Genomic DNA, 228,615 nt, shown 5'->3' with positions numbered 1-228,615 from the left:
CGCCGCCCGGCCCACGGCCGAACGGAGGATGCCCTTGGCGCTCTCCAGGCCCGCCGCGGCGCTCGCGCGCTCCTCGTCGTCGCCGTAGACCGTGTAGAAGACCGTGGCCTCCCGCAGGTCACCGGTGACGCGGGTGTCCGTGATGGTCACGTGCGTACCCAGGCGGGGGTCCTTGATGCCGCGCTGCAGCTTCTCGGCGACCACCTCCCGGATGAGGTCTGCCAGCTTCTTCGCCCGCGCGTTGTCGGCCACTGGTCCTTCTCCTTCTTTGCCTTGCTCAAATCAGTCTTCATCAGTGTGGAGCCTTCGGCGTACCGAAAGGAGTTCCACCTCCGGACGCGCGGCCACGAGCCGCTCACAGCGGTCGAGCACGTCCGATACGAATCCGTGGTCCCCGGACACCAGCGCGACGCCCAGCCGGGCCCTGCGGTGAAGGTCCTGGTCGCCCACTTCCGCCGCGCTCACGGAGAACTTGCGCTGGAGCTCGGCGACGATGGGCCGGACGACGGAGCGTTTCTCCTTCAACGAATGAACGTCGCCGAGGAGCAGGTCGAAGGACAGAGTCCCCACGTACATGCGGTGCCGGATGTCCCGCCGGTTCGGGTTCGGTGGCCTGCCACGCCGTCGCTTGGCAGGGACACCAGAACCGTACACGCAACGGCCGGGGCCGATCGACGGAAATACTTCCGCCGACCGGCCCCGGACGCAGCCCTACGCGTTACGCGCGCGGCTTCTCGCGCATCTCGTACGTCGCGATGACGTCGTCGATCTTGATGTCGTTGAAGTTTCCGAGGTTGATACCACCCTCGAAGCCCTCGCGGATCTCGGTGACGTCGTCCTTGAAGCGGCGCAGACCCTCGATGTTGAGGTTCTCCGCGATGACCTTGCCGTCGCGGATGAGGCGCGCCTTGGTGTTGCGCTTGACCTCGCCCGAGCGGATGAGGACACCGGCGATGTTGCCCAGCTTGGACGAGCGGAAGACCTCGCGGATCTCCGCCGTACCGAGCTCGACCTCTTCGTACTCCGGCTTGAGGAGGCCCTTGAGCGCCGCCTCGATCTCCTCGATCGCCTGGTAGATGACCGAGTAGTACCGGACGTCGACGCCCTCGCGCTCCGCCATCTGCGCGGCACGGCCGGCCGCACGGACGTTGTAGCCGATGACGATGGCGTCGGAGCCCATGGCCAGGTCGATGTCCGACTCGGTGACCGCACCCACACCGCGGTGCAGGACGCGGATGTCGACCTCTTCGCCGACGTCGAGCTGGAGCAGCGAGGACTCGAGGGCCTCGACCGCACCGGACGCGTCGCCCTTGATGATGAGGTTGAGTTCCTGGACGAGACCGGCCTTGAGCACCTTGTCGAGGTCCTCGAGGGACACCCGGCGGACGCGCTTGGCGAAGGCGGCGTTGCGCTCACGCGCAGCGCGCTTCTCGGCGATCTGGCGGGCCGTGCGGTCCTCGTCGACGACGAGGAAGTTGTCGCCGGCACCCGGGACGTTGGTGAGACCCAGGACGAGGACGGGAGTCGACGGGGTCGCCTCCTCGACGTTGTTGCCCTTGTCGTCGAGCATCGCCCGGACGCGGCCGTACGCGTCGCCGACGACCATCGTGTCGCCGATGCGCAGCGTTCCGCGCTGGACCAGGACGGTCGAGACGGCACCGCGACCGCGGTCGAGGTGGGACTCGATCGCAATACCCTGCGCGTCCTGGTTCGGGTTGGCCCGAAGGTCGAGCGAGGCGTCGGCGGTGAGGACGACGGCCTCCAGCAGGGAGTCGATGTGCAGACCCTGCTTGGCGGAGATGTCGACGAACATCGTGTCGCCGCCGTACTCCTCGGCCACCAGACCGAACTCGGTCAGCTGACCGCGGACCTTGACCGGGTCGGCACCCTCGACGTCGATCTTGTTGACCGCGACGACGATCGGGACGCCGGCGGCCTTGGCGTGGTTGAGCGCCTCGATCGTCTGCGGCATGACGCCGTCGTTGGCCGCGACCACGAGGATCGCGATGTCGGTCGACTTCGCACCACGGGCACGCATGGCGGTGAACGCCTCGTGACCCGGGGTGTCGATGAAGGTGATACGACGCTCTTCGTCGTTGACCTGGGTGGAGACCTGGTAGGCACCGATGTGCTGGGTGATGCCACCGGCCTCGCCCGCGACCACGTTGGTCTTGCGGATCGCGTCGAGGAGTCGGGTCTTACCGTGGTCGACGTGACCCATGACGGTCACGACCGGCGGACGGGAGACCAGGGCCTCTTCGCCGCCCTCGTCCTCGCCGAACTCGATGTCGAAGGACTCGAGCAGCTCACGGTCCTCCTCCTCCGGCGAGACGATCTGAACCTGGTAGTTCATCTCGTCGCCGAGGAGCTGCAGCGTCTCGTCGGAGACGGACTGCGTGGCCGTGACCATCTCGCCGAGGTTCATCATGACCGCGACGAGCGACGCCGGGTTGGCGCCGATCTTCTCCGCGAAGTCGGTGAGGGACGCACCGCGCGACAGGCGAATGGCTTCGCCGTTGCCGCGAGGCAGCATCACGCCGCCCACGGACGGGGCCTGCATGGCCTCGTACTCCTGGCGCCTCTGACGCTTCGACTTGCGACCACGACGCGCGGGACCGCCGGGACGACCGAAGGCGCCCTGCGTGCCACCACGGCCACCCGGACCGCCGGGACGGCCGCCGAAGCCACCGGGACGACCGCCGAAGCCGCCGCCACCGCCGCCGGGACCACCCGGACGACCGCCGCCGCCACCGGGACCACCGGGACGACCGGCGAAGCCGCCGCCGCCACCGCCGGGACCGGCCGGACGACCGGCGAAGCCGGGACGACCGCCGCCGCCGGGACCGCCCGGACGACCGCCGGGGCCACCGGGGCCACGACCGCCGGGGCCGGGACGCGGGCCGGCAGCGGGACGCTGCGGCATCATGCCCGGGTTCGGACGGTTACCGCCGGGCGCGCCGCCCGGACGGGGAGCCTGCGGGCGAGGCATGCCACCGGGGGTCGGACGGGCACCGCCCTGACCCTGCGGACGCGGGGCGCCACCGGGGCCACCCTGCGGACGCGGGGCGCCCGGAACGGCACCGGGGCCGCCGGGACGGGGAGCGCCGCCACCCGGACGGGGCGCCTGCGGGCGCGCCATGCCGGTGGAGCCACCCGAAGTGAAGGGGTTGTTGCCCGGACGGGGACCGGCCGGACGGGCACCGCCCGGACGGGGGGCCTGCTGGCCGCCGGGGCGCGGAGCACCCTGGCCCTGCGGGCGGGGGGCACCCTGACCCGGGCGGGCGGGACGCTCGCCGGTGGGACGGGGACCCGGGGTGGCGCCACCGGAACGCGGACCGGCGGCGGGAGCCGACGGGGGCGCGGTGAACTCCGGGGCGGCCGGAGCCGGCGTGACCGGCTTGGGCGCGGGCTTCGGGCCCGGGCGGGGGCCCGGAGCGGCCGGAGCCGGAGAGGGGGTGCTGCTCGCGGGCGCGGCCGGAGTGACCGGCGCGGGCGCCGCAGGCGCGGCGGGGGCCGGCTTGGGGGCCGGGGCGCCGGGCTTCGGAGCAGCGGGACGTGCCGCGGCGGCCGGAGACGGCGCCGCGGGGGAAGGCGTCGCCTTGCGGGGCGCGCCGGGCTTGGCAGCGGTCTTGCCGGCGTTGCCACCGGGACCCTGCAAAGCGTCAGTCAACTTGCGCACGACCGGCGCCTCGATCGTCGAGGACGCCGAACGGACGAATTCACCGAGTTCTTGGAGCTTGGCCATGACGACCTTGCTCTCCACACCGAACTCCTTGGCGAGTTCGTATACCCGGACCTTAGCCACTTCGCTCCTTTATAGGTCCGGTTACCGCCGGACCGTCGCTACTTCATGGGCGTACTCATCGCGTACTCATCGAGTGCTCATCGCAATCTCGACCTACTTCCAACTCGCGAGGTACCTGACCGCACGGTGTTCCGTGCCGTACTTCTTGTTCACTGCGGTGCCGCCTGCTCGACGTGGTGACGGAGTGCCTCCGTGTCGAGCGGTCCCTGGACCTTGAAGGCCCTCGGAAAGGCCCGGCGACGGACCGCCAGGTCGAGACAGACCACGGCGGGGTGCAGGTACGCACCCCGGCCGGGCAGCGTACCGCGATGATCAGGAACGCACTCGTCCTTGTTCACCACGATCCGCAGCAGATCGCTCTTGGCCGCTCGCTCCCGGCATCCCACACAGGTTCGCTCAGGGCACGCGCAGGCATGCGTCCGGCCAGACACGATTAAGTCTACCTCCCCGTACCGACCTCACCCGTTTGGGGCAAAAATCGAACAGCTGTTGGCCAAAAACGGTCTCAGTCCTGCGGACCGGCCGGCTCCGTGTCCGGACGGATGTCGATCCGCCAGCCGGTCAGACGCGCGGCGAGGCGGGCGTTCTGGCCCTCCTTGCCGATCGCGAGCGACAGCTGGTAGTCCGGCACCGTCACCCGGGCGGAGCGGGCGGCGAGGTCGACGATCTCGACCTTGGAGACCCGCGCCGGCGAGAGCGCGTTCGCCACCATCTCGGCCGGGTCGTCCGACCAGTCGACGATGTCGATCTTCTCGCCGAGCAGCTCGGCCATCACGTTGCGGACGCGGCTGCCCATCGGGCCGATGCAGGCGCCCTTGGGGTTCAGGCCCGAACGGGTGGAACGGACGGCGATCTTGGTGCGGTGACCGGCCTCGCGGGCGATCGCCGCGATCTCGACCGAGCCGTCGGCGATCTCCGGCACCTCCAGGGCGAAGAGCTTCTTCACCAGGTTGGGGTGCGTGCGCGAGAGGGTGACGGACGGACCGCGGACACCCTTCGCCACCCGGACGACGTACGTGCGCAGCCGCAGACCGTGCGTGTACTCCTCGCCCGGCACCTGCTCCTGCACCGGAAGGATGGCCTCCAGCTTGTCGTCCAGCTTGACGAGGACGTTCTTCGGGTCCTTGCCCTGCTGCACCACACCGGCGACGACATCGCCCTCGCGGCGCGCGTACTCGCCGAAGGTCACGTCGTTCTCGGCGTCCCGCAGCCGCTGCTGGATGACCTGGCGGGCGGTGCTCGCCGCGATCCGGCCGAAGTCCGACGGGGTGTCGTCGAAGTCCTTGGGCTCCTGGCCCTCCTCCAGGTCGGAGGGGTCCTCCTTCGCCCACACCGTCACGTGACCGGTGGCCCGGTTCAACTCCACGCGCGCGTGGCGACGGGCGTCGGGGGTCCGGTGGTACGCGATGAGGAGGGCCGACTCGATCGCCTCGACCAGCATCTCGAAGGAGATTTCCTTCTCCTGTGCCAAGCCCTTCAGGAGCTTCACGTCGATGTCCACGGCTACGCCTCCTCTTCCTTCTTGTCCTTGCGGTTGAACTCGATCTCGACACGCGCCTTGACGATCTCGGCGAACTCGACCCTGCGGGCGGTGGGCTTGCGCCCCTTCACGCCCGGTACCTCCATGTCGAGGCCGTCCTCGTCCACGGCGAGGATGCGCGCGACCAGGTCCCCGCCCTCGGCGAGCTGGAGCTTCGCCAGGCGGCCGGTGGCTCGCACGTAGTGGCGGTGCTCGGTGAGGGGACGCTCGGCGCCGGGGGAGCTGACTTCGAGGACGTACTCGCCCTCGCCCATCGCGTCGGTCTCGTCCAGCTTCTCGGAGATCTCGCGGCTCAGCTCGGCACAGACGTCCAGCTCCACGCCCTCGTCCGAGTCGACGACGATCCGCAGCAGTCCGCGGCGGCCGGCCCGGGACACCTCGATCTCTTCCAGATCCAGGTCCTTGGCGGCGACGAGCGGCTCCACGAGTCCGCGCAGCCTGTCGCTCTGGGTGGTGCTCATCCGGGTGACTCCTCGGCCGCGTGTGCTGTTGTGGGTTCGTCGCGTGTCGTCGCGTGTCAGCACAAAGGGTATCCGGTCCGGGAGGGTGTTGCCGTCCACCGCCCCGGGGCCCGCGGGTACGCTCGCCTGCGGTGATCTCGACGATCTTCGACGACGACGGCAGCCGGGGAGAGAAGGCGTGACGACGACGGGCAGACGCGCACTCCTCGTGGCGGGTGCGGCAGCGGGGGCGACGGTCCTGGTGGGCTGCACCTCCTCGTCCGGCGGGCAGACCCGCCGACCGAGCGCCGCCGAGCTGGAGGCCGAACGGGTGGCACGCGCCGAGGCGGCCCTGCGGCTGCGGTCGGTGACCATCGCGCGCGATCTGCTCGAACGTTACGACGCGACCCTCGCGGCCCACCCGGCCCTGGCACCGCGACTGACGGCGCTGCGGAGCACGGTGGCGGCGCACGCGGAGGCGCTGGGAGAGGACGGGACGACGACGAAGCGTCCCGCGGCCACCGGGTCCGCGTCCCCGGGGCCCTCCGCGCCCCCGACCGCCACCGCACCCACCCCCACATCCGCCCCTGCCTCCGCTTCCGCGAAGTCCGCGGCCACCCCCGCGCCCGTACGGGTGGCGGCCGACCCCCGGGGCGCTCTCAAGGAGCTCGCGGCCGCCGAGCGCACGGCCTCCGACGGGCACACGACCGCCCTGCTCACCGCCCCGCCCGAGTACGCCCGGCTGCTCGCCTCCGTGGCGGCCTCCGGCGCCGCCCACGCCTACCTGCTGACCGAAGGAGCCCGGGCATGAGCGCCCTCGACGCGACCCAGGCCGCGCTGGCCGCCGAGCACGCCGCGGTGTACGGCTACGGGGTCGTCGGCGGCCGGATCGGTACGGAGCGGCGGGCCGAGGCCACCGCCGCGTACGAGGCGCACCGGGCCCGCCGGGACGCGCTGCGCAGGACCGTGAAGGACCTCGGCGGGGCCCCGGTGGCGGCGGAGGCCGCGTACGAGCTGCCGTTCCGGGTCGAGGACCCGGCCGGCGCGGTGCGGCTCGCGGCCCTCCTCGAGGACCGGGTGGCCGGGGTGTACTCCGACCTCGTCCGGGCCACCGAGGGCCGCGCGCGGGGCGAGGCGGCCGCCGCGCTCCGGGAGGCGGCGGTACGCGCCGTCCGCTGGCGCGGCAGCGACGTAACCTTTCCTGGGCTCGCCGAGCGGGTGTAGTCCCGCCCCGACCGAAGGAACAACGTACGCATGGGTTTCGAACCGCCGCAGCGACTGGCCAGGACGCTCGGTGAGACGTACGGGGACGCCGCGGCGGCCGAGTGGCTCGGGAAGCTGCCCGGACTCACCGAGCAGGCGCTCGCCCACGCGTCCCTGGACACCGAACGGGTGATGGCCCCCGGCGGACGGAGCAGCCTGGTCGTACTCGTCCGGCGCTCCGACGGCTCCCCCGCCGCGCTCAAGATCGCGCCCCCGTTCACCCGGCCCGACCTGGAGCGGGACGCGCTGGCGCACTGGAACGGCTGGGGCGCGGTCCAGCTCCTCGACGAGGCCGGGGAGGGCGCGCTCGTCCTCGAACGGCTGCACCCCGAGGTCTCGCTGCGCTCCCTGCCGGAGGCGAAGTCGCTCCTGGAGGCGGCGGGCACCGTACGGAAGCTGTGGGTCGAGCCCCCGGCGGGGCACGGGTTCGAGACGGCGGCCGAGCGGACTGCCCGGCAGGCGGAGGCGATGGCCCCCCACCGGTCCGAGGCCGCGACCGCCGAACTGACGGCGGCGGCGCTCGCGGCCCGCGAGGAGCTGGTGGCCGACTCCTCCGAGTCACTGCTGCTGCACGGGAACTTCCGGCAGGGCAAGGTGCTCGCCGGCGACCGGACGCCCTGGCTGGCCGTCGGCCCCGAGCCGCTGGTCGGCGAGCGGGCCTACGACCTCGCCCGGCTCGTACGGGACCGGGTCGAGGACCTCGTGGCCGCGTCCTCCGGGGCCTCGGCGGCCCGGCGGCGGGTCAACAAGCTGGCCGACTCCCTGGACCTCGACCGGGAGCGGCTGCGCGGCTGGACCCTGTTCCGCGCGGTCGAGTCGGGGACGCGGGCGCTGACGGCGGGGCGGCGGCAGGACGCGGAGCTGCTCCTGGAGTTCGCGAGCTGGCTGTAGGGGAATACCCTTTTTGTACCGTTCGGCTCAATCCAGGGGGCCGTGATGATCGAAGAAGTGCTGATGGCTGTGGCCGGCGCGGCTGCGGCGATCGCCGTATACGCGGGCGCGGCGGCGCGGGTCGTGAAGCAGTACGAGCGAGGCGTCGTCTTCCGCTTCGGTCGGCTGCTCGGCGACGTGCGGGCGCCGGGATTCACGATGATCGTCCCGATCGTCGACCGCCTGCACAAGGTGAACATGCAGATCGTCACGATGCCCGTGCCCGCCCAGGAGGGCATCACCCGGGACAACGTGACGGTACGGGTGGACGCGGTCGTGTACTTCAAGGTCGTCGACGCGGCGGACGCGGTGGTACGGGTCGAGGACTACAAGTTCGCGGTCTCGCAGATGGCGCAGACCTCGCTGCGGTCGATCATCGGCAAGAGCGACCTCGACGACCTGCTGTCCAACCGGGAGAAGCTCAACCAGGGCCTGGAACTGATGCTCGACAGCCCCGCGATGGGCTGGGGCGTCGCCATCGACCGGGTCGAGATCAAGGACGTGTCGCTGCCCGAGACGATGAAGCGCTCGATGGCCCGGCAGGCGGAGGCGGACCGGGAGCGGCGGGCGCGGGTGATCAACGCGGACGCGGAGCTCCAGGCCTCGAAGAAGCTGGCGGAGGCGGCGGGCGTGATGTCGACGGAGCCGGCCGCCCTTCAGCTCCGGCTGCTGCAGACGGTGATGGCGGTGTCCGCCGAGAAGAACTCGACGCTGGTCCTGCCGATTCCGGTGGAACTGCTGCGGTTCCTGGAGCGGGCGACGCCGGCGGCGGCTGCGGCGGAGTCTGGGGCGGATTCCGGGGCGGCTTCCGGGGCGGGGGCGCAAATGCCGCTGCCACTGCCGCTGAGCGAGGCGTACCTGAAGGGCCGGGCGGCGGCGGAGGAGGCGATCGAGGACCTGACGGGCCCGTCGGTCGAACCGACCCCCCACGAAAACGAAACCTGACCCCTACCGGACCTGCGCTTGCCGGACCGTCTTGCGGGCCGCGCCGCACCGGGTTGTGGCCCGCGCCCTCCCAGACCGTTGCGGGCCACGCCCTCGTGGGGCCGGGTTGTGACCCCCGTCGCCCCGCCGTTGTGGGCAATCGTTCCGCCGGGGCGGAACGGGTGGGCACAACGGACGGCGCCCTTGCCGGCGCCAGAGGCTCCCGCGTCCGAACCCGCACCCCGTGCACCGTCGCTGGTGGTGCGGGTCAGGGCGCGGGAGCCTAGGCCCGGCTGGGGGCGCCGTCCCGTGTGCCCACCCGTCCCGCCCTGCGGGACGATTGCCCACACGGCGGTGCGCACCGCCCGGGCGGGCGCGCCGCCCAGGGGGGTGCGCCCGCGTGGGGCGGGGCGGGTGGGGGTTGGCCCGGTGGGGTTAGGCCGTCAGGCGGGTCAGGGCCTCGTCGACCGTCAGTTCCTCGCGCTCACCCGTGCGGCGGTCCTTCAGTTCCACCACGCCCTCGCCCGAGCGGCGGCCCGCGACGAGGATCTTCGGGACGCCCATGAGCTCCGCGTCGGTGAACTTGACGCCCGGGGAGACGCCCGCGCGGTCGTCGACCAAGACGCGGAGGCCGGCCGCGGAGAGCTTCTCCGAGACCTCGAGGGCCAGTTCCGTCTGGAGGGCCTTGCCGGCGGCGACGACGTGGACGTCCGCCGGGGCGACCTCCGCCGGCCAGCACAGGCCCTTCTCGTCGGCCGTCTGCTCGGCCAGCGCCGCGACCGCGCGCGAGACGCCGATGCCGTACGAGCCCATGGTCACGCGGACCGGCTTGCCGTTCTGGCCGAGGACGTCGAGCTTGAGCGCGTCCGCGTACTTGCGGCCGAGCTGGAAGATGTGGCCGATCTCGATCGCGCGGTCCAGCTTGAGGCCGGTGCCGCACTTGGGGCACGGGTCGCCCTCCTGGACGACGACGACGTCGACGTACTCCTCGACCTCGAAGTCACGGCCCGCGACGACGTTCTTCGCGTGCATGCCGTCCTTGTTGGCGCCGGTGATCCAGGCGGTGCCGGGGGCCACGCGCGGGTCGGCGATGTACTTGACCTTCTCCAGGCCCTGCGGGCCGACGTAGCCGCGGACCAGGTCGGGGCGGACCGCGAAGTCCTCCTCCGTCACCAGCTCGACCGTGGCCGTCGGGCCGAAGTGCTCCTCGACCTTGTCCATGTCGACCTCGCGGTCGCCGGGGACGCCGACGGCGACGATCTCGCCGTCGACCTTCACCAGGAGGTTCTTGAGGGTCGCGGAGGCCGGCACGCCGAGGGAGGCCGCGAGGGTCTCGATCGTCGGGGTGTCGGGGGTGGGGATCTCCTCGGCGGCCGGGACGGCCGAGCCGTCGACCGGCTTCACCGCCTGGTACACCGCCTCGGTGTTCGCCGCGAAGTCGCAGTTCGGGCAGTCGGCGAAGGTGTCCTCGCCGGCCTCGGCCGGGGCGAGGAACTCCTCGGACTTCGAGCCGCCCATCGCGCCGGCGGTGGCGGCGACGATGCGGTAGTCGAGGCCGAGGCGCTCGAAGACGCGCTGGTAGGCCGTGCGGTGCAGGGCGTAGGACTGGGCGAGGCCCTCGTCCTCCGTGTCGAAGGAGTACGAGTCCTTCATGAGGAACTCGCGGCCGCGCAGGATGCCGGCGCGGGGGCGGGCCTCGTCGCGGAACTTGTTCTGGATCTGGTAGAGGATCACCGGCAGGTCCTTGTAGGACGAGCACTGGTCCTTGACCAGGAGCGTGAAGATCTCCTCGTGCGTCGGGCCGAGGAGGTAGTCGCCGCCCTTGCGGTCCTGGAGGCGGAAGAGCTCGGCGCCGTACTCGTCCCAGCGGCCGGTCGCCTCGTACGGCTCACGGGGCAGCAGCGCGGGCAGGGTGACCTCCTGCGCGCCGATGGCGTCCATCTCCTCGCGGACGATCCGCTCGATGTTGGAGAGGACCTTCTTGCCGAGGGGCAGCCAGCTCCAGATGCCGGCGGCGGTGCGGCGGACGTAGCCGGCGCGGACGAGGAGCTTGTGGCTGAGGACCTCGGCGTCCGCCGGGTCGTCGCGCAGCGTCTTCGCCATCAACTGGGACATGCGCTGGACCGGTGCGTTGGCCATGGTTCTCGTACTCCTGCCGGGACTGACGGTGATGGCCCCGAGGTTAGCCGGGCCGCCCCTGGCAGGAGAAATCAGTTCCGGCGCTTGAGCGGCAGCGGGGCGCCCATCACCGCGTACGGGCGGGGGGCGCTCGGGAAGTGGACCTGGCGGGCGAGGTCGACGTAGCCGAGGGAGCGGTAGAGGCCGCGGGCCGGGGAGTCGGTGTCGATCGCGGAGAGGATGGAGCGCTTCTCGTCGGCCGTGTCGGTGATGGTGGTGATCAGCGCGCGGCCCACGCCCCGGCCCTGGAAGTCGGGGTGGACGTGGAGTTCGGTGATGACGAAGGAGTCGTCGAGCCAGTCGGCGGTGCCGGTGGCCCGCAGGTACGTCTCGACGACGGTGGACCACCAGTGGGTGCGGTCGTTGGGCATCCCGTACACGAAGCCGACGAGGCGCCCGTCGGGCGTGGTGGCCCCGTAGGCGCGGGCGCCGGGGCTGAGGAGGTGGCGCAGCACGATGTGGCGGCGTACGGCGACCTCGCCCGCGTCCAGGCCGAAGGCGACCGCCTGCACGGCGAGGGCCTCGTCCACCCGGGCCGCGAGATTGACCGGACCGATCTCGACCTCTGCGTCATCCATGCGGCGCACCCTACAAGCGGCCGCCCCCCTCGAACAGCACGTTCAGAACAGCACGCTCATGAAGGCGCCGGTCTCGCGGAAGCCGACGCGGCGGTACGCGGCCCTCGCCGGGGTGTTGAAGTCGTTGACGTACAGGCTGACGACGGGGGCGACGTCGGCCAGGGCGTACCGGAGGACGGCGGCCATGCCCGTCTCGGAGAGGCCCTTGCCGCGGTGCTCGGGGGCCACCCAGACGCCCTGGATCTGGCAGGCCTGGCGGGTGGCGGCGCCGATCTCGGCCTTGAAGACGACCTTGCCGTCCTCGATGCGGGCGAAGGAGCGGCCGGCGCCGACGAGCTCGGCGACGCGGGCCTGGTAGAGCAGTCCGCCGTCGTTGGCGAGCGGGGAGATGCCGACCTCCTCGGTGAACATGGCCACGCAGGCGGGCATGATCACCTCCATCTCGTCCTTGCGGACGCGGCGCACCAGCGGATCGGGCGTGACGGTGGCGGAGGGCTCCTCGGCGACCATCAGCGGCTGGTGGGCGCGGACGTCCCTGGCGGGGCCCCAGCTGGGCTCCAGGAGCCGCCACAGCTCGCCGGTGGCCTCGGCGGGGCCGACGATCGAGGAGCAGCGGCGGCCGATCCTGCGGGCCCGGTCGGCGAAGGCGCGGACGGCTTCGGGGGTGGCGCAGATGGGGACGAGGTTGGCGCCGGAGTAGCAGAGGGAGCGCAGTCTGCCCTCGGTGTACCAGCCCCACATCTCGCCGCCGAGGCGCCAGGGGTCGAGCCCTGCGACCTGGACGCGGGCGGTCACGAAGGCGTTCTCGACGGGGGCGCTCTCCAGGACGGCGAGTGCGGCGCCGAGGTCGGCGGGTTCGAGGACCCGAGTGGTGGTCTCTGTCAGCACGAGGGGGGCCTCACGGTACGGATCTGCTGGTCTCCGCACTGTACCCCCGTGCCCCTCGGCGGGGCCCGTCCTGCGTACGAAGCCCCTACCACCGGGTGGGGTGGAGGGGCTTCGTGAGGGGTTTCGGAGGGCGTCAGGCGCCGATGGCGACCGTCGGCTCGCCGCTGGCGACGCCGTCCTTCTCCATCTGCTCGGCGATCTTGAGCGCCTCCTCGATGAGGGTCTCGACGATCTTCGACTCGGGGACGGTCTTGATGACCTCGCCCTTGACGAAGATCTGGCCCTTGCCGTTGCCGGAGGCGACGCCGAGGTCGGCCTCGCGGGCCTCTCCGGGGCCGTTGACGACGCAGCCCATGACGGCGACGCGCAGCGGGACGGTCATGCCGTCGAGGCCGGCGGTGACCTCCTCGGCGAGCTTGTAGACGTCGACCTGGGCGCGGCCGCAGGACGGGCAGGAGACGATCTCCAGGCGGCGCTGGCGCAGGTTCAGCGACTCCAGGATCTGCATGCCGACCTTGATCTCCTCGGCCGGCGGCGCGGAGAGCGAGACGCGGATGGTGTCGCCGATGCCCTGGGAGAGCAGGGCGCCGAAGGCGACGGCCGACTTGATGGTGCCCTGGAAGGCCGGACCGGCCTCGGTGACGCCGAGGTGCAGCGGGTAGTCGCACTGGGCGGCGAGCTGGCGGTAGGCCTCGACCATGACGACCGGGTCGTTGTGCTTGACCGAGATCTTGATGTCGCGGAAGCCGTGCTCCTCGAAGAGGGAGGCCTCCCAGAGGGCGGACTCGACGAGCGCCTCGGGGGTGGCCCTGCCGTACTTCTTCAGGAGGCGGGCGTCGAGCGAGCCGGCGTTGACGCCGATCCGGATCGGGGTGCCGGCGTCGGAGGCCGCCTTGGCGATCTCCTTGACCTTGTCGTCGAACTGCTTGATGTTGCCCGGGTTGACGCGGACGGCCGCGCAGCCGGCGTCGATCGCGGCGAAGACGTACTTCGGCTGGAAGTGGATGTCGGCGATGACCGGGATGGAGGACTTCCGGGCGATCGTCGCGAGCGCGTCGGCGTCGTCCTGGGTCGGGCAGGCCACGCGCACGATCTGGCAGCCGGAGGCGGTCAGCTCGGCGATCTGCTGGAGCGTGGCGCCGATGTCGGAGGTGCGGGTCGTCGTCATCGACTGGACGGAGACGGGCGCGTCACCGCCGACGGCCACGCTGCCGACCTGGATCTGGCGGCTCTTGCGCCGCTCGGCGAGCCGGGTCGGAACGGTCGGGATACCGAGAGAAATCGCGGTCATCTGAAGTGCAACCTCAAGGTTGTGCGTCGGCGGGCTCAGGGTTCCGAGGTTACCGCCCCGGGGGTGGGGGCCGGACACCACCGGGTCCGGCCCCCCTGGGAGCTACGTCAGTTTCACCGGGTTGACGATGTCGGCGGCGAGGACGAGCAGCGTGAAGCAGACGAAGACACCGGCCACCACGTAGGCGGCGGGCATCAGCTTGGCCACGTCGAACGGGCCGGGGTCGGGGCGCTTGAAGATCCGGGCCGCGTGACGGCGGACGGACTCCCACAGGGCGCCCGCGATGTGACCGCCGTCGAGCGGCAGCAGCGGGAGCATGTTGAACAGGAACAGCGAGACGTTGAAGTACACCAGCAGGTTCATGAACATGACGAGGATCCGCTCGGGCGGGGCGTCGACGGTCATGAGTTCGCCGGTGATCCGGGCGGCGCCCAGCACTCCGACGGGCGAGTCCTCGGCGCGCTTGCCGTCGCCGAAGGTGGCGTCCCAGAGACCGGGGATCTTGCCGGGCAGGGCGATCACCGAATGGACGCCGTTCTCCAGGAGGGTGGTCATCTCCTCGGTGGTCTCGCCGAACGTGAGCGCCCTGACCTCCGCCTTCGGCTGGAAGCCGAGGTAGCCGGCGGGCACGTACTGGACCGGCCGGACGACGTTCCCGTCGGCGTCCTTCTTCTCGACCATGTTGGTGACGAGGTTCGGGTGGAGGTCGACCCGCTGTCCGTCGCGCTCGACGGTGAGGGTGGCCGGGCCGAGGGTGGTGCGGATGCGGTCGGAGAGGGTGTCCCAGTCGGAGACCGGCCGGCCGTCGAGGGCGACGATCTTGTCGCCGTCCTTGAGGCCCGCCTTGAACGCCGGGGAGACGGGGTCGCCCGGCCGGCACTCCTGGCGCTTGTCGCTCAGCTTGAGGACGCACTTCTGGACGCCGGCGACCTCGGTCGTCGCCTTCTGCATCCCCAGCGTCATCATCGAGCCGAAGAACAGCGCCGCCGCCAGGACCAGGTTCATGAACGGTCCGGCGAACATCACGATCACGCGCTTCCACGGCTTGCGCGTGTAGAACAGCCGCGTCTCGTCGCCGGGCTCCAGCTCCTCGTACGAGGCCTCGCGGGCGTCCTCGATCATGGAGCGCCAGGGCGAGGTGGAGCGGGCCTCGATCCTGCCGTCCTGGCCCGGCGGGAACATGCCGATCATGCGGATGTAGCCGCCGGCGGGGATGGCCTTGATGCCGTACTCGGTGTCGCCGCGCTTCCTCGACCAGATGGTGGGGCCGAAGCCGACCATGTACTGCGGCACGCGGATGCCGAAGAGCTTGGCCGTGGAGAGGTGGCCGAGCTCGTGCCACGCGATGGAGACGAGGAGGCCGAGGGCGAACAGCACGATGCCCAGGGCGTACAGGAGCGTTTCGGTCATGCGCGGGCCTCCGCTGTTGCCTTCGCTGCGAGCTCTCGGGCCCGGGCGCGCGCCCAGGTCTCCGCTTCGAGGACGTCCGACACCGTGAGCGAAGTTCCCTCGGCGGGCTTCCCGTGCTCGGTGACGACCGCAGTGACCGTATCCATGATTCCGTTGAACGGCAGGCGTCCGGCGAGAAACGCCTCGACGCACTCCTCGTTCGCGGCGTTGAAGACGGCGGGGGCGGTGCCGCCGAGCTCGCCCACGTGCCGGGCCAGGCCGACGGACGGGAAGGCCTCGGTGTCGAGCGGGAAGAACTCCCAGGTGGAGGCCTTGGTCCAGTCGAAGGCGGGGGCCGCGTCCGGGACCCGCTCGGGCCAGCCGATGCCGATGGCGATCGGGCCGCGCATGTCCGGCGGGGTGGCCTGGGCGAGCGTGGAGCCGTCCGTGAACTCGACCATCGAGTGGACGTACGACTGCGGGTGGACGACGACCTCGATGCGGTCGAACGGGATGTCGTAGAGCAGGTGGGCCTCGATGACCTCCAGGCCCTTGTTGACCAGGGTCGCGCTGTTGATCGTGATGACCGGGCCCATCGCCCAGGTCGGGTGGGCCAGCGCGTCCTCGCGGGTGACATGGGCCAGCTGCTCGCGCGTACGGCCGCGGAAGGGGCCGCCGGAGGCCGTGACGACCAGCTTGCGGACGTCGGCGCGGGTGCCGGCGGCCAGCGCCTGGAAGAGGGCCGCGTGCTCGGAGTCGACCGGGATGATCTGGCCCGGCTTGGCGAGCGCCTTCACCAGGGGGCCGCCGACGATCAGCGACTCCTTGTTGGCGAGGGCGAGGGTGCGGCCCGCTTCGAGGGCGGCGAGGGTGGGCGCGAGGCCGATGGAGCCGGTGATGCCGTTGAGGACGGTGTGGCACGGGGAGGCGGCGACCTGGGTGGCCGCGTCCGGGCCCGCCAGGAGCTCGGGCAGGGGCTCGGAACCGTACAGCGCCTTCAGGGCCGTACGCAGCTCCTCGACCGCGTCCTCGCGGGCGACCGCGACCGTCCGGACCTTCAGGCGGTGCGCCTGCTCGGCGAGCAGCCCGATCCGGCCGCCGGAGGCGGCGAGGGCGGTGACCCGGAAGCGGTCGGGGTTGCGCAGCACCAGGTCGATGGCCTGGGTGCCGATGGACCCGGTCGAGCCGAGGACGACGATGTCCCGGCGTCCTTCGGACACGTCGAAGGCGATGTGCGGGTCGGCGAGAGGAGAGGGGCGGTCGCTCATGCCCCCCATTCTTGCCGCAAAGACCGTGCGGTCTTCACGGGGTGCGGACGAACGTGTCGAACACCCGGTGGAAGTCGGGGAACGTCTTCTTCACGCAGCCGGGGTCGTCGAAGGTGATCCCCGGGGTGCGGAGGGCCGTGACCGCGAAGGACATGACGATCCGGTGGTCGCCGTGGGTGGCGATCTCGACGGGTCCGGTGGGCGTGCCGGGGTGGATCTCGATCCAGTCGGGACCGGTGTGCACGGTGATCCCGAGACGGCGCAGATTCTCCGCGCAGGCGTCGAGCCGGTCGCACTCCTTGACCCGGGTGTTGGCGACGTCCTCGATGCGGACCGGGCCGTCGGCGAACGGCGCGATCGCGGCGAGGGTCGGCATGGTGTCCGAGATGTCCCGCATGTTGACGGTGAGTCCGCGCAGGCTCCCGGTGGAGCGGACGGTGGTGGCGCTGTCGGTGATCTCGACGTCGGCGCCCATGCGGCGCAGCACGTCGACGAAGGCCAGGTCGCCCTGGAGGGCTCCGGTCCCGAGGCCGGGGACGGTGACGGAGCGGCCCGGCCGGAGGGCCGCGGCGGCGAAGAAGTAGCTGGCGGTGGAGGCGTCGGGCTCGATGCCGTACGTCCGTGCCCGGTAGCCGGTGGGGGCGACGCGGTACGTACGCCCCTCCCGGGTGACCTCGGCCCCGAAGGCCCGCATCATCGCGAGCGTGATCTCGACGTACGGCTCCGAGACCAGGTCCGTGACGGTGATGTCGAGGCCCTCGGCGGTGAGCGGGCCCAGCATGAGCAGCGCGGTCAGGTACTGGGAGGACTGCCCGGCGTCGAGCGTGAGCGCCCCGCCCTTGACCCCGGCGGCGTGGACGGAGAGCGGGTGATGGCCCTCCTTCTCGCCGTGCCGCAGATCGACACCCAGGGTGCGCAACGCGGTCGTCAGGGGGGCGAGGGGTCGTCGCCGCATCTGCGCGGAGGCGTCGAAGCGGTACGTGCCGTGGCCGGCGGCGACGAGGGTCGGCAGGAAGCGGGCGGTCGTGGCGCCGTCACGGCAGTACACGTCGGCCTCGTCCGTCCCCGGACCGGCCGGACGGCCCTCGATGTGCCAGGCACCGGGCTCGCGGCGGACGGCATACCCGAGAGCGGCGAGGCCTTCGGCGAAACCCTCCGTGTCGTCGGAGACGAGCGGGCGCAGGAGGGTCGTCGTGCCCTCCGCGGCGGCGGCGAGGAAGAGCGCGCGGGCGGTGACGGACTTGGAGCCGGGGATGTCGATGACGGTCACGGGGGTCATCCTGCCGCGGCCTGCGGCGCGCCGGGGGTCCGGTCCGCCACGTGGACGGCACCGCGGGGGGCCGCGCCCTGGTGCGGGCCTGCGCCCCAGTGCGGGCCCGCGCCCCGCCTCCTGTGGGCCAGCGCCCGTGCTGGGCGGTGCCCCGCCGCCGTGTGGGCCCGCGGCCGGCTGGGCCTTCGCCCGCGCCCGTGTGGGCAATCGTCCCGCTGGGCGGGACGGGTGGGCACACGGGACGGCGCCCCCAGCCGGGCCCAGGCGTTTCGCGCCTGGACCCGCACCACCGCCGCGGCGCGCTCCCGGTGCGGGTTCGGGCGCGGAAGCCTCTGGCGCCGGCAGGGCGCGGGTCCGTTGTGCCCACCCGTCCCGCCCTGCGGGACGATTGCCCACAACGGGCGGGGCGCAGGCCCACAACGGGGCGGCGGGGGCATCGCCCCGGCGGGCGCCGCCCGCAGCGGGGGCGGGTGGCGGGCGCAGGGGGTCAGGGGAGGCGGCGGTGGGCGTTCTGTTGTTGGGACGGGCCCGGCGTCGCGTCCGCGATCCAGGGGCCCTCCCCGCTCGGATCCACGATGCCCGCCTCCAGCCAGGAGTAGCGGCCCGCCAGGACCCCCTCCACGACCCGGCGGTCCAGGTCGTCCGTGTTGGACCAGAGGCGGCCGAAGAGTTCCTCGACGCGCAGGCGGGCCTGGCGGCAGAAGGCGTCCGCGAGCTCCACGGCCTCACGACCGTGGTCCGTCGTGGTCCGGAGGAGTTCGGCCCGTACGCACGCCGCGCTCATCGCGAAGAGCTCCGCGCCGATGTCGACGATCCGGCCCAGGAAGGCCTGCTTGAGCTCCATGCGGCCCTGCCAGCGCGACATCGCGTAGAAGGTCGAGCGGGCGAGCTTGCGGGACGTCCGCTCGACGTAGCGGAGGTGGGTCGCGAGGGCGCCGAACTCGCCGTACGCGCGCGGCAGTTGCCCCGGCCCGGCGACCAGTCCCGGCAGCCAGCGGGCGTAGAAGCCGCCCGCCCGGGCGCCCGCCTTCGCCTTGTCCCCCAGGGACTTCTCGGGGTCGATGAGGTCCCCGGCGACGGAGAGGTGCGCGTCGACGGCCTCGCGGGCGATCAGCAGGTGCATGATCTCGGTGGAGCCCTCGAAGATGCGGTTGATGCGGAGGTCGCGGAGCACCTGCTCGGCGGGGACGGCCCGTTCGCCGCGGGCGGCGAGCGAGTCGGCGGTCTCGTAGCCGCGGCCGCCGCGGATCTGGACGAGTTCGTCGGCGATGAGCCAGGCCTTCTCGGAGCCGTACAGCTTGGCGAGGGCGGCCTCGATGCGGATGTCGTTGCGGTTCTCGTCGGCCATCTGGGAGGCGAGGTCGACGACGGCCTCCAGGGCGAAGGCGGTGGCCGCGATGAAGGAGATCTTGGTCGAGACGGCTTCGTGGCGGGCGATCGGCCTGCCCCACTGCTCGCGCTCCCCCGACCATTCGCGGGCGATCTTCAGGCACCACTTGGCGGCGCCCGCGCAGGCGGCGGGGAGGGAGAGCCGGCCGGTGTTGAGGGTCGTGAGGGCGATCTTGAGGCCGGCGCCCTCGGGGCCGATGCGGTTCACCGCCGGGACCCGTACGCGGTGGAAGCGGGTGACGCCGTTCTCCAGGCCGCGCAGGCCCATGAAGGCGTTGCGGTGCTCGACGGTGATGCCGGGCGCGTCGGCCTCGACGACGAAGGCGGTGATGCCGCCCTTGTGGCCCTCGGAGGCGGGGACGCGGGCCATGACGACGAGCAGGTCGGCGACGACCCCGTTGGTGGTCCAGAGCTTCACGCCGTCGAGGACGTACGCGTCCCCCTCGGGTACGGCGGTGGTGGCCAGGCGCGCCGGGTCGGAGCCGACGTCCGGCTCGGTGAGGAGGAAGGCCGAGAGGTCGGTGCGGGCGAGCCGGGGCAGGAAGGCGTCCTTCTGCTCCTGGGTGCCGAAGAGTTTCAGCGGCTGCGGTACGCCGATCGACTGATGCGCGGAGAGCAGGGCGCCGACGGCGGGGCTGGCGGAGCCGACGAGGGCGAGGGCCCGGTTGTAGTACAGCTGGGTGAGGCCGAGCCCGCCGTACTTCGGGTCGATCTTCATCCCGAGGGCGCCGATCTCCTTGAGTCCGGTGATCGTCTCGTCGGGGATGCGGGCCTCGCGTTCGATGCGCGCGCCGTCGATCCGGGTCTCGCAGAACTCGCGCAGGACGGCCAGGAAGGCCTCGCCGCGGCGTACGTCCTCGGCGGCGGGGAGCGGGTGCGGATGGACGAGGTCGAGCCGGAAGCGGCCGAGGAACAGTTCCTTGGCGAAGCTGGGTTTGTGCCAGTCCCGCTCGCGCGCGGCCTCGGCGACCTGCCGGGCCTCGCGCTCGGTGACTTTGGGCCGCTGGACGGGTGCGGACATCTCCACCTCCTGGGGCTTCCTGTCCGTCGTACCCGATTTCGGTGGGTCCGGAAAGAGGAGGGGGTCCCTCCGGGTTTGTCCTCCTGGTGAGACGCCCGGACCGTCCGGCGGGGGCCGCGCGTAGGGTCCGCGCCATGTCTCAGCCGATCAAGCTCATCGTCCTCGTCGCCACGCAGCCCGGTCGTGGCGCGGAACAGATCGCCGCCTTCGAGGCGCTCGCACCCCTGGTGCGGGCGGAGGAGGGCTGCCTGCAGTACGACCTCCACCGGGTGGCCGACGACCCCGACCGCTTCGCCCTGATCGAGCGCTGGGCCTCCGCCGAGGCCCTCGCCGCGCACGACGTCGCCCCGCACATGGTCGCGGCCGGCGTCACGAACAAGGCGTTCCGGGCGGGGCCGGCGGAGGTCATCCGGCTCGTGGACGCGCCCCTCTCATGACGAAAGGCGGCCCGAGCCCCCGCACAGTGGGCTCGGACCGCCGGTCTCGTGAGGCGTACGCCTTAGAGGGCGAGGCCCGTCAGGACGAGGACGCGCTCGTAGGTGTAGTCGTCCATCGCGAACTTGACGCCCTCGCGGCCGACGCCGGAGCGCTTGGCACCGCCGTACGGCATCTGGTCGGCGCGGTACGAGGGGACGTCGCCGACGATCACGCCGCCGACCTCCAGCGCGCGGTGGGCGCGGAAGGCGGTCTGCAGGTCGTGGGTGAAGACGCCGGCCTGGAGGCCGAAGTCCGAGTCGTTGACCGCGGCGAAGGCCTCGGCCTCGCCGTCGACCTTGGCGATCGTCAGGACCGGGCCGAAGACCTCGGCGCGGGCCAGGGTGACGTCCGCCGGGAGGTCGGCGAGGACGGTCGGGGCGTAGGTCGCGCCCTCGCGCTTGCCGCCGGCGAGGAGCTTGGCGCCGGCCGCGACGGCCTCGTCGACCCAGGACTCGACGCGCTTGGCGGCGGCCTCGTCGACGAGCGGGCCGACGTCGGTGGCGTCGTCCGCCGGGTCACCGGTGATCTGCGCCTCGACGGCGGCGACGATCTTCGGCACCAGGCGGTCGTAGACCGAGGCGTCGGCGATCACGCGCTGCACGGAGATGCAGGACTGGCCGCCCTGGTAGTTGGAGAAGGTCGCGATGCGGGTCGCGGCCCAGTCCAGGTCGGCCTCGGAGGACCAGTCGGGCAGGACGACGGCCGCGGCGTTGCCGCCGAGCTCCAGGGTGCAGTGCTTGTGCGGCACCGACTGCTGGATGGCGTAGCCGACCTTGTCGGAGCCCGTGAAGGAGATGACCGGGAGGCGCTCGTCCTGGACGAGGGCGGGCATGCGGTCGTTCGGCACGGTCAGGATCGACCAGGAGCCGGCCGGCAGGTCGGTCTCGGCCAGGATCTCGCCCAGGATCAGGGAGGAGATCGGGGTCGCCGGGGCCGGCTTGAGGATGATCGGGGCGCCGACGGCGATGGCCGGGGCGACCTTGTGGGCGCTGAGGTTCAGCGGGAAGTTGAACGGCGCGATGCCGAGGACGACGCCCTTGGGGATGCGGCGGGTGAGGGCGAGGCGGCCCGCGCCGCCGGCCTCGGTGTCCAGGCGCTGGGCCTCGCCGGCGTTCCAGCGGCGGGCCTCCTCGGCGGCGAAACGGAAGACGGAGACGGCACGGCCGACCTCGCCGCGGGCCCACTTGATGGGCTTGCCGTTCTCGGCGGAGATCAGCTGGGCGATCTCCTCGGTGCGCTCGGCGAGCCGCTTCGACACGTGGTCGAGGGCGGCGGCGCGGACGTGCGCCGGGGTCGCGGCGAACTCGTCGACGACGGCGTGCGCGGCGGCGACGGCCTCCTCGACCTGGGCCTCGGTGGGCACGCTGACCTTGCCGACCAGACGTCCGTCGTACGAGTTCGTGACGTCGAAGGTGGCGTCGCCGGTGGCCTCACGGCCGGCGAGCCAGAAGGCGTGGGTGGTCGTCATTGCGTCCCGGCCCTTTCCGTTTCGGGGTGCGAGCGGTTGCTCTGGTGACACCGTAGGGCCGGGACGGCGGGCGCGGGCTTGTCCGGTATGGAGTAGTGGGGGTGGCGGCTCTGTCCGCTTCGGCCGAAGCGGACAGCGGGTCATGGAGCGTCACCGGCCCCTGAACGCCGAGAAGGGCTGCCGCTTCCCGTCGCCCGGGGGGCGGTGACGAACAGGCCCCCGAGCCGGCCCGCCACGCCTCGTCCCCGCTCGCCAGGTCGAAGGCGGTGGGCTTCGCCTCGTTGCCGCCACGGCTCACGGCCGCCCTTCAGGTCGATCGCGACGACGTGCCCCGTCCCCGACGGCCCGGGCGGCGTGGCCGTACTCGGCAGCGGGCCGGTCACGGCGGCGGGCTGGTCACGGCAGGGGGCCGGTCACGGTAGGGGGCCGGTCACGGTAGGGGGCCGATGATCATCCGCGTCGCTCGGTCGAGACGATCAGACAGACGCCGCCGACGACGATCGCGCCGCCGAGGAGGATCGGCCAGGTCAGGGCCTCGTTCAGGACGAGGGCGCCGAGGAGGACGGCGACGACCGGGTTGACGTACGCGTAGGTGGCGGCGAGGGAGACCGGGGCGGACTGGAGGAGCCAGGCGTACGCGGTGAAGGCGACGAGCGAGCCGAAGACGATCAGGTACGCGAGGGCGGCCCAGGAGCGGCCGGAGACGGCGCCCAGGTCGAGGCCGTGGTGTTCGCCGCGTACGAGACCGAGGGCGAGCGCGGCGAGGCCGCCGGCCAGCATCTCGTACGCGCTCGCCGTGAAGGGGTTGGCGGGCATCGGCAGCCGGGCGGAGGAGACGGAGCCGACGGACCACAGCAGGGCCGCGACGAGGACGAGCAGCACGCCGCCGATCTTCACCTCGCCGCTCAGGCCCGGGACGGTGAGGACGCCGAGGCCCGCGAAGCCGAGCAGGACGCCGCCGAAGGCGCCGAGGCCCGGGCGGTCGCCGAGGGCCGTGCGGAGCAGGACGACCCAGACGGGGACGGCGGCGACGAGGAGCGCGGCGAGGCCGGAGGGTATGGAGGTCTCGGCGAGGACGACGAGGCCGTTGCCGCCGAGGATGAGGAGCAGGCCGACGAGGACCGCGGAGCCGAGTTCGCGACGGGTGACCTTGAGGGCGGCGGGGCCCTGGCGCCAGGCGACGATCGCGGCGAGGAGCAGGCCGGCGGTGATGAAGCGGGCGCCGCCGGAGAGGAACGGCGGGAGGGTCTCGACGACGATCCGGATCCCGAGGTACGTGGACCCCCAGACGACGTACACGATGCCGAGCGCGGCCCAGACGGCGCCAGTGATCCGGCGGCCGGGGGCGGCGGGCGCGGCGGTACGGGTCTCGGGGGCGGCCGGGCGGGTCTCGGGGGCCGGGTCGACGGCAGGGCTTGTCATGAGCAGGAGAGTATGAAGTGAAAGCCCCGACAGCCAAGAAAACTGCCCGAATCCGGGCAGGGTCAGCGGAATTCGGACGGCTCGGAGACGCCCGGGGGTCTTGCGGAGGGGTGGGAGGATGACCGGGACCGCCGCACGACCCCAGGGGGAAAGCATGATCCTTTACGTACTGATCGGAGTCCTGGTCCTCGCCGTCGCCGGCTGCGGCTGCGTGGTGTGGGCGGCGCGCGGCGGGCCCCGCTGGGTGCGCGCGGTGGCCGCCGTGACCCTGCTGGGCGGCGAGGTGGTCCGCGACGGACAGCGCCGGAGCGCGCGGCGGTCCGGCGGAGTCCTCGGCGACGGCGACGGCGGCGGCTCCGACTAGGACGTCCGGCCAGGACGGCTGGCTAGGAGGTCCCGCCGGGACGGCTGGCCAGGAGACCCCGCCAGGACATCCGGCCAGGACATCCGGCCAGGACGTCCCGCCAGGGCATCGGCCAGGACGTCCGGCTACTCCGCGTCCTCGCCGGTCGCCTTCAGGGCCAGCCACAGCTCCATCCGGACGTCCGGATCGTCCAGGGAACGGCCGAGGATCTCCTCCACCCGGCGCATCCGGTACCGCAGCGTGTGCCGGTGGACGCCCAGGTCCGCCGCCGCCGCGTCCCACTGGCCGTGCCGGGAGAGCCAGGCCCGCAGCGAGGCCACCAGATCGCCGCGGCCGGTCGCGTCGTGCTCCCGCAGCGCGCGGAGCATCCCGTCGGCGAAGGCCCGGACGGCGTCGTCGGCCAGCAGCGGCAGGACCGAGCCCGCCGCCAGGTCCTCGTGCTCGACGAGCGCCCTGCCCCGCCGCCGGGCGACCGAGAGGGCCTGCTCGGCCTGCTTGTACGCGGCTGCCGCGGCGCTCGGGCCCGCCGGGGCCGAGAGGCCGACGACGACACCGGCCTCCTCCGCCTCCCGCTCCGCGTACCCCTCGCAGGCGGCGACGACCGCGCCCCCGTCCCCGGCGAGGACGACGAGCCGCTGCGCGCTCTCGACGACGGTGAGCACCGCCTCGCCCGCGCGGGCGGCGGCGGCCTCCAGGGCCTCGGCGAGCACCGGCAGCGGCGGCTCCGCTGCCGGTTCTCCCCCGGCGGGTTCGGCGACGAGCAGCCGGTACGGGGCGTCGAGCAGCCCTCCGTACAGGTCCCCGGCCACCGCCCGGGCGGGCTCCGGCTGGCCCGCGAGCATCAGGCGGAGGACCGCCGCGCCGAGCCGCTGCTCCGCCGCCTGGAGCGAGCGGGAACGTTCCGTCGTGAGGGTGAGCAGGGCGATCGCCGAGTGCACGGCGTACCGCTCGGCCGTGCCGAGGGGAGCGCCCGTACCGACGGCGAGGGCGCCGCGCACCCGGCGCCCGGTGCCGAGCGACTGGAGCTCGACGCGGTCGTCCGTACCGCCGACGACCGCGCTGGCGGGCGCGGGGCGCTCGCGCAGCCGCTCCACGTCGGGGGTGAGCCGGGCGGCCCGGCGCGCCGCCCATTCGGGCGAGACGGCGACGACGGTGCCGGAGGCGTCGTACAGCGCGGCCCAGCCGTCGACGTGCGCGGCGAGCCGGGCGACGACGGCCTCGGGGCCTTCGGCGAGCGCGGCCCGGGTCAGCTCGCGCTGGGCCTCGAAACCGGCGGTGACGGCGCGGTACTGGTCGGCGGAGATGGCCGCGGACACGGCCTTGCTGATGGCGAGGAACGGCGTCCGGCGCGGCACTTCGAGCAGCGGCAGGTGCTCCTCGCGGGCCGCGTCGAGCAGGGCCGGCGGGATCTCCTCGTAGTTGACGCCCACGGCGAACCCGAGCCCGACCACCCCGGCACCGAGCAGCCGCCGCACATAGCGGCGCATCGCCTCCAGGTCCTCCGCGTCGAGCGTGAGCGCGGTGGTGAGGAGGAGTTCACCGCCCTCCATGTACGGGACGGGGTCGGCGAGCTCGCTGACGTGGGCCCAGCGGACGGGGGTGTCGAGACGGTCCTCACCGGCACGGACGATGAGCTTGAGGGCGGAGTGCTGCACGAGCGAGGCGAGGGTGGGCGGCATTGGGGACCGTCGGACCTTTGAGCGAGGACCGTGCACGGGGGAGCGTGCACGGAAGCGGGGAGGCGCCGCTCAGCCGAGCGGCGCCCCCGATTGTGCCAGGGCCACCGGAAGCCCGCGCGGGCGCGCAAGGCGTGAGACGGCCGGCCGCGCGGGTGGGGCGCCGGGCACGCCGCGCGGGATGCCCTCGCGGCTGCGGGGCGCGGTGCGAGCCGGGCACGCCGGGCGAGCCGTACGGGCCGCCCCTCCCTCAGCCGCGCAGGTCGACCAGCATGGGCGGCACCTGCTCGCCGCGTACGTGGCTCAGCGAGAGGACGGCATGGCCCGGCGGAACGGCGTGGGCGAGGTCGGAGGCGGACCAGCGCTGCCGCTCCACCTCTCGTACGGTCACGGCCTCGGTCGTCACGGCCTTGCCCGTCACCAGCTTGCGCAGGGCGTGGATGGCCCGGGTCATCGGCTGGTCGGCGAAGACGGTGTGATGGGCCACCTCGGTCATCTCCACGCGTTCGGTGCCCCACGCCTCGGCGAAGGCCTTGCCGTCCCAGGTGGGGAGCCCCGCGAAGGCCATCCGGCAGCCGACGATCGCGAGGAGCGGCCCGTGCAGCGCCTCGGGCACCTCGGCGAGGGTGCGGAGGGCGAGCACGACACCCGCGTTCTGCGTGCGCAGCCGCTGGAGGCCCCGTACGGTCCCCGCCGTGACCGCGCCCGCCGCGTCGTCGAGTACGAGGCAGGCGAAGTTCCCTCGCCCCGCGCCGCCCCGGGTGACGTGCTGGAACTGGGCGAGCAACAGTCGGTTGAGCAGGCGTGCAGCCTCCTCGTGGCCGCCTTCCGGCAGGCTGACCCGTACCCGGATCGGATGCTGGGCGACGGCCCGCAGCGAGAAGGACCGGGCGTCACCGCCACCGCCGAAGAACTCGGCGAAGGCGGGCCGGTCGAGGGCCGCGAGCCGGTCGGCGAGCACGGGGCCCATGTCGGTCGCGCTGCCGACCTGACGCAGTCGGGATTCCAGTTCGCGGCGCATCGCCTGCGCACCGTCGACCGGCAGCAGATCGAGCAGCGCCCGCAAGGTTTCGGGGTGGGCCTCGAGCAGCTCTCGCAGGACCGGCACCGTCGGGAACCGGCCGTACGCGGCCTGGTACGGGCCGATGAGCTGGGCGAGCACGGTGGCGGCACGCCGCGTCTCCACTCCGTCCATGTCGCCGACCAGCCCTTCGGCCAGACATGCGGCGGCCTCGTCCGGATCCGTGGCCCCGGCGTACAGGTCCAGGTCATACCCGGAGGCCGGGTCGCCGAGCCGGATCACGACGTCGTACGCCTCGTCGGGGCCGAGCTGGGCTCCGGCCGCTCCGACGACGACGACGGCGCAGGCACCGGTCAGGGCCTGGAGGGAGAGCGACTCGACCACGGGAGCGATGAGGGAACGGGTCTTGCCCGCCCCGGAAGGGCCCACCGCCAGGAGGGAGGTGCCGAGAAGCTCGGGATCGAGCGCGAGACCCGCACCGTGGTAGGTGCGTGGGCCGCGCTCGGCAGCGACCCACCTGCCGACACGAACCTGGCTCAGGAGAAGGTCGTGGGCGGCCGAACGGTTCGACAGGTCCCGGTCACCCGACGGGTGTGCGCCGGCAGCGGCGCCCTGGCTGAGAAGGGCATCGACGAAGGCGGCCCGGCGTACGGCATCCCGGTCACTGTCCTTCCAGGTGCGGCGCACCCGTGCACAGTCGACGTCGTTCATCCGCCCGGCGGCCAGTTCGCCGACGAGCACGTCTGCGGCACGGTGCTCACCCGCGGCCCGCAGCTCGGGCCATTGCGAGCGGGGGATTCCCGGGGCGGTGGGGGCTGGGGAGACGCTGGGGGTGGCCCCGGAACTCCGCTGCTGGAAGAGACTCGCCCAGTCGCCGACCCGAGCACACGGCCAGACGACTGCCGTCGCGCCCAGCGCGTACACGGCGTAGATGACCACTGGCGATGCAGCGATACTCCAGCCGCCGGTGACCAGGGCGATCAGGTAGAGCATCGGATCGACGACGGGCACCGCCGACCAGCCGAGGTGAAGGGCCTCGGGCAGGACCAGTGCCAGGCCGATGAGAGCCCCCACACCCGCGAGCGCGGCACGCACCGGCGGACGGCTCCGTTCGACGTAGTAGCGGATGACCTTGCCCCAGGAGCCGAGGACGCCGACCACCCACGCGAGGCCGAAGAAGATGACGGCATCGAAGATCTTGTGCACGGCGACGCCCTGCCAGTCCTTCGGTGTGGCTCCAAGGCCGATCCACCAGTCGGGCGGGGTGAACTTCCGCATCACGAAGGCCGCATAGGGAAAGTTGTCGTTCCGGTAGGCCAGCCAGATGAACAGTGCGACGACCAGGGGGATCAGCAGCCCGAGAAAGTTCACTGGTGTAAGGCCCGTGACCTCCTGGGACGGCGGAACGTACCGAAACCGCCAGATGCCGAGGCCCGCCTTCGGGCGCGGAGCGTCCAGCCACTCGACGACGGACGGCGACGCCGAAGTCCCGGCCTGCCCAGGAGCCCGGGACGGCATGGGTGGGACGCTCGGCGGCGTCGGCCCGAGCCCCGGGCCCGCCTTTCGAGCAGGGTCCGGCTGCACGGCCGGGTGCGTGGGGGCGGCGGCGCGCACGTGATCAGCGGGGGGCGCCTGGGGGGCGGGTACCCCCATCGGCGGCGCTGCCGGCCGTGGGACCGCCTTCCCAGGAGGCGGCGCCGCCCCCCCGGCCATGTCGCGTGACTCGTACGTGCCGTCGGTCTCCATGAACCCCTGCCCCCTGACCAGCCAGGTCGCCGCATCTGTGCCACCGTCAATCTAGTGGGCCCGGCGCCCCCGGGAGGGGATTCGACCACCCGTACGGTCGAGGGTCTCCCCACTCGTCCGGAACGCGCCCGCGCCGCGGAACCGGCGGCCGCCGTGCCCCTCCCGCGCCGCGGAACCGGCGGCCCCCGTTCCCCTCCCGCGCCGCGGAAGCGGAGCCGCCATGTCCATCCCGGACAACGACACACCCGCCACCACTCCCGATCGGCGCATGCCCGACCCCCTCCCCCGCGCCTAGCCTGCGGAGGAAACCCGCAAGTGCGTCCAGAACACCCCCAGGAGCCCCGCATGAACGCTGTCCCGCAGGAGCGGCGCGTCGTCACCGCCATCCCCGGTCCGAAGTCGCAGGAGCTTCAGGCCCGCCGTCTCGACACGGTCGCCGGTGGCGTCGGCTCCACGCTGCCCGTCTTCACCGCGCGGGCCGGCGGCGGCATCATCGAGGACGTCGACGGCAACCGTCTGATCGACTTCGGCTCCGGCATCGCCGTGACCTCGGTCGGCGCCTCCGCCGAGGCCGTCGTGCGCCGCGCCTCCGCGCAGCTGCAGGACTTCACCCACACCTGTTTCATGGTCACGCCGTACGAGGGCTACGTCGAGGTCTGCGAGGCCCTCGCCGAGCTGACCCCGGGCGACCACGCCAAGAAGTCCGCGCTGTTCAACTCGGGCGCCGAGGCCGTCGAGAACGCGGTGAAGATCGCCCGCTCGTACACCAAGCGCCAGGCCGTCGTCGTCTTCGACCACGGCTACCACGGCCGTACCAACCTCACCATGGGCATGACGGCGAAGAACATGCCGTACAAGCAGGGCTTCGGCCCGTTCGCGCCCGAGGTCTACCGCGTGCCGGTCGCCTACGGCTACCGCTGGCCCACCGGCGCGGAGAACTGCGGCCCGGAGGCCGCCGCCCAGGCGATCGACAACATCACCAAGCAGATCGGCGCCGAGAACGTCGCCGCGATCGTCATCGAGCCGGTCCTCGGCGAGGGCGGCTTCATCGAGCCGGCCAAGGGCTTCCTGCCGGCGATCGTGAAGTTCGCCAACGACAACGGCATCGTCTTCGTCGCGGACGAGATCCAGGCCGGCTTCTGCCGTACCGGCCAGTGGTTCGCCTGCGAGGACGAGGGCATCGTCCCGGACCTCATCACCACCGCCAAGGGCATCGCGGGCGGTCTGCCGCTCGCCGCCGTCACCGGCCGCGCCGAGATCATGGACTCCGTCCACGGCGGCGGTCTGGGCGGCACCTACGGCGGCAACCCGGTCGCGTGCGCCGGTGCGCTCGGCTCCATCGAGACGATGAAGGAGCTCGACCTCAACGGCAAGGCCAAGCGCATCGAGGAGGTCATGAAGGGCCGCCTCACCGCCATGCAGGAGAAGTTCCCGGTCATCGGTGACATCCGTGGCCGCGGCGCCATGATCGCCATCGAGCTGGTGAAGGACCCGGCGACGAAGGAGCCGGCGCCGGAGGCCGCCGCCGCGCTCGCCAAGTACTGCCACAACGAGGGCGTGCTCGTCCTGACCTGCGGCACCTACGGCAACGTGCTGCGCTTCCTGCCGCCGCTGGTCATCGGCGAGGACCTGCTCAACGAGGGTCTGGACGTCATCGAGGCCGCGCTCGCGTCCATCTGAGTGACCGTCCGAGGGCCGATCCGGCACACGGTGTGAAGACTCTGTGGGGGGCCGATGGCGGGATGCGTTTCCCGCTGTCGGCCCCCCGTTCCGTGACGTACGGTTTCTGCAGATGAGAGAAACACCCCGGGCGGAGCCTCCCCAGCCCCGCCCACACCGTGCCTTCGTGCACACCACCGGGGCCTCGTGCCCCGGAACTCCTCACCGATCGGATGGCCGCCCGCCCCATACCCCCCGGGGCGCGCGGCAGCCCGATCCCCTCGGCCGCCCCGGAACCACCCCCCCTGTTCCAGGGCGGCCGGCTCTCTTCTCGGCGCTCGTCGCCCTCGCCGTCGTGACCTGGCAGGTGCTCGTCCACGGCCCCTTGGCCAGGCTCGACGAGCGGGTGTCCCGGTCCCTGGTGGACACGGTCCCCCGGCCCCTGAGCGAACTCGCCTCCGACCTCGGCAACATGACGGTCGCCCTCCCGGTCCTCGCCTGCGCGATGGCGTACGCGGTGTGGCGAGGCCGACGGCTCCCCGCCCTGTACGCGGGCCTCGCCATGGCCGCCGTCCCCCTCCTGGTGGTCCCCCTGAAGGAGTGGACGGCCCGCCCCGGCCCCCTGGAACCCTGGGCCCAGGGCTACTTCCCCTCGGGCCACACGGCCACCGCCGCCGTCGCCTACTTCGGCGCGGCCTTCCTCGTCTCGAACCGCCTGATCCCCGTCGCCGCCGTGCTGACGGCGGTGACGGGGGCCGGGCTGATCCTGCGGGGCTTCCACTGGCCGCTGGACGTGTTCGCCAGTCTCTGCCTGAGTTTTCTGACCCTGGCGGTCAGTTCCACGTGTACGCGTCGAAGTTCCGGCTGAACTCCCCCTGGTTGTAGCGGTCCCAGTTGATCGACCAGGTCATCAGGCCGCGCAGGGCCGGCCAGGTGCCGTGGGTCGTGTAGGTGCCGCAGTTCTGCTTCTTCGTCAGGCAGTCCAGGGCCTTGTTCACCTCGGTCGGGGTGGTGTGGCCGTTGCCCGCCTGGGTGGAGGCGGGGAGGCCGATGGCGATCTGGTCGGGGCGGAGGGCCGGGAAGAAGCGGTCCGTGTTGCCGGCGACCGGGAAGCCGGTGAGGAGCATGTCGGTCATCGCGATGTGGAAGTCTGCGCCGCCCATCGAGTGGTACTGGTTGTCGAGGCCCATGATGGAGCCCGAGTTGTAGTCCTGGACGTGGAGCAGGGTCAGGTCGTCGCGCAGGGCGTGGATGACCGGCAGGTAGGCGCCGGCGCGCGGGTCCTGGCCGCCCCAGGGGCCTGAGCCGTAGTACTGGTGGCCGAGCTGGACGAAGAAGGTCTCCGGGGCCATCGTCAGGACGAAGTTCGGGCCGTACTTGGCCTTCAGGGTCTTCACCGCGGAGATCAGGTTGACGATGACCGGGGTGGTCGGGTTGCGGAAGTCCGTGTCGCCGGTCTGGAGTGACAGGGAGTGGCCCTCGAAGTCGATGTCCAGGCCGTCGAGTCCGTACTCGTCGATGATCTTCGAGACGGAGGAGACGAAGGTGTCGCGGGCCGCGGTGGTGGCGAGCTGCACCTGGCCGTTCTGGCCGCCGATGGAGATGAGGACCTTCTTGCCGGCGGCCTGCTTGGCCTTGATCGCCGCCTTGAAGTCGGCGGGGGACTCGACGTTCGGGCATTCCGTGGCGGGGCAGAGGGTGAAGCGGATGTCTCCCGAGGTCACCGAGGTCGGTTCGCCGAAGGCCAGGTCGATGACGTCCCAGGAGTCGGGGACGTCGGCCATGCGGGTGTAGCCGGAGCCGTTGGCGAAGCTCGCGTGGAGGTAGCCGACGAGGGCGTGCGCGGGCAGGCCGCCGCCCCCGCCTCCGCCGCCGGAGGTCGTGGTCGCGCTCACGGCGGCCGACTTCGCCGACTCGCCCGCGCTGTTCGCCGCCGAGACCTGGAAGCCGTACGAGGTGCTGGGCGCGAGCCCGGTGGCGGTGTACGAGGTGCCGGTGACGGTCGCGACGAGGGCGCCGCCGCGGTAGACCTTGTAGGAGGTGGCGCCGGGGACCGCCGACCAGGTCAGCGGCACGGAGGTGGAGGTCGGGGAGCCGGCCGTGAGGCCGGTGGGGGTGGCCGGCGTCTGGACCGGGTCGCCGCCGGGGCCGTACAGGGAGAGGTCGTCGGCCTGGTAGGCGGGCGTGCCGTACCAGCCGTGGGTGTAGATCGTGACCGAGGTGGTCGAGGCGCCGGTGGTGAAGGTGGTGCCGAGCTTCTGCCAGTCGGGGGCGGAGGCCGTCCAGGTGGAGACGTCGGTGGTGCCGGTGCCGGAGGCGCCGAGGTAGACGTAGCTGCCGCGCACCCAGCCGCTCAGCGTGTAGGTGGAGTTGGGCTTGACCGTCACGGTCTGGGAGCACTGGGCGTTGTCGCTGCCTGCCGGGGTGGCCTGGAGCGCCTTCGTCCCGCCGTGCACGGGTGACGGGACGACGGCGCCGCTGCCCGCCGTGCAGGTCCAGCCGTCGAGGCCGGCCTCGAAGCCGCCGTTGCGGGCGAGTTCGGTGTCGGCGGCCCTGGCCGCGGCGGGGGTGAGTGCGAGGAGCCCGCCGGCGGCGAGGGCGCCCGCCAACAGCAGGGTGAGGGGTCTGGTGCGGTCCACAACTGCCTCCGGGGTGGGGGGAATCGAGGTGGAGCGCGCCACAGCATGGTCCAGACCAATCGAGTGGTCAAGACCTCTGTACGGTCGGCCAGGACCTCCGTGCGGCCCGGATCCCTAGTCGGATTCCCCTTCCCCCCTGGCCAGTTGGCCCGCCGCCTCGTGCATCGCCAGTTCCAGGAGCGAGGCGTCGGTGAGGGTGCCCAGGCCGTCCGGCGCCACCAGCCAGCGCGCCGCGCCGGTCACCCGCCCCGGGTACGGGACGACGATCCAGGTGCCGGTGCCCGCGCCGCGCACCCCGGTGCCGAGCCAGCGGGCGGCGGTTCCCGGTGGGACGAAGAAGCCCATCCGGGCCTCGCCGAAGTCGGCCAGGACCGGGCCCGGCCGGTCCACGAGCCGGGTCAGCACGTCGAGCGTGGGATAGCCGAGCTCCCCCGGCAGGATCAGCACGTCCCAGCGCCTGCCGGCGGGCAGCAGCGCGACCCCATGGGGGTTGCGCTCCCACTCCCACCGGCAGGCCTCGGGATCCGGTGCGACCGAGGCCAGCCATTCGACCGCGGCCTTGGCGCCGGAAGCCCCCGTACCAGTCATCGCGACGATCTCCTCTCCGTGCGGATGCCGCGAGCGCGGTGTCCACACGGAGAGAGCGGGTACGGGGGCTTCTCTTACGCGGTTTCGACTACCGGTTGATTGTGACGTGGGTCACAGGCGAGCCTCAGCTGTCGAAGCCGAGACCCAGGCGGTCCATGGCCTTCAGCCACAGGTTGCGCCGCCCGCCGTTCTCGTCGGCGCGGGCGAGCGACCACTTGGTGATGCCGATGCCGGCCCAGGCGACCGGCTCGGGCGGGAACGGCAGCGGCTTGGAGCGGACCATGTCGAGCTCCGTGCGCTCGGTGCGCTCCCCCGCGAGCAGGTCGAGCATCACGTCCCCGCCGAAGCGGGTGGCGCCGACGCCGAGGCCGGTGAACCCGGCCGCGTACGCCACCTTCCCCTGGTACGCCGTGCCGAAGAAGGCCGAGAAGCGCGAGCAGGTGTCGATCGCGCCGCCCCAGGCGTGGCTGAAGCGGAGCCCCTCCAGCTGCGGGAAGCAGCGGAAGAAGTGCTCGGCGAGCTTGAGGTAGGTCTCCGGGCGGTGGTCCATCTCCGCCTGCACCTTGCCGCCGTAGCGGTAGATCGCGTCGTAGCCGCCCCAGAGGATGCGGTGGTCCGCGGTGATCCGGAAGTAGTGGAACTGGTTCGCGGAGTCGCCGAGGCCCTGCCGGTTCTTCCAGCCGATCGAGGCGAGCTGCTCGGGGCTGAGCGGCTCGGTCATCAGGGCGTAGTCGTACACCGGGACGGTGTACGGACGGACGCGCTTGACCAGCGACGGGAAGACGTTGGTGCCGAGCGCGACCCGGCGGGCGAGCACCTTGCCGTACGGGGTGTGGACGCCCATCCCGGCGCCCACCGAGACCAGCCGGAGGCCGGGGGTGTTCTCGTAGATCCGTACGCCCAGGTCGAGGCAGGCCCGCTTGAGGCCCCAGGCCAGCTTGGCCGGGTGGAGCATGGCGACGCCGCGCTTGTCCCACATGCCGCCGAGGAAGGTCGGGGAGTCGACCTCGGCCCGTACGGCGTCCCGGTCGAGGAATTCGACGCCGTCCGCGAGTCCGAGCCGGTCGAGCTCCTCGTACACCTCGGTCAGTTCCTCGACCTGGTACGGCTCGGTGGCGACGTCGATCTCGCCGGTGCGCTCGAACTCGCAGTCGAGGCCGTAGCGGGCGACGGTCTCCTCGATGGCGTCGAGGTTGCGCTCGCCCAGCCGCTCCAGCTTCGGCAGCTCGCCCGGCCAGCGGGCGAGCCCGTTGCCGAAGCCGTGGGTGAGGGAGGCCGCGCAGAAGCCTCCGTTGCGGCCCGAGGCGGCCCAGCCCACCTCGCGGCCTTCGATCAGTACGACATCCCGGGAGGGGTCGCGCTCCTTGGCGAGGAGCGCGGTCCACAGTCCGCTGTATCCGCCGCCGACCACGAGGAGATCGCACTTCTCGGTGCCGGTGAGGGCGGGCAGGGCTCCGGGCTTGCCGGGGTCTTCCAGCCAGAAGGGGACGGGCTGGGCGTCGGAGAGAGATTGTGCAGCGAGACGCATGGCGACTGGGGCCATGGTTTCCAACTCCTTCGGTGCCTGAGACGTCTTTCGCTCAGGCTGTTGCTGTTTTCTTGCGCCGGTTCGTGATGATCTGCCCGGCTGCGACCATCAGTACCGCGAGGACGAACATCGCGGTGCCGATGACGTTGATCTGAACGGGGGTTCCGCGCTGCGCCGAGCCCCAGACGAACATGGGGAAGGTGACGGTGGAGCCCGCGTTGAAGTTGGTGATGATGAAGTCGTCGAACGACAGCGCGAAGGCGAGCAGCGCGCCGGCGGCGATGCCGGGCGCGGCGATCGGCAGGGTCACGCGCAGGAAGGTCTGCGTCGGTCCCGCGTAGAGGTCGCGCGCGGCCTCCTCCAGGCGCGGGTCCATGGACATGACCCGGGCCTTGACCGCCGTCACGACGAACGACAGACAGAACATGATGTGGGCGATCAGGACCGTCCAGAAGCCCAGCTCGATGCCCATGTTGAGGAAGAGCGTGAGCAGCGAGGCGGCCATGACGACCTCGGGCATCGCCATCGGCAGGAAGATCAGCGAGTTGATCGCGCCGCGCGCCCGGAAGCGGTAGCGGACGAGCGCGAAGGCGATCATCGTGCCGAGGAGGACGGCGCCGAGCGTCGCCCAGGCGGCGAGCTGGAGCGAGAGCGAGAGCGACTCGCACATGTCGGCGACGCCGCAGGGGTCCTTCCAGGCGTCGAGCGAGAACTCCTGCCAGGAGTAGTTGAAGCGTCCCTTCGGCTTGTTGAAGGAGAACGCCATCACCACGAGGTTCGGCAGGATCATGTACGCGAGCGTCAGCAGGCCCGCGATGACGACCAGGTTCTTGCGGATCCAGCGCATCAGACCAGGTCCTCCGTTCCCGCCTTGCGGATGTAGACCGTGACCATGCCGAGCACGATCGCCATGAGGATGAAGGAGAGCGCGGCCGCCGTCGGATAGTCGAGGACCCGCAGGAACTGCGACTGGATGACGTTGCCGACCATCTTGGTGTCGGTCGAGCCGAGCAGTTCGGCGTTGACGTAGTCGCCGCTCGCCGGGATGAAGGTGAGCAGGGTGCCGGAGACGACGCCGGGCATCGACAGCGGGAAGGTCACCTTGCGGAAGGTGGTCGCCGGGGAGGCGTACAGGTCCTGCGCGGCCTCGTGCAGCCGGCCGTCGATCCGCTCCAGGGAGGTGTAGAGGGGCAGGATCATGAAGGGCAGGAAGTTGTACGTGAGGCCGCAGACCACGGCCATCGGGGTGGCGAGGACGCGGTTGCCCTCGGTCCAGCCGAGCCAGTTGGTGACGTCCAGGAAGTGCAGGGTGTCCAGCGCCTGCACCACCACGCTGTCGTCGGCCAGGATCGTCTTCCACGCGAGCGTGCGGATGAGGAAGCTGGTGAAGAACGGCGCGATGACGAGGACGAGGAGCAGGTTCCGCCAGCGGCCGGCCTTGAAGGCGATCAGGTACGCGAGCGGGTAGCCGAGCAGCAGGCAGAGCAGGGTCGCGGTCCCGGCGTACAGCAGGGAGCGGACGAACTGCGGCCAGTACTCCTGGAAGGCGTCCCAGTAGGTCTGGAAGTGCCAGGTGACCTCGAAGCCCTTCTCCAGGGAGCCGGTCTGCACCGAGGTCGAGGCCTGGTAGACCATCGGCAGCGCGAAGAAGACGAGCAGCCAGATGATGCCGGGCAGCAGCAGCCAGTACGGGACGAGCCGCTTGCGGGTGGAGGGCTTGCGCAGAACCGGTTCTTCGACCGACCCCGGAGCCTCCTTCGTGAGGGTCGCGGTCACGAGGCGTCCTCCACCGTCTCCACGCCCGCGTCGATGTCCTGCGCCGCGTCGAGACCGAAGGTGTGGGCCGGGTTCCAGTGCAGGACGACCTCGGCGCCCGGGCGGAGCCGCGCGTCCCGCTCGATGTTCTGCTCGTACACCTGGAGCTCCGCGCCCGCCGGCGAGTTCACCACGTACTGGGTGGAGACGCCGATGAAGGAGGAGTCGACGATCCGGCCGGTCACCCGGTTGCGTCCGTCCGCGATCGAGCCCGCGTCGTCGGCGTGCGCGAGCGAGATCTTCTCGGGGCGGACGCCGACGAGCACCTTGCCGCCCACGCGGACGGCGTCCGTACAGCGGTCGCCGGGCACTCGGAGCTTGCTGCCGCCGGCCGTGGCCAGAACGTCGCCGCCGGTCTCCAGGACCTCGGCCTCGATCAGGTTCGAGGTGCCGAGGAAGTTGGCGACGAAGGTGGTCCGCGGGTTCTCGTACAGGTCGGCGGGGGCGCCGAGCTGCTCGACCCGGCCGCCGTTCATCACCGCGACCTGGTCGGCCATCGTCATGGCCTCCTCCTGGTCGTGGGTGACGTGCACGAAGGTGATGCCGACCTCGGTCTGGATCCGCTTGAGCTCCAGCTGCATCTGGCGGCGCAGCTTGAGGTCGAGGGCGCCGAGCGGCTCGTCGAGGAGCAGCACCTGCGGGTGGTTGATGAGCGCGCGGGCGACGGCGACGCGCTGCTGCTGGCCGCCGGAGAGCTGGTGCGGCTTCTTGTGGGCGTGCTCGCCCAGCTGGACGAGGTCGATCATCTCGTCGACCTGCTTCTTCACCGACTTGATGCCCCGGCGGCGCAGGCCGAAGGCGATGTTCTCGGAGATGTCCATGTGCGGGAAGAGCGCGTAGGACTGGAAGACGGTGTTGACCGGCCGCTTGTACGGCGGGAGGTCGGTGACGTCCCTGTCGCCGAGGAAGACGGTGCCGGTGGTCGGGTCCTCCAGGCCGGCGATCATGCGCAGCGTGGTGGTCTTGCCGCAGCCGGAGGCGCCGAGCAGGGCGAAGAAGGAGCCCTGCGGGACGGTCAGGTCGAGCGGGTGGACGGCGTGGAACGAGCCGTACGACTTGCTGATCCCGGTGAGACGGACGTCGCCGCCGGTGGTGTTGTCAGTCATGGGTTGCGGTCCCAGGGAGTGAGAGAGGTGGACGAGGCCGGACTCAGGCGCCGATGAGCTTGGCGAACTTCTCCTCGTACGCCGTCTCCTCCGCGCTGCTGAGCGAGCGGAAGGCGTGGGACTTCTTGGCCATGGCCTTGTCCGGGAGGATCAGCGTGTTGTTGGCGAGCTCGGGGTCGATCTTGGTGAGCTCGTCCTTCACCCCGTCGACGGGGCAGACGTAGTTGATGTACGCGGCGAGCTGGGCGGCGACGGGGAGCTCGTAGTAGTAGTCGATGAGCTTCTCGGCGTTCGTCTTGTGCCGGGCCTGTGCGGGGACGAGCAGGTTGTCGCTGGAGGTGATGTAACCGGCGGACGGGATGGCGTACCTGATGTCCGGGTTGTCCGCCTGGAGCTGGATGATGTCGCCGGCCCAGGCGAGGCAGGCCGCGATGTCGCCCTTGTCCAGGTCGGAGGTGTAGTCGTTGCCGGTGAAGCGGCGGATCTGCTTCTTGTCGACGCCCTTCTGGAGGCGCCCGATCGCCGCGTCGAAGTCGGCGTCCGTGAACTTCCCCGGGTCCTTGCCCAGGTCGAGCAGGGTCATGCCTATGGAGTCGCGCATCTCCGTGAGGAAGCCGACGCGGCCCTTGAGCGAGGGGTCGTCGAGGAGCTGGCTGACCGAGTCGACCTTCTTGCCGCCGGTCGCCTTGACGTTGTAGGCGATGACGGTGGAGATGCCCGTCCAGGGGTACGAGTACGAGCGGCCCGGGTCCCAGTCGGGGCGGCGGAACTGGGCGGACAGGTTCGCGTACGCGTTGGGCAGGTTGGCCGGGTCGAGCTTCTGGGCCCAGCCGAGCCGGATGATGCGGGCGGCGAGCCAGTCGGTGACGCAGATCAGGTCGCGGCCGGTGTCCTGGCCGGCCGCGAGCTGCGGCTTGATCTTGCCGAAGAACTCGACGTTGTCGTTGATGTCCTCGGTGTACTTGACCTTGATCCCGGTGCGTTTGGCGAACGCCTCCAGGGTCGGGCGGGACTTCTCGTCCTCGCTGACGTCCATGTACTCGGTCCAGTTGGAGAAGGCGACGGTCTTCTCCTTGGCCGAGAAGTCGGTGGACGCGGGGCCCTGCCCCTCCCGCTTGGCCGGCGGGATGCCACAGGCGCTCAGGCCGGCGAGACCGCCGACCGTGAGCGCGCCGACGCCGCCCGCGCGCAGCATCGAACGGCGGCTGAGCGCGCCCCGGCCGCTCGTCATGCTGCGCCGTATCGCCGCCAGCTGCGCGGCCGACAGGCTCTCGGGCTCGTACTGCTCCATGCGCTGTGCCCTTTCGGGATGGGTGGGCCGCTGGTCGGGCGGCGAACCACGCGGCGGTAGCCGCATGTCGGATACTTATCGGTCCCCGAAGATCGTGCGGTGCCAATCCTTCGCGGCGACCGCGGTGTTGTCGAACATCACGTGCTTGACCTGCGTGTACTCCTCGAAGGAGTAGGCCGACATGTCCTTTCCGTAACCGGATGCCTTGGTGCCGCCGTGGGGCATCTCGCTGATGATCGGGATGTGGTCGTTGACCCACACACATCCCGCCTTGATCTCCCGCGTGGCGCGGTTGGCCCGGTAGACGTCACGGCTCCACGCGGAGGCGGCGAGGCCGTAAGGGGTGTCGTTGGCGAGCCGGATGCCCTCGTCGTCGCCGTCGAAGGGCAGGGCCACCAGGACCGGACCGAAGATCTCCGACTGCACGACCTCGCTGTCCTGCGCGGCGCCGATGATCAGGGTGGGACGGTAGTATGCGCCGTTCTTGAGCTCTCCACCAGGGGCTTCGCCTCCGGTGACGACGGTGGCGTAGTCGCGGGCGCGCTCGACGAAGCCGGCGACGCTGTCGCGGTGGCGGTGGCTGACGAGCGGTCCGAGGTCGGTGCCGGGCGCGAAGGGATCGCCGACGCGGACGCTCTCCATGAGCTCGGCGACCCGGGCGACGAAGGCGTCGAAGAGCGGGCGCTGGACGTACGCGCGCGTGGCGGCGGTGCAGTCCTGGCCGCTGTTGATGAGGGAGGCGGCGACGGCGCCCTGGGCGGCGGCCTCCAGGTCGGCGTCGTCGAAGACGAGGAACGGGGCCTTGCCGCCGAGTTCGAGGTGGAGCCGCTTCACGGTGGCGGTGGCGACCTCGGCGACCCGCTTGCCGACCGGGGTGGAGCCGGTGAAGGAGGTCATGACGACGTCCGGGTGGCCGACGAGGTGCTCGCCGACGATCCGGCCGGAGCCGCTGACGATGTTGATGACGCCGTCGGGGATGCCGGCCTCCTTCGCCGCCTGCGCGAACATCAGCGAGGTCAGCGGGGTCAGCTCGGCGGGCTTCAGGACGATCGTGTTGCCGGCGGCGATCGCCGGGAGGATCTTCCAGGCGGCCATCTGGAGCGGATAGTTCCAGGGGGCGATGGAGCCGACGACGCCGATCGGCTCGCGCCGGATGTACGAGGTGTGGTCGCCGGTGTACTCGGCGGCCGACTGGCCCTGGAGGTGGCGGGCGGCCCCCGCGAAGAAGGCCGTGTTGTCGATCGTGCCCGGCACGTCGAACTCGGTGGTGAGCTTGAGCGGCTTGCCGCACTGGAGGGACTCCACCTTGGCGATGTCCTCGGCCCAGTCGGACAGCACGCCGGCGAGGCGGTGCAGCGCGTCGGAGCGCTCGCCGGGGGTGGCGCCCGCCCAGCCGGGGAAGGCGGCCTTGGCGGCGGCCACGGCCTCGTCCACGTCGGCGGTGGAGGCGAGCCTGTAGGTGTAGACGCTCTCGCCCGTCGCCGGGTCGATCACGCTGTGTTCCTGACCCGAGGTTCCGGCACGGAGCCTTCCGCCGATGTACTGCGCGCCGTCCGCGAAGCGGTCGGTCACCTGGAAGCGGTTGGTCATGACGCTCTCCGTTGTCCCAGCTCGATTTGAGTGCCGATCCTGACATGGGGGCAGTAGTCCAACAAGTGATTCCGTTGTTGCCTTTTGGTTACGCGACGGAATCGGTCGACCATGTGTCGAGGCGGCCGGAAAATCTCCGTACGGAATGTCTGTGGTGGCTGCCAGACTCGCATGTATGACCAAGATCGAAGAGCTGACGCAGCAGGTCACCAGGGGTGACCGAGTGAAGTGGCTGCATTTCTGGGGGCACCGTCCGCACCCCGACGGACGCCTGTCGGCGAGCTGTCTCAGCCAGTGGTGGCCGGCGCCCTTCACGGTCGACGGAGCGGCCTACGCGACCGCCGAGCACTGGATGATGGCCGCCAAGGCCCGCCTCTTCCAGGACGCCGACGCCGAGCGGGCCGCGCTGACCGCCCGTACCCCCGCGGAGGCCAAGAAGGCGGGCCGGCTCGTACGCGGCTTCGACGACGCGGTCTGGGAGCGGGAGCGCTTCGGGATCGTCGTCGAGGGCAGCGTCCACAAGTTCTCCTCGGACGAGGCCCTGCGCGCGTACCTCGTGGGCACGGGCGAGCGCGTCCTGGTGGAGGCCAGCCCGCTGGACCGCGTCTGGGGCATCGGGCTCGCCGCCGACGACCCCCGCGCCCACGACCCGGCCCGCTGGCGCGGCCTCAACCTGCTGGGCTTCGCCCTGATGGAGGCGCGGGAGCGGCTGCGGGCGGCGTGAGCACGTTCCGCGTGAACACGTTGCGCGTGAGCGCGCGAAGGGCCCCGCACCTCCTCGGGGGGAGGTGCGGGGCCCTTCGACGTCCTGTGGCGCTCAGCGAGGGGCGCTGAAGGACGTCTCGCTCACACCCCAGGGGTCCTCGCCCGTCTTGCTCCACTCGTCCGCGTGCGTGACGAGGAAAGCGATGAGCGCGATGCCCGCGATGCCGAGGGCGATGCCGATGGACCCGAGGGTGATGCCGGCGATGGCCTGCCCCCGGTTGCTCGCCTCGCCCCGCAGGTGCCGCTTGCGGCCCACGATCCCGAGGGCCAGTGCGATCCCGCCCAGGATCAGGCCGAGGATGCCGTACGAACAGAAGGCGAGCGCGACGGCGAGGATGCCCAGCACCATCGACGCCGTGCCCATCCCGTTGTTCTGCGGCTGCCCGCCGAGCACGCCGTATCCGGGGTACCCGGGGTAGCCGTACCCCGAGGTGGCCGGGGGCGTCGGCGACGCCGGCGGGTAGCCGTAGGCGCCGGCCGGCGGTGCGGCCGTCGGGTAGCCGTACCCGGGCGTGGTCGCCGGGCCGCCGGGGGCGACCGGCGGTGGCGGGACGTCGCTCCCCGGAGCACCCGGAGCGCCCGGAGTACCCGGGGCTCCCGGCGCGGCCGGGAAGGACGTCATGGTCGGCTGGTCGTGCACCGGCGAGGGCGACGGCGTCGCCGGCTTGCTCAGTTCCACCCCGTCGCGGTTCGGCGGAGCCCACGGGTCCGTCGGGTCGTACCCGCCCGGCTGCTGGTCTCGATTGTCAGACATGGGCCTCCCCCATCATGGTCACGCCATGCTAAGGCCTCGCCCTGCGGGGGAATCGCCCGGCCTACGATGACCGGATGACCGATCTCCACCCCTTCATCGCGGGGCTCCCCAAGGCCGAACTGCACGTCCACCACGTGGGCTCCGCCTCTCCCCGGATCGTGGCCGAGCTCGCGGCCCGGCACCCGGACTCCAAGGTCCCCACGGACCCGGAGGCGCTCACCGACTACTTCACGTTCACGGACTTCGCGCACTTCATCGACGTCTACCTGTCGGTCGTCGACCTGGTCCGCACCCCCGAGGACGTCCGGCTGCTGACCTTCGAGGTCGCCCGGGACATGGCCCGGCAGAACATCCGTTACGCCGAGCTGACCATCACCCCCTACTCCTCCACCCGTCGCGGCATCGACGAGCGCGCCTTCATGGCGGCGATCGAGGACGCCCGCAAGGCGGCCGAGGCCGAGTTCGGCACGATCCTGCGCTGGTGCTTCGACATCCCGGGCGAGGCCGGCCTCGTCTCCGCCGAGGAGACCGCGCGGCTCGCGACCACCGACGGGCTGCGCCCGGAGGGCCTGGTCTCCTTCGGCCTCGGCGGCCCGGAGATCGGCGTGCCGCGCCCGCAGTTCAAGCCGTACTTCGACCAGGCCCGCGCGGCCGGCCTGCACTCGGTCCCGCACGCGGGCGAGACGACCGGCCCGGAGACCGTCTGGGACGCGATCCGCGAGCTGGGCGCCGAGCGCATCGGCCACGGCACCAGTTCCGTCCAGGACCCCGAGCTCCTCGCGTACCTCGCCGAGCACCGGATCGCCCTGGAGGTCTGCCCGACGTCGAACATCGCGACCCGGGCCGTCGCCACCCTGGAGGAGCACCCGATCCGGCAGATGGTCGACGCCGGGGTCCTCGTCACGATCAACAGCGACGACCCGCCGATGTTCGGCACGGACCTCAACAACGAGTACGCCGTCGCCGCGCGTCTCCTGGGTCTCGACGAGCGCGGTGTCGCCGCCCTCGCCAAGAACGCGGTGGAGGCCTCCTTCCTCGACGCGGCCGGCAAGGCCAGGATCGCCGCCGAGATCGACACGTACACGAACGACTGGCTGGCGCGCTGACGCCACCGGGAAGCCGGTGCCGACGAGAATGGGGCCATGCGCCCTGTGACTGTCGTAGCCCATCGCGGCGACCCGTACCGCGTCCGTGAGAACACGCTCCCCTCGATCGCCTCGGCGATCGAGCGGGGGGCGGACGCGGTCGAGATCGACGTCCGGCTGACGGCGGACGGGGTGCCCGTCCTCCTCCACGACGACACCCTGAAGCGCCTGTGGGGCCACGACCGGCCGCTCTCCGGCCTCTCGCACGAGCTGCTGCGCGAGCTCACCTTCGACGGGGTGCCGACCCTGCGGGAGGCGCTGATCGCCGCCGGGGACCACCCGCTGATGCTGGACCTGCCGGGCGGGAACGAGGACTCGGTCCGCGCGATCGTCCGTACGGTCCGCGAGTGCGGTGCCGGGGAGCGCGTCTCCTACTGCGCGGGCGCCGTGGCGATGCTCCAGGTGCGGGCCGCCGACCCGGCCGCCGAGATCGCCCTCACGTGGACCTCCCTCGCCCCGCCCCGGCGCGTCCTCCTCGACGCCGTGCGGCCGAAGTTCCTCAACTACCGTTTCGGCCTGGTGAGTCGGGAGCTGACCGAGCGCATCCACCGGGACGGACTGCTCGTCTCGGCCTGGACGGCGGACACGAAGCACACCATGCGTAAGCTGATCAAGAACGGGGTCGACTCGATCACCACGAACCGGGTCGACGCACTTGCCGCCGTGCTGCGAAAGGCTCGCGAATGAACGACCGGATCCGCACCGACATCGCCCACAACGCCCGGGTGTGGAACTACTGGCTGGGCGGCAAGGACAACTATCCGGTGGACCGCGCGGTCGGCGACCAGGTCACCGGCTTCTACCCGAGCATCGGCGAAGTGGCACGCGCGGACCGGGCGTTCCTCGGGCGGGCGGTGACGCACCTGGCCGCCGAGGCGGGCGTCCGCCAGTTCCTGGACATCGGTACGGGCCTGCCGACCGCCGACAACACCCACGAGGTGGCGCAGCGGATCGCCCCCGACGCCCGGATCGTCTACGTCGACAACGACCCGATCGTCCTCACGCACGCGCGTGCGCTCCTGACGAGCGCGCCGGAGGGGGTCACGGAGTACGTGGACGCCGACGCCCACGACCCGGAGAAGATCGTGGCGGCGGCCGCCGAGACGCTCGACCTCTCCCGGCCGGTCGCGGTGATAATGCTCGGCCTCCTCAACTTCGTCCTGGACACGGACGAGGCCCGGTCGGTCGTGCGGACCCTGATGGCCGCCGTCCCCCCGGGCAGCCACCTGGTGCTGACCCATCCGACGCTGGAGCCGGAGCTCGGCGGCGAGGGCAACAAGGCCGCGATGGACTTCTGGAACGAGAACGCGACCCCGCCGATCACCGCCCGCACCCGGGAGGAGTTCGCCTCCTTCTTCGACGGCCTCGACCTGCTCGATCCGGGCATCGTCTCCTGCGCGCGCTGGCGCTCCGAGGAGGGTGCCGTGGTGGCACAGTTCGGCGCGGTGGGCCGCAAGCCGTAATGGGCATACGGGGGATGCGGGAGCTGCGCACCTGGGGGGCCGCCCATCCGTGGGCGGTGGACATCGGCCTCGCCCTCGTCGTGCAGGCGGCGATGACGATGCCGTTCGTGGTGCCGCGCGGGCCCGAGCTCGAACCGGCGACCTGGCCGGCGTACGGTCTGACGACGCTCACCGTGGTGCCGCTGGTGTGGCGGCGGCGCGCGCCGATGGCGGTGCTGCTCGCGATCCTGGCGACGAGCGCCCTGTACAAGCTGGCCGTCGAGGGGCCGGGGCAGCCGCTGCCGTACACGGGTCTGGTGAGCGTCTACACGATCGCGGTGCTCGCACCGCCGTGGCAGCGGATCGTGACGGCGGGGCTCCTGGTGGTCGCGGTGCCGGCCTCGGTGTGGCTCAACACCCAGTCGGCGCGCGAACTGACCTTCTCCCTCTTCGTGTTCGGCGCCGCCTATGTCTTCGGGCGGCTCACGGACGCCCGGCAGCGGGCCCAGCGGGTGGAGGCCGAGCAGGCGGCGACTCGCGAACGGGCCAGGATCGCCCGGGAGATGCACGACATCCTGTCGCACGCGGTGAGCCTGATGGTCGTGCAGGCGGAGGCGGGCCCGGTCGCGGTACGGGCGGCGCCCGAGCGTGCGGAGGCGGCGTTCGAGGCGATCTCGGAGACGGGCCGTGAGGCGATGGTCCAGCTGCGGCAGATGCTGGGGCTCCTTCGCGAGGGCGGTGAGACGGCGGCCCCGCGGGAGCCGCAGCCGGACCTCGCGGACCTCCCCGCACTCCTGGACCGGGTGCGGGCCGGCGGTCTGACCGTCGGGTACGCGACGGAGGGCGGGGTACGGGCGCTGCCCGCGGCGACCGGCGCGAGCGTCTACCGGATCGTGCAGGAGGCGCTGACGAACGTGGTGAAGCACGCGCGGGCCCGCACGGTCGACGTCCGGCTCGCCCACGCCGACGGCGTCCTGCGGGTCACGGTGACCGACGACGGACGCGGCCCGCAGGGCGGCCCGGGCGGGCACGGTCTGGTGGGCGTCCGGGAGCGGGCCGCCGCGCACGGCGGGACGGCGGAGACGGGCGCCGGCCCGGGCGGCCGGGGTTTCGAGGTGCGGGTCCTGCTGCCCGTACGGGAGGGAGAGGGATGACGATCCGGGTGGTGGTCGCGGACGACCAGGAACTGGTCCGCAGCGGCTTCGCGATGATCCTGGACGCGCAGCCGGACATCGAGGTGGTGGCGGAGGCCGGGGACGGGACGGAGGCCGTCGAGGCGGTGCGCCGGCTCGCGCCGGACGTGGCACTCCTTGACATCCGGATGCCCCGGACGGACGGCATCGAGGCCTGCCGGGCGATCAGCGCGGAGTCCGGCTGCCGGACGGTGATGCTGACGACCTTCGACACCGACGCGTACGTGTACGAGGCGCTGCACGCGGGCGCGAGCGGCTTCCTCCTCAAGGACGTGCGGCGGGACGACCTGGTGCACGCGGTACGGGTGGTGGCGGCGGGCGACTCGCTGCTCGCGCCGTCCGTGGCGCGGCGGCTGGTGGAGCAGTACACGGCGGGCGGCCCGCGCAGGACCGACCCGCGCCTCGACGTCCTCACCGGCCGGGAGCGCGAGACGCTGCTGCTGCTCGCCCGGGGCCTGTCGAACGCGGAGATCGCGGCGGAGCTGGTGGTCAGCGACCACACGGTGAAGACGCACGTGGGGAACGTGCTGGCCAAGCTGGGGCTGCGGGACCGGATCCAGGCGGTGATCTGCGCGTACGAGACGGGCCTGGTCGCGGCGGGCTCTCCCCCGCCCGGGGGAGGCGCGGGGCCGGCTTCCTCCCCCGCGCCGGGGAGGAACTGACCCGCCGAAGACCGCCGGTGCGGGCGATCCGTGGATCGCCGCAGGTCAGCAGGATGGAGCAATCGAGAACAACGGCTCACACCAACGGAGTTGACCATGAGGAAGACCACCGCCCGCACCCTGCTCGCCGCCGCCCTGGTCCTGGGCGTGGCGGCCGGCCCGGCGCTCACCCCCGCCTTCGCCGACACTCCCCCGACGGCGGCCCGGTCGGCGACCCAGGCGTCGAGCCCCGACCTGAGCGCGGTGATCGCAGGACTCCCCCGGGCCGACGCGACGGCCGCGCTCGTCCGGGTCGGCGGCAGCGAGGGCTCCTGGCAGGGCAGCGCCGGCGTGCACGACCTGGAGACGAACGCCCCGGCGGACCCGGCCGCCCGCTTCCGGGCCGGTTCGGTGACGAAGGTGTTCACGGCGGCGACCGTCCTCCAGCTCGCCGCCGAGGGCCGGATCGACCTGGACCGGACGGCCCGCTCGTACCTCCCGGACCTGATCCCCGGCCGGTACGCCACGGTGACCGTGCGGCAGCTCCTGAACCACACCCACGGCATCCCGGCCGCGGACATGCCCGGGGAGACGGTCGAGGAGTGGTACGCGAACCGTTTCGACGTCCACACCCCGGAGGAGCTGGTCCGCTCGGCGACGGCGCAGCCGCGCGAGTTCGCGCCGGGCACGAAGCAGCACTACCTGAACATCGGGTACACGATCGCCGGCCTGATCGTGGAGCGGGTCACGGGCGACTCGTACGAGCACCAGGTGGAGCGGCGGATCCTGCGGCCGCTCGGCCTGCGGAACACGTACTTCCCGCGCGGGGCGGCCGAGATCACCGGACCGTACAACCACGGCTACCAGACGATGGGGCTCGACGACGGCACGACGGGCCTGCGGGACGTCTCGGAGTGGGGGACGTCGGAGGCCTGGGCCGCCGGGGACCTCGTCTCGACCACCGCCGACCTGGAGCACTTCACGAAGGCCCTGTTCAAGGGCCGTGTGGTGCGCGGTCCGCTCCTGGAGGAGATGTTCACGCTCCCGAAGGTCCCCGACTTCCCGTCGGGCGACCCGGCCGCGTTCTCCGTCGGCCTGTCGATGAAGAAGCTCGGCGGCCGCGAGGTGTGGGGCAAGACCGGTGGCCGCTGGGGCTACAACACGGCCATCGCCTCGACCCGCGACGGCGCCCGCACCCTCGTCTACAGCGTCAACGCCACCGACGCGAAGGGCCAGGACATGAACAAGACGGCCCTGCGCCTGATGGTGGCGGCCTACGGCCTGCCGGAGTGAGCGTCTTCCAGCTGCTTGATCTTCCGGCGTACGTGGAGCAGCGGCAGGATGCCGATGACGCCGAAGGACATGTCGACGACCGACCACCAGAAGGGGATGTCCCGGATCGGTCCGCAGATCAGGGCCAGTGGGATTATACCGGCGCAGGCGATCATGCCGAACTCGACGACCCAGATGTTGCGGACCGGATCGCGGTACGGGCCGTAGAAGGCGACCGCGATGACGAGGTGGGCGAAGGCCAGCCAGTCGGTGCCGTAGAGCAGGTACGGGGCCTGCTCGTCGGCGGCGCGGACGCCGCCCTCCACGCGGTCGATCCACTCCGCGAGTCCCGGGAAGAGGTCGGCGACGGGGGACGCCCAGCCGTCCAAGGAGGCGTCGAGGAGCCGGAGTTCGGTGACGAGCGGGAAGGCGGTGGCCCCGCTCAGGACCAGGCAGACGACGAAGACGATCAGCCAGACGCGGATGTGCGTGAGAAGGGCTCTCGGCCCGTTCGTGTCGCTCATGGGGACAACGTACACCCCTCTTGAACGTGTTCAGAAAAGAGGGGTGGCTGTTTTTGAGCGCGTTCAGAAGCGGGCGGCGACCTTCCGCCCCACGGCGTGCGAGACCACCGTCGCCCCCGCCGCCACCGCGAGCCCCGCCACCACTCCCCCGGGCCGGACCGGCAGCAGCACCCCCGCCTTCCGCAGCCGGCCGCGGGCCCACAGGGCGAAGGGGATGACGACGAGCGGCGAGGTGGGCGCGCCGGGGGTCGCGTCCCGTACGGCGGCGGCCTGCGCGAGATGGACGAGCCCGTGCAGCCCGAAGCCGGTCAACGCGCCCTGGTAGAAGGCGGACCGGCCGCCGGAACGGGCACCCGCCGCGGCGGCCGAGGCGACGATCACCGCCATCACCCCGACGGCGGCGGCGAATTCGCGCTCGTCGACCTTCTCCATCGCCCGCCACACCGCCTCCGGCACCCCGGGGAAGCGCTCGCGCAGCCCCGGCAGGTTCTCCCGGATCCAGCGCGGCCCGCGCACCAGTTCCTCGGCGTCGTGCACGGCCCAGGCGAGGAACAGGCCGTAGGTGACGAGGGGGTTCACATGCGAAGTGGTCACGCTCCGCCCAACTCACAGCCCGACGATCGAGTTCCACCTCTTCGCGAACTCCTGGCGCTCCTCGGCGGTGATGTCCCGGGCGATGGCCAGCCGGCTCCGCATGTCGGCGTCCGGGAAGATCAGCGGGTCCTCGGCGAGCGCGACGAGCTCCTCGTCGCCGGAGTTCGCCAGGACGGCCTGGGCGGCGGGCACCGGGCAGACGTAGTTGACCCAGGCGGCGAGTTCGGCGGCGACCTCGGGCTCGTAGTAGTAGTCGACGAGCTTCTCGGCGTTGGTCTTGTGCTGGGCGAGGTTGGGGACCATGAGGGACTCCGCCCACAGTTCGGCGCCCTCCTCGGGGACGACGAACTCGATGTCCGGGTTGTCGGCCTGGAGCTGGATGACGTCGCCGGAGTACGCCTGGCAGGCGAGGACGTCGCCGGTGGACAGGTCCTTGATGTAGTCGTTGCCGGTGAAGCGCCGGATGTGCTTGGTCCGGACGAGCCCCTCGATCTGCTCGCACAGGGCGTGGAAGTCGTCGCCGGTCCACTGGGCGACGTCGACGCCGTTGCCCATCAGGAGCAGCGCCATGGACTCGTCGAGGCCGGAGAGCAGGGTGACCTTGCCGCGCAGGTCGTCGGCCCACAGCTCCTTGGTGGAGCGCAGTTCCCGGCCGAGCTTCTTGCGGTTGTACGCGATGCCGGTGATCCCGGACTGCCAGGGCACGCTGTGCAGCCGGCCGGGGTCGAAGGCGGGCTCGCGCAGCTGGGGGTTGAGGTTCTTCGCGACGTTCGGCTGGGCGGCGCGGTCCATCTCCTGGACCCAGCCGAGGCGGACGAAGCGGGCGGCCATCCAGTCGCTGACGACGATCAGATCGCGGCCGGTCTCCTGGTGGTTCATCAGGGACGGGCTGATCTTCCCGAAGAACTCGTCGTTGTCGTTGATCTCCTCGGTGTACCGGACGGAGATCCCGGTCCGCTTCCGGAAGGCGTCCAGGGTGGGCCGCTTCGAGGTGTCGTCGTCATCGGTGTCGATGTACAGCGGCCAGTTGGCGAATTCGAGCCTCCGGTCGCGCGCCGAGAGGTCCCGGCCGGCCCGGTCCCGCTCGTCGACGTAGGCGGCGGGGACCCCGCACCCGGCGAGCAGGGTCGCGGCCCCGGCACCGCCGATGCCGCGGAGGAGGGACCGGCGGGACATGTGTTTCCTGGCTGTCGCTCTCACCCGAGCAGCATCCCGGCCCGCCACCACCTGCGGCAATGGACGGTCCGTCGAGCGACGGCGCACGGCCCCGACACCCTGTCGATCAAGGGTGCCGGGGCCGCGCGGGGTCCTGCCGGGGCTCAGCCCAGGGAGGTCATGACGTGCTTGATGCGCGTGTAGTCCTCGAAGCCGTAGGAGGAGAGGTCCTTGCCGTAGCCGGACTTCTTGTAACCGCCGTGGGGCATCTCGGCGACCAGCGGGATGTGGGTGTTGATCCACACACAGCCGAAGTCGAGGGACTTGGACATGCGCATCGCGCGCGCGTGGTCCTTGGTCCAGACGGAGGAGGCGAGGGCGTACTCGACGCCGTTCGCGAACTCCAGGGCCTGCGCCTCGTCCGTGAAGGACTGGACGGTGATGACCGGGCCGAAGACCTCGTTCTGGACGATCTCGTCGTCCTGCTTGAGGCCGGAGACGACGGTCGGGGCGTAGAAGTAGCCCTTGTCGCCGACGCGGTGACCGCCGGCCTCGACCTTGGCGTGGGCCGGGAGGCGCTCGATGAAGCCGGCGACCTGCTTCAGCTGGTTGGCGTTGTTGAGCGGGCCGTAGAGCACGTCCTCGTCGTCCGGCTGGCCGGTCTTCGTCTCGGCGGCGGCCTTGGCGAGGGCGGCGACGAACTCGTCGTGGATGGACTCGTGCACGAGGACACGGGTCGCGGCCGTACAGTCCTGGCCGGCGTTGAAGAAGCCCGCGACCGAGATGTCGCCGACGGCGGCCTCGATGTCGGTGTCCTCGAAGACGACGACCGGGGCCTTGCCGCCCAGCTCCAGGTGGACGCGCTTGACGTCCTTGGCCGCCGACTCGGCGACCTGCATGCCGGCGCGGACCGAGCCGGTGATGGAGGCCATCGCCGGGGTCGGGTGCTCGACCATGGCCTTGCCCGTCTCGCGGTCGCCGCAGACGACGTTGAAGACGCCCTTGGGGACGATCTGGCCGATGATCTCGGCCATCAGGACGGTCGACGCGGGGGTCGTGTCCGAGGGCTTGAGGACGACGGTGTTGCCCGCGGCGAGCGCCGGGGCGAACTTCCACACGGCCATCATCATCGGGTAGTTCCACGGCGCGACCTGGGCGCAGACGCCGACCGGCTCGCGGCGGATGATGGAGGTCATGCCCTCCATGTACTCGCCGGCGGACTTGCCCTCGAGCATCCGGGCGGCACCCGCGAAGAAGCGGATCTGGTCCACCATCGGCGGGATCTCCTCGCTCGCGGTGAGGGCGACCGGCTTGCCGGTGTTCTCGACCTCGGCGGCGATGAGCTCCTCGGCCCTCTCCTCGAAGGCGTCGGCGATCTTGAGGAGCACCTTCTGGCGCTCGGACGGCGTGCTGTCACGCCAGGCGGGGAAGGCGGCCGCGGCGGCCTCCATGGCCGCGTCGACGTCGGCCTGCCCGGAGAGCGGGGAGGTGGCGTACACCTCGCCGGTGGCCGGGTTGACCACCTCGATGGTGCGGCCGTCGGCCGCGTCGCGGAACTCCCCGTTGATGTAGTTACGCAGCCGGCGCAGCTCGGTGGTCACTTGCCACCCCTCCTGTCACGTTCTGTCTTCGCACATCCTTGTGCGGCGTCCCGGTTGGGCGAGACACCTCAGCCTAATCGCTCGACAGACGCTTTCAACAGCCCCGACCCCCCGCAACTTCGGATTCAGCATGATCAGGAGCCCTTCACAACGAATTTCATCGCTCCGGGCTTGCACGACGGACAATCTCGGTGCACAGTGAAGTCGTGGCAAGTCAAAGCAACCACTCAAGAACCGGAACCGGTTCGTCCCCGACGATCGATGCCGTCTCCCTGGCGATCATCGAACAGCTCCAGCAGGACGGACGCCGTCCCTACGCGGCGATCGGAAAGGCCGTCGGCCTCTCCGAAGCAGCCGTGAGGCAGCGCGTCCAGAAGCTGCTCGACCAGGGCGTCATGCAGATCGTCGCCGTCACCGACCCGCTCACCGTGGGATTCCGGCGGCAGGCGATGGTCGGCATCAACGTCGAGGGTGACCTGGATCCGGTCGCGGACGCGCTGACGGCCATGGCTGAATGCGAGTACGTGGTGATGACCGCGGGCTCCTTCGACCTCATGGTGGAGATCGTCTGTGAGGACGACGATCACCTGCTGGATGTGATCAACAAGCGCATCCGCACCCTCCCCGGCGTGCGCTCCACGGAGAGCTTCGTCTACCTCAAGCTCAAGAAGCAGACCTATATGTGGGGAACTCGATAACCGTGACCCAGGACCTGTCCAAGACCGCGTACGACCACCTGTGGATGCACTTCACCCGCATGTCGTCCTACGAGAACAACCCCGTCCCCACCATCGTGCGTGGTGAGGGCACCTACATCTTCGACGACAAGGGCAAGCGCTACCTCGACGGTCTCGCGGGTCTCTTCGTGGTCAACGCCGGACACGGCCGCCAGGAGCTGGCCGAGGTCGCGTACAAGCAGGCCCAGGAGCTCGCGTTCTTCCCCGTGTGGTCGTACGCGCACCCCAAGGCCGTGGAGCTCGCCGAGCGCCTCGCCGACTACGCCCCGGGCGACCTGAACAAGGTCTTCTTCACCACCGGTGGCGGCGAGGCCGTCGAGACCGCGTGGAAGCTCGCCAAGCAGTACTTCAAGCTGCAGGGCAAGCACACCAAGTACAAGGTCATCTCGCGTGCGGTCGCCTACCACGGCACCCCGCAGGGCGCCCTGTCCATCACCGGTCTGCCGGCCCTGAAGGCCCCCTTCGAGCCGCTGGTCCCCGGCGCGCACAAGGTGCCGAACACCAACATCTACCGCGCCCCGATCCACGGCGACGACCCCGAGGCCTTCGGCCGCTGGGCCGCCGACCAGATCGAGCAGCAGATCCTCTTCGAGGGCCCCGAGACCGTCGCGGCCGTCTTCCTGGAGCCGGTGCAGAACGCCGGTGGCTGCTTCCCGCCGCCGCCCGGCTACTTCCAGCGCGTCCGCGAGATCTGCGACCAGTACGACGTGCTGCTCGTCTCCGACGAGACGATCTGCGCCTTCGGCCGCCTCGGCACGATGTTCGCCTGTGACAAGTTCGGCTACGTGCCGGACATGATCACCTGCGCCAAGGGCATGACCTCGGGCTACTCCCCGATCGGTGCCTGCATCGTCTCGGACCGCATCGCCGAGCCGTTCTACAAGGGCGACAACACCTTCCTGCACGGCTACACCTTCGGTGGCCACCCGGTGTCCTCGGCGGTCGCGATCGCCAACCTCGACATCTTCGACAAGGAAGGCCTCAACCAGCACGTGCTGGACAACGAGGGCGCCTTCTACTCGACGCTGTCGAAGCTGCACGACCTCCCGATCGTCGGCGACGTCCGCGGCAACGGCTTCTTCTACGGCATCGAGCTCGTCAAGGACAAGGCCACCAAGGAGTCCTTCAACGACGAGGAGGTGGAGCGCGTCCTGTACGGCTTCCTCTCCAAGGCGCTGTACGACGCCGGCCTGTACTGCCGCGCCGACGACCGTGGCGACCCGGTCATCCAGCTGGCCCCGCCGCTGATCGCCGACCAGGGCACCTTCGACGAGATCGAGGGCATCCTGCGCAACGTGCTCACCGAGGCGTGGACCAAGCTGTAGGAACCAGGCTGTAAGAGCCGAGCTGTAAGGACCGAACCACGGCGGTCCTCCCAGCATCACGCCGCCCTCACGGCGTGACCCCACGGCCCGGGCATGCCGCCATCCGAGTGGATGGCGGCCGCCCGGGCCGTGTGCTGTCCGTACAACCGGATCTGAATCCTTACGGTGCCGAGTGACCGACAGGCCCGTCCCTTCGTTCCCCCGGGCGGGGGAAGGCGAGTATCGGATCCGACATCGAGGTGTACGCGATGGCCCCACCGGACAACGACGTGCTCTGGGCGCGTTCCCTGCACTGCTCCCTGGGCGGTTCGGACGCCCTCAGCGGCGTCTCCCTCGGCGTCCGCGAAGGAGAGATCCTCGCCGTCGTCGGCCCCCGCGGCAGCGGCAAGACCACCCTCCTGCGCTGTCTCTCCGGCCAGCTCGTCGCCCAGCAGGGCGAGGTCTGGTTCAACAGCGCCCCCGTGCACACCCTGGCCCCCGCCCAGCGCGAACGGCTCCGGCGCGACCGCTTCGGCTGGATCGACCCCGAGCCCGGCCTCGTCCCCGAGCTCACCGGCTGGGAGAACACCGCCCTGCCGCTGCTGCTCCGCGGGGTCTCCCACCGGGCCGCGAAGACCGCCGCCACCGAGTGGCTGGAGCGGCTCGACATCGGCGGCTGCGCCCGCAAACGTCCGCACGCCCTCACCCAGTCCCAGCGCCAGCGGATCGCGATCGCCCGCGCCCTGGTCACCACCCCGTCGGTCCTCTTCGCCGACGAACCCACCGCGACCCTGCACCGGGCCGACGGCGCGCAGGTCCTGCGCACCCTGACGGCCGCGGCCCGCTCGCACGGCATCACCGTGCTCCTCGCCACCCACGACGGCGAGGTCGCGGCGCTCGCCGACCGCACGGTTCCCCTGCTCGACGGACGCCGGGCCGGCACCGTACCCCCGACGTCAGGGGCGGAGGGCGTCGCCGCGTGCTCGCTCTCCGTCTAGCCCGCGGGACCCACCCCCTCGTCCTGACGCGCCGGCTCCTCGTGGCCGCCGCGGCCGCGGGGGTGGGCTTCCTCCTGCTCTGCACCCTCGGATACGCCGTCGGGCACCCGGAACGGTCCTCGGCCTCCGTGCTGCGGCTCCTCTGGTGCGTCCTGCCGCTCGCCGCCACCGTGCAGTTCGCCGTCGCGGTGGCCCGCACCGACCCCAGCACCCGGCCGCGCCCCGGGCTCTCCGCCGTCGGCCTCGGCCCCGCCCGGCTCACCGCGATCGCCGCCGCCTCGACGGCCGTCGCCTGCACGCTCGGCTCCCTGGTCGCCCTCCTGTTCTACCTGCACCTGCGCGGCGACATCACGGGCCTGCCCTTCGACGGGGCGGCCGCCGGGCTCCTCGCCGCCGACCAGCCGGTCCCGCTCGCGGCCGCCCTCACGCTGCTCGCCGTCCTGCCGGTCGTCGCCGCCACGGCGGCCGGTCTGGCGCTGCGCCCCCGCACCGCGCCCGCCGCACCGGAGGGCGCCGAGAAGACGATGCCGTCCGGGCTGCCCTGGGGCGTCGCCCTCGTCGCGGTCGGCCTCGCGATCGAGACGTACGCGGCGCAGAGCGACTCCCGGAGCGGCCTCCCGCTGCCGGGCGGCTTCGACGGCAACCCGGCGGGCGTCCTCGCCGGCTGGGTCCTCACCGCCGTGGGCCTCGCCCTGGCGGGCCCGGGCCTCACCCACGGCTGCGGCCGGCTCCTCCAGGCCGTCCGGCCGGGCGCCACCCGGCTGCTCGCGGGCCGCGTCCTGATGGACGAGTCCCGCCGCATCGGCCGGCCGCTCGGCGTGGTCAGCGCGGTGATCTCCGGAACGCTCGCGGCGGCCGCGCTGTACGACGCGGACGCGGGCTCCGACGCCTTCGGCCCGCTCACCGGCCTCGGCGCGGCCCTCATCCTGGCCTGCACCACCGCCACCCTCCTGACCGCCGCGCTGGAATCCCGGCAGGGCCGCGCCCACACCACCGAGGCCCTCCTCCGCATCGGCGCCCCGCCCACGGTCCTGCGCACGGCGGCCCTGCTGCGCGCGGGCGCACTGCTCGTCGTCTTCGCACCGCTGACCTGGGCGGTGGCGGAACTGGCGGCCCTGCCGCTGACCGGCTGAGCGACCCGCACGAAGGGGCGGCCGCCGAACAGACCGGACCAGGGGGCAGCCCGCCGAACAGGCCGGACCAGGGGGCGGCCCCGAACAGGCCGCATCAGGGGGCGGCCCGCCGAACAGGCCGCATCAGGAAGCGGTGCCGGACGCCGCGAAGCCGGCCCGGTCGGCCGGACTTCCCGAGTGCGGCCGAGTGCGGCCCGGTCGGCCGGACTTCCCGAGTGCGGCCGAGTGCGGCCCGGTCGGCCGGACTTCCCGAGGGGCCGCCCGTCACGGCGGCCCCTATCGTGGGCCCATGGCGACGCTTCCCCCGGCACACCGCCCGCCCGGACCACGCGGGCACGGACGCGAGATCCACACCCTCGCCGAGTTCGACGCGGCGCTCGCCCGCCCCGGCTCGCTCGCCGGACAGCGGATCCAGTCGGTCGACCTCACCGGCCGGACCTTCGCCCTGCTCACCGCCGCCACCGCCGAGGCCGTCTTCCTCGGCTGCCCCATGGAGCCGGAGGCCGCCGCCAAGGTCCGCGCCGACGGGGCCCTCGTCTTCCCGCCCGTCCCCGAACTGCCCTTCGACCCCTACCGGGCCAGGCTCTACACCCCCGAGGAGCTCTTCGCGGGGATCGCCGAGACCGGGTACGAGTCGACGCCCGACTTCCTCGCGTACGCGTGGTTCGGCCGGACCAGGGCCGACGGCGACATCCTCTCCTCGATACTCCGCTCCCTCCACGACGACGCCGTCTCCGACGCCCTCGACGAACACCTCGACGGGGCCCCGGTCGTCGGCGTCATGGGCGGGCATGCGATGGGCCGGGGCACCGAGGCGTACGCGGGCGCCGCCCGGCTCGGCATGTCCCTGGCCCGCGCCGGGCTCACCGTGGCGACCGGCGGCGGACCGGGCGCGATGGAGGCCGCGAACCTCGGCGCGTACCTGGCGCGTTTCGACGACGACGCCCTGGCGGGGGCGCTCGACCTCCTCTCCGAGGCCCCGTCGTTCACCCCCTCGGTGACGGACTGGGCCCGGGCGGCCTTCGCGGTACGGGCGATGTGGCCGGACGGCGGGGACTCGGTCGGCATCCCCACCTGGTTCTACGGCCACGAGCCGCCGAACCCCTTCGCCGGCCACATCGCCAAGTACTTCGCCAACGCCACCCGGGAGGACGGCCTGCTCGCCCGCTCGACGGCGGGCATCGTCTTCCTGCCGGGCGCGGCGGGCACGGTCCAGGAGATCTTCGACAACGCGACCCCGAACTACTACGGCTCCCGGGGCGCCCCGACCCCGATGATCCTGGTCAACCGCGCCCACTGGACCACCCACCTCCCGGCCTGGCCCCTCCTGGAGACCCTCGCCGCCGGCCGCCCGATGGCGACCCGGATCGCCCTGGTGGACTCGATCGACGAGGCCCCGGAGGCGCTGAAACGCCTGGGGACGTAGCGGAGCCGCCGGGGCGCCCACCCCCGTTGTGGGCGGCGCCCGCCCCGTTGTGGGCAATCGTTCCGCTGGGGCGGAACGGGTGGGCACAACGGACCCGCGCCCTGCCGGCGCCCGAGGCTCCCGCGCCCGAACCCGCACCGGCAGCGCGCCGCAGCGGTGGTGCGGGTCCAGGCGCGGAACGCGGAGGCGCCGCTGAAGGGCGCCGTCCCGTGTGCCCACCCGTCCCGCCCCAGCGGGACGATTGCCCACACGGCAGCGGGGCGACGCCCAGCCGGGCGCGGGGCCACACGGGGCGGGGCGAAGCCCCGGGCGGAGGGCGCCGCCCGCACGGGCGCGGGGCGCGGGCCCGCAACGGGCTGGGCGTCGCGCCAGTCGGGCGTCACTTGCGCCAGAAGAGGTGGTGCGTCACCTTGCCGCCCGGGCTCGGCACCACGTCGCAGTGGAAGCGGTCGTACAGCTCCTCGGGGGACTCCCAGAGCCGTGACCCGGAGCCCAGCTTCACCGGTGAGACCGCGACGTGCAGGGTGTCGACGAGGTCGGCGTCCAGGAATTCCCGGATCGTGGCGGCGCCGCCGCCGAGGCGGACGTCCTTCCCCTGGGCCGCCTCCTTCGCCTGCGCGAGCACCGTCGCCGGGTCCGCGTCGACGAAGTGGAACGTCGTGTCGGAGAGCGTGAACGACGGGCGCGGATGGTGGGTCAGCACGAACACCGGTGTGCGGAACGGCGGCTCGTCGCCCCACCAGCCGCGCCAGTCCTCGTTCTCCCAAGGCCCGCGCAGGGGCGAGAACTTGTTGCGGCCCATGATCTCGGCACCGATGTTCCGCGCGTAGTCCCGCGTCAGGTAGTCGTCGAGGCCCCGGCTGCCGCCCGGGTCGGTCCGCATCGGCCAGCTCGCGGTGGCCCCGGCCCAGGAGAACATCTCCCCGGGCTCCGCGTGCCCGAACGGCCGCTCCAGGCTCTGGCCCTCACCGGCGCCGAATCCGTCGGACGAGACGTTGAAGTTCTGAACTCTGAGCAACTGGCCCACGGTCTGCCTCCCGCATGGTCGAAAAAACGACGAACACCAAGGAGACTCCACCGGCCGCGAAAACTCATCGCACCTCTACGGGATGTCGTCCCCCAGCACCACCACGTCCTCCGCCCGGAACTCCACGCCCACCCCGGCGCCCTCCTCCGGTGCCTCCCGCAGCGGGATCTCGGCCTCCAGGGCGGGCCCCTCGGCCGGGCGGAGCCGTACGAGGACCTGGCTGCCCCGGAAGGTCCGGGACTCCACCGTCCAGACGGGACGCGACTCCACGAGCCGTACTCCGCCCGGGCGGACGAGGAGCCGCCGCTCCCCCTCCGGCGAGCCGTCCGGGACCGGGACCTTGCCCCACACGGTCTGCGCGACCGTCCCCGTCACCCGTGCCGTCACCACGTTGTCGAAGCCGAGGAAGCGCGCCACGAACTCCGACGCGGGCCGCCGCCACACCTCGTCCGGCGCACCCGACTGGGCGATCCGCCCGTCCCGCATGACCACGAGCCGGTCGGCGAGCGCGAAGGCCTCGCCCTGGTCGTGGGTGACGGCGAGGACCGTCGTCCCGAGCCGCCCGAAGAGCTGCCGCAGCTCCACGACGAGCCGCTCCCGCAGTCCCCGGTCGAGCTGGCCGAGCGGCTCGTCGAGCATCAGGAGCCGGGGCCGGGGCGCCAGGGCGCGGGCGAGCGCCACCCGCTGCTGCTCGCCGCCGGAGAGCGCGGCGACGGAGCGCCGCTCGGCGCCCGGGAGGCCGACGAGGTCGAGCAGCTCCCGCACCCGCTCCGCCTGCTCGGCCTTCCCCGCGCCCCGCATGCGCAGCCCGAAGGCGACGTTGCCGCCGACGTCCCGCTGCGGGAACAGCTGGTGGTCCTGGAACATGAGGCCGACGCCCCGCCGGTGCACCGGCACCCCGGCCTGGTCGGCGTCGCCGAGCAGCACCCGGCCCCCGTCGAGCGGCTGGAGCCCTGCGACGGCCCGCAGCATCGTGGACTTGCCGCTGCCGCTGGGGCCGAGCACGCACACGATCTCGTGCTCGGCGACCTCCAGGTCCACGGCGTCGAGCACGGCCCGCTGACCGAACCGTACGGTCGCGTCCTCGATCGAAAGCATCAGAACTCCCCGGAGGTCCGGTCGGTGCGGAGCCGTTCGAGCAGCAGCAGGGACACCGCGCACACCACCATCAGAATCGTCGAGAGGGCCATCGCCTGGCCGTAGTTGAGCTCGCCTGGCCGGCCGAGCAGCCGGGCCACCGCCACCGGCAGCGTCGGGCTCTCGGGCCGGGCGATGAAGACGGTCGCCCCGAACTCGCCGAGCGACACCGCGAACGCGAACCCGGCCGCGATGAGCAGCGCCCGCCGCACCAGCGGCAGGTCCACCTCCCGCCAGGCCCGCCACGGCGAGGCGCCGAGCACGGCCGCCGCCTCCCGCAGCCGCTCGTCCACCGCGCGCAGCACCGGCAGCATCGTGCGTACGACGAAGGGGACGCCGACCAGGGCCTGGGCGAGCGGTACGAGGATCCAGCTGGCCCGCAGGTCGAACGGCGGCTCGTCGAGGGTGATGAGGAAGCCGAAGCCGACGGTCACGGCGGAGACCCCGAGCGGCAGCATGAGCAGCGCGTCGAAGCCCCGTACGAGCCGTCCGGCCCGCCGCCGGGTGAGCGCCGCCGCCGCGAGTCCGCCGATCACCACGGCGATGGCGGTGGCGGCCACCGCGTACCGCAGCGAGTTCCCGATGGCCTCCAGGGGCGGGACGAGGAAGGTCCCGGCCTCGTCGAGCGAGCCGAGCGCCCGGTAGTAGCGCAGCCCGTACCCGTCCGGCCCGGCGAAGGACCGCTCCACGAGCACGCCGAGCGGCAGCAGGATCAGCAGCGCCACCGAGACGAGGACACCCGTGAGCAGTGCCCACTGCCCGGCGCCGCGCGGCCGGCGCGCGGTCGACTCCGGGGCCACGAGCCGCAGCGCGGTCTCCCGCCTCCGTACCGTCCAGGCGTGCACGCCGAGGATCGCGCCCACGGCCGCGAACTGCACGAGCGTGAGCACGGCGGCCGTCTGCAGGTCGAGCAGCCGGGCGGTCTGCCGGTAGATCTCGGCCTCGAGGGTGGTGTACGCGTCCCCGCCGAGGATCTGCACGACGCCGAAGGAGGTGAAGGTGAAGAGGAAGACCATCAGGGCGGCCGCCGCCACCGCCGGCGCCAGCGCGGGCAGCGTCACCGTCCGCCAGGCCGTCCAGCGGGAGGCGCCGAGGACCCGGGCGGCCTCCTCCTGGCGGGGGTCGAGCTGCGACCAGAGGCCGCCGACGGTCCGGACGACGACCGCGTAGTTGAAGAAGACGTGTGCGAGGAGGATCGCCCACACGCTGGTGTCGAGCCGCAGCCCCCACAGCTCGTCGGTGAGCCCGTTCCGGCCGACGAGCGCCAGGAACGCCGTGCCGACGAGGACGGTCGGCAGCACGAACGGCACGGTGACGACGGCCCTCAGCACGCTCTTGCCGGGGAAGTCGAAGCGGGCGAAGACGTACGCCCCGGGCAGCGCGACCAGGAGGGTGAGGCCGGTGGAGGCGAGCGCCTGCCACACGGTGAAGCCGAGCACGTCGAGGATGTCCGGCCGCGACAGGGTCGCCCCGACCCGGCCGAGGTCCCACGCCCCGGCGGGCCTGAGTCCCCGGTCCACGATGGACACGACGGGCCAGGCGAAGAAGACCCCGAAGAACGCGACGGGCAGGGCCATGAACCCCAGCCGCGTCGCGCTCCCCCGGACGTCTCGCCTTGCTCCAGGACGCCTTGCTTCAGGACGCCTTACTTCAGGACGAGCGACGACCACTGCTGGATCCACGGGTCACGCTTCTCGGCGATCTTCTCGGGCGCCATGGTCTCCGGCTTGTCGATCACCACGCCGTGCTTGGTGAACAGCTCCGGCAGGGCCGCGTCCTTCGCCACCGGGTTGACGAACATCTGGAGCGGCATGTCCTCCTGGAACTTCTTGGAGATCAGGAAGTCGATCAGCGCCTTGCCGCCCTCGGGGTTCTTCGCGCCGTTCAGCAGGCCCGCGAACTCGATCTGGCGGAAGCAGGTCCCGGTGGAGACGCCGGTGGGCGCCACCTTCGGCTGCGGCTCGCCGTACAGCACCTCGGCCGGCGGGCTGGAGGCGTACGACACGACGAGCGGACGGTCGGCCTTGGCCTGCTTGCCGCCGGCCGAGCCGGAGAACTCCTGGTTGTAGGCGAGCTCCCAGCTGTCGACGGTCTTCACGCCGTTGGCCTTGAGCTTCTTCCAGTAGTCCTGCCAGCCCTCGTCGCCGTACTTGGCGGCCGTGCCGAGGAGGAAGCCGAGGCCCGGGGAGGACAGCTCGGGGTTCTCCACCACGAGGAGGTTCTTGTACGCCGGCTTCACGAGGTCGTCGAAGGTCTGCGGCGGCGCCAGCTTCTTGTCGGCGAAGTACTTCTTGTCGTAGTTGACGCAGATGTCGCCGGAGTCGATCGGGGTGACCCGGTGCTCCTTGTCGAGCTGGTACGCCGCCGGGACCCGGTCCAGGCCCTTCGCCTCGTACGGGACGAAGATCCCGTTGTCGAGGGCGCGGGAGAGCAGCGTGTTGTCGACGCCGAAGAAGACGTCGCCCTGCGGGGAGCCCTTGGTCAGGATCTCCTTGTTGACGGCCTCGCCGGCGTCGCCGCTCTTCAGCACCTTGACCGTGAAACCGGTCTGCTTGGTGAAGTCGGCGAGGACTTCCTTGGAGGCGTTGAACGAGTCGTGGCTCACCAGCGTCACCGTCTTCGGCGCGGGCTGGTCGGTCTTGCCGGCCGCGCCCCGCGCGTCGTCGGTGCCGCACGCGGCGAGGCTCGTGACGCCGAGTGCCGCGACGAGCGCGGTGGCGGCGGCCTTCTTGATGCTCACTGGATTCCTCCTGGGTATGACCAGGAAGAGACGCGGCCCTGCCCACGTCCGGCGGACCGGACGCGGGCAGGGCGCAACAGCTTGAGTTACGACCGAACTTCCTACCCAGAATGACCTGGGCGAGGTTCAGAGGGTCTGCGGTCTACGGTTACCGCACTCTCAGCGCTGTGGCGCTCCCCTGTCGGAATATGGAGATGTGTTCGAGCTCAGACTACAAGGTCAGCGCTCGGCGGCCGCGAGCTGTCCACAGGCGCCGTCGATCTCCTGACCGCGGGTGTCCCGGACGGTCACCGGCACGCCGTGGCGGGCGATCGCCTCGACGAAGGCCTTCTCGTCCTCCGGGCGGGAGGCCGTCCACTTCGAGCCGGGCGTCGGGTTCAGCGGGATCAGGTTGACGTGCACCCGCTTGCCCTTGAGCAGCTTGCCGAGCAGGTCGCCGCGCCAGGCCTGGTCGTTGATGTCCCGGATGAGGGCGTACTCGATGGAGATCCGGCGCCCGGACTTCTCCGCGTACTCCCAGGCCGCGTCGAGGACCTCGCGGACCTTCCAGCGCGTGTTGACGGGCACGAGGGTGTCGCGGAGCTCGTCGTCGGGCGCGTGCAGCGAGACGGCGAGGCGGCACTTGAAGCCCTCGTCGGCGAAGCGCAGCATCGCGGGGACGAGGCCGACGGTGGAGACGGTGATGCCGCGCTGCGAGAGCCCGAGCCCGTCCGGCTCGGGGTCGGTCAGCCGCCGGATGGCGCCGACGACCCGCTTGTAGTTGGCGAGCGGCTCGCCCATGCCCATGAACACGATGTTGGAGAGCCGCGCCGGTCCCCCGGGCACCTCCCCGTCGCGCAGGGCCCGCATGCCGTCCACGATCTGGTGCACGATCTCGGCGGTCGACAGGTTCCGGTCGAGGCCCGCCTGCCCGGTCGCGCAGAACGGGCAGTTCATCCCGCAGCCGGCCTGCGAGGAGATGCACATGGTCACCCGGTCGGGGTAGCGCATGAGCACCGACTCCACGAGCGTGCCGTCGTGCAGCTTCCACAGGGTCTTGCGGGTGGTGTCGTCGTCGCACGAGATGTGCCGCACCACGGACATCAGGTCGGGCAGCAGCTCCCCGGCCAGCTTCTCCCGCGAGGCGGCCGGGATGTCGGTCCACTCGGCGGGGTCGTGCGCGTACCGCGCGAAGTAGTGCGTGGACAGCTGCTTGGCGCGGAACGGCTTCTCGCCGATCGCGGCGACGGCCTCCTTCCGCTCGGCGGGCGAGAGGTCGGCCAGGTGCCGCGGCGGCTTCTTGGCTCCGCGGGGGGCGACGAAAGTGAGTTCTCCGGGCTTCGGCATGGTGATACCAGTGTCGCAGAGATACGAGGAAGGGCCCGCCGCCCTGTGGACAACGAGCCCTTCCGTACAAAACTCCTGCTCAGGCGGTGCCTACGAACAGGGCCATCAGCAGCCACACCACCGGCGCCGTCGGCAGCAGGGAGTCCAGGCGGTCCATGATGCCGCCGTGCCCCGGCAGCAGCGTGCCCATGTCCTTGATGCCCAGGTCGCGCTTGATCATGGACTCGCCGAGGTCGCCGAGCGTCGCGCTCGCCGCCACCGCCAGACCGAGGATCAGGCCCTGCCACCAGACGCCGTCGTCGATCATGAACTGCATGCACAGCGCGCCCGCCCCCATCGCGAACGTCACCGCGCCGACCAGACCCTCCCGGGTCTTGCCGGGGCTGATCCGCGGGGCCAGCTTGTGCTTGCCGAAGCGCCAGCCGATCGCGTACGCCCCGGTGTCGCTGACCACGGTCAGGATCAGGAAGGTCAGCACCCGCTGCGGCCCGTCGTCCGCGGTCAGCAGCAGCGCCACGAACGTCGCCAGGAACGGCACGTAGAACGCGGCGAAGACCCCCGCCGTGACGTCCTTCAGGTAGCCCTCGGGAGGCTCCGTCATCCGCCAGACGAGCACCGCGAGCGCCGTCAGGGCCATCGCCACCCAGGCGCCCTCGGCGCCCCGGACGTAGCCGGCGACGACCATCGCCGCGCCGCCGACCGCGAGCGGGACCAGCGGAGCCTTGATCGCCTTGCGCTCCTGGAGGCGGGAGGTGAGCTCCCAGAGGCCGACGACCACGGCGACCGCTATCACCCCGACGAACGCCGGCTTCCAGATGAACAGCGACGCGATGATGACGGCGCCGAGGCCGACCCCGACCCCTATGGCCGCGCCCAGGTCACGGCCCGCGCTCTTCTTCTGCCGGGGCGCCGACGAGGGCGCGGGCGGCGGAGGCGGGGTGGGGCTGGACATGGGCTCCTGCGGGTGCTCGTGCGGCGTCTCGTCACGGAACAGGGGACCGCTCGGGTGAGCGGCCCCCCGGCCGTGACCGTCCTGGAATCCGCCGGCGGGAACGTCGGGCACGATGGGCATGGGCCGAGTCTGCGCCGCCTGCTGCCGATCGTATGCGGGACCCGCCGGGGCAGGCCCCTGGTCGGGTCCGCCGAGGCCTGAACCGGCCGGCGCCCCCCAGGAAGAGTCGTTCATCAGACCTCGAGCAGCTCGGCTTCCTTGTGCTTGAGCAGCTCGTCCACCTGCGCGACGTACTTCGCGGTGGTGTCGTCGAGCTCCTTCTCGGCGCGGCGGCCCTCGTCCTCGCCGACCTCGCCGTCCTTGACGAACTTGTCGATGGTCTCCTTGGCCTTGCGGCGGACCGAGCGGATCGAGATCTTCGAGTCCTCGGCCTTGCCCTTGGCGACCTTGATGTACTCCCGGCGGCGCTCCTCGGTCAGCTCGGGGAACACCACGCGGATGATGTTGCCGTCGTTGCTCGGGTTGACCCCGAGGTCCGAGTCCCGGATCGCCTGCTCGATGTTGCGCAGGGCGCTCTTGTCGAACGGCGTCACCACGGCCATGCGCGGCTCCGGGACGGAGAAGGACGCCAGCTGGTTGATGGGGGTGATGGCACCGTAGTAGTCGGCCACGATCTTGTTGAACATCGCCGGGTGCGCACGGCCGGTGCGGATCGCGGCGAAGTCCTCCTTGGCGACCACGACGGCCTTCTCCATCTTCTCCTCGGCCTCGAGGAGGGTCTCTTCGATCACCACTTGCTCCTGCGTGTCGTCGCGTTGTGTCCTGCACGGTGTACGACCGGCAGGGCTCTGTCCATCCCCTTGCGGGGCGGTTCCCCGGTTCGGGTCAGGCCCGGGTGCCCTGGTCGCTCACGAGCGTGCCGATCTTCTCACCCTTCACCGCGCGAGCGATATTGCCCTCGGTGAGCAGTTCGAAGACGAGGATCGGGAGGTTGTTGTCCCGGCACAGGGTGATGGCGGTGGCGTCGGCGACCTTGAGATCGCGGGAGAGCACCTCGCCGTACTCGAGGGCGTCGAACTTGACCGCGTCGGGGTTCTTCTTCGGGTCGGAGTCGTAGACGCCGTCCACGCCGTTCTTGCCCATGAGCAGGGCCTCGGCGTCGATCTCCAGGGCGCGCTGGGCGGCGGTGGTGTCCGTGGAGAAGTACGGCATGCCCATGCCCGCACCGAAGATGACCACGCGGCCCTTCTCCAGGTGCCGCACGGCGCGCAGCGGGATGTACGGCTCGGCGACCTGGCCCATGGTGATGGCGGTCTGGACGCGGGAGTCGATGCCCTCCTTCTCCAGGAAGTCCTGGAGCGCGAGGCAGTTCATCACGGTGCCGAGCATGCCCATGTAGTCGGAGCGGGCCCGGTCCATGCCGCGCTGCTGGAGCTCGGCGCCGCGGAAGAAGTTGCCCCCGCCGATCACGATCGCGATCTCCGCGCCGTCGCGGACGACGGCCGCGATCTCACGCGCGATGGCGTGCACGACATCGGGGTCGACGCCCAGGCCGGTACCGCCGGAGAAAGCTTCTCCGGACAGCTTCAGCATGTAGCGGCCGGCCTTCTTGCCGTTGTTGTCGTCGCCCTGTACGGCGCCCTGGTTCATGGAGATCTCCTCGTGCACATACGAAGGAGGCCATTGCCTTGGGTCCTCTCGGTATCCCGTGCGGCAATGGCCTCCTCGTCAGATCTGCGGTCGTCCTGCGCGGGCGCGGACGACTGCTTCAGACCCTACCGGGGTCCGGCGTCCGTCGCGTTCGCGTACGGACTCAGATGCCGACCTTGATGCGGGTGAAGCGCTTCAGGGTGACACCGGCCTCGTCCAGGACCTTCTGGACGGACTTCTTGTTGTCGAGGGCGTACGGCTGGCCGAGCAGCGTGGCGTCCTTGAAGAAGCCGTTGACGCGACCCTCGACGATCTTGGCGATCGCGGCCTCGGGCTTGCCCTCGGCGCGGGTGGTCTCCTCGGCGATGCGACGCTCGGACTCGACGACCTCGGCCGGAATGTCTTCCTTGGTGAGGTACTTCGGCGCGAAGGCGGCGATGTGCTGGGCGACACCCTTGGCGACGTCGGCGTCGGCCTTGTCGAACTCGACGAGGACACCGATCTGCGGCGGCAGGTCGGGCATCGTGCGGTGCATGTACGCGTACACGAAGCCGTCGGCGTACTGCGCGAAGCGGTCCAGGACGATCTTCTCGCCGAGGTTGGCGTTGGCCTCGTCGACGAACGCCTGCACGGTCTTGCCGGGCTCGATCTCGGAGGCGAGCAGCGCCTCGATGTCGGCCGGGGCGGTGGCGGCGACGTGCTTGGCCAGCTCGGCGGCGACGGCCTGGAACTTCTCGCCCTTGGCGACGAAGTCCGTCTCGCACTTCAGCTCGACGAGGACGCCGGAGGTGTTGTCGTCGGCGATGAGGGAGACCACGGCGCCGTTCTCGGCAGAGCGGCCCTCGCGCTTGGCGACGCCCTTCTGGCCCTTGATACGGAGCGCCTCGACGGCCTTGTCGACGTTGCCGTCGGCCTCGTCCAGGGCCTTCTTGCAGTCCATCATGCCGGCGCCGGTGAGCTCGCGGAGCTTCTTGACGTCAGCGGCGGTGTAGTTCGCCATGAGTCTGTTTCTCTCTCGAAGTCTGAAAGATCGGGCGGGTCCACGGGTGGACGGCGGGGGCTTCGTGGGCCCCCGCCGTCGTCACCCGAAGGTCCTGAAGGGTCAGGCCTGCTCGGCGTCCGCGGCCGGAGCCTCGGCGGCGGCCTCGGCCGGAGCGGCCTCGGCGGCGGGGGCCTCGACAGCCTCGTCAGCCTTCTTCTCGCCCTCGAGGAGGTCGCGCTCCCACTCGGCGAGGGGCTCGCCGGCGGCCTTCTCGCCCGGCTTCGAGTCGCCGGTCGCGGCGCCGGAGCGGGCGATGAGGCCCTCGGCGACGGCGTCGGCGATCACGCGGGTGAGCAGGGTGACGGAGCGGATCGCGTCGTCGTTGCCCGGGATCTTGTAGTCGACCTCGTCGGGGTCGCAGTTGGTGTCGAGGATCGCGACGACCGGGATGTGGAGCTTGCGCGCCTCACCGACGGCGATGTGCTCCTTCTTGGTGTCGACGATCCAGACGGCGCTCGGCACCTTCTGCATCTCGCGGATACCACCGAGGGTCTTCTCCAGCTTGGCCTTCTCGCGGGAGAGGACCAGGAGCTCCTTCTTGGTGAGACCCGAGGCGGCGACGTCCTCGAAGTCGATCTGCTCGAGCTCCTTGAGGCGCTGCAGACGCTTGTAGACGGTGGAGAAGTTGGTGAGCATGCCACCGAGCCAACGCTGGTTGACGTACGGCATGCCGACACGCGTCGCCTGCTCGGCGATGGCCTCCTGGGCCTGCTTCTTCGTACCGACGAACATGATGGAGCCGCCGTGCGCGACGGTCTCCTTGACGAACTCGTAGGCGCGGTCGATGTACGACAGCGACTGGAGCAGGTCGATGATGTAGATGCCGTTGCGCTCGGTGAAGATGAAGCGCTTCATCTTCGGGTTCCAGCGACGGGTCTGGTGACCGAAGTGGACGCCGCTCTCCAGCAGCTCCCGCATCGTGACGACGGCCATGGCCATCTCCTTGGTTTTCTCGGTTTTGTGTTCCTGACGCCCCGGCGCGCCATGCCCCAGAGGGACCGAAAGGCGCTGCCACCCGCCTGAGAGACAGGTGGCGGGGCGTGCGAAGTCGACCCGGTGACCCGAGTCGCCATAGGAAGTGTACGGGACCCCGGGAGCGCTGGGTGACGGCGCTGTCCACAACCGGCGAGTAGTCCACAGATACCGTCGGTTACCGGAACGAACCGAACACCCGGGAAACCCTTCCCTCATGCATCTGTTCACCCTGCTCGCGACCCTGACCCTCCTCTGGCCGGTGGGCCCGCCCCCGCCGGAGATCCTCCGCGGCTGGCAGCCCCCGCCCGGCCCGTACGCAGCGGGTCATCGCGGCGTGGACCTCGCCGCGCCTCCGGGCACCCCGGTGCTCGCCCCGGCGGCGGGCACGGTCACGTTCGCCGGCCCGGTGGGCGGCCGCGGCGCCGTCACCCTCACCCTGCCGGGCACGGGTGCTCCCCCGCTCCGCACGACCTTCACCCCGGTGACCCCGCTGGTCCCCCGGGGCACCCGGGTCGCACCGGGCACCCCGATCGCCGAGGTCACGGAGAGCCCCCACTGCCCTCGGTCCTGCCTCCACTGGGGCCTCCTGAGGGGCGAGATCTATCTGAACCCGCTCCTGCTGACGAGAAGGCCGCCGTCCCGGCTGCTCCCGCTCGCCGGTGGCTAGGCCGAGGGGCCGGCCACTCCGTGGAGTGCCATGGTGACCGCTGCTTCGGCGATGGCCGTGGGGTCCTCGGCCGCGCCGAGCTCGATGCGGCGGACGGCGGCGTCGACGACGCCCTGGAGGAGCATGGCGCCCAGGCGGGGCTCGGGCTGGCCCAGGGCGGCGAGGGCTTCGACGATCATGGCGACGAGGCCGCCGTGGGCCGCGCGGATCTTCTCGCGGGCGCCGTCGTCGAGCTCGCTCGCCGAGATGGCGACGACGGCCCGGTGGCGGCGGTCCCCGACGAGGTCCAGCTGCGTGCGGACGTACGCCTCGACCTTGCCGTGGGGCGTGTCGGCGCCGGCCATGGCGGCCTCGACCTCGGCGGCCCAGACGGGGAAGTCGACGGCGCACAGTTCTTCGACGACGGCGGCGCGGGACCGGAAGTACTCGTAGACCGACGAGCGGGCGAGGCCGGTGCGCTCGGCGAGGGCGGGGAAGGTCAGCGCCTCCGTACCGCCCTCGGACAGCAGGGAACGCGCGGCGTCCAGGAGGGCGCCGCGCTGCATGGTCCGGTGCTCGGCCACCGAGGCCGCTCGAATCCTGGGCACGGCTCCACTGTACGACCGGCCCGCAAGCCTCAGCGGCCGACGTCGGCCAGCTTGGCGCGGAGCTGGAGGACGGACTTGGTGTGGATCTGGCTGACCCGGCTCTCGGTGACGCCGAGGACGTGGCCGATCTCGGCGAGGGTCAGGCCCTCGTAGTAGTAGAGCGTGACGACGGTCTTCTCGCGCTCGGGGAGCGTGTTGATGGCGCGGGCGAGCAGCCGACGCAGCTCGCGGTCCTCGGCGACCTCGACGGGGTTGTCGGCGGCGGTGTCCTCGAGGGTGTCCATGAGGGAGAGCCGGTCGCCGCCCTCGCCGCCGACGTGCAGCAGCTCTTCCAGGGCGACCACGTTCGCCAGGGACAACTGGCTGAAAACCGCGTGCAGTTCCTCCAGCGTGATCTCCATCTCCGCGGCGACCTCGCTCTCGGAGGGGGTCCGGCGGAGCTGGGCTTCGAGGGTGGCGTAGGCGCGCTCGACGTTGCGGGCCTTCTGGCGGACGGAGCGCGGGATCCAGTCCAGGGCGCGGAGTTCGTCGATCATGGCGCCGCGGATGCGGGTGATCGCGTACGTCTCGAACTTGATCGCCCGCTCGACGTCGAACTTCTCGATGGCGTCGATGAGGCCGAAGACGCCGGAGGAGACGAAGTCGGCCTGTTCCACGTTGGACGGCAGCCCCACGCTGACCCGTCCGGCGACGTATTTGACGAGCGGCGAGTAGTGCAGGATCAGCTGCTCCCGCAGCCGCTCGTCGCCGGTGTCCTTGTACGAGCGCCACAGCTCGTCGAGCGAGGTCGGTGCGGGTGGTCGCACGGTGCCCCGGGCTGCTGGGGGCACCGCAGCGCGGTCAGACCCGGAGGTGTGCTGGGGCATGCGTTGCCTTGAGCCGTTCTGCCGTCGGGTGCGTCGGGGTGGGTGTCCTGAGGGGTGTCCTGGAGGGAATCCTGGTGAGCGTAGCGTGAGTGCGCTGTCGCGGTGCGCGAACATCGGTGGATCGCGCCGCTCCGGGTGGACGCCGTCGGCCACATCTTCGAACCGGGGCCGTGGCGCGCGTCGGCCCCTCGGATGCGACCGAGAGAACTCGGTTGTTCATCCCCATCACCTTTTCACCCGAATGCCCCAGGTCAAGTACCGCCTCGCCGCGCGTTCGACGCTTCTGTCGCCGTGTTCGTCAACTGCCATCCCTCCCCGTGCCGTTCGACGAAGCCGAGTGAGTGGAGTTCGTACAGCTTGGCGAGGGTGTCGTCCGGGGTGGTTCCGGCGCGGCGGGCGATGACGGTGGTGGGCGTGGGGCCGCGGGCGGGGACCGCTTCGAGAATGTGTGCGGTGGCGGGGGCGAGGAGGTCGCGGGGCAGGACGGGGCCCCGGCGCGCGGGGGCGAGCTGTCCGATGTCCCCGACGAGCTCGATGATCTCGTCGGCGTCGGTGACGAGGGTGGCGTCGCCGCGCAGCAGCTCGTGGACGCCGGCGGAGAGGGCGCTGGTGACGGGGCCGGGGACGCCCATGGTGTGGCGGCCGAGGCGCCCGGCGGCGCGTGCGGTGACGAGGGAGCCGCTGCGGTGCTGGGCCTCGACGACGACCGTTCCCCGGGTGAGGGCGGCGATGACGCGGTTGCGGAGGATGAAGCGGCTGGGGGTGGGGTGGCTGTCGGGTGGCAACTCGCCGATGACGAGGCCCTGTTCCGCGACGCGCCGGATGAGCCGGTCGTGGCCGCGGGGGTACGGGGTGTCGACGCCGCAGGCGAGGACGGCGACGGTGGCTCCGCCGGCGGCGAGGGCGCCCCGGTGGGCGGCGCCGTCGATGCCGTAGGCGGCTCCGGAGACGACGACCCAGCCCTGTCGGCTGAGGCCGGCGGCGAGGTCGGTGGCGGTGTGGGCGCCGTACGGGGTGCAGGCGCGGGCGCCGACGAGGGCGACGGAGCGCAGGGCCCAGGTGCGGAGGTCGGCCGGGCCGCGGACCCAGAGGCCGATGGGGCGGGCGTCGCCGAGGTCGTCGAGTTGACGTGGCCATTCGGTGTCGCCGGGGACGAGGAAGCGGCCGCCGAGGCCGTGGACGGTGTCGAGGTCGTGGCCGGGGCGGGCGGCGATGGCCCGTTGTCGCCAGGAGGCGATGCGTTTGGCTCCGGTGCCGGGGAAGGCTCCGAGGTCCTCCCCGGTGTGGAGGAGGCGGTCGAGGAAGCCGGTGGCGCCGTACTGGCGGAGCCAGCGGCCGGCGTGTTCGTCGCCGGGCTCGACGGCGCGGCTGAGGGTCGCGCGGGCCAGGTGCTCGTCCGTGGGCACGGGTGTGGTGGTCATGCGCACTCCCCCGCTCCGACGGGCACGCCGCGGGCGACGCCGGTGCGCAGTTCGAGGGCGAGGGCGATGTCCTGGCTGTCGGGCCGGTCGTGGCCGGTCAGGTCGGCGACGGTCCAGGCGACGCGGAGGACGCGGTCGAGGCCGCGGGCGGTGAGCAGTCCGCGTTCGATGTCGCGTTCGGCGGTGGCGAGGGCGCCGGGTGCGGCGAGGTAGCGGGTGCGCAGCTCGTGTCCGGGGATCTCGCTGTTCACCCTCCAGGGGGTACCGGCGAGGCGTGCGGCGGCGCGGGCCCGGGCTTCGTGGACGCGGGCGGCGACGGTGGCGGTGGTCTCGCCCCGGCCGCCCTGTCCGAGGAGGTCGGCGCGGGTGACGGGTTCGACCTCCACGCGGAGGTCGACGCGGTCGAGCAGGGGTCCGGAGAGTCGTGCCTGGTAGCGGCGGATGACGGAGGCGGGGCATTCGCAGCCGGCGCCGTACAGGGTGTGCCGTCCGCAGGGGCAGGGGTTGGCGGCGAGGGCGAGGAGGAAGCGGGCGGGGAGGCGGACGACGCCGGCGGCGCGGGCGATGACGACGTGCCCGGATTCGAGGGGCTGGCGGAGCGCGTCGAGGGCCTTGCCGGAGAACTCGGGAGCCTCGTCGAGGAAAAGTACGCCTCGATGGGCGAGCGAGACGGCGCCGGGCCTGGGAAGGCCGTTCCCGCCGCCGACGAGGGACTGCATGGTGGCGGAGTGGTGGGGTGCGCAGTAGGGGGCGCGGCGGACGAGGGGTTCGCCAGGCGGGAGGATGCCGCCGACGGAGTGGACGGCGGTGACCTCCAGGGACTCCTGCCGGGTGAGGGGCGGGAGGATGCCGGGGAGGCGCTCGGCCAGCATGGTCTTTCCGGCGCCCGGTGGGCCGGAGAGGAGCAGGTGGTGGCTGCCCGCGGCGGCGATCTCCAGGGCGAGGCGGGCCCGGTGCTGGCCTGCGACGTCGGCGAGGTCGGGTCCTTCGGCGGGGTCGGCGGCGAGTCCGGTGCCGATCCCGGCGCCGGGGACGAGGAGTCCGGCGAGCATGGAGTCGGGCCGGCCTTCCTCGGCGGCCTCCTCGTCGGGGACGGGTTCGTCGGCGAGGACGGCGATCAGCTGGCGGAGGCTGCGGACGCCGAGGACGGAGACGCCGGGCACGAGGGAGGCCTCGCCCGCGGTCTGTTCGGGGACGACGACCTGGCTGTACCCGGCGTCGGCGGCGGCGAGGACGGCGGGCAGGACGCCGCGGACGGGCCGGACGCGCCCGTCGAGGCCGAGTTCGCCGATGAGGACGAGGTCGGCGATGGCCCGCGGGTCGATCCGCTCGGCGGCGCCGAGGACGGCCGCGGCCACGGCCAGGTCGAATCCCGAGCCGCCCTTCGGGACGGATGCCGGGCTGAGGCCGACGGTCAGCTTCTTCTGGGGCCATTCGGCGCCGGAGTTGACGACGGCGGCGCGGACCCGGTCGCGGCTCTCGCTGAGGCTCTTGTCGGGGAGGCCGACGAGGGTGAAGGCGGCGACGCCGGGTTCGAGGTCGGCCTGGACCTCGACGACGACGCCTTCGACGCCGACGAGGGCGACGGAGCAGGTGCGGGCGAATCCCATCAGGCCACCCCCTGGGCGTGGGTGAGGACGGGGGCGCCCTTGCGCGGCAGGACGATGCCGACGAGGTCGATGCGGACGCCGCCGGCGGGGGCCGGGCTGTCGCTGCGGTCGAGCCAGCAGTCGGCGAGGCGGCGGAGCCGCTCGGCCTTGCGCGGTGTGACGGCGGCCATCGGGTGTTCGTAGTGGCCGTCGCGTCGGGTCTTGACCTCGCAGATGACGAGGGTGTCGCCGTCGCGGGCGACGATGTCGATCTCGCCGGTCCGGCCGCAGCGCCAGTTGCGGGCGAGGATGTGCATGCCGGTCGCGGTGAGCCGGCGGGTCGCCAGCTCCTCCCCGTACCGTCCGAGGGCTTGGGTCCTGTTCATGCGGTACCACCTCCGTCACCGACTGTGACGGAGTGCGGCGGACCGCGTGCGGCGCTGTGGACGGGCGGGAGGCTGTGGAAAACTCCCTCACTCCTGGGAGTGAGGGCCGAGTCAGCTGCCGGGCAGTTCGAGGTCGCTCTTGTTGAGCTCCTCGATGTTCACGTCCTTGAAGGTCAGGACGCGGACCTGCTTGACGAACCTGGCGGGCCTGTACATGTCCCAGACCCAGGCGTCGGCCATGCTGACCTCGAAGAAGACCTCGCCCTGCACCGAGTGCACCTGCATCTCGTAGTCGTTGGTGAGGTAGAAGCGCCGCTCGGTCTCGATCACGTATTTGAACAGCCCGACGACGTCGCGGTACTCCCGGTAGAGCTTCAGCTCCATCTCGGTCTCGTACTTCTCGAGGTCCTCGGCGCTCATGGCATGTTCCCCTTCAGCCGTGCGTCCCCCTATTGTGCGCCAGTCGTACGCGCCCCTAAACGATTTCCGGGGCGAGAACCACCGGTGCACTCGGAGGTCCCTCGTCGAGCAGCGTGCGCAGCAGCTCGGCGAGCCTGGTCGGGTACACCGTCTCACGGGCCGCCGACAGTTCGGCGGAGGTCCACCATCTCAGGCCCGCGAGGCTGCGGGTCTCCAGTTCCGTGAGGGCCTGCGGCCGGGGCGCGGCCTCGGTCCCACGGGTGCGGGCCAGGTAGTACCACTCGTCCTGGTCATAGCGGCGCCCGTCGAAGGGGAAGGAGCAGAACCGCTTCCAGAGCACGGGGCCGAGGTCGACCTCGGTGATGCCGGTCTCCTCCGCGAGTTCGCGCAGCGCCGCCTCCTCCCGGGTCTCGTCGCCCTCCAGGCCGCCGCCCGGGGTGAACCACCAGGTGTCGGCCGGGTCCTCGGGCTCGTAGCCGTGCAGGAGCAGGATGCGGTCGTCGGGATCGAGCAGCACGACCCGCGCGACCTGTCGCGCGACGAGCCCCGCTCCCGCAGCCGTGTCCGTGTCCGTCATGCCCCCACCTTCTCCCGTACGCCCGGTCGCGGCCCCTCGGGCCGGCGGCGGGTCAGGCGGCGCGCCACCGGACCGTACGCGGAGCCCACGAGGATCAGCGCGGTGCCGGCCGTGATCGCCGTGAGGAGCTCCTTGAACGGTCCCGGTCGCGAGCCGCCGCCCGGGAGTCCGGCGAAGCCCGTGGCGGGCTCCAGGAGACCCTTGGCGGGCCAGACGACGGCGTCGACCCTGCCGACGACCATGGAGCGGGGCACGGAGCCCTGTCCGGCGTCCTCCAGGTGCGTACGGGAGTCGAGCGAGACGTTCCGGTCGTCGCCGAGGAGGAAGAGGCTGTCCTTGGGGACGGTCACGGAGAACTCCTGCCCCGAGGCGACGGTCCGGCCGTCGGCCCCGGGCCGCAGGTACGGCTCGACGACGGGCGTGCCGTTCACGGTGAGCCGCCCGTCGCGGTCGCAGCAGGCGACGGTGTCGCCGCCGACGCCGGCGACGCGCTTGACCATGGGCGAGGCGCCCCACAGGGGGTCCTTGAAGACGACGACGTCACCGCGCCGCACCTCGTCCCCGTCGATCCGCTCGGCGAGGATCTTGGACCCGACGTCGATGGTCGGGGTCATGGAGTCGGTGGGGACGGTGAACGGCTGGTAGAGCACGGCTCCCCAGACGAATCCGCCGAGGAAGAGCACACAGCCGACGGCCACGGCCAGCCCCGACAGCACGCTGCCGAGGCGGCCGTGGCCGCCCTTGGTCCGTATGGTTCCGCTCATGTGCGCACCCCGTAGGTCTGTCGGCGGACCGTAGCCCTGTCGACGGTCCGGGACGGCACCCTACCCGCGGGTCGCTACTCGGCGGTATGCCGTGCGGCCTGCTTCTTCCGGCGCCACAGCACGAGCGGGAGCGCTCCGGCCAGACCGACCGCGCCGGCGGGGGCGGCGGCCATGGCCTTGTTGAGGGCGGGCTGGTCGAAGACGTCGGGCACGGGGAGCGTGGCCCAGCGGGTGACCGGCCAGGCGACCACGACGGCGCGGCCCACGACCTCGTCGTTGGAGACGGTGCCGCCGCCGGGGAGCTGCTGGTGGAAGCGGGAGTCCAGGGAGTTCTGGCGGTTGTCGCCCATGACCCAGATCCGGCCCTCGGGGACCTTGACCGGGCCGAAGGAGTCCTGGCAGGGCACCGCGCCGGGGGCGAGGTACGCGCTCTCGTCGAGCGCCACGCCGTTGAGGACGACCTTGCCGCCCTCCTTGCAGGAGACGGTGTCGCCGCCGACCGCGATGACGCGCTTGATGAGGTCCTTCTCCTCGGCGGAGGGCATGAGGCCGATGAAGCTGAGGAACTTCTGCACGACGTTCGGCTTGGGGGTCTCCTGGCCCTCCAGCCAGCCGCCCGGGTCGTGGAAGACGACGACCTCGCCGCGCTCGGGCTCGGAGCCGAACCAGGGGGTCAGCTTGTCGACGAGGACCCGGTCACCCTTCTGGAGGGTGTTCATCATCGATTCCGAGGGGATCGAGAACGCCTGCACCAGGAAGGTCTTGATCAGCAGGGCGAGCACCAGGGCGATGCCGACGAGGAGGGGCAGCTCCTTCCAGAAGGAACGCTGCTTCTTCGGGCCCCTGCCGGGACCGCCCGCCGCTTCGTCGTCACCCTCGCCCGGCGTGCCGCCGCCCGGCGGCTGCGCCTGCTCGTCACCCGTCACGTCGCCACCCGCCGTGTCATCGCCGAAGGCCCCGTCGGCCCTCTCCTCGGGCCCATCGTGTCCGGATCGTGCGCCGACGGCCAAATCCCCCACATCCACTCCTCAGTCCGTGCGAACGCCCGCCCCGGGTCAGGGACAGGCCCACCACTCCCATAACGAGCAGAAGTTCCGCAGGGGTCGGGAGCCCGGGCAATCCGTTCAGATTCCGCTGGGACACACTATGCGAAAGATCGGATGCGGTCCCGGAACCCGCACTGGCATTCGGTACGGCGGAGAAGGTCTCCCGTTCCTCCAGCCGGCGCCAGTGCCCGAAGGGCCAGGCGATCACCACGGCCCGCCCGACGACCTGCTCCTCGGAGACGGTGCCGTGGCCCTCCTCGTCGAGGTGGAAGCGGGAGTCGGCCGAGTCGGAGCGGTGGTCGCCCATGACGAAGATGCGGCCCTCCGGGACCTTCACCTCGAAGGGGATCTTGGACGGCGGGTTCCCTGGATGCAGGTACGGCTCGTCCAGCGGCACGCCGTTGACGCTGATCCGCCCGTCCTCGCCGCAGCAGCGGACGGTGTCCCCGCCGACGGCGATCACCCGCTTGATGAGGTCCCGGTCGTCGGCCGAGGGCAGCAGTCCGATGAAGGTCAGGGCCTGCTTGGCCTGCTTGATGCCGATCGGGTCGTCGGCGGGCGGCGCGGCCTCCTGCTGGAGCCAGCTGCCGGGGTCCTTGAAGACGACGACGTCGCCGCGCTGCGGACGGGAGCCGAACCAGGGCGTGAGCTTGTCGACGAGGACCCGGTCGGAGATCTGGATCGTCTGTTCCATGGAGCCGGAGGGGATGACGAACGCCTGGACCAGGAAGGTCTTGAGGACGAGCGCGATCAGCACCGCCACGGTGATCAGGATCGGGATCTCCCGGACCGCGGAGCGCTGCCGGCGCCGCCTGACCCTGCGGGCCAGTCTGCGGCGCTCGGCCCGTCCGGGCAGGGCGGCGGGGCCGTGGTCGGTCCCGGCGGACGAGCGACCGCGGCCTCGGCTACCCATGGGCTCCCACCCCGTGTCCACCGGCCGGCGGGGCCGGTACGGCGTCGAAGGCGTCGGTGCCGGGCACGGTGGACCAGCGACCGAAGGGCCAGGCGATCCAGTCGGCGCGGCCGACGACCTTGTCGACGGGGACCATGCCGCCGCCGGGGTTGCCGAGGTGGTCGCGGGAGTCGCTGGACTGGCTGCGGTGGTCGCCCATGACCCAGAGCCTGTCCTGCGGGACGACGATGTCGAAGGGCACGCTGGAGGGCCGGTCGCCGAGCATCACGTACCGCTCCTGGACGGGGACTCCGTTGACGGTGAGCCGGCCGTCCTTGTCGCAGCAGACGACCCGGTCGCCGCCGACGCCGACGACCCGCTTCACGAAGTCGGTCTCGTCGGGCTCGGCGAGCCCGAGGGCGGCCGCCCCGTCGTGCAGGAGCCCGGTGACCGGATTGCCCTTCGGCTGTTCCCCTACGAAGGAGCCTGTGCCGTCGAAGACGACGACGTCGCCCCGGGCCGGCTCGCTGCCGAAACGGTACGCCAGCTTGTTCACGAGGATCCGGTCGCCGACCTGGAGCGTCGGCTCCATGGAGCCGCTGGGGATCAGGAACGGCTGGATCACGAAGTGGCTCAGGAGCAGCAGGAAGACCACGCAGGCGCCGCCCACGAGGGCGGTGCGCCGCCAGGAGGGGGTGCGCTCCGAGTCCTCGGAATCGCGTGCGGAGTCATCGGGCTCGTGTCCGGCGTCATCGGACTCGCGGCCGGAGTCCCCGGGTACGCGTCCGGAGTCGCCGGAAACGCGCGCGGAGCGCGACCCTTCCTCCGTACCGGACGAATCCGTGTCGGAAGAGGGGTCGCGCTCCGTGTGCTGTGCTTCGGTGTCCATCGCTGGCAGAGCCTATCCGGCCTGTCTGTGCGAGGAGTCGGAAGCGGTGAGCGTGCCGGGAGCCGAGGCTCAGCGGTCGCGCTTCTCCTTGATCTTGGCAGCCTTGCCGCGCAGCTCGCGCAGGTAGTAGAGCTTGGCGCGACGGACGTCACCGCGGGTCACGAGCTCGATCTTCTCGAAGATCGGGGAGTTCACCGGGAAGGTGCGCTCGACGCCGACGGAGAACGAGACCTTGCGGACCGTGAAGGTCTCGGAGACGCCCGAGCCCTGACGGCGGATGACGACGCCCTTGAACTGCTGGATACGGGAGCGGTTGCCCTCGATGACGCGGACGTGCACGTTGACGGTGTCGCCCGGGCGGAAGGCGGGGAGGTCGGAGCGGAGCGAACCCGCGTTGACCTGGTCGAGCAGGGAGGCCATGGAGGTCTCTTTCCTCGCTGATGCCACAGGTCATCAGCGGTACGTTCGAATGATGGGGATGTCGTCCGTTTCTGGCGGCGTCGTTCCCCCTGTGGCAGGGGCGCGCGCCGGACGGACGACAGCGGCCTATTCTTCCACGCCCTCGACCCTGCGCCAAAATCGGCCACCGGGCTCGGGCGCCCACCCCAGCATGGAGAGGATCTCGCGGTCCTTCTTGTCGAAGGCGGACGGGTCGCAGCGCTCGATGAGGTCGGGCCGGTTGGCGACCGTACGGCGGAAGGCCTCGTCGCGCCGCCAGCGGGCGATCTTGCCGTGGTGCCCGCTGAGGAGGACGTCGGGGATGCCCCGGCCGCGCCACTCGGGGGGCTTGGTGTAGACGGGGCCCTCCAGGAGGTTGGCCATGGCGCCGGGCGCGAAGGAGTCGTCCCGGTGGGACTCGGCGTTGCCGAGGACGCCCGGCAGCAGCCGGGCGACGGCCTCGGTGACGACGAGGACGGCCGCTTCCCCGCCGGCGAGGACGTAGTCGCCGATGGAGACCTCGTAGACCGGCATCCGGGTGGCGTACTCGTCCATGACGCGGCGGTCGATGCCCTCGTAGCGGGCCGGCGTGAAGATCAGCCAGGGCCGCTCGGAGAGCTCGACGGCGAGCTCCTGGGTGAAGGGACGGCCGCTGGGGGTCGGGACGACGAGGACCGGGCCGTGCGCGCCGGCCTCGTAGCCGTCGGCGAGCGTCTGGTCGAGCGCGTCGCCCCAGGGCTCGGTCTTCATGACCATGCCGGGGCCGCCGCCGTAGGGGGTGTCGTCGACCGTGTTGTGCCGGTCGTACGTCCAGTCGCGCAGGTGGTGCACATGGACGTCCAGCTGTCCGCGCGCGCGTGCCTTGCCGACGAGGGAGACGTTCAGCGGTTCGAGGTACTCGGGGAAGATCGTGACGACGTCGAGCCTCATGCCGACTCCTCGCCCTCGCCCTCGGAGGAGGCGCCGTCGTCCCGGGAGGAGACGATCTCGGCGCGGTCGTCGATCAGGCCGGGCGGCGGGTCGATCACGGCCCGCTGCTCCTCCAGGTCGATCTCGGTGACGATCTCCCCGACGAAGGGGATCATCAGCTCGGTGCCGTCGGGGCGCTCGACGATGAAGAGGTCCTGGGACGGCAGGTGGGAGATCTCGGTGATCACGCCGATCTCGGTGCCGTCGGTGAGGACGACGTCGAGGTCGATCAGCTGGTGGTCGTAGTACTCGTCCTCCTCCTCCGGCAGCTCCGTGGGGTCGACCTCCGCGATGAGGACGGTGTTGCGGAGGGCCTCGGCGGCGGTGCGGTCGCGGACGCCCTCGAAGCGCAGCAGAAGCCTGCCGCTGTGGACGCGGCCGCTCTCGATGGTCAGCGGCCCGGCGGAGGCCGGGTCCGTGAGCAGTACGGCACCGGGGCCGAGCCTCAGCTCGGGCTCGTCCGTCCGCACCTCGACGGTGACCTCGCCCTTGATGCCGTGGGCGCGGCCGACCCGCGCGACTACCAACTGCACTGCTCCACACTCTCCTGTCACACAGCTCGTACGTACGACAACGGGCCGGGGTGGGCTCTTCAGCCCTCCCCGGCCCGTGCCGGCACAACTAGTTATGCTGCCGACCTGCTCAGCGGACCTGGTCCACGTCGACGAGGTCGACGCGGATCCCCCGGCCGCCGATGGCACCCACGACGGTGCGCAGTGCACGCGCGGTGCGGCCGTTGCGGCCGATCACCTTGCCGAGGTCGTCGGGGTGGACCCGGACCTCCAGCACGCGGCCCCGGCGCAGGTTGCGCGAGGCGACCTGCACCTCGTCGGGGTTGTCGACGATGCCCTTCACGAGGTGCTCGAGAGCCTCCTCGAGCATGATCAGGCCTCGGTCGACTCGGTGGACGCGGCCTCGGCCTCGTCCGCCTTCTTGTCGGCCTTCTTGGCCTTCGGGGTGATGGCCTCACCCTTGTCGTCGCCGCCCTCGAGGGCCTTCGCGAACTCGTCGAACGAGGCGCGCTTGGCTTCCTTGGTGGCCGGGACGAGCAGAGCCTTCTCGGGGGCCGGCAGACCCTTGTGCTTCTGCCAGTCACCGGTGAGCTTCAGGATGGCGAGAACCGGCTCGGTCGGCTGGGCGCCGACGGACAGCCAGTACTGCGCACGCTCGGAGTCGACCTCGATACGCGACGGGTTGTACGTCGGGTGGTAGAGGCCGATCTCCTCGATCGCGCGACCGTCACGACGGGTGCGCGAGTCGGCGACGACGATGCGGTAGTGCGGCTGGCGGATCTTACCGAGGCGCTTGAGCTTGATCTTGACTGCCACTGGAGTGGTGTCTCCTGGTCTTGACGTGGTTGGGCACTTGAGATGCCACGTGGGGTTGCGGTACTCGGATGCCCGATGGACGCGTCAGCCGGAGGAGAGAGGGGTCCTATGCGACTGTCGAGTACAGCTAGCCATTGTGCCACACGCCGCCGACTCAGTTGGCGGCGCCCACTGTCTCGGGGATGCGGAAGGGCTTGCCGCAGCCGCCGCAGACGATCGGGGCCTGGGCGAGCACCGACGGCACCACGCGCACGTTCCGCCCGCAGTCGCAGACGGCCTTGACGCGCACGCCGCCGCCCGAGGAGCCGTGCCGGGCGGCCGGTCCGCGGAAGGAGCGCTTGGTGTCGGCGGCCGTGGCGACCGTGTGCGCCTTGAGGGCGCGCTGGAGCCGCTCGATGGTGGGCCGGTAGCGGCGCCGGGCCTCGGGGTTGAGCGTGACCAGGGAGAAGCCGCTGCTGGCGTGCGGCTCCTCGGGATGGTCGAGGCCCATCTCCTCGGCGATCGCGAGGAATCTGCGGTTGTGGTAGCGGCCGGCGCGGGAGGTGTCGCGGACACCTCGGGCGGCGGCGATGCCGTGGACTGCCTCGTGGAGCAGTCGCTCGAAGGAGAGCTCGGCGCCGCAGGCGGACGAGGACTCTCCGATCAGGGACTCGGGCGCGGCAAGATCGGGCAGCTCGGGGTGGTGCCGCTGAATGTCGGCCCACGCCTGTGCCAGCTCTGCGGCGAGAACAGGGGGTGTCGTGCTCACGTCGCGTACAACGAGCCGGAGTGCCCCCGGGTTCCATTCCGGGGCATCCCAAATATTTTGCACGTACCCGTCAGTTGCCTTGATGTGTCCCGACGTGGGCCAGTGCCCCCGATCTGCGGAGAAGTCACGCAGAGAACGTCAAGTCGGCGCCTAGTGGCGCATACGCCCCGGCGTGTGGCCGCGGTGCGCGCGCCCCCTGGGGGCCGGAACGGCCCGGGGAACTGTTGCGAGGACATTACAGGGTCCGTACGCAAGGCGGCGCACCGCCCCTCTCCCGGGTGAATCGGTCCGGTGCGAGCACTGGACGCGGCCGGGGAAGCGCAGTTCCCTGACTACGGGGGGCTGTCGTCCGAGCACGGATTGGGGCGCTTTTCCATGACACCTACGCTCGTCCCGCACCACCCCGCGCGTGACTGGGCCGAGATCCAGGAACGCATGCTGGTACCGCTCTACGAGGCGGTGTACGACCGCCTCGGGGTGGGCGCGGGATCCCGTCTGCTCGGCCTGGGCTGCGGCTCGGGCCTGGCCCTCCTGATGGCGGCGGCGCGGGGCGCGCGGGTGGCCGGCGCGGACCGCGACCACGCGCGCGTGGAGCTGGCCAGGGAGCGGCTGCCGGAGGGCGTCACGATCACCGAGGAGCCGCCGGAGTCCGTCACGTACGACGTGATCACGGCCTTCCACGCGACGGACGGGATCCTCCCCGGGCTCCGGACTCTCACCCGTTCGGCCCAATCGGGCACGGCGGTCGTGCTCGCCGGGTGGGGGCCGCCGGAGCGGTGCGCCACGGAACCGGTGCTCCGGATCGCGGCCCGGCTCGCGGACCGCGGGCCCGCGCCGGGGCCCGACCTGGACGCCCTCGTGGCCGGGGCGGGGCTGCGGCCGGCCGGCTCGGGCCGGGTGTCCTGCCCCTTCGGGTACGCGAACGAGGGCAGCGCGGTGCGCGGGCTGCTGTCGACGGGCGTCTTCGACGAGGCGGTCCGGGCGACGGAGCCCGCACAGGTGGAGAAGGAGATCGAGGAGGCACTCGCCCCGTACGTCCGCCCGGACGGAACGGTGTGGATGCCGAACGTCTTCCGGTACGTGGTCGCCCGGGTGCGGTAGGGGGCCTGCTCGGATCCGGGTGGCGTCGGGCCCGCTCCGACCCGGCGCCGTCAGGCCTGCTCGGGCCCGGTGCCGTCGGGCCCGCTCCGACCCGGCGCCGTCAGGCCTGCTCGGACTCAGCGCCGTCAGGCCTGCTCGGGTCCGGTGCTGCCGAGCCCGCTCCGACCCGGCGCCGTCCGGCCCGGTGCCGAAGGGGCCTGCTCCGGCCCTGGTGCCGTGGACCGCCCCGGCCGGTACCCGCCTCAGTCCTCCTTCTTCAGGCGCGGGATGCCCGCCGCCCGGTACGCCGCGTCCTCCTCCAGGGTCTCGTTGGCCAGGAGGGCCTCGGCCAGGGCGTCCAGCCGGTCGCGGTGCTCGCGGAGCTGCCGTACCGCGCTCTCGTAGCACTCGTCGACGATGCGGCGCATCTCCTCGTCGACGGTGTCGAGGGTCGCGGGGGCGGCCGAGAGCCCGTACGCCTGCTGGGCGTCGCTCGGGATGGCGGTGAGGCGGCCGACGCGCTCGCTCATGCCCCAGCGGCCCGCCATCCCCCGCGCGATGTTGGTGACCTGTTCGAGGTCGCTCTCGGCGCCGGTGGTGATGACGCCGAAGACGACCTGCTCGGCCGCCATCCCACCGAGGGCGCCGATGATCCGGCCCCGCAGGTAGTCCTCGGTGTAGGCGTACTTGTCGGCGTCGGGGGTCGACAGGGTGACGCCGAGGGCCCGGCCGCGCGGCACGATGGTGATCTTGCGGACCGGGTCGGCGCCGGGCTGGAGCATGCCCAGCAGGGCGTGGCCGCTCTCGTGGTACGCGGTGCGGCGCCGCTCCTCCAGGGGCATCACGAGCGGCCGCTCGGCGCCGAGCTGGACCTTCTCCAGGGCGTCGGACAGATCGGACTGGGTGACGGCCCGCTGCTGGCGCTTGACGGCGAGCAGGGCGGCCTCGTTGGCGAGGTTGGCGAGCTCGGCGCCGGTCATGCCGGGGGTGGTCCGGGCCACGTGCTCCAGGTCGACGTCGTGGGCGAGCGGGATCTCCCGGGTGTGGATCTTGAGGATGGCCTCGCGGCCGCCCCGGTCGGGCGGGTTGACGTGGACGATCCGGTCGAAGCGGCCCGGCCGGGTGAGGGCCGGGTCGAGGACGTCGGCGCGGTTGGTGGCGGCGAGGACGATGACGCCCTCGGAGCCGGTGAAGCCGTCCATCTCGGTGAGGATCTGGTTGAGGGTCTGCTCGCGCTCGTCGTGCCCGCCCATCCCGGAGCCGCCGCCGCGGGCCCGGCCGATGGTGTCGATCTCGTCGATGAAGATGATCGCGGGGGCGACCTTGCGGGCCTCGGCGAACAGCTCGCGGACCCGGGAGGCGCCGACGCCCACGATCATCTCGATGAACTCGGAGGCGGAGGCCGAGAAGAACGGCACCCCCGCCTCCCCCGCGACGGCCCGGGCGAGCAGGGTCTTGCCGGTGCCGGGAGGGCCCGCGAGGAGCACGCCGCGGGGCATCTTGGCGCCCATCTCGCGGTAGGCCTGCGGGTTCTTCAGGAAGTCGACGACGTCGTTGAGCTCGCCCTCGACCTCGTCGATGCCGGCGACGTCCTGGAAGGTGGTGCGCTTGCCGCCCTCCAGCTCGACCGGTTTCGGCGGCTGCTTGCGGCCGAGCATGCCGCCCGCGCCGCCCATGCCCGCGCTCATCCGGCGGGCGATGAACACCCACAGCACGACGAGCAGCAGCATCGGTGCGAGGGAGATCAGGAGGTTGGAGAGGAAACTGCGCTCCTGGACGACGGGCCGGGCGGTGACGATGACGTTCTGCTTGGTCAGCTGCGACCACAGGCCGTCGTCGGCGAAGGCGGGCCGCTGGGTCCGGAACTTGGTGTAGTCGCCCTCGCCGTCGGGGACGGGCTGTTTGTTCTTCAACTGCCCCTGGATCGCGTCGCCCTTGGAGTAGATCTTGGTGACGTTCCCGGCGGCGACCTGCTTGTCGAACTCGGTGTACGAGATCGTCGGCCCCTCGCCCTCGTTGAAGAACGAGAGCACGAGGTTGGCGATCAGGTACACGACGAGCGCGGTGAGGATGAGGCTGCCCCAGCCGCCCGGCATCCGCTTCTTCGGCGACGGGGGCGGCGGTGCCCCTTCCGAGCGCCAGGGCTGGTCGGTCCGGTCGCGCGGGGGTACGGGGTTGGCCACGTGGCTCTCCTCGGGGCGGCAGTGGCCCCAGTATCGAAGAGCGGGAGAAATCGGGCATCGCGGGCGGTCCGGAGGGATGAAAAGGGGCCCGGGGCGGTTTCGCACCGCCCCGGGCCCCTCACACCGGACTGATCAGCCCATGAACTTCTTGAACTCCTCCGGGAGCTCGAAGTCCTTCGGGGTCTGCCCCGCCGCCGGCAGACCGAAGGCGCCGCCCGCCTGCGCCTGCTCGCGGCGCTCGGCAGCGGCCTGCTCCTCGGCCTTGCGCTTCATCGGGTTGCCGCTCTTGCGCTTGCCCTTGGCCTGCTTGACCTGCTTCTTCTGCCGGCCGGGGCCGCCGCCCATGCCCGGGATGCCCGGCATCCCCGGCATGCCGCCGCCCTGCGCCATGCGGGACATCATCTTGCGGGCCTCGAAGAACCGCTCGACCAGGCCCTTGACCGCGCTGACCTCGACGCCGGAACCCTTGGCGATACGGGCACGGCGGGAGCCGTTGATGATGGTCGGGTCCTGGCGCTCGGCCGGGGTCATCGACTTGATGATGGCGGCCGTGCGGTCGACGTCGCGCTCGTCGATGTTGGCGATCTGCTCCTTCATCTGGCCCATGCCGGGCAGCATCCCGAGCAGCTTGGAGATGGAGCCCATCTTGCGGACCTGCTCCATCTGGGCCAGGAAGTCGTCGAGCGTGAAGCCCTCGCCCTTCTTCGAGGCGAGCTTCGAGGCCATCTTGGCGGCCTCTTCCTCGTCGAAGGTCTGCTGCGCCTTCTCGATGAGGGAGAGCATGTCGCCCATGCCGAGGATGCGGGACGCCATGCGGTCCGGGTGGAACGCGTCGAAGTCGTCCAGCTTCTCGCCGTTGGAGGCGAACATGATCTGCTTGCCGGTGACGTGCGCGATGGAGAGCGCGGCACCACCGCGGGCGTCGCCGTCGAGCTTGGACAGCACGACGCCGTCGAAGCCGACGCCGTCGCGGAAGGCCTCGGCGGTGTTGACCGCGTCCTGACCGATCATGGCGTCGACGACGAAGAGGACCTCGTCGGGGTTGACGGCGTCGCGGATGTCCGCGGCCTGCTGCATCAGCTCCTGGTCGATGCCGAGGCGGCCGGCGGTGTCGACGATGACGACGTCGTACAGCTTGGTCCGCGCGTACTCGATCGAGTCCTTCGCGACCTGGACCGGGTCACCGACGCCGTTGCCCGGCTGCGGGCCGTAGAAGGCCACGCCCGCGCGGTCGGCGACGACGGAGAGCTGCGTGACGGCGTTGGGGCGCTGGAGGTCACAGGCGACGAGCAGCGGGGAGTGGCCCTGGCTCTTCAGCCAGAGGCCGAGCTTTCCGGCGAGGGTGGTCTTACCGGCACCCTGGAGACCGGCGAGCATGATCACGGTCGGCGCGGTCTTGGCGAACCGCAGACGGCGGGTCTCGCCGCCCAGGATGGCGATCAGCTCGTCGTTGACGATCTTGATGACCTGCTGGGCGGGGTTGAGGGCCTGGGAGACCTCGGCGCCGAGCGAGCGCTCCTTGACCTGCTTGATGAAGGCGCGGACGACCGGCAGGGCGACATCCGCTTCGAGCAGCGCGATACGGATCTCGCGCGCGGTGGCGTCGATGTCCGCCTCGGACAGACGGCCCTTGCCGCGGAGGTTCTTGAAGGTCGCTGCAAGGCGGTCGGAGAGGGTATCGAACACGGCGGTCGCGGATCCTCGGTGTCGGGGGCGGTCGGATTGCCCTCCAGGGTATCGGGCCGCTCGAAGTGTGTGCCCCCGCCCGCCGAATCCGGTGCGCGGGGACGGTCCGGTTCAGGAATTCACCGCAGCGCCTCCTCCAGCGCCCGGGCCAGGTCGATCGCCTCCTCGTCCGGGAGGAGGGAGCCGTCCGGGCGGGTCACGTACAGGGTGTCGACGGCGTTGGCGCCCAGGGTGGAGACGTGGGCGCTCCGCACCCGTACCGCCGCTCCCTCCAGGGCGCGGCCGATGCGGTGGAGCAGGCCGGGGGCGTCCTGGGCGCGGACCTCGATGACGGTGGCGAGGCGGGAGTCGGCGGCGGCGACGGTGACGCGGGGCGGCGGGGCGGCCAGGCCCCGGCGGCGGGGGTAGGCGGCCTCGCGTTCGGCGAGGCGGGCGGGGATGTCGAGGGAGCCGTCGAGGGCGCGGACCAGGTCGGCGCGGAGCCGGGCGGCCTCGGGCAGGGAGCCGTACTCGGCGGCGACACGCCAGTCGAGGACGAGGACGGAGCCGGAGCCGAGACCGCTGGGGAGGTCGACGGCCCGCAGGTCGGCGGCGCGGACGGTGAGCCGGTGGAGGGCGAGGACGCCGGCGACGGCAGGGAGGACGCCGGGCTGGTCGGGCAGGGCGATGAGGAGCTCGACGCCGACGGGCTCGGGTTCCTCGGGCTCCGCGACGACCGGTTCGGTACGGAGGGCGAGGACGGGTTCGCCGGTGCGCAGGGCCTCGATCGCGAGCCGTTCCTGTTCGGCGCTGGGCGCGGCGGCCTCGGGATCGGGCAGGGGTGCGCCCGCGAGGACGCCGGCGACCCGTTTGACCAGGTCGGCGACGAGCGAGGCGCGCCAGGAGGACCAGGCGGCGGGGCCGGTGGCGAGGGCGTCGGCCTCGGTGAGGGCGTGCAGGAGCTCCAGGGTGCCGAGGCTGCCGACGGCGGTGGCGACGGCCTTGACGGTGGCGGGGTCGTCGAGGTCGCGCCGGGTGGCGGTCTCGACGAGGAGCAGGTGGTGGCGGACGACGGTGGCGATGACGGCGGTGTCGGTGCGGTCGAAGCCGATGCGGGCGGCGAGGTCGCGGGCGATGGTCTCGCCGGCGACGGAGTGGTCGCCGGGCCAGCCCTTGCCGATGTCGTGGAGGAGGGCGGCGACGAGGAGGAGGTCGGGGCGGCCGACGCGGCGGGTCAGCGAGGAGGCCCGTACGGCGGTCTCGACGAGGTGCCGGTCGACGGTCCAGGTGTGGACGGGGTTGCGCTGGGGCCGGCAGCGGACGCGCTCCCAGTCGGGCAGGAGCCGGCTGATGAGCCCTTCGGCCTCCAGGGCCTCCCAGACGGGGACGGTGGCCTCGCCGGCGCCGAGGAGGGTGACGAGCTCCTCGCGGGCCTCGGCGGGCCAGGGCACCGGCAGGGGCTTGGCGGCGGCCGCCAGGCGGCGTACGGCGTGCAGGGAGATCGGCAGGGCGGACTGGGCGGCCGCGGCGGCGGCCCGCAGCGGCAGGACGGGGTCGCGTTCGGGGCGGGCGCTGAGGGCGAGGACGGCCTCGCCGTCCATCTCGACGACGCCCTCGGCGAGCGGGGTCCGTTCGACGGGCGGTTTCGCGCCGCCGTTCCGGCCGAGGAGGGTGCGCAGCCGGGCGGGGCGGGCGGAGCGGGCCTTGAGGACGCGGTTGACCTCGCGCCAGGTGACGTCGGTGGCGTACGAGATGGTCCGGGCGGCCTCGTACACCTCGCGGAGCAGGGTGTCGGCGTCGAGGAGGCCGAGTTCGGCGGCGACGGCGTCCTGTTCCTGGAGGGCGAGCCGGTCGGTGGCGCGGCCGGTGGCGAGGTGGAGGGCGTCGCGGGCGTCGAGGAGGCGGCGGCGGGCGGTGTCGAGGCCTTCGCGGGGGGCGTCGGCGAGCCAGGAGGCGGCGACGGCGCGCAGCACCTGGGCGTCGCGGAGGCCGCCCCTGGCCTCCTTGAGGTCGGGTTCGAGGAGGTACTGCAGCTCCCCCACGCGCTCGGCACGCTCCCGGCAGAGGGCGTCGAGTTCGGGGAGGCGCCGGGGGGCCTGGTTGCGCCAGTCGGCGAGGACGGTGGTGCGCAGGGCGGCGACGAGTCCGGCATCGCCCGCGACGTGCCGGGCGTCGAGGAGGCCGAGGTGGACCTTGAGGTCGTCGGCGGCGGTGGCACGGGCTTCGGCGGGGGTGCGGACCGAGTGGTCGAGGGCGAGGCCGAGGTCCCAGACCGGGTACCAGATCCGGTCGGCGAGGGCGGCGACGGCGGCCTTGTCGGCGGTGCCGTCGTGGAGCAGGAGGAGGTCGAGGTCGCTGCGCGGGGAGAGTTCGGCGCGCCCGTAGCCGCCGACGGCGACGAGGGCGGTCCCGCGGGGCGGTGCGGCGGCGGCGAAGAGGCCGGCCAGCCAGTCGTCGGTGAGCCGGGCGAGGGCGGCACGGCGCGGCGGCCCGGGCCGCTCCTTCTCCTGGAGGAGGAGCAGCCGGGCCGCCGCGTAACCGCCGGGTCCCGATTCTTCGGTCTCTTCGCTGACTTCGAGGTTCGTCACCCGGCGGCTCCCATCCGTGCTTACAGTGCGTCCGGTCCGCGCTCGCCGGTGCGGACCCGTACGGCGGTCTCGACCGGCACGCTCCACACCTTGCCGTCCCCGATCTTGCCGGTGCGGGCGGCCTTCACGACGACGTCGATGAGCGTTTCGGCGTCCTCGTCCTCGACGAGGACCTCTATGCGGATCTTGGGGACCAGGTCGACGGTGTACTCGGCGCCCCGGTAGACCTCGGTGTGGCCGCGCTGGCGTCCGTACCCGCTGGCCTCGGTGACGGTGAGGCCCTGCACGCCGAAGGCCTGGAGGGCCTCCTTGATCTCGTCGAGCCGGTGCGGCTTCACGACCGCGGTGATGAGCTTCATGCGTCCACCTTCGTGTTCTCGCTCGGGACGGTCGTGGCCGTGGCGGTGGTGCGTCCGGTGATGCCGCCGCCGGCTCCGCTGAAGTCGTACGCGGTCTCGGCGTGCTCGACCTGGTCGATGCCGGAGACCTCGTCGTCCTCGCTGACCCGCATGCCCATCGTCTTGTCGATGATCAGGGCGAGGACCGCGGAGGCGATCAGGGAGTAGGCGAGGACGGCGAAGACGCCGACGGCCTGCTTGCCGAGCTGCTCCAGGCCGCCGCCGTAGAAGAGGCCCTTGGCCTTGGACTGGACGCCGCCGGTGGCGAAGAGGCCGACGAGGAGGGAGCCGATGACACCGCCGACGAGGTGGACGCCGACGACGTCGAGGGAGTCGTCGTAGCCGAACTTGTACTTGAGGCCGACGGCCATGGCGCAGGCCAGACCGGCGATGGCGCCGATGGCGATCGCGCCGAGCGGGGAGCAGGAGCCGCCGGACGGGGTGATGGCGACGAGTCCGGCGACCGCGCCGGAGGCGGCGCCGAGGGTGGTGAAGGAGCCGTGGCGGATCTTCTCGTACGCGAGCCAGGCGAGCATGGCGGCGGCGGTGGCGACCTGGGTGTTGACGAACATCACGGCGCCGACGCCGTCGTCGTTGCCGAGCCAGGAGCCGGCGTTGAAGCCGAACCAGCCGAACCAGAGGAGACCGGCGCCGAGCATGACCAGCGGGAGGCTGTGCGGGCGCATCGGGTCCTTCTTGAAGCCCACGCGCTTGCCGATGACGAGGATGACGCCCAGGGCCGCCGCACCGGCGTTGATGTGGACGGCGGTGCCGCCGGCGAAGTCGATGACGCCCATCTCGAAGAGCCAGCCGCCCGTTCCCCAGACCCAGTGGGCGACGGGGAAGTAGACGAGCGTGACCCAGAGGGTGATGAAGAGGGCCCAGGCGGTGAACTTGACGCGGTCGGCGAGGGCGCCGCTGATGAGCGCGGGCGTGATGATCGCGAACATCAGCTGGAAGACGGCGAAGACGTACACCGGGATGGTGTAGCCGTCCCAGAGTTCGGTGATGCCGATGCCGCTGAGGCCGACGTAGTCGGAGGACCAGCCGATGATCGAGCCCGAGTCGGTGCCGAAGGCGAGGCTGAAGCCGAAGAGCACCCAGAGGATCGTGACGATCCCGAGGCTGATGAAGCTCATCATCAGCATGTTGAGGGTGGACTTGACGCGGACCATGCCTCCGTAGAAGAAGGCGAGCGCCGGGGTCATCAGCATGACCAGGGCGGAGCAGATGAGCATGAACCCGGTGTTGGCGGCGGACAGCGCGGGGGCGTCTGCGGCCAGGGTCGTGATGGCTGGTGCCATCGGCGTCTCCTCGTCGTCGAATGCGGCCTGTGCGGGGCGGGGCCGGGGAGCGTCCGGCCGCGTGAGGGAGTGGCCGGTTATGGGCCAGAGATTCGCGCAGCGCGGTTTCCGCCGATGCCGCTCGATGTTTCGGCGCAGTGACGAAGGGGCGGGGGGTGTTACGCGACCGTGAACGGCCGTGTCGGTACGAGGAGACGTCCGGGGAAACAAACCGGCCGCGCCGGGCGTCCGTGTGACCTTGCGGCGGGGGAGCCGAGTCGGGCTTTACGGGACGGCCGGCGCGGCCGGGGTCGGTGCGGGCCCGTGGAGTGGCCGCTGGGGAGGATCAGACCGCTTCGGCGGCCTCGGGCAGGAGCTGGGTGAGCCGGTCGGTGAGCTGGACGACCTCGGCGACGTCGCTGTAGTTGCGGGCGGCGTGGTCGACGGTCTTGCGGAGCCGGGTGTTGACCCGCTCGGAGCGGATGCTGCGGGCGACCCCGAGTGCCTTCTCGGCGAGGACCACGGACTGCTCGGGCTCGCGCTTGAGGAGGTGGACGGTGGCCATGCCGATCAGGTTGAGCGCGTACGACCGCTGGTGGTCGGGGTCCTTCTCGAAGAGCTCGACGGCCCGCTCCATGACGGGCTCGGCCAGCGAGGCGTACGTCGGGGAGCGGCCGGCGACATAGGCCAGGTCGCGGTAGGAGTGGGAGTTCTCGCCGTTGAGCTCGGCCTCGGAGAAGAAGCCGATCCAGTCGGGCTCGGGCTCGCCGTCGAGGCCGACGTCGGCGAAGGTGTCCTCGGCCATCCGGACGGCCCGCTTGCACTTGGAGGGCTGCCCCATGTTGGCGTAGGCGCGGGCCTCCATCGCATACAGCATGGCCTGGGTGCGGGCGGTGGCGCAGTCCCGACTGCCGTACTGGGCGAGGTGGATGAGTTCGAGGGCGTCGTCGGGCCGGCCGAGGTGGATCATCTGGCGGCTCATCGAGGACAGGATGTACGAGCCGAGGGGCTTGTCGCCGGCCTCCTTGGCGGCGTGCAGCGCGAGCACGAAGCACTTCTGGGCGGTGGGCTGGAGGCCCACGTCGTAGCTCATCCAGCCGGCGAGCTCGGCGAGTTCGGCGGCGCAGGTGAAGAGGCGCTTGGCGGTGGCGGCGGGCTGGGACTCCTGGAGGAGGTCGGTGACCTCGTGGAGCTGGCCGACGACGGCCTTGCGGCGCAGTCCGCCGCCGCACTGCGCGTCCCACTTGCGGAACATGGCGGTGGTGGACTCCAGGAGGTCGAGCTCGACCTCGGAGAGCCGGTTGGGGCGGCGGGAGTCGACGAGCGGCTCGGGCCGCTCGACGTCGCCGGCCGGGGTGGGCACGAGCCAGCGCTGCATCGGTTCGATGAGGGCGGGTCCCGCGGCGAGCGAGAGGGAGGAGCCGAGGAAGCCCCGGCGGGCGAGCATGAGGTCGCTGCGGGAGAACTCGCTGAGCAGGGCGACGGTCTGCGGGCCGGCCCAGGGCAGGTCGACGCCGGAGACGGAGGGCGACTGGTGGGCGGTGCGCAGTCCGAGGTCCTCGATGGCGACCACGGAGCCGAAGCGCTCGGAGAAGAGCTCGGAGAGGATCCGCGGGATGGGCTCGCGGGGCTGCTCGCCGTCGAGCCACCGGCGTACCCGCGAGGTGTCGGTGGAGATGTGGTGCGCGCCCATCTGGCGCGCCCTGCGGTTCACCTGGCGTGCCAGTTCGCCCTTCGACCAGCCGCTGCGCACGAACCACGAGCCCAGCTGCTCGTTCGGGCGCTTGCCGGCAGCCGTACCGTCTGCGCCGTTGCCGCTCACTGGAACGCCCCCATCCACCTGATGACCTGTCGTCCGAAACCCCTATCAGAATGCCGTCTCTCGCGGCACCCGTCCGACGTTCGCACTCCTTCGAACTGGAAACCGGGTTGCCTCCGGCATACCCACGCGTGCAAGAGGCCCTCGGGGTTCGAGTACCGAAAGTAATCCTACGATCACCCCTCCACCACGGCGATTCAAGAAACGCCACCATTCGCCACCCCTTCGAATGAACTCGCCACGCGTGGAACGCGATTCACTTGACATGCGACGAACCGGAGTCGGTGGACGGGAGCACGGAGAGGCGTGCGCCCCGGCCCGCACCACCCCGCACACGACCGCGCGCCACACTCGGGCGACGGGCCGTGACGAAAGGTGACGAAGGTGCTCCGGGTCGTAACCACCGGCGCGCTCGACCCGTTGGAGGGGGCATGGGTTTCACGATCGGCGGCATTCGTGAGATGCGGGTCGGCGCACGCCGCCGCGTACGCACCACGGAGTGCACAGCGGTGGCCGAGTACACCGGCCTCTGGGGCTGGGACGTCGTCCCCGGCACGCGGGCCGTCTCCGGCCGGTGCTCCTGCGGTGATCCGGCGTGCGCGGCCCCCGGCGCGCACCCCCTCTCCTTCGCGGAACCGGTCCCGGCGGGCGCCGGCCTCGACGACGCCGTGAAGGCCTGGTCCGAGTACCCGGGCGCGGCCCTGCTCCTCCCGGTCGGCCGCGCCTTCGACGTGATCGAGGTCGCCGAGGCCGCGGGCCGGCGAGCCCTTGTGCGCCTGGAGCGCATGGGGCTTCCCCTCGGCCCGGTGTGCGCGACCCCGACCGGCCGGGCGCGGTTCTTCGTGGCCCCGGGCGCGGCGGCCGAGCTGCCGCAGCTGCTCTACCGGATGGGCTGGGACGACGCCGATCTGGACCTGCACTGCCTGGGCCCGGGGTCCTACGTCACCGCTCCCCCCTCGGACCTGGGCGGGCTCGGGCCGGTGCGCTGGCTGCGGCCGCCGACCCTCGACACGGCGGGCGCGCCGCCCCAGGCCCGGCTGCTGCTCGGCACCCTGGCGTACATCTGTCACCGCACGCACTTCTGAGTACGCGGAAGGGCCCTCGCCATCCGATGGCGAGGGCCCTTCCGTATGCCTTGCGCATGCCTTGCGCGGTGTCAGTCGCCGATCAGGGCGTCGACGAAGGCGCCCGGCTCGAAGGGCGCCAGGTCGTCCGGGCCCTCGCCCAGGCCGACCAGCTTGACCGGGACGCCCAGCTCGCGCTGGACGGCGACGACGATGCCGCCCTTGGCGGTGCCGTCGAGCTTGGTCAGCACGATGCCGGTGATGTCGACGACCTCGGCGAAGACGCGGGCCTGGATCAGGCCGTTCTGGCCGGTGGTGGCGTCGAGGACGAGGAGGATCTCGTCGAGCGGGCCGTGCTTCTCGACGACGCGCTTGACCTTGCCGAGCTCGTCCATGAGGCCGGTCTTGGTGTGGAGCCGGCCGGCGGTGTCGATGAGGACGACGTCGGCCTTCTCGGCGATGCCCTCCTTGACCGCGTCGTAGGCGATCGACGCCGGGTCGCCGCCCTCCGGTCCGCGCACCGTGTGGGCGCCGACGCGCTCGCCCCAGGTCTGGAGCTGGTCGGCGGCGGCGGCACGGAAGGTGTCGGCGGCGCCGAGGACGACGGACTTGCCGTCGGCGACGAGGACACGGGCCAGCTTGCCGGTGGTGGTGGTCTTGCCGGTGCCGTTGACGCCGACGACCATGACCACGCCCGGGGTGTCCTCGGGGCTCTCGGTCTTCACCGAGCGGTCGAAGTCGCCGAGCAGGGCGACGAGCTCCTCGCGGAGCAGGCCGCGCAGCTCGTCGGGGGTGCGGGTGCCGAGCACCTTGACGCGCTCGCGCAGCCGGTCGACGAGCTCCTGGGTGGGGGCGACGCCGACGTCGGCCGTGAGGAGGGTCTCCTCGATCTCCTCCCAGGTGTCCTCGTCGAGGTGCTCGCGGGACAGGAGCGTGAGCAGCCCCTTGCCGAGCGAGTTCTGGGAGCGGGCGAGCCGGGCCCGGAGCCGTACGAGACGGCCGGCGGTGGGCTCGGGAACCTCGATCTCGGGAGCGAGGGGCTCCTCGACGAGGGGCTCCTCGACGACCGGGGCCTCGGGGGCCGGGGCTTCGGGGGCCGCTTCGGCGGGAAGCTCGACCTCCTCGACCGTGCGGCGCGGTTCCTCCCGCGGCGTCTCCGCCTCCTCGCCGACGTGCGGCTCTGCGGGCGGAGCGGTGATGGTCGGCGCGGTGGACGGCGGCTCGGCCGGCGGCAGCTGCTTCTTCTTGCGACCGCTGATCACGAGCCCGCTCGTCACGGCGACCGCGACGACGAGAGCGATGACTACAGCAAGGATGAGTTCCATAACGCACCCAGTATCGGCCACGAGGGGGCCGATGGCGGAGCACGTACAGTGGGTGGTTCCCCCACATCTGTACAACGGAGTACCCCTATGCCCCACGACGCCTCCGATGCCGCAGGCGCGACGCACGACGGCGCCATGGAGACCCGCGGTCTCGAACCCGTCCCCGACGCCGAGCGGACCGGCAAGGTCCGCGAGCTCTTCCCGACCTGGGTGGCGGCCAACATCAGTGTGCTGCTGCTCACGATGGGCGCCGGCCTGGTCGTCTTCAACGGCCTGAACTTCTGGCAGGTCCTGGTCGTGGCGGTCGTCGCGCCGGTCCTCTCGTACGGGATCGTCGGCCTGATCTCGATCGCGGGGAAGCGCGGCGGGGCGCCCGGCATGGCGCTGTCGCGGGCCGTCTTCGGTCAGCGCGGAAACCTTTTTCCCGGTGCGCTGATCTGGGTGGCCCGCTGGGGCTGGGAGACGATCAACGCGGTCGCCGGGGCGTACGCGGTGCTGACCGTCCTCGACCTCCTCTTCGGCGTGAAGTCGAACACGCTTCTCATCGTGGTGACCCTGCTGCTCTTCGTGACCTGCACGTTCCTGGTGTCGGGCCTCGGGATCAACGCGCTGCGGGTGTGCAGCAAGTGGTCGACGTACCTCTTCGGCGCCTTCTCGGTGCTCGTCCTGGTCTATCTGGTGGCGAACACCGACTGGTCGGCGGTCTTCGGCAAGCCGGCCGGTTCGACGGCGATGATGGTCGCGGGCATCGGCACGATCGCGGCCGGCGGCATCAGCTGGGTGCCCTCGGGCCCCGACTTCACCCGCTATCTGCCCCGTACGGCCTCCTCGCGCGCGATGGTCGGCTCGACGGTCGGCGGCGCCGGGATCGTGGTGCTCCCGATGGTGCTGATGGGCGCGGTGATGGCGGTGTCCACGCCGGACCTGGCCTCGGCGCAGGACCCGGTCTCCTTCATCGGCGAGCTGCTTCCGATGTGGATCTCGGTGCCGTATCTGCTGATCGCGCTGATCGGGATGCTGCTGATCAACTCGATGTCGATGTACTCGGCCGGATTCACGGCGCAGACCCTGGGCATCAAGGTGCCGCGGGCGGCGGCGGTGAGCGTGAACGCCGTGATCAGCCTGGTCTTCGGCTTCCTCCTGATGGTCGTGGCGACCAGCTTCATCGGCTCGTTCATCTCCTTCCTGACCCTGCTCGCGGTGGCCTTCTCGGCGTGGATCGGGGTCTTCGGCGTGGACATGCTGCGCCGGCGGTCGTACGACGCGGCGGCGCTCATGGACACCACGCGGACCAGCGCCTACTGGTACCGGGGCGGTTTCGCCTGGCAGGCGATGACGGCCTGGGGCGTGGCGCTGCTCGTGGGTCTGCTGTTCACGAAGGTGGACTGGTTCTCCGGTCCGCTCGCCTCGTCCTGGATCGGTGAGAACGGTCTGGGCTGGGCGGCGACGATCGTGGTCGCGGGCGTGCTGTACGCGGTGCTGCCGCGCACCGCGTCGCCGACCGCGACGGAACCTGCCGCCGAGATCCGCGAGACCGTTTCCATCTGACGCCGCGTCAGCTACTGTCCCCCTTCCGCGTACCCGCGAAGGGGGACTTTCCCATGCCGTTCAGCGTCGTACGGTTCAACCTCGTCGATCCCCGTGCGACCCCGGACTCCCTCTCGGAGCGCTACCGGGCCGCGCTCGCCATGGCCGCGTACGCCGACGGGCACGGCGTCGACACCGTGCAGACCGAGGAGCACCACGGGGTCGAGAACAACTGGCTGCCCTCCCCCTTCGCCTTCGCGGGCGCGGTGTTCGGGGCGACGAAACGCATCGCCGTCACCGTCTCGGCGATCATCGGGCCGCTGCACGATCCGCTGCGCCTGGCCGAGGACATCGCGGTCCTGGACCTGCTGAGCGGGGGCCGGCTCGTGACGGTGGCCGGGATCGGCTACCGGCCGGAGGAGTACGAGGAGCGCGGGGTCGACTGGGGGCGGCGCGGCAAGCTCCAGGACCTGCTCCTGGAGACCCTGCTCACGGCCTGGACCGGGGAGCCGTTCACGTATCGGGGCCGTACGGTACGGGTCACCCCGCGGCCGTTCACCCGGCCGCATCCGCTGCTGCTGGTCGGGGGTTCGTCGCGGGCGGCGGCGCGGCGGGCGGCCCGGCTCGGGCTGCCGTTCTTCCCGAGCGCGCACCTGCCGGAGCTCGAGACGTACTACCGGGAGCAGTGTGCGGAGTACGGCACGGAGGGCTGGACGATGATGCCGGCGAAGGAGACCCCGCTGCTGCACCTGTCGGAGGATCCGGACCGGACCTGGGCGGAGCACGGGGAGCACTTCCTGCACGAGGCGCGGACGTACGCCTCCTGGCAGTCGAAGGACATCCGCTCGGCGGTGCGGTCGGCGGCGACGACGGTGGCGGAGCTGCGGGCGGAGGGGGTGTACCGGGTCGTCACGCCGGAGGAGTGCGTGGCGCTCGGCCTGGAGAGCCTCGTCCTGCATCCGCTGTGCGGCGGGATGCCGGTCGAGGAGGGGTGGCGGAGCCTGCGGCTGTTCTGCGAGGGCGTACTGCCGCGGCTGGCGGCGTGAGGAACGGCGTACTGCCCCGGCTCGAGGCACAGGGCCTCGAACCGGGGCAGTCGTCGTGAGGAGGGGGGCAGCGGGGTTTAGCCCATCTCCTCCAACGCCTTGCCCTTCGTCTCCCTGACGTACCTGAGCACGAAGGGGATCGAGAGCACGGCGAAGATCGTGTAGATCACGTAGGTGCCGGAGAGGTTCCAGTCCGCGAGGGACGGGAAGCTGGCGGTGATGGCCCAGTTGGCGATCCACTGGGCGGAGGCGGCGACGCCGAGGGCGGCGGCGCGGATCCGGTTGGGGAACATCTCGCCGAGGAAGACCCAGACCACCACGCCCCACGAGAGGGCGAAGAAGAGCACGAAGACGTGGGCGGCGACGAGGGCCACGACGCCCTGGGTCTCGGGCAGCTTGCCGTCGACGAGGTCGGCGGAGAAGGCCCAGGCCTCGAAGGCGAGGGCGATCGCCATGCCGACGGAGCCGACGAGGGCGAGCGGCTTGCGGCCGACGCGGTCGACCAGGACCATCGCGATCACGGTGCCGATGATGTTGATGATCGACGTGGTGAACGAGTAGAAGAACGAGCTGGACGGGTCGATGCCGACGGACTGCCACAGCGTCGCGGAGTAGTAGAAGGCGACGTTGATGCCGACGAGCTGCTGGAAGACCGAGAGTCCGATGCCGACCCAGACGATGGGCAGGAGCTTGAACCTGCTGCCGACGACGAGCAGGTCCCTGAAGGTGGACTTGTGCTCGCTGCGCATGGCCTGGTCGATCTCGGCGACGCGGTGGTCGAGGTCGACGCCGTGGCCCTCGACCTCGGCGAGGACCTCCTTGGCCCGGTCGACCTTCCCGACGGAGATGAGGAAGCGGGGGGACTCGGGGATCGCGAAGGACAGCATGCCGTAGAGGAGGGCGGGGACGACCATCACTCCGAGCATCCACTGCCAGGCCTCGATGCCGCCGATCTCGCCGCGCTGGTCGCCGTCGGCGAGCTGGAGGATGCCGTAGTTGACCAGCTGGGAGATGGCGATGCCGATGACGATCGCGGCCTGCTGGAAGGAGCCGAGGCGGCCGCGGTAGGCGGCGGGGGCGACCTCGGCGATGTACGCGGGGCCGATGACGGAGGCCATGCCGATGGCGAAGCCGCCGATGATCCGCCAGAGGGCGAGGTCCCAGAGGGCGAAGGGCAGTGCGGAGCCGACGGCGCTGACGGCGAAGAGCACCGCGGAGATCTGCATGCAGCGGATGCGGCCGATGCGGTCGGCGATCCGGCCGGCGGTGGCGGCGCCGATGGCGCAGCCGATCAGGGCGATGGCGATGACCTGCGCGAGGGTGCCGGAGCCGATGGAGTAGCGGTCGCGGATCGCCTCGACGGCGCCGTTGATGACGGAGCTGTCGTAGCCGAAGAGGAAGCCGCCCATCGCGGCGGAGGCCGTGATGAAGATGACGTGGCCGAGGTGGTCCGGGTGAGCGGCTCGGCCTTCGGAAGGTGGCGGCGTGGGCGCCTTCTCGGTGCTGGTCACATGGACTCCTCGGTGGGGGGCGAGCCCTTCCAGTGGCGCACAACTTCGCGCCGCCCACCACGTGAAGGTTAAAGCAACGTTGCAGAGACTATTCCTTCAAGTTTCGAAGTCAATAGCCGATGTCATGTGACTTTTAGAGCAGAGGGAGGCCCTATGGATTCAATAGTTGAACAATGGGGTCAGCGCAGCCGCTGACTGATCACCTTCGAGACGCCATCGCCCTGCATGGACACGCCGTACAGCGCGTCCGCGACCTCCATGGTCCGCTTCTGGTGCGTGATCACGATCAGCTGCGAGGACTCCTGGAGCTCCCGCATGATCCCGATCAGCCGCTGGAGGTTGGTGTCGTCGAGCGCCGCCTCGACCTCGTCCATCACGTAGAACGGGCTGGGCCTGGCCTTGAAGATCGAGACGAGCAGCGCCACGGCGGTGAGCGAGCGCTCGCCGCCGGAGAGCAGCGAGAGGCGCTTGACCTTCTTGCCCGGCGGGCGGGCCTCCACCTCGACGCCGGTGGTGAGCATGTTGTCCGGGTCGGTGAGGATCAGCCGGCCCTCGCCGCCCGGGAAGAGCCGCGAGAAGACGCCCTCGAACTCGCGGGCGGTGTCCCGGTAGGCCTCGGTGAAGACCTGCTCGACGCGCAGGTCCACCTCCTTCACGACCTGAAGCAGGTCGGTGCGGGTCTTCTTCAGGTCCTCCAGCTGCTCCGAGAGGAACCGGTGCCGCTCCTCCAGGGCCGCGAACTCCTCCAGGGCCAGCGGATTCACCTTGCCGAGCTGGTGGTACGCCCGTTCGGCGGCCTTCAGCCGCTTCTCCTGCTCCGAACGGACGAACGGGCGCGGCCGGGCGTCGGGGGTCTCGTCCGGGGTCTCCCCCTCGACGGTCGGCGACGGGGGCACGGGCTGGTCCGGGCCGTACTCGGCGACCAGCGCGGTCGCCTCCACGCCGAACTCCTCCAGGGCCTTCGCCTCCAGCTGCTCGATCCGCAGCCGCTTCTCGGCGCCGAGCACCTCGCCCCGGTGCACGGAGTCGGTCAGCTTGTCGAGTTCGGCCTTGAGGTCCCGGCCCCGGGCCCGGGCGGCCGTCAGGCCCTGCTCCCGGTCGGCCCTCGCCGCCTCGGCGAGGGCCCGCTCCCGCTCGGCGCGGACCAGGGAGACCTCGACGTGGGCCAGGAGGGTGCGGGCGCCGGCGGCGACCGCGCCCGCGACGCGCTCCTCGTGGCGGAGCCGGGCCCGGCGCTGCTCGGCACGCGCGCGTGCCTCCCGTTCGGCGCGGGCGGCCCGGTCGAGCGAGTCGGCCCGTCCGGCGAGCCCCTTGACCCGCTCCTCGTGGGTACGGACCTGGAGCCGCGCCTCCATCTCGGTCTGGCGCGCGTTGGAGCCGTCGATCGCGAGCCGGTCGCGGGTGGAGGTGTCGGGCTCGTCCTCGGCCGGCATCTCCTCGGCCACGAGGAGCCGTTCGGCCAGTTCCTCGGCTTCGGCGGTGGCCTTCTCCAGGGCGTCCTGGGCGCGGGCGGCGGCCGCCGCGGTCCGCTCGGCCTCCCCCGCCGCTCCCCTGGCCTGTCCGGCGAGCCTTCCGAGCCGCTGGGCGACGGCGGACCTCTCGCGCTCACCGGCGCGGCGGCGGGTGTCGAGCTCCTCGACGAGTGCGCCCGCGTGGCGCCGCCGCTCGGCGGCCTCGACTTGGGCTGCGGCCAACTCCTCGCACCGTACGCCCAGTTCGTCGAGCTCGGCGGCGGCCTCGGCGACCGAGGCCTGGACTTCGAGGAGGCTGGGCGCGCCGGCGGAGCCGCCCTGTGCGAAGTGCGCCCCGATCAGGTCCCCTTCGGTGGTGACGGCGGTCAGCTCGGGCCTGGTCCTGACCAGTTCGGCGGCCTCGTCGAGGTCGCCGACGACCACGATCCCGGCGAGCAACCGGCGGACGGCGCCCAGGAGTTCGGCGGGCCCGCTGATCAGGTCGGCGGCGTACGGGGGTCCGCCGGCGGCCAGCGGGGGCTGCGGCTCAGGGGCTCCGGCGAGGAGCAGGGTGGCCCGGCCCGCGTCCTGCTTGCGCAGCAGGCGCAGGGCTTCGGCGGCGGAGGAGGGGCCGTCGGCGGCGAGCGCGTCGGCGGCCGCGCCGAGGGCGGCGGCGACGGGGATCTCGTATCCCGGGGTGACGGTGAGGAGTTCGGCCGCCGGTCCGAGGAGTCCGGTGAGCCCGGCGGAGAGCAGGGCGCCCGTGCCGTCCTTGCGGCGCAGCCCGAGGGCGAGGGTGTCGTGCCGGGCCGCGGTCGCGGCGCGGCGGCGTTCGGCGTCGGCCGCGGCCTCGCGGGCGGCGCTCAGCGCGGCCTCCGCGTCGGCGAGTTCGCGGCGGGCGGTCTCGTACCGCTCGCCCTGCTCGGTGTCCTCCGCGTCGAGGCCGTCGACCTCGGCCTTGAGCTGTTCGTACTCCTCCTGGGCGGCGGCCGACCGCTCCGCGGCCTCGTCGCGGGCGGCGGCGAGCCGGTCGATCTCGGCCTGGGCGGAGGCGGCGCGCGAGCGGGCCGCGTTGACCTGGCCGTGGAGCCGGGCGAGGCCCTCGCGCCGGTCGGCGATGGCGCGGGCCGCGTCCTTGAGGCGGCGCTCCTCGGCCGCGAGGCTCCGCTCCAGGTCGGCGCGGTGGGCGACGGAGTCCTCCAGGGCGCGCTCGGCGGCCTCCAGGGCGGCTTCGAGCTCGGCCTCCTGTTCCCGTACGCGGGCGGCCTCCCGCTCCAGGTCCTCCGGGTCGCGGCCGCGGCGTTCCTCGGCGGGTGCGGTGGTGGCGCTCTTCACGCGCGCGTCGGCCAGGGAGATGGTGCCGCGGACGCGTTCGGCGAGCTGGGAGAGGTCGTACCAGTTCTGCTGGGCGCGTTCCAGGCGGGGCACGAGGGTGCGGGCCTCCGCTTCGAGCTCGGCCTCCCGGGCGAGGGCGGCGCGCAGCTCGGCCTCGGTGGCCTCCTTGCGGGCGAGCAGGGCCGCCTCGTCGGCGACCTCGGCCGTCAGCGCCTCCTGGAGCCGTACGAGGTCGTCGGCGAGGAGGCGGAGCCGGGCGTCGCGCAGGTCGGCCTGGATGACGACGGCGCGGCGGGCGACGGCGGCCTGCCGGCCCAGCGGCTTGAGCTGGCGGCGGAGTTCGTCGGTGAGGTCCTGCACGCGCGCGAGGTTGGCCTGCATCGCGTCCAGCTTCCGCAGCGCCTTCTCCTTGCGCTTGCGGTGCTTGAGGACGCCGGCGGCCTCCTCGATGAAGGCGCGGCGGCCCATCGGGTCGGCGTGCAGCACGGAGTCGAGCTGTCCCTGGCCGACGATGACGTGCATCTCGCGTCCGATGCCGGAGTCGGAGAGCAGGTCCTGGAAGTCGAGCAGGCGGCAGGTGTCGCCGTTGATCTGGTACTCGCTGCTGCCGCCGCGGAACATGATCCGGGTCAGGGTGACCTCGGCGTAGTCGATGGGCAGGGCGCCGTCGGAGTTGTCGATGGTCAGCGAGACCTCGGCGCGGCCGAGCGGGGGGCGCCCGGTCGTGCCGGCGAAGATGACGTCTTCCATCTTGCCGCCGCGCAGCGACTTGGCGCCCTGCTCGCCCATGACCCAGGACAGGGCGTCCACGACGTTGGACTTGCCCGATCCGTTGGGGCCCACGACACAGGTGATTCCGGGTTCGAACCGCAGCGTGGTGGCCGAGGCGAACGACTTGAATCCGCGGAGGGTCAGGGCCTTGAGGTGCACTCCCAGGACTCTACCGGGGCCCGTGCGTTTCGCCCGCGATGGCGTGGGGCAGATCCTCGGATGAGGAGGGGTGGGACGCGGGGGAAACAACGGGTGAAAGGGAGAAGGGACGCCGAGGCGCCCCTTGCAGGTCCAGCTGTCGTGCACGTGCGTCGATCCGCACGATCAGCTGTGTGGGTGTCCGGCTGCGCCGACGAGAATGCTTTCCACCTGGCCCCTGGGGGCTGGGTTGTCAGGTGAGCGCAGGCTCTGCCTGGGGTACGTCGAGATCGATGCTGTTCAGCAGCGACTCTCCCTGGTGCTGAGCGGCGGCAGCGGCGAGCGTGTCGTTCTCGGACTGGATCCGTACCAGCTCGGATTCGAGGTCCTGGACGCGCTGCTGCAGCCGTCGCATCTCGGCGAGGAGTCGCGGGTCGGAGCCGCCGACGTAACCGAGAAGCGCCTTTGCCATGATGGATGGTCCTCCACAATGAGTGACCGACCGAAGCGGTGTGGGTCGTGAGGGATTCGCACCCGCGGTGCTCGGCAGTACTGCTTGTCGTGCCGGTTCCACTGCCAAACAGCTAAGGTGCGCGGGGCTTCCAGAGTCTCACCAAAAAGTTTGACGGTCAACACGATCACGCCCCGTTTGAAGGGCTACCGAGGAGTCCACGGCCGCTCAACGGGCGGCGGGGCCTTCGAACTCGGTGCCTCGGGGGCGTCGCGATCATCCTTACCGGGCAGCCTCGCACGACCGGCGCGAGTTGGCAACCATCAATCGGTTCGCTGGTCACGCCCCTGTTACCGCGCGTCCGCCCGGTGCCGCTCTCGGTCACCGGGCGGGGTGTCGGAGCGTGATCGTCAGCGGATGGCGAAGCCGTCGTAGCCGCCGCGCGGGGTGTCCCAGATCTCAGTGACACCGTCCACACGTCCGGGTGTGTCGGCGGACTGGAGCCAGTCGAGCAGACGGTGGCAATTCTCACGCGGCCCCTCGGCCACCACCTGCACCCGGCCGTCGTCGAGGTTCAGGGCGAAGCCCACCAGGCCGCCGATCTCCAAGGCGTTTGCCCTGGTGAACCAGCGGAAGCCCACTCCCTGCACCCGGCCGCGCACCCAGGCGGTCATCCGTACGTCGTCGCTCATGGCTGCACGCTAACGGGCGGATTGCCAGATGAGCACATCGCCCCTGCTTCTCATGGCGTACAGTCCCGACCGAACACGACTCACCCGTTCGGGCGCGCGCCGTTCGACTGTCGATCCGGAACGGTACCGACAGCAAAGATCAGCAAAGCCCGGCAAAGAATCCCGCGCGGAACCAGCGAAGACCAGCAGAGGAAGGCAGAGCAGATGGGACGCCACCGTCGCTCCGGCGCCGCACCCGCCGCAGAAGACTACGCGGCCGGTTCGGGCCGCCCGCACCGGGGTGCCGGCCGTCGTCGGCCGGTGCGCACCGGCCTGCTCGGCGCCTCCGCGGCGGTCGCGGTCGGCGCCGTCGCCGTCGCCTCCGGCCTGCTCCCCGGCGGGAACACCTTCACGGTCGGCAGCGCGGGCACCACGAGCGAGCGCCAGGTCCAGTCCCGGCAGGCCCCGGAGCTGACGACGCAGGGCGGGGCCACACAGACTCCGACCGGTACGAGCGCGGGAGCAAGCGCGAGCAGGCCCGCCTCCCCCTCGGGGGCCCCGTCCAAGAAGCCGAGCCCGAAGGCCACCCCGAAGGCGAAGCCGACCTCGACCCCGAAGCCGACCCCCACGAAGACGAGGACGAAGCCGAAGGCGCCCGCGCCGAAGCCCGTGCCGACCCGGGTCTCGGCCGCGCCCACGACGAAGGCGCCCGCACCGAAGCCGGAGCCGACCACGGCGGCGCCGACCGAGAAGGTCACGGTCACCTCCACCGCCGGCCGCGGCGAGGCCGCCGAGGCCGAGGTCCTCCGCCTGGTCAACGCCGAGCGCGCCAAGGTCGGCTGCACCCCGGTGCACGCGGACACCCGGCTCGCGGCGCTGGCCGGCGCGTTCAGCGCCGACATGGCGACCCGCGGCTTCTTCGACCACACGGACCCGGACGGCGACACCCCGTGGGTCCGCGCCCAGCAGGCGGGCATATCGGGCATGGGCGGCGAGAACATCGCACGCGGCCAGGTGGACGCGGCGGCGGTGATGGCGTCCTGGATGAACAGCGACGGCCACCGCGCCAACATCCTGAACTGCGACTTCACAACCATGGGCGTCGGCGTGGTCTTCGGCGACGGCGGCCCGTGGTGGACCCAGGACTTCGGCTACTGAGCCGAGCACCGCACGTGAAGGGGCCCCGTCACCACAGAGGTGACGGGGCCCCTTCACGTGCGGGACGGACCGCGTGGGTGTCAGACGGCGGCCTTGCCGGCCGCGAAGGTGCGGGCCGTGAGGGCGACGCGGCGGCCGAGGTGCTCGGCGGTGGCGACGTCGGCCTTGTGGACGCCCTCGGGGCCCAGGTCGGTGTGGGTCTGGGCGCCGGCGCCGGAGAAGAAGCCGAGGCGGTTGAGGTCGTTCTCGGAGGCCTCGCTGCTGTTCCAGCCGGGCTTGAGGCCCAGGTTGACCCAGGTCATGCCGTGCTGGCCGGCGAGGGTCTGGAAGAACTGCAGGGTGTGCCCCTTGTCGCCGCTCTTGGAGCCGGAGTTGGTGAAGCCGGCGGCCAGCTTGTCCAGCCAGGCGTCGGTGAACCAGCGCTTCGAGGTGGCCTCGGCGAACTGGTGGAAGGCGCCGGAGGCGGTGCCCATGTAGGTCGGGGAGCCGAAGACGATCGCGTCGGAGGCGTCGAGCAGCTCCCACTCGGCGTCGGTGATCTCGTCGACCTTGATCAGGTGGACGGTGGCGCCCGCGTCGGCGGCGCCGTCACGGACGGCCTCGGCCAGGACCGCGGTGTGGCCGTAGCCGGAGTGGTAGGCGATGGAGACGACGGGGGTGGTCACAAAAAGCTCCTCGAAGAGGCGTTCGGGGTGATGACCAGAAGTAGAGCACTAACTTTTCGAAAGCGCAAGCCCCTGGGTTGCGCCCCCATGGCAGTAAGCGCTGCGCGGGAGTACGGTGGAGGGCATGACTGACGACCTCGCCTACGACGTGTTCGCGCGCGCCTGCCCCTCGCGCGGCACGCTGGAGCACGTGACGGGCCGCTGGGGCAGCCTGACCCTGGGCGCCCTGCACGAAGGGACGTTCCGCTTCAACGAGCTGCGGCGCCGGGTCGACGGCGTGAGCGAGAAGATGCTGTCGCAGACCCTGCACGCCCTGGAGCGCGACGGTCTCGTCCACCGCGAGGCGCAGCCCACGAACCCGCCGCGGGTCGACTACCGGCTCACCCCGCTCGGCCGCGAGATCGCGGAGCGGCTGATCGGCCTGATCGAGCTGGTGGAGGGGCGGATGCCGCAGGTCGAGGCGGCGCGCGAGAGGTACGACTCCGAGCGCGCGGCCCCCGTCACGGGCTGACCGCTCAGGCGCTCGTGCGCGGCGGGCGCTGACAGCGCGGGCAGAAGTAGCTGGACCGGTTCATCCAGGCCCGTCGCCGCATCGGCGTACCGCAGCGGCGGCAGGGCTCGTCCTCGCGTCCGTACGCGTCGAGCGAGCGGTCGAAGTAGCCGGACTCGCCGTTGACGTTCACGTACAGGCTGTCGAAGCTGGTGCCGCCGGCGTCGAGCGCCGCGTTCATCACGTCCCGCACGTGGCCGAGCAGCTCGGCCGAGCGCGGGCGGGTCAGGGTGGCCGTCGGGCGGTCGTAGTGCAGCTTCGAGCGCCAGAGCGCCTCGTCCGCGTAGATGTTGCCGACGCCGCTGATCAGCGACTGGTCGAGCAGCGCCCGCTTCACGGTGGTACGGCGCAGCCGCAGCGCGCTCTGGAAGGCGGCGTCGTCGAACTCCGGGTCCAGCGGATCGCGGGCGATGTGCGCGATGACGTCCGGGAGCCCGTCGGGGGTCTGCTCGTGGAGCGAGAGGCCGCCGAAGGTGCGCTGGTCGACGAAGCGGAGCTCGGTGCCGGCGGCATCGTCGAAGCGGACGCGGATGCGGAGGTGCTTCTCGTCCGGGGCGTCCTCCGGCTGGACGAGGAGCTGGCCGCTCATGCCGAGGTGTCCCAGGACGGAGGTCCCGGTCTCCGCGAGCGGCAGCCACAGGTACTTGCCGCGCCGCCGCGCGACCTCGAAGCGCTGCCCCTTCAGCCGGGCCGCGAAGTCCTCGCCGCCCGCCGGATGGCGTCGTACGGCCCTGGGGTGCAGCACCTCGACCTCGGTCACGGTGCGTCCGGCGACCCAGCGCTCGAGTCCGCGCCGTACGACCTCGACCTCGGGCAGCTCGGGCACGGGAACTCCTCCGGAGGGATACGGGTGGTGGTCCCAGGGCGTTCCGGCCCTGGTCCGCCGGACAGGCCCGGCCAGCCTACCGCCCGGGCGACCCGGGGAGGGCCCGCCCCACTCCCCCGGAAACGGCTCCGCCCGCCCCTGGCTGGGGCGGGCGGGAAGACTCCGCTGAAGGGATGCGGGAGCGCGCGGGCTCGCCGTCGGACGGTGGCCGGTGTGGCCCCGTCCTTCCGGACCGGCCCGCCGGCCGTCAGGCCGACGCCCGGCCGGCGGTCGGAGAGGGGGCGGCGACCTCTCCCGTGCCGGCGTCGGCCGCGGCCTTCGCCGCCGCCGCACGCTCGTCCGCGGCCGCGCGGATCGCGCGCCACGCGGACTCCGCCGCCTGCTGTTCCGCTTCCTTCTTGCTGCGGCCGGTGCCGGTGCCGTACGAGACACCACCGACGCGGGCGGCAGCAGTAAAGGTCTTCTCGTGGTCCGGGCCCTCTTCGGAGACGAGGTACTCCGGGACGCCAAGGCCCTCGGCCGCGGTGAGCTCCTGGAGGCTGGTCTTCCAGTCCAGGCCGGCACCGAGGTTCGAGGACTTCTCGATCAGCGGGTCGAAGAGCCGGTGCACCAGCTCGGACGCCGCTTCGAGGCCCTGGTCGAGATAGACCGCGCCGATCACCGCTTCGAGGGTGTCGGCGAGGATGGACGCCTTGTCCCGGCCGCCCGTGCCCTCTTCGCCCCGGCCGAGCCGGATGAAGGAGCCGAGTTCGAGGCCGCGACCGACCTCCGCCAGTGCACGCGAGTTGACCACCGCGGCCCGGAGTTTGGCCAGCTGGCCTTCCGGCAGGTCGGGGTGGGTGCGGTACAGCGTGTCCGTGACCACCAGGCCGAGCACGGAGTCCCCGAGGAACTCGAGGCGCTCGTTGGTGGGCAGACCGCCGTTCTCGTACGCGTACGAGCGGTGGGTCAGCGCACGCACCAGAAGGGCGGACTCGAGCTGATACCCGAGCCGCCCTTCCAGAAGCGTGTGGGACGAGGCTGCGCTGATGTTCTCAGACATCGTGCCTCTCACCAGCCACTCAGACCGAGAGGACCTGGCGCTTGTTGTAGGTGCCGCAGCTCGGGCACGCGATGTGCTGCAGCTTCGGCTCCTGGCAACGCTCACACGAAACCAGGGTGGGGACCGCAGCCTTCCACTGCGACCGGCGGTGGCGCGTGTTGCTGCGCGACATCTTCCGCTTCGGAACAGCCACGGCTACTTCTCCTGCTTCTCGGCGGCGCTTCGGACGTCCCCGTCAGAGGCTTTGCCGCTCATGTTGTCCTTCTCATCGGTTCCCAGCGAACCGGCGAGTCCCTGCAGTGCCGCCCAACGGATGTCGACGGCTTCATGGTGGTGGTCCGGGTTCTCGTTCAGGTTGGTTCCGCACTCGGAACACAGACCCGCACAGTCCTCCCGGCACACCGGCTGCATCGGCAGTGCGAGCACCACCGCATCACGCAGCAAGGGTTCGAGGTCGAACATGCCGTCCTCGAGGGGGATCATGTCCTCGTCGTCCTCGGCTTCGTCGTCCGCGGCCGCCTTGGAGCGGCCCCGGTCGTCGGAGTCGGGGTACGAGAACATCTCCTGGAAGTCCACGTCGAGCTCGAGCTCGACGGGCTCCAGACACCTTACGCACTCCCCCTCGGCCGATGCACGGGCGGTGCCTGTGACAAGCACCCCTTCCATGACCGACTCAAGACGGAGATCGATGTCCACCGGAGAGCCCTCGGGCACTCCGATGACTCCTTCGACGCCGAGCTCCGCGGGAGCCTCGACCGAACGCGAGAGCCGCTGCAGGGCACCAGGACGCCGCCCCAGCTCGTGCGTGTCGAACACGAGGGGGTTGCGGTGGTCGAGGCGCGTGCTCAGGGCTCTTCCTGCTTTCGGATCGTTCTGCGGCGTAGAGGAGGCTGCCAGACGTGGGCAGCAAGGATCGCGGACATAGCGCGACCGAAGGGCCAGGATACTGGACGCTTCGCTCAGGGCCCAATCCGGGCCCCGTGCCCCTTACTGCCCCTGTTCGTACCGGCGCAGCTGCTCCAGGTCGATCATGCTCGTGTCGAAGAAGCTGGTCTCGTCGAGTGCGGCGGCCTGCTGCGGCTGGGCGTGGACCTGGGCCTGGGGGTCGTACTGCTGCTGTTCGTAGCCGTACTGACCCTGGTACGCGTAGGGGTCCTGCTGCTGGTAACCGTAGGGGTCCTGCTGCTGGTACCCGTAGGCGGGGTCCTGCTGGGGCTGCGCATCGTAGGGCGCGGCGTAAGCCGCTCCAGTGGAGCCGGCGCTCGCACCGGAGTACGGGTCGGGCTGCTGCGCGGGGATCTGCGGGGCCGCCGGCACGGGTTCGGGGGTGGCCAGCTCCGCGAGCCCGGCCAGGTAGTCCGCGTCGCTGGTGTGCACCGTGCCGCCGAGGCCGTCCTGCGCGGCCATGTGCTCGCCGAGGGCGTCGGTGGCGATCCGGCCGTGCAGCTTCTGCCGGCCCCGGCCGACGGCCTCCAGGGTCTTGCTGAGGACGGCCTCGAAGGCGCCCAGCTTGGCGTCCACGTACTCGTCGGCGCGCTGGATCAGGGTCTGCGGGTCGGCGCTGTACTCGGGGGCGTCCGCGTCGGCGTAGCCGTCCTGGTCGAGGCCCGGGCCGCGGCCGAGGAGCTTCTCGCGCCCGCGGTCGACGGAGCCGATGGTCTTGTTGAGGACGACCTCGAAGTTGGCGAGCTTGGAGTCGACGTAGTCGTCGGCCTCGGCCTTGACCTCCTCGGCCTCGCGGCGGGCCTCGGAGAGGATCCGGTCGGCCTCCTCCTGCGACTGACGGGCGACCTGGGTGTCGGAGACGATCGAGCCGCGCTCGGCGTGGGCGGCCTCGATGATCCGCTCGGCCTCCTGGCGGGCCTGCTCGACCATCTGCTCGCGGCCGCCGATCAGTTCCTGGGCCTGGGCGAGGGAGCCGGGCAGGGCCTCCCGCACCTCTTCGAGGAGGGAGAGCAGCTCGGCGCGGTTGACCACGCAGGATGCCGACATGGGCATGGAGCGGGCGCCCTGCACGGTCGCGACGATCTCGTCGAGCTTCTTCTGCACGTCCACCTGGTGCTCGCCACTCTCTACAGCTGGATGGAGACGGACGGGACGACTGTAAGGGCAGTCGGCGCCCGTCCGACACCAGGTGACGGAGCGTCAGCGGCGGTGGCCGCGTGTCACTTCCGTACGTGCTTCCGTGCCTACTTCCGCGCGAGCCGCTCGGTCAGCCGGGGAAGGACCGTCGGCGGGACCAGGTGCGAGACGTCGCCGCCCCAGGCCGCGACCTCCTTGACCAGCGAGGAGGAGAGGAAGCTGTACGTCGGGTTGGTGGGGACGAACAGGGTCTCCACGCCCGAGAGGCCGATGTTCATCTGGGCCATCTGCAGCTCGTAGTCGAAGTCGCTGACCGCGCGCAGGCCCTTGACGATCGCGGGGATGTCGCGCTGCTTGCAGAAGTCGACGAGCAGTCCGTGGAAGGACTCCACCTCGACGTTGCCGAAGTCGGCGGTGACCTCGCGGATCAGCTCGATCCGCTCGTCGACCGTGAAGAGGCCCTTCTTCGACTGGTTGATCATCACCGCGACGTGTACGACGTCGTACAGCTTGGAGGCGCGGGCGATGATGTCGAGATGTCCGTTGGTGATGGGGTCGAATGACCCCGGACAGACGGCGCGGCGCAACTTGGGTCCCTCGCTCTCCGGTCCGGTCATCGTGCGTCTTCGCACGTAGAGGCGGCGCGACCGTACCAAAACGTTCCCTCGCCGTAGCGACGGGACCGCAGGGGTTCGAAGCCCTCGGGCCAGCCGAATTCCCCGCCTCGGGTGCTGCGCTCCACCGTGACGAGGGCATCCTCGCTCAGCCAGCCCCCCGAGCACAGTGTGAGGAGAATCTCGCGAAGATCGGCGTCCGTGACCGCGTACGGCGGGTCGAGGAAGACGAGGTCGTACGGATCGGCCGGCGCCGGTCCCGTCACGATCTGCTCGGCCCTGCCGGTGCGGAGTTCGGCGCCGGGCAGGCCGATCGAGCGGACGTTGTCCCGGATCGTCTTCGCGGCGCGGGGGTCGGCCTCGACGAGGAGGGCGTGGACGGCGCCCCGGGAGAGCGCCTCCAGGCCGACGGCGCCGGAGCCCGCGTACAGGTCGGCGACCCGGGCCCCTTCCAGGCCGTGGAACGACTCCCAGGTGGAGAAGAGGCCCTCCCGTGCCCGGTCGGAGGTGGGGCGGGTGCCGTTGCCGGGGGGCACGGCCAGGCGCCGTCCGCCGGCGGTACCGGCGATCACGCGGGTCATCGGTGTCCTCGTCCTGCGTCGTCCAATGCGTACGTCCCAGGATATGGCCGCGGCGCGGCGCTCAGCCCTTCTCAGCCCTTGTCGAGGTACGTCTCCCGCTCCTCGCTGAGGAGTGCGTCGAGCGCGATGCGCAGGCCCGGGTGGGCGTCGAGGTCGGGGTCGGCGAGGACGAGGGCGGTGGCCTCCTCGCGGGCGGCGGCGATGACCTCCTCGTCGTCGATGACGGTGAGCACCCGCAGGGAGGAGCGGACGCCGGACTGGGCCTGGCCGAGGACGTCGCCCTCGCGGCGCTGTTCGAGGTCGATGCGGGAGAGCTCGAAGCCGTCGAGGGTGGTGGCGACGGCGTTGAGCCGCTGCCGGGCGGGGCTGGCCTCGGGCATCTCGCTGACGAGGAGGCAGAGGCCGGGGGCGGAGCCGCGGCCGACGCGGCCGCGCAGCTGGTGGAGCTGGGAGACGCCGAAGCGGTCGGCGTCCATGATCACCATGACGGTGGCGTTGGGCACGTTGACGCCGACCTCGATGACGGTGGTGGCGACGAGGACGTCGAGCTCGCCGGCCGCGAAGCGGCGCATGACGTCGTCCTTGTCGTCGGGGTGCATGCGGCCGTGCAGGACGGCGATGCGCAGGCCCGCGAGGGGGCCGGCGCCGAGCTTCTCGGCGACGTCGAGGACGGCGAGCGGCGGGCGCTTCTCGGCCTCGTCCTCGGGGGACGCCTTGGACTTCTTCTTCTGGTCCTCCTCGTCGCCGATGCGGGGGCAGACGACGTACGCCTGGTGCCCGTTCGCCACCTCCTCGCGGACCCGTTCCCACGCGCGCGCGAGGAAGTGCGGCTTGTCGGCGGCGGGGACGACGTGGCTGGCGATCGGCGAGCGGCCGGCGGGCAGCTGGTCGAGGACGGAGGTCTCCAGGTCGCCGAAGACGGTCATGGCGACCGTGCGCGGGATGGGCGTGGCGGTCATGACGAGGAGGTGCGGGGGCTGCTTGCCCTTGCCGCGCAGGGCGTCGCGCTGCTCGACGCCGAAGCGGTGCTGCTCGTCGACGACGACCAGGCCGAGGTCGTGGAACTGGACCTTGTCCTCGATCAGCGCGTGCGTGCCGATGACGATGCCCGCCTCGCCGGTGACGAGGTCGAGCAGGGCCTGGCGGCGGGCGGCGGCGCCCATGGAGCCGGTGAGCAGGACGACCTTGGTGGCGCGCTCGGCGCCGCCGAGCATGCCTCCCTCGGCGAGCTCGCCCATCATCTCGGTGACGGAGCGGTGGTGCTGCTGGGCGAGGACCTCGGTGGGGGCGAGCATCGCGGCCTGCCCGCCGGAGTCGACGACGGCGAGCATGGCGCGCAGCGCCACCATCGTCTTGCCCGAGCCGACCTCTCCCTGGAGGAGGCGGTGCATGGGGTGTTCGGTGGCGAGGTCGTCGAAGATCTCCTTCGAGACCTTCTGCTGGCCCTCGGTGAGGGTGAAGGGCAGCTTGGCGTCGAAGGCGTCGAGGATGCCGTCGGGGGCCGGTCTCCGGGCGACGGCGGGCAGTTGGGTGTCGGCGTGCCGGCGGCGGGCGAGCGCGACCTGGAGGACGAAGGCCTCGTCCCACTTGAGCCGCTCGCGGGCGTCGGCGATGTCCGCCTTGGTACGGGGGCGGTGGATGCGGTTCAGGGCGTCGGGGAGGTCGATGAGGCCGCGGCCCTCGCGCAGGGTCGGCGGCAGCGGGTCGACGGCGTCACCGGCGCTGGACAGGACGACGCCGACCGCCTTGGCGATCTTCCAGGACTCCAGCTTGGTGGTGGCCGGATAGATCGGGATGAGGGCGCCCGCCCAGGTGTCGACGGCCTCGTCGCTGTCGCCGCGGAGGAGTTCGTACGAGGGGTGGGCGAGCTGGAGGCGCCGGTTGAAGAGCGAGACCTTGCCGGCGAACATCGCGCGGGTGCCCGGCAGCAGGTCGTGGTGCGGCTTGTGCACGCCCTTGCCGAAGAAGACCAGCTGGAGGCGGCCGCTGCCGTCGGTGATGGTCACTTCGAGGCGCTGGCCGCGTCCCTTGGAGCCGTTGAAGGTGAGCACCCGGGCGTCGGCGACCTGGGCGACCACCGTGACGTGCTCGTCGAGCGGCAGGTCGGCGAGGGTGGTCAGCTCCCCGCGCTCGGCGTACCGGCGGGGGTAGTGGTGGAGCAGGTCCCCGACCGTGTGCAGGTCGAGTGCCTCGGCCATGGCCTTGGCGGTGGCGGGGCCGAGGGACTTCTTGAGTGGTTCGTCGAGCGCGGGCACGCCTTCCATTGAAGACCACGGGACCGACAGTCGTGCCGAAGGCTGTGGACAACCGCCGGGAACGGCGCCTATTCCACCCCGATGAGCAGCGGCGGTGCCCCCGCGCCCGCGTGGTACGTGGTGGTGTCGACGGCCAGGTAGCCGCGCCGGACGTGGCGTTCGAGGTCGGGGGCGAGGTCGGGCGGGGTGTCGTCGGCGACGACGAGGGTGACGAGTTCGCCGCCCGCCGAGAGCATGCGGTCCAGGACGGTGCGGGCGGTCTCGGTCAGGTCCTTGCCGATGACGGCGACGTCGCCCTCGATGAGGCCGAGGACGTCGCCGGCCTGGCAGACGCCGGCCGAGGTGAAGGACTGGCGTTCGGCGACGGCGAGTTCGGCGTAGCGGGTGGCTCCGGCGGCGGCCGTCATGGCGACGACGTCCTCGTCGAAGCGGCGGTCGGGTTCGTGGACGGCGAGGGCGGCGATGCCCTGGACGGCGGCCCGGGTCGGGATGAGGGCGACGCGGATGCCCTCGGTCCTGGCACGTTCGGCGACGGCGGCCGCGGTCTGGCGCAGGTCGGTGTCGTTGGGCAGGAGGACGACCTCGCGCGCGTGCGCCCGCCGGATCGCGTCGAGGAGTTCGTCGCCGGCGGGCGGTTCGCCGGGCCTGCTGCGGACGGTGGTCGCGCCGGCCTCGGCGCAGAGTCCGGCGAGGCCCTCGCCGGGGACGACGGCGACGACCGCGCGCTGGGCGCGTTCCCCGCGCGCGGTGGAGGCCGCCGCGTCGGCCGCGAAGTGGGTGATGCGGATGCGGTGGGGCCGGCCGGCCTCGACGCCGGCCTCGACGGCGGCGCCCGCGTCGTCGACGTGGACGTGGACGTTCCACAGCCCGTCGCCGCCGACGACGACGAGGGAGTCGCCGAGGGCGTCGAGCCGGGCCCGCAGCAGGTCCACGGCCGCGTCCTCGGCCTCCAGGAGGTAGATCACCTCGTAGGCGGGCCCGGCCTCGCCGTCGCAGGGCCCGTCGGAGGGGGCGGGCACGGCCCGGGGGTCCCCGAGGACCCGTACCCCGCCCGGCGCGGTCGCGAAGCGGTCCTGCGCCCCGGCGCCCGCGGTCCCGGTGCGGCCCTGCGCTCCGACGCCCGCGGTCCCGGTGCGGCCCTGTGCCCCGGCGCTCGTGGCCCCGGTGCGGTCCTGCGCCCATCCGCCCGCCGCCGGCGCCCGGCCCGTCACCGTCTCCACCAGCGCTCCGAGGACGGTGACCAGGCCGCGTCCGCCGGCGTCCACGACCCCGGCCCGGCCGAGCACGTCCAGTTGGCCGGGGGTCGCCTCCAGGGCGGTCCTGGCCCCGTCGTGGGCCCGTACGGCCACGTCCCCGAGGGTGCCGCCGCCCGCGCAGCCGCCCGCGGCGGCGGAGGCCACGGTGAGGACGGTGCCCTCCACGGGGTGGGCGACGGCCTGCCGCGCGGCGGCGGCGGCCTCGGCGAGGGCGCGGGCGAGGTGATCACCGTCACGTCCTTCGACGAGGACGGCGGCCATGCCGCGCAGGAGCTGGGCGAGGATGGTGCCGGAGTTGCCCCGGGCGCCGAGCAGGGCGCCGTGCGCCATGGCCCGTACGGTCTCGGCGGTGTCGGGCGCGGAGGCGGCGAAGACGGCTTCGACGGCCTGGTGGGCGGCCTCGGCCGTCAGGTACAGGTTGGTGCCGGTGTCCCCGTCCGCGACCGGGTAGACGTTGATCGCGTCGATCTCCTCGCGCTCACGCCCGAGGGCGTCGAGGGCCCGTGCGCACCAGGTCCGGACCGCTGCGGCGTCGAGCTCGACGAGCTCCTCGTCGGGCTGAAGGGCTCGCGACAACGGGGGGTCCTCCTTCGGCGGTGAGCTCACCGCAGGGTAGACCGGGGGTGACCCTCCCCCAAGCTCGGCTTCGCTCGAGCAGGGGGGACCCCCTGTGACCAGGGCCCGGGGCGAGGTCCGCGGAGACCATGGTAGTTTCGTTCCACGGAAGCAGGCGTTGTATGCTGCTTCGGTTGCCCGGTTCAAACCGGGCCGTTCCCCGGCAAGCCACTTCAGACTCCTGATTCCGGTGCGCCGGATTTCACTGTAATTCTGAAGTCTTTGGAGTGACCCGTGGCTGCCAACTGCGACGTCTGCGGCAAGGGGCCGGGCTTCGGCAACAACATTTCGCACTCGCACCGCCGTACGTCCCGTCGCTGGAACCCGAACATCCAGCGCGTGCGTGCCGTGGTCGGTCGGACGCCGAAGCGGCTCAACGTCTGCACCTCGTGCATCAAGGCCGGCAAGGTCTCGCGCTAATCGCGACGTTCTGTCGTAGCGCAGCCCCTGCGGTTGCCTTGAAAGGCCGGTTCACCTCGGTGAACCGGCCTTTTGCCATGCCCTGACGCCGTTCAGTCCCGGAACCGCCACCCGTGGTCGACCGGGCCGATGCCCGAGCCCAGGGCGAATCCGGCGGCGATGGCCCCCGTCACGTACTCCTTGGCCTGCCGTACGGCCTCCGGCACCTCCAGGCCCTTGGCGAGCCCGGAGGCGATCGCCGAGGCGAGCGTGCAGCCCGTGCCGTGGGTGTGCCGGTTGTCGTGGCGGGGGGCGCGCAGCCAGTGCTCCTCGGTGCCGTCCGTGAGCAGGTCCACGGCCTCCCGACCGGTGGGCAGGTGTCCGCCCTTGATCAGGACCCAGCGCGGCCCGTACGACAGGACCGCCCCGGCGGCCGCCCGCATGTCGCCCTCGTCCCCGACGCGCACGCCGGTCAGCTGGGTCACCTCGTCCAGGTTCGGGGTGGCGACGGTCGCGACCGGCAGCAGCTTCGTCCGTACGGAGTCCAGCGCGGCCTCCGCGAGGAGCGGGTCGCCGTGCTTGGAGACGCCGACCGGGTCGACGACCACCGGGGCCTCCACGGGGGCGAGCAGCTCCGCCACCGTCTCCACGAGCGCGGCGGACGCCAGCATGCCCGTCTTGACCGCCTGGACGCCGATGTCGTCGACGACGGCCCGGTACTGGGCGCGTACGGCCTCCACGGGCAGCTCCCAGACGCCCTGGACGCCCCGCGAGTTCTGGGCGGTGACGGCGGTGAGCACGCTCATGCCGTGGACGCCGAGCGCGAGCATCGTCTTCAGGTCGGCCTGGATGCCGGCGCCGCCGCCGGAGTCGGATCCGGCGACGGTCAGCACGAGGGGCGGATTCACTCGGTCTCTCCGAAGTGGTCCCAGCCGCCCACGCTGTGCCAGGGCGCGCCGTCCACCGTGACCTGCGGCAGCGCCGAGGGGTTGAGGACCTCGCCGATGACCTTCCAGCGGGCGGGGAGCTTCACGTCCGGCGGGAAGGTGGCCACGATGGCGTGGTCCTCTCCCCCGGTGAGCACCCACTGCATGGGGTCGACGCCGACGGCCTGGCCGATGTCGTTCATCTGGGTGGGGATGTCGATGAGGCCGGAGCGCAGGTCGATGCGGACCTTGCTGGCCTCGGCGATGTGCCCGAGGTCGGCGATGAGGCCGTCGCTGACGTCGCACATGGCGGTGGCGCCGAGCCCTGCGGCCGCCGGGCCCGCGTGGTACGGCGGCTCGGGCCTGCGGTGGGCCTCGACGAAGGCGCGCGGGGAGCGGAAGCCGCGGGAGAGGACCGCGTATCCGGCGGCGGACCAGCCGAGCCAGCCGGTGTAGGCGACGACGTCGCCGGGCTTGGCGCCGCCCCGGGTGACCGGGTCGTGGTTGCGGAGGTCGCCGAGGGCGGTGATGGAGACCATGATCGTGTCGCCGCGGACGACGTCGCCGCCGACCACCGCGGCGCCCGCGACCTGACATTCATCGCGCAGGCCGTCCATCAATTCCGTGGGCCATGTCACAGGGAGTTCGGCGGGGACGACGAGGCCGAGGAGGAGCGCGGTGGGGACCGCGCCCATGGCGGCGATGTCGGCCAGGTTCTGTGCGGCGGCCTTGCGGCCGACGTCGTACGCCGTCGACCAGTCGCGCCGGAAGTGACGTCCTTCGAGGAGGATGTCCGTGCTGGCCACCACGCGCCGGTCGGGGGCGGAGACGACCGCGGCGTCGTCGCCGGGCCCGATCCGTACCGCCGGGGTGGAGGTGAGCCGGGACGTGAGCTCTCTGATGAGCCCGAACTCGCCCAGCTCTCCGACTGTGCCCTTCACCGCGTCTCACCTCGTGTCTTCGTGCCGGCGAGCGGGCGGGGGCGCGTCTGTGCGCGCCGCGGGTCGCGGGCCGTCACCGTGCTGGGTACCGTCAAGTAGACCGTCAACTTCTGTCCTGCGTACGCCACACCCCGAGCGCCTCCGGACGCGCGGGTCTCCCCGTGGCCCGCGGCGACGCGGTACCGTGGCGTCCCTTTCTCCCACAAGATCCTCGTGGTCGCCCTGGAGGTTCCGTGGTTCAGGCGTACATCCTCATCCAGACCGAGGTGGGCAAGGCGTCGACCGTCGCCGACACCATCTCCAAGATCCCGGGGGTCATCCAGGCCGAAGACGTGACCGGTCCGTACGACGTGATCGTGCGCGCGCAGGCGGAGACCGTCGACGAGCTGGGCCGCATGGTGGTCGCCAAGGTCCAGCAAGTGGACGGCATCACACGCACCCTCACCTGCCCGGTCGTTCATCTGTAGCCCCCGTCTACGCTTGGCCGGTGACGTCTTCCCACCGGCCCTTCGGCCTGCCCGCCGCCGTCGCGGCCGTCGTCCTGCTGTCGGCCGCCGTCGGCTGCTCCTCGCCGGACGCCACGGCGTCCGTCGTGGTCCCGAGCCCGCCGGCGGAGGAGGCCGCCCTCTGCCAGGCCCTGGCGAAGGAGCTTCCCGACACCGTGGCGGGTCTGGAGCGGAGTGACCCGGAGCCCGGCTCCGAGTTGACCGCCGGGTGGGGTGACGGTGCGATCGTACTGCGCTGCGGGGTCCCCCGGCCCGAAAAGATGAGCGACCCGAAGTCCCAGGGCGTCTCCGCGAACGGCGTGCGCTGGATGCTGGAGCGGCGCGAGGGCGACGGGCCCCGTTTCACCTCGGTCTACCGGAAGACGTACGTCGAGGTGTCCCTGGACGCGCGGTACGCGCACGACGCCGGCCCGCTCACGGACCTCGCGGGCCCCGTGGAGCGGACCGTCCCGTGCGCCCTGGAGCCGGAGTGCGAGTGACCGCACCCCGGCGCCCCCGGGCCCGGTTCGTCTAGCGCAGGCCCGTGGAGCGGGTCAGCGCGGCCTGGATGAGCCGGTCGACGAGCTCGGGGTAGCTCACGCCGCTCTCCTGCCACATGCGCGGGTACATGGAGATGGGCGTGAAGCCCGGCATGGTGTTGATCTCGTTGATGACGAAGTCGCCGTCCTCGGTGAGGAAGAAGTCGGCGCGGACCAGGCCCTCGCAGGACACGGCCTCGTAGGCGAGCACGGCGAGGCGCTGGACCTCGGCGGTGGCCTCGTCCCCGATGGGGGCGGGCACGATGCCGGAGGCCGAGTCGATGTACTTGGCCTCGAAGTCGTAGAAGTCGTGGTTCGTGACCGGCGGGATCTCGGCCGGGACGCTGGCGCGCGGGCCGTCCTCGAACTCCAGGACGCCGCACTCGATCTCGCGGCCGCGCAGCAGCGACTCGACGAGGATCTTGGGGTCGTGGCGGCGGGCCTCCTCGATGGCCTCGTCCAGGCCGGAGAGGTCGTCGACCTTGGTGATGCCCATGGAGGAGCCGCCGCGGGCCGGCTTCACGAAGAGCGGCCAGCCGTGGTCGGCGGCGAACTCGACGATCTTCTTGCGGGCGGCGGCGGGGTTCTGCTCCCACTCGCGCGGCCGGATGACCTCGTACGGGCCGACCGGCAGGCCGAAGGAGGTGAAGACCCGCTTCATGTACTCCTTGTCCTGGCCGACGGCGGAGGCGAGGACGCCCGCGCCGACGTAGGGGACGCCGGAGAGCTCCAGGAGGCCCTGGAGGGTGCCGTCCTCGCCGTAGGGGCCGTGGAGCATCGGGAAGACCACGTCGACCTCGCCGAGGGCCGTGGGGACCTGCCCCGGCTCGGTGAGGACGACCTCGCGGCTGGACGGGTCGACGGGGAGGACGACGCCGCCCTGCTCGGACTCGGCCAGTTCGGCGACGTTGGGCAGCTTCCGGTCGGTGATGGCCATCCGCTCGGGGGCGTCGGCGGTGAGCGCCCAGCGCCCGTCCGTCGTGATGCCGATGGGCAGCACGTCGTACTTGTCCCGGTCGATGGCGCTCAGGACGGCGCCCGCCGTGACGACGGAGATGGCGTGCTCGGAGCTGCGACCGCCGAAGACGACGGCCACGCGCGGCTTGCGGGGGCTCTGGGTGTTCTCGCTCATATCGCGATGAGCGTACCTTGCGACTCCCGAACTGCTGAGCGCCCCGCTGCCGCCGCGCGCGGATGGCTCAGCGGCGCTCGGGCTTGGCCGAGCGCGACATCAGCTCCTTGAGCGCGACGACCGGCGGCTTGCCGTCGTGGACGATCGAGACGACGGTCTCGGTGATGGGCATGTCGACGCCGTGGCGGCGGGCCAGATCGAGCACGGACTCGCAGGACTTGACGCCCTCCGCGGTCTGCTTGGTGGCCGCGATGGTCTCCTGGAGGGTCATCCCGCGGCCGAGGTTGGTGCCGAAGGTGTTGTTCCGGGAGAGCGGCGAGGAGCAGGTGGCGACCAGGTCGCCGAGGCCCGCGAGGCCGGAGAAGGTGAGCGGGTCGGCGCCCATGGCGAGGCCGAGCCGGGTGGTCTCGGCGAGGCCGCGGGTGATGAGCGTGGCCTTGGAGTTGTCGCCGAGGCCCATGCCGTTGGCGATGCCGACGGCGAGGCCGATGACGTTCTTCACGGCGCCGCCGAGCTCGCAGCCCACCACGTCGGTGTTGGTGTACGGGCGGAAGTACGGGGTCATGCAGGCGGTCTGGAGGCGCTGGGCGACCGTCTCGTCGGAGCAGGCGACGACCGCGGCGGCGGGCTGCCGGGCGGCGATCTCCTTGGCCAGGTTGGGGCCGGTGAGGACGGCCACGCGGTCGGCGGGCACGTCGGCGACCTCGGTGACGACCTCGCTCATCCGCTTGGCGGTGCCGAGTTCGACGCCCTTCATGAGGGAGACGAGCACGGTGTCCGGGGCGAGCACCGGCTTCCAGGCGGCGAGGTTGCCGCGCAGGGTCTGGGAGGGGACGACGAGGACGGTGAAGTCGGCGTCCGCGGCGGCCTCGGCGGGGTCCGCGGTGGCCGTGATCCCCCGCGGGAGTTCGACGCCCGGCAGGTAGTCGGGGTTGGTCCGGGTGGCGTTGATCTCCTTGGCGAGCTCGGCGCGGCGGCCCCAGAGGCTCACCTCGCAGCCCGCGTCGGCGAGCACCATCGCGAAGGCGGTGCCCCAGGATCCGTTGCCGAAGACGGCTGCCCTGGTCACTTGGTGCCCTCCTCGGCGGCCCTGCGCCGCTGCTCCAGGCGGGCCTTGCGGTGGTCGTACGGCTCGTCGGGCGCCTTCTCGCCGCGGACCTCCTCCAGGAGGGCGGTGATGGCGGCCATGATGACCTCGGTGGCCTCGCGGAGCACCTCGGGCGTGGGCTCCAGGCCGTCGAAGCGGGAGAGGTCGACGGGCGGTCCCGCCTGCACGATCAGCGTCTTGCGGGGGAACAGCCGGAGCTTGTTCTCCTTGGCGTACGGCGGCATCGCGAGGTTGGCGCCCCACTGGGCCACCGGGATGACGGGGACCTTGGTCATCAGCGCGACGCGGGCGGCGCCGGTCTTGCCGGCCATGGGCCACATCTCGGGGTCGCGGGTGAGGGTGCCCTCGGGGTAGAAGGCGACGCACTCGCCGCGCTCGATGGCGTCGACGGCGGCGCGGAAGGCGTCGAGCGCGTTGGTCGTCTCGCGGTAGACGGGGATCTGCCCGGTGTTCCTGAGCATGGTGGCGACGAAGCCGCCCTTGAAGAGGCCGGCCTTGGCGAGGAAGCGCGGGACGCGGCCGGTGTTGTACTGGTAGTGCGCGTAGGACAGCGGGTCCAGGTAGGAGTTGTGGTTGACCGCGGTGATGAAACCGCCGTCGGCCGGAATGTGCTCCATGCCGCGCCAGTCCCGCTTGAACAGAACCACCAGGGGGGGTTTGGCGATGACCGCCGCGAGGCGGTACCAGAAGCCGATTCTGCGGCGGGGCACTCGGACACCTTTCTCCGGGGACTGGCTGGCAGGGGGTCAAGTGTCGCCCCATGCTCCTGGTCTGTCGAGTGACACCGTACGCCCCGGCCCCTCCGGTGGACCGCGTGGGCGGGACAGAATGGCCCCGATGAAGACGCTGCCCCCGATGCGCCCCGGCGCCGACGACGGCTGGTCCCTGGTCGTCCCCCTGAAGCCCCTTGCCCTGGCCAAGAGCAGGCTCGCCGCGGCGACGGGGGCGCGGCTGCGCCCCCGGCTCGCCCTTGCGTTCGCCGAGGACACCGTGGGTGCGGTGCTTAACTGTGCGCGCGTGCGGGATGTGGCGGTCGTCACGGACGATCCCGTGGCCGGCGCGGCGCTCGCGGCCCTGGGTGCGCGGATCGTGCCGGACTCCCCGGCGGCGGGGCTCAACGCGGCGCTCGCGCACGGGGCCCGTGCCGTACGGGCGGGGCGGCCGCACGCGCGCGTGGCGGCGCTCAACGCGGACCTCCCGGCGCTGCGGCCGGCGGAGCTGACCCGGGTCCTGGACGCGGCCGGTAATTTTCCGAGGGCTTTTCTCGCGGATGCCGCCGAAATAGGTACGACATTCCTCTCGGCGGGTCCGGGGGTGGAATTGGAACCGGCATTCGGGGGCGCGTCGAGGCTGCGGCATTTGTCTTCGGGGGCGGTGGAAATCCTGCTCGCCAGGGTGGATTCCGTACGCCGGGACGTGGACACCGGCGAGGACCTGGCGGCGGCCCTGGCGCTCGGGCTCGGTCCGCGGACGGCCGCCCGGTGGCTGACGGCGGCCGGATAGGCTGCGGTCCATGCAGGCGACCGCGTTCACGTACGACCCCGAGACCCGCAGCGGCAGTGTGCTGCTCGACGACGGCACCCCCGTGGAGTTCGGGGCGGAGGCCTTCGACGCGGGCGGGCTCCGGCTGCTGCGTCCGGGGCAGCGGGTGCGGATCGAGGCCGAGCCGGGCACGTCGGGCGCGGGGCTCCGGATCACCCTGGTGACGCTGCAGACGTTCTGAGCCGCAAGACCGTTCCGAGCTGCAAGACGTCCTGAGACGCGAGAGGTCCTGAGAGGCGAGAGGTCCTGAGAGGCGAGAGGTCCTGAGACCCGGGACGTCCTGAGACCCGGGACGTCCCGAGACGCGCCGCGGGCCGGGCTCCCCGAGGGGAAGCCCGGCCCGGCGGGTCGGTACCGCGCGTCCTACTTCTTGGCGGCGGTCTTCTTGGCGGTGGTCTTGCGCGCCGTCGTCTTCTTGGCGGGCGCCTTCTTCGCCGTGGCCTTCTTGGCCGGAGCGGTCTTCTTGGCGACCGTCTTCTTCGCGGCGGCGGCCGGGGTGGCCTTCTTGGCGGCGGCGGTGGTCTTCTTCGCCGCGGCCGTCGTGGCCTTCTTCGCCGGGGCCGCCTTCTTCGCGGCCGCCGTGGTGGCCTTCTTGGCGGCGGCGGTGGTCTTCTTCGCCGCGGCCGTCGTGGCCTTCTTCACCGGGGCCGCCTTCTTCGCGGCGGCCTTCTTGGCGGTGGTGGCCTTCTTCGCGGCGGCCTTCTTCACGGTCGCGGAGGCGCCACCGGTGAGGCTGCCCTTGGGGGCCTTCTTGACGGAGACCTCGCCGCCCTTGGGGAGCTTCTTCGAGCCGCTGACCAGGTCCTTGAAGCCCTGACCTGCACGGAAGCGCGGGACGGAGGTCTTCTTGACCCGGACCCGCTCACCCGTCTGCGGGTTGCGGGCGTAGCGGGCCGGCCGGTCGACCTTCTCGAACGAGCCGAAACCGGTGACCGAGACCCGGTCACCGGCCACCACGGCACGCACGATGGCGTCGAGCACGTGGTCGACGGCTTCGGCGGCCTGCTGACGACCGCCCATCTTGTCGGCAATCGCTTCTACGAGCTGCGCCTTGTTCACGTCTTCCCCTTCGGAGACATTGCCAGAACGAAAGTGTTCAAGCTTTTTCGCACGTTAGGCATGTATATACCGCAAATCAAACACGAAACGGTCTAATCACCCTAGTGCCGCAACGTGGAAGTCCCGTTGCGGAGTTCCTGGTGTCAGTCGTCCTCTGGGAATCGGCCCTCGTCGAGGTCCTTCATCAACCGGTCGAGACGCGTGGCCGCGTCCTTGAGATCGTGCTTCGCCGCTGCCGTGACGACCAGCAGCTTCCGGGACAGCGCCATCCTTACGCCCTCCGGGACTTGCAGTGAGCGCACCCTTGTGTGCGCTTCCTTCAATCGGGCTGCGACTGCCTCGTAGAGCTCGAGTTGGCTGTCGCGTTCCATGCACCGATTGTGCCATCTAGGGCGAGTTGTCGCCCGACAGGGTCTCAACAAGCGACTGCGCCCCCCACCGGGCGGTGGGGGGCGCAGTCGTGGAAAAGCGCTGCTCAGACCGTAATTGTACGGGGCTTGAAGGCCGGTCGAGCCGCCTCGTAAGCGGCGATGTCCGCTTCGTTCTGAAGGGTGAGGCTGATGTCGTCGAGTCCGTTCAGCAGACGCCAGCGGGCGTTCTCGTCGAGCTCGAAGTCGGCGTCGATCCCGGCGGCCAGGACCTTGCGGGCCTCCAGGTCGACGGTGATCTCGGCGGTCGGGTCGGCCTCGGTCAGCTCCCAGAGGGCGTCCACCGTCTCCTGCGGGAGGACGACGGTCAGCAGGCCGTTCTTCAGCGAGTTGCCGCGGAAGATGTCGGCGAAGCGGGAGGAGATGACCGCCTGGAAGCCGTAGTTCTGGAGCGCCCAGACGGCGTGCTCGCGGGAGGAGCCGGTGCCGAAGTCGGGGCCGGCGACCAGGACCGTGGCGCCCTGCCGCTCGGGGCGGTTGAGGACGAACTCGGAGTCCTTGCGCCAGGCCTCGAAGAGGCCGTCCTCGAAGCCGTCGCGGGTGACCTTCTTCAGCCAGTGCGCCGGGATGATCTGGTCGGTGTCGACGTTGCTGCGGCGCAGCGGGACGGCCCGGCCGGTGTGCGTGGTGAAAGCTTCCATGGTTCCTCAGACCCCCGCGGTGGTGGCGACGTCGGACAGATCGGCCGGGGAGGCCAGGTGGCCCAGGACTGCGGTGGCGGCGGCGACCTGGGGGGAGACCAGGTGCGTCCGGCCGCCCTTGCCCTGCCGGCCCTCGAAGTTGCGGTTGGAGGTGGACGCGGAGCGCTCACCGGGGGCCAGTTGGTCGGGGTTCATGCCCAGGCACATGGAGCAGCCCGCGTGCCGCCATTCGGCGCCGGCCTCCTTGAAGACCTTGTCCAGGCCCTCCTCGACGGCCTGCAGGGCGACCCGGACCGAGCCGGGGACGACCAGCATGCGGACGCCGTCGGCGACCTTGCGGCCCTCCAGGAGGGAGGCGGCGTTGCGCAGGTCCTCGATGCGGCCGTTGGTGCAGGAGCCTACGAAGACGGTGTCGACCTTGATGTCGCGCAGCGGCTGCCCGGCGGTCAACCCCATGTACTCCAGGGCCTTTTCGGCGGCCAGGCGCTCCGAAGCGTCTTCGTACGAAGCGGGGTCGGGGACGTTCGCCGAAAGCGGCGCGCCCTGGCCCGGGTTGGTGCCCCAGGTGACGAACGGCGCCAGCGTGGCGGCGTCGATGACGACCTCGGCGTCGAAGACGGCGTCCTCGTCGGACTTCAGGGTCTTCCAGTACGCGACGGCGGCGTCCCAGTCCTCGCCCTCGGGGGCGTGGGCGCGGCCCTTCAGATAGGCGAAGGTGGTCTCGTCGGGGGCGATCATGCCCGCGCGGGCGCCGGCCTCGATCGACATGTTGCAGATGGTCATCCGGGCCTCCATCGAGAGCTTCTCGATGGCGGAGCCGCGGTACTCCAGGATGTAGCCCTGGCCGCCGCCGGTGCCGATCTTCGCGATGATCGCCAGGATCAGGTCCTTGGCGGTGACGTCCTCGGGCAGCTCGCCGTCGACCGTGATCGCCATGGTCTTCGGGCGGGCCAGCGGCAGCGTCTGGGTGGCGAGCACGTGCTCGACCTGGCTGGTGCCGATGCCGAAGGCCAGCGCGCCGAAGGCGCCGTGCGTGGAGGTGTGCGAGTCGCCGCAGACCACGGTGGTGCCGGGCTGGGTCAGACCCAGCTGCGGGCCCACGACGTGGACGACGCCCTGCTCGACGTCGCCCAGCGGATGCAGCCGGACGCCGAACTCGGCACAGTTCTTGCGGAGGGTCTCCAGCTGGGCGCGGGAGACCGGGTCGGCGATCGGCTTGTCGATGTCGAGGGTCGGGGTGTTGTGGTCCTCGGTGGCGATGGTGAGGTCGAGGCGCCGCACCTGCCGGCCGTTCTGCCGGAGACCGTCGAAGGCCTGCGGGCTGGTCACCTCGTGCAGCAGGTGCAGATCGATGAAGAGGAGGTCGGGCTCGCCCTCGGCGCGCCGGACGACGTGGTCGTCCCAGACCTTCTCCGCGAGTGTCCTACCCATCGCTTTCCCTCCGGCCGACGTCTACGCCGGCACAACTAGAGACCCGTTTCGCGGGCCGTTGTGCGGCCGCAACACCAGGGTCACAGGTTCCGAGAAAAATTGAACTTGCGTTTCACAGAGTGAGACGCGAATATCGTTGCATGGACAACTCTAGCGGCGTAGGCGTTCTCGACAAGGCAGCCCTTGTCCTGAGCGCCCTGGAGTCCGGTCCGGCCACCCTCGCAGGACTGGTCGCGGCGACGGGACTCGCACGACCCACGGCCCACCGACTGGCCGTGGCACTGGAACACCACCGGATGGTGGCCCGCGACATGCAGGGCCGGTTCATCCTCGGGCCGCGCCTGGCGGAGCTCGCCGCCGCGGCCGGCGAGGACCGCCTGCTCGCGACCGCGGGCCCGGTTCTGACGCATCTGCGCGACGTCACCGGCGAGAGCGCCCAGCTCTACCGGCGCCAGGGCGACATGCGCATCTGCGTGGCGGCGGCCGAGCGGCTCTCGGGCCTGCGGGACACCGTCCCGGTCGGCTCGACGCTGACCATGAAGGCCGGCTCGTCCGCGCAGATCCTGATGGCCTGGGAGGAGCCCGAGCGGCTCCACCGCGGCCTCCAGGGCGCCCGCTTCACGGCGACGGCCCTGTCGGGCGTACGGCGCCGCGGCTGGGCCCAGTCGATCGGCGAGCGGGAGCCGGGCGTCGCGTCCGTCTCCGCGCCCGTACGCGGCCCCTCGAACCGCGTGGTGGCCGCCGTGTCGGTCTCGGGTCCGATCGAGCGCCTGACGCGCCACCCGGGCCGCATGCACGCCCAGGCGGTCATCGACGCCGCCGCCCGTCTCTCCGAGGCGCTCCGCCGCAACGGCTGAGCTCCTCCGTCCCTCCTGTTCGTACCGGCCCACCGCTCCAACGCCGCAGCGGTGGGCCGGAGTTGTGTGCTCGGACACCCGGTGGACGCGAACAGCGAAGAAGCCCTCCCCCGAAGGGAAGGGCTTCTTCGTCGAGTACCCCCGACCGGATTCGAACCGGCGCTACCGCCTTGAGAGGGCGGCGTGCTAGGCCGCTACACAACGGGGGCTTTGGATCACACGTTACCGTGGATCCGAGCTGGTCTACCAGGACTCGAACCTAGACTAACTGAACCAGAATCAGTCGTGCTGCCAATTACACCATAGACCAATACGTGGTTAGACCAGCGTCGTACCCCCGACCGGATTCGAACCGGCGCTACCGCCTTGAGAGGGCGGCGTGCTAGGCCGCTACACAACGGGGGCCCTAGCGATCCTGCATCGGCATCATCGGGAGCTACCCAGATGATCCCGCGGGAAGGATCTGTACCCCCGACCGGATTCGAACCGGCGCTACCGCCTTGAGAGGGCGGCGTGCTAGGCCGCTACACAACGGGGGCCCTAGCGATCCTGCATCGGCATCATCGGGAGCTACCCAGATGATCCCGCGGGAAGGATCTGTACCCCCGACCGGATTCGAACCGGCGCTACCGCCTTGAGAGGGCGGCGTGCTAGGCCGCTACACAACGGGGGCTTCGTGGATGCCAATCCACAAGTGCAGATGAGCTCTGCGAGCTGGCCTACCTGGACTCGAACCAAGACTAACTGAACCAGAATCAGTCGTGCTGCCAATTACACCATAGGCCACCGGAACTTGATCACTTCGAGAAGGGATCTTGCTCGGCTTGCGCTTCCGGGGCTTTCCGGCCTTTCGGCCCGTTCCCCTCGGCGCAGAAAGAACATTACCCGAAGGTGGACGGTGCTCCAAAACGCGTATCCGCACGCAGCAGCGCGGGCAGCTGCCGGAGGTCGGTGATCCGGGTCAGCTCGGGCCTCCCGCCGGTCCCCGCGCGGTCCAGCCAGATCCCCCGGAGGCCCGCCTCCACGGCGCCCCGGGCGTCGATGTCCGGCTGGTCCCCGACGTACGCCACCTGGTGAGGGCGCAGGTCCAGGGCGGCGCAGGCGGCGTGGAAGGCCGCCGGGGCCGGCTTGGCCACCCCGAGCTCGGCGGCGCACACCACGGCCTCGAAGCGGTCCCGTACGCCGAGGGCGCGGAGCTTGTGGTCCTGGTTGTGGATGCTGGAGTTGGACAGCACTCCGTGACGGTAGTCACGGGCAAGCAGGTCGAGGACGGGCACGGCGTCGGGGAACAGCTCCCAGGCGGCCTCGTAATGGACCACGTACCGGTCGAACCAGTCGTCGGCCTCGGCGGCGGTGAGCGCCGGCCGCCCGAGGAAGTCCCGCACGCGCCCGCGCCGCTGCTCCCGGAAGTCCCCGCCCTCGGCCTCGTACCGGCGCCAGTGCAGCTCCGTGAGCTCCTTCCAGCGCCGCAGGGCCTCCTCGACGGATCCCCACGCGTCGAGCAGCCCCTCGGCGGCGAGGTGCGCCCGCATCCCGGTCCTGTCGGCGCTCGCGTAGTCGAAGATCGTGTCGTCGATGTCCCAGAGCACCGCGCGGATGGTCATGGAGACGACGGTACCCCCGTCCCTGGCGCGGGACGGGGGTACCGGTGCGTACGGCGCGGGTCAGCCGGCGAGCTTCGCCAGGGTCGCGTCGATGCGGGCCAGGGTCTTCTCCTTGCCCAGGATCTCCAGGGACTCGAAGAGCGGCAGGCCGACCGTGCGGCCGGTGACGGCGACGCGGACCGGGGCCTGGGCCTTGCCGAGCTTGAGGCCGTGGGCCTCGCCGGCGGCCAGGACGGCGTTCTTGAGGGACTCGGGGTCGTTCCAGTCGGCGTCCACCAGCTTCTCGCGGGCGGTGGTCAGGAGGGCCGCGGGCTCGCCCTTCATGGCCTTGTCCCAGGAGGGCTGGTCGAAGACCGGCTCCTTCAGGAAGAGGAAGTCGACGTTGGCCGTGATGTCCGAGAGGACGGTCAGGCGGGTCTGGGCGTGCGGCGCGATGGCCTCCCAGGCGTCCTGGTCGAAGTCCTCCGGCGCCCAGGGGGCGTGCGGGGCCTGGAGCCAGGGCTCGCAGGCCTCGGCGAAGGCCTTCACGTTCAGCATCCGGATGTGGTCGGCGTTGATCGACTCGGCCTTCTTGAGGTCGAAGCGCGCCGGGTTGGCGTTGACGTCGGCGATGTCGAACTTCTCCACCATCTCGGGAATGGTGAAGAGGTCGCGGTCGGCCGAGAAGGACCAGCCGAGGAGCGACAGGTAGTTCAGCAGGCCCGAGGGGAGGAAGCCGCGCTCCCGGTAGAGGTTGAGGGAGGCCTGCGGGTCGCGCTTGGAGAGCTTCTTGTTGCCCTCGCCCATCACGTACGGCAGGTGGCCGAAGGAGGGGATCTCCTTGGCGACGCCGAGCTCGATCAGCGCCTTGTAGAGCGCGATCTGGCGCGGGGTGGAGGAGAGCAGGTCCTCGCCGCGCAGGACGTGGGTGATCTCCATCAGGGCGTCGTCGACCGGGTTGACGAGCGTGTACAGCGGGGCGCCGTTGGCCCGGAGGATGCCGTAGTCCGGCACGTTGTCCGGGGTGAAGGTGAGCTCGCCGCGGACCAGGTCGGTGAAGGTGATCGGCTCGTCGGGCATCTTGAAGCGGACGATGGACTCGCGGCCCTCGGCGCGGTAGCGCTCGATGCGCTCGGCGCTCAGGTTGCGGCAGGTGCCGTCGTAGCCGGACGGCTTGCCGGCCAGGCGGGCGGCGTCACGGCGGGCCTCCAGCTCCACTGCGGTGCAGAAGCAGTGGTACGCGTAGCCGCCGGCGAGCAGCTTGTCGGCGACGTCCTTGTAGATGTCCATCCGCTGGGACTGGCGGTACGGCGCGTGGGGGCCGCCGACCTCGGGGCCCTCGTCCCAGTCGAGGCCGAGCCACTTGAGGGAGTCGAGCAGCTGGTTGTACGACTCCTCGGAGTCGCGAGCGGCGTCGGTGTCCTCGATGCGGAAGACCATGGTGCCCTGGTTGTGCCGGGCGAAGGCCCAGTTGAAGAGGGCGGTGCGGACCAGGCCCACGTGGGGGTTGCCGGTCGGGGAGGGACAGAAACGGACGCGGATGTTCGCGTTAGCCACGCTTGATCACCTTGTTGGTGAGAGTGCCGATGCCTTCGATGGTGACGGCGACTTCGTCGCCGACGTTGAGGGGGCCGACCCCGGCGGGGGTGCCGGTGAGGATGACGTCGCCCGGGAGCAGCGTCATGGCCTCGGTGATGTGGACGACCAGGTCCTCGATGGAGCGGATCATGTCGCTCGTACGACCCAGCTGGCGCTGTTCGCCGTTGACCGTGGCCTGGATGGTCAGGTCGCTCGGGTCGAGGTCGGTCTCCACCCAGGGGCCCAGGGGGCAGGAGGTGTCGAAGCCCTTGGCGCGGGCCCACTGCTTCTCGCGCTGCTGGGCGTCGCGGGCGGTGACGTCGTTGGCGCAGGTGTAGCCGAAGATGACGTCCTTCACGCGCTCGCGGGGGACCTCGCGGCACATGCGGCCGATGACCACGGCCAGTTCGGCCTCGTGGTGCAGCTCGTTGGAGAAGGAGGGGTACTCGATGGCGTCGCCGGGGCCGATCACCGAGGTGGTGGGCTTGAAGAAGGCGACGGGGACGTCGGGGACCTCGTTGCCGAGTTCGGCGGCGTGCTCGGCGTAGTTGCGGCCGATGGCCACGACCTTGTTGGGGAGCACGGGCGGCAGGAGCCGTACCTTGCTGAGCGGGACCTTGGTGCCGCTGAGCTCGAAGTCGGTGTACGGGATGCCCTTGATGATGTCGAGGACGAGGCCGCCGGACTCGACGGTTCCCTCGCCCTCGACGGCGCCGAAGGCCACATTGCCGTCGATGGAGAATCTGGCGATGCGCACGAGTGCTGTCGCCCCTCACTTGGTACTGGCTGGAGTCTGACGCTCCAGGCTAACGCGGCGAGGGGCGGCCGACCGGCGATATAACCGGTGCTGATGGACCGGGCGGGCGACGGGTACTAGCGGGACGCGGTGGCGTACGGCTGGGGCTGGTACGGGGCCGGGGCCTGCATCAGGATCGTGCGGCGCGGGTTGGCCGTGTTGCCCGGGAGCTCGACCGCGTACTCCGGCTGGGCGCCCCGGGCGAGGTCTGCGGCGTCCGAGAGGTGGACGAGGGTGGAACGGCGGGGGTTGGCCGTCTTGCGGAGCGTCGTCGTCTTCATCGCGGTGATCAGACCTTGTTCCGGGAGAGGCACCCGTACGGGCGCGAAGGGGTGTAAAGCGTCAGGCTAAACATGCAATTCCCTTCGAATGCATGGCTGAGACATCGATCTGGGTGTGAGTTTGCTCACCAAGCGGGATACATTCCGGGCATTACGGACCGTTGCCGGTCGCCACGGAAAGGGACATTACGCCACTGAATGAGCTATTCCGCTCCTGATCATGTCGACTGGGACACACGGGGATGCCCGACCATTGGGCCAGATAAGTCCGAATCCTCCGTGATCATCTTCTACATGGGGTGACGTGCCGTGCACGCGTTGTCATGCCCCTCCCGTCACGACACGCGGCCCTTGTTGGAGATCCGGCACTGTGCTGGAATTCCACGCACCGCCGCGGGTTTCAAGCCGGCACGCAGGGGGCGCAACGCAGCGCCGGCCGAGTGGCGGGGAAGGGGGAACTGCGCCGGTCACCGACGACCACCTGGGGCGCTCCACGCGCCCCGATCGACGCCGACACCGTCCTCTCCGTTCACCCGGAAGGACGCCTGGTCCAGAGGTTGCGACGCTAGTGCAGGGACGTTTCAAGAGGGATGGCTCGGGGTCTCCCCAGGCCCGCCAGGGCCGAGCGGATGCTCCGGCGGAGCAGGAACCGCGTGCCGGGACCGACCGCGGTCCCTCGGCCCCGCACACCCCGAACCAGGGTCAGGGACCGACCGGCGAGAGCGGTGACGGCGGCAGGCGCGCGAGCGCCGCGGCCAAGTCCGCCGAGCCGTCCGCCGCACCCCCCAAGCTCCGGGCCGAGAACGAGGTCGGCCCGCGAATAGCCCTGCGCAACTGGCGCATCTCCACGCGCCTGGTCGCGCTCCTCACCCTCCCCGTGGTCGCGGCGACCACCCTGGGCGGCATCCGCATCAGCGACTCGCTCCAGGACATGGAGCAGCTCGACCACATGCAGCTGCTCACCAAGCTGACCCGAGAGGCGACCGGCCTCGCGCAGGCCCTCCAGGCCGAGCGCGACCTGTCCGCGGGACCGCTGGCCAACGGCCGCCCGGTCAGCGACTACCAGGTCGCCAACCCGCGCCGGAAGACGGACCGCGAGTACAAGGCCTTCCTCGACGCCACCGAGGAGATCCCGGACACCGAGACCGACGAGGCGCTGCGCAGCATCCGCCAGAACGTCAGTCAGATCGCCTCGCAGCTCGCCGAACTCCACTCCATCCGGGGCAGCGCCTACGAGAAGAACGTCTCCCACTCGGTGACGGTCGAGGCGTACAGCCGCCTCATCCGCTCGCTCCTCAGCCTGTCCCAGGACATGGCGCAGGCGACCAGCAACCCCGAGATGATCAAGCGGACCCGCGCGCTCGCCGCGTTCTCGTCCGCCAAGGAGTACGCCTCCATCCAGCAGGCGATCATCGCCGCCGCGCTCCCCGCGAGCGACCGGACCCTCGGTGACCTCCAGCAGGGTGACCGCCTCTACGGCGAGGCCGCCCTCAACAGTGAGGGCGTCGAGCTCAAGTCCTTCCAGGCGATCTACGAGTCGACCGGTGGCGACGCCGCCGAGAAGACCGAGTCGTTGAACAGCGGCGACCCGTCGATCAACGCCGCCAACAAGTACGCCGAGCGCGTGCTCAACTCCGACGACGCCATCAAGACGATGCGCCGCGGTCACCTGAACTTCACGGACGAGTACAGCACCAAGATCGTCGCCATGAACCGCATCGAGGACGGTCTCCTCGGTGACATGGAGACGATGGCCCGTGAGCTGCGGCAGGAGTCGCAGCGCGACGCCATCATCAACGGTGCGCTGATCCTCCTCGTCCTCGGCGTCTCGCTCATCGGCGCCTTCGTCGTGGCCCGGTCCATGATCCGCTCGCTGCGCCGGCTCCAGGACACCGCGACCAAGGTCGCCCAGGACCGTCTGCCCGAGCTCGTCAAGCAGCTCTCCGAGTCCGACCCGCAGGACGTCGACACCTCCGTCGAGTCCGTCGGTGTGCACTCCCGGGACGAGATCGGCCAGGTGGCCGCGGCCTTCGACGACGTGCACCGCGAGGCGGTCCGCCTCGCCGCCGAGCAGGCCCTCCTCCGGGGCAACGTCAACGCGATGTTCACCAACCTCTCGCGCCGTTCCCAGGGCCTCATCCAGCGCCAGCTCTCGCTCATCTCCGAGCTGGAGTCCCGCGAGGCCGACCCGGACCAGCTCTCCTCGCTGTTCAAACTCGACCACCTCGCGACCCGTATGCGTCGGAACGGCGAGAACCTCCTCGTCCTCGCCGGTGAGGAGCCGGGCCGTCGCTGGACCCGCCCGGTCCCGCTCGTCGACGTCCTCCGTGCCGCCGCCTCCGAGGTGGAGCAGTACGAGCGCATCGAACTGGCCGCGGTCCCGGCGACCGAGGTCGCCGGCCGCGTCGTCAACGACCTCGTGCACCTCCTCGCCGAGCTGCTCGAGAACGCCACCTCGTTCTCCTCCCCGCAGACCAAGGTCCGGGTCACCGGTCACGCGCTGCCCGACGGCCGCGTGCTCGTCGAGATCCACGACACCGGCATCGGCCTCTCCCCCGAGGACCTCGCCGCGATCAACGAGCGGCTCGCCTCGCCGCCCACCGTGGACGTCTCGGTCTCCCGCCGCATGGGTCTGTTCGTGGTCGGCCGCCTGTCCCTGCGACACGGCATCCGGATCCAGCTGCGCCCGTCCGACTCGGGCGGCACCACCGCGCTCGTCATGCTCCCCGTCGACGTCGCCCAGGGCGGCAAGAAGCCCATGCCCAAGCCGGGCCAGGGCGGTCAGGGCGCGATGCCGCAGGGTGCCTCCGCCCCCGGCGGCCGTCTCCCCGGCGGCCCCGGCGCGGCCGGCGGCCCCGGCGGCGGACGTCCGGGCGCTCCGGGCGGTGCCCCGTCCTCGGCGGCCGGCCGTCTCGGCGCCGGTGCCGGTGCCGCGCGCGGTCAGGTCGGTACGAGCGGTCCCCGGGCCGCGCTGCCCGCCCGTGACGGTGCCCCGCTCGCCGGCGGCCCGCAGGGCGCGCCGCAGTCCCGCACCCCGCAGCCACAGAACGCCCAGCTGGAGCAGACCGGCCAGCTGCCGCAGGTCCCCCAGGCCCCGCAGGCCCCCCAGCAGCCCGACGCGCTGCGTCCGGGCCCCGGCGGGGGCGGCCTCATCGGCGGCGCCGCGAGCGCCATCCCGTCCCGTACGGACGTGTGGGGCAACCAGTCCGGGCCCGCCGCGCAGCAGCAGCAGCAGCCGCAGCAGCAGCCGGGTCAGGCCCAGCAGGGCGGGTACGACTTCCCGCGCGCCGAGCTGCCCGGCGGCACCCCGCAGCCGCAGCGCCCGCAGGCCGCGAGCTGGGGCAACGACCCGCAGCAGCAGCCGGTCCGGCGCCCGCAGCAGGAGATGTCCCCGCTGGACGCCCCGCGCGGTCACGAGGAGCCGGAGTCGGCGGGCCTGTACGGTGCGCCGGCGGCTCCGCAGGGCCCCGGTTCCACGGGCCAGTTCCCGCGCCCGGACTTCGGTGCCCCCCAGCAGCCGCAGCATCAGCAGCAGGCCCCGCAGGCGTACCAGCAGGACCCGGCGTCGACGGCGCAGTTCCCGCGCCCCGACTTCGGCGCCCCGCAGCAGCCGCAGGCCCCCCAGCAGCCGCAGGCCCCGCAGCCCCAGGCGTACCAGGGCGGTCAGCAGCAGTTCGGCCAGCAGCAGCAGTTCGGCCGGCAGCCCTTCGTGCCGCAAGCGCAGCAGCAGGCCCCGCAGGCCCAGCCCCCGGCGCCGCGTCAGCGGAACGGCAACGACTTCGGTGCCCCGCGTCCGGCCGAGCCGGTCCGCCGGCAGCAGCCGCAGCAGCCCCAGCTCCAGCAGCCGCGCCGTCCGGAGGCCCTGCCGCCGGCCGGTGGCGCGGGCGACGGTCGTACCCCGCTGTACGACAACCTGGAGACCAACTGGTCGCAGCAGGAGCAGGCACCGGCGCAGCAGGCCTACCAGGCGGACCTGACGCAGACGATGCAGACCCCGGTCGTGTCGCAGCCGTCCGCTCCCGCGCCCCGTCCGGCCGGTGACCCGGCCGTCGACGGCCGCCAGAACGGCGGGGCCGCCTGGCGGACCTCGCCCAACGACGAGCTGGTGCGCCAGGCGGAGCGGGTGCGCAAGCCCGCGGCCGGCGGCGTCACCACCTCCGGCCTTCCGCGCCGTGTGCCGAAGGCCAACCTCGTACCCGGGACCGCACAGGAGCAGGCCCACACGGCCGGCCCCCAGGTCTCGCGTGCACCCGACGACGTCCGCGGCCGGCTCACGAATCTGCGCCGCGGCATTCAGCAGGGCCGCCAGGCCGGCAACTCGACCACGGGTAGCCACCACCTCGGTCCGAACCATCAGCAGGAGCGTTAGTTGAACGCGATGAGCCAGGCGGCGCAGAATCTGAACTGGTTGATCACCAACTTCGTGGACAACACCCCCGGGGTGTCCCACACGGTGGTGGTCTCCGCCGACGGACTCCTGCTGGCCATGTCCGAAGGATTCCCCCGCGACCGCGCCGACCAGCTGGCGGCGGTCGCATCCGGACTGACCTCGCTGACCGCGGGCGCGTCCCGGATCTTCGAGGGCGGACCCGTCGCGCAGACCGTGGTGGAGATGGAGCGCGGCTTCCTCTTCCTGATGTCCGTCTCGGACGGCTCCTCGCTGGCCGTGCTCGCACACCCCGAGTGCGACATCGGCCTCGTGGGCTACGAGATGGCGCTGCTGGTCGACCGGGCCGGCAGCGTGCTCACCCCGGATCTCCGTGCGGAGCTCCAGGGCAGCCTGCTCCACTAGGTCGCGCACACCGGACACCCCCAAAGTCCGCATCGACCGACCGACAGGGCGGTACGCCCCTCCGTACCGCCCTGACACTGTTCATCGTCCGGCCGCCCCACCCGGCCCCCCACCGGCCCCATCAGACGGCAGAAGTCTTGCTGTCACGCCCGGAGGATTCATGACCCCGCCCCCCGCCTCTCACGATCCGTACGGCGCCTCAGTCGACGAGTACGGACACGAGGGCGACCAGCCGCTGGTGCGTCCGTACGCGATGACCGGCGGCCGGACCCGGCCGCGCTACCAGCTCGCCATCGAGGCGCTGGTCAGCACCACGGCCGACCCGGCACACCTCGCCACGCTCCTGCCGGAGCACCAGCGGATCTGCCACCTCTGCCGCGAGGTCAAGTCGGTGGCCGAGGTGTCGGCCCTCCTGTCGATGCCGCTCGGTGTCGCCCGGATCCTCGTGGCCGACCTGGCGGAGGCCGGCATGGTGGCGATCCACCAGCCGGGCAACGGAGAGACCGGCGGCACGCCGGACGTGACACTGCTCGAAAGGGTGCTCAGTGGACTTCGCAAGCTCTAACGGCGGCGCGGCCAGATCGACCACCAGCGCGAAGATCGTGGTGGCGGGCGGCTTCGGCGTGGGCAAGACCACGTTCGTCGGCGCGGTCTCGGAGATCAACCCGCTGCGTACCGAAGCCGTCATGACCTCCGCGTCCGCGGGCATCGACGACCTCACCCACACCGGCGACAAGACGACGACGACCGTCGCCATGGACTTCGGCCGCATCACCCTGGACCAGGACCTGATCCTGTACCTCTTCGGTACCCCCGGTCAGGACCGCTTCTGGTTCATGTGGGACGACCTGGTCCGCGGCGCCATCGGCGCCGTCGTCCTCGTCGACACCCGCCGCCTCGCCGACTGCTTCCCCGCCGTCGACTACTTCGAGAACTCGGGCCTCCCCTTCGTCATCGCCCTCAACGGCTTCGACGGAAACCAGCCCTACCAGCCCGAGGAAGTCCGCGAGGCCCTCCAGATCGGCCCCGACACCCCGATCATCACCACCGACGCCCGCCACCGCGCCGACGCCAAGAGCGCGCTCATCACGCTCGTCGAGCACGCCCTCATGGCACGGCTCAAGTAGCGGAACGGTTCAGGGCAGTTGTCATATGCCCCTGCCAGGGGCGGTCTGTGTCCTTCGACACGGCCGCCCGCGCGTTCATAACATTTCGACAGAGAATTGGGGCGCCCCGGACACCCGATGCATCCGACCGGTGTCACTGCGCTCACATGAGCCCCGCCATTTGGCGGGGCTCGCTCTTTATGCCCGTTTTAAGTGAGGCCTGGACCACTGAAAGGGGCCGCTTCCCACTGTTTGGAAGGGACCCCCTTCACGTGCTGCAATTCATGAACTCCCGAGTAGTACGGCCCTGAACGAAACACCGGCACAACGTAGGTGCCGACGCCGAGAGGTTGTTGGTCGAGTGAGGCGAAGCAAGGAAAGCTCCGCGGAGCAGGAGACGCGGGGCAACTTCACACCGCCGTCCCGTACAGCGGTGTCGCCCGCGGACGTTCCCGTGACGCCGCCCCCCACCGAGGCGCCCAAGGGAAGCTCCAGCAAGCTTTCGCCCCGCAACTGGCGGGTGCCCACCCGTCTGAACGCGATCCTCCTCATACCCGTGCTCGTCGGCCTCGTCATGGGCGGCTTCCAGGTCAAGGGAGCGATCGACACCTGGCAGGAGGCGCAGGACGCCGAGAAGACGGCGCTCATCGTGCGCGCCGCCTCGGAGTACGGCACCGCCCTGCTCAACGAGCGCGACCTCACCGCCGGCCCCCTGCTCGTCGCGAAGACCCCCGAGGACCGCAAGGTCGACGACGTCACGCGGGCGTACGCCGCGACCGACGCCGCCAAGGCGAAGTTCGACGAGGCCGTCAAGAACATGCCGTCGGGCCAGGGCCTGGAGCGCCGTCTGCGGCTGTTCCAGGACGAGGAGCCCAAGCTGGAGACGCTGCGCAAGGCGGCGTACACCCGGTCCCTGGACCCGGTGAACACCCAGCTCGGCTACACGAGCGTGCAGCACTACCTGATGGAGTTCTCCAACGAGCTCGGTCTGGGCACCGGCAACATCACCAGCTACGGCCGCACCGTCTACGCGATCCAGCTCTCGAAGGGCGCGGAGTCCCTCCAGCGCTCCATCGGCACCCAGCTCCTGGTCCGGCCCAGCCACGACGAGGCCGTCTTCGCCCAGCAGTCCGTGGCGTTCAACTCGTACAACTACCTGGAGCAGATCGCCCTCGGCGAGTACAACTCCGGCGGTCTGCCCGAGGACGTCGACCTCCTCAAGAAGGTCATGGCCGGCAAGGCCGCCGACGGCGAGAAGAAGATGGCCGCGGCCGGCATCGAGCTCCCCAAGGGCAAGGACGGCTCCGTCTACTCCGGCGTGGCCTCCCAGATCGGCACCGCGAAGGGCCCCGAGGGCATCAAGGAGCTGAAGGGCAAGGGCATCACGCCCGAGACCTGGATGGCCGTCGCCACCGCCAAGTTCGACGGCTACAGCGAGGTCGAGAAGACCCTCGTCGACAAGGCCGTGAACGAGGCCGCCGACATCTCCGACGAGGCCAAGACGGACGCCTGGGTCACCGGTGGCATCACCGTCGTCGCCCTGCTCGCCGCCTTCATCCTGGCCGGGATGATGGCCCGCCAGATGAGCCGCTCGATGCGCGAGCTGCGGTCCGCCGCCTTCGGCATCGCCGAGCAGCGCCTGCCGATGCTGGTCGACCAGCTCTCCCGTACGGAGCCGGGCCGGGTCGACACCCGCGTCCAGCCCATCCCGATCGACTCGCAGGACGAGATCGGCGAGGTCGCCCGCGCCTTCGACCAGGTCCACCGCGAGGCCGTCCGGCTCGCCGCCGAGCAGGCCATGCTCCGCGGCAACGTCAACGCGATCTTCACGAACCTCTCCCGCCGGAACCAGTCCCTGATCGAGGGCCAGCTGACCCTCATCACCGACCTGGAGAACAACGAGGCCGACCCGGACCAGCTGGAGAACCTCTTCAAGCTGGACCATCTGGCCACCCGCATGCGCCGCAACGGCGAGAACCTCCTCGTCCTCGCCGGCGAGGAGCCGGGCCGCCGCTGGGACCAGCCGGTCCCGCTGGTCGACGTCATGCGGGCCGCCTCCTCCGAGGTGGAGCAGTACGAGCGCATCGAGCTGGCCGGCGTGCCGGAGGCCGAGATCCACGGCCAGGCCGTGACCGACCTCGTGCACCTGCTCGCCGAGCTCCTGGAGAACGCCACCACGTTCTCCTCCCCGCAGACCAAGGTCCGCGTCACCGCGACCCGTCTCCCCGACGGCCGCGTGATGGTCGAGATCCACGACAAGGGCATCGGCCTCACCGCCGAGGACTTCGCGGACATCAACCACAAGCTGGCGAACCCGCCGACCGTGGACGCGGCCGTCTCGCAGCGCATGGGCCTCTTCGTGGTCGGCCGGCTCGCCGACCGGCACGGCATCCGGGTCCAGCTCCGCCCCTCGGGCGAGCAGGCCGGAACGACCTCGCTGGTCATGCTGCCGGACGCGATCACTCACGGCGGTGGCGGCGAGCAGCCGCTCCAGGACGACTTCACCGTCTCCCAGATCATTCCGCAGCAGCAGAACGCCTTCGAGGCCGCCCCGCCGCAGCAGATGCTCACCGCGGCCGACCTCGGCTTCGACGACTCGCGCTACGAGCAGCCGGCCGAGGAGGGGCGTCAGCTCGACCCGGTCAACCGCTCGCTGCAGCGCGAGGAGCGGCGTGCCGCCCTGGAGGCCCAGGCGCAGGGCGGCGACCGTCCGCTCTTCAGCGACGAGCCGGAGCCGGCGGAGCAGTACGACCAGGGCCAGGACTACGGGCAGGCCCAGGAGTACCCGGCGGAGCAGTACGCGCAGCCGCAGGAGTACGGCCAGGAGTACGGCCAGGAGTACGCGGCGGGCTACCCGCAGCAGGACGCCTACCCGCAGCAGCAGGACGGCTACGCGTACCCGGAGCAGGGCTACGAGGCGTACCCCCAGCAGGGCTATGCGGAAGCCTCGTACGAGACCCCGGAAACCGAACACCAGCAGTACGGCAATGCGTTCGATCCCCAGCCCCATCAGGCAGAGTGGCCAGATCAGAGCGCTTACCAGGGCGGCTACGGACAGGATTTCGGAGCGGAACCGGAATCTGCTCCGAGCGCTCCCGAACAGGCCCCCGACCGCGTAGGCTTCGACCGTCCGGGTCCGACCGCGAGTCCCGTCCCGGACGCCGGACACGCGCTGACCGACGCCGGTCTGCCGCGCCGCGGCAGCGTCGGCCAGCAGACGCAGCAGGCGCCGCAGCAGCCGAAGCCCGCGCAGCCGGTACAGCAGCAGAACGAAGCCGACGGCTCCGACGAATGGCGCTCGACGAACGACGAGCGCTGGCAGCGGGCCGGAAAGCTCAAGGACCCCAAGGCGGGCGGGGTCACCTCGTCCGGTCTCCCCCGGCGGGTCCCGAAGGCCAACCTGGTCGAGGGCACTGCTGAGCAGACCCCGCAGGGCGGCCCCCAGGTCTCCCGCGCTCCCGAGGACGTACGGGGCAGGTTGAGCAACCTGCGCCGGGGCGTCCAGCAGGGACGCAACAACGCGGGAACGGACACGAACGGATCGGGCCTCGGCCCGGGCAGTACCTACAACCAGGAGCGTTAGTGTGAGCATGAGCCAGGCGGCGCAGAATCTGAACTGGTTGATCACCAACTTCGTGGACAACACCCCCGGGGTGTCGCACACGGTGGTGGTCTCCGCCGACGGACTCCTGCTGGCGATGTCCGAGGGTTTCCCCCGTGACCGCGCCGACCAGCTGGCGGCCGTCGCATCCGGACTGACCTCGCTGACCGCGGGTGCGTCCCGGATCTTCGAGGGCGGTGCGGTCAACCAGACCGTGGTGGAGATGGAGCGCGGCTTCCTCTTCATCATGTCGATCTCGGACGGCTCCTCGCTGGCCGTCCTCGCCCACCCGGAGGCCGACATCGGCCTCGTGGGCTACGAGATGGCTCTGCTCGTGGACCGCGCGGGCACGGTTCTGACTCCCGACCTCCGGGCGGAACTTCAGGGAAGTCTTCTCAACTAACAGACAGACAGTGCGTTTCGTGCCACCGCACCGTAGGGTGCGGTGGCGCGGGTCCAAGGGACATGGGCCGCGAGGCAGTCGGAGGAGGAGACGTGGGTACACCCCCGGGCGGGAGCCCTTACAACGGTTATGACGCGCATCAGGCGCCCCTGGGCGACACCGCGCAGAACCGGTTCAACTTTCCCTCCGCACCGAGCAGACAGGGTGTGTCGCAGCCCTACGCACAGCCTCAGGTCCCGTCGACGGCCGCGGGTTCGCCGGCCGCCCCGCGCGGCGCGTCCGCCGCGGGCGGCTCCGGCGGTCACAACCCGCTGGTGCGTCCGTACGCGATGACCGGCGGCCGGACCCGGCCGCGCTACCAGCTCGCCATCGAGGCGCTGGTCAGTACGACGGCCGATCCCGCCCGGCTGCAGGGGCAGTTGCCCGAGCACCAGCGGATCTGCCGCCTCTGCTTCGAGATCAAGTCGGTCGCGGAGATCTCGGCACTTCTCTCCATTCCCCTCGGCGTCGCCCGAATCCTCGTCGCCGACCTGGCCGAGGCCGGACTCGTCGCCATCCACCAGCCCGGCGGCGACGAGGCCGCCGGCGGTCAGCCAGACGTGACACTGCTCGAAAGGGTGCTCAGTGGACTTCGCAAGCTCTAACGGCGGCGCGGCCCGTTCAACCACCAGCGCGAAGATCGTGGTGGCGGGCGGCTTCGGCGTGGGCAAGACCACGTTCGTCGGCGCGGTCTCGGAGATCAACCCGCTGCGTACCGAAGCCGTCATGACCTCCGCGTCCGCGGGCATCGACGACCTCACCCACACCGGCGACAAGACGACGACGACCGTCGCCATGGACTTCGGCCGCATCACCCTGGACCAGGACCTGATCCTGTACCTCTTCGGTACCCCCGGTCAGGACCGCTTCTGGTTCATGTGGGACGACCTGGTCCGCGGCGCCATCGGCGCCGTCGTCCTCGTCGACACCCGCCGCCTCGCCGACTGCTTCCCCGCCGTCGACTACTTCGAGAACTCGGGCCTCCCCTTCGTCATCGCCCTCAACGGCTTCGACGGAAACCAGCCCTACCAGCCCGAGGAAGTCCGCGAGGCCCTCCAGATCGGCCCCGACACCCCGATCATCACCACCGACGCCCGCCACCGCGCCGACGCCAAGAGCGCGCTCATCACGCTCGTCGAGCACGCCCTCATGGCCCGCCTGCGGTAGCTGTCCCCCGGCGTTTCACATGGAAGGCCGCGTTCCCCTCCCGGGAGCGCGGCCTTCCGCGTGAAACCGCCCCCGTGCCCCGCCGCGTCCACTACGTTGTCGAGGGGACCTCGGGGGAGGCGGGATGAGCACGTACGACCGTACGGACCGTACGGACCGGATCGGCAACTTCACGGTCGTCCGCACGCTCGGCAACGGCGGCATGGGCAAGGTCTACCTCTGCCGGACCCCCGGCGGGCAGCGCCTCGCGGTCAAGGTGATCCGCCGGGACCTGGCCGACCTCCACGAGATCAGACAGCGCTTCGCCCGCGAGGTGGACGCCCTCCTCGACGTCCACAGCCCCTACACCGTGCCCGTCTACGCCGCCGAGACCGTCCGGCCGCCCCTCTGGCTCGCCACCCGCTACGTGGCGGGGCCCACCCTGGAGGCCAGGGTCTCCGGCGAAGGGCCGCTGCCCGAGCCGCAGGTGGCGGCGCTCGGCTGCATGCTCGCGGAAGCGCTCTCCGAGGTGCACGCGCGCGGGGTGATCCACCGCGACGTCAAACCGAGCAACATCATCCTGGAGAACGGCGAACCCCGCCTCATCGACTTCGGGATCGCCCGCACGACGGCGGCGACGAAGAGACTGACCCTCCCCGGGGCGGTCCTCGGCACCCACGGCTACATGGCGCCCGAACAGCTCCTGGGACGCGAACCGACCCCGGCCGTCGACGTCTTCGCCCTCGGCGCCGTCCTCGCGTACGCGGCCACGGGCCGGCCGGCCTTCGGCACCGGACTGCCCGCGAGCATCCGGATCCTCGAGGGCAGGAGTCCCTTCCTGACCGGGGTGTCCACGCCGCTCGCCGGGCTGATCGCCGCCTGTCTGTCCACCGCCGCCGCCGACCGCCCGCTGCCCCACCTGCTCGTGACCGCGCTCTCCGGCCTCCTCGGGACCGAACCCGGCACCGAACCCGGCGGCGCCGGAGGCGGCCGGGAACGCACCGAGCCCGTGCCCGATCCCCCGCACCGCTGCCATCTGCCCGCGCGGAGCGGCGCCGGTGACCCGTGCGCGCTGCGCCCGATCGCCTCCCGGCTCCTCGCCTCGGGACTCTCCCGGTCCCTCGTCCAGAAGGCGGTTCTGCACCATGCCCGCTGAACACGCCGTCGAACTGCGCGACGGCTGGGAACCCTTGGTACGCGAATGGGCGCGCCGCATCGGCGAACCCGTGGCGAGCGAGGACGGCGCCCTCTACCTGGAGGCCCGGGCCGGCGGCCCGACCGGGCCCCGGCTCACCGTGGACGTCAGCCGCGCCGCCGGGTCCCTCGTGGTGGCCGTCACCGACGGGACGCTGATCTCCCCCGACCGGCTCGCGCCCACGGCGGCGGCGGCGATCGCGTGGAACTCCCGCGAGGTGACCCCGACCGCGATCCTCGGCGACGTCCGCAGCGAGGCGCCGCTGCTGTCCGCCGTCCTCGCCCTGCCGCTCGCCGCGCACCTGACCGCCACGGGGTTCGCGTCGACGCTCGACGCCCTGCTCGAAGCGGCGGTGCGGCTGCTGCGCGAGTGCCACGACCTCGGATTCGTCCTGCGGAGCACCGATGACCTCACGACCCGGGAGTGACCGGATGGAATGGGCCGTCGTCCTGCTGACGATCCTGGTGGTACCGCCCGCGGCGGCACTCGCCCTCATGTGGGCCAGCACGAGTTCATGGCGCACGGGACCGCGCCGGGGGTACGACCGGAGGCCGGAGGTTCCCCGCACGCCCGAGTCCGCCCGGCAGCCGGAGGACCCGCGGAACGCCGGGACTCCCCGGAAGCAGGAGTCCCCACGGAAGCCGGAGGGCACGGGGAGACCGGAGTCCGCACGGAAGCCGGAGGAGGACCGACGCCCGGAGGCCAGGGGGCCCGGGGGGCGGCCTGGCCTCGACGATCGGCCTGGCTCCGACGGTCGGCCTGGCTCTGACGGTCGGTCTGGATCCGACGGTCGACCTGGATCCGACGGCCGGCTTGGCTCCGACCGTCGGCCTGGCTCTGACGGTCGGCTTGGCTCCGACCGTCGGCTTGGCCCCGATGGCCGGCCTGGTCCCGACGGCCGGCCTGGTCCCGACGGCCGGCCGGTCCCCGACCGTCGGCCTGGCTCCGACGGTCGGTCTGGATCCGATGGTCGACCCGGATCCGACGGGACGCCCCTGCCCGGTGCGCGACGTGAGCCCGATCGGCGGCAGGAGGATCCGGGGCGGGCGGGCGAGGTGCCCGGGCGCCCGGCGGCGCCGTCCGCCCTCGGGTTCTGGGGCCATCTCAACCGGGTGATGGAGGCCGGGATCGCCCTCCTCGACACCGCCGGCTTCGTCCACGAGCGGGACCGCGCCGACGATCGCGTGCCCCCGGCCGCGACCGGCGAACCGCACGCGCAGCCCCCCGCCGCATCGCCACGGACCGCCCCGCCCGCCCACCCGCGGAGCACCCCACCGTCGGGGACCCCCGCGCCCGTTCACCCCCGGACCGCCCCGCCGCCGCAGACCACGCAGACCACCCCGACCGCCTCCCCCCAGGCCCAGGCGCCCGGCTCCCCGGCCCACGCGCCCGACCCCACCCCGGCCCACGCGCCCGACCCCACCCCGGCCCACGCGCCCGACTCTGCCACGGCCCTTCCGTCCGACTCCCAGGCCCCCACGCCCCGCTCCGCCCAGGCCCTTCCGACCGTCCGTCCCCAGACCGCTCCGCCCGCCTCCCCTCGTACCGAACCTCCCGCCGACCCCCACCCCGCCCCGCTCCCCGAAGCCCCCGCCGACGCGACGCACGCGCCCGACGCGCACCCGTCCGCCGACGGACCCCGGCCCGCGCTCCCGGACGGTGACGGCCGCAACCTCGACACGCTCGCGCTGCAGGGCGGCAGGCGGGACGTCGCGACCGTCGCGACCTGGCTGCGCCCGCACGGATACGTGGAGTGGGAGGGCGCCCTGTGCCGGGCCCACTGGCAGGGGTCCGCGTCGGCGTACCCGTACCCCGGTGAGCGGGTGCGGGTGACCCGCGTCCCGGACTCGGAACCGCCGGTGTTCCGGGCCGGTCCGCTCAGCTGAACCTCCGCACGTCCGACGAACCACCGTCCCACCCCGTACCCGCTCGTCCCTTCCTGACCACCCATCGCTCCACGGAGTAGCCGTGACCGCCACGCCCCAGCCCGACGAAGCCCCGCTCCCCGTGCCGTACATGGGCTTCGAGTTCGACAGCGCCCAGCGTCTGCCGCTGCTGCTCTGCCTGGACACCTCGACCTCCCTGACCCGGAGCGACGCCATCTCCTCGCTCAACACCGCCCTCGGTTCATGGGCGGAGAGCCTCGCCGAGGACATGGCGCTGAGCGCCGCCGTCGACGTCGCCGTGATCACCTTCGGCGGCAGCGACGGCATCACGGTCTGGCAGGGGTCCACCCCGCTCGGCGCCACCGCCCCGGTGTGGCCGCACAGCCCCTTCGTACCGGCCCACGAGTTCCGGCCGCCGGTGCTGCGCGCGCACGGCGTGACGCTCCTCGACCGGGCGCTGCGCCTGGCGATGGAGGTCGTCGCCGACTACAAGGCGGGGCTGCGGGCCGAGGGGCTGACGTACTACCGCCCGCAGATCTGCGTCGTCACGGACGGCTATCCGAGCGACGAGCAGGGCAGGTTCTCGCACGCGTACCGCGAACTCCTGCCCGATCTGCGCAAGGCGGAGGAGGAGCGCCGCTTCCGGCTGTTCGCGGTGGGGGTCGGCGAGCGCCACTCGGGCGCCGAGGAGGTGCTGCAGGAGCTCGCGCCGCACTACCACGCGTGGCTGGACGGCTTCCCGTTCGCGGAGCTGCTGACGGCGATGTCGCACAGCGCCAAGGCGACCCAGGGCGGTGCGGCGGAGGCCGAGTTCCAGGAGATCTTCGCCCGTCTGAAGCGGCGGCGCGGCGGCGGGCAGGTCCCGGCGTGAGGCCGGCGGACGGGCCGCCCCCGGACTGGCGGGTGCACGGCACCAGCGCCATCGGCTACCGGCACCTGCGGGAGCGGATGCCCTGTCAGGACGCGTGGCGGGCCCGCAGGACCCCGTCGGGGCTCGTCCTCGCGGTGGCGGACGGCGCGGGGAGCGCGCCGCGCTCCCAGGAGGGCGCCCAGCTGGCCGTACGGCTGGCGACCAGGACGTTCGAACCCCTGGTGACGCCCTGGGAGCAACTGCCGGACGCGCACGCGCGCAAGGAGGCGCTGACCGAGGCGTTCCGCGAGGTGCGGGCCGCGTTCCTGCAGTCGTGCGGCGACTCCCCCGGCCCGTACGCGACGACGCTGACGGTGGTGGTCCTCGCCCCGGGCTGGCTGGGGCAGCTGTCGGTCGGGGACGGTCTCGTGGTCGTCCGGTCGGACGTCTCGGACGCCGGCGATCCCGCGCACCCCGCGTACGACCTGCTGCCCCGCGCGCACACGGGCAGCGAGTACGCGAACGAGACCGTGTTCGTGGGCTCGCCCACCGCGCTCCGCCACCTCCGGGTGGACTGCGTCCGCGACGACGGCGTCGACGGGGTGCTGCTGTCCACGGACGGACTGACCCAGGCCCTGCTCCGGCGGGCGCCGGCCGGGCGGCCCCCGATGCCGCACGACGCCTTCCTCGGGCACCTCTTCGACCGGCTCGCCCGGCCCGACTACGACCACGACGAGGAGGAGCGGCAGCTCTCCGAGTTCCTCGGATCGGACCAGATCACCCGGGTGACCGGGGACGACAAGACTCTCCTGTGGGCGATACGGACATGACTACCGCTGACGAGAACCTCGGACACCCCGACGACCACGTCTCCCTCGACGGCGTCTCCCTGGCGCTCGGGGACGGCACCCGCGTCACCCGGGCGCCGAAGCCGCTGGGGACGGGCGGGCAGGGCAGCGTGTGGCGGCTGAACGAGCGCGCCGACCTCGCCGCCAAGATCTACAACCGCATCCCCGACGGCGCCCAGCTGCGCCGGCTCACCGCGATGCTGCGGGCCGATCCGCTCGCCGGGGAGCGGCTGGCGCCCGGTCAGCCGCCGATGCTGGTGTGGCCGGTGGACCTGATCGAGGCGGGCGGGAGTCCCATCGGCTACGGCATGCCGTACCTGGATCCGGCGGCGCACACCCAGCTGAGCGGGCTGCTGCAGAAGTCGGTGCGGCTGCGCCGGTTCGAGGGCCGGGCGCACTGGAAGTTCCTGCTGGCGGTGGCCTCGAACCTGGCGTACATGACGGCCGAGCTGCATCAGCAGGGCTTCGTCGTGGGCGATCTGTCGAGCGCCAACGCGGTCGTCGACCGGAACGGGTTCGTCACGTTCCTGGACTGCGACTCGTTCGCCTTCACCGACACGCTGACCGGTGAGTCCTTCGGCTGTGAGGTGTTCACGGACGACTACGCGAGCCCCGAGCGGCAGCGGGGGGAGCCTCCGACCCGGCAGGCGGACGACTTCGCCCTCGCCGTCCTCGTCTACCAGCTGCTCACCGGCGGGAACCACCCCTTCGACGGGGCTCCGCTGTACGGCGCCGAGGAGGCGACCCGCAAGGACAACATCGCGAGCGGTACCTCGTTCCTGGTCGAGCCGGGCCGGGTGAAGGTGCCGGCGCAGCTGCTCGCCCCCGAGGTGCTGCCGCCCCGGCTGGTGGAGCTGGCGCGGCGGACCTTCGGTCCGGGGATGCGCGATCCCCGGCGCCGCCCGTCGTCGGCGGTCTGGCTGGACGCGCTGGACGAGGCGCGGGAGGCGGTCGTGCAGTGCGCGGACGTGCCGGAGCACCACTACGGCGGTCATCTGACGGCGTGCCCGTGGTGCGGGCGCAGGTCGGCCGGGCAGCCGGACCCGTTCGTGGCGGGTCCGGGGCGGAACTCCGGTGCGGGAGGGGCGGCGGGGGCCTCGGCGGGTACGAAGGACTCGGCGTCCGTCCCGCTGGGCTCGGTGCCGCGACCGGGCCGGTCTCCCGGGTCGGGTACGGCTCCTGGGGCGGGTACGGCTCCCCGGTCGGGTACGGCTCCCGGGTCGGGTACGCCCGCCGGGAGCGGGGCGTCCGCCGGGAACGGGACGTCCGCCGGGAACGGGACGTCCGGTGGGACGGGGGCATCCGCCGGGAACGGGGCGTCCGGCGCGTCCCGCGCGTCCCGTGCCTCGGGAGCGGCGGCCGGCCCGTCCGCGGGGGCGTCCACCGCGGGTCCGGCCCCCTCCGGCGGTTCCGCCGGTTCCGCCGGGACTTCGGTTCCGCCTCCTCCGCCCGGGACTTCCCCGACCGCACCCCACCCGCCCGGCACCGCGTCCTCGGGCGACGAGCCCGCCGCCACCCCCGCGACGAAGCCGCTCACCAACGGGGAGGTCGCGATGGGCTGCGTGGCCCTGCTGATCCTGGTCGGCATCGTGGCCGCCGTGATCTGGGGCGTCGTCGCACTGGTCCAGGCGATCTGGCCGTAGCCGCCGTCCGGACGTGACGGAGGGCCGGAGCCCGGTGTCACCGGGTTCCGGCCCTCCGTCGTGCGAACGGCCGCGGGCTCAGCGCCAGCTGTGCGGCGCGCGGAAGCCGTGCTCGCGCTCCAGGCGGCGCCAGCCGGCCGTCGTGCGGCCGTGCGTGACGGTCTCGGTGGGCTGGGAGGCCGCGCGGGCGAGCAGCACCGCCGTGATGGCGGCGAGCTCCTCGGGGTCGGCGGTGCCCTTCTCGACGCGGAGAAGGTTGGCAGGGGTGCTCACGTGGGTGACTCCTCTTGACGAGTCTTACTGAGGCGGGTTGCCGTGCTTGCGGGACGGCAGGTCGGCGTGCTTGGTGCGGAGCATCGCGAGGGACCTGATGAGCACCTGGCGGGTGTCGGCGGGGTCGATGACGTCGTCGACCAGGCCGCGCTCCGCCGCGTAGTACGGGTGCATCAGCTCGGCCTTGTACTCCTTGACCATGCGGGCCCGCATGGCCTCGGGGTCCTCGGCCTCCGCGATCTGCTTGCGGAAGATGACGTTGGCGGCGCCTTCGGCGCCCATGACCGCGATTTCGTTGGTGGGCCAGGCGTACGTCAGGTCGGCGCCGATGGACTGGGAGTCCATCACGATGTAGGCGCCGCCGTAGGCCTTGCGCAGGATCAGGGAGATCCGGGGCACGGTCGCGTTGCAGTACGCGTACAGCAGCTTCGCGCCGTGCCTGATGATTCCACCGTGCTCCTGGTCGACGCCGGGCAGGAAGCCGGGTACGTCCAGAAGGGTGATGATCGGGATGTTGAAGGCGTCGCACATCTGGACGAAGCGCGCGGCCTTCTCGGAGGCCTCGATGTCGAGGACGCCGGCGAGCGACTGGGGCTGGTTGGCGACGATGCCGACGACCTGGCCGTCGAGCCGGGCCAGGGCGCAGATGATGTTGCGGGCCCAGCGCTCGTGGATCTCCAGGTAGTCGCCCTCGTCGACGAGCTCCTCGATGACCTTGTGCATGTCGTACGGGCGGTTGCCGTCGGCGGGCACGAGGTCGAGGAGGACGTCGGAGCGGCGGTCGGCCGGGTCCTCGGAGGCGACGGTCGGCGGGTTCTCGCGGTTGTTCTGCGGGAGCATCGACAGGAGGTAGCGGACCTCCGCGATGCAGGTCTCCTCGTCGTCGTACGCGAAGTGCGCGACGCCCGAGGTCTCGGCGTGGACGTCGGCGCCGCCGAGGCCGTTCTGGGTGATCTCCTCGCCGGTGACCGCCTTGACGACGTCCGGGCCGGTGATGAACATCTGCGAGGTCTCGCGGACCATGAACACGAAGTCCGTCAGCGCCGGGCTGTAGGCGGCGCCGCCGGCGCACGGGCCGAGCATCACCGAGATCTGCGGGATGACGCCGGAGGCCCTGGTGTTGCGCTGGAAGATGCCGCCGTAGCCGGCGAGGGCGGAGACGCCCTCCTGGATGCGGGCGCCGGCGCCGTCGTTCAGGGAGACCAGCGGGGCACCGGCCGCGATGGCCATGTCCATGATCTTGTGGATCTTGGTGGCGTGGGCCTCGCCGAGGGCGCCGCCGAAGATCCGGAAGTCGTGCGCGTAGACGAAGACCGTGCGGCCCTCGACCGTGCCCCAGCCGGTGACGACACCGTCGGTGTACGGCTTCTTGGCCTCCAGGCCGAAGCCCTGCGCGCGGTGTCGGCGCAGCTGCTCGACCTCGTTGAAGGAACCAGGGTCGAGCAGCAGCTCGATGCGCTCGCGCGCGGTCAGCTTGCCCTTCGCGTGCTGGGCCTCGGTGGCCCGCTCGCTGGGTCCGGCCATCGCCTGCTCGCGCAGGACGTGCAGCTCGGCCACTCGGCCACGGGCGTCAGCGGGCTCGCTCGGGATCTGGTCCACAACGGTCATGTACCGACCCTACGAAGTCACACAAGAAAACCCCGCCGTCGACTCCGTACAGTCTCGCGTGTCGAATCCTGGTGGGGCTGGACAGAACCCGAACCCGACCTACCCGAGTCAACAGCCAGACACCCCCCGTGTTTGTGGGGTTCCGACATAGACCTAGAGCAGTACCTCGCAACCATGGGTCGCGCCCCCGGTGCCGGGAGTGATCCGCAGCCGCAGCTCGGAGCCGGTGGCGAGGACCTCCACCGAGGGATCGTGGCGGACCACCCCGCGGACCGGACGGTTCCACACCAGCTCGAGCGGCTCCCCCGTGCGGAGCGGCTCGGAGACCCTCAGGTCGAGGACGGAGCGGCGGCGCCGGACGAGGACGCTCGCGGGCGCGGTGACCGTGAGGGGTCCCACCGTACCGGCCTGCCAGAGGTTCGCCGCGGTCAGTCCGAGGGACGGGACGGCGACCGCCTGCCGCTCGGCGGTGTTGTCGAGAACGTGCAGCCAGCCTGGGTCGGCGGCGCGGGCCGCGAGCGTGCGCGGGGAGGCGCCCGGCATCAGGAGGTAGGCGTACGAGGCGGCGACCGGGTCGGTGCCGTGGTCCAGCCAGAGGGTCTGGTAGCGGCGGGCCCTGCGCTCGGTGGAGCTGGTGGTGTTGATGTCGCTCCAGGCGCCGGTGCGGTCCTCGCGGAGGGTGCGGAGGTTCCCGGCGCCCTCCGGGAAGACCCAGCCGCCGTGCCCCTCCAGGTGCGCCCAGCCCTCGCCGGTGGTGAAGGCCTGGGTGCCTCCCTCCCCCAGGAGCCGGTTGTCGACGACCGTCTCGACCGGCACGCCGTCGGTCGCGGTGATCCCGGCGCCCAGGCAGATGACCGCGTCCGCCGCGCAGAACCAGGACTTGCGGGCCTCCAGGGTGGAGCCGAGGCCCTTGAGGTGCTGGCCGACGGCCGCGTACTCGCCGTCGGTGGCGCCGCCGACCCAGCGGACCGCCGGCCGGGACGCGCCCCACTCGCCGCCCGCCCGGTCGGCGAGGCGCTTGGTGGAGACGGTGGTGCCGGGCAGGCGGTACGGGTCGACGGTGGGCCAGAACCAGTCGGTGTACTGGTCGCCGAGGTCCGGGGTCCACCAGGAGAGCATCCCGGCTCCGGTGTGCCAGCCGCGCGGGTTCTCGCCGTTGCCGCACTCGTAGTACGCGATCCGGTCCGAGGCCATCGCGATGTTCGCGGCCCAGCCGGGGCGGCGGTGGACGGCCCGGTCCATGGCGGCGAAGAGCCGGTGGCCGGTGGGCTCGGGAGCGGCGGGGAGGGGCGACGCGGCCACGGCCTGCAGCCGGGCGAGGTCGGCGACGCCGAACTGGCGGGCGGCGAGGATCGGGGAGACGGTGTCGCGCTCGATCCAGCCCTTCACGCGCGCGTGCCACCGGTCCCGCTCGGCGGCGGACGCCCCGCCCGCGAGGAGGGCGATGGCCGCGATGACGCCCTGGCCGTGGAAGTGGTCGGAGCGCATGATCCGGCGGTCGTCGTTCTTGAGGTAGCCGCGGCTGATGGCGCGCCCGTTGACGCTGTCCATCATCAGTCCGTCGTAGATGAGGGGCGCGTACGCCTTCTCGACGCTGTCCAGGACGATCTGGCGGTTGGGGTCGGTGACGGCCCAGGTGGACCCGGCGAGGAGGGAGAACAGCTTGCCGAGGCCGTCGAGCATGACCTGCCCGTAGGTGCCGGAGTAGGCGATCCAGGTGTGCTGGACGAAGGAGCCGTCGGCGTAGAGGCCGTCGCCCTGGGTGACGTACGGGAAGACGGGCGAGAGGGCGTCGCGGGCGAGGGCGATCTTGGCGGGGTTCGCGCCGAGGACCCCGCGCAGCGCCACCGAGCGGCACAGGTCGACGCGGTTGGCGCCGGTGGAGGTGCCGGTGTACTTCGCGAGGGCCGAGTCGGGCACGAAGTGGTCGACGGCGGCGCAGGCGGCGGCGATGCGCTCGGCGCCGAGGCGGGGGTGGAGCGCGGCCACGATGTCCATGAGGAGGCGGGGCGAGCCGATCTGCCATTCCCACCAGTTGCCGTAGCGCGGGGCTCCCGCCCTGTAGACGGTGGCGGAGAGGTGGTCGAGGCCGCGCAGCACGTCGGCGAGCAGGCTCTCGTCGCCGGTGAGGCCGGTGCCGGGCTGTATGTACGCCTGGGTCATGGTCCACAGGCGGCTGTAGCTCTGGGTGACGCCGGCCGGCGGGTCGAAGGGGGCGTCGGGCCAGAGCGAGGTGGGGGTGGCGGCCATGCCCGCGCGGAAGCCACGCGCGAGCGTGCCCGTCTCGGCGAGCTTGCCGGCGTAGGGCTCGGCCCCGGCGTCGAAGCCGGAGCCGAGCTGGAGGTCGAGCCAGCGGAGCCGCAGCGCCTCGAACTCGTCGGCCGGGTCGGCCGGGTCGGCCGGGTCGGCCGCGTGGGCCTGCGGGGCGAGGGCGAGGGTGGCCGCGGCGGCGGCCGTCGTGCTCAGGAAGGTGCGTCGGGACCAGAGGGGCAGGGACACGGGAGCCTCCCGGGGGAAGTGGTGGAGACCGGTCGGCGCCCGGTGTAACACCCTGTTTCCGACGCAATCAATGAGCACGGCAAGCGCTTGCTGTCCGCCTCCGGGTGCGTCAGCTCCCGCAGTGGAAGCGGGCGCTCCCCCAGTCCGCGTGGTCGTTGCCGTTCCCGTCGCCGCCGTCGCCGACCACCAGGTCGACGTAGGAGGCGCCGGTGACGTCGGCGGTGAGCGACCAGGCCGGGTCCGGAGCCTTCAGGACCGGGGACTTCACCTTCTCCGTACCGTCCGCGAGGACGCTGAACTGGACGCTGCCCCGGGTGGTCTGGACGTCGTCCACCCCGACCTCGGCGGTGAACGAGGTGCACCGGCCGCCCAGGTAGTAGCGGACCTTGGCCGGGGCGTGGGTGCCCAGGCCCTTGGCGTAGGCCACTCCACCGATCCGCAGCGGGGAGCCGTCGCCGGTGCCGGTCTCGCCGTTGGAGAGGTCGCGCTCGACGGGTCCCCAGCCGTTGGTGACCGAGGTCCAGTCGAGGTCGCTGGCCCAGCTGTCGGCGGTGGGCGGCGGGGGCAGGGTGCGGACGGTCGTGGCGGCGGTGAGCTTCCGGTCCCCTCCCCCGATCCCGTACGCGACGGAGGCGCCCAGCGGGTACGGCTGGTAGGCCGCGTCCACGGGCGGTGTCACCTGCCAGGTGGCGGTGGCCTGCGCGCCCGGTGCGACCGTGCCGAGGGCGACGGGCGCGGCGGGTTCGGCGGTCCAGCCCTCGGGGAGGGTCAGGACGGCCTGGGCGCCGGTGACGTCGGCGGCCTCGTCGTTGGAGAAGGTAGCCGTGACCTGGTTCGGGCGGCCGGGCTCCAGGGTCTCGGGCGCGCTGACGGTGAGCGTGCCGCAGGCGGTGCGCTCGGCGGCCGGGCCGAGGTCGGTGACGGTGAAGCCGTCGAGGACGAAGTCGGCGCCCTCCGGGGCGTCCTCGCGCTTGCGCAGGCCGGTCCAGGTGTCGCCGCAGCCGACGGTGACGGTCTCGGCGAAGTGCCCGGTGGTCCGCTGCTGTCCGATCGGGGTGCGGCGGGTCTCGACGGCCGGTCCGTTGCCGTTCGTGCGGTCGTAGCCGGTGACCCACTCGTACGCGCCCGCGTGGCTGGACTGGTAGTCGTACTCGACGCGGTAGCTGTGGCCGTCCTTCATCGGGACGGTCCAGGGCGCGGTCCGGTAGACGAGGCCGCTGTTCTCGTCGTGGGACTTGAGGCTCTCGGCGCCGCCGATGACGTCGTCGATCGGCTTTCCGTTCCAGCCGGCCTGGGTGTACGGGGCGTGCAGCTGGGCGATGTGGGTGCGCGGGTCGGTCGTGCCGCCCGCGTCGCCCTTGAGGAAGGGGCCCCAGCCCTGGTCGACGGCCTCGAAGTCCTCGTACGCGGCCGTGCCCGCCTTCGTCGCCGGGTCGTTGGCGACGATCCGTACGTCGTCGATGCGGACGGTCGCCGGGCTGCCGCTCGCGGCCTGGATCCGCAGCGGGACGGAGCCGTCGGCGGGTGCGGTGAAGGTGACCTTGGCGCGCTGGAGGCGGGTGCCGTTCCAGTCGGAGGCGGCGACCTGGTTCTCCAGGGGGGAGCGCTCGACGGTGACCTCCTGGCCGCCGATGGACAGGGTGGTGGGGCGGGTCTTCCCGGGCTCGACCTCGACGAGGGCGGAGGCGGTGTACCGCTTGCCGGGGGTGAGGCCGGTGATCTGCTGGCGGACCGAGGCGGTGGCGGTGCCGGAGAGCTTCGCGCTGTTGCGGCCCTGGTCGTCGGTGTCGCGGGCGACGGTGCCGGCCTTGGTCCAGGCGCCGAGCTTGGCGTCGTTGAAGCCGGGGTCCTTCACCGGGGTGCCCTGGCCCCACCGCGGGGCGGTCTGCGCGGGGGCGCTGTCGGGATAGAGGACGTAGGGCTGCCCTGCGACGGCGTCGAGGGTGATCCGCCCGCCGGAGGGGCGCACGGTGGCGGTCTTCACGCGCCCGTTGTCGGTGAGCTTGTACACGGTGTACGTGCGCGTGCCGGCCGGGACGGCCCAACTGGTCGTGCCGCCGGACTTGTTGTAGTGGTAGAGCTTCTTGCCGCCGTCCCAGGGGAGCAGGTAGCCGTCGCCGTCGAGGACCTTGCGGCCGTTCTCGTAGAAGGTGCGGCGTCCGTTCTCGACGGTGCCGCGGACGCCGCCGGTGAAGGTGATGTCGTCGCCGTTCCAGCGGGTGATCTTCTGCTGCTGGAGGTACTTGGCGGGGAGGTTCCGCTGCCAGATGTTGGCGGAGAAGGCGTTCCAGTCGGTCTCGCCGGTCCAGCCCTCGAAGTCGACGAGGGCGGTCTGGCCGAGGACCGGGTGGTTGTTCCAGACGTCCTTCTCGCCGTTGCGGATGAAGCGGATGATCTTCGAGTTGAGGCCCTTGTTGGTGGCGCCGCCGTAGTCGAGGTCGTTGGCCCAGTGGGACCAGAGGGAGGCCCGCTCGAACTTGTCGGCCCACTCGGTGGCGACGTTCCAGCCCTGCGCCTGGACGGCCTGCATCGTCTTGTCGGCGATCCAGCCGTGCGTGTAGTAGACGTCGATGTAGAGCATCGACAGGTTGGGGTCGGTCTCGTCGCGGAGCTGCTGGAAGCGGCGGGCGAGGTCGCCGCTGTTCACGTCCCGGCGCTGGTCGATGTAGTAGCTCTGGTTGAGCCAGTTCCAGCCGGGCTTCGTCTTGTCGACGAGGGTCTCGCTGAAGTGGTGGGCCTCGGGGTACGACTCGGTGGCGTTCACGTGCACGCCGAAGCCGGCGCCCCACTTCCTGCCCTCGCGCAGGAGGGTGTTGAGGTCGGCGAGGCCGCCGGCGCGCTTGTTGTAGTTGCCGCCGTAGTCGGGGTGGGCGGAGTCGTGGCCCTCGGAGCCGTACCCCTTGAGCAGCGCGAACTGTCCGAGTCCGTCGGTGGAGAGCGAGATCCGCTTGACGTCGTCCAGGGTGCGCAGGAAGGGGTGGGTGGCCTGGGAGGCGAAGTTGAAGGGGATGTGGGCGACGACCCGGTTCGGGGTCTGGTCGCTGCCGGGGGCCTTGATCCCGATCGTGCGGAAGGCGACGGCGCCGTCCTGCCAGTCGACGGCCCCGTCGGCGTTGGCGTCGGGGGTGACGACGACCTTCGCCCAGGGCAGGTTGTCGCCGGTCTCGGGCTGCGGGGCGCCGGCGCCGCGGTAGGTCCACTGGCCTGACCAGACGCCGACGCGGGTCTCGGTGCCGTTCTTGCGGGCCTGGTGCCAGAAGCGGGCGCCGTCCCGGGCGCTCGGGCCGGACGGCTTGTCGTAGGAGGAGTTGGACTCGACGGCGGCGGCGAGCTGCCCGGTGTTGACGATCGCGTAGCTCGCGCCGACCGGGTTGGCGTCGGCGGCGGTGGCGTCGACGACCTTGGCGAAGACGTCGGCGGTACGGGTGGAGTCGGGGTCGAGCCGGGTGAAGGCGGTCGCGGCGCCGGTGTCCGCGGAGCCGACGGAGACCAGGTCGTGGCCGGGGACGTCGATGGTGCCGACGCGGAAGGCCTCGGTGTCGCGGACGGCGGTCACCTTGAAGGTGGTGGTCCGGCCGTCGACGCTCAGCCGGGCGTCGATCTCGACGCCGGGCAGGTCGGGGAAGGCGAGGGTGTACGCGGCGGAGTCGGCGGTCAGGACGGGGGCGCCCGTGGCCCGGACGGCGTGGGCGGTGCCGTTGAGCACGACCTGCGTGACCGGGGCCGTACTCCCGAGGAGACGGGCGCCGCTGGCGCGGTCGGTGTACGAGAGGACGCGGGGGAAGTCCTCGGCGACGGCGACGGAGAGCTGGTCGGAGCCGATGACGGCGGCGTTCTCGGCGACGCTTTCGGTGGCTGTGGCGGCGGCCGTGGCGGTGGCGCTTTCGGCGGGCGTGCTCGCGCCGGCCGGGCCGGCCAGCGCGAGCACGGCGGAGCCGGCGGCGGCCAGCGCACAGGCCGTGCGCAGCCGCCGCGCCGCGGAGGGGGCGGAGGGATGTGGGTGCGACATGCGCACTAGTTGGCCCGGGTGACGGATCACCGTCAACGAGATCGTCCGCGGACGGCCCCGCCAGTCCAACAACCCCCTCCGGTTAGTCCAAGTCGGTCAGCAGCCGCCGCAGTTGTAGAAGGTCACGTCCCAGTGGCTGCCCTCGTCGGCGTAGACGTTGCCCGCGCCGGACTTCCACTGCGGGGCGCCGTCGCCGCGCAGCCCGATGTAGGTGAACGTGTTCTTGATGTAGCTGCCGAGGCACGTGTACTTGCTGAAGTCGAGCTTGTAGCCGTTCCAGTGCGAGTAGGTGCCGCTCGCGTGGCCGGTCTCGGTGCCGCCGGTGATGTTGAGGGCGCAGCCGCTGGCGCTCTTGAGGGTCTGGGCGCCCTGGGCGGTGGCGAGGTTGAGCTGCTCGAAGGACGTACAGGTGGGGTTGTTGCGGTCCGAGCAGTTGCCGGAGGAGGACCAGGTGATCCCGGAGGAGCGGAACATCGAGGTCGCGGTGGCGTGGCTGATCTTGGTGACCGCGTGGGCGTCGGTGGCGGTGGAGAGGGCGCCGAATCCGGGGGCGAAGAGGGCGCCGAGGACGAGGCCGAGTGCGGTGAGGACGGAGCGGAGCTTCACGGGGTTGCCTCCTGCTGGTGACCGTGACGGGTGGGGACGGCTGTGCAGGTGGTGCCGGTGGCGCGGTGGTGCAGATGGCGCCGGTGGCGCGGGTGGAGCCGGTGACGCGGGTAGCGCGGATGGTGCCGGTGGAGCCGGTGGAGCCGGTGAATCCGGTCGCGCAGGGAGATCGTGCCGTAGTTCTACGCGCGTCCGCCAGAGGGCGTCGGCGTCGCCGTGGCGCCGTTCGGGTGAACAACTTCCCCAGATGTTGAATGTTGAACGGAATAGGGCTACAGTCGTTCTCGTTGAAGGTTCAACAAACACCGACAAGGAGCACGTCATGGGTCTCTTCGGCCGCAAGAACAACGAGTCCGCCATCGCCACCGCCACCCTCCCGGTGGACCCGGCCCTCGCCGCCCTCACCGGCGACTACACCATCGACCCGGCGCACAGCAGCATCGGCTTCACCGTCCGTCACGCGATGGTCACCAACGTCCGCGGCACCTTCGCCGAGCACGAGGGCTCGCTGAAGCTCGACGGCTCGAACCCGGGCGCCTCCACCGCCTCGATCGACGTCAAGATCGCCTCCATCGACACCGGCATCGGCGACCGCGACGGCCACCTGCGCAGCGGCGACTTCTTCGACGCCGAGCAGTTCCCGCTGATGAGCTTCCGCTCCACGGGCGCCGAGCAGCTGGGCGGCGACAAGTACCGGATCACCGGCGACCTGACCATCAAGGACGTCACCAAGCCGCTCGCCATCGACCTGGAGTTCAACGGCACCGCGACGGACGTCTACGGCAACGAGCGCGTCGGCTTCGAGGGCTCCGCCGAGATCCTGCGCTCCGAGTGGGGCCTGACCTGGAACGCGGCCCTGGAGACCGGTGGCGTCATGGTCAGCGACAAGGTCAAGCTGAACTTCGACATCTCCGCGATCAAGAACGCCGCCTGATCCTTCCCCCGTACGGGACACACGAGCGCGCCCGCCTTCCGCAGCATCAGCGGAGGCGGGCGCTCGGCGTTTCTGGACCTACAGGGCAGCGGCGGCCTCGACCACGGCCGGGATCAGCCGGCCGTTCTCGGGCGCGCCGGGACCGCTCATGAAGCCGAAGCGGCGGCGGGCGTAGCTGTAGGCGAGGCCGGTCGCCGGGTCGGCGAAGGCCTGGGACCCGGGGGCCCCGCTGTGGCCGACGGCGCCGGGGCCGAGCGAGGGGTGGCGGGTGGCCAGCGGGACGAAACCGAGGCCGAAGGCGTTCTCCCCGCCGGTCACCAGGTCGGTGCCCCGGGAGTGGATCCGGGCGAACTCGGCCAGGGTCCCGGGGGCGAGGAGCGGCGGCCGGCCGTCGAGCTCGCCCGCGATCGCCGCGTACATCCGGGAGAGGCCGCGCGCGGTGCCGACGCCGCCGCCGGAGAGCGGGGCCTTCGTCCGCACAGCAGGGGAGTTGCCGTAGGCCGGATTGTCGAACGGCGGGTCGGCGTGGAGGTTGAAGGCGATGGCCATGAGGCTGTCGGGGGCGATCGGGTTCGCCGCGAGGAACTCCTGCTGGGCGGGGGTGGGCAGCAGCGGCAGGGCCGTACGGAACCGGGGTTCGAGCTCCTCGGGGAGCCCGAGGTAGTAGTCGAGCCCGTACGGGACGCGGACCCGCTCCTCGTAGATCTCCTGGATCGTCCGGCCGGTGGCCCGCAGGACCACCTCTCCGACGAGGGCTCCGACGACCAGGGCGTGGTAGCCGTGGCCGGTGCCCGGCTCCCAGAAGGGGCGCTGCGCCGCGAGACGGGCGGCGATCCGGCGGTCGTCGGCGAGCTCCTCCATCGAGAAGCCGTCGTCCACGCCGATCACGCCCGAGCGGTGGGCGAGCAGCTGCCGGAGGGTGAGCCCGCCCTTGCCCTCGGCGGCGAACTCGGGCCACCAGGAGGCGACCGTGCGGTCCAGGTCCAGGACGCCGTCCTGGACGAGGAGCGCGGCGATCAGGGCCATGGCCCCCTTGGACGAGGAGTAGAGCGCGAGCAGGGAGTCCCCGTCGACGCCGTCACCGCCCCAGAGGTCGACGACCAGCCGGCCGTGGTGGTGGACGGCGAGCTGGGCGCCGCCGTCCCGGGCCTCGTTCGCGGCGATCTCCGCGAACACCTCGCGTACGGACTCGAATCCGGGCTCCACCGTGCCGTGGACGTCGGCCATGGCTCCACTCCCCCTGTGCGTGACTGTCACTGCCGGACGAAGGAACGATCAAGGGCGCGATTTCCTTCCCGCTCACCGGAGTTCGACGCGATTCCGGCCCGGCCTCGCCGAAGGACGCCTGAAACCGCAGGTCAACGCCTCTGTCAGTGGCGGCCGCTAGCGTCGCCGGCATGGAATTCCGTATCGACAGCGCCGTGTTGACCGATGCCGTGGCCTGGGCCGCGCGCGTCCTGCCGACCCGCTCCCCCATGCCCGTCCTCGGCGGTCTGCTCCTGGAGGCGGCGGACGGCAGCCTGCGCGTCTCGGGCCTCGACCACGAGGCCTCGGCCCGCGTCGAGGTCGAGGCCGACACCGCCGTCGACGGCCGGGCGCTGGTCCTCGGCCGGCGTCTGCTCGACATCTGCAAGGTGCTTCCCCGGGGTGCCACCGAGCTCGCCGTGGAGGGCGCCCGCCTCTCGGTGACCTCGGGCGACGCCCGCTTCGGCCTCTCCCTGCTGCCGCTCGACGACTATCCCGCCGCGCCCGCGCTGCCCGAGGTGCGCGGGCTCGTGGACGGGGACGCCTTCGCCGCGGCGGTCAGCCAGGTCGCCGTCGCCGCGGGCCGCGACGACTCGCTGCCCGTCCTGACCGGGATACGGCTCGCCCTGGACGGCACCACCATGACGCTGGCCGCCACCGACCGCTACCGGTACGCGGTCCGCACCCTGGAGTGGAAGCCCGAGGACGGCGCCCCCGCGGAGGGCGCCGACGTGGTCGTCCCGGCCCGCCGGCTCACCGAGATCGCCCGCTCCCTCGCCGGCACGGGCCCGGCCCGCCTCGCCCTCGACGCCGGCTCCCTCGGCTTCGAGAGCGCCGGCACCCGCACCACCACCCGACTGCTCGACGGCCGCCTCCCCCGCCACGACAAGCTCTTCGCCCTCGGCGAGCACGCCCTCGCGGTCACCGGGCGGGCCCCGCTGACCGAGGCCGTCAAGCGGGTCGCGGTCGTCGCCGAGGGCGACAGCCCGGTCCAGCTGGCCTTCTCCCCCACCGCCCTCCACCTCCAGGCGGGCTACGAGGACGACGTGGCCTCCCAGCGCCTCCCCGCCACCCTCACGGACGCGGAGTCCCTGACCGTCGCCTTCAACCCCGGCTACCTCCTGGACGCCCTGGGCTCCCTGGACGCCCCCGAGGTCCACTTCCACCTCCTGGGCCCGGGCCAGCGCGCCCTCCTCACCGACGGCCCCGACGGCACCCACCGCCACCTCCTGATGTCGGTGAAGCCGCTGGTCTGACCGGTCCACCCGTCCGGAGGCCCCTAGAACCCTCCGCCGCCGTCGAAACCGCCACCGCCGTCGAAGCCTCCGCCACCGTCGAAGCCGCCGCCGAAGTCGCCCGATCCGAAGTCGCCGGAGCCGAAGTCGCCGCCCTGGAAGCCCCCGAAGTCGCCGCCGCCGTACTCGGAGGCGTACGCCGGGGTGGAGAGCATGGAGCCGAGGGCGGTGCCCACGAGGAGGCCGGGGAGCATGCCGCCGCCGAAGTAGCCGCCGGCCCAGGGGCCGTAGGCGGGGCCCGCCTCCCAGTAGGGGCGGCGGCCCATGTCGGTGTCGACGGTGCGGGCCGCGGGGTCGAGGCCGTCGTCGAGGCGGGCCGCGTCGGCGGCGCAGACCGGGACCTGGCGGGGGGCGCCGCCGGGCGGGGTCCAGGTGCGGTCGTCGGTCGCGGGGCCGTGGCGGGGGTCGAAGAAGCACGGGGGCCGGCGCTCGGGGAGCGGGCGGGACTCGCGGCGGGCGGCCAGGACGGCGAGGGAGAAGCGGCCGTCCTCCAGGGCCTGGGTGACCCCGCGGACCTCGTGCGGGCGGGTCACCGAGCCCATGAGGGACTTGGCCCGGTCGTAGGAGTCGAGGGCGCGCTCGTAGTCGCCGCGCATGGCGTCGTCGGCGCCGCGCTCGGCGGGGTGGAAGTCGAGGCGTTCGAGTTCCTCGCCGAAGGCGGTGATGTCCTCGTCGACGACGACCCGCAGCCGGTCGAGGGCGGCGCGCTCCTCGGCCTCCTTGCGGAGCCGGTTGCGGCGGACGACGGCGTAGGCGCCCGCGCCGCCCGCGACGACGACACCGCCGAGGACGACGAGCCCGGCGACCGGGACCCCGGAGTCGGTGCCGACGGTGCCCCAGGAGGCCGGGGCGGAGCCGCGCATCGCGGGCAGGGCCTGGTCGACGAAGTTGTTCAGCTCGGTGGCGGCGTCGGCGCCCGGCGCGCGTACGGAGGTGACGAGGTTGTCCACGGCGGCCGGGGACATCACCGACCGGTCGACGCCCGCGTCGAAGCGGTTTCCGAGGCGCACGGCGTACAGGCCGGCGATGCCGGTCTGGCCGCGCAGGTTGTCGATGAGGCCCTTGGGCGGGAACTGCGCGTTCGCGGGGAGCACCGCCACGAAGAGCGGCTTGTCCGCGTCCTTGATCTTCTGCGCGAGGGCCTTCGCGTCGGCCGTGGAGAGCTGGCCGGCGGCGCCGGGGTCGACGTACACCGGGCCCTGTTTCAGGGCGGCGGCCGCGTCGGACACGCCCGTGGCCCTGGCGCCCGCGAAGGGCGCCAGGACCAGCAGCAGGAGCATGATCAGCCCGCCGAGGGCCGACCCCGTGGACATCGCCCTGGTCCTCATGGTTCGACGCTACCCGAACCGGACCAAAGCGAACATATGAGGCTATTCGGCGGGGTCGATCCCCGCGCGGAGGAGGCCGTACGTGAAGGCGTCCTCCAGGGCCTGCCAGGACGCGGCGATGACGTTCTCGCCGACGCCGACCGTGGACCACTCGCCGTTGCCGTCGCTGGTGGTGATCAGGACGCGGGTCGTGGACTCGGTGCCGTGGCGGCCCTCCAGGATGCGGACCTTGTAGTCGACCAGCTCGAACTTGGCGAGCTGCGGGTAGATCCGCTCCAGGCCGACCCGGATCGCCTTGTCGAGGGCGTTGACCGGGCCGTTGCCCTCGGCCGTGGCGACGATCCGCTCGCCCTTGGCCCAGAGCTTGACCGTGGCCTCGTTGGCGTGGATGCCGTCGGGCCGGTCCTCGACGATCGCACGCCAGGACTCCGTACGGAAGTAGCGGCGGGCCCGGCCCTCGGCCTCCTCGCGGAGCAGCAGCTCGAAGGAGGCGTCGGCGGCCTCGTACGTGTAGCCCTTGAGCTCGCGCTCCTTGACCCGCTCGACGACGCGGCCGACGAGCTCGCGGTCGCCGCCCAGGTCGACGCCGAGCTCCTTGCCCTTGAGCTCGATGGAGGCGCGGCCCGCCATGTCGGAGACGAGCATCCGCATGGTGTTGCCGACCCGCTCGGGGTCGATGTGCTGGTAGAGGTCGGGGTCCACCTTGATCGCGGAGGCGTGCAGTCCGGCCTTGTGGGCGAAGGCGGAGACGCCGACGTACGGCTGGTGGGTGGAGGGGGTGAGGTTGACGACCTCGGCGATGGCGTGCGAGATCCGGGTCATCTCGGCGAGCGCGCCCTCGGGGAGGACCTGCTTGCCGTACTTGAGCTCCAGGGCCGCGACGACGGGGAAGAGGTTGGCGTTGCCGACCCGCTCGCCGTAGCCGTTGGCGGTGCACTGCACGTGGGTGGCGCCCGCGTCGACGGCGGCGAGGGTGTTGGCGACGGCGCAGCCGGTGTCGTCCTGGGCGTGGATGCCGAGGCGGGCGCCGGTGTCGGCGATGACGGTGGCGACGACGGCCTGGATCTGGGCGGGCAGCATGCCGCCGTTGGTGTCGCAGAGGACGACGACGTCGGCGCCGGCCTCGTACGCGGCACTGACGACGGCCTTGGCGTAGTCCGGGTTCGCCTTGTAGCCGTCGAAGAAGTGCTCGCAGTCGACGAAGACGCGGCGGCCCTGGGAGACCAGGTAGGAGACGGTGTCGCGGACCATCTCCAGGTTCTCGTCGAGGGTGGTGCGCAGGGCGAGCTCGACGTGCCGGTCGTGCGACTTGGCGACCAGGGTGATCACCGGAGCGCCGGAGTCGAGGAGCGCCTTGACCTGCGGGTCCTCGGCGGCCTTGCCGCCGGCCCTGCGGGTGGCGCCGAAGGCGACGAGCTGCGCGTTCTTGAACGCGATCTCCTGCCGGGCGCGGGCGAAGAACTCCGTGTCGCGCGGGTTGGCGCCGGGCCAGCCGCCCTCGATGAAGCCCACGCCGAACTCGTCGAGGTGCCGGGCGATGGTCAGCTTGTCCGCGACGGTGAGGTTGATGCCTTCACGCTGCGCCCCGTCGCGCAGGGTCGTGTCGAAGACATGGAAGCTGTCGTCGAGGCGCGAGCCCTCGGCGTTCTCCGTGGTCATGGCTGTGATGGCTCCTGTCGGATGTGGCTCCGGAAGGTATGGATCCACTTGCCCCCATTCTCACGCGTCGTCCGCTTCCGGCGTGGGTGGGGCCGGAAAACGAAAAAACCCCTCGCGGGTGCGAGAGGTCTGCGCGCGGGTCTGGGGCACGGTGTCCACTGCCGCGGGGGTCGTTCCGCGATTCAGTGGCCACTGCGGACCGGCGCGCTGCTGCCGATAATCATCGTGGTAGCAAGCACGCCGGAAGTCTGACACAGGTCCGGTTTCAGCGGGACGGCGGTCTCACGATACGGGCAGTTGATCTCGCTTCCGGTCGGACACGGCGGTGCCGACGCGGCCCAGGTCGATGTCGCGGGTCTCCCGCATCGTGAGGTAGACGACCAGGGAGACGGCCGCGCAGCCCGCCACGTACCAGGAGAAGCCCGACTCGATGCCGGCGTCCTTGAACCAGAGCGCCACGTACTCGGCGGTGCCGCCGAAGAGGGCGTTGGCGATCGCGTACGGCAGGGCAACGCCGAGGGCGCGGACGCCGGTCGGGAACAGCTCGGCCTTCACACACGCGTTGATGGAGGTGTAGCCGGTGACGACGACGAGCGCGAGGAGGGAGAGGCCGAGGGCCGGCCAGAAGGACCCGGCGTGCCCCAGCATCGCCAGGATCGGGACGGTGAGGAGGGTGGAGCCGACCGCGAAGGTGATGAGCAGCGGGCGGCGGCCGATCCGGTCGGAGAGGCGGCCGGCGAGCGGCTGCAGGCAGGCGAAGACGATCAGGGCGCAGAAGGAGACCAGGGTGGCGGTCCGCTTGGGCAGTCCGGCGGAGTTGGACAGGTACTTGGTGAGGTAGGTGGTGTACGTGTAGTACGCCACGGTCCCGCCCATGGTGAGCGCGACGACGAGGAAGGCCTCCCGCTTGTGCGCCCACAGGGCCTTGAGGGTGCCGCGATCGGCCTGGGCGGCGCCGGCCTCCTCGTACACCTCGGTCTCCAGCATGGTGCGGCGCAGGTAGAAGACGACGGCCGCGCCGAGGGCGCCGACGACGAAGGGGATGCGCCAGCCCCAGGCGTGCAGGGCCCCGTCGGACAGGGTGTGCTGGAGGCCGAGCAGCAGGCCGAGGCCGAGGACCTGGCCGGCGGTCATCGACACGTACTGGAAGCTGGAGGCGAAGCCGCGGTGCTCCGGCGCGGAGGCCTCGGTGAGGTAGGTGGCGCTGGCCGCGTACTCGCCGCCGACGGAGAGGCCCTGGAGGAGGCGGGCGAGGAGGAGGACGACGGCGCCGCCGTACCCGGCGACGGAGTACGTCGGCGCGACGGCGATCAGCACGGCGGAGGCGGACATCAGCGTCACGGTGAGGGTGAGCGCCGCCTTGCGGCCCCTGCGGTCGCCGACCCGGCCGAGGAGCCAGCCGCCGACGGGGCGCATGAAGAAGCCGACGGCGAAGATGCCGGCGGTGTTCATGAGCTTGGCGGTGTCGTCGCCCTCGGGGAAGAAGGCCCCCGCGAAGTAGGTGGCGAAGCTCGCGTACACGAACCAGTCGAACCACTCGACCATGTTGCCCGCGGAGCCGACCCAGATCTTCTTCCAGTGCTCTCGTCCCATGGGCAGGAACCGTGCCGGAGATCACGCGGGGGCAACAAGGGTGCAACGCGCAACGATCGGGAGTACTTGCGTGCGTTACGGTCGCGAGATCAGCGTTTCGGCGATGAACTCCCGCACATGGGCGAGGACTTGCTCTCGTCCCGTGCCCGGGATGCCGACGGCGACGTGCACGCTGAAGCCGTCGAGCAGGGCCCGCATCCGGGTGGCGAAGCGGTCCGGGTCGACGGCCCGGAACTCCCCGCGCGAGACCCCCTCGGCGAGGATCGCGACCAGGTCCCGGTGCCAGGCCCCCTCGATGGCGGCCTGCCGGGCGCGGGCGTCGTCGTCGGCGTTCTGCGACCGGTTCCAGACCTCCAGCCAGAGCGTCCAGTGCGGGTCACGGGGCCCGTCGGGCACGTACACGTCGACGTACCCGTCGAGCCGCTCGCGCGCGCTTCCCGGCCTGGACAGCAGCGCGCTGCGCTCGGCCCCGAGCCGCCCCTCGCTCCACTCCAGGGTCTGCAGCAGCAGCTCGTCCTTGGTGCGGAAGTAGTAGAGGAGGTGCCCACTGCTCATCCCCACCTGCCGCCCGAGCCCGGCCATGGTCAGCCCGTCGAGCCCGCGCTCGGCGATCGTGTCCATGGCCGCGGCGAGCACGTCCTCCCGGGGCGGGGCTGCCTGGTTGCGGCGGCGGGGGTGGGGCGCCGGGTTGCTACTCGTACTCACCCGTATGTTCTACCTCACCCCCTGTCCCGCTCAGACCTTCGGCTGCTGCTGCGTGATGCAGTGGATGCCGCCGCCGCCCGCGAAGATCGGGCGGGCGTCGACCAGGACCACGTGGCGCTCGGGGAAGAGCCGGCGGAAGATCTCGGCCGCGACCTCGTCGTTCGGGTCGTCGAAGCCGCACAGCACCACGCCGCCGTTGCACAGGTAGTGGTTGATGTACGAGTAGTCGACCCAGTCGCCCTCCTCGTCCTTCAGGACGGTGGGTGCCGGGACCTCTATGACCTCCAGCGGGCGGCCCTTCGCGTCGGTCTGGCCGCGCAGGATCTCCACGTACATCTTCGAGCGCACGTAGTCCGGGTGGGCCGGGTCCTGCTGGCTGTGGACGAGGACCGTGCCGGGGCGGGCGAAGGCGGCGACGATGTCGACGTGGCCCTGGGTGCCGTACAGGCCGTAGTCGCCGGCGAGGCCGTGCGGGAGCCAGATCGCCTTGGTCGTGCCGAGCTTGGCGTGGATCTCCTGCTCGACCTGCTCGCGCGTCCACTCGGGGTTGCGGCCGGCGCCGAGCTGGACGGTGTCGGTGAGGAGGACGGTGCCCTCGCCGTCGACGTGGATCGCGCCGCCCTCGTTGACGAGGGGAGAGGGGAGGACCTTCACCCCCGCCACGTCCGCCACATGGCGGGCGATCTTGGAGTCGTGCTCCCAGCGGGCCCAGTCCTGGGCGCCCCAGCCGTTGAACACCCAGTCCACGGCGGCGAGTTCGGTGCCGTTCGTGACGAAGGTCGGGCCGATGTCCCGCATCCAGGCGTCGTCGAGCTCGCGCTCGACCAGGTCGATCTCCGGGCCGAGGAGCGCGGCGGCCGAGTCGGCGTCGCCGGGGGCGACGACCACCGTCACCGGCTCGAAGCGGCGGACGGCGCGGGCCACCGAGGCCCAGGCCTCGCGGGCCTCGGAGAGCTCCTCCTCGTTGGTGAAGGTGGGGTTGGGGCTGGGCCAGGCCATCCAGGTGCGCTCGTGCGGCATCCATTCGGCGGGCATGCGGAAGGTCATCGATGAGTCCTAGAGGAAGTAGAGGCGGTTGAGGGAGACGGACTCGGCCGCCTCGGAGCGGATCGGGGAGCCGTCGAGCGAGACGAGGCCCGTCCGGCCGTCGACCTGCACGTCGCCGACGCGGGAGTTGAACCGCAGGTCGGCGGGGCCGATGCCACGGGTGCCGCGCACGGCCACCCGGCGGCGGCGGGTCGGCATCGCGTCGGAGCCGAGGTCGACGGCGGCCTGCGCGACGAAGGCGACGGAGATGTCGGCCGGGGTCGCTCCGTGGGCGCCGAACAGCGGCCCGAGGACGAGCGGTTGGCAGGTGTCGGTGGCGGCGTTCGGATCGCCCACGACCCCCCACGCGGGGAAGCCGTTCTTGATGACCATCTGCGGCTTGGCGCCGAAGTACTCCGGCCGCCAGAGCACGATGTCGGCCATCTTCCCGACCTCGATCGAACCGATCTCGTGGGCGAGGCCGTGGGCGATCGCCGGGTTGATGGTGAGCTTGGCCATGTAGCGCAGCACGCGCGCGTTGTCGTCGTGCGCGCCGTCGCCCTCCAGGGGGCCCAGCTCGGCCTTCATCTTCCCGGCCATGGCGAAGGTCCGGCGTACGGTCTCGCCGGCCCTTCCCATCCCCTGCGCGTCGGAGGAGGTGATCCCGATCGCGCCGAGGTCGTGCAGGACGTCCTCCGCACCCATCGTCCCGGCCCGGATCCGGTCGCGCGCCATGGCGGCGTCGCCCGGGAGGTCGGTCTTCAGGTCGTGGACGGAGACGATCATCCCGTAGTGCTCGGCGACCGCGTCGCGGCCGAAGGGCAGGGTGGGGTTGGTGGAGGAGCCGATGACGTTCGGCACGCCCGCCATCTTCAGGACGTTGGGGACGTGTCCGCCGCCGCAGCCCTCGATGTGGAAGGCGTGGATCGTACGGCCCTCCAGGACCGCGAGGGTGTCCTCGACCGACAGGCACTCGTTCAGGCCGTCCGAGTGGAGGGCGACCTGGACGTCGTGCTCCTCGGCGACCCGCAGAGCGGTGTCGAGGGCGCGGGTGTGGGCGCCCATGTCCTCGTGGACCTTGAAGCCCGAGGCACCGCCCTCGGCCAGGGCCTCGACGAGCGGCGCCGGGTCCGAGGAGGAGCCGCGGGCCAGGAAGCCGATGTTGACCGGCCAGGCGTCGAAGGCGCTGAAGGCGTGCTTGAGGGCCCACGGCGAGTTGACGCCGACGCCCCAGACGGGGCCGAACTCCTGGCCGATGATCGTGGTGACGCCGCTCGCGAGCGAGGCCTCCATGATCCGGGGGGACAGCAGGTGGACGTGGGTGTCGACGGCGCCGGCGGTGGCGATGAGGCCCTCGCCGGAGACGATCGAGGTACCGGTGCCGACGACGACGTCGACGCCGTCGAGGGTGTCGGGGTTGCCGGCCCGGCCGATCGCGTGGATGCGGCCCTCGCGGATGCCGATGGACACCTTGCGGATGCCCTGCACGGCGTCGATCACCAGGACGTTGCTGATGACGACGTCGCAGGTCTCGCGGACGGCCGCGGCCTTGAGGTGGAGGCCGTCGCGGGCGGTCTTGCCGAAGCCGGCGAGGAACTCGTCGCCGGGCTTCTGGGAGTCCGACTCGACGCGGACGACGAGTCCGGAGTCGCCCAGGACGACCCGGTCGCCGGCGCGCGGGCCGTGCACGGATGCGTACTCGTACGGGTCCATCAGTCGTCCTCCTCGTCGGACTTGTCGGACGGAACTCCCAGGTAGCCGCAGGCCGCGGCGCGCCGCAGGGCCTCGGCCTTCGCGCCGGGCGCGTCCAGCGGGCCGTCGACCAGGCCCGCGAAGCCGATGGCGACGCGGGCGCCGCCGATCGGCACGAGCCCGACCTCGGCCTCGCCGCCCGGGTCGAAGCGGAAGGAGGCTCCGGCCGGGATGGCGAGCCGCATGCCGTAGGCGGCGGCCCGGTCGAAGTCGAGGCGCGGGTTGGCCTCGAAGAAGTGGAAGTGGGAGGTGACGCTCACGGGGACCGTCGCCGTGTTGTGGACGCGTACGACGAGCGCCGGCTCGATCTCCTCGTACGCGGGGCCGGGGAGCAGTGCGCCCGGTGCCCCGGCGCCCAGGCCGCCCCCGCCGATCGGGGCGGAGACGACCGCGAGCCGCGAGCCGTCGTCGAAGACGGCTTCGACGTGGATCTCGGTGACCACGTCGGCGACGCCGGGCAGGACGTCGTCGGGGCCGAGGACGGAGCGGGCCGCCTCGATCGCCTCGGCGAGTCGCTTGCCGTCGCGAGCCGCCTCGCAGACGGTGTCCGCGATGAGCGCGGTCGCCTCGGGCACATTGAGCCGCAGGCCCCGGGCCCGGCGGGCCCTGGCGAGCTCGGCGGCACCGAAGAGAAGCAGCCGGTCGCGTTCCGTGGGGGTCAGTCTCACGCCCCAAACACCTCCTGCAATTGCGACACGTTTGAGCGACACTCTAAATGTTGAGACGTCCGCTTCCAAGCATTGACGTCGCCGACAGGCGTAGGTCACATTGAGCGCCGCTCTAAAAGTCCCCCACCCGCCCCCGAGGGAGTCCTCATGCCGATAGAACAGCGCGGAGTCGACACCATCCCCGAGGCCGAACGCACCAGCGGCCCCCGCGACCTCGTCTCGATCCTGCTCGGATCCAACCTCTGTCTGGGGGTGATCGTCTTCGGCTGGCTGCCGGTCTCCTTCGGGCTCGGCTTCTGGGCCTCGGTGACCTCCGTGATCACCGGCACCCTCGTCGGCGTCGCGGTCACCGCCCCGCTCGCGCTCGTGTCCCTCCGTACCGCGACCAACCTCTCCACCTCCTCCGGCGCCTTCTTCGGCGTCCGGGGCCGGCTCGTCGGCTCCGTGGTCGGGCTGCTGCTCTCGCTCGGCTACACCGCGCTGACCCTCTGGATCGGCGGCGACGTGATGGTGGGCACACTCGCCCGCCTGATCGGCCTGCCGACCGGCGGCGCGGCCCACGCCACCGTCTACGCGGTCCTGGCCGCCTGCACCGTGGTGGGCGCGGTGTACGGCTACCGGCTGCTGCTCAAGCTGAGCAAGGCGCTCGCGATCGGCATGACGGTGCTCCTCGCCATCGGCCTGTGCGCGTACGCCGGGGACTTCACGACGGCGGCGGTGCCGGACACCCCGTACCTGCTCGGCTCCTTCTGGCCGACCTGGCTGCTCTCCGCCGTCGCGGCGGGCCTCAGCGGACCGGTGGCCTTCATCACCCTGCTCGGCGACTACACCCGGTACGTCTCCCCCGAGCGGTACAGCGCGAAGACCGTGTGGCGGGCCACCTGCCTGGGCCTGAGCGTGGGCCTGCTCGTCCCGCAGCTCTTCGGCACCTTCACCGCCCTGGCCGCGCGCGGCGGCCTGGACTACGCGGGCCCGCTCGTCGCGGCGTCGCCCGTCTGGTACCTCGTACCGCTGCTCATCGCCGCCAGCGCCGGCTCCGTCGGCAACGCCGGTCTGATGCTGTACTCGATGGGGCTCGACCTCGACGCGATCCTGCCGAAGGCCACGCGCGCGCGTGCCACCCTCGTGGTCGCGGCGGTCTCCACGGCCTTCGTCTTCGCCGGGCACTTCGCCTCGGACGCCCAGACGGCCATGACCTCGTTCGTGCTGCTGCTCACCGCGATCGGCACCCCGTGGGCGGTGATCACCCTGATCGGGCACGCGCGCTGCGGCGGCGTGTACGACCCGGAGGCGCTCCAGGTCTTCAACAACCGCTCGCGCGGCGGGATCTACTGGTACGCGGCGGGCTGGCACCCGCGCGCCACCGTCTCCTGGGCTGTCGGCGCGGCGGTCGGCCTGGCCGCGGTGTCGACGCCCCTCTACGAGGGGCCGCTGCTCGCACTCACGGGCGGGATCGACTGCAGCTTCGTGTTCTCGGGGATCGTGGGCGGCGCGCTGTACGCCGTCCTGACGCCGAACAGGGCCCCCGAGACCGTGAAGACGGCCCCGGAAGCCCTGGCGGCGACGGAGTAGTTACTGCTTGCCGAGTTCGTGCATCCAGCCGTGGACGTCCTCGGACTTCCCGGTCTGGATGGCGAGCAGCGCCTCGCGCAGCTTCATCGTGACCTCGCCGGGCTCGCCGCCCGACTGCTGCCACTCGCCCCGGGCGGACTTGACCGTGCCGACCGGGGTGATGACGGCGGCGGTGCCGCAGGCGAAGACCTCGGTGAGGGTGCCGTTCGCGCTGTCGGCCTGCCACTGGTCGATGGAGACGCGACCCTCCTCGGGCTCGTAGCCGAGGTCCTTGGCGAGCTGCAGGAGCGAGTCGCGGGTGATGCCCTCCAGGATGGAGCCGGTGAGGGTCGGCGTGACGATCTTGTTCCCGTACACGAAGTACAGGTTCATGCCGCCGAGTTCCTCGACCCACTTGTGCTCGACCGCGTCGAGGTAGCAGACCTGGTCGCAGCCCTTGGCCGCCGCCTCGGCCTGCGCGAGCAGGGAGGCCGCGTAGTTGCCGCCGGTCTTGGCGTCGCCCATGCCGCCGGGGACGGCGCGGACGCGGTCCTCCGAGGCCCAGATGGAGACGGGCTTCACGCCGCCGGGGAAGTACGGGCCGGCCGGGGAGGCGATGACCACGAAGAGGTACTCGTTGGCCGGGCGGACGCCGAGGCCGACCTCGGTCGCGATCATGAACGGACGCAGGTAGAGCGAGGACTCGCCGCCGTGCGCCGGAACCCAGGCCTCGTCGTGCCGGACGAGGACGTCGCAGGCCTCGACGAAGGTCTCGACGGGCAGCTCGGGCATGCCGAGGCGGTGCGCGGAGCGCTGGAAACGGCGGCCGTTGGCGTCGGGACGGAAGGTGGCGACGGAGCCGTCGGGGCGGCGGTAGGCCTTCAGGCCCTCGAAGATCTCCTGCGCGTAGTGCAGGACGTTCGTGGCGGGGTCCAGGGAGAGCGGACCGTACGGCACGAGCTGGGCGTCGTGCCAGCCGCGGCCCTCGGTCCACCGGATGGTGACCATGTGGTCGGTGAAGTGGCGGCCGAATCCCGGGTTGGCCAGGATCGCCTCGCGCTCCGCGGCGGACAGCGGGCTGGAGGAGGGCTTGAGCTCGATGGTGGGCGTCGTCATGAGTGCGTGTCCTTCACCGGTTGTGATGGGGAGGACCGCGCGCGCACGTCGCCGTCGGGGACGGCTGTCCCCGACGAGGCGGCGTCGGGCATGCCCGTATGCCGCGGCCCCACGTTCGATTATCGCCCGTGGGGGCCGGTGCGGAAAACGGGTGAACGCGGTCCGGAGTTCGGGGGGAACGCCCGGGGCCGCGCAGAGGACAGCCGCCGGGCGCTGAGTGCGACCCGGCGGCTGCTGCTGATGTCAGTCGGCGCGGGTCAGCTCGCTACTCGCGCGGCGAGCGCGTCGCCGATCTGGTCCGTGGTGCGGACGCTGTCGCCGCGCTCGGTGAGGTCGGCCGCGACGGCCTCCTCGACCCGGGCGGCCTCGGCCTCGTAGCCGAGGTGGCGGAGCAGGAGGGCGACGGAGAGGACTGTGGCCGTGGGGTCGGCCTTGCCCTGGCCCGCGATGTCCGGCGCGGAGCCGTGGACCGGCTCGAACATGGACGGGAACTCGCCGCTCGGGTTGATGTTGCCCGAGGCGGCGACGCCGATGCCGCCGGAGACGGCCGCGGCGAGGTCGGTGATGATGTCGCCGAAGAGGTTGTCGGTGACGATGACGTCGAAGCGGGCCGGGTCGGTGACGAGGAAGATCGTCGCGGCGTCGACGTGCAGGTAGTCGGTCGTGACCTCGGGGAACTCGGCCGCGACCTTGTTGAAGATGTTCGTCCAGAGGTGGCCGGCGAAGGTCAGCACGTTGTTCTTGTGGACCAGCGTCAGCTTCTTGCGCGGGCGGGCCTGGGCGCGGGCGAAGGCGTCCCGGACCACGCGCTCGACACCGAAGGCGGTGTTGACCGAGACCTCGGTGGCGACCTCGTGCTCGGTGCCCTTGCGGATGGTGCCGCCGTTGCCCGTGTACGGACCCTCGGTGCCCTCGCGGACCACGACGAAGTCGATCTCGGGCTGCCCGGCGAGCGGGGTGGCGACGCCGGGGAGCAGCTTCGAGGGACGCAGGTTCACGTGGTGGTCGAAGGCGAAGCGGAGCTTCAGCAGGAAGCCGCGCTCCAGGACGCCGGACGGCACCGACGGGTCGCCGATGGCGCCGAGCAGGATGGCGTCGTGCCGCTTGAGGGAGTCGAGGTCGGCGTCGGTGAGGGTCTCACCGGTGGCGTGGTAGCGCTTGGCGCCGAAGTCGTACTCCTCGGTCTCCAGCTTCACGTCCTGGGGAAGGACGGCCGAGAGGACCTTGAGGCCCTGGGCCACGACCTCCTGGCCGATGCCGTCGCCGGGAATGACTGCGAGATTGATGCTGTGAGACATGTCGGCACCCTACTCTTCGTCCCATCGTCTGACACGTTACGTCCACCATGTGGACGAACGGACAGGGGACGAGGTGGACGTCAGTGGCCGGTGGAGCCGCCGTTGTCACGGCGGTCGAGGGCGCGCTGGAGGGCGGCGGCGGCGTTCTGGCGGGCCTCGTCGCTGGGACGGTTGACGGAGTGGCGGACGCGGCGGGCGGTCTGAGCGGCCATGAGGGATCGACTCCTTGAGATCATTGGTGATCCGGATGTGCGGAGATCAGCTTGTGATCGAAGGCGCCGGAAGGGGCGGGGAGCGCCGCCGCAGGGGTTGCCTGCACAGGGCGTCGCGCTCTCGACCGCCATTCGCTTGATGAAGCGAGACGTTCGGCTTCTACAAAGCTAAGGGAGGCCTCCTCATCTGTCTCCACAATTACTCGGACTTCCTACTATCTGAGACGGCGATCAGCCCTCCGTGGTCCGAAGCTCACGGATCAGCGACCGCACGGCGAGGGATTTCGCCAGCTCAGGGGTGGTGACATAGCCGACGGACCGGGTCGGGCGCGCCATCCCGAGATCGGTGATCTCCACCGAGGGCGGTGCTCCGATCAGCGACAGTTCGGGCATCACGGCCATCCCGAAACCACTGCTCACCATCGAGAGCACCGCTCCGTCGTCCTCGGCCTCCACCGTCGCCGCCGGCAGCCACTCCTGGGCGGCCCACCACTCCCGGGTGTACGAGGTGCAGTTCTCCGCCCAGTCGACCAGCGGGAGCGTGCGCGGCGCCGGATGCCCGGCCGGGTGGACGAGCGCGTACCCCTCCTCCAGGAGGACGCCCCCGACGAGGCCGGGCGGCACCGGGGACGTGGTCCCGATGGTCGCGACGGCGATGTCCGCCCGCCCGCCCAGGACTTCACCCGCCGTGCCCGGCCCCACCTCCCGCACGATCCGCACCTCGGGCACGATCCCCGGATGACGGGCCGTCAGCCGCTCCAGGGCGCGCGGCAGCAGATGCAGCGCCGCACTGCGGAAGACGGCGATCCGCAGCGGTCCGGCGACGCTCCCGTCCCCCTGGGAGGCACCCCGCACCTCCGCGGCCATCACCTCCAGGAGCCGCAGCACCCGCCGGGCGTGCCCGAGGGCCCGCTCCCCCGCCGCGGTCGGGCTCGCCCCGTTCCGTCCGCGGTCGAAGAGGACGGCACCGAGCTTGCGTTCGCTCGCGCGGACGGAATGGGAGACCGCCGACTGGGTCATGCCGAGCAGGGCGGCGGCGGCCGAGAAGCCGCCCTCGCTCCCGACGGCGACGAGGACGCGGAGCTCGCGGGGCGCGAGATCGGTCACGTGGGCTCCCACCTCGGAGTATGAGTGACATTCATGGATCGGTCCGTTCCATGAGGGCAACCCTCTGCCCGACGGCCGGATTCCTTCCTACGTTCTGTCGCATGACGAACGACACCATGATCACCGTCCAGCAGACCGCCCGCCCCCACGGCTTCCCCACCCCCGGCCACTTCGCCTTCGTCGAGTCCCCCGTCCCCTCCCCCGGACCGGGCACCGCCCTCGTCGAGAACCTCCAGTGGTCCGTCGACCCGTACCACCGCGAGGCGATGGACAGCGACGAGCTGTGGACCCTGAACGCCCCCATGGAGGGCCGCACCCTGGGCCGGGTGCTCGACTCCCGCACCCCGTCCCTGCGCCCCGGCGACCTCGTCCTGCACCGCAAGGGCTGGCGCACCCACTCCCTGGTCGCCCCTGACGAGGTCCGCCCGGTCCCGGACTTCGGCCCCGGGGTCCCGCTCGCGGCCCATCTCAGCCTGCTCGGCGGTACGGGCCTGTCGGCCTATGTGGGCCTGACCCGGATCGCCCGGCTCGAGCCGGGCGAGGACCTGTTCGTGTCGGCGGCGGCCGGCGGGGTGGGCACGGCGGCGGGGCGGCTCGCCCGGCTGCTCGGCGCGGGGCGCCTGGTGGGCAGCGCGGGTTCGGCGCGCAAGGTGGCGTACCTGACGGAGGAGGTGGGCTTCGACGCGGCCTTCGACTACCACGACGGGCCGGTGACGGAGCTGCTCGCGAAGGCGGCCCCGGAGGGTGTCGACGCGGTTCTGGAGGGGGTCGGCGGCGAGCACCTGGAGGCCGCGATCGCCTCGCTGCGCGACCACGGCCGGATCGCCTGGGTGGGCGCGGTGGGCCAGTACCACTCGCTCTCCGCTCCCCCGCCGGCCCCGCGCAACCTCTTCGACCTGGTCGGCAAGAGCATCCGGCTCGAAGGCTTCCTGGTGCGCAACCACATGGACGCCCTGGAGGAGCTGTACGACCTCGCGGTCCCGCACCTGCGGAGCGGGGCGCTGCCGCTGGACGTGACGGTGGTGGAGGGCTTCGGGCACATCGTGGACGCCTTCCTGGGGATGCTGCGCGGCGAGAACCTCGGAAAGATGCTGGTGACTGCGTAGACCTATATAGATTGCATTCCTACCTAGGTAGTGGTGTGATGTGCACATGGCCGCAGACCGCAGATCCAGCTGGCTCAAAGGAGTCCTCGACCTGCTCGTCCTCTCCCGCCTGACCGACGGGGAGAGCTACGGGTACGAGATCGCCAAGGCGCTCGCCGAGGCGGGCCTCGGCGAGATCAAGGGCGGGACGCTCTACCCCGTCCTGAACCGCCTGGAGGAGGCCGGCCTGGTGGAGGCCGAGTTCCGCGCCGCCGAGCGCGGCCCGGGACGGCGCTACTACCGGCTCACGCCCCTCGGGCGCGAGCGGCTCACCGCCGAGAGCGGGGCGTGGCTGACCTTCCACCGCGCCGTACAGACCATGCTCAGTCCAGGGGGAACGACACCATGACCACCGACGCCTACTTCGCCGAGCTCTCCGAATCGCTGCGCGCCGCGCACGTGCCGGACGAGCAGATCGCCGCGACCGTCGAGGACCTGCGGGCCCACCTCGTGGAGACGGGCACGGCCCCGGAGGAGGAGTTCGGCCCGGCCGCCGCGTTCGCCGCGCAGCTCGGCGGCCTCGCGCCCGCGCCCGGCGAGCCGGACGAGCGCGCGGAGAACTGGACCTGGACCGCCGACATCTTCAACGACCGCCGGATGCTGGCCGTCCACGGCGACCAGGGCTGGGAGGTGGAGTCGCTCGACGCGATCGGCCGGTTCGTCTGCCGCCGGACGCCCGGGTCGGCGCTGCGCTGGGAGTACCGCCGCGAGATCATCGCCGGGCGCCGGAAGGGCCGCGTCCTGGACGAACTCACGCCGGAGGGCTGGGAACTGTGCGGGGAGTGGCTGGTGTACGGCTACTTCAAGCGGCCCCGGGCGGCGACCGCGGGACCGGAGGGCGCCGTCGACAAGCCGCCGGCCGCCCCGCACCAGTGGCTGTTCCTGAGCCGCCGGGGCAAGGCGGTGCTCGCGGCCTGGTGCGTCCTGGTGGGCGGTGCGCTGGCGGCGTTCTTCATCGGGGTGCTCGGCACGGGCGGGCTGGCGATCACGATCGCCCTCGTGTCCATGTTCTCGGCCGTCTGGACCTCCCACCTGGAGACGGCCGCGGGCCGCGCCCGCCAGAACAACCGCACCTGACGGCCCCTCACATCACGTCGCCGTCCCGCCAGTCGAAGACCAGCGGGGCGGCGGGGTCCGGCAGGACCCGGTCGCCGGCCGGGCGCAGGAAGACGAAGCCCTCCTCCTCGGCGAGGTGGACGATCCCCCCGGGCCCGAGCGCTTCGAGCCGCCCCGCCCAGACCTGCCAGCCGCGCGCCCGGTAGAGCGCGGCCCCCTCGTCGGAGGCGCCGAGCGCCCCGAAGGCGTACGCCCCGTCGATGACCCGCTCCAGCTCGGCCATCACGGCACCGCCGAGCCCCTGCCGCCTGCGGTCGTCCCGGACGGCGACCCCCTCGACGTATCCGACGCGGTGCGAGCGGCCCCGGTGGAGCGCCCGGCGCTGCACGACGGCGCCGTGGGCGGCGATGCCCCGTTCGTCCTCGATCCAGGCGTGGACGCCGCCGAGGGTGTGGTCCCAGTCGTCGTCGGAGAAGTCGCCCTCGAAGGCGGTGTCGAGCATCTCGCGTACGGAGCGGAGCCGGGCGGCACCGAGTTCATGGGTGGGCGCGATCCTCACGGTCATCCATCCACCCTAACCCCTCACCAACCATTGACAGGTTACCTCCACCCTGATTGAGTCATAACCAGTCATCGACACATGAGGGGTTAGGGAACGATGTCCGTACTGCCGACCCACCACCGCACCGTCACCGTCCGGGGCCACGAGATCGCCTACCGCGAGGCCGGCCCGGCCGACGCCCCCGTGCTGCTCCTGCTGCACGGCTTCCCCACCAGCTCGCACATGTTCCGCGACCTGATCCCCCTGCTCGCCGACCTCCCCCACTCTCGGCTTCGCTCGAGCGGGGGGACCCCCCTCCGGCTGATCGCCCCCGACCACCTGGGCTTCGGCCGCAGCGCGACACCCCCGGACTTCGACTACACCTTCGCCGAACTGGCCGCACTCACCGCCGAGTTCACCGAGGCCCTCGGCCTGGACCGGTTCGCGCTCTACATCCAGGACTACGGCGCCCCCATCGGCCTGCGCCTCGCCCTCGCCCACCCCGAGCGGATCACCGCGATCGTCACCCAGAACGGCAACGCGTACGAGGAGGGCCTCGGCGCCGAGGCCTGGGCCCCCGTCCTCGCCCTGATCGAGGAGCGCACCCCCGAGACCGAGGCGCCGGTCCGCGCCATCCGCTCCCTCGACGGCATCCGGTGGCAGTACGAGACGGGCGTCCCCGCCGAGTACCGGGACCTGCTCAGCCCGGACGCCTGGCACCACGACGCCGCCCTGATGGCCCGCGAGGGACAGGACGACATCCAGCTGGGCCTGATCGCCGACTACGGCTCCAACTTCGCCCTCTACCCGGCCTTCCAGGAGTACTTCCGCACGAGCCGGGTCCCCCTCCTCGCCGTCTGGGGCGAGGGCGACCAGGTCTTCGTACCGGCGGGCGCCGAGGCCTTCCGCCGCGACCTCCCGGACGCCGAAATCCACCTCCTGCCCACGGGCCACTTCGCCCTGGAGACGCACGCGCCGGCGATCGCGGAGCTGATCGGCGACTTCCTGAAGCGGCGCGCGGGGGAATGAGAACCGCCCCCGTCCTCAATTGGGGGTAGAGGAGGGGGGCGGTGATCAGGGCCGCTCACGCGGCGGAGGGGCTTCAGCCCATGTGCGGGTAGCCGTACTCGGTCGGCGGGACCAGCGTCTCCTTGATGGCGCGGGTCAGCGTCCAGCGCATCAGGTTCTGCGGGGCGCCGGCCTTGTCGTTGGTGCCGGAGGCGCGGCCGCCGCCGAAGGGCTGCTGGCCGACGACGGCGCCGGTCGACTTGTCGTTGATGTAGAAGTTGCCCGCGGCGAAGCGGAGCTTCTCCATCGTGTACGCGGCGGCCGCACGGTCGCCGGAGATGACCGAGCCGGTGAGGGCGTAGTCCGAGACCGACTCCATCTGGGTCAGCATCTCGTCGTACTTGTCGTCCTCGTAGACGTGGATCGCGAGGATCGGGCCGAAGTACTCGGCCTTGAAGACCTCGTTCTCCGGGTCGTCGCAGACGATGACGGTCGGGCGGACGAAGTAGCCCACCGAGTCGTCGTAGGTGCCGCCGGCGATGATCGTGCAGCTCGGGTCGGCCGCGGCACGGTCGATCGCCGCCTTGTTCTTGGCGAACGAACGCTCGTCGATGACGGCGCCGATGTAGTTCGACAGGTCGGTGACGTCACCCATCTTGATGCCGTCGATCTCGGCCGCGAACTCCTCCTTGAAGCCGTCGTTCCAGATCGAGGCCGGGATGTACGCACGCGAGGACGCGGAGCACTTCTGGCCCTGGAACTCGAAGGAGCCGCGGTTCAGCGCGGTCTTCAGGACGGCGCGGTCGGCGCTGGGGTGCGCGACGACGAAGTCCTTGCCGCCGGTCTCGCCGACGATCCGCGGGTACGAGCGGTACTTCTCGATGTTGTTGCCGACCGTCTTCCACAGGTGCTGGAAGGTCTTGGTCGAGCCGGTGAAGTGGATGCCGGCCAGGTCGCGGTGGTTCAGGGCCACCTCGGAGACGGCGATGCCGTCGCCGGTCACCAGGTTGATGACGCCCTTCGGCAGGCCGGCCTCCTCCAGGAGCTCCATGAGGAGCACGGCGGAGTGGGTCTGCGTCGGGGACGGCTTCCAGACCACCACGTTGCCCATGAGGGCGGGGGCGGTGGGCAGGTTGCCCGCGATGGCCGTGAAGTTGAAGGGGGTGATCGCGTAGACGAAGCCCTCGAGCGGGCGGTGGTCCAGACGGTTCCACACGCCGGGGGAGTTCGCCGGCGGCTGCTCGGCGAGGATCTGGCGGGCGTACGCGACGTTGAAGCGCCAGAAGTCGACGAGCTCGCACGGGGTGTCGATCTCGGCCTGCTGGGCGGTCTTCGACTGGCCGAGCATGGTGGACGCGGCCAGCGTCTCGCGCCACGGGCCGGCAAGCAGCTCGGCGGCGCGCAGGATGATCGCGGCGCGGTCGTCGAAGGACATCGCGCGCCAGGCCGGGGCGGCGGCCAGGGCGGCGTCGATGGCGTCCTGGGCGTCCTGCTGGGTGGCGCCGCGGAAGGTGCCGATGACGGCCTTGTGGTTGTGCGGCTGGACGACCTTGAACTCCTCGCCGCCGCCGAGGCGCTTCACGCCGCCGATGGTCATCGGCAGCTCGCGCGGGTTCTCGGCCAGCTCCTTGAGCTTGGTCTCCAGACGGGCGCGCTCCGGGGAACCGGGGGCGTAGCTGTGCACCGGCTCGTTGACCGGAGCGGGGACCTGGGTGACAGCGTCCATGAGTCTCGATACTCCTTGTGAGAGGTGGGCTCAGCCCTTGGTGAGGATGGAGCGGACGAAGAAGAGGAGGTTGGCCGGCTTCTCCGCGAGGCGGCGCATGAAGTAGCCGTACCAGTCGGTGCCGTACGCGGTGTAGACGCGCATGCGGTGGCCCTCGGCGGCGAGACGGTTCTGCTCCTCGCTGCGGATGCCGTACAGCATCTGGAACTCGTACTCGTCCAGCTTGCGCCCGGCGCGGCGGGCCAGCTCCTGGCCGATGGAGATCAGGCGCGGGTCGTGCGAGCCGATCATCGGGTAGCCCTCGCCGTCCATCAGGATCTTCATGATCCGGACGTACGCCTTGTCGATCTCGGGCTTGTCCTGGATGGCGACGGAGGCGGGCTCCTTGTAGGCGCCCTTCACGATCCGGACGCGGGAGCCGTTCGCGGCGAGGCGGCGGGCGTCGTCCTCGGTGCGGAAGAGGTAGGCCTGGATGACGCAGCCGGTCTGCGGGAAGTCCTTCCGCAGCTCCTCGTGGATGGCGAACATCGAGTCGAGGGTGGTGTGGTCCTCGGCGTCCAGGGTGACGGTGGTGCCGATCTCGGCGGCGGCCGCGACGACCGGGCGGACGTTCGCGAGGGCCAGCTCGTGGCCGTTCTCCAGGGACTGGCCGAACATCGACAGCTTCACGGACATCTCGGCGCGCTCGCCGAGGCCCAGCTCCTTGAGGCGGCCGATGAGCTCCAGGTAGGCGTCCCGGGCGGCGTACGACTGCTCGACGGTGGTGATGTCCTCACCGACGACGTCGAGGGTGACCTCCAGGCCGCGGCCGCTCAGCTCGGAGACGATCGGGACGACGTCGTCGACCGTCTCGCCGGCGATGAAGCGGGCGACGACCTGCTTGGTCCCGGGGGCGGCCGAAACGAGACGGCGCATCTTGTCGCTGCGCGACGCGGCGAGGATCACGGGACCCAGCACGGGGCACCTCCAAAAGGCAAAGGTAGGACGGGGCCATAACCGGATCAAGGGAACGAACCGGGAACAGCACGGAGAACCACCGTGAAACCTATGGATCGCTCCGATCGTCCGCCATCTACAGCTGTCACGCATCCGTGGCCCGCCCCTCATACATCTGTCTGACAGGCCCGGCGGCGGGTGCGAGAATGTCGCCGTGAAGGGCGATTACCAGGAGCTGGTCGACGAGATCTCGGCGCTGCTCGGCACCCCCGCGACGCTGGAGAACCGCGACTTCGGGCTGATCGCCTTCGGGGCTCACGACAGCGACGACGACAGCGCCATGGACCCGGTCAGGACCCGCTCGATCCTGACCCGGAAGTCCTCCCCGGCGGTCCGCGCCTGGTTCGAGGGCTTCGGCATCACCCGGGCGACCGGCCCGGTCCGCATCCCGGCCGCCCCGGACGCGGGCGTCTTCCGGGACCGCATCTGCCTTCCCGTACGCCATCGGGGTGTCGTCCTCGGGTACGTATGGCTGCTCGACGCCGAGCCGGGACCCTCGCACGCGCAGCTCACCGCCGCGATGGAGGTCGCCGCCCGCATCGGCGACCTGCTGGCGGACGAGGAGCGTGCCGGGGCCGACCTCTCCCGGGAGCTGCGGGCCGCGCTGACGGCGGACCGCGGCTGGCAGTACGACATGGCCCTCACCGCCCTGCGCACCGCCCTCGGCCCGGACGCGGAGGGCCTCCACACGGTGGTGTGCCTGGCGCCGTGGCCCGACGAGGACGCGCCGTCCCCGCGCACGGTCCCGGGCGCGGCGGCCCTGTGCACTCTGCCGTGGCGGCCGACGGCCCGCCCCCCGGCCGGGAGTGCGGCCCCCGGCGAAGGCGGGGCTCCCCGCGCCCTCGCGGCACTCGTACGCCTCCGGTCGGCCGACAACCTCTCCCCCGCCACCACCGCGGCGACCCGGCTGCGCGGCTCCGCGGGGCACGCCGCCGTCACGGGCGTCGCCACTCCCCGGCGGGGCCTCGCGGACCTGGACGTCTCCTGGCGCGAGGCCACCGCGGCGGCCCGCACCGCGAACGCCCAGCCGCACCTCGGCCCGCTCGCCGAGTGGGCGGCCATCGGCCCGTACCGGCTGCTCACCGCCCTGCCCCCGGCCGAGCCGGACCCGGCGGTCCGCGCCCTGCTCACCCCGGCGCACACGGAACTGGCCCGCACGGCCGAGGTGTTCCTCGATCACGCGGGCCAGGCGGGCCGCACGGCGGCGGCCCTGGGCATCCACCGGCAGACCCTCTACTACCGCCTCTCCCGCGTCGAACAACTCACCGGCCTCGACCTGGACGCCGGCGAGGACCGCCTGCTGCTGCACATGGCGCTGAAGGCGGCCCGGCTCTGACCGGTACCGTCCGTCACGGGCCGACGTGGACGTACGAGCCCCAGCTCGCCACGGCGTGCGGATGCCGCGCCCGCACCGCGCGCAGCGCCCCGTCCAGGGCCGCCGCCGGATCGGGGGCGCTCTGCCGGGACAGATGCTCGTACACGAGGTCCGCGACGACCGGTGCGAGGGTGTCGTCGATGGACCACAGCGTGCCGACGACATCCCGGAAGCCCGCCAGTTGGACGGCGGAGGCGAGGCTGATCGCCTCGTCCGCCAGGACGAACCCGCCGCGTGACGTCTCACAGGCGGAGAGGTACGCGAACTCCGCGCGCGGCAGCCGGAGGCCCACGATGTCCCGCAGCGTCAGGGAACCGTCGTGCAGAATGAGCGCGCCGCGCGAGGGCTGCGCGAGGTCCTGCGTGCCGTGACAGGCGAAGTGCGCCCAGGAGCAGCCGGCGAGCGCTTCGAGCACGATCGGCGCGGTGGCGGCGGGGCCGGTGACGAGCAGGGCGTTCGGGTGGCGCCGACGCAGGGCCCGGGCCTCGTCCGCGGCGGCGGGGAGGTCCCGGCCGCCCGGGGTGGAGGGCATGGAGACGATGAGGCCCCGGCCGTCCGGTCCGGCGGACGGCCGGCGCCGGCCACGGGCGTGGAGCAGAGCCCGCAGGGTCGGTGTGTAGGAGGAGACGACCCGGTCGAGCACCGTGTCGCCGCCGCCGTCGGGGCGATGGTGCCCGGCGGCGTGCAACGGAAGCTGCGAGAAGATCCCGGTGGGGCACCACCACACGTGGGTCCGGTCTCCGTCCGGCCCGATCGGCTCCGTACGGCCCAGTGCGTCGAGGACCGGCTCGGCCACCGTGTCCCACAGCCAGGCCAGGGTGTCCAGGACCGTCCTCCGCGCCTTGAGCGGCGAATGATCGGGGTCGAGGGCCATGACGAGGGAAACGGCCCGTTCCGCCAGTTCCTCGGCGCTCGTTTCGAGCTCGATCACCTCCACCCCAGCCTCGGTGAGGAGGAGGACGGAGCAGCCGTACGTGCTCACGACGGGCAGCACCACGGGACCGCGTGCGGCGGCGGCGCGCAGGGTCGCGAAGGACGGTGACCGCAGGAAGCCCTTCATTTTCGGCAGGGCACGGATCTCCTTGAGGAGCTTCTCCCGCTGCCGGGCCAGGGCGGCGCGGCGTTCGTCGGCCCGGCGGCGGTCCTCCGGCTCCCATCCCGCCGTGCGGGACGGGCTGTCGGGCAACCGCTCCAGTTCGTCGAGGACCTGTTCGAGCCGGTCGGCGAGTTCCGGGGCGCGGTCGCGCAGCTCCCAGTGGTCGGTGCGGGTCTCCAGGGCCTGGGCGAGCAGGATGCCGCGGCCCTGTTCGAGCAGTTTCACCGCGCGTTTCGGCTTCCCCGCTCGTACGGCACAGATCGCCGCGTTCGCGGCCAGGCTGGGGAACGACGCGATCAGGCGTTCCCGGTCGGCGCGCTCCAGACCGCGCCAGGCGGTCAGTTCGAGCTGCTCGAGGGCGAGGGCGTAGAAGCCGGTGGCGCGGGCGAAGTCCTGGGCCCCGGCGAGGATGTCCCCCGCCGCCGAGGCCGCCCGTGCCCGGGTCCGGGCCGGTGCGGAGAGGACGGCGGATGCCCCGCGCAGAGCCCGGACGGCGCCGTCACGGTCGGCGGTGTCGCCGCCGGTCCCGAACCGGTCCCGCAGCATGAACCCCAGTTCGCTGAGGACGTCCGCGCGATCCGGGTGATTCCCGGGAAGCAGCGCATCGGCCTCGTGGAGCGCCGCCACGGCCGTGTCGAGCAGCCCGCCGGAATCCGGGAAGCGGTCGACGAAGGCCTTCAGGGAGTGGGCGAACCCTCTCAGCATCATCGGCCGCCGGTAGTGACCGACCGCACTGGCCTCGACCGCCGACACGCCCGCCTCGGCGGCGGCGAGCAGGTCGCGCGGTTCGTTCGTCAGGTTGAACCGGGCTTCGTACGCCTGGGTCAGGGTGTGCAGGCAACCCGGTCGGTCGGGATGGCCGTCAGGGAGCAGGGACAGGGCCTTGTCGAGCATGCCGATCGCCAGGTCGTACCGGTCGGACTCCGCCGTGATCTCGCCGGGGTGGCCCAGGACGAGGCCCGCCAGGTTCACCAGGCGGCTCGGCAGATCGGGATGGTCTTCAGGAGTGTTCCCCACGGCCTCGAACTGCGCCTGCAGCGCCTCGGTGGCCGCGTCGAAACGGCCGACGGCCTCGTACTGCGCGGTCAGGGCGGCGGTGAGGTTGGTCATGACGGCGCCGCGGAGCGGGTCGTCCTCGGAGGCTCCGCGCACGCCCTCGCGCAGGACCCGGACCGCTTCGTCGAGCGAGTCGGGGTTCCCCGTGCGCTGGAACTCCCGGATCGCGATGTGCCCGAGCCCCGAACAGAACTTCAGGCGGCACGGGTCGCCCTCCGGGATCAGCTCCTCCGCCATGCGCGTGACGATGAAGGCGCGCTCCAGGTCGTCCTCCTCGCCCAGGAACTCGTATCTGCGGGTGAGGACGTTCCCGAGCGTGATGAGTGCCTCCGCCTTCACCACGTCCTCCCGCGGGTTCGCGCGCACCGCGAGCAGGCACATCTCGGCGGCGTCGTCGAGGAGCCGCGGATCCCCCGTCGCCTCCGCCTCCTTGAGCAGGTTGACGCCGAGCTGTGTGTAGGCCGGCAGTGGGTTGTCGGTCCTCAGGCCGGCCACGGGGTCCCCGGTCTCCACATAGACGTTCATGATGACCTCGGGGACGAGGTGCGGCGCCACCTGGCACACCATCTTGTAGAGGAAGGTGGCGCGCCTCGCGTCCTCCTTCGAGATCTCCTCCTCGAAGTTCTCGCAGCGGTGCCAGTGGAAGCCCGCCAACAGGAGTGCGACGTTGAACATCCGCGCGCCCTGAGCCGCCTCGGCCGGGGCGTACCAGTCGATCGCGTAGTACAGCCGGTCCGCCAGCCGCTGTGCCTCCGGTTCCCGCAGGAGCGCCGGATCGCCGCTCTCGTACAAAGTGGCGAGCAGTTGTTCCATCTCCAAGGCGAGATCTCTGATGGTCAAGTCGCACCCAACTTCCCATGGAACGTGCCGAATTCATGACTCTCCCGATCGGACGATGAGACTATTCCGTGAAGGTCGGGCGAGGGGGAGGAAAGCGTGGAAAACACCGTCGAGGACGCTCACGAGCTGACATGGTTCTGCACTGACCTGACGGACCTGCGCGCGGACGCGAGGCAAGAAGGCTGGTCGGCCGAACTGGAGCGGATCCTGGCCGAGTTGCGGGACGGAACCCGGCCGGCGGCTGCGGTCCTCGAGGCGGTCCGCGTACGCCTGGGCATGCCGGCGCGACCGCGGGCGTACACCCCTTTCCCGGGCCAGGAGGCCGCGCCGCCACCGGCCGGCTCGTACACCTGCCCGGGTGGGCGGTGCTCGCGGGTCGAGGACCGCAGACCGGGTGCCCCGCTGCCCGAATGCGCCGTGTACGACGAGCCGTTCACCTTCGGATGAACACCCTCCTGTCCGCGCTCGGCAAGAGCCTCGCCGAACGCTGGGTGCAGCTCCTCGCCCTGCCGGGTGCGCTGTTCACCGCACTCGCCGCGACGGCGTCCGTACTCGGCCACCGGCACGCCCTCGACTGGCGGCGGCTGAGCGGCGCCGCCGAGGACCTGGTGGCCCGCTACGACCGGCGCCCCGTGTCGGCCCTGCTCCTCGCGGTGGCGCTCCTGCTGGTCGGAGCGGCGGTCGGACTCCTTGCGCGGGGGCTCGGCTCCCTGGTGGAGAGGGTCTGGCTGGCAGCCGGCCCGGAGTGGCTGGTCGGCCGGCTCGTCCGGCGGCGCAAGGCCCGGTGGAACGACGAGGCGGACGCCGTCGAGCACGGCCCCGCGGCCGCCGAGGCCGCCCATGTGGAGGCCCGTAACGCCGTCGCGCTCACCGAGCCGGCCAGACCCACGTGGATCGGCGACCGGCTGCGCGCCGTGGGGGTCCGGGTCCACGGTCAGTACGGACTCGACTTCCCGTTCACCTGGCCCCGGCTGTGGATCGTGCTGCCGGAACCCTGCCGGGGCGACCTGATCGCGGCACGGCAGGCACTGACGAGCGCCTCCGCACAGAGCGGCTGGGGCCTGCTCTACCTGTGCCTCGGCATCCAGTGGTGGCCGGCGGCCGGGGTCGGCGTCGGCCTGCTGCTGCTCGGCCGGCGACGCGGCCGGGACGCCGCGGGCAGCCTGGCGGACCTCGCGGAGTCGGCGGTCGACCTGTACGCCGTCGACCTGGCCCGGGCCCTGGGAGAGGACCCGCCGTCGGGCCGCGTCACCCCGGCCCTGGGCCGGCGGCTGAGCGAGCGCTTCCGCAAGGGGGCGTGAGGCCCGACGGGCAGGTCAGCCCCGCTCCCCCATCAGCACCTTGAGCCCCTCCGTCAGGTCGTCCGCGCTCGGCGCCGTCTCCGGGTCCACCATCCACTGGATCATCACGCCGGTCGCCAGGGCCTGGCAGAGGAGTCCCGCCACCCGGGCCTTCTCCGGGTCGGCCTCCGGGTCGATGCCGAGGAAGCCCTCGGCCATCCCGAGGCGGCCCTCCCGCTGGGGTTCCTTGATGGCCTCGCGGAGCTTCTCGTCGTCGTCGATGCGGGTGACCACCTCGGTCTGGAGCTTCCAGACCGGGCGGCTCGCCCCGGCCGCGGCGATGACCTGCTCCCAGACGGCGCGGAACCGCTCGTACGGATCGGCCGGCAGCGCCTCGGCGCCCGCCGTGCCCGCCGCCCCGGCCTGCTCGCCCCACTCCTCGGTGAGGGCCAGGAAGGCCTGCTGGAGCAGGGCGTCCTTGGAGCCGTAGTGGTAGCCGATGGAGGCGAGGTTGGTGCCCGAGGCGGCGACGATGTCGCGCGCCGTGGTGCGCCCGTACCCCTTCTCCAGGAGGCAGCGCTTGGCGCCTTCGAGGAGGTCTTCCTTGTGTCCCATGACAGCACTGTACCCGGTCGCTAGACACTTGTGTAAGACGAGTGTCTAGCGACCGGGTACGGGAAGTGCCGGGGGCGTCAGATCAGGTTGACCGAGCGGGCCGAGGTGGCGCCGATCTCCTCCGCGATCTCCGTGAGCACCGCGGCCGGGACCGTGTCGTCCACGGTGAGGACGACGAGCGCCTCGCCGCCCTCCTCCGCGCGCGCCACCTGCATGCCCGCGATGTTCAGACCGGCCTCGCCGAGGATCCGGCCCACCGTGCCGACGACGCCCGGGCGGTCCTCGTAGCGCAGCACGACCATGTGGTCGGCGAGCGCCACGTCCACGTCGTAGTCGCCGACCGCGACGATCTTCTGCAGGTGCTTCGGGCCCGCGAGCGTGCCGGAGACCGAGACCTCCTGGCCGTCGGAGAGCGTGCCGCGCACGGTGACCATGTTGCGGTGGTCGGGCGACTCGGAGCTCGTCGTCAGGCGCACCTCGACACCGCGCTCCTGCGCGAACAGCGGGGCGTTGACGTACGACACGGTCTCGTCGACCACGTCCTCGAACACGCCCTTGAGCGCGGAGAGTTCGAGCACCTTCACGTCGTGCTGGGTGATCTCGCCGTACACCTCGACGTCGAGGCGGGCCGCGACCTCGCCCGCGAGGGCGGTGAAGATCCGGCCGAGCTTCTCGGCGAGCGGCAGGCCCGGCTTCACGTCCTCGGCGATGACGCCGCCCTGGACGTTGACCGCGTCCGGGACCAGCTCGCCCGCGAGCGCCAGGCGCACCGACTTGGCGACGGCGATGCCGGCCTTCTCCTGGGCCTCGTCCGTGGAGGCGCCGAGGTGCGGGGTGCAGACGACCTGGTCGAGCTCGAAGAGCGGGGAGTCCGTGCAGGGCTCCTTCGCGTACACGTCGAGGCCCGCGCCGGCGACCCGGCCCTCCTTGATGGCCGAGTACAGCGCGGCCTCGTCCACGATCCCGCCGCGCGCGGCGTTGACGATGCGGACCGAGGGCTTGACCTTGTGCAGGGCCTCGTCGCCGATGAGACCGATGGTCTCCGGGGTCTTCGGCAGGTGGACGGTGATGAAGTCGGCGACCTCGAGGAGCTCGTCCAGGGCGAGGAGCTTCACGCCCATCTGGGCGGCGCGGGCCGGCTGCACGTAGGGGTCGTACGCGACGATCTTCATGCCGAAGGCGGACATGCGCTGGGCGACCAGGACGCCGATGCGGCCGAGGCCGACGACGCCGAGGGTCTTCTCGCTGAGCTCGACGCCCGTGTACTTCGAGCGCTTCCACTCGCCGTTCTTCAGGGCGGTGTTGGCCTGCGGGATGTTGCGCGCGGTGGCGACGAGCAGACCGCACGCGAGTTCGGCGGCGGTGACGATGTTCGAGGTCGGGGCGTTCACGACCATCACGCCGGCCTTGGTGGCGGCGGAGACGTCGACGTTGTCCAGACCCACACCGGCGCGGGCGACGACCCGCAGCTTGTTCGCCGCGGCGATGGCCTCGGCGTCGACCTTGGTCGCGGAGCGGACCAGGATCGCGTCCACATCGGCGATGGCGGGGAGCAGCTCGGCGCGGTCGGCGCCGTTGCAGTGCCGGATCTCGAAGTCCGGGCCCAGGGCGTCGACGGTGGCGGGCGACAGCTCTTCAGCGATGAGTACGACAGGTTTCGAGCTCACGTGAGTCCTCACAGAGGCAGTGCGGACGGCCGTCCCGACGGCCGCAGGCGGTGGAGGGGGCTTGCCGCGTGAAAGCGCACGACGCTGTGGGCCAGACGCGATGTTGTTGAGAAGTGTAGTGGTGCATCGGCGCTGTTCATGCGCCTCGTTGGAAGGATCACCCGTCCGTGGTTGGACGGGGTGTCCAACGATGCGGCGAGGGGCCGGACACGGTGTCCGGCCCCTCGCCCGAAGGCTTACGCCTCCTCGTCGTTCACCCAGCTCATGAGCTTGCGCAGCTCCTTGCCGGTGGTCTCCAGGAGGTGGTTGGCGTCCTGGGTCTTGTACTCGTTGTACTTCTTCAGGCCGCCGTGGTACTCGGCCATCCACTCCTTGGCGAAGGTGCCGTCCTGGATCTCCGCGAGGACCTTCTTCATCTCGGCCTTGGTGGCGTCGGTGATGATCCGCGGGCCGGTGACGTAGTCGCCCCACTCGGCGGTCTCGGAGACCGACCAGCGCATCTTCTCCAGGCCGCCCTCGTACATGAGGTCGACGATGAGCTTCAGCTCGTGCAGGCACTCGAAGTAGGCGATCTCCGGCTGGTAGCCGGCCTCGGTCAGGGTCTCGAAGCCCGCCTTGACCAGAGCCGCGGTGCCACCGCAGAGGACGGCCTGCTCACCGAACAGGTCGGTCTCCGTCTCCTCCTTGAAGGTGGTCTTGATGACGCCGGCGCGGGTGCCGCCGATGCCCTTGGCGTACGAGAGCGCCAGGTCGAAGGCCTTGCCGGTGGCGTCCTGCTCGACGGCCGCGATGCACGGGACGCCGCGGCCCTCCTCGTACTGACGGCGGACCAGGTGGCCCGGGCCCTTCGGGGCGACCAGGGCGACGTCGATGCCCTCGGGCACCTTGATGAAGCCGTAGCGGACGTTCAGGCCGTGGCCGAAGAAGAGCGCGTCGCCCTCCTTCAGGTGGTCCTTGATGGACTCCTCGTAGACCTGGGCCTGGATCGGGTCCGGGGTCAGGATCATGATGAGGTCGGCCTCTTCGGCCGCCTGGGCGACGGAGACGACGCGCAGGCCCTGCTCCTCGGCCTTGGCCTTGGACTTCGAGCCCTCCTGGAGACCGACGCGGACGTCGACACCGGAGTCACGGAGCGACAGCGCGTGGGCGTGTCCCTGGCTGCCGTAGCCGATCACCGCGACCTTGCGGCCCTGGATGATGGACAGGTCGGCGTCGGCGTCGTAGAACAGCTCGGCCACTGGAATTCTCCTTGAAGTGCTGGTGTTGCGTCCCACCGTACGGCGGGGTGCGGGAGGAAAGTTTTCGGGTCTCGTCAGTCGGACCGCCGGTCGGACCGGCGGTTGACCTCCGATGACGTTCAGGCGCTGCGGTGGTTCTCAGGCACTGCGGTCGAGGGCCCGCAGGGACCGGTCCGTGATGGACCGGGCACCGCGCCCTATGGCGATCGTGCCGGACTGCACGAGCTCCTTGACGCCGAACTGCTCCAGCATCTTGAGCATGGCGTCCAGCTTGTCACTCGAACCGGTGGCCTCGATGGTGACCGCCTCGGGCGAGACGTCCACGGTCTTGGCGCGGAACAGCTGCACGATCTCGACGATCTGGGAGCGGGTCTCGTTGTCGGCGCGGACCTTCACCAGGACGAGCTCGCGCTGGATCGCAGCGCTGGGCTCGAGTTCGACGATCTTCAGGACGTTGACCAGCTTGTTGAGCTGCTTGGTCACCTGCTCCAGGGGCAGGTCCTCGACATTGACCACGATGGTGATGCGGGAGATGTCGGGGTGTTCGGTGACGCCCACGGCGAGCGAGTCGATGTTGAAGCCGCGGCGGGAGAACAGGGCGGCGATCCGGGCGAGGATGCCGGGCGTGTTCTCGACGAGAACGGAGAGCGTGTGCTTGGTGGACATGTCTGGGTCTCTTCCTTTTCGCTCTGCGCGCTCAGTCGTCTTCGCCGTCGCCGAAGTCGGGGCGGACGCCCCGCGCGGCCATGACCTCGTCGTTCGAGGTGCCGGCGGCGACCATCGGCCAGACCTGGGCGTCCTCGTGGACGATGAAGTCGATCACGACCGGGCGGTCGTTGATGGCGTTGGCCTCGGCGATGACCTTGTCCAGGTCGGCCGGGTCCTCACAGCGCAGGGCGACACAGCCCATGGCCTCGGAGAGCTTGACGAAGTCGGGGACGCGGGTGCCCTTGTTCGCCTGGATGTCGTCCGGGCCGGAGTGCAGGACGGTGTTCGAGTAGCGCTGGTTGTAGAAGAGCGTCTGCCACTGACGGACCATGCCCAGGGCGCCGTTGTTGATGATGGCGACCTTGATCGGGATGTTGTTCAGGGCACAGGTGGTGAGCTCCTGGTTGGTCATCTGGAAGCAGCCGTCGCCGTCGATCGCCCAGACGGTGCGGTCCGGCATGCCGGCCTTGGCGCCCATCGCGGCGGGGACCGCGTAGCCCATCGTCCCGGCGCCGCCGGAGTTCAGCCAGGTGGCCGGCTGCTCGTAGTCGATGAAGTGGGCGGCCCACATCTGGTGCTGGCCGACGCCCGCCGCGAAGATCGTGCCCTCGGGGGCGAGCTGGCCGACGCGCTGGATGACCTGCTGCGGCGAGAGGCTGCCGTCCTCCGGCAGGTCGTAGCCGAGCGGGTAGGTCTCGCGCCAGCGGCTCAGGTCGCTCCACCAGGCGGTGTAGTCGCCCTTGTTGCCCTCGCTGTGCTCGGCCTGGACGGCCTGGACCAGGTCGGCGATGACCTCGCGGGCGTCACCGACGATCGGGACGTCGGCGGCGCGGTTCTTGCCGATCTCGGCCGGGTCGATGTCCGCGTGGACGATCTTGGCGTACGGGGCGAAGCTGTCGAGCTTGCCGGTGACGCGGTCGTCGAAGCGGGCGCCGAGGGCGACGATCAGGTCGGCCTTCTGCAGCGCGGTGACGGCGGTGACGGCACCGTGCATGCCGGGCATGCCGACGTGCAGCGGGTGGCTGTCGGGGAACGCGCCGAGCGCCATCAGGGTCGTGGTGACCGGGGCGCCGGTGAGCTCGGCGAGGATCTTCAGCTCGGCGGTGGCGCCGGACTTGATGACGCCGCCGCCGACGTACAGGACGGGCCGCTTGGCGGCGCTGATCAGCTTGGCGGCCTCGCGGATCTGCTTGGCGTGCGGCTTGGTGACCGGGCGGTAGCCGGGCAGGTCCGTCTGCGGCGGCCAGCTGAACGTGGTCTTCGCCTGCAGGGCGTCCTTGGCGATGTCGACCAGGACCGGGCCCGGGCGGCCGGTGGAGGCGATGTGGAAGGCCTCGGCGATCGTCCGCGGGATGTCCTCGGCCTTGGTGACGAGGAAGTTGTGCTTGGTGATCGGCATCGTGATGCCGCAGATGTCCGCCTCCTGGAAGGCGTCCGTGCCGATCGCCTTCGAGGCGACCTGGCCGGTGATCGCGACGAGCGGGACCGAGTCCATGTGCGCGTCGGCGATCGGGGTGACCAGGTTGGTCGCGCCGGGACCGGAGGTCGCCATGCAGACGCCGACCTTGCCGGTGGCCTGGGCGTAACCGGTGGCGGCGTGGCCGGCCCCCTGCTCGTGGCGGACGAGGATGTGACGCACCCGCTGCGAGTCCATCATCGGGTCGTAGGCGGGGAGGATCGCGCCGCCGGGGATGCCGAAGACGGTGTCGGCGCCCACTTCCTCGAGAGAACGGATGAGGGACTGCGCACCCGTGACGTGCTCGACGGTGGTGGCGGGCTGCGCGCCGCTACGGGGCCGCGGCTGCGGATGGTGCCCGGTGGCCTGCTCGGTCATCAGCATCTCTTCTCGAGGCAGAGGGTTTTTGCGAGGGTTTAGGACGATTTTGGCGTGAGCCGGTGCAACAAAAAACCCCTCGTGCCGTGAGGCAAGCGAGGGGAGCGCGTCGGGTGCGTTTCAGGCGGGCCTTCTCTGGGGCCTGCCTCAGCCGACGCGCTTTCCAAGTACGAGAATTCGGGTGCGCATGTCACTGACCCTCCCTCTCCGCCCTCACCACTGTCAAGTGGGTGGGACAGGCGTCTCACTATTTGAGCGGATCGGGGGACGGTTTCCGACACGCACGGGGACCGCTCCGGGCAGCGGGTACTCGTCCCGTACGAGGGCCCTGCGCAGCCGGTACTCGTCGAGCGGACCCGAGAAGGCCATGCCCTGGGCGTGCGTGCAGCCCATCGCGCGCAGGGCGACGACCTGCTCCGGGACGTCGACGCCCTCGGCGACGGTCTGCATGCCGAGCTCGCCGGCGATGCGGAGCACCCCGCGGGTGATCTTGCGGAGCCGGGCCGACTCGACCACGCCTTCGACGAGTCCCCGGTCCAGCTTCAGTATGTCGACGGGGAGCCGCCGGAGGGCGTTGATCGCCACATGTCCGCTGCCGAATCCGTCGAGCGCGATCCGCACGCCGAGGCGGCGCAGGGTGACCAGACGCTGTTCCAGCTCGTCGAGCGAGCTCCGGGGGTCGCTGTCGGCGAGCTCGACGATCAGCGAGCCGGACGGCAGCCCGTGCCGGGTGAGCAGCGACTCCACGGAGCCGAGCGGCAGCGAGCGGTCCAGGAGGCGGCGGGCGGAGAGCCGGACGGAGACGGGCGTACGGTGGCCGATTCCCGCCCGCTCGGCGGCCTGCTCCACGGCCTCCTCGAAGAGCCAGCGGCCGAGCTCGGCGGTGCGCTCGCCGTCGTCGGTGACCCGGAGGTACTCGGCCGGGGTGAAGAGGATGCCCTGGCTGGAGCGCCAGCGGGCCTGGGCGCTGACGGCGGAGATCCGGCCGGTGGCGAGGTCGACGACCGGCTGGTGGAGCAGGGCGAACTCGCCGTCGTGGAGGGCGGTGCGCAGCCGGGCGGCCAGCTCGGTCCTGCGGACGACCTCGGCCTGCATCTGGGGGGCGTAGAGCTCGACGCGGTCCTTGCCCGCGGCCTTGGCCCGGTACATGGCCAGGTCGGCGTTGCGCAGCAGGTCGCCGGCCTCGATGCCGGGCTCGGCGAAGGCGACGCCGATGGAGGCGGCGACCCGCACCTCGTTTCCGCCGTCCACGCGGTACGGCTGGGAGAGCGTGAGCCGGAGCCGGTCGGCGATCTCCTGGACCTGGTTCCGGCGGGCCGTGCGGTCGCGGCCTCCGTCGCCGAGGATGAGGGCGGCGAACTCGTCGCCGCCGAGCCGGGCGGCGGTGTCCCCGGCCCGTACGGAGTCGTGGAGGCGGCGGGCGGCCTGGACGAGGAGGTCGTCGCCGGCCTGGTGGCCGAGGCGGTCGTTGACCCCCTTGAAGCCGTCGAGGTCGATGAAGAGCACGGCGGTGCCGGGGTCGGAGGAGCGGCGGCCGCTGAGCGCCTGCCGGACCCGTCGGGTGAAGAGGGCCCGGTTGGGCAGGTCGGTGAGCGGGTCGTGCTCGGCGTTGTGCTGCAGCTGGGCCTGGAGGCGGACGCGTTCGGTGACGTCCCGGCTGTTGAAGATCAGGCCGCCCTGGTGGCGGTTGACGGTCGACTCGACGTTGAGCCAGTCGCCGCGGCCCGAGCGGAAGCGGCACTCGATGCGGGTGGTGGGCTCCTCGGCGGGCGAGGCGGCCAGGAAGCGCCGCACCTCGTGGACGACGGCGCCGAGGTCCTCGGGGTGGATGAGGGAGGAGAGCTCGGAGCCGATGAGCTCGTCGGCGTCCCGTCCGTACACGCCGGAGGCGGCCGGGCTGACGTAGCGGAGTATCCCGGTGGGCGCGGCGATCATGATGACGTCGCTGGAGCCCTGCACGAGCGACCTGAAGTGGTTCTCCTTCTGGGCCAGTTCGTGGGTGAGGGCGATGTTGTCGAGGAGCATGATGCCCTGCCGCACGACGAGGGCGAGCACGACCGTGCAGCCGGTGAGGACGACGACGCGGTCGGGCCGGCGCCCCTCGACGACGTTGTACAGGATGCCGAGGGTGCAGACCGCCGCGGCGAGGTACGGGGTGAGGGCGGCGAGCGAGCCGGCGACCGGGCGGCTGTGGAGCCGGGGGCCGCGCGTGGTGGCCGCGCCGCTGTCCGGCGGTCGGCGCACGCCCCAGGGCGCGTAGGCGAGCAGCAGCGAGCCGGCGAACCAGCCGGCGTCGAGCAGCTGGCCCGAGGCGTAGTTCTCGCGGAGCAGCGGCGAGGTGAACAGGGCGTCGCACAGCACGGTCAGGGCGAGCGCGGCGATCGCGGTGTTGGTCGCGGAGCGGTTCGCCTGCGAGCGGCGGAAGTGCAGGACCAGGACCATGCTGACGAGCACGATGTCGAGCAGCGGGTACGCGAGCGACAGGGCGGCCTGGGCGACGGACTCGCCCTCGAAGTGTGCGGTGCGGGCGAGGGCGAGGCTCCAGGAGAGCGTGAGCAGGGAGCCCCCGATGAGCCAGGCGTCGAGCCCCAGACAGACCCAGCCGGCCCGGGTGACGGGCTTCTTGGCGAGGACGAGGAGGCCCACGATGGCGGGCGGCGCGAAGAGTAAGAAGCAGAGGTCGGCGACGGAGGAGTCCGGCACCTCGGTGCGGAGCACGACCTCGTACCAGCCCCACACGGCGTTCCCCGCGGCCGCCATGAAGGAGGAGAAGGCGAAGAGCAGCCAGGCCGGGCGGGCGCTGCCGCGGTGCCCGCGGCCGTAGAGGAAGCAGGAGACCGCGGCGGTGAGCGCGGCGGCGCTGAGCCCGAAGTCGCCCATGAAGAGGGCCAGTCGGGGGGATCCCCAGCCGAGCGACGCGCCGGTCGTGTAGCCCGCGCAGACGAGCCCGAGGGCGATCTGGGCGACGGCCCCGCCGAGGCGGGGGCGGCCGGGGTCCGGGTGGTCGGAGCCGCCGCCGAGGGGGCGGCGGGTGATGACCGCCCCGGGCGCGCTCACCGGCTCCTCCGGTGCCGCTCCGCCGCACCCGGCCGCGTCGTGCGACCGCGCCGTCGGCTCGTCGCCCCGCCCGGGGGCGTGCCCGTCGCAGTCGTGCGGGCGGCCGGAGTCCCGTACGGCACGCGGGACGGACGGACGACCGCCCGCACAGACCTCGCAGGGCTCGCGGTCCGGCAGGTCCGGCAGGTCTTGCAGGCCCGCAGGGGTGCCGGCGACGGTACGGTCCGGCAGGCCCGCAGTGGTGCCGGCGGCTGCGGCTGCGGCTGCGCGGCGCGGTGGGGCGGTGTCGTCGGATCCGGTCGTGGTGCCCCGTCCGGGGTCCCGCGGCGTGGCGGCGCGTGGTACCCGGTGTGGCGCCGCCTGGTCCGGCACCGGGCGTGCGAGGCCGGTGCCGGGGCGTGGAAGGCTTGCCGGCGGCGGTGTCGCCGCGTCGGATCGTCGGTCCTCCGGCCGTGCTTCACCCGTCGCCCCCCTCGGAATCTGATGACCCGTCACTTCGCTCCCCAGCGTCAGCCCGTTCTCGACGCAGTCCCCCGCCACCGGACGATACACCAGGACCGTCACTCAGGGACAGGGCCGCAGTACTCTCCGTGACGATCAGGAGGCTCGTACGCGGCGCGTGTCGGGGGCGCGCATCACCCGACCGGTCGAACGCGACCCTCCGGTCAGCCGGTGGTGAGGAGGACGTTGGCCAGGTCCTCGCCCGCCGCGAACCGCCGCAACTGTCCCGCGATCAGCCGCTTCGCCCTCGGCATGAAGGCCGAAGTGGAACCTCCCACATGGGGACTGATCAGGACACCGGGAGCGTGCCACAAAGGGTGTCCGGCCGGCAGCGGTTCCGGGTCGGTGACGTCGAGCGCCGCCGTGATCCGACCGCTCTCGACCTCCTTGAGCAGCGCGTTCGTGTCGACGACCGGACCACGGGCGACGTTCACGAGGAGCGCCCCGTCCTTCATCCGCCCGAGGAACCCGGCGTCGGCGAGACGCGTGGTCTCCGGCGTGAGCGGAGTGGAGAGCACGACCACGTCCGCCTCCGGAAGCAGCGCCGGCAGGTCCGCCAGGGCGTGCACCGGGCCGCGCTCTGTGGTGCGCGCGGAGCGTGCGACGCGCGCCACCCGCGCGCACTCGAAGGGCGCGAGCCGGTCCTCGATGGCGGCGCCGATCGACCCGTACCCGACGATCAGGACGGACTTGTCGGCGAGCGCCGGGTAGAAGCCGGCCCGCCACTCCTCGGCGTCCTGGCCGCGCACGAATCCGGGGATGCCGCGCAGCGAGGCGAGGATCAGGGCGAGCGTGAGCTCGGCGGTGCTGGCCTCGTGGACGCCCTTCGCGTTGCAGAGGGCGACGCCCGGCCGCAGCGAGCCGATGCCCGGCGTGACGTGGTCGATGCCGGCGGACAGGGTCTGCACGACCCGGAGGGAGGTCATCCCGGCCAGCGGCCGTACGGCGATCTCCGTCCCCTTCATGTACGGGACGACGTAGAACGCGCAGCGCGCCGGATCGGCGGGGAACTCGGGACCGCCGTCCCAGAAGCGGTAGTTCAGGCCCGACGCGCCCGGTTCGGGGAGCCCCTCGATCTCGCCCGCCGGAATCGGAAGCCACACGTCAGCGGTCGTGTCTTCGAATCTCATGACCGGGAGGCTATGCGAAGAATCCCGCGCTCCATTGGTTACTTTGGGAGACGGCACAGGGAGGGGTACCGGCAGGTGGAGCGCAGGACTATCGGGGCGACGGCGCTCGACGTGGGTGCGATCGGCCTGGGGTGCATGCCGATGAGCTGGGCGTACAGCCGTTCGGAACAGCGGGGGGACCGCTCGCTGCGGACCGTGCACGCGGCGCTCGACGCCGGGGTGAGCCTGCTCGACACCGCCGACATGTACGGACCGTTCACCAACGAGCTTTTGGTGGGGCGGGTGTTGAAGGAGCGGCGGTCCGAGGCCTTCGTCTCGACGAAGTGCGGACTGCTCGTCGGCGACGGCGGCGAGCGGCGCCACGTGGTCGCCAACGGCAGGCCGGGATACGTGCGCAGGGCCTGCGACGCCTCGCTGCGAAGGCTCCAGACCGATGTGATCGACCTCTACCAACTGCACCGCGCGGACCCCGAGGTGCCGGTCGAGGAGACCTGGGGCGCCATGGCCGAGCTGGTCTCTGCGGGCAAGGTGCGGGCGCTCGGCCTCTGCGCCGTGGGGGCGCGCCCGGCCCGCCGCGGGGCCGATCTGCACGAGGGAACGATCCGGCAACTGGACCGGATCCAGCAGGTCTTCCCGGTGGCGGCCGTGGAGGCGGAGCTGTCGGTGTGGTCGCGGGAGGCGCTGGTGCGGCTCCTGCCCTGGTGCGCGGCGCGGGGCGTCGGCTTCCTGGCGGCGATGCCGCTGGGGAACGGCTTCCTGACCGGGACGCTGACCCCGGGCGGCGGCTTCGAGCCGGACGACCCGCGGGCCCGGCACCCCCGGTTCACGGCCGAGATGATGGCGGCGAACCAGCCGATCGTGGCGGGACTGCGCCGGGTGGCCGCGCGGCACGGGGCGGACGTCACCCCGGCGCAGGTGGCGCTCGCGTGGGTACTGGGCCTCGGGCGGCACGTCGTACCGGTGCCGGGGGCGAAGCGGGAGCAATGGGCGGTGGAGAACGCCCGCGCCGCCGGGCTGCGGCTCACGGCGGAGGACCTGGCGGAGATCGCGGCGCTTCCGGCGCCCCGGGGGTCCTGGGACTGAGCGCCGTAGGGGCGGGCGGGGCAGGGGGCGGGCGGGGTATCAAGGAGGGGTACCGCTCGACTCGTCGAAGGGGCACCGGACCGTGAGCCGTCCTGTCGTGGTGAAGGCCCTGTGGGGCGCCGCCGTGCTCGTCCTGGTGGCCGGCTGCTCCTCGGGAGGTTCCGGGGAGGCTCCGAGCGCGGCCCCGCCGCCATCGGTCTCCTCGTCCCCGTCCACCGCCGGTCGCGTGGCGGTGGCGGGCACGCTCACCGAGGACCTGAAGTCGCCCTGGGGGCTCGCCGAGCTGCCCGGCGGCGATCTGCTCGTCTCCTCGCGGGACGAGCGGACCGTCACCCGGGTCGACGGGCGGACCGGCGCGAAGACCCTCCTCGGCGAGGTGCCGGGGGTGGCCCCCGGCGGGGAGGGCGGACTCCTGGGGCTCGCGGTCCGGGACGGCTGGGTGTACGCGTACCTCACGGCCGCCTCGGACAACCGCATCGTGCGCATGCGGTACGGCGGCGGGCAGGGCGACCGGCTCGGCCCGCCGGAGCCGGTGCTCACCGGCATCCCGAAGGGACTCGTGCACGACGGCGGACGGATCGCGTTCGGGCCGGACGGGATGCTGTACGCGGGGACGGGCGAGACGGGCCGGACCGGTCTGGCCCAGGACCGGGCCTCGCTCGGCGGCAAGATCCTGCGGATGACGCCGGAGGGCCGGCCCGCGCCGGGCAATCCCTTCCCGGACTCGGTGGTCTATTCGTACGGACACCGCAATGTGCAGGGGCTCGCCTGGGACCCGGAGGGCCGGCTGTGGGCCGCCGAGTTCGGGCAGAACACCTGGGACGAGCTGAACCTGATCGAACCGGGGCGGAACTACGGCTGGCCGGAGGTCGAGGGCCGGGCCGGGCGGGCCGGGTTCACGGACCCGGTGGCCCAGTGGCCGACCTCGGAGGCCTCCCCGAGCGGCATCGCGTACGCGCGGGGCGCGATCTGGATGGCCGCGCTCAGGGGCGAGCGGCTGTGGCGCATCCCGATCTCCGGCGCGAAACGGTCCGGGGAGCCCGAGGCCTTCCTGACCGGCGAGTACGGACGCCTGCGCACGGTCCTCGCGGCGGGCGGCGGCCGGCTCTGGCTGGTGACCAGCGAGACCGACACCCGGGGCACGCCCGGCCCCGGGGACGACCGGATCCTCCGCCTGGAGGTGCGGTGAGGGGTCAGAGGGGCGTGTCGAGGAGGTGGAGGCGGTGGGCCAGGGCGGCGGCCTCGCCGCGCCCCGCGACGCCGAGCTTGGCGAGGATGTTGGAGACGTGGACGCTGGCCGTCTTCGGTGAGATGAACAGCTCCTCGGCGATCTGACGGTTGGTGCGGCCGGCCGCGACCAGGCGCAGCACGTCCTGCTCCCGGGGCGTCAGGCCGAAGCCGTCCTCCCCGGGCTCGGCCGGAGCCGGGGCCTGCTTCTCCGGGGTGAGGGAGAGGCGGGCGCGGGCGGCGAGGAGTTCCACGTCCTCGCGGAGCGGGCGGGCGCCGAGGCGGACGGCGGTGGCGTGGGCCTCGCGGAGCAGGTCCGCGGCCTCCTCCCGGCGGCCCCCCTCGACGAGCAGGGCGTCGGCGAGCCGGTGGCGGGCGCGGGCCAGCTGGTACGGGCGTTCCAGCGGCTCCCAGGCGGCGACGACCTCGGCCCAGCGGGCGGCGGTCTCGCGGCCCTCGGCGCGGGCGAGCTCCTCGGAGACCTGCCGGGAGTAGGCCTCCCAGACCGGGGCCGGGGTGGCGAGGCCGCGGACGCAGCGGCGGACCAGGGCGATCGCCCCGGCGCGGCCCTCGTCGGCGGCGGGCAGTCCGCGGCTGTCGGCCTCGGCGGTGATCGCGGTGAGCACGAGGGGCCAGCCGTAGCGGTGGGTGCCGGGCGGGAAGCCGGTCTCCGCGATGGCGGCGAGCTGTTCCCGTACGTCCGCGAGGCGGCCCTCGGCGGCGGCGATGGCGATCTCGGCCTGGGCCGTGGGCAGGGTGTACTGCGGGATCGGGTCGCGGGTGCCGTAGCGCGCACGGGCCTCGGCGAGGTGCTCGGCGGCCCTGGCCGACTCGCCGCGGGCGGTGGCGACGTGGGCGAGCTGGAGCAGGGCCGTGCCGCCCGGCTTGGTGCTGCTCGCCCCGGAACGGAGCAGCAGCTCGGCCTCCTCCTTGCTCCGGTCCCACTCGCCGAGCGCGAGGAGCGACTCGGCGAGGTTGGCGCGGATCCAGCCGGCGCTGTCGACGAGGCCGCGGGAGCGGGCCAGTTCGATGCCGGTGGTGGCGATCTCCACGGCCTCGCGGGAGCGGCCGATCGCCTCCATGGAGGAGGAGAGGTTCACATGGGCGCGCGCGGCCTCGTGGAACTGGCCGAGGGCGATGGTCCGTTCGCGTGCCTCGTGCATCGCGGCGAGCCCGCCCTCGGTGTCCCCGGCCGACACCATGATGGTGCCGAGGGTGATCCGGGCGTTGAGCTCGATCGGCTCGGCCTTGACGAACCGGGCGTACTCGACGGCGCGTTCGGCGGCGGCGAGCGCCTCGGGGCCCGGGTTGCGGAGCATGCCCCAGCCGGCCGCGCCGACCAGGACGGTGGCGTGGACGGCGGACGGCGGGAGGCCCTTGACGAGTTCCTGGGCGCGGGCGATCTCCGGCCAGCCGTCGCCCTTGCCGAGGTTGGACTGGAGCCGGGCCATCTCGGTCCAGAACCAGGCGGCGCGCAGCGGGTCGTTCTCGGCGTCGTCGAGGATCCGGAGCGCCGTCCTGCAGATCTTCGCGGCGCGTTCGCGCTCGCCGGCGAGCCGGGCGGCGACGGCGGCCTCGGCGAGCAGGTCGAGGTAGCGCAGCGAGGTGGTCTCGGGGTCGCAGCCGCAGGCGGGGTAGGCGTCGGCGTAGTCGATGGGCCGCAGGGAGTCGCGTACCCCGCCGGGCACCTTGTCCCACAGCTCCATGGCCCGTTCGAGGAGGCTGAGCTGCTCGGCGTAGGCGTGGCGCTTGCGGGTCTCGACGGAGGCCCGGAGGACGGCGGGGAGGGCCTTCTCGGGGTCGTGCGCGTGGTACCAGTACGTGGCGAGCCGGGTGGTCCGCTCGTGGGGGCGGACGAGCCCGGGGTCGGCCTCCAGGGCTTCGGCGTAGCGCCGGTTGAGGCGGGAGCGCTCGCCGGGCAGCAGGTCGTCGCTGACGGCCTCGCGGACGAGGGAGTGGCGAAAACGGTAGCCGTCGCCGTCGGGGACGGCGAGGAGGATGTTCTTGCCGACGCAGGCCCGCAGCGCCTCGATGAGTTCGTCCTCGGGGAGCCGGGCGACGGCGGCGAGCAGCCCGTACTCGACGGTGGAGCCGCCCTCGGCGACGATCCTGGCGACCCGCTGGGCGGCCTCGGGGAGCGTCTCGACCCGGACCAGGAGCAGGTCGCGCAGGGAGTCGCTGAGCTGGCCGGGCGCGCAGCCGGCCTCGTGGGAGACGACGAGCTCCTCGACGAAGAAGGCGTTGCCGTCGGAGCGTTCGAAGACCTCGTCGACGAGTCCGGGGTCGGGTTCGGCGGCGAGGATGCCGGTGAGCTGGCGGTGCACCTCGGTGCGGGTGAAGCGGGAGAGTTCGATGCGGCGGATGGTGCGGAGCCGGTCGAGTTCGGCGAGGAGGGGACGCAGCGGGTGGCGGCGGTGGATGTCGTCGGCGCGGTAGCTGGCGACGACCACGATCCGGCCGCGGCGCAGGGTGCGCAGGAGGTAGGTGAACAGGTGCCGGGTGGAGGCGTCGGCCCAGTGCAGGTCCTCCAGGACGAGCACGATCGTACGGTCGGCGGCGAGCCGTTCCAGGAGCCGTACGGTCAGTTCGAAGAGGCGGGCGGTGGAGTCCTCGTCGGCGGGCTCGTGGCTGCCGGGGTCGCCCAGTTCGGGCAGCAGGCGGGCGAGTTCGCCCTCGTGGCCGTCGGCGGCGGCGGTGAGTTCGTCGGGGAGGCGGCGGCGGAGCGCGCGCAGAGCGGCGGAGAAGGGTGCGAAGGGCAGGCCGTCGGCGCCGAGTTCGACGCAGCCGCCGAGCGCGACGACGGCATCCTGCTCGCGGGCCGTGTCGAGGAACTCCTCGATGAGCCGGGTCTTGCCGACGCCCGCCTCGCCGCCGATGAGCAGGGCCTGGGGCTCTCCCGCGGTTGCGCGGGAGAGCGCCTCGGTGAGGGCGGTGAGTTCGCCGGCGCGGCCGACGAAGACGGGGCTGACTGACCTGGTCTCCACGGCGCCGAGCATCGCACAGACTTCCATGCCGTCGCTCATAAGGGGGTCACGCGGCCTTGGCGAAGCGACCGCGGCCGCCGTCGGCCACCTGGGCCCCGGTGGCGTGGCCCCCGATCCGGAGGCCGAAGAGGCGCAGGCCCTTGTGGGTCGCCGCGGCCTCGTGGGCGAGGCGGTGGGCGGCGGCCTCGGCGATGAGCTCGGCGTGGTTCATGCGCTGGAGTTCGTACTCGAACATCGTGTGCTCCCTGGGTCTCTCGGTTTCGGTGTCGCTCTCTTGCGATGCCTCTACTTTCGTTTCCCAGGGGGTGCCGTCACATCGGGCGAGTGCCGCATGTTCGGGGTACGGGGGTCCTTAGGCGGGTCCCAGGGGTGCCTTAGGCGATGCCCCGGGGGTCTCAGGAGCCGGTGGTCGGGAGGCTCAGGAACAGGTCGAAGTAGGTACCGACCGACAGGAGCAGCCCGAGGCCGCCCAGGACGGCACCGGCGACGGCGACCGCGCGGACCCAGGCGGGGCGCCGGGGCAGGGTGAGCACGAGGACGGCGACGACCAGGGCGAGGAGGGCGAAGACGCCGTTCACCAGGGCGGTGCTGTGCCAGGCGTCGCCGTAGATCTCGTTGATCTGCTGGGCCGGGGTGCCGCCGCCGGAGGTCTTGATCTGCCCGATGAGCGTCTCGCGCTCGGCGACGACCTTGCCGGTCCAGGTGCCGGTGAGGGCGACGGCGGAGAGGGCGGCGGAGACCACGGCGGCGCCACCGGCGCCGATGCCGGTGGCCTCCGGGGAGGCCGCCTCGTCGTCGAGCTCGTCCTCGTCCTGCTCGTCGTCCGTCTCGTCGAGCAGGTCGGCGGCGGCGTCCGGGGTGGTCCCGGCGTCCGCGGCGGCCACGGCGCCCGCGGTGGCCCCGGCGTCTGCGGCGGCCTCGGTGGTTCCGGCGTCCGCGGCGGCCTCCGCAGCCCCGGCGGTCTCGGTGCTCGTGCCCTCCGCCGCCTCATCCACCTCGTCGGTCTTCGAGGCGGCGGTCTTCTCGGTCGTCTTGGTGTCCATGCGGCGCACGCTAGGGCGCCCACATGAGAGGGGGCTTAAGACGCCTTCGCCGCGCGCCATTCCGGGGCGAGGACGGACCAGATCTCGGTGTCGGCGCGGTTGCCGCGGTACAGGTAGTTCTCGCGCACGACGCCCTCCTTCGTCATGCCGAGGCGGCGGGCGACGGCGATGCTCGGCTCGTTCTTCGTGGAGGCGTACCACTCGACGCGGTGGATGCCGCGCTCCTCGATCGCCCAGTCGATGATGACCCGGCAGGCCCGGGTGATCAGGCCCTTCCCGGCGGCGGAGGGCTCCAGCCAGCAGCCCGCCTCGGCGGTGCCGTTCGCGGCGTCGAAGGTGCGGAAGAGGACGCCGCCGACGAGGGTGCCCTCGGACCAGATGCCGTAGAGGCGGCCGGTGTCGCTCGCGGCCTTCTCGGCGTACGAGACGAGGTAGGCGCGGGCGGAGTCGAGGTCCGTGACGATGTCGGGGAGGCCGATGTGCTGACCGACGAACTCCCGGCCCCGGTCCATGTGGGTGAGGAACTCCTCGGCCCGCCAGGGCTCCAGGGGCCTGAGCTCGGCGCCGTCGTCACCCAGCGATATCGCGAACATCGTCGTTCTCCTCCGTCATCGGAACCGTCACACGCTGTACGGGGATCTTCGCACGGGCGTCCGCGGCCTCCCGGCTCTCGGGCGGTTCGATGCTGATCCGGGGCAGCAGGCGGTCGAGCCACTTCGGCAGCCACCAGTTCGCACCGCCGAGCAGGTGCATGAGGGCGGGCACGAGGAGGGTGCGCAGGACGAAGGCGTCCAGGGCGACGGCCGCCGCGAGCGCGATGCCGAACATCGCGATGACCCGGTCCCCGCTGAGGACGAAGGCCAGGAAGACGGAGATCATGATGACGGCGGCGGAGTTGATCACGCGGCTGGTCTCGGCGAGGCCGACCCGGACCGCCCGCCGGTTGTCTCCGGTCTCCAGCCACTCCTCGTACATCCGGCTGACCAGGAAGACCTGGTAGTCCATGGAGAGTCCGAAGAGGACGGAGACCATGATCACGGGGAGGAAGGGCTCGATCGGTCCGGCGCTGCCGAGGCCGAGGAGTTCGGTCCCCCAGCCCCACTGGAAGATCGCGACGACGATGCCGAAGGCGCCGGCGACGGCCGCGACGTTCATGGCGGCGGCCTTGAGCGGGATGCCGATCGAGCGGAAGGCGAGCAGGAGCAGCAGACAGCCGAGCGCGATGACGACGCCGACGAAGAGCGGCAGCTTGCCGACGATGATCTCGGCGAAGTCGTCGTACGAGGCGGTGACGCCGCCCACGTGCACGTCGAGGGAGGTGCCGGCCTCAGCCTTCGGCAGGACGTCCTGGCGGAGCCGGTCGACGAGCTCGCTGGTCGCCTTGGACTGCGGCGAGGAGTCGGGCACGACGGTGAGGACGGCGGTGTCGCCCGCGCTGTTGTACGTGACCGGGGAGACGGCCGCGACGCCCTTGGTGGCGGTGAGCGCGGCCGGCAGCTGGTCGAGGGCGACCCGGTCGTCGGCGCCGTCGAGGCCGGCGACGAGGGTGAGCGGGCCGTTGACGCCCGGCCCGAAGCCGTCGGCGAGCAGGTCGTACGCCTTGCGGGTGGTCGCGGTGGCCGGGCTGTTGCCCTGGTCGGAGGTGCCGAGGTGGAGCGAGAGGGTCGGCAGCGCCAGGACAGCCATGACGAGGACGGCGATCCCGCCGAGGAGCTTGGGGTGCCGCTCGACGAAGGCGGACCAGCGGGCGGCGAGGCCGGTGGGCAGCTCGGGCTGGGGGCCGCGCTCGGCGAGCGTCCGGCGTTCGCGCCGGGACAGCGCCCGCATGCCGATGAACGAGAGCAGTGCGGGCAGCAGGGTGACGGAGGCGGCGACCGTGAGGAGCACGGTGAGCGAGGCGGCGATGGCGACGCCGTTGAGGAAGCTGAGCCGCAGGATCAGCATGCCGAGGAGGGCGATGCAGACGGTGGCGCCGGCGAAGACGACGGCCCGGCCGGTGGTGGCGACGGCGGTCTCGGCGGCCTCGGCGACGGACCGGCCGCGTTTGAGGCCCCTGCGGTGCCTGGTGACGATGAAGAGGGCGTAGTCGATGCCGACGCCGAGGCCGACGAGCATGCCGAGCATGGGGGCGAAGTCGGCGACGGTCATCAGATGGCCGAGGAGCACGATCCCGGAGTACGCGATGCCGACGCTGACGAGCGCGGTCGCTATCGGGAGCACGGAGGCGGCGAGCGAGCCGAAGGCGAGGAAGAGGACGACGGCCGCGACGGCGACGCCGACGATCTCGGCGATGTGTCCGCCGGGGGCCTCGGTGAGGGCGACGGCGCTGCCGCCGAGCTCGATCTGGAGGTCCTCCGTCTGCGCCGCCTTGGCAGTGTCGACGAGGGCCTTGGCCTGGGCCTCGGGGATGTCGTCGGACTGCGCGTCGAAGGTGACCGTGGCGTAGGCGGTGTGCCCGTCCTCGCTGATCTGGCCGCGCGCGTCCTCGTACGGGGAGGTCACGGCGGCGATGCCGGGGAGGTCGGCGACCTTGTCGAGCATGTCGCCGACGCGCTCCTCGACGGCGTCGGCGCGGACGCTGCCCCGGTCGCTGTGCCAGACGATGGTGTCGCTGTCGCCGCCGAGGCCGTGGAAGCCGCGGTCGAGGAGGGCGGTGGCCCGGCCGGACTCGGTGCCGGGGACCTCGTAGTCGTTGGAGTACGCACTGCCGGCGAGGGTCGCGCCGGCGGCGGTCCCGCCGAGGGCGAGGAGCCAGAGGAGAACGACGACGAGACGGTGACGGACACACCACCGTGCGATTGCGGCCAAGGACGTACTCCTGACTGGATCTGTACTCGCGCCCCACTGTTACAGCCAAACGTGATCGTTTGCCCGTTTCGTGGCGATCCTCACAGGATGCGTCGCGGGGCCGGGGATCCTGCTACCCGGCCCCGCGCGGGCCTCAGCCGGAGACGCTCGGTCGGCCGTTCTCGATGTGCCCCATGAGCCGGCGGCGGAAGCCACCCGGTGCGGTCACCTCGACGTCGTACCAGCCGTGCGCGTCGGCGGCCGAGTGCACGACGGTACGGGTCTTCCCGGGCTTCACGGTGACGGTGCGGGTCCAGTCGGCGAGGTCGTCCGCGTCCACGTACCCGAGCGGCCTGACGGTGAAGGCGAGCGGGGCGTCGCCGGTGTTCCGTACGGTGAGGTGCAGGTCACGGTCGTGGTGATCGATCCGAGAGGCCAGCTCGGCGCCACCGCTCGCGGGGCCCTCGAACTCGCGCCGGAAGCCGTTGGGGCCGGTGATCGTGAAGCGGTAACGATCACCCGGAACGGGGACGGTCCACTCCCCCTCTCCCCTGACGTCCTGGTGCTGCGGGACGGCGAACTCGCCCGCGTACGGGTAGAGCGCGAAGTGCGCGCTCGCCTTCCCGCTGTTGCCGAGCGTGACCGTGACGGAACCGGCACCGGTCGTCGCGGAGGCGTCCGGCTGGTACGGCAGCGGGCGGGCCGGGCGGGCACCGGGCTCCTGGACGGGCATCGACTGGACGGCCGGCGGCTGGGGCCGCCAGCGACCGGTGAAGGGCGGGACCGGTCCCGGCTGCTCGACGGGCGGCTGCCGCCGGGTCCGGTGGAAGTCGAAGGCGGAGGTGAGGTCACCGGTGACGGCCCGCCGCCAGGGGGTGATGTTGGGCTCCTCGATCCCGGTGAGCTGCTCCAGGAAGCGGATCACCGAGGTGTGGTCGAAGGTCTCGGAGCAGACGTAGCCGCCGACCGACCAGGGGGAGACCACGAGCAGCGGGACGCGGACGCCGAGGCCGGTGGGCAGGCCCTTCCAGCGCTCGTCCGTGTTGTCGGCGGGCGGGACGGGCGGCGGGACGTGGTCGAAGAAGCCGTCGTTCTCGTCGTAGTTGATCAGGACGACGGTGTGGCGCCAGACGTCCGGGTGCGCGCCGAGGGCGTCGAGCACCTTGTAGACGAGGGTCGCGGAGGCGATCGGCGAGGAGGAGCCGGGGTGCTCGGAGTCGATCGCGGAGGGCACGAGGTAGGAGACCTCGGGGAGGGTGCCGGCGGCGACGTCCGCACGGAAGGCATCGGCGAGGGTGCCGGACTCGACGCGGCGGAGGCCGCGCTCGAAGAGGGAGCGCTCGGCGTCGGTGAGCGTCGCGACGCCCTCCTCCAGGAGGCCGAGCAGCCTCGCCCGCTCGGCGAGGTCCTCGGTGTCGCGGACGGCGGCGTAGAAGGACTCCATGAAGGTGTGCGCCGCCGCCCCGGGCCCGCCGGTGGCGGCGAGGGCCTTGCGGGCGATCTTCTTGAAGCTGGTGAAGAACTCGATGTTGTTGTCGGTGAAGTTCTCCCACTCGGTGTACGTCTTCCAGCTCCGCCCGGCGGCTTCGAGCCGCTCGGCGTAGGTGGGCCAGCCGTAGCCGGGGTGGGTGTCCTCGGCGTACGCGGCGTTGCTGACGGCCCGGCTGCCGTCGGCCTCGAAGCCGGACCAGCCGGACCAGAGGTGGTTGCGGTTGGGGCTCGTCGAGGTGTGGATGGACGAGTGGTACGCGTCGCAGATGGTGAAGGTGTCGGCGAGCTCGTAGTGGAGCGGGATGTCCTGCCGGTCGTAGTACGCCATGGTGGCGGCGGTCTTGGCCGAGACCCAGCCGTCCATCCAGCCGCCCCGCCAGGCCTTGCCGCCGCCGCTCCAGGAGTGGTCGAGGGCGCCGATGTACTGGAGGTCCTTCTGCTGCGTCTCGGCGGCGCCGCGGATCGGGAAGGGCAGCACGGTGCGGCCGAGCGCGGCCGGCTGCTCGAAGACCGGCTTGCCCGAGGGCAGTTCGATGGCATTGCGGTCGCCGAATCCGCGGACGCCGCGGAGGGTGCCGAAGTAGTGGTCGAAGGAACGGTTCTCCTGCATCAGGATCACCACGTGCCGGATCGCCTCCATCCCCCCGGCCGGAGGCTCCGCGGCCATCGCCGCCTGCAACGACGGCGGCAGCAGCGAGCCGGCCGCGGCGACACCGAGGGCGCCTCCGCCCAGCGCGAGGAGCCTTCTGCGGGACAGCTCGGGGGACTTCTCCGGGGACAAACCGACCTCCAGTCGACGGCCAATGGTTCGCCTTCGAGCCATTGGTTGGTTCGCCGGGGACGGTAGTGAGACGGGATGACGACGAGAAGACCCCGCGGGGGCGCGATGGTGAACGTCCATCAGGTCGCCACGAAAGTCCAAGCGCCTCCCGGCCCCCGCACAGGCATTCCAGTTTATGGGCCGTCAATTCGGGAACGCAGGGGGCGCATCAATTCACGGGCAATGCGCCGACATTGCGCCGGGCTGCGCTGATTGCCCGTAAGCGGAATCCGCCCCTACTCTCGAATCAAGCTGCTCGGCGAATAGTTGGGGGTGGTAATGAGGCTTCGACTGATTTCTCTCCACTGCACGACGACGGAGGACGACCACGGCGAGGACGAACAGCGTCTGCTGGTCAACGGGGTTCAGGTGTGGGGTGCGGAATCCCCCGGCCTGAACAACGGAGACACCGCGGATCTCGCCGCCGTCCCGCTCATCGACTTCAACACACGCGCCCGCGTCGAACTCTTCGACGACGATTCCCCGGACGACGACGACCTGCTCGGCCGCTTTTACGTGGGCCGGTCACAACTGGGCCAGGGTGAACTGGAGTACAAGTTCACCGAGGACGACGCGGACTACACGCTGACCTACGAGGTGCTCGACTAGGGTCTGTCCGACCCTGATCCGCCGGACAGGCCCTGGCGCCGTGCACGCGCGAGGGGCGGTACCGCTGCCTCACGACAGCCGTACCGCCCCTCGTCACGGGCTCTTCGGGACTCAGCCCTCGGTGACGCCCAGCTTCTCCAGGATCAGGTCCTTGACCTTCGCCGCGTCCGCCTGGCCACGGGTGGCCTTCATGACCGCGCCGACCAGGGCGCCGACCGCCGCGACCTTGCCGCCGCGGATCTTGTCGGCGATGGCCGCGTTGCCCGCGATGGCCTCGTCGACCGCCGCGCCGAGCGCGCTGTCGTCGGAGACGACCTTCAGACCGCGCTTCTCGACGACCTCGTCCGGGGTGCCCTCGCCGGCGAGGACGCCCTCGATGACCTGGCGGGCCAGCTTGTCGTTGAGGTCGCCGGCCGCGACCAGGGCGGAGACCCGGGCCACGTCCGCCGGCGTGATGGGCAGCTCCTCCAGGGAGACGCCCTTCTCGTTGGCGTTGCGGGCCAGCTCGCCCATCCACCACTTGCGGGCCGACGCCGCGTCGGCGCCCGCCTCGGTGGTGGCGACGATCGCGTCGACCGCGCCCGCGTTGAGGATGGACTGCATCTCCTGCTCGGAGACGGCCCACTCCTCGCGGAGGCGGTTGCGGCGCACGCGCGGGAGCTCGGGGAGGCCCTTGCGCAGCTCCTCGACCCATTCGCGGGCCGGGGCGACGGGGACGAGGTCGGGCTCCGGGAAGTACCGGTAGTCCTCGGCGTTGTCCTTGATGCGGCCGGAGGTGGTGGTGCCGTCGTCCTCGTGGAAGTGACGGGTCTCCTGGACGATCGTCCCTCCGGAGGAGAGGACGGCCGCGTGGCGCTGGATCTCGAAGCGCGCCGCGCGCTCCACCGAACGGAGCGAGTTGACGTTCTTCGTCTCCGAGCGGGTGCCGAAGGTCTTGGTGCCGTTCGGGCGCAGCGACAGGTTCACGTCGCAGCGCATCTGGCCCTTGTCCATGCGCGCCTCGGAGACGCCCAGGGCGCGGATCAGCTCGCGCAGCTCGGCGACGTACGCCTTGGCGACCTCGGGGGCCCGCTCGCCCGCGCCCTCGATCGGCTTGGTGACGATCTCGATGAGCGGGATGCCGGCCCGGTTGTAGTCGAGCAGCGAGTGCGAGGCGCCGTGGATGCGGCCGGTCGCGCCACCGATGTGGGTGGACTTGCCGGTGTCCTCCTCCATGTGGGCGCGCTCGATCTCCACGCGGAAGACCTCGCCGTCCTCCAGCTGGACGTCCAGGTAGCCGTTGAAGGCGATCGGCTCGTCGTACTGGGAGGTCTGGAAGTTCTTCGGCATGTCCGGATAGAAGTAGTTCTTCCGGGCGAAGCGGCACCACTCGGCGATCTCGCAGTTCAGCGCGAGGCCGATCTTGATGGCGGACTCGACGCCGATCGCGTTGACCACCGGCAGGGAGCCGGGCAGGCCGAGGCAGGTCGGGCAGGTCTGCGAGTTCGGCTCCGCGCCCAGCTCGGTGGAGCAGCCGCAGAACATCTTCGTCTTGGTGCCGAGCTCGACATGGACCTCGAGGCCCATGACGGGGTCGTACTCGGCGAGCGCCGCCTCGTACGACAGCAATTCAGTGACAGTCACGGTGGAACTTCCCTCTCAGCCCAGCAGGACGTCGTCGTCGCCGAGCCGCTTCAGCTCGCGGTACAGGATGGCGAGGCCGGTGACGATGGCGGCGGCGGACACGACCGCGTCGACGAGCTTGAGCGTGTCGTGCTCGGCGCGGGCCTTCTTGATCTGCTTCGTCACGGCGATGGCACCGAAGGCGGTGGTGCCCATCGACAGGTACGTGCCGGTCTTGGACTTCTTGAAGCCCTTGGCCTTCTGCAGTGCACTGGTGGAACTCACAGCGACGGAGCCTCCTCGAGCAGCGGGTGACCCCACTTTTCCACGAAGGCGGCCTCGACGGCGGCGCCGACCTTGTACAGCCGGTCGTCCTTCATGGCGGGGGCGATGATCTGCAGGCCGACCGGCAGACCGTCCTCGGGCGCCAGGCCGCAGGGCAGCGACATGGCGGCGTTGCCGGCCAGGTTGGTCGGGATGGTGCACAGGTCCGCGAGGTACATCGCCATCGGGTCGTCGGCGCGCTCGCCGATCGGGAAGGCGGTGGTGGGGGTCGTCGGGGAGACGATGACGTCCACCTCCTCGAAGGCCTTCTCGAACTCGCGGGTGATGAGGGTGCGGACCTTCTGCGCCGAGCCGTAGTACGCGTCGTAGTAGCCGGAGCTCAGCGCGTACGTACCGAGGATGATGCGGCGCTTGACCTCGTCGCCGAAACCGGCCTCACGGGTGAGGGCGGTGACGTCCTCGGCCGAACGGGTGCCGTCGTCGCCGACGCGCAGGCCGTAGCGCATGGCGTCGAAGCGGGCCAGGTTGGAGGAGCACTCCGACGGCGCGATCAGGTAGTACGCCGAAAGGGCGAGGTCGAAGGTCGGGCAGTCCAGCTCGACGATCTCGGCGCCCAGCTCCTTGAGCAGCTCGACGGACTCGTCGAAGCGCTGCACGACGCCGGCCTGGTAGCCCTCGCCGCGGAACTGCTTGACGACGCCGACGCGCATGCCGGCCACCGAGCCGTTGCGGGCGGCCTCGACGACCGGCGGGACCGGGGCGTCGATGGAGGTCGAGTCGAGCGGGTCGTGCCCGGCGATCGCCTCGTGGAGGAGGGCCGCGTCCAGGACCGTACGGGCGCAGGGGCCGCCCTGGTCGAGGGAGGAGGAGAAGGCGACCATGCCGAAGCGGGAGACGCCGCCGTAGGTCGGCTTGACGCCGACGGTGCCGGTGACGGCGGCGGGCTGGCGGATGGAGCCGCCGGTGTCCGTGCCGATGGCGAGCGGAGCCTCGTACGCGGCGAGGGCGGCCGAGGAGCCGCCGCCGGAGCCGCCGGGGATCCGGGTGAGGTCCCAGGGGTTGCCGGTCGGGCCGTAGGCGCTGTTCTCCGTGGAGGAGCCCATCGCGAACTCGTCCATGTTGGTCTTGCCGAGGATGACGACGTCGGCGGCCTTCAGGTTCTTGACCAGGGTCGCGTCGTACGGCGGGATCCAGCCCTCGAGGATCTTCGAGCCCACGGTGGTCGGCATGCCGACGGTGGTGAAGATGTCCTTGAGCGCGAGCGGCACACCGGCGAGCGGGCCGAGCTTCTCGCCCCGGGCGCGCTTCTCGTCGACGGCACGGGCCTGGGCGAGGGCGCCCTCGCGGTCGACGTGCAGGAAGGCGTGGACCTTCTCGTCGACGGCCTCGATGCGGGCGAGGTGGGCCTCGGTGACCTCGACGGCGGTCAGCTCGCCGGCGGCGATCTTCCCGGCGATCTCGGCCGCGGTGAGCTTGATGATGGTGTTGTCCGTCATGACTTCTTAGTCCTCCCCCAGGATCTGCGGCACCTTGAAACGCTGCTGCTCCTGGGCCGGGGCGCCGGAGAGCGCCTGCTCGGGGGTGAGCGACGGACGGACCTCGTCCGCGCGCATGACATTGGTCAGCGGCAGCGGGTGGGAGGTCGGCGGTACGTCTTGGTCGGCGACCTCGGAGACGCGGGCGACCGCGCCGATGATGTCGTCGAGCTGGCCGGCGAAGTGATCGAGTTCTTCGCCCTTCAGCTCCAGACGCGCCAGCCGTGCGAGGTGGGCGACCTCCTCGCGCGTGATGCCAGGCATGCGGATCCTCACGGGGTGAGTTAGATGGTGTTGGCCCAATCCTATGGGGCCGGTACCGCTGCCCGTTAAACGGTTTGCCCCAGGAGGGGCGGGGGTCACTGCACGACGTGGCCCGAAGGGTGGTCCAGGTCGACCTCGGCGGCGATGTCGGCGGGGCGGCGCCAGCCGTGCTCGCCGCGGGCCAGGAGCCAGGCGGTGGCCTCGCCGGGCGGCATCGCGGCGGCGACCAGCCAGCCCTGGACGGCGTCGCAGCCCAGGTCGCGCAGGCGCTCCCAGGTCTCGTCGTCCTCGACGCCCTCGGCGACGACGAGGAGGCCGAGGGAGTGGGCGAGGTCGACGGTGCAGCGGACGATCTCGGCGTCCTCGGTGTCGACGGCGAGCCGGGCCACGAACGAGCGGTCGATCTTCAGTTCGCTGACGGGCAACCGGCGCAGATGGACGAGGGAGGAGTAGCCGGTGCCGAAGTCGTCGAGGGACATCTTCACGCCGTGGCCGGTGAGCCCGTTCAGCGTGTCGGCGGCCCGCTGGGGGTCCTCCAGGAGCACGTGCTCCGTTATCTCCAGCTGGAGGGCGCCGGCCGGGACGCCGTGGCGGGCGAGGCGGGCGGCGACGGCGCCGGCGAAGCCGGGGGTGTGGACGTCGCGGGGCGAGACGTTGACGGCGACGGGGACGTTGAGGCCCTGGGCGCGCCAGCGGGCGACCTGGGCGAGCGCGGTCTCCAGGACGTACTCGGTGAGGTGCGGCATCAGGCCGGAGGACTCGGCGATGGCGATGAACTCGTCCGGCGGGACCTTGCCGCGCTCGGGGTGGACCCAGCGGACGAGGGCTTCGAGGCCGGCGACCTGGCCGTCGAAGCGGACCTTGGGCTGGTAGTGGAGTTCGACCTCGCCGGCGTCGAGGGCGCGGCGGAGGTCGCCGAGGAGGCCGAGCCGGTCGGGGGTGTTGGAGTCGCGCTTGGACTCGTAGACCTCGACGCCGGTGCGGTCGCGCTTGGCCTGGTACATGGCGACGTCGGCGCGGCGCAGCAGGCCCTCGGCGTCGAGGGCGTGGTCGGGGAAGACGGCGACGCCGGCGCTGGCCTCCAGGACGAGGGTGAGCCCGTCGAGGTCGAGCGGGGAGGAGAGCTCGGCGACGAGGTGGCGGGCGACCCGCTGGGCGCTGGTGGTGGAGTCGGCGGTGGGCAGCAGGACGGCGAACTCGTCGCCGCCGAGCCTGGCGGCCTCGGCGCCGCGGGGCAGGGCGAGGCGGAGCCGTTCGGCGACCTGGAGGAGCAGCCGGTCGCCGGCGAGGTGACCGAGGGTGTCGTTGACCGAGCGGAAGCGGTCGAGGTCGATCAGGACGAGGGCGGCGCGGGCTCCCTGGCCCTCGGCCTCCTCCAGGGCGGTCCAGGCCCGCTCCAGGAGCCACTGGCGGTTGGGGAGCCCGGTGAGCCCGTCGCGGAGCTGTTCCTCGGCGCGGGCGCGGGCGATCCAGAGGGTGGAGTCGAGGGCGATGAGGGGGACGGCGAAGAGCGGCAGGACGACCGGCCGGGTGGCGGCGACGACGCAGATGAGCGGGGTGATGCCGAGCAGGGCGACGGCGACGAGGCCCTGCCTCAGGAGGGCGGTGCGGGCGATGGTGGGCAGTCCGCCGCCCTGGGGGGCGAGCGTGTACCACAGGAGGAGGCGGGTGACCACGAGGTAGGTGCCGGCGGCGAGGACGACTTCCGGGAGGTCCCCGATCGTCCAGTCGAGGGGCTGCCAGGGCTGTTCGACGGTCGGTACGTCTCCGAAGAGGGCGAGGACGAGGGCGGCGGCGCCGACCCCGAGGACGTCGGCGGCGCCGTGCAGCAGGCCCTGGCGCCAGCGGTGCCTGCGGGTGGCGCCGACGATGGCGACGACGGTCAGCGAGACGAGTCCTGCGGGCACCCAGCCGTACAGCAGGAGGACGGCGAGGGTGAGGGCGGCGCCGGAGCCGGTGCCGCCCCACCAGCGGTCCCGGCCGAGGGCGACCAGGTGGCCGACGATGAGGCCGGTGAGGACGGCGAGGGACCAGCCGGCGACGCCGCCGGGGAAGAGGCCGTGGCCGCCGCTCAGGGCTTGCTGGAGCCCGGCGACGAGCACGACGGCGGCGATGCCCACCACGGCTGCGGGCAGCCGGGAGGGGAAGCCCAGGGGCACCACACGGCCGTGCGGCCGTGGGACCGGGGCGGCGCTCTCGGTCGGTTCCATTCCCGTCCCTCTCACAGGCGGCGGTGCCGTCGGTGTGCGATGGGCCGCGGTGGGCGCGGCCGTACGTCGTCCGGTCCCGTCCGTCGTCCGGCGGGCGGCCGCTGTCGGGCGGCCGTTCCCGGAGGCACGGGGCCGTTGTCCTGACGCCATGACCGGCAGAGCCCTCGCGCGGGCGTGCAGGACTGGACGCACGGTCACCACACTAGGCCGCCGAGGGCTCCGACGGGCAGCGCTCTCCCTCTCTTGCCCGAATGCGACCAGCCCACCCGTAACGATCTGGTATGCGCCGAACGGGTGAGCTTCCGCGGGGTGCGCGGGGGTTACTCGGCGACGGGCACCGCGGCCTCCCGAGCCGCGTCGGGCCCCTGTTCGAGCAGGACGGAGAAGCCTTCCTCGTCCAGAACCGGAACCTTCAGCTGCATCGCCTTGTCGTACTTCGAACCAGGGTTTTCACCGACCACCACGAAGCTGGTCTTCTTCGAAACGGAACCGGTCACCTTCGCTCCGAGCCGCTGGAGCGACTCTTTTGCGCCATCCCTGGTGAACTTCTCCAGGGTGCCGGTGACCACGACCGTCAGACCTTCCAGCGGACGCGGGCCCTCGTCCTCTCCGGCGCCCTCGTCCTCCAGGGAGACCCCGGCGGCGCGCCACTTGCGCACGATCTCGCGGTGCCACTCCTCGGAGAACCACTGCTTCACGGCGGCCGCGATGATCCCGCCGACCCCGTCGACGGCCGCCAGCTCCTCCTCGCTCGCCTGCTCGATCCGCTCCAGGGAGCGGAACTCGCGGGCCAGCGCCTCGGCCGCGACCGGGCCCACGTGCCGGATGGAGAGCCCGTTGATGAAGCGGGCGAGCGGGCGGGTCTTCGCCGCCGCGATGTTCTCCAGCATCGCGAGCGCGTTCTTCTTCGGCTCGCCCTTCTGGTTGGCGAAGACCGTGACGATCTTCTCCTCGCCGGTCTTCGGGTCCCGCTTGGGCAGCCCGCTGTCCGGGTCGAGGACGTACGCCTTGATCGGGAGCAGCTGCTCGATGGTGAGGTCGAAGAGGTCGCCCTCGTCGACGAGCGGCGGCTCGGCCGGCTCCAGGGGCCGGGTGAGGGCGGCGGCGGCCACGGCGCCGAAGTTCTCGATGTCGAGGCACTGGCGCCCGGCGAGGAAGAAGAGACGTTCACGCAGCTGGGCCGGGCACGTCCGGGCGTTCGGGCAGCGGAGGTCGATGTCGCCCTCCTTCATCGGCTTCAGCGCCGTCCCGCACTCCGGGCACTCGGCGGGCATCACGAACTCCCGCTCGGTGCCGTCCCGCAGGTCGGCGACCGGCCCGAGGATCTCGGGGATGACGTCGCCGGCCTTGCGCAGCACGACGGTGTCGCCGATGAGCACGCCCTTGGCCTTCACGACCTCCTGGTTGTGGAGGGTCGCGAACTCGACCTCTGAGCCGGCCACGGTCACCGGCTCGACCTGCGCGTACGGCGTGACGCGGCCGGTGCGGCCGACGCCGACCTTGATGTCGACCAGCTTGGTGTTGACCTCCTCCGGCGCGTACTTCCAGGCGATCGCCCAGCGCGGGGCGCGCGCGGTGGAGCCGAGCCGGCCCTGGAGCGGGATCTCGTCGAGCTTGACGACGACCCCGTCGATCTCGTGCTCCACCGAGTGCCGGTTCTCGCCGTAGTACGCGATGAACTCCCGTACGCCGTCGAGCGAGTCGACGACCTTGTTGTGCCGGGCGGTGGGCAGGCCCCACTCGCGCAGCAGCTCGTACGCCTCCGAGAGCCGGGAGATCTCGAAGCCCTCGCGGGCGCCGATGCCGTGCACCACCATGTGGAGCGGCCGGGAGGCGGTGACCTTCGGGTCCTTCTGCCGGAGCGAACCGGCGGCGGCGTTGCGCGGGTTGGCGAAGGGCTTGTCACCGGCCTCCACCAGGCGGGCGTTGAGCCCTTCGAAGGCCTCCATCGGGAAGTAGACCTCGCCGCGGATCTCCACCAGGTCCGGGATGCGGTCGCCCCGGAGGCGCTCCGGGATGTCGGCGATCGTCCGGACGTTGGGCGTGATGTCCTCGCCGGTGCGGCCGTCGCCGCGGGTGGCGGCGCGGGTCAGCCGCCCGTGCTCGTAGGTGAGGTTGACCGCGAGGCCGTCGACCTTCAGCTCGCACAGGTAGTGGTAGTCGGTCGTGCCGACGTCCCGCGCGACCCGCTCGGCCCAGGTGGCGAGCTCCTCCTCGTCGAAGGCGTTGTCCAGGGAGAGCATCCGCTCCCGGTGCTGGACGGCGGTGAACTCGGTCTCGTACTGCCCGGCGACCTTCTGGGTCGGCGAGTCCGGCGTCCGCAGCTCCGGGTACTCCTCCTCCAGCGCTTCGAGCGCGCGCAGGAGCTTGTCGAACTCGCCGTCGCTGATGACGGGCTGGTCCTTCACGTAGTACCGGAAGCGGTGCTCCTCGACCTGCTCGGCGAGCTCGGCGTGCTTCTCCCGCGCCTCGACGGGCAGGGCCCCCTGTTCGACTGCCACCGTTTCGTCCTCCCGTTACTCAGGGTTGTCCGCGAGCGACCGTGCCGCTCTGACGCAGTGGGCGAGCGCCGCCCGGGCATAGGCGGGCGAAGCACCCGCGAGACCGCACGTCGGGGTGACGACCACGGACTCGGCGAGAGTCCCCGGATTCAGCCCCAGCCTGCGCCACAGCGTCCTGACACCCATGACGCTACCGCCCGGGTCCGACAACGGAGCGTCGGTGGACGGCACCACACCGGCGAAGAGCTTCGTCCCGCCTTCCACGGCCTCGCCGATCGCCTCCTCGTCACGTTCGGTGAGGAGCGAGAAATCGAACGAGATGCCCGCCGCCCCGGCGCGGCGCAGCAGTGCGAACGGCACGTCGGGCGCGCAGGAGTGGACGATCACCGGCCCGTCGTGGACGGCCATCACCTCGCGCAGGGCGCTCTCCACGACCTGCCGGTCGACGGCCCGGTGGGTGCGGTAGCCGCTGGCGGTACGGATCTGCCCGCGCAGTACGGCGATGAGCGAGGGCTCGTCGAGCTGGAGGACCGGGCGGGCCCCCGGGACGCGCTTCTTCAGCTCCGCGAGATGCGTGTGGAGCCCCTCGGCGAGGGAGCCGGCCAGGTCGCGGCAGGCGCCGGCGTCGCCGAGGGCGGCCTCGCCGCCGCGCAGCTCCAGGGCCGCGGCGAGCGTCCACGGGCCGACGGCCTGGACCTTGAGCGGGCCCTCGTACCCCTGGGTGAACTCCTCCAGGGCGTCGAGGTCCTCGCCGAGCCAGGAGCGGGCCCGCTTGGTGTCGCGCCCCGGCCGGTCGCTGATCCGCCAGCCGCTCGGCTCCACGTGCGCGTACAGGTCGACGAGCATCCCGATCGTCCGGCCGATCATGTCGGCGCCGGGGCCGCGCGCGGGCAGCTCGGGAAGGAAGGGGAAGTCCTCGAAGGACCCGGTGGCGGCCTTGGCGGCCTCGCGCGCGTCACCACCGGGCAGGGACCCGACGCCGGTGGCGGGGCCCCAGAGCTTGGTGTCGTCCATGTCCATCGCCCTATCGCCCCGGACGAACCGTCAGGTCGTTGATCTCCGCGTCGCGCGGCAGGTCGATCGCGGTGATGATCGCCGTCGCGACGGACTCGGGGTCGATCCAGCGGGACGGGTCGTACTCCTTGCCCTCCTGCTGGTGGACCTTGGCCTGCATGGGGCTGGCGGTGCGGCCCGGGTAGACCGAGGTGACCCGCACGCCGTTGGCGTGTTCCTCGTGGCGCAGGGAGTCCGCGAGGGCCTTGAGGCCGTGCTTGGAGGCGGCGTACGCGGCCCACTCGGCGTGCGCGTTGAGCCCGGCGCCCGAGTTCACGAAGACGACGTGGCCCTGGGAGACCCTCAGCTGGGGCAGGAAGTGCCGGGTCAGCTCGGCCGGGGCGACCAGGTTGACGTTCAGCTGGTGGTGCCAGGTCTTCGGGGTGAGCTCCCCGATCGGCCCGAGGTCGACGACGCCCGCGATGTGCAGCAGGCTGTCCACCCGGTCCGGGAGGCTCTGGTGCGAGAACGCCCAGGACAGCCGGTCCGGGTCGGCGAGGTCCCCGACGAGCGTCCGCGCGCCGGGGAACTGCGCGGCGAGCTCCTTCGCCCGCCCCGCGTCGCGCGCGTGGAGCACGAGTTCGTCCCCGCGCGCGTGGAGGCGACGCGCGACGGCCGCGCCGATGCCGGAACCCGCTCCGGTGATCACATGTGTAGCCATGCGCACCATGCTCGCATCAGCGGGCGGCGATCTCCGCCTCCAGGTGGGCGAGGGCCGTCGGACCGTCCTCGGCGAAGAAGACGAGCTCGGAGAGGGGGCGGGGCAGGAAACCCTCGTCCTCCATGCGGTGGAACTGGGCCTTCAGGCCGTCGTAGAAGCCCGCCGTGTTGAGGAGGACGACCGGCTTGGAGTGCTTGCCGTGCTTCTTCAGCTCCAGGATCTCGGTGGCCTCGTCGAGGGTGCCGGTGCCGCCGACCATGACCACGATCGCGTCGGACTTGGCGAGGAGCAGGGCCTTGCGCTCGGCCAGGTCCCCGGCGATGACCATCTGGTCGGCGTTCGGGCGGGCCTTGTGGGCGAGGAAGTCGACGGAGACACCGACGAGCCGGCCGCCCGCCTCCTGGACGCCGTCCGCGACGACCTTCATCAGGCCGGTGTCGGAGCCGCCCCAGACCAGGGTGTGGCCGGCCTTGCCGAGACGGGTGGCGAAGTCGCGTGCGGCGGCCGTGTACCGCTCGTCGAGGTCGGCGGCGGAGAGGAAGACGCAGATGTTCATGGGCCCTACCGTAAAGCGCCTCGAAAAAATCCGGGCCGCCGCGATGAGTTCCGGTGACGCCTCCGGTCTGCCCTGCCATGGACGAGGTGAGCACCATGCTGAGCGGGGTCCGGGGCCGGGTCGTGTCGCGGGACGGTACGGAGATCGCGTACGAGCGGTACGGAGACGGCCGGGCCGTCGTGTTGGTGGACGGGGCGGACGGGGGCGGGCGGGCGCTGGCCGGGCTGCTCGCCCGGCGCTTCTCCGTCGTGACGTACGAGCGGCGCGGGCCCGGCCCGGTGGAGCGGGAGATCGAGGACCTGGCGGCCGTCCTGGAGGCGGCGGGCCCGGGCGCGGCCGTGCACGGCACGGAGACCGGCGGGGCGCTCGCGCTCGCGGGCGCGGCGGCCGGGCTGCCGGTGGGCGCGGTGTCGGTGTACGAGCCGGAGCCGCTCGCGGACGGGCTCGTGGCGGCGGTCCACGCGCGCGTGCTCGTGGTCGACGGGGGCGCGAGCCCGGCGGCGACCCGGCACGCGGCCCGTGCCCTGACGGCGGCCCTCCCCCGGGCCCGGCACCGCACCCTCACGGGCCAGACGCACGAGGTGGCCCCGCACGTCCTGGCGCCGGTGCTGGAGGAGTTCCTGGAGGGGCCGCTCTAGCCGCCCTAGGCGCTCGTCGTCACGCTCGTCGTCGCGGTCGTGCGCCGGGTCGTCGCCGCGATCGTCGCCGAGCCCACCACGCGCGTGCCGTCGTACAGGACGATCGCCTGGCCGGGGGCCACGCCGCGGACGGGCTCGTCGAAGACGACCCTCAGCTCGCCGTCCTCCAGTTCCGCGCTCACCGGCGTCTCGCCGCCGTGGGCACGGAGCTGCGCGGTGTAGCGGCCGGGGCCCTCGGGGGCGGTGCCGCACCAGCGGGGCTTGATCGCGGTGAGGGCGGTGACGTCGAGGGCCTCGGCGGGGCCGACGGTGACCGTGTTGTTCACGGGCGAGATGTCGAGGACGTAGCGGGGCTTGCCGTCCGCGGCCGGGTGGCCGATCCGCAGGCCCTTGCGCTGGCCGATGGTGAAGCCGTACGCGCCCTCGTGGGTGCCGACCTTCGTCCCGGCCTCGTCGACGATGTCGCCCTCCGCCTTGCCCAGGCGGGCGGCGAGGAAGCCCTGGGTGTCGCCGTCGGCGATGAAGCAGATGTCGTGGCTGTCGGGCTTCTTCGCGACCGCGAGCCCGCGCCGCTCGGCCTCCGCCCGGATCTCGTCCTTGGTGGTGAGGGTGTCGCCGAGCGGGAACATCGCGTGCGCGAGCTGCTTCTCGTCGAGCACGCCGAGGACGTACGACTGGTCCTTGGCCATGTCGGAGGCCCGGTGCAGCTCGCGGGTGCCGTCCTCGTTCAGGACGACGGTGGCGTAGTGGCCGGTGCAGACCGCGTCGAAGCCGAGGGCGAGCGCCTTGTCGAGCAGCGCCGCGAACTTGATCTTCTCGTTGCAGCGCAGGCAGGGGTTGGGCGTGCGGCCCGCCTCGTACTCCGCGACGAAGTCGTCGACGACGTCCTCGCGGAACCGCTCGGCGAGGTCCCACACGTAGAAGGGGATGCCGATGACGTCGGCCGCCCGGCGCGCGTCGCGCGAGTCCTCGATCGTGCAGCAGCCGCGTGCTCCGGTGCGGAAGGACTGCGGGTTCGCGGAGAGGGCCAGGTGCACGCCGGTGACGTCGTGACCGGCTTCGGCGGCGCGGGCGGCGGCGACGGCGGAGTCCACTCCGCCCGACATGGCGGCGAGGACGCGGAGAGGAGTCTTAGTCATAGCGGTACCAGGGTACGGGGCTCCGGGAACCGCGGTCGCGTGAGTAAGCGTTCTCCCGGGCATGGGGAGCAAGCCGAAGGGCACGGGGGACGGGGCGGGCGGGCGGCGCGTGGGGCGGCGGGCCGTGCTGATCGGCGGCGCGGCCGCCGCGGTGGGCACGGTCGCGCTGGCCAGGGACGAGCTGGGCCGGCTCTGGTGGCGGCTGCCGGGGATGGAGAAGAAGCGGGTCGAGGGCGAGCTGGACCACAAGGGCGCCGAGTGGACGTCGGCGGCGCGGGCGAACTGGCGGCGGGCCGACCGGCCGGACGACTACACGATCGACCGGGTCGTGATCCATGTCGTCCAGGGCAGCTACGCCTCCGCCCTGAAGGTCTTCAAGGACCCCTCGCACGGGGCGGCCGCGCACTACGTGGTCCGCAAGGACGGTCATGTGGCGCAGATGATCCGCGAGCTCGACGTGGCCTTCCACGCCGGGAACCGCGACATGAACGAGCGGAGCATCGGCATCGAGCACGAGGGCTTCGTCGACCGGCCGCAGGACTTCACGGCGGCGATGTACGAGGGCTCGGCACGGCTCACGGCCGACATATGCGCGCGGTACGGGATACCCGTGGACCGGGAGCACATCATCGGGCACGTCGAGGTCGAGGGCACCGACCACACCGATCCCGGTCCGCACTGGGACTGGGACCGGTACATGGCGCTCGTGCGGAAGGCCCGCGCGAAGCTCGGCTGAGCCCGGCCGAGGCCGGCGGGCCGGGTCCGACGCCCGCTCAGCTGAGGCCGGCCGTGCGGGCCCGCTCCACGGCCGGGCCGATCGCCCCGGCGACCGCCGCCACGTCCTCCTTCGTGGAGGTGTGGCCGAGGGAGAAGCGCAGGGTGCCCCGGGCCAGGTCCGGGTCGGTGCCGGTGGCGAGCAGGACGTGGCTGGGCTGGGCGATGCCGGCGGTGCAGGCGGAGCCGGTGGAGCAGGCGATGCCGGCCGCGTCGAGCAGCAGGAGCAGGGAGTCGCCCTCGCAGCCGGGGAAGGTGAAGTGGGCGTTGGCGGGGAGCCGCTCGACCGGGTCGCCGCCGAGGATCGCGTCGGGGACGAGCGTCCGTACGGCGGTGACGAGCTCGTCGCGCAGGGCGCCGACCTCGCGGGCGAACTCCTCCTGCCGTTCGGCGGCGAGCCGGGCGGCGACGGCGAAGGCGGCGACGGCCGGCACGTCGAGGGTGCCGGAGCGGACGTGCCGCTCCTGGCCGCCGCCGTGCAGGACGGGTACGGGGGTGTGCTCGCGGCCCAGGAGCAGGGCGCCGATGCCGTACGGGCCGCCGATCTTGTGGCCGGACACGGTCATCGCGGCGAGCCCGGAGGCGGCGAAGTCGACCGGGACCTGACCGACGGCCTGGACGGCGTCGGCGTGCAGGGGGACGCCGAACTCGGCGGCGACGTCGGCGAGTTCACGGACCGGCATGATCGTGCCGATCTCGTTGTTCGCCCACATGACGGTGGCCAGGGCGACGGACTCGGGGTCGCGGGCGATCGCCTCGCGGAGGGCGTCGGGGTGGACGCGGCCGTGGCGGTCGACGGGCAGGTACTCGACGTCGGCACCCTCGTGGGTCGCCAGCCAGTCGACGGCGTCGAGGACGGCGTGGTGCTCGACCGGGCTGGCCAGGACGCGGGTGCGGCGGGGGTCGGCGTCGCGGCGGGCCCAGTACAGGCCCTTCACGGCGAGGTTGTCGGCCTCCGTGCCGCCGGAGGTGAGGACAACCTCGCTCGGCCGCGCGCCGAGCGCGGCGGCGAGCGTCTCGCGCCCCTCCTCGACGGTCCGCCTGGCCCGCCGGCCGGCGGCGTGCAGGGAGGAGGCGTTGCCCGTGACGGCGAGCTGGGCGGTCATCGCCTCGATCGCCTCGGGGAGCATGGGCGTGGTCGCGGCGTGGTCGAGGTAAGCCATGGTGGGTCGATTCTACGAGCCCGGGTACGCGGACCCGGCGCCCGGCCTGTTCGCGCCGGGCGCCTACGGCGGTTATCGGCCGCGGGAAGGCGTGGGGAGGCTCAGTCGCGCGGGGCGCGGGCCAGTTGGCGGGACTGGGCCACCAGGCGGTTCGCGCTGTCCCAGACCTCCGCGTCCTCCTCCAGGAAGCCGCCCGCCAGGTTCCGCGTGGTGATCGAGACGCGGAGGGGGCCCGGCGCCGGGCGGCAGCGGACGTGGGTGGTGAGCTCCACCGTCGGGGTCCAGCCCTTGAGGCCCAGTTCGAAGGAGGTCGGCGGCAGGGCGTCCACCGCGAGCAGCAGGGACAGGGGGTCCGGCTCGCGGCCGTCGGCCAGGCCGAACCAGGCCCGCATCTCGCCCTTGCCCGAAGGCGCGCCGACCGCCCAGCCCACGCAGGCCGGGTCGAGGCGGAGGTCGAGGCGGTCCGCGATCGCGGACGAGCCGGGGATCCTCGGGGCCGGGTTGTCGGCGGCGCTGAAGCAGTTCTCGATCGCGGCCATCGCCGGCGGCGCCGCGGAGGTGCGGACGTCGTCGGGGAGGGCGTCGAGGTCCCCGTACGAGGCGAGGACGCGGATGCGCTCGACCTCGGTGCCGTCCTCGGCGTACTGGAAGAGCGAGGCCTGGCCCGTGGAGAGCGTCCGGCCCGTGCGGACGGTCTCCGTCCGGATCACCGCGGGGCCCGGCACGGACGGCGTGAGGTAGTGCGCCGAGATCGTGAACGGGTCCGGGTGCGGGAGGTGGTCGCCGAGGGCGCGGCCGAGCAGGGCGAGGAGGTAGCCGCCGTTGACGGCGTGGATGATCGTCCAGCCGGCGGAGAGGTCGGCGTCGTAGACGCCGGGTTCCCGGAGGGTGACGGCGGTGTCGCGGTCGAACTCGCTCGCGGCGGCGACGGCGGTCTCGGTGCTCGTGCTCATGTTTTCGACGGTACCGCAGCTAGCTACTGAGCGGTAGCTTTTTCGGCGTCCACCTCGCTGGCGGAGGAACGGCGGTTCCAGGCGCGGGGCGCGCGCCAGTGGTAGCGCATCGCCAGGAGCCGGAGCGTGAAGGCCGTGAGGACGGCGGCGCCGCTCGTGAACGCGTTGAGCGCGTCGAACCGGATGCAGAGCACGACCATCGTCGCGCCCACGATCGCCGGGACGGCGTACAGGTCCCGGTCCCAGCGCAGCAGCGACGGCACCTCGTTGGCCAGCACGTCGCGCAGCACACCGCCGCCCACGGCCGTGGCGAGGCCGAGCGCGGCGGAGGAGGTGAGGCCGAGGCCGTAGTCGTACGCCTTCGTCGTCCCCGTGACGCAGAAGAGGCCCAGGCCGGCCGCGTCGAAGACGTTCACCGCGGTCTGGGTGCGCTCGACCTCCGGGTGCAGGAAGAAGACGAAGGCCGTCGCGATCAGCGGCATCAGGAAGTAGCCGAGGTCCGTGAAGGCGGCGGGGGGTACGGCGCCGATGATCAGGTCGCGGAAGAGACCGCCGCCGAGGGCGGTGACCTCGGCGAGGACGGCGATGCCGAAGACGTCGAAGTTCTTGCGGACGGCGAGGAGGGCGCCGGAGATGGCGAAGACGAAGATGCCGACGAGGTCGAGGGCGTGTTGGACGGAGGGGGTGAACAATTCGTGGAGCACGCGCCCATTGTCCCGGTTGCCCCGGGCCCCCTGGCCCGCCGTACGGGTTGCGGGCCACGCCCCGCCGCGCCCCGTTGTGGGCAGTCGTTCCGCTGGGGCGGAACGGGTGGGCACAACGGACCCGCGCCCTGCCGACGCCAGAGGCTTCCGCGCCTGAACCCGCACCGGGAGCGCGCCGCGGCAGTGGTGCGGGTCCAGGCGCGGAAGCCTAGGCCCGGCTGGGGGCGCCGTCCCGTGTGCCCACCCGTCCCGCCCTGCGGGACGATTGCCCACACGGCAGGCGGCGAAAGGCACCGCCCAGCACGGGCGCGGGCCCGCGCGAGGCGGGTGGGCCTGGGTGCGCCGCCCAGCGCGAAAGGCGAGGCCCCTGGCGCCTTGGGGCGGCAGGGGCCTCGTCGGTCACGCCTTCGGCGCGTCGTCCTCGGCGGCGGCCTCGGAGGCCTCGGCCTCCGACTCGGCCGACTCCGGCGCCTCGGCCTTGGCCGGGGCCTCCGGCTCGGTCGGCTTCGGGGCCTTCGGCTCGGTCGGTTCCGGGGTCTTCGTGATCGTGACGTCCACCGACTCGCGGGGCTCCGGGATCGTCAGGCCCTCCGCGTTCTCCGGGTGGTGGCAGGCCACGCGCTGGCCCGGGCGGAGCTCCAGGAGCGGGGGCTCCTGGGTGCGGCAGAGATCCGTGGCCTTCCAGCAGCGGGTGTGGAAGCGGCAGCCCGGCGGCGGGGCGATCGGGGACGGGACGTCGCCCTGGAGCAGGATGCGCTCGCTCTTGACGCCCTTGCGGCGCGGGTCCGGGATCGGGACCGCGGACATCAGGGCCCGGGTGTACGGGTGCATCGGGGACTCGTACAGGGACTTGCGGTCCGCGAGCTCCACGATCTTGCCCAGGTACATCACCGCGATGCGGTCCGAGACGTGCCGGACGACCGAGAGGTCGTGGGCGATGAACACGTAGGTGAGGCCCAGCTCGTCCTGGAGGTCGTCCAGGAGGTTGACCACCTGCGCCTGGATGGAGACGTCCAGGGCGGAGACCGGCTCGTCCGCGACGACCAGCTTCGGCTTCAGGGCCAGGGCGCGGGCGATGCCGATGCGCTGGCGCTGGCCGCCGGAGAACTCGTGCGGGTAGCGGTTGTAGTGCTCGGGGTTCAGGCCCACCAGGCTGAGCAGGCGCTGGACCTCCTTCTTCACGCCGCCCTCGGGCTCGACGCCCTGGAGCTTGAAGGGGGCCGAGACGATCGAGCCGACCGTGTGGCGCGGGTTCAGCGAGCCGTACGGGTCCTGGAAGATCATCTGGACGTCCCGGCGCAGCGGGCGCATGCCCGAGACGCCGAGGTGCGAGATGTCCGTGCCCTGGAACTCGATCTTCCCGCCGGTCGGTTCGAGGAGGCGGGTGATGAGCCGGCCCATCGTCGACTTGCCGCAGCCGGACTCGCCGACGACGCCGAGCGTCTCACCGGGGTAGACCTCGAAGTCGAGCCCGTCGACCGCCTTGACCGCACCGGTCTGACGCTGGAGCAGGCCCTTCCGGATGGGGAAGTGCTTCTGCAGGCCGGTGACCTTCAGCAGGGGTTCCATCGTGTCGCTCACAGCTTCGGCGCAATCTCTTCGGTCCAGATGCGGGTGCGCTCCTCCTGCGGCATGTGGCAGGCCGAGTGGTGACGCTCTCCGACGAGGGTCAGCTCGGGGCGCTGGGTGCGCGTGATGCCGCCCTTGGGGACGTCGGCGTACGGGCAGCGGGGGTTGAAGGCGCAGCCGCTCGGGACGTTGATGAGGCTGGGCGGGTTGCCCTTGACCGGGATGAGCCGCTCGGTCTGCTCGCGGTCGATCCGCGGCATCGAGCCGAGCAGGCCCCAGGTGTAGGGGTGCTGCGGCTCGTAGAAGACGGACTCGGCCGGTCCGCGCTCGACGCAGCGCCCGCCGTACATCACGAGGATGTCGTCGGCGAGCTCGGCGACGACGCCGAGGTCGTGCGTGATGATGATGACCGCGGAGCCGAACTCCTTCTGGAGGTCGCGCATCAGGTCGAGGATCTGGGCCTGGACGGTCACGTCGAGCGCCGTGGTGGGCTCGTCGGCGATGAGGAGCTCGGGGTTGTTGACGAGCGCCATGGCGATCATCGCGCGCTGGCGCATGCCGCCGGAGAACTCGTGCGGGTAGTTGTCGAACCGCTTGGCGGGCTCGGGGATGCCGACCCGGTCGAGGAGTTCGACGGCCCGCTTCTTCGCCGTCTTCTTGTCCACGGGGTGGTGGACGCGGTACGCCTCCACGATCTGGTGGCCGACCGTGTAGTACGGGTGCATCGCGGACAGCGGGTCCT

At 71.9% G+C, this 228,615-nt stretch carries 203 protein-coding genes and 6 tRNA genes (2 of these 209 running past the window's edge); 62 read left to right on the top strand and 147 right to left on the bottom strand.

Features of this window, described 5'->3' with window-relative positions; all coding sequences use genetic code 11:
* From rbfA to rimP, 6 genes are all read right to left on the bottom strand, one after another.
* Positions 1-252 carry the 5' portion of a 30S ribosome-binding factor RbfA gene (gene rbfA, locus SVTN_RS27560; RefSeq protein ID WP_041131524.1) on the bottom strand. 189 nt of this gene lie to the left of the window's left edge, so only the first 252 of its 441 coding nucleotides appear in the window; the start codon lies at positions 250-252; the stop codon falls past the left edge of the window.
* A gap of 30 nt (positions 253-282) precedes the next feature.
* Positions 283-576 carry a DUF503 domain-containing protein gene (locus SVTN_RS27555; protein WP_017235865.1) on the bottom strand — a complete coding sequence of 98 codons (294 nt, stop codon included), beginning with the start codon at positions 574-576 and terminating at the stop codon, positions 283-285.
* 142 nt (positions 577-718) lie between these two features.
* Positions 719-3,805 carry a translation initiation factor IF-2 gene (infB, locus tag SVTN_RS42420; protein ID WP_078908519.1) on the bottom strand — a complete coding sequence of 1,029 codons (3,087 nt, stop codon included), beginning with the start codon at positions 3,803-3,805 and terminating at the stop codon, positions 719-721.
* 149 nt (positions 3,806-3,954) lie between these two features.
* Positions 3,955-4,236, bottom strand: coding sequence for a YlxR family protein (locus SVTN_RS27545; RefSeq protein WP_078908518.1), 282 nt, complete (start codon positions 4,234-4,236; stop codon positions 3,955-3,957).
* 74 nt (positions 4,237-4,310) lie between these two features.
* On the bottom strand, positions 4,311-5,306 hold the full coding sequence (nusA, locus tag SVTN_RS27540) for a transcription termination factor NusA (protein WP_041131521.1): 996 nt from the start codon (positions 5,304-5,306) through the stop codon (positions 4,311-4,313).
* A gap of 2 nt (positions 5,307-5,308) precedes the next feature.
* Positions 5,309-5,806, bottom strand: coding sequence for a ribosome maturation factor RimP (gene rimP / locus SVTN_RS27535; RefSeq protein ID WP_041131520.1), 498 nt, complete (start codon positions 5,804-5,806; stop codon positions 5,309-5,311).
* Between the two features lie 178 nt (positions 5,807-5,984).
* Here rimP and SVTN_RS27530 point away from each other — a divergent pair, with 178 nt between their 5' ends.
* From SVTN_RS27530 to SVTN_RS27515, 4 genes are read left to right on the top strand one after another with little or no spacing between them, the layout of a single operon-like run.
* On the top strand, positions 5,985-6,596 hold the full coding sequence (locus tag SVTN_RS27530) for a hypothetical protein (RefSeq protein ID WP_041131519.1): 612 nt from the start codon (positions 5,985-5,987) through the stop codon (positions 6,594-6,596).
* Positions 6,593-7,009 (top strand): ferritin-like domain-containing protein, encoded by a 417-nt coding sequence (locus SVTN_RS27525; RefSeq protein ID WP_041131518.1) that lies wholly within the window; start codon positions 6,593-6,595, stop codon positions 7,007-7,009. Before SVTN_RS27530 ends, SVTN_RS27525 begins: the two co-directional genes overlap by 4 nt.
* Positions 7,010-7,039: 30 nt before the next feature.
* Positions 7,040-7,939, top strand: coding sequence for an aminoglycoside phosphotransferase family protein (locus tag SVTN_RS27520; RefSeq protein WP_041131517.1), 900 nt, complete (start codon positions 7,040-7,042; stop codon positions 7,937-7,939).
* 45 nt (positions 7,940-7,984) lie between these two features.
* Positions 7,985-8,923, top strand: coding sequence for a slipin family protein (locus SVTN_RS27515; protein ID WP_052499325.1), 939 nt, complete (start codon positions 7,985-7,987; stop codon positions 8,921-8,923).
* 414 nt (positions 8,924-9,337) lie between these two features.
* On the opposite strand, the gene SVTN_RS27510 is transcribed toward SVTN_RS27515, so the two are convergent.
* From SVTN_RS27510 to SVTN_RS27475, 8 genes are all read right to left on the bottom strand, one after another.
* Positions 9,338-11,041 carry a proline--tRNA ligase gene (locus SVTN_RS27510; protein WP_041131516.1) on the bottom strand — a complete coding sequence of 568 codons (1,704 nt, stop codon included), beginning with the start codon at positions 11,039-11,041 and terminating at the stop codon, positions 9,338-9,340.
* Between the two features lie 71 nt (positions 11,042-11,112).
* A complete protein-coding gene (locus tag SVTN_RS27505) occupies positions 11,113-11,658 on the bottom strand; it encodes a GNAT family N-acetyltransferase (RefSeq protein ID WP_041131515.1) in 546 nt (181 codons plus the stop codon).
* Between the two features lie 42 nt (positions 11,659-11,700).
* Positions 11,701-12,546 (bottom strand): GNAT family N-acetyltransferase, encoded by an 846-nt coding sequence (locus tag SVTN_RS27500; protein WP_041131514.1) that lies wholly within the window; start codon positions 12,544-12,546, stop codon positions 11,701-11,703.
* 133 nt (positions 12,547-12,679) lie between these two features.
* Positions 12,680-13,837: a flavodoxin-dependent (E)-4-hydroxy-3-methylbut-2-enyl-diphosphate synthase gene (ispG, locus tag SVTN_RS27495; RefSeq protein ID WP_041131513.1), complete on the bottom strand. Its 1,158-nt coding sequence runs from the start codon at positions 13,835-13,837 to the stop codon at positions 12,680-12,682.
* 102 nt (positions 13,838-13,939) lie between these two features.
* The gene (locus SVTN_RS27490; protein WP_041131512.1) at positions 13,940-15,247 is read right to left on the bottom strand and encodes a M50 family metallopeptidase; all 1,308 of its coding nucleotides are present in this window, start codon (positions 15,245-15,247) and stop codon (positions 13,940-13,942) included.
* A complete protein-coding gene (dxr, locus tag SVTN_RS27485) occupies positions 15,244-16,494 on the bottom strand; it encodes a 1-deoxy-D-xylulose-5-phosphate reductoisomerase (protein ID WP_041131511.1) in 1,251 nt (416 codons plus the stop codon). The genes SVTN_RS27490 and dxr overlap by 4 nt, the downstream gene beginning before the upstream one ends.
* Before the next feature lie 34 nt (positions 16,495-16,528).
* The gene (gene aroA, locus SVTN_RS27480; RefSeq protein ID WP_041131510.1) at positions 16,529-17,764 is read right to left on the bottom strand and encodes a 3-phosphoshikimate 1-carboxyvinyltransferase; all 1,236 of its coding nucleotides are present in this window, start codon (positions 17,762-17,764) and stop codon (positions 16,529-16,531) included.
* A gap of 487 nt (positions 17,765-18,251) precedes the next feature.
* A complete protein-coding gene (locus tag SVTN_RS27475; RefSeq protein ID WP_041131509.1) occupies positions 18,252-20,174 on the bottom strand; it encodes an acyl-CoA dehydrogenase family protein in 1,923 nt (640 codons plus the stop codon).
* Between the two features lie 134 nt (positions 20,175-20,308).
* Here SVTN_RS27475 and SVTN_RS27470 point away from each other — a divergent pair, with 134 nt between their 5' ends.
* Complete coding sequence (locus SVTN_RS27470) at positions 20,309-20,611, top strand: putative quinol monooxygenase (RefSeq protein WP_041131508.1); 303 nt, start codon at positions 20,309-20,311, stop codon at positions 20,609-20,611.
* A 62-nt stretch (positions 20,612-20,673) separates the two neighbouring features.
* On the opposite strand, the gene SVTN_RS27465 is transcribed toward SVTN_RS27470, so the two are convergent.
* Entirely contained in the window at positions 20,674-22,119 is a 1,446-nt protein-coding gene (locus SVTN_RS27465; protein WP_041131507.1) for an aldehyde dehydrogenase family protein, read from the bottom strand.
* Between the two features lie 450 nt (positions 22,120-22,569).
* Entirely contained in the window at positions 22,570-23,541 is a 972-nt protein-coding gene (locus tag SVTN_RS27460; protein ID WP_041131506.1) for an EamA family transporter, read from the bottom strand.
* A gap of 154 nt (positions 23,542-23,695) precedes the next feature.
* On the opposite strand from SVTN_RS27460, the gene SVTN_RS27455 reads away from it, so the two are divergent.
* Positions 23,696-23,905: a hypothetical protein gene (locus tag SVTN_RS27455; RefSeq protein WP_041134290.1), complete on the top strand. Its 210-nt coding sequence runs from the start codon at positions 23,696-23,698 to the stop codon at positions 23,903-23,905.
* 125 nt (positions 23,906-24,030) lie between these two features.
* Here the strand turns inward: SVTN_RS27455 and SVTN_RS27450 are convergent, their stop codons facing one another.
* Both SVTN_RS27450 and SVTN_RS27445 read right to left on the bottom strand, forming a co-directional pair.
* On the bottom strand, positions 24,031-25,584 hold the full coding sequence (locus SVTN_RS27450) for a PucR family transcriptional regulator (protein WP_041131505.1): 1,554 nt from the start codon (positions 25,582-25,584) through the stop codon (positions 24,031-24,033).
* Between the two features lie 247 nt (positions 25,585-25,831).
* Positions 25,832-28,348: a type IV secretory system conjugative DNA transfer family protein gene (locus SVTN_RS27445; protein WP_078908517.1), complete on the bottom strand. Its 2,517-nt coding sequence runs from the start codon at positions 28,346-28,348 to the stop codon at positions 25,832-25,834.
* A gap of 345 nt (positions 28,349-28,693) precedes the next feature.
* On the opposite strand from SVTN_RS27445, the gene gabT reads away from it, so the two are divergent.
* Both gabT and SVTN_RS27435 read left to right on the top strand, forming a co-directional pair.
* Positions 28,694-30,028: a 4-aminobutyrate--2-oxoglutarate transaminase gene (gene gabT, locus SVTN_RS27440; RefSeq protein WP_041131504.1), complete on the top strand. Its 1,335-nt coding sequence runs from the start codon at positions 28,694-28,696 to the stop codon at positions 30,026-30,028.
* 112 nt (positions 30,029-30,140) lie between these two features.
* Entirely contained in the window at positions 30,141-30,875 is a 735-nt protein-coding gene (locus tag SVTN_RS27435) for a phosphatase PAP2 family protein (RefSeq protein WP_078908802.1), read from the top strand.
* Here SVTN_RS27435 and SVTN_RS27430 read toward each other — a convergent pair.
* From SVTN_RS27430 to SVTN_RS27395, 8 genes are all read right to left on the bottom strand, one after another.
* Entirely contained in the window at positions 30,841-32,646 is a 1,806-nt protein-coding gene (locus SVTN_RS27430) for a chitinase (RefSeq protein WP_041131502.1), read from the bottom strand. The genes SVTN_RS27435 and SVTN_RS27430 overlap by 35 nt on opposite strands.
* A gap of 114 nt (positions 32,647-32,760) precedes the next feature.
* Positions 32,761-33,234, bottom strand: coding sequence for a hypothetical protein (locus SVTN_RS27425; RefSeq protein ID WP_041131501.1), 474 nt, complete (start codon positions 33,232-33,234; stop codon positions 32,761-32,763).
* A 124-nt stretch (positions 33,235-33,358) separates the two neighbouring features.
* Entirely contained in the window at positions 33,359-34,777 is a 1,419-nt protein-coding gene (locus tag SVTN_RS27420; protein WP_041131500.1) for an NAD(P)/FAD-dependent oxidoreductase, read from the bottom strand.
* A 37-nt stretch (positions 34,778-34,814) separates the two neighbouring features.
* A complete protein-coding gene (locus SVTN_RS27415) occupies positions 34,815-35,609 on the bottom strand; it encodes an ABC transporter permease (protein WP_041131499.1) in 795 nt (264 codons plus the stop codon).
* Positions 35,609-36,538, bottom strand: coding sequence for an ABC transporter permease (locus SVTN_RS27410; RefSeq protein ID WP_041131498.1), 930 nt, complete (start codon positions 36,536-36,538; stop codon positions 35,609-35,611). Before SVTN_RS27410 ends, SVTN_RS27415 begins: the two co-directional genes overlap by 1 nt.
* A complete protein-coding gene (locus tag SVTN_RS27405; protein WP_041131497.1) occupies positions 36,535-37,683 on the bottom strand; it encodes an ABC transporter ATP-binding protein in 1,149 nt (382 codons plus the stop codon). Before SVTN_RS27405 ends, SVTN_RS27410 begins: the two co-directional genes overlap by 4 nt.
* Positions 37,684-37,726: 43 nt before the next feature.
* A complete protein-coding gene (locus SVTN_RS27400; RefSeq protein ID WP_041131496.1) occupies positions 37,727-38,974 on the bottom strand; it encodes an ABC transporter substrate-binding protein in 1,248 nt (415 codons plus the stop codon).
* Between the two features lie 75 nt (positions 38,975-39,049).
* The gene (locus tag SVTN_RS27395; protein ID WP_041131495.1) at positions 39,050-40,564 is read right to left on the bottom strand and encodes a gamma-aminobutyraldehyde dehydrogenase; all 1,515 of its coding nucleotides are present in this window, start codon (positions 40,562-40,564) and stop codon (positions 39,050-39,052) included.
* 175 nt (positions 40,565-40,739) lie between these two features.
* On the opposite strand from SVTN_RS27395, the gene SVTN_RS27390 reads away from it, so the two are divergent.
* Entirely contained in the window at positions 40,740-41,288 is a 549-nt protein-coding gene (locus SVTN_RS27390; protein WP_041131494.1) for a riboflavin biosynthesis intermediates N-glycosidase, read from the top strand.
* A gap of 93 nt (positions 41,289-41,381) precedes the next feature.
* On the opposite strand, the gene SVTN_RS27385 is transcribed toward SVTN_RS27390, so the two are convergent.
* Entirely contained in the window at positions 41,382-42,083 is a 702-nt protein-coding gene (locus SVTN_RS27385; protein ID WP_041131493.1) for a DUF4190 domain-containing protein, read from the bottom strand.
* Between the two features lie 74 nt (positions 42,084-42,157).
* Between SVTN_RS27385 and SVTN_RS27380 the strand changes: the two genes are divergently transcribed.
* From SVTN_RS27380 to SVTN_RS27355, 6 genes are all read left to right on the top strand, one after another.
* Entirely contained in the window at positions 42,158-43,189 is a 1,032-nt protein-coding gene (locus SVTN_RS27380; protein ID WP_041131492.1) for an adenosine deaminase, read from the top strand.
* Positions 43,190-43,225: 36 nt separating this feature from the next.
* Positions 43,226-43,915: a glycerophosphodiester phosphodiesterase gene (locus tag SVTN_RS27375; protein WP_041131491.1), complete on the top strand. Its 690-nt coding sequence runs from the start codon at positions 43,226-43,228 to the stop codon at positions 43,913-43,915.
* A complete protein-coding gene (locus SVTN_RS27370) occupies positions 43,912-44,691 on the top strand; it encodes an SAM-dependent methyltransferase (protein ID WP_041131490.1) in 780 nt (259 codons plus the stop codon). Before SVTN_RS27375 ends, SVTN_RS27370 begins: the two co-directional genes overlap by 4 nt.
* Before the next feature lie 14 nt (positions 44,692-44,705).
* Positions 44,706-45,824, top strand: a complete 1,119-nt coding sequence (locus SVTN_RS27365) for a sensor histidine kinase (protein WP_041131489.1) — start codon at positions 44,706-44,708, stop codon at positions 45,822-45,824.
* On the top strand, positions 45,821-46,525 hold the full coding sequence (locus tag SVTN_RS27360) for a response regulator (protein WP_041131488.1): 705 nt from the start codon (positions 45,821-45,823) through the stop codon (positions 46,523-46,525). Before SVTN_RS27365 ends, SVTN_RS27360 begins: the two co-directional genes overlap by 4 nt.
* Positions 46,526-46,621: 96 nt before the next feature.
* Positions 46,622-47,797 (top strand): serine hydrolase domain-containing protein, encoded by a 1,176-nt coding sequence (locus SVTN_RS27355; RefSeq protein ID WP_041131487.1) that lies wholly within the window; start codon positions 46,622-46,624, stop codon positions 47,795-47,797.
* Here SVTN_RS27355 and SVTN_RS27350 read toward each other — a convergent pair.
* The 4 genes from SVTN_RS27350 to SVTN_RS27335 form a co-directional block, all read right to left on the bottom strand.
* Complete coding sequence (locus tag SVTN_RS27350; RefSeq protein ID WP_041131486.1) at positions 47,779-48,300, bottom strand: hypothetical protein; 522 nt, start codon at positions 48,298-48,300, stop codon at positions 47,779-47,781. The two genes, SVTN_RS27355 and SVTN_RS27350, sit on opposite strands and share 19 nt — an antisense overlap.
* A 63-nt stretch (positions 48,301-48,363) precedes the next feature.
* Positions 48,364-48,894 carry an HXXEE domain-containing protein gene (locus SVTN_RS27345; RefSeq protein WP_041131485.1) on the bottom strand — a complete coding sequence of 177 codons (531 nt, stop codon included), beginning with the start codon at positions 48,892-48,894 and terminating at the stop codon, positions 48,364-48,366.
* Between the two features lie 12 nt (positions 48,895-48,906).
* Positions 48,907-50,070 (bottom strand): ABC transporter substrate-binding protein, encoded by a 1,164-nt coding sequence (locus SVTN_RS27340; RefSeq protein ID WP_041131484.1) that lies wholly within the window; start codon positions 50,068-50,070, stop codon positions 48,907-48,909.
* Positions 50,071-50,213: 143 nt separating this feature from the next.
* The gene (locus tag SVTN_RS27335; protein ID WP_041131483.1) at positions 50,214-51,650 is read right to left on the bottom strand and encodes a gamma-aminobutyraldehyde dehydrogenase; all 1,437 of its coding nucleotides are present in this window, start codon (positions 51,648-51,650) and stop codon (positions 50,214-50,216) included.
* 191 nt (positions 51,651-51,841) lie between these two features.
* On the opposite strand from SVTN_RS27335, the gene SVTN_RS27330 reads away from it, so the two are divergent.
* From SVTN_RS27330 to SVTN_RS27310, 5 genes are all read left to right on the top strand, one after another.
* A complete protein-coding gene (locus SVTN_RS27330) occupies positions 51,842-52,348 on the top strand; it encodes an Lrp/AsnC family transcriptional regulator (protein ID WP_041131482.1) in 507 nt (168 codons plus the stop codon).
* A complete protein-coding gene (locus tag SVTN_RS27325) occupies positions 52,333-53,712 on the top strand; it encodes an aspartate aminotransferase family protein (protein ID WP_174518292.1) in 1,380 nt (459 codons plus the stop codon). The genes SVTN_RS27330 and SVTN_RS27325 overlap by 16 nt, the downstream gene beginning before the upstream one ends.
* 248 nt (positions 53,713-53,960) lie before the next feature.
* Positions 53,961-54,689, top strand: coding sequence for an ABC transporter ATP-binding protein (locus SVTN_RS27320; RefSeq protein WP_041131480.1), 729 nt, complete (start codon positions 53,961-53,963; stop codon positions 54,687-54,689).
* Entirely contained in the window at positions 54,671-55,822 is a 1,152-nt protein-coding gene (locus SVTN_RS27315) for a hypothetical protein (RefSeq protein ID WP_041131479.1), read from the top strand. The genes SVTN_RS27320 and SVTN_RS27315 overlap by 19 nt, the downstream gene beginning before the upstream one ends.
* Before the next feature lie 289 nt (positions 55,823-56,111).
* Positions 56,112-57,248: an LOG family protein gene (locus SVTN_RS27310; RefSeq protein WP_041131478.1), complete on the top strand. Its 1,137-nt coding sequence runs from the start codon at positions 56,112-56,114 to the stop codon at positions 57,246-57,248.
* 379 nt (positions 57,249-57,627) lie between these two features.
* Here SVTN_RS27310 and SVTN_RS27305 read toward each other — a convergent pair whose 3' ends face one another.
* The 10 genes from SVTN_RS27305 to rpsB form a co-directional block, all read right to left on the bottom strand.
* Complete coding sequence (locus SVTN_RS27305) at positions 57,628-58,275, bottom strand: dihydrofolate reductase family protein (protein ID WP_041131477.1); 648 nt, start codon at positions 58,273-58,275, stop codon at positions 57,628-57,630.
* A 75-nt stretch (positions 58,276-58,350) separates the two neighbouring features.
* A complete protein-coding gene (locus tag SVTN_RS27300) occupies positions 58,351-59,373 on the bottom strand; it encodes an ABC transporter ATP-binding protein (RefSeq protein ID WP_041131476.1) in 1,023 nt (340 codons plus the stop codon).
* Complete coding sequence (locus tag SVTN_RS27295; RefSeq protein WP_041131475.1) at positions 59,373-60,989, bottom strand: ABC transporter permease; 1,617 nt, start codon at positions 60,987-60,989, stop codon at positions 59,373-59,375. The genes SVTN_RS27300 and SVTN_RS27295 overlap by 1 nt, the downstream gene beginning before the upstream one ends.
* Before the next feature lie 68 nt (positions 60,990-61,057).
* Positions 61,058-62,152 (bottom strand): thiamine ABC transporter substrate-binding protein, encoded by a 1,095-nt coding sequence (locus tag SVTN_RS27290; RefSeq protein WP_041131474.1) that lies wholly within the window; start codon positions 62,150-62,152, stop codon positions 61,058-61,060.
* A gap of 219 nt (positions 62,153-62,371) precedes the next feature.
* A complete protein-coding gene (rlmN, locus tag SVTN_RS27285) occupies positions 62,372-63,478 on the bottom strand; it encodes a dual-specificity RNA methyltransferase RlmN (RefSeq protein ID WP_041131473.1) in 1,107 nt (368 codons plus the stop codon).
* Positions 63,479-63,557: 79 nt separating this feature from the next.
* Entirely contained in the window at positions 63,558-64,664 is a 1,107-nt protein-coding gene (locus SVTN_RS27280; protein ID WP_041131472.1) for a phosphatidate cytidylyltransferase, read from the bottom strand.
* Positions 64,664-65,221 carry a ribosome recycling factor gene (gene frr, locus SVTN_RS27275; protein WP_030690629.1) on the bottom strand — a complete coding sequence of 186 codons (558 nt, stop codon included), beginning with the start codon at positions 65,219-65,221 and terminating at the stop codon, positions 64,664-64,666. The genes SVTN_RS27280 and frr overlap by 1 nt, the downstream gene beginning before the upstream one ends.
* A 94-nt stretch (positions 65,222-65,315) precedes the next feature.
* Positions 65,316-66,080: a UMP kinase gene (gene pyrH, locus SVTN_RS27270; RefSeq protein ID WP_041134288.1), complete on the bottom strand. Its 765-nt coding sequence runs from the start codon at positions 66,078-66,080 to the stop codon at positions 65,316-65,318.
* Positions 66,081-66,243: 163 nt separating this feature from the next.
* Entirely contained in the window at positions 66,244-67,080 is an 837-nt protein-coding gene (gene tsf, locus SVTN_RS27265; protein WP_041131471.1) for a translation elongation factor Ts, read from the bottom strand.
* A gap of 102 nt (positions 67,081-67,182) precedes the next feature.
* The gene (rpsB, locus tag SVTN_RS27260) at positions 67,183-68,055 is read right to left on the bottom strand and encodes a 30S ribosomal protein S2 (protein WP_041134287.1); all 873 of its coding nucleotides are present in this window, start codon (positions 68,053-68,055) and stop codon (positions 67,183-67,185) included.
* A gap of 256 nt (positions 68,056-68,311) precedes the next feature.
* On the opposite strand from rpsB, the gene SVTN_RS27255 reads away from it, so the two are divergent.
* Entirely contained in the window at positions 68,312-68,764 is a 453-nt protein-coding gene (locus tag SVTN_RS27255) for a murein hydrolase activator EnvC family protein (RefSeq protein WP_041131470.1), read from the top strand.
* On the opposite strand, the gene SVTN_RS27250 is transcribed toward SVTN_RS27255, so the two are convergent.
* The 17 genes from SVTN_RS27250 to SVTN_RS27170 all read right to left on the bottom strand — a co-directional run bounded on the left by SVTN_RS27250 (position 68,761) and on the right by SVTN_RS27170 (position 81,684).
* Positions 68,761-69,327: a TetR/AcrR family transcriptional regulator gene (locus tag SVTN_RS27250; RefSeq protein WP_041131469.1), complete on the bottom strand. Its 567-nt coding sequence runs from the start codon at positions 69,325-69,327 to the stop codon at positions 68,761-68,763. The genes SVTN_RS27255 and SVTN_RS27250 overlap by 4 nt on opposite strands.
* A 53-nt stretch (positions 69,328-69,380) precedes the next feature.
* Entirely contained in the window at positions 69,381-70,217 is an 837-nt protein-coding gene (gene whiG / locus SVTN_RS27245; RefSeq protein ID WP_041131468.1) for an RNA polymerase sigma factor WhiG, read from the bottom strand.
* 251 nt (positions 70,218-70,468) lie between these two features.
* Positions 70,469-71,638 (bottom strand): DNA-processing protein DprA, encoded by a 1,170-nt coding sequence (dprA, locus tag SVTN_RS27240; protein ID WP_041131467.1) that lies wholly within the window; start codon positions 71,636-71,638, stop codon positions 70,469-70,471.
* Positions 71,635-73,248 carry a YifB family Mg chelatase-like AAA ATPase gene (locus SVTN_RS27235; RefSeq protein ID WP_041131466.1) on the bottom strand — a complete coding sequence of 538 codons (1,614 nt, stop codon included), beginning with the start codon at positions 73,246-73,248 and terminating at the stop codon, positions 71,635-71,637. The genes dprA and SVTN_RS27235 overlap by 4 nt, the downstream gene beginning before the upstream one ends.
* Positions 73,248-73,613 carry a YraN family protein gene (locus SVTN_RS27230; RefSeq protein WP_041131465.1) on the bottom strand — a complete coding sequence of 122 codons (366 nt, stop codon included), beginning with the start codon at positions 73,611-73,613 and terminating at the stop codon, positions 73,248-73,250. The genes SVTN_RS27235 and SVTN_RS27230 overlap by 1 nt, the downstream gene beginning before the upstream one ends.
* 111 nt (positions 73,614-73,724) lie before the next feature.
* Positions 73,725-74,033 carry a DUF2469 domain-containing protein gene (locus SVTN_RS27225; protein ID WP_005311352.1) on the bottom strand — a complete coding sequence of 103 codons (309 nt, stop codon included), beginning with the start codon at positions 74,031-74,033 and terminating at the stop codon, positions 73,725-73,727.
* 55 nt (positions 74,034-74,088) lie between these two features.
* Positions 74,089-74,610: an NUDIX hydrolase gene (locus tag SVTN_RS27220; protein WP_052499322.1), complete on the bottom strand. Its 522-nt coding sequence runs from the start codon at positions 74,608-74,610 to the stop codon at positions 74,089-74,091.
* On the bottom strand, positions 74,607-75,374 hold the full coding sequence (lepB, locus tag SVTN_RS27215) for a signal peptidase I (RefSeq protein WP_041131464.1): 768 nt from the start codon (positions 75,372-75,374) through the stop codon (positions 74,607-74,609). The genes SVTN_RS27220 and lepB (SVTN_RS27215) overlap by 4 nt, the downstream gene beginning before the upstream one ends.
* Before the next feature lie 74 nt (positions 75,375-75,448).
* A complete protein-coding gene (lepB, locus tag SVTN_RS27210) occupies positions 75,449-76,384 on the bottom strand; it encodes a signal peptidase I (protein WP_041131463.1) in 936 nt (311 codons plus the stop codon).
* Complete coding sequence (gene lepB, locus SVTN_RS27205) at positions 76,317-77,333, bottom strand: signal peptidase I (protein ID WP_041131462.1); 1,017 nt, start codon at positions 77,331-77,333, stop codon at positions 76,317-76,319. The genes lepB (SVTN_RS27210) and lepB (SVTN_RS27205) overlap by 68 nt, the downstream gene beginning before the upstream one ends.
* Complete coding sequence (gene lepB, locus SVTN_RS27200) at positions 77,326-78,201, bottom strand: signal peptidase I (protein WP_041131461.1); 876 nt, start codon at positions 78,199-78,201, stop codon at positions 77,326-77,328. The genes lepB (SVTN_RS27205) and lepB (SVTN_RS27200) overlap by 8 nt, the downstream gene beginning before the upstream one ends.
* Before the next feature lie 69 nt (positions 78,202-78,270).
* Entirely contained in the window at positions 78,271-78,621 is a 351-nt protein-coding gene (rplS, locus tag SVTN_RS27195; RefSeq protein WP_015036473.1) for a 50S ribosomal protein L19, read from the bottom strand.
* Positions 78,622-78,747: 126 nt separating this feature from the next.
* Positions 78,748-79,569, bottom strand: coding sequence for a tRNA (guanosine(37)-N1)-methyltransferase TrmD (trmD, locus tag SVTN_RS27190; protein ID WP_041131460.1), 822 nt, complete (start codon positions 79,567-79,569; stop codon positions 78,748-78,750).
* Entirely contained in the window at positions 79,566-80,141 is a 576-nt protein-coding gene (gene rimM, locus SVTN_RS27185) for a ribosome maturation factor RimM (protein WP_041131459.1), read from the bottom strand. The genes trmD and rimM overlap by 4 nt, the downstream gene beginning before the upstream one ends.
* Positions 80,142-80,250: 109 nt before the next feature.
* Positions 80,251-80,490 (bottom strand): RNA-binding protein, encoded by a 240-nt coding sequence (locus tag SVTN_RS27180; protein WP_020868149.1) that lies wholly within the window; start codon positions 80,488-80,490, stop codon positions 80,251-80,253.
* 2 nt (positions 80,491-80,492) lie between these two features.
* Entirely contained in the window at positions 80,493-80,936 is a 444-nt protein-coding gene (gene rpsP / locus SVTN_RS27175; RefSeq protein ID WP_030325634.1) for a 30S ribosomal protein S16, read from the bottom strand.
* 154 nt (positions 80,937-81,090) lie between these two features.
* On the bottom strand, positions 81,091-81,684 hold the full coding sequence (locus SVTN_RS27170) for a hypothetical protein (protein WP_030690647.1): 594 nt from the start codon (positions 81,682-81,684) through the stop codon (positions 81,091-81,093).
* A 375-nt stretch (positions 81,685-82,059) separates the two neighbouring features.
* On the opposite strand from SVTN_RS27170, the gene SVTN_RS27165 reads away from it, so the two are divergent.
* The gene (locus tag SVTN_RS27165; protein WP_041131458.1) at positions 82,060-82,785 is read left to right on the top strand and encodes a methyltransferase domain-containing protein; all 726 of its coding nucleotides are present in this window, start codon (positions 82,060-82,062) and stop codon (positions 82,783-82,785) included.
* Positions 82,786-83,027: 242 nt separating this feature from the next.
* Here the strand turns inward: SVTN_RS27165 and ftsH are convergent, their stop codons facing one another.
* From ftsH to nsdA, 6 genes are all read right to left on the bottom strand, one after another.
* Positions 83,028-84,947, bottom strand: coding sequence for an ATP-dependent zinc metalloprotease FtsH (ftsH, locus tag SVTN_RS27160; RefSeq protein ID WP_041131457.1), 1,920 nt, complete (start codon positions 84,945-84,947; stop codon positions 83,028-83,030).
* Positions 84,948-85,079: 132 nt separating this feature from the next.
* The gene (gene ffh, locus SVTN_RS27155) at positions 85,080-86,633 is read right to left on the bottom strand and encodes a signal recognition particle protein (protein ID WP_041131456.1); all 1,554 of its coding nucleotides are present in this window, start codon (positions 86,631-86,633) and stop codon (positions 85,080-85,082) included.
* A 119-nt stretch (positions 86,634-86,752) separates the two neighbouring features.
* Positions 86,753-89,200 carry a [protein-PII] uridylyltransferase gene (locus tag SVTN_RS27150; protein ID WP_041131455.1) on the bottom strand — a complete coding sequence of 816 codons (2,448 nt, stop codon included), beginning with the start codon at positions 89,198-89,200 and terminating at the stop codon, positions 86,753-86,755.
* Positions 89,201-89,220: 20 nt separating this feature from the next.
* Positions 89,221-89,559, bottom strand: a complete 339-nt coding sequence (locus SVTN_RS27145) for a P-II family nitrogen regulator (protein ID WP_041131454.1) — start codon at positions 89,557-89,559, stop codon at positions 89,221-89,223.
* Entirely contained in the window at positions 89,556-90,902 is a 1,347-nt protein-coding gene (locus SVTN_RS27140) for an ammonium transporter (RefSeq protein ID WP_041131453.1), read from the bottom strand. Before SVTN_RS27140 ends, SVTN_RS27145 begins: the two co-directional genes overlap by 4 nt.
* 325 nt (positions 90,903-91,227) lie before the next feature.
* On the bottom strand, positions 91,228-92,703 hold the full coding sequence (gene nsdA, locus SVTN_RS27135; RefSeq protein ID WP_041131452.1) for a transcriptional repressor NsdA: 1,476 nt from the start codon (positions 92,701-92,703) through the stop codon (positions 91,228-91,230).
* A 428-nt stretch (positions 92,704-93,131) separates the two neighbouring features.
* On the opposite strand from nsdA, the gene SVTN_RS27130 reads away from it, so the two are divergent.
* Entirely contained in the window at positions 93,132-93,785 is a 654-nt protein-coding gene (locus tag SVTN_RS27130) for a bifunctional DNA primase/polymerase (RefSeq protein WP_041131451.1), read from the top strand.
* 71 nt (positions 93,786-93,856) lie between these two features.
* Here the strand turns inward: SVTN_RS27130 and ftsY are convergent, their stop codons facing one another.
* Positions 93,857-95,089 carry a signal recognition particle-docking protein FtsY gene (gene ftsY, locus SVTN_RS27125; RefSeq protein ID WP_041131450.1) on the bottom strand — a complete coding sequence of 411 codons (1,233 nt, stop codon included), beginning with the start codon at positions 95,087-95,089 and terminating at the stop codon, positions 93,857-93,859.
* Between the two features lie 87 nt (positions 95,090-95,176).
* On the opposite strand from ftsY, the gene SVTN_RS27120 reads away from it, so the two are divergent.
* Both SVTN_RS27120 and SVTN_RS27115 read left to right on the top strand, forming a co-directional pair.
* The gene (locus SVTN_RS27120; protein WP_041131449.1) at positions 95,177-96,637 is read left to right on the top strand and encodes a cytosine permease; all 1,461 of its coding nucleotides are present in this window, start codon (positions 95,177-95,179) and stop codon (positions 96,635-96,637) included.
* 53 nt (positions 96,638-96,690) lie between these two features.
* Entirely contained in the window at positions 96,691-97,662 is a 972-nt protein-coding gene (locus SVTN_RS27115; protein WP_041131448.1) for an LLM class flavin-dependent oxidoreductase, read from the top strand.
* A 77-nt stretch (positions 97,663-97,739) separates the two neighbouring features.
* Here SVTN_RS27115 and SVTN_RS27110 read toward each other — a convergent pair whose 3' ends face one another.
* The 4 genes from SVTN_RS27110 to SVTN_RS27095 form a co-directional block, all read right to left on the bottom strand.
* Positions 97,740-99,173: a sugar porter family MFS transporter gene (locus SVTN_RS27110; RefSeq protein WP_041131447.1), complete on the bottom strand. Its 1,434-nt coding sequence runs from the start codon at positions 99,171-99,173 to the stop codon at positions 97,740-97,742.
* A 179-nt stretch (positions 99,174-99,352) separates the two neighbouring features.
* A complete protein-coding gene (gene smc / locus SVTN_RS27105) occupies positions 99,353-102,889 on the bottom strand; it encodes a chromosome segregation protein SMC (protein ID WP_041131446.1) in 3,537 nt (1,178 codons plus the stop codon).
* 232 nt (positions 102,890-103,121) lie between these two features.
* Entirely contained in the window at positions 103,122-103,340 is a 219-nt protein-coding gene (locus tag SVTN_RS27100) for a hypothetical protein (protein ID WP_030690660.1), read from the bottom strand.
* Positions 103,341-103,729: 389 nt separating this feature from the next.
* Positions 103,730-104,011, bottom strand: a complete 282-nt coding sequence (locus tag SVTN_RS27095) for an acylphosphatase (protein ID WP_041131445.1) — start codon at positions 104,009-104,011, stop codon at positions 103,730-103,732.
* A 204-nt stretch (positions 104,012-104,215) separates the two neighbouring features.
* Here SVTN_RS27095 and SVTN_RS27090 point away from each other — a divergent pair, with 204 nt between their 5' ends.
* Positions 104,216-105,148: a CAP domain-containing protein gene (locus SVTN_RS27090; RefSeq protein ID WP_041131444.1), complete on the top strand. Its 933-nt coding sequence runs from the start codon at positions 104,216-104,218 to the stop codon at positions 105,146-105,148.
* A gap of 80 nt (positions 105,149-105,228) precedes the next feature.
* On the opposite strand, the gene SVTN_RS27085 is transcribed toward SVTN_RS27090, so the two are convergent.
* Positions 105,229-105,813 (bottom strand): flavodoxin family protein, encoded by a 585-nt coding sequence (locus tag SVTN_RS27085; RefSeq protein WP_041131443.1) that lies wholly within the window; start codon positions 105,811-105,813, stop codon positions 105,229-105,231.
* A 124-nt stretch (positions 105,814-105,937) separates the two neighbouring features.
* Between SVTN_RS27085 and SVTN_RS27080 the strand changes: the two genes are divergently transcribed.
* Positions 105,938-106,324 (top strand): winged helix-turn-helix transcriptional regulator, encoded by a 387-nt coding sequence (locus SVTN_RS27080; RefSeq protein WP_041131442.1) that lies wholly within the window; start codon positions 105,938-105,940, stop codon positions 106,322-106,324.
* Between the two features lie 4 nt (positions 106,325-106,328).
* Here SVTN_RS27080 and mutM read toward each other — a convergent pair whose 3' ends face one another.
* From mutM to SVTN_RS27035, 9 genes are all read right to left on the bottom strand, one after another.
* Positions 106,329-107,189 (bottom strand): bifunctional DNA-formamidopyrimidine glycosylase/DNA-(apurinic or apyrimidinic site) lyase, encoded by an 861-nt coding sequence (gene mutM / locus SVTN_RS27075; RefSeq protein ID WP_041131441.1) that lies wholly within the window; start codon positions 107,187-107,189, stop codon positions 106,329-106,331.
* Positions 107,190-107,436: 247 nt separating this feature from the next.
* The gene (gene rnc, locus SVTN_RS27070; protein WP_041131440.1) at positions 107,437-108,231 is read right to left on the bottom strand and encodes a ribonuclease III; all 795 of its coding nucleotides are present in this window, start codon (positions 108,229-108,231) and stop codon (positions 107,437-107,439) included.
* A gap of 19 nt (positions 108,232-108,250) precedes the next feature.
* A complete protein-coding gene (rpmF, locus tag SVTN_RS27065; RefSeq protein WP_015036448.1) occupies positions 108,251-108,424 on the bottom strand; it encodes a 50S ribosomal protein L32 in 174 nt (57 codons plus the stop codon).
* A 2-nt stretch (positions 108,425-108,426) separates the two neighbouring features.
* On the bottom strand, positions 108,427-109,080 hold the full coding sequence (locus SVTN_RS27060) for a YceD family protein (protein WP_041131439.1): 654 nt from the start codon (positions 109,078-109,080) through the stop codon (positions 108,427-108,429).
* A 138-nt stretch (positions 109,081-109,218) separates the two neighbouring features.
* A complete protein-coding gene (locus tag SVTN_RS27055; protein ID WP_041131438.1) occupies positions 109,219-110,286 on the bottom strand; it encodes a F0F1 ATP synthase subunit B in 1,068 nt (355 codons plus the stop codon).
* 134 nt (positions 110,287-110,420) lie between these two features.
* A complete protein-coding gene (coaD, locus tag SVTN_RS27050; protein ID WP_179199946.1) occupies positions 110,421-110,900 on the bottom strand; it encodes a pantetheine-phosphate adenylyltransferase in 480 nt (159 codons plus the stop codon).
* Positions 110,901-110,926: 26 nt separating this feature from the next.
* On the bottom strand, positions 110,927-111,508 hold the full coding sequence (gene rsmD, locus SVTN_RS27045) for a 16S rRNA (guanine(966)-N(2))-methyltransferase RsmD (protein ID WP_041131436.1): 582 nt from the start codon (positions 111,506-111,508) through the stop codon (positions 110,927-110,929).
* Between the two features lie 71 nt (positions 111,509-111,579).
* Positions 111,580-113,772, bottom strand: coding sequence for an ATP-dependent DNA helicase RecG (gene recG / locus SVTN_RS27040; RefSeq protein ID WP_041131435.1), 2,193 nt, complete (start codon positions 113,770-113,772; stop codon positions 111,580-111,582).
* Positions 113,773-113,831: 59 nt separating this feature from the next.
* Positions 113,832-115,595 carry a DAK2 domain-containing protein gene (locus tag SVTN_RS27035; protein ID WP_041131434.1) on the bottom strand — a complete coding sequence of 588 codons (1,764 nt, stop codon included), beginning with the start codon at positions 115,593-115,595 and terminating at the stop codon, positions 113,832-113,834.
* A gap of 273 nt (positions 115,596-115,868) precedes the next feature.
* Between SVTN_RS27035 and rpmB the strand changes: the two genes are divergently transcribed.
* The gene (rpmB, locus tag SVTN_RS27030) at positions 115,869-116,054 is read left to right on the top strand and encodes a 50S ribosomal protein L28 (RefSeq protein WP_003957616.1); all 186 of its coding nucleotides are present in this window, start codon (positions 115,869-115,871) and stop codon (positions 116,052-116,054) included.
* 92 nt (positions 116,055-116,146) lie between these two features.
* Here rpmB and thiD read toward each other — a convergent pair whose 3' ends face one another.
* Both thiD and SVTN_RS27020 read right to left on the bottom strand, forming a co-directional pair.
* The gene (thiD, locus tag SVTN_RS27025; protein ID WP_041131433.1) at positions 116,147-116,941 is read right to left on the bottom strand and encodes a bifunctional hydroxymethylpyrimidine kinase/phosphomethylpyrimidine kinase; all 795 of its coding nucleotides are present in this window, start codon (positions 116,939-116,941) and stop codon (positions 116,147-116,149) included.
* Positions 116,938-117,900, bottom strand: a complete 963-nt coding sequence (locus SVTN_RS27020; RefSeq protein ID WP_041131432.1) for a thiamine-phosphate kinase — start codon at positions 117,898-117,900, stop codon at positions 116,938-116,940. Before SVTN_RS27020 ends, thiD begins: the two co-directional genes overlap by 4 nt.
* 233 nt (positions 117,901-118,133) lie before the next feature.
* Here SVTN_RS27020 and SVTN_RS27015 point away from each other — a divergent pair, with 233 nt between their 5' ends.
* Both SVTN_RS27015 and SVTN_RS27010 read left to right on the top strand, forming a co-directional pair.
* Positions 118,134-118,367 (top strand): Lrp/AsnC family transcriptional regulator, encoded by a 234-nt coding sequence (locus SVTN_RS27015; protein ID WP_041131431.1) that lies wholly within the window; start codon positions 118,134-118,136, stop codon positions 118,365-118,367.
* A 20-nt stretch (positions 118,368-118,387) separates the two neighbouring features.
* Positions 118,388-118,885: a DUF3515 domain-containing protein gene (locus tag SVTN_RS27010; RefSeq protein WP_078908515.1), complete on the top strand. Its 498-nt coding sequence runs from the start codon at positions 118,388-118,390 to the stop codon at positions 118,883-118,885.
* A gap of 31 nt (positions 118,886-118,916) precedes the next feature.
* On the opposite strand, the gene SVTN_RS27005 is transcribed toward SVTN_RS27010, so the two are convergent.
* The 3 genes from SVTN_RS27005 to SVTN_RS26995 all read right to left on the bottom strand — a co-directional run bounded on the left by SVTN_RS27005 (position 118,917) and on the right by SVTN_RS26995 (position 121,874).
* Entirely contained in the window at positions 118,917-120,056 is a 1,140-nt protein-coding gene (locus SVTN_RS27005; protein WP_041131430.1) for a D-alanine--D-alanine ligase family protein, read from the bottom strand.
* A gap of 67 nt (positions 120,057-120,123) precedes the next feature.
* Positions 120,124-121,125 carry an NAD(P)H-dependent glycerol-3-phosphate dehydrogenase gene (locus SVTN_RS27000; protein WP_041131429.1) on the bottom strand — a complete coding sequence of 334 codons (1,002 nt, stop codon included), beginning with the start codon at positions 121,123-121,125 and terminating at the stop codon, positions 120,124-120,126.
* A complete protein-coding gene (locus tag SVTN_RS26995) occupies positions 121,122-121,874 on the bottom strand; it encodes a lysophospholipid acyltransferase family protein (RefSeq protein ID WP_041131428.1) in 753 nt (250 codons plus the stop codon). Before SVTN_RS26995 ends, SVTN_RS27000 begins: the two co-directional genes overlap by 4 nt.
* A 127-nt stretch (positions 121,875-122,001) precedes the next feature.
* On the opposite strand from SVTN_RS26995, the gene cofC reads away from it, so the two are divergent.
* On the top strand, positions 122,002-122,667 hold the full coding sequence (cofC, locus tag SVTN_RS26990; RefSeq protein ID WP_052499730.1) for a 2-phospho-L-lactate guanylyltransferase: 666 nt from the start codon (positions 122,002-122,004) through the stop codon (positions 122,665-122,667).
* A 10-nt stretch (positions 122,668-122,677) separates the two neighbouring features.
* Complete coding sequence (locus SVTN_RS26985; RefSeq protein ID WP_030206251.1) at positions 122,678-122,887, top strand: hypothetical protein; 210 nt, start codon at positions 122,678-122,680, stop codon at positions 122,885-122,887.
* Positions 122,888-123,069: 182 nt separating this feature from the next.
* On the opposite strand, the gene SVTN_RS26980 is transcribed toward SVTN_RS26985, so the two are convergent.
* The 4 genes from SVTN_RS26980 to leuC all read right to left on the bottom strand — a co-directional run bounded on the left by SVTN_RS26980 (position 123,070) and on the right by leuC (position 126,265).
* Positions 123,070-123,765 carry an HU family DNA-binding protein gene (locus tag SVTN_RS26980; protein WP_041131427.1) on the bottom strand — a complete coding sequence of 232 codons (696 nt, stop codon included), beginning with the start codon at positions 123,763-123,765 and terminating at the stop codon, positions 123,070-123,072.
* Positions 123,766-123,908: 143 nt separating this feature from the next.
* Entirely contained in the window at positions 123,909-124,136 is a 228-nt protein-coding gene (locus tag SVTN_RS26975) for an SCO5555 family protein (protein ID WP_015036430.1), read from the bottom strand.
* Positions 124,137-124,240: 104 nt separating this feature from the next.
* A complete protein-coding gene (gene leuD, locus SVTN_RS26970) occupies positions 124,241-124,834 on the bottom strand; it encodes a 3-isopropylmalate dehydratase small subunit (protein WP_041131426.1) in 594 nt (197 codons plus the stop codon).
* Between the two features lie 6 nt (positions 124,835-124,840).
* On the bottom strand, positions 124,841-126,265 hold the full coding sequence (gene leuC / locus SVTN_RS26965) for a 3-isopropylmalate dehydratase large subunit (RefSeq protein WP_041131425.1): 1,425 nt from the start codon (positions 126,263-126,265) through the stop codon (positions 124,841-124,843).
* 140 nt (positions 126,266-126,405) lie between these two features.
* On the opposite strand from leuC, the gene ndgR reads away from it, so the two are divergent.
* Positions 126,406-127,122 carry an IclR family transcriptional regulator NdgR gene (ndgR, locus tag SVTN_RS26960; RefSeq protein ID WP_005311436.1) on the top strand — a complete coding sequence of 239 codons (717 nt, stop codon included), beginning with the start codon at positions 126,406-126,408 and terminating at the stop codon, positions 127,120-127,122.
* Between the two features lie 136 nt (positions 127,123-127,258).
* Here the strand turns inward: ndgR and SVTN_RS26955 are convergent.
* From SVTN_RS26955 to SVTN_RS26910, 10 genes are all read right to left on the bottom strand, one after another.
* Positions 127,259-127,331 (bottom strand) — tRNA-Glu (locus tag SVTN_RS26955).
* A 29-nt stretch (positions 127,332-127,360) separates the two neighbouring features.
* A tRNA-Gln gene (locus tag SVTN_RS26950) sits at positions 127,361-127,432 on the bottom strand.
* 22 nt (positions 127,433-127,454) lie between these two features.
* Positions 127,455-127,527 (bottom strand) — tRNA-Glu (locus tag SVTN_RS26945).
* Between the two features lie 61 nt (positions 127,528-127,588).
* Positions 127,589-127,661 (bottom strand) — tRNA-Glu (locus tag SVTN_RS26940).
* Positions 127,662-127,722: 61 nt separating this feature from the next.
* Positions 127,723-127,795: transfer RNA gene (locus SVTN_RS26935), tRNA-Glu, on the bottom strand.
* 41 nt (positions 127,796-127,836) lie between these two features.
* Positions 127,837-127,908 (bottom strand) — tRNA-Gln (locus SVTN_RS26930).
* 95 nt (positions 127,909-128,003) lie between these two features.
* Positions 128,004-128,726, bottom strand: coding sequence for an HAD family hydrolase (locus SVTN_RS26925; RefSeq protein WP_041131424.1), 723 nt, complete (start codon positions 128,724-128,726; stop codon positions 128,004-128,006).
* 60 nt (positions 128,727-128,786) lie between these two features.
* On the bottom strand, positions 128,787-130,262 hold the full coding sequence (gene gltX / locus SVTN_RS26920; protein ID WP_041131423.1) for a glutamate--tRNA ligase: 1,476 nt from the start codon (positions 130,260-130,262) through the stop codon (positions 128,787-128,789).
* The gene (locus SVTN_RS26915; RefSeq protein ID WP_041131422.1) at positions 130,255-131,040 is read right to left on the bottom strand and encodes a fumarylacetoacetate hydrolase family protein; all 786 of its coding nucleotides are present in this window, start codon (positions 131,038-131,040) and stop codon (positions 130,255-130,257) included. Before SVTN_RS26915 ends, gltX begins: the two co-directional genes overlap by 8 nt.
* A 116-nt stretch (positions 131,041-131,156) precedes the next feature.
* A complete protein-coding gene (locus SVTN_RS26910) occupies positions 131,157-131,360 on the bottom strand; it encodes a hypothetical protein (RefSeq protein WP_041131421.1) in 204 nt (67 codons plus the stop codon).
* Positions 131,361-131,928: 568 nt separating this feature from the next.
* Between SVTN_RS26910 and SVTN_RS26905 the strand changes: the two genes are divergently transcribed.
* The 14 genes from SVTN_RS26905 to SVTN_RS41130 all read left to right on the top strand — a co-directional run bounded on the left by SVTN_RS26905 (position 131,929) and on the right by SVTN_RS41130 (position 148,869).
* Positions 131,929-135,729 carry a sensor histidine kinase gene (locus SVTN_RS26905; RefSeq protein ID WP_041131420.1) on the top strand — a complete coding sequence of 1,267 codons (3,801 nt, stop codon included), beginning with the start codon at positions 131,929-131,931 and terminating at the stop codon, positions 135,727-135,729.
* Between the two features lie 9 nt (positions 135,730-135,738).
* Complete coding sequence (locus SVTN_RS26900; protein ID WP_030496942.1) at positions 135,739-136,152, top strand: roadblock/LC7 domain-containing protein; 414 nt, start codon at positions 135,739-135,741, stop codon at positions 136,150-136,152.
* 160 nt (positions 136,153-136,312) lie between these two features.
* A complete protein-coding gene (locus SVTN_RS26895) occupies positions 136,313-136,717 on the top strand; it encodes a DUF742 domain-containing protein (protein ID WP_017235980.1) in 405 nt (134 codons plus the stop codon).
* The gene (locus SVTN_RS26890) at positions 136,698-137,279 is read left to right on the top strand and encodes a GTP-binding protein (RefSeq protein WP_052499320.1); all 582 of its coding nucleotides are present in this window, start codon (positions 136,698-136,700) and stop codon (positions 137,277-137,279) included. Before SVTN_RS26895 ends, SVTN_RS26890 begins: the two co-directional genes overlap by 20 nt.
* Before the next feature lie 340 nt (positions 137,280-137,619).
* The gene (locus SVTN_RS26885) at positions 137,620-140,841 is read left to right on the top strand and encodes a sensor histidine kinase (RefSeq protein WP_041131418.1); all 3,222 of its coding nucleotides are present in this window, start codon (positions 137,620-137,622) and stop codon (positions 140,839-140,841) included.
* A gap of 7 nt (positions 140,842-140,848) precedes the next feature.
* The gene (locus SVTN_RS26880) at positions 140,849-141,262 is read left to right on the top strand and encodes a roadblock/LC7 domain-containing protein (RefSeq protein ID WP_026057603.1); all 414 of its coding nucleotides are present in this window, start codon (positions 140,849-140,851) and stop codon (positions 141,260-141,262) included.
* Between the two features lie 92 nt (positions 141,263-141,354).
* Positions 141,355-141,906 carry a DUF742 domain-containing protein gene (locus SVTN_RS26875; RefSeq protein ID WP_041131417.1) on the top strand — a complete coding sequence of 184 codons (552 nt, stop codon included), beginning with the start codon at positions 141,355-141,357 and terminating at the stop codon, positions 141,904-141,906.
* The gene (locus SVTN_RS26870; RefSeq protein WP_052499319.1) at positions 141,887-142,468 is read left to right on the top strand and encodes a GTP-binding protein; all 582 of its coding nucleotides are present in this window, start codon (positions 141,887-141,889) and stop codon (positions 142,466-142,468) included. The genes SVTN_RS26875 and SVTN_RS26870 overlap by 20 nt, the downstream gene beginning before the upstream one ends.
* 124 nt (positions 142,469-142,592) lie before the next feature.
* A complete protein-coding gene (locus SVTN_RS26865; RefSeq protein ID WP_041131415.1) occupies positions 142,593-143,603 on the top strand; it encodes a serine/threonine-protein kinase in 1,011 nt (336 codons plus the stop codon).
* Positions 143,593-144,069, top strand: a complete 477-nt coding sequence (locus tag SVTN_RS26860; protein ID WP_041131414.1) for a hypothetical protein — start codon at positions 143,593-143,595, stop codon at positions 144,067-144,069. The genes SVTN_RS26865 and SVTN_RS26860 overlap by 11 nt, the downstream gene beginning before the upstream one ends.
* A gap of 628 nt (positions 144,070-144,697) precedes the next feature.
* A complete protein-coding gene (locus SVTN_RS26855; RefSeq protein WP_041131413.1) occupies positions 144,698-145,528 on the top strand; it encodes a hypothetical protein in 831 nt (276 codons plus the stop codon).
* An 82-nt stretch (positions 145,529-145,610) separates the two neighbouring features.
* Positions 145,611-146,399, top strand: a complete 789-nt coding sequence (locus SVTN_RS26850) for a vWA domain-containing protein (RefSeq protein WP_041131412.1) — start codon at positions 145,611-145,613, stop codon at positions 146,397-146,399.
* Positions 146,396-147,208 carry a PP2C family serine/threonine-protein phosphatase gene (locus SVTN_RS26845; RefSeq protein ID WP_041131411.1) on the top strand — a complete coding sequence of 271 codons (813 nt, stop codon included), beginning with the start codon at positions 146,396-146,398 and terminating at the stop codon, positions 147,206-147,208. Before SVTN_RS26850 ends, SVTN_RS26845 begins: the two co-directional genes overlap by 4 nt.
* Positions 147,205-148,869, top strand: a complete 1,665-nt coding sequence (locus SVTN_RS41130; protein WP_052499318.1) for a hypothetical protein — start codon at positions 147,205-147,207, stop codon at positions 148,867-148,869. Before SVTN_RS26845 ends, SVTN_RS41130 begins: the two co-directional genes overlap by 4 nt.
* 78 nt (positions 148,870-148,947) lie before the next feature.
* On the opposite strand, the gene SVTN_RS26835 is transcribed toward SVTN_RS41130, so the two are convergent.
* From SVTN_RS26835 to SVTN_RS26815, 5 genes are all read right to left on the bottom strand, one after another.
* A complete protein-coding gene (locus tag SVTN_RS26835) occupies positions 148,948-149,142 on the bottom strand; it encodes an acyl-CoA carboxylase subunit epsilon (protein WP_041131410.1) in 195 nt (64 codons plus the stop codon).
* Positions 149,143-149,166: 24 nt separating this feature from the next.
* Complete coding sequence (locus SVTN_RS26830) at positions 149,167-150,750, bottom strand: acyl-CoA carboxylase subunit beta (RefSeq protein WP_078908514.1); 1,584 nt, start codon at positions 150,748-150,750, stop codon at positions 149,167-149,169.
* Positions 150,751-150,903: 153 nt separating this feature from the next.
* Entirely contained in the window at positions 150,904-153,243 is a 2,340-nt protein-coding gene (locus SVTN_RS26825) for a polysaccharide lyase 8 family protein (RefSeq protein WP_063782346.1), read from the bottom strand.
* A gap of 115 nt (positions 153,244-153,358) precedes the next feature.
* Positions 153,359-157,258: an endo-alpha-N-acetylgalactosaminidase family protein gene (locus SVTN_RS26820; protein WP_052499317.1), complete on the bottom strand. Its 3,900-nt coding sequence runs from the start codon at positions 157,256-157,258 to the stop codon at positions 153,359-153,361.
* Between the two features lie 96 nt (positions 157,259-157,354).
* Positions 157,355-157,864 (bottom strand): hypothetical protein, encoded by a 510-nt coding sequence (locus tag SVTN_RS26815; protein WP_041131407.1) that lies wholly within the window; start codon positions 157,862-157,864, stop codon positions 157,355-157,357.
* Positions 157,865-158,186: 322 nt separating this feature from the next.
* On the opposite strand from SVTN_RS26815, the gene SVTN_RS26810 reads away from it, so the two are divergent.
* On the top strand, positions 158,187-158,798 hold the full coding sequence (locus SVTN_RS26810; RefSeq protein WP_041131406.1) for a YceI family protein: 612 nt from the start codon (positions 158,187-158,189) through the stop codon (positions 158,796-158,798).
* Between the two features lie 78 nt (positions 158,799-158,876).
* Here SVTN_RS26810 and SVTN_RS26805 read toward each other — a convergent pair whose 3' ends face one another.
* On the bottom strand, positions 158,877-160,025 hold the full coding sequence (locus SVTN_RS26805) for an EstA family serine hydrolase (protein WP_041131405.1): 1,149 nt from the start codon (positions 160,023-160,025) through the stop codon (positions 158,877-158,879).
* 170 nt (positions 160,026-160,195) lie between these two features.
* Here SVTN_RS26805 and dnaN point away from each other — a divergent pair, with 170 nt between their 5' ends.
* Positions 160,196-161,299 (top strand): DNA polymerase III subunit beta, encoded by a 1,104-nt coding sequence (gene dnaN, locus SVTN_RS26800; protein WP_041134281.1) that lies wholly within the window; start codon positions 160,196-160,198, stop codon positions 161,297-161,299.
* Between the two features lie 23 nt (positions 161,300-161,322).
* On the opposite strand, the gene SVTN_RS26795 is transcribed toward dnaN, so the two are convergent.
* The 7 genes from SVTN_RS26795 to ureA all read right to left on the bottom strand — a co-directional run bounded on the left by SVTN_RS26795 (position 161,323) and on the right by ureA (position 170,069).
* A complete protein-coding gene (locus SVTN_RS26795) occupies positions 161,323-162,666 on the bottom strand; it encodes a hypothetical protein (RefSeq protein WP_041131404.1) in 1,344 nt (447 codons plus the stop codon).
* Between the two features lie 42 nt (positions 162,667-162,708).
* Positions 162,709-164,325 carry a citramalate synthase gene (cimA, locus tag SVTN_RS26790; RefSeq protein WP_041131403.1) on the bottom strand — a complete coding sequence of 539 codons (1,617 nt, stop codon included), beginning with the start codon at positions 164,323-164,325 and terminating at the stop codon, positions 162,709-162,711.
* 282 nt (positions 164,326-164,607) lie between these two features.
* Positions 164,608-165,918, bottom strand: a complete 1,311-nt coding sequence (locus SVTN_RS26785; RefSeq protein ID WP_041131402.1) for an MFS transporter — start codon at positions 165,916-165,918, stop codon at positions 164,608-164,610.
* A gap of 75 nt (positions 165,919-165,993) precedes the next feature.
* The gene (locus tag SVTN_RS26780; RefSeq protein ID WP_245727958.1) at positions 165,994-166,539 is read right to left on the bottom strand and encodes a TetR/AcrR family transcriptional regulator; all 546 of its coding nucleotides are present in this window, start codon (positions 166,537-166,539) and stop codon (positions 165,994-165,996) included.
* Between the two features lie 114 nt (positions 166,540-166,653).
* Positions 166,654-167,670: an agmatine deiminase family protein gene (locus SVTN_RS26775; RefSeq protein ID WP_041131400.1), complete on the bottom strand. Its 1,017-nt coding sequence runs from the start codon at positions 167,668-167,670 to the stop codon at positions 166,654-166,656.
* Positions 167,671-167,679: 9 nt separating this feature from the next.
* Positions 167,680-169,362: an urease subunit alpha gene (locus SVTN_RS26770; protein WP_041131399.1), complete on the bottom strand. Its 1,683-nt coding sequence runs from the start codon at positions 169,360-169,362 to the stop codon at positions 167,680-167,682.
* On the bottom strand, positions 169,362-170,069 hold the full coding sequence (ureA, locus tag SVTN_RS26765; RefSeq protein ID WP_041131398.1) for an urease subunit gamma: 708 nt from the start codon (positions 170,067-170,069) through the stop codon (positions 169,362-169,364). The genes SVTN_RS26770 and ureA overlap by 1 nt, the downstream gene beginning before the upstream one ends.
* Before the next feature lie 147 nt (positions 170,070-170,216).
* Between ureA and SVTN_RS26760 the strand changes: the two genes are divergently transcribed.
* On the top strand, positions 170,217-171,641 hold the full coding sequence (locus SVTN_RS26760) for a cytosine permease (RefSeq protein WP_041131397.1): 1,425 nt from the start codon (positions 170,217-170,219) through the stop codon (positions 171,639-171,641).
* Here SVTN_RS26760 and SVTN_RS26755 read toward each other — a convergent pair whose 3' ends face one another.
* The 4 genes from SVTN_RS26755 to SVTN_RS26745 all read right to left on the bottom strand — a co-directional run bounded on the left by SVTN_RS26755 (position 171,642) and on the right by SVTN_RS26745 (position 175,353).
* Positions 171,642-172,736, bottom strand: a complete 1,095-nt coding sequence (locus tag SVTN_RS26755; protein ID WP_041131396.1) for a branched-chain amino acid aminotransferase — start codon at positions 172,734-172,736, stop codon at positions 171,642-171,644.
* A gap of 257 nt (positions 172,737-172,993) precedes the next feature.
* On the bottom strand, positions 172,994-174,034 hold the full coding sequence (locus SVTN_RS26750) for a 3-isopropylmalate dehydrogenase (protein WP_041131395.1): 1,041 nt from the start codon (positions 174,032-174,034) through the stop codon (positions 172,994-172,996).
* Between the two features lie 80 nt (positions 174,035-174,114).
* Entirely contained in the window at positions 174,115-174,246 is a 132-nt protein-coding gene (locus SVTN_RS46225) for a hypothetical protein (RefSeq protein ID WP_256961924.1), read from the bottom strand.
* A 231-nt stretch (positions 174,247-174,477) separates the two neighbouring features.
* A complete protein-coding gene (locus SVTN_RS26745) occupies positions 174,478-175,353 on the bottom strand; it encodes a LysR family transcriptional regulator (RefSeq protein WP_041131394.1) in 876 nt (291 codons plus the stop codon).
* A 101-nt stretch (positions 175,354-175,454) separates the two neighbouring features.
* Between SVTN_RS26745 and SVTN_RS26740 the strand changes: the two genes are divergently transcribed.
* Genes SVTN_RS26740 through SVTN_RS26730 form a run of 3 tightly spaced genes read left to right on the top strand, consistent with a single transcriptional unit; the run spans position 175,455 to position 177,575 of the window.
* Positions 175,455-176,459, top strand: coding sequence for an MDR family NADP-dependent oxidoreductase (locus tag SVTN_RS26740; RefSeq protein ID WP_041131393.1), 1,005 nt, complete (start codon positions 175,455-175,457; stop codon positions 176,457-176,459).
* Positions 176,460-176,505: 46 nt separating this feature from the next.
* A complete protein-coding gene (locus tag SVTN_RS26735) occupies positions 176,506-176,847 on the top strand; it encodes a PadR family transcriptional regulator (RefSeq protein WP_041131392.1) in 342 nt (113 codons plus the stop codon).
* Complete coding sequence (locus SVTN_RS26730) at positions 176,844-177,575, top strand: hypothetical protein (RefSeq protein WP_041131391.1); 732 nt, start codon at positions 176,844-176,846, stop codon at positions 177,573-177,575. Before SVTN_RS26735 ends, SVTN_RS26730 begins: the two co-directional genes overlap by 4 nt.
* 7 nt (positions 177,576-177,582) lie before the next feature.
* Here SVTN_RS26730 and SVTN_RS26725 read toward each other — a convergent pair whose 3' ends face one another.
* On the bottom strand, positions 177,583-178,119 hold the full coding sequence (locus SVTN_RS26725; protein ID WP_041131390.1) for a GNAT family N-acetyltransferase: 537 nt from the start codon (positions 178,117-178,119) through the stop codon (positions 177,583-177,585).
* A 93-nt stretch (positions 178,120-178,212) separates the two neighbouring features.
* Between SVTN_RS26725 and SVTN_RS26720 the strand changes: the two genes are divergently transcribed.
* Complete coding sequence (locus SVTN_RS26720) at positions 178,213-179,124, top strand: alpha/beta fold hydrolase (RefSeq protein ID WP_041131389.1); 912 nt, start codon at positions 178,213-178,215, stop codon at positions 179,122-179,124.
* 73 nt (positions 179,125-179,197) lie between these two features.
* Here SVTN_RS26720 and pruA read toward each other — a convergent pair whose 3' ends face one another.
* Both pruA and SVTN_RS26710 read right to left on the bottom strand, forming a co-directional pair.
* Entirely contained in the window at positions 179,198-180,829 is a 1,632-nt protein-coding gene (gene pruA / locus SVTN_RS26715) for an L-glutamate gamma-semialdehyde dehydrogenase (RefSeq protein ID WP_041131388.1), read from the bottom strand.
* 30 nt (positions 180,830-180,859) lie between these two features.
* Positions 180,860-181,786, bottom strand: coding sequence for a proline dehydrogenase family protein (locus tag SVTN_RS26710; protein ID WP_041131387.1), 927 nt, complete (start codon positions 181,784-181,786; stop codon positions 180,860-180,862).
* A 193-nt stretch (positions 181,787-181,979) separates the two neighbouring features.
* Between SVTN_RS26710 and SVTN_RS26705 the strand changes: the two genes are divergently transcribed.
* Positions 181,980-183,161 carry a PucR family transcriptional regulator gene (locus SVTN_RS26705; RefSeq protein WP_041131386.1) on the top strand — a complete coding sequence of 394 codons (1,182 nt, stop codon included), beginning with the start codon at positions 181,980-181,982 and terminating at the stop codon, positions 183,159-183,161.
* Between the two features lie 13 nt (positions 183,162-183,174).
* Here the strand turns inward: SVTN_RS26705 and SVTN_RS26700 are convergent, their stop codons facing one another.
* Positions 183,175-186,192: a CHAT domain-containing protein gene (locus tag SVTN_RS26700; protein ID WP_159026502.1), complete on the bottom strand. Its 3,018-nt coding sequence runs from the start codon at positions 186,190-186,192 to the stop codon at positions 183,175-183,177.
* Positions 186,193-186,288: 96 nt separating this feature from the next.
* Between SVTN_RS26700 and SVTN_RS43320 the strand changes: the two genes are divergently transcribed.
* Positions 186,289-186,639 carry a hypothetical protein gene (locus SVTN_RS43320; RefSeq protein WP_041131385.1) on the top strand — a complete coding sequence of 117 codons (351 nt, stop codon included), beginning with the start codon at positions 186,289-186,291 and terminating at the stop codon, positions 186,637-186,639.
* Positions 186,636-187,493: a hypothetical protein gene (locus SVTN_RS26690; protein ID WP_041131384.1), complete on the top strand. Its 858-nt coding sequence runs from the start codon at positions 186,636-186,638 to the stop codon at positions 187,491-187,493. The genes SVTN_RS43320 and SVTN_RS26690 overlap by 4 nt, the downstream gene beginning before the upstream one ends.
* Before the next feature lie 15 nt (positions 187,494-187,508).
* Here the strand turns inward: SVTN_RS26690 and SVTN_RS26685 are convergent, their stop codons facing one another.
* The 7 genes from SVTN_RS26685 to SVTN_RS26655 all read right to left on the bottom strand — a co-directional run bounded on the left by SVTN_RS26685 (position 187,509) and on the right by SVTN_RS26655 (position 198,222).
* Positions 187,509-188,087, bottom strand: a complete 579-nt coding sequence (locus SVTN_RS26685) for a TetR/AcrR family transcriptional regulator (RefSeq protein ID WP_041131383.1) — start codon at positions 188,085-188,087, stop codon at positions 187,509-187,511.
* Positions 188,088-188,164: 77 nt separating this feature from the next.
* Positions 188,165-189,754, bottom strand: coding sequence for a phosphoglycerate dehydrogenase (gene serA, locus SVTN_RS26680; RefSeq protein WP_041131382.1), 1,590 nt, complete (start codon positions 189,752-189,754; stop codon positions 188,165-188,167).
* Positions 189,755-189,990: 236 nt separating this feature from the next.
* Positions 189,991-190,992: a ketol-acid reductoisomerase gene (gene ilvC, locus SVTN_RS26675; protein WP_041131381.1), complete on the bottom strand. Its 1,002-nt coding sequence runs from the start codon at positions 190,990-190,992 to the stop codon at positions 189,991-189,993.
* A gap of 138 nt (positions 190,993-191,130) precedes the next feature.
* Positions 191,131-191,658 (bottom strand): acetolactate synthase small subunit, encoded by a 528-nt coding sequence (ilvN, locus tag SVTN_RS26670; RefSeq protein ID WP_030222540.1) that lies wholly within the window; start codon positions 191,656-191,658, stop codon positions 191,131-191,133.
* A 31-nt stretch (positions 191,659-191,689) separates the two neighbouring features.
* Positions 191,690-193,540, bottom strand: coding sequence for an acetolactate synthase large subunit (locus SVTN_RS26665; protein WP_041131380.1), 1,851 nt, complete (start codon positions 193,538-193,540; stop codon positions 191,690-191,692).
* A gap of 216 nt (positions 193,541-193,756) precedes the next feature.
* Positions 193,757-196,591: a putative bifunctional diguanylate cyclase/phosphodiesterase gene (locus SVTN_RS26660; protein WP_041131379.1), complete on the bottom strand. Its 2,835-nt coding sequence runs from the start codon at positions 196,589-196,591 to the stop codon at positions 193,757-193,759.
* A 665-nt stretch (positions 196,592-197,256) separates the two neighbouring features.
* A complete protein-coding gene (locus SVTN_RS26655; RefSeq protein WP_167352213.1) occupies positions 197,257-198,222 on the bottom strand; it encodes a 2-hydroxyacid dehydrogenase in 966 nt (321 codons plus the stop codon).
* A gap of 75 nt (positions 198,223-198,297) precedes the next feature.
* Here SVTN_RS26655 and SVTN_RS26650 point away from each other — a divergent pair, with 75 nt between their 5' ends.
* Positions 198,298-199,305 (top strand): aldo/keto reductase, encoded by a 1,008-nt coding sequence (locus SVTN_RS26650; RefSeq protein ID WP_041131377.1) that lies wholly within the window; start codon positions 198,298-198,300, stop codon positions 199,303-199,305.
* Positions 199,306-199,387: 82 nt separating this feature from the next.
* Positions 199,388-200,494, top strand: a complete 1,107-nt coding sequence (locus tag SVTN_RS26645) for a PQQ-dependent sugar dehydrogenase (protein WP_099055234.1) — start codon at positions 199,388-199,390, stop codon at positions 200,492-200,494.
* A 4-nt stretch (positions 200,495-200,498) separates the two neighbouring features.
* On the opposite strand, the gene SVTN_RS26640 is transcribed toward SVTN_RS26645, so the two are convergent.
* From SVTN_RS26640 to SVTN_RS26615, 6 genes are all read right to left on the bottom strand, one after another.
* Positions 200,499-203,555 carry a helix-turn-helix transcriptional regulator gene (locus SVTN_RS26640; RefSeq protein WP_041131376.1) on the bottom strand — a complete coding sequence of 1,019 codons (3,057 nt, stop codon included), beginning with the start codon at positions 203,553-203,555 and terminating at the stop codon, positions 200,499-200,501.
* A 7-nt stretch (positions 203,556-203,562) separates the two neighbouring features.
* Positions 203,563-203,751 carry a hypothetical protein gene (locus tag SVTN_RS26635; RefSeq protein WP_041131375.1) on the bottom strand — a complete coding sequence of 63 codons (189 nt, stop codon included), beginning with the start codon at positions 203,749-203,751 and terminating at the stop codon, positions 203,563-203,565.
* A gap of 160 nt (positions 203,752-203,911) precedes the next feature.
* Positions 203,912-204,559, bottom strand: a complete 648-nt coding sequence (locus SVTN_RS26630) for a hypothetical protein (protein WP_041134278.1) — start codon at positions 204,557-204,559, stop codon at positions 203,912-203,914.
* A gap of 35 nt (positions 204,560-204,594) precedes the next feature.
* Positions 204,595-205,152 carry a GNAT family N-acetyltransferase gene (locus tag SVTN_RS26625; protein ID WP_041131374.1) on the bottom strand — a complete coding sequence of 186 codons (558 nt, stop codon included), beginning with the start codon at positions 205,150-205,152 and terminating at the stop codon, positions 204,595-204,597.
* Positions 205,130-207,367, bottom strand: coding sequence for an MMPL family transporter (locus tag SVTN_RS26620; protein ID WP_041131373.1), 2,238 nt, complete (start codon positions 207,365-207,367; stop codon positions 205,130-205,132). Before SVTN_RS26620 ends, SVTN_RS26625 begins: the two co-directional genes overlap by 23 nt.
* A gap of 133 nt (positions 207,368-207,500) precedes the next feature.
* Complete coding sequence (locus tag SVTN_RS26615) at positions 207,501-209,660, bottom strand: phosphocholine-specific phospholipase C (protein WP_052499315.1); 2,160 nt, start codon at positions 209,658-209,660, stop codon at positions 207,501-207,503.
* A gap of 276 nt (positions 209,661-209,936) precedes the next feature.
* Between SVTN_RS26615 and SVTN_RS26610 the strand changes: the two genes are divergently transcribed.
* Positions 209,937-210,266: a hypothetical protein gene (locus SVTN_RS26610; protein ID WP_041131371.1), complete on the top strand. Its 330-nt coding sequence runs from the start codon at positions 209,937-209,939 to the stop codon at positions 210,264-210,266.
* Positions 210,267-210,377: 111 nt separating this feature from the next.
* Here SVTN_RS26610 and gatB read toward each other — a convergent pair whose 3' ends face one another.
* The 9 genes from gatB to SVTN_RS26565 all read right to left on the bottom strand — a co-directional run bounded on the left by gatB (position 210,378) and on the right by SVTN_RS26565 (position 220,933).
* On the bottom strand, positions 210,378-211,889 hold the full coding sequence (gene gatB, locus SVTN_RS26605) for an Asp-tRNA(Asn)/Glu-tRNA(Gln) amidotransferase subunit GatB (RefSeq protein WP_041131370.1): 1,512 nt from the start codon (positions 211,887-211,889) through the stop codon (positions 210,378-210,380).
* A gap of 15 nt (positions 211,890-211,904) precedes the next feature.
* Entirely contained in the window at positions 211,905-212,153 is a 249-nt protein-coding gene (locus SVTN_RS26600; protein WP_078908511.1) for a hypothetical protein, read from the bottom strand.
* On the bottom strand, positions 212,150-213,649 hold the full coding sequence (gene gatA, locus SVTN_RS26595) for an Asp-tRNA(Asn)/Glu-tRNA(Gln) amidotransferase subunit GatA (RefSeq protein WP_041131369.1): 1,500 nt from the start codon (positions 213,647-213,649) through the stop codon (positions 212,150-212,152). The genes SVTN_RS26600 and gatA overlap by 4 nt, the downstream gene beginning before the upstream one ends.
* A gap of 6 nt (positions 213,650-213,655) precedes the next feature.
* Entirely contained in the window at positions 213,656-213,952 is a 297-nt protein-coding gene (gene gatC / locus SVTN_RS26590) for an Asp-tRNA(Asn)/Glu-tRNA(Gln) amidotransferase subunit GatC (RefSeq protein ID WP_015036350.1), read from the bottom strand.
* 95 nt (positions 213,953-214,047) lie between these two features.
* Complete coding sequence (locus SVTN_RS26585) at positions 214,048-216,162, bottom strand: putative bifunctional diguanylate cyclase/phosphodiesterase (protein WP_041131368.1); 2,115 nt, start codon at positions 216,160-216,162, stop codon at positions 214,048-214,050.
* 320 nt (positions 216,163-216,482) lie between these two features.
* Complete coding sequence (ligA, locus tag SVTN_RS26580) at positions 216,483-218,663, bottom strand: NAD-dependent DNA ligase LigA (protein ID WP_041131367.1); 2,181 nt, start codon at positions 218,661-218,663, stop codon at positions 216,483-216,485.
* 15 nt (positions 218,664-218,678) lie between these two features.
* Positions 218,679-219,677 (bottom strand): methionine synthase, encoded by a 999-nt coding sequence (locus tag SVTN_RS26575; protein WP_041134276.1) that lies wholly within the window; start codon positions 219,675-219,677, stop codon positions 218,679-218,681.
* 10 nt (positions 219,678-219,687) lie between these two features.
* On the bottom strand, positions 219,688-220,386 hold the full coding sequence (locus SVTN_RS26570) for an SDR family oxidoreductase (RefSeq protein WP_041131366.1): 699 nt from the start codon (positions 220,384-220,386) through the stop codon (positions 219,688-219,690).
* 7 nt (positions 220,387-220,393) lie between these two features.
* Positions 220,394-220,933: an LOG family protein gene (locus SVTN_RS26565; RefSeq protein WP_041131365.1), complete on the bottom strand. Its 540-nt coding sequence runs from the start codon at positions 220,931-220,933 to the stop codon at positions 220,394-220,396.
* A gap of 77 nt (positions 220,934-221,010) precedes the next feature.
* Here SVTN_RS26565 and SVTN_RS26560 point away from each other — a divergent pair, with 77 nt between their 5' ends.
* A complete protein-coding gene (locus SVTN_RS26560) occupies positions 221,011-221,571 on the top strand; it encodes an alpha/beta fold hydrolase (protein ID WP_052499314.1) in 561 nt (186 codons plus the stop codon).
* Between the two features lie 5 nt (positions 221,572-221,576).
* Here SVTN_RS26560 and mnmA read toward each other — a convergent pair whose 3' ends face one another.
* Complete coding sequence (mnmA, locus tag SVTN_RS26555) at positions 221,577-222,710, bottom strand: tRNA 2-thiouridine(34) synthase MnmA (protein ID WP_041131364.1); 1,134 nt, start codon at positions 222,708-222,710, stop codon at positions 221,577-221,579.
* 61 nt (positions 222,711-222,771) lie between these two features.
* Between mnmA and SVTN_RS26550 the strand changes: the two genes are divergently transcribed.
* Positions 222,772-223,446: an N-acetylmuramoyl-L-alanine amidase gene (locus SVTN_RS26550; protein WP_041131363.1), complete on the top strand. Its 675-nt coding sequence runs from the start codon at positions 222,772-222,774 to the stop codon at positions 223,444-223,446.
* 37 nt (positions 223,447-223,483) lie between these two features.
* On the opposite strand, the gene SVTN_RS26545 is transcribed toward SVTN_RS26550, so the two are convergent.
* From SVTN_RS26545 to SVTN_RS26525, 5 genes are all read right to left on the bottom strand, one after another.
* Positions 223,484-224,647 (bottom strand): cysteine desulfurase family protein, encoded by a 1,164-nt coding sequence (locus SVTN_RS26545; RefSeq protein ID WP_041131362.1) that lies wholly within the window; start codon positions 224,645-224,647, stop codon positions 223,484-223,486.
* Positions 224,648-224,748: 101 nt separating this feature from the next.
* Positions 224,749-225,600, bottom strand: a complete 852-nt coding sequence (locus SVTN_RS26540; protein WP_041131361.1) for a thioesterase family protein — start codon at positions 225,598-225,600, stop codon at positions 224,749-224,751.
* Between the two features lie 23 nt (positions 225,601-225,623).
* Positions 225,624-226,304 (bottom strand): trimeric intracellular cation channel family protein, encoded by a 681-nt coding sequence (locus tag SVTN_RS26535; RefSeq protein WP_041131360.1) that lies wholly within the window; start codon positions 226,302-226,304, stop codon positions 225,624-225,626.
* A gap of 399 nt (positions 226,305-226,703) precedes the next feature.
* Positions 226,704-227,873 carry an ABC transporter ATP-binding protein gene (locus SVTN_RS26530; protein ID WP_063782345.1) on the bottom strand — a complete coding sequence of 390 codons (1,170 nt, stop codon included), beginning with the start codon at positions 227,871-227,873 and terminating at the stop codon, positions 226,704-226,706.
* 8 nt (positions 227,874-227,881) lie between these two features.
* Positions 227,882-228,615, bottom strand: partial view of an ABC transporter ATP-binding protein gene (locus SVTN_RS26525; protein WP_041131358.1) — the 3' portion only. The gene runs 373 nt beyond the window's last position; the window shows 734 of its 1,107 coding nt (coding positions 374-1,107); its start codon lies beyond the right edge, outside the window; the stop codon is at positions 227,882-227,884.

Source organism: Streptomyces vietnamensis (assembly GCF_000830005.1).
In the GTDB taxonomy this organism is placed as follows: Bacteria; Actinomycetota; Actinomycetes; order Streptomycetales; family Streptomycetaceae; genus Streptomyces; species Streptomyces vietnamensis.
The sequence above is the reverse complement of the archived record's forward strand: the minus strand, read 5'-3'. Positions and strand labels throughout refer to the sequence as shown.

Bases quoted from the DNA above. Each gene is read 5' to 3' on its own strand.
- SVTN_RS26805 (WP_041131405.1), bottom strand. From the start codon at position 160,025: ATGGCCGACGTCCACGGCACGGTGGAGCCCGGATTCGAGTCCGTACGC.
- pyrH (WP_041134288.1), bottom strand. From the start codon at position 66,080: ATGAACCAGGGCGCCGTACAGGGCGACGACAACAACGGCAAGAAGGCC.
- dxr (WP_041131511.1), bottom strand. From the start codon at position 16,494: ATGAGCGACCGCCCCTCTCCTCTCGCCGACCCGCACATCGCCTTCGAC.
- SVTN_RS26735 (WP_041131392.1), top strand. From the start codon at position 176,506: ATGGCCGCAGACCGCAGATCCAGCTGGCTCAAAGGAGTCCTCGACCTG.
- SVTN_RS27095 (WP_041131445.1), bottom strand. From the start codon at position 104,011: ATGAGCGACGACGTACGGATGACCGCCTGGGTGCGCGGCCGGGTGCAG.
- lepB (WP_041131461.1), bottom strand. From the start codon at position 78,201: ATGGACACCGAAGCACAGCACACGGAGCGCGACCCCTCTTCCGACACG.
- tsf (WP_041131471.1), bottom strand. From the start codon at position 67,080: ATGGCGAACTACACCGCCGCTGACGTCAAGAAGCTCCGCGAGCTCACC.
- lepB (WP_041131464.1), bottom strand. From the start codon at position 75,374: ATGAGCGGAACCATACGGACCAAGGGCGGCCACGGCCGCCTCGGCAGC.
- SVTN_RS27460 (WP_041131506.1), bottom strand. From the start codon at position 23,541: ATGACAAGCCCTGCCGTCGACCCGGCCCCCGAGACCCGCCCGGCCGCC.
- SVTN_RS27375 (WP_041131491.1), top strand. From the start codon at position 43,226: ATGCGCCCTGTGACTGTCGTAGCCCATCGCGGCGACCCGTACCGCGTC.
- SVTN_RS27180 (WP_020868149.1), bottom strand. From the start codon at position 80,490: ATGCTCGAGGAGGCTCTCGAGCACCTCGTGAAGGGCATCGTCGACAAC.
- SVTN_RS26565 (WP_041131365.1), bottom strand. From the start codon at position 220,933: ATGAACATCTGCGTCTTCCTCTCCGCCGCCGACCTCGACGAGCGGTAC.
- SVTN_RS26560 (WP_052499314.1), top strand. From the start codon at position 221,011: ATGGACGAGGTGAGCACCATGCTGAGCGGGGTCCGGGGCCGGGTCGTG.
- SVTN_RS26575 (WP_041134276.1), bottom strand. From the start codon at position 219,677: ATGGACGACACCAAGCTCTGGGGCCCCGCCACCGGCGTCGGGTCCCTG.
- SVTN_RS26750 (WP_041131395.1), bottom strand. From the start codon at position 174,034: ATGTCTCACAGCATCAATCTCGCAGTCATTCCCGGCGACGGCATCGGC.
- SVTN_RS27280 (WP_041131472.1), bottom strand. From the start codon at position 64,664: ATGAACGACTCTTCCTGGGGGGCGCCGGCCGGTTCAGGCCTCGGCGGA.
- SVTN_RS26635 (WP_041131375.1), bottom strand. From the start codon at position 203,751: ATGTTCGAGTACGAACTCCAGCGCATGAACCACGCCGAGCTCATCGCC.
- cofC (WP_052499730.1), top strand. From the start codon at position 122,002: ATGAAGACGCTGCCCCCGATGCGCCCCGGCGCCGACGACGGCTGGTCC.
- SVTN_RS27370 (WP_041131490.1), top strand. From the start codon at position 43,912: ATGAACGACCGGATCCGCACCGACATCGCCCACAACGCCCGGGTGTGG.
- SVTN_RS27145 (WP_041131454.1), bottom strand. From the start codon at position 89,559: ATGAAGCTCATCACCGCGGTCGTGAAGCCGCACCGGCTCGACGAGATC.
- SVTN_RS26625 (WP_041131374.1), bottom strand. From the start codon at position 205,152: ATGTTCGCGATATCGCTGGGTGACGACGGCGCCGAGCTCAGGCCCCTG.
- SVTN_RS26585 (WP_041131368.1), bottom strand. From the start codon at position 216,162: ATGGAACCGACCGAGAGCGCCGCCCCGGTCCCACGGCCGCACGGCCGT.
- SVTN_RS26550 (WP_041131363.1), top strand. From the start codon at position 222,772: ATGGGGAGCAAGCCGAAGGGCACGGGGGACGGGGCGGGCGGGCGGCGC.
- SVTN_RS26925 (WP_041131424.1), bottom strand. From the start codon at position 128,726: ATGACCATCCGCGCGGTGCTCTGGGACATCGACGACACGATCTTCGAC.
- SVTN_RS26780 (WP_245727958.1), bottom strand. From the start codon at position 166,539: ATGGACACGATCGCCGAGCGCGGGCTCGACGGGCTGACCATGGCCGGG.
- SVTN_RS26615 (WP_052499315.1), bottom strand. From the start codon at position 209,660: ATGGCTCGAAGGCGAACCATTGGCCGTCGACTGGAGGTCGGTTTGTCC.
- SVTN_RS27400 (WP_041131496.1), bottom strand. From the start codon at position 38,974: ATGGAGCAGTACGAGCCCGAGAGCCTGTCGGCCGCGCAGCTGGCGGCG.
- SVTN_RS27555 (WP_017235865.1), bottom strand. From the start codon at position 576: ATGTACGTGGGGACTCTGTCCTTCGACCTGCTCCTCGGCGACGTTCAT.
- SVTN_RS27350 (WP_041131486.1), bottom strand. From the start codon at position 48,300: ATGAGCGACACGAACGGGCCGAGAGCCCTTCTCACGCACATCCGCGTC.
- rimP (WP_041131520.1), bottom strand. From the start codon at position 5,806: ATGAGCACCACCCAGAGCGACAGGCTGCGCGGACTCGTGGAGCCGCTC.
- cimA (WP_041131403.1), bottom strand. From the start codon at position 164,325: ATGACCACGGAGAACGCCGAGGGCTCGCGCCTCGACGACAGCTTCCAT.
- recG (WP_041131435.1), bottom strand. From the start codon at position 113,772: ATGGAAGGCGTGCCCGCGCTCGACGAACCACTCAAGAAGTCCCTCGGC.
- SVTN_RS27090 (WP_041131444.1), top strand. From the start codon at position 104,216: ATGGGACGCCACCGTCGCTCCGGCGCCGCACCCGCCGCAGAAGACTAC.
- SVTN_RS27225 (WP_005311352.1), bottom strand. From the start codon at position 74,033: ATGAGCGCCGAGGACCTCGAGAAGTACGAGACCGAGATGGAGCTGAAG.
- SVTN_RS27310 (WP_041131478.1), top strand. From the start codon at position 56,112: ATGGCGACGCTTCCCCCGGCACACCGCCCGCCCGGACCACGCGGGCAC.
- SVTN_RS26865 (WP_041131415.1), top strand. From the start codon at position 142,593: ATGAGCACGTACGACCGTACGGACCGTACGGACCGGATCGGCAACTTC.
- SVTN_RS27450 (WP_041131505.1), bottom strand. From the start codon at position 25,584: ATGCCGCCCACCCTCGCCTCGCTCGTGCAGCACTCCGCCCTCAAGCTC.
- SVTN_RS27505 (WP_041131515.1), bottom strand. From the start codon at position 11,658: ATGGATGACGCAGAGGTCGAGATCGGTCCGGTCAATCTCGCGGCCCGG.
- SVTN_RS27385 (WP_041131493.1), bottom strand. From the start codon at position 42,083: ATGTCTGACAATCGAGACCAGCAGCCGGGCGGGTACGACCCGACGGAC.
- SVTN_RS26665 (WP_041131380.1), bottom strand. From the start codon at position 193,540: ATGCTGATGACCGAGCAGGCCACCGGGCACCATCCGCAGCCGCGGCCC.
- SVTN_RS26770 (WP_041131399.1), bottom strand. From the start codon at position 169,362: ATGGACCCGTACGAGTACGCATCCGTGCACGGCCCGCGCGCCGGCGAC.
- SVTN_RS26730 (WP_041131391.1), top strand. From the start codon at position 176,844: ATGACCACCGACGCCTACTTCGCCGAGCTCTCCGAATCGCTGCGCGCC.
- SVTN_RS26530 (WP_063782345.1), bottom strand. From the start codon at position 227,873: ATGGAACCCCTGCTGAAGGTCACCGGCCTGCAGAAGCACTTCCCCATC.
- SVTN_RS27295 (WP_041131475.1), bottom strand. From the start codon at position 60,989: ATGGCCCTGCCCGTCGCGTTCTTCGGGGTCTTCTTCGCCTGGCCCGTC.
- SVTN_RS26610 (WP_041131371.1), top strand. From the start codon at position 209,937: ATGAGGCTTCGACTGATTTCTCTCCACTGCACGACGACGGAGGACGAC.
- SVTN_RS26740 (WP_041131393.1), top strand. From the start codon at position 175,455: ATGACGAACGACACCATGATCACCGTCCAGCAGACCGCCCGCCCCCAC.
- SVTN_RS27415 (WP_041131499.1), bottom strand. From the start codon at position 35,609: ATGCGCTGGATCCGCAAGAACCTGGTCGTCATCGCGGGCCTGCTGACG.
- SVTN_RS26985 (WP_030206251.1), top strand. From the start codon at position 122,678: ATGCAGGCGACCGCGTTCACGTACGACCCCGAGACCCGCAGCGGCAGT.
- SVTN_RS26655 (WP_167352213.1), bottom strand. From the start codon at position 198,222: ATGAGATTCGAAGACACGACCGCTGACGTGTGGCTTCCGATTCCGGCG.
- SVTN_RS27165 (WP_041131458.1), top strand. From the start codon at position 82,060: ATGACACCTACGCTCGTCCCGCACCACCCCGCGCGTGACTGGGCCGAG.
- ilvN (WP_030222540.1), bottom strand. From the start codon at position 191,658: ATGTCCACCAAGCACACGCTCTCCGTTCTCGTCGAGAACACGCCCGGC.
- SVTN_RS27380 (WP_041131492.1), top strand. From the start codon at position 42,158: ATGACCGATCTCCACCCCTTCATCGCGGGGCTCCCCAAGGCCGAACTG.
- SVTN_RS26795 (WP_041131404.1), bottom strand. From the start codon at position 162,666: ATGAGGACCAGGGCGATGTCCACGGGGTCGGCCCTCGGCGGGCTGATC.
- SVTN_RS41130 (WP_052499318.1), top strand. From the start codon at position 147,205: ATGACTACCGCTGACGAGAACCTCGGACACCCCGACGACCACGTCTCC.
- SVTN_RS27390 (WP_041131494.1), top strand. From the start codon at position 40,740: ATGACCAAGATCGAAGAGCTGACGCAGCAGGTCACCAGGGGTGACCGA.
- SVTN_RS27425 (WP_041131501.1), bottom strand. From the start codon at position 33,234: ATGACTGGTACGGGGGCTTCCGGCGCCAAGGCCGCGGTCGAATGGCTG.
- SVTN_RS27115 (WP_041131448.1), top strand. From the start codon at position 96,691: ATGCCGTTCAGCGTCGTACGGTTCAACCTCGTCGATCCCCGTGCGACC.
- SVTN_RS27365 (WP_041131489.1), top strand. From the start codon at position 44,706: ATGCGGGAGCTGCGCACCTGGGGGGCCGCCCATCCGTGGGCGGTGGAC.
- SVTN_RS26725 (WP_041131390.1), bottom strand. From the start codon at position 178,119: ATGACCGTGAGGATCGCGCCCACCCATGAACTCGGTGCCGCCCGGCTC.
- SVTN_RS27420 (WP_041131500.1), bottom strand. From the start codon at position 34,777: ATGGCCCCAGTCGCCATGCGTCTCGCTGCACAATCTCTCTCCGACGCC.
- ftsY (WP_041131450.1), bottom strand. From the start codon at position 95,089: ATGGAACTCATCCTTGCTGTAGTCATCGCTCTCGTCGTCGCGGTCGCC.
- gabT (WP_041131504.1), top strand. From the start codon at position 28,694: ATGAACGCTGTCCCGCAGGAGCGGCGCGTCGTCACCGCCATCCCCGGT.
- SVTN_RS26755 (WP_041131396.1), bottom strand. From the start codon at position 172,736: ATGACGACGCCCACCATCGAGCTCAAGCCCTCCTCCAGCCCGCTGTCC.
- SVTN_RS27340 (WP_041131484.1), bottom strand. From the start codon at position 50,070: ATGTCCCGCCGGTCCCTCCTCCGCGGCATCGGCGGTGCCGGGGCCGCG.
- ispG (WP_041131513.1), bottom strand. From the start codon at position 13,837: ATGACCGCGATTTCTCTCGGTATCCCGACCGTTCCGACCCGGCTCGCC.
- SVTN_RS26785 (WP_041131402.1), bottom strand. From the start codon at position 165,918: ATGGGACGAGAGCACTGGAAGAAGATCTGGGTCGGCTCCGCGGGCAAC.
- dprA (WP_041131467.1), bottom strand. From the start codon at position 71,638: ATGACCACCACACCCGTGCCCACGGACGAGCACCTGGCCCGCGCGACC.
- lepB (WP_041131462.1), bottom strand. From the start codon at position 77,333: ATGGGTAGCCGAGGCCGCGGTCGCTCGTCCGCCGGGACCGACCACGGC.
- SVTN_RS27490 (WP_041131512.1), bottom strand. From the start codon at position 15,247: ATGACCGAAACGCTCCTGTACGCCCTGGGCATCGTGCTGTTCGCCCTC.
- SVTN_RS26820 (WP_052499317.1), bottom strand. From the start codon at position 157,258: ATGTCGCACCCACATCCCTCCGCCCCCTCCGCGGCGCGGCGGCTGCGC.
- SVTN_RS27235 (WP_041131466.1), bottom strand. From the start codon at position 73,248: ATGGGATTCGCCCGCACCTGCTCCGTCGCCCTCGTCGGCGTCGAAGGC.
- dnaN (WP_041134281.1), top strand. From the start codon at position 160,196: ATGGAATTCCGTATCGACAGCGCCGTGTTGACCGATGCCGTGGCCTGG.
- SVTN_RS27435 (WP_078908802.1), top strand. From the start codon at position 30,141: ATGAGAGAAACACCCCGGGCGGAGCCTCCCCAGCCCCGCCCACACCGT.
- SVTN_RS27230 (WP_041131465.1), bottom strand. From the start codon at position 73,613: ATGAACAGGACCCAAGCCCTCGGACGGTACGGGGAGGAGCTGGCGACC.
- SVTN_RS27520 (WP_041131517.1), top strand. From the start codon at position 7,040: ATGGGTTTCGAACCGCCGCAGCGACTGGCCAGGACGCTCGGTGAGACG.
- rlmN (WP_041131473.1), bottom strand. From the start codon at position 63,478: ATGCCGAAGCCCGGAGAACTCACTTTCGTCGCCCCCCGCGGAGCCAAG.
- rnc (WP_041131440.1), bottom strand. From the start codon at position 108,231: ATGTCTGAGAACATCAGCGCAGCCTCGTCCCACACGCTTCTGGAAGGG.
- SVTN_RS26900 (WP_030496942.1), top strand. From the start codon at position 135,739: ATGAGCCAGGCGGCGCAGAATCTGAACTGGTTGATCACCAACTTCGTG.
- SVTN_RS27515 (WP_052499325.1), top strand. From the start codon at position 7,985: ATGATCGAAGAAGTGCTGATGGCTGTGGCCGGCGCGGCTGCGGCGATC.
- SVTN_RS26830 (WP_078908514.1), bottom strand. From the start codon at position 150,750: ATGACCGTTGTGGACCAGATCCCGAGCGAGCCCGCTGACGCCCGTGGC.
- SVTN_RS26640 (WP_041131376.1), bottom strand. From the start codon at position 203,555: ATGAGCGACGGCATGGAAGTCTGTGCGATGCTCGGCGCCGTGGAGACC.
- rsmD (WP_041131436.1), bottom strand. From the start codon at position 111,508: ATGACCCGCGTGATCGCCGGTACCGCCGGCGGACGGCGCCTGGCCGTG.
- SVTN_RS27455 (WP_041134290.1), top strand. From the start codon at position 23,696: ATGATCCTTTACGTACTGATCGGAGTCCTGGTCCTCGCCGTCGCCGGC.
- SVTN_RS27360 (WP_041131488.1), top strand. From the start codon at position 45,821: ATGACGATCCGGGTGGTGGTCGCGGACGACCAGGAACTGGTCCGCAGC.
- SVTN_RS26895 (WP_017235980.1), top strand. From the start codon at position 136,313: ATGACCCCGCCCCCCGCCTCTCACGATCCGTACGGCGCCTCAGTCGAC.
- SVTN_RS27510 (WP_041131516.1), bottom strand. From the start codon at position 11,041: ATGGCCAACGCACCGGTCCAGCGCATGTCCCAGTTGATGGCGAAGACG.
- SVTN_RS27140 (WP_041131453.1), bottom strand. From the start codon at position 90,902: ATGGCACCAGCCATCACGACCCTGGCCGCAGACGCCCCCGCGCTGTCC.
- SVTN_RS26910 (WP_041131421.1), bottom strand. From the start codon at position 131,360: ATGAAGACGACGACGCTCCGCAAGACGGCCAACCCCCGCCGTTCCACC.
- SVTN_RS27475 (WP_041131509.1), bottom strand. From the start codon at position 20,174: ATGTCCGCACCCGTCCAGCGGCCCAAAGTCACCGAGCGCGAGGCCCGG.
- SVTN_RS27470 (WP_041131508.1), top strand. From the start codon at position 20,309: ATGTCTCAGCCGATCAAGCTCATCGTCCTCGTCGCCACGCAGCCCGGT.
- SVTN_RS26760 (WP_041131397.1), top strand. From the start codon at position 170,217: ATGCCGATAGAACAGCGCGGAGTCGACACCATCCCCGAGGCCGAACGC.
- SVTN_RS27120 (WP_041131449.1), top strand. From the start codon at position 95,177: ATGCCCCACGACGCCTCCGATGCCGCAGGCGCGACGCACGACGGCGCC.
- rplS (WP_015036473.1), bottom strand. From the start codon at position 78,621: ATGGCCTCCCTGCTCGACCAGGTCAACGCGGGTTCGCTCCGCTCCGAC.
- leuD (WP_041131426.1), bottom strand. From the start codon at position 124,834: ATGGAAGCTTTCACCACGCACACCGGCCGGGCCGTCCCGCTGCGCCGC.
- gatC (WP_015036350.1), bottom strand. From the start codon at position 213,952: ATGCCTGGCATCACGCGCGAGGAGGTCGCCCACCTCGCACGGCTGGCG.
- SVTN_RS27395 (WP_041131495.1), bottom strand. From the start codon at position 40,564: ATGACCAACCGCTTCCAGGTGACCGACCGCTTCGCGGACGGCGCGCAG.
- SVTN_RS27220 (WP_052499322.1), bottom strand. From the start codon at position 74,610: ATGACGGACACGGACACGGCTGCGGGAGCGGGGCTCGTCGCGCGACAG.
- pruA (WP_041131388.1), bottom strand. From the start codon at position 180,829: ATGGACGCTGTCACCCAGGTCCCCGCTCCGGTCAACGAGCCGGTGCAC.
- leuC (WP_041131425.1), bottom strand. From the start codon at position 126,265: ATGGGTAGGACACTCGCGGAGAAGGTCTGGGACGACCACGTCGTCCGG.
- SVTN_RS27355 (WP_041131487.1), top strand. From the start codon at position 46,622: ATGAGGAAGACCACCGCCCGCACCCTGCTCGCCGCCGCCCTGGTCCTG.
- SVTN_RS27465 (WP_041131507.1), bottom strand. From the start codon at position 22,119: ATGACGACCACCCACGCCTTCTGGCTCGCCGGCCGTGAGGCCACCGGC.
- SVTN_RS26775 (WP_041131400.1), bottom strand. From the start codon at position 167,670: ATGACCTTCCGCATGCCCGCCGAATGGATGCCGCACGAGCGCACCTGG.
- SVTN_RS27080 (WP_041131442.1), top strand. From the start codon at position 105,938: ATGACTGACGACCTCGCCTACGACGTGTTCGCGCGCGCCTGCCCCTCG.
- SVTN_RS27100 (WP_030690660.1), bottom strand. From the start codon at position 103,340: ATGGCAAAGGCGCTTCTCGGTTACGTCGGCGGCTCCGACCCGCGACTC.
- SVTN_RS27320 (WP_041131480.1), top strand. From the start codon at position 53,961: ATGGCCCCACCGGACAACGACGTGCTCTGGGCGCGTTCCCTGCACTGC.
- whiG (WP_041131468.1), bottom strand. From the start codon at position 70,217: ATGCCCCAGCACACCTCCGGGTCTGACCGCGCTGCGGTGCCCCCAGCA.
- SVTN_RS26685 (WP_041131383.1), bottom strand. From the start codon at position 188,087: ATGGGACACAAGGAAGACCTCCTCGAAGGCGCCAAGCGCTGCCTCCTG.
- SVTN_RS27300 (WP_041131476.1), bottom strand. From the start codon at position 59,373: ATGCTTTCGATCGAGGACGCGACCGTACGGTTCGGTCAGCGGGCCGTG.
- SVTN_RS26570 (WP_041131366.1), bottom strand. From the start codon at position 220,386: ATGGTGCGCATGGCTACACATGTGATCACCGGAGCGGGTTCCGGCATC.
- trmD (WP_041131460.1), bottom strand. From the start codon at position 79,569: ATGAGGCTCGACGTCGTCACGATCTTCCCCGAGTACCTCGAACCGCTG.
- ndgR (WP_005311436.1), top strand. From the start codon at position 126,406: ATGGACAACTCTAGCGGCGTAGGCGTTCTCGACAAGGCAGCCCTTGTC.
- SVTN_RS27445 (WP_078908517.1), bottom strand. From the start codon at position 28,348: ATGGAGACCGACGGCACGTACGAGTCACGCGACATGGCCGGGGGGGCG.
- SVTN_RS26720 (WP_041131389.1), top strand. From the start codon at position 178,213: ATGTCCGTACTGCCGACCCACCACCGCACCGTCACCGTCCGGGGCCAC.
- SVTN_RS26690 (WP_041131384.1), top strand. From the start codon at position 186,636: ATGAACACCCTCCTGTCCGCGCTCGGCAAGAGCCTCGCCGAACGCTGG.
- SVTN_RS26880 (WP_026057603.1), top strand. From the start codon at position 140,849: ATGAGCCAGGCGGCGCAGAATCTGAACTGGTTGATCACCAACTTCGTG.
- SVTN_RS26545 (WP_041131362.1), bottom strand. From the start codon at position 224,647: ATGGCTTACCTCGACCACGCCGCGACCACGCCCATGCTCCCCGAGGCG.
- mnmA (WP_041131364.1), bottom strand. From the start codon at position 222,710: ATGACTAAGACTCCTCTCCGCGTCCTCGCCGCCATGTCGGGCGGAGTG.
- SVTN_RS26860 (WP_041131414.1), top strand. From the start codon at position 143,593: ATGCCCGCTGAACACGCCGTCGAACTGCGCGACGGCTGGGAACCCTTG.
- gatA (WP_041131369.1), bottom strand. From the start codon at position 213,649: ATGACGGACAACACCATCATCAAGCTCACCGCGGCCGAGATCGCCGGG.
- SVTN_RS27255 (WP_041131470.1), top strand. From the start codon at position 68,312: ATGCATCTGTTCACCCTGCTCGCGACCCTGACCCTCCTCTGGCCGGTG.
- SVTN_RS27405 (WP_041131497.1), bottom strand. From the start codon at position 37,683: ATGACTGACAACACCACCGGCGGCGACGTCCGTCTCACCGGGATCAGC.
- SVTN_RS27130 (WP_041131451.1), top strand. From the start codon at position 93,132: ATGGGTTTCACGATCGGCGGCATTCGTGAGATGCGGGTCGGCGCACGC.
- SVTN_RS27525 (WP_041131518.1), top strand. From the start codon at position 6,593: ATGAGCGCCCTCGACGCGACCCAGGCCGCGCTGGCCGCCGAGCACGCC.
- SVTN_RS26630 (WP_041134278.1), bottom strand. From the start codon at position 204,559: ATGGACACCAAGACGACCGAGAAGACCGCCGCCTCGAAGACCGACGAG.
- SVTN_RS27005 (WP_041131430.1), bottom strand. From the start codon at position 120,056: ATGAGCGAGAACACCCAGAGCCCCCGCAAGCCGCGCGTGGCCGTCGTC.
- SVTN_RS26540 (WP_041131361.1), bottom strand. From the start codon at position 225,600: ATGAGCACGAGCACCGAGACCGCCGTCGCCGCCGCGAGCGAGTTCGAC.
- SVTN_RS26975 (WP_015036430.1), bottom strand. From the start codon at position 124,136: ATGGAACGCGACAGCCAACTCGAGCTCTACGAGGCAGTCGCAGCCCGA.
- rpsB (WP_041134287.1), bottom strand. From the start codon at position 68,055: ATGGCCGTCGTCACGATGCGGGAGCTGCTGGAGAGCGGCGTCCACTTC.
- SVTN_RS46225 (WP_256961924.1), bottom strand. From the start codon at position 174,246: ATGGCCGCTCAGACCGCCCGCCGCGTCCGCCACTCCGTCAACCGTCCC.
- SVTN_RS26810 (WP_041131406.1), top strand. From the start codon at position 158,187: ATGGGTCTCTTCGGCCGCAAGAACAACGAGTCCGCCATCGCCACCGCC.